We start from the raw sequence: 224,288 nt of genomic DNA, 5'->3' as shown, positions 1-224,288 counted from the left end.
CCGCATCCGCAGCGAGAAAGGCATCCGCTGGGGCGGACGCCCCCTCACCACCGCAGCCTGACCAACCCGGCGAACCAACACGGTCACAGCACTAGGTCGGCCAGCTTCTGCGCCGGCCCCGGCGCCGCCGCGGTCGTCGCTGACGGCTTTGCTGCGGGACTGCTGTGGCTCACTCCGGGCGTCGCGGCTGCTGCCGAAGTGTCGTGCGCGGCGGCGTCCTTGACTCCAAAGACCACGCCTGCGACGAGCGCCGGAGCCGCGATCAGCACCCCGACACCGACAGCGATCTTCTTCCCCTTGCTCATGATCCCCCTCTGTACAGGCATGGTGCCCTTCATCTCGGGCTCTGTGGGTTCTGCTGGCTCTCCGTGCTCTGCGCTCGCACGAACCCGTGGCTCCGCTCCACTTTCGCCACATGCAGCGTGTAGCTCTCGTACCACTGGTCTCGCCCGCGCTTCTGCGCCGCGCGGTGCTCGGCGTCGGTCCGCCACTCCGTGAGGGCGTCGGCGTCGCGGAAGTACCCGACGGTGATGCCCAGCCCGCCCGGAGTCTGGGCGTGGTCCATCCCGAGGTACCCCGGGATGTCCTTCACCAGGTCCTCCATGCGTGCGTTGGTCTCGCTGTAGTCGCTCTGCTCCTGGGTTCGCACCGTGGTGAACACAGCGACGTAGTAAGGGGGTTCATGGGCCTCGACGGGTGCGACAGGCCCCTCGGAGTGATCGCTCATGACGCCACGGTAGGGCACTGCTGCGCTCCAACCGTGCACGGAAGTGTGCGGATGATCGCGTGATCTCGGAGTCGAGCGAAGTCCCGGATGCGGGGGCTGCCGCTTCTCGTGACCTTCAGCAGATCGTCGATGAACTCTTCGCTCAGCGTCTTTCTGCGCCCCGGCTCCGGGGACGCGTATCTCTGCTACGCCTTGTCGGCCCACGGGTCGATGTGGTCGTACTCCTCGGCCAGCCAAGAGAAGAAGGGGCGAAGGCTGCGCTGTTCGGTGTTCGTCCCACCCGTGTATCCGCGTTGGCCGTCAGGGTTCCTCGGCAAGTCGTGCTGCGTGTAGTACCAGCGGAAGAAGCGGTTGAGGGTCGCCACGTCGCAAGACGTGAAGTCGCCCGGGATCTTCTCTTCAGTCATCCAGCGGCCGAGGGCCACGACCGCGAACGTGTACGCGTTGATAGTGCGTACCTGCTACGGCGGCCCCCGGCGGTTCGTCGTCGTCCGAAGGTGAAGCTCGTAGTCGGCCTGCATGGCCTGTCGCTGGTCTTCGTCGCTGGTGACTCGGGTTTGTCAGCGGCTGTATGAGCAGGGACGCGGTAGCGGCCCGGAGCGGGCTCTTGCGCGGCTTCTGCTGCGTCTTCGTGGTCGTGCTGGAAGTCATGGCAACCCCGGTGCAGGGGTGCCAGGTCCGGCTGATCTACGTCCGTTCCAAGCAAGCAAGCGGCTGACCGGCGCCATTCCCACAGCGCGCCGCCAACCGCTCCGTCCTGCTCATCTCCGCTGGTCGGACCAGCTACAGAGGCCGTGGCGGGAATCGAACCCGCGTAACTCGCTTTGCAGGCGAGTCCCTGAACCACTCGGGCACACGGCCGTGTTTGTTGAGTTGACCGTACGGGGGAGGGCGGGGCCGGACAAGGGGATCGGCGCCTGCGCAACGGGACTGCCATACGCCGTTCATGAATGGGGAGTGGCCGTTGGTGTCGCTGGTCGTACGACCAAGGTCTCAGCCCCCGACCATCCTCCGACAGGGGTCAACCCGCCCTGTGGACCTTACGCTGGCGGGCATGACCGTCCTCGAACCCCGTGACGCCGGTGTCACGGACACCGCCTCTGACCTGGCCGCCGAGTGCCGCGACTCCGTGTTGGGGCGGTCGCATCGGGCGCTCAGTGTCGGGATCGTGTCCGTTGTTCTGCTGATCGCCTTTGAGGCGACGGCAGTTGGGACCGCGATGCCGGTTGCCGCTCGGGAATTGGGCGGGGTGTCGTTGTACGCGTTCGCGTTCTCCGGGTACTTCACCACCAGCCTGTTCGGGATGGTGTTCGCCGGGCAGTGGTCGGACCGGCGGGGGCCGCTCGGGGCGTTGACCACCGGGATCGGGGCCTTCGCCGCCGGGCTGCTGGTGTCGGGGACCGCTCAGGTCATGTGGGTGTTCATTCTGGGGCGGGCCGTGCAGGGGCTCGGGGGTGGGCTGGTCATCGTCGCTCTGTATGTCGTCGTCGGGCGGGCCTATTCGGAGCGGTTGCGGCCCGCCATCATGGCTGCGTTCGCCGCGAGTTGGGTTGTGCCGTCCGTTGTCGGGCCGCTTGCCTCCGGTGTGGTGACCGAACATCTGGGCTGGCGTTGGGTGTTCGTCGGGATTCCGGTGCTTGTCGTCTTTCCGCTCGCGCTCGCCCTTCCTCAGATACGGCGGCGGGCGGCCGGGCCGGTGACCGATGCGGGTGAGCCGTCCGCCTCCTTCGACCGGCGTCGTATTCGGCTCGCCCTCGGGATCTCCCTCGGCGCCGGGCTCTTTCAGTACGCCGCTCAGGATCTGCGGTGGTTCTCCCTTCTCCCCGCCGTCGCCGGCGTCGCGCTGCTCGTGCCCGCCGTGCTCGGGTTGTTGCCGCGGGGGACGTACCGGGCGGCGCGGGGGCTGCCCTCGGTCGTGTTGTTGCGCGGGGTGGCCGCCGGGTCGTTCATCTCGGCGGAGTCCTTCGTGCCGTTGATGCTCGTCACACAGCGGGGGCTGTCGCCGACCTTGGCCGGGTTCTCGCTCGCGGCCGGAGGCGGGACGTGGGCGCTCGGGTCGTGGGTGCAGTCCCGGGCGCGGGCCGAACCGTACCGCGAGCGGCTGATGACGTTCGGGATGGTGCTGGTGGCTGCCGTCGTCGCCGCCGCGCCGAGCGTCCTCATCCATGCCGTGCCCGTGTGGATCGTCGCCGTCGCGTGGGGGTTCGGGTGTTTCGGGATGGGGCTGGTGATCTCCTCCACCAGCGTGCTGCTGCTCCAGCTGTCCGCTCCGGCGGAGGCCGGTTCCAACTCCGCCGCGTTGCAGATCTCGGACGGGCTGTCCAACGTCGTGCTGCTCTCCGTCGGCGGGGCCGCGTTCGGGGCGTTGGGTGGTGGCACGGTGGGGCATGTCGTCGGCTCGGCGAGCGGCGATTCCCACCCGGGGGCGTTCGCCGCCGTGTTCCTGCCGATGGCGGGCGTGGCGTTGGTGGGGGCGTGGGTGAGCACGCGGGTGCGGACGGAATCGCGGTGACGTCGCGTGGTGCCGCTCGGTGCCGTTGAAGGATGGCTGGACTGAATCTGCGGTTCACGGACGAGGAACTCGACGCCCCTGCGTGTTGGCTGGGAGGGCGGGAGCCCATCCGGGGCGTGGGCCACTACGCGGGTGCGGGGGAACAGCGAGGAGCGGTGAGCCGTAGAGCCGGATTCCGGTGATATTCCGTCGCCTGCCGGTGATCGCCGCCCCTACCCTCGCCCTATGCACCAGCCGACCTCCCCCCACCTCCACCTTGGTCTCGACCCCGACCTCCGGCAGGCCCTCGACGACCTTGCCGACGCCACCGGCCGGCCACCGGAGGACCTAGTGCGGGACGCCGTAGGCAGATATCTGGATGAGGAGGGTGCGCTGGTGCGGGCGGCGGCCGAGCGGCTTGCCGTCGAGCATGCCGATCTGTTGAGGAGGCTCGGCGAATGACGTACCCCTCCAGCCGTCGTCACCTCACGGTCGGCGAAGTGACCGACGTCGCGCGGATCGCCTTCGGCGGTCGGGCGCCCGAGGTGCGTGAGCCGGGGCTGTTCGCCTCGGCGGTGCATCGGCCGCGCGCTCGTATGCTCGGTACGGCGGCCTATACGGATCTGTCCGCGCAGGCCGCCGCTCTTCTCCACGCCCTCGCCACGAACCACCCCCTCGTCGACGGCAACAAGCGCACCGCATGGCTCGCCGCCGCGGCTTTCCTCGCCGTGAACGGGGTCGATCTCGCCGACGTGGACCAGGACAGGGCCTACGACCTGGTCATCGACGTGGCCTCGGGGGCGGAGGGGGACGTGGAGGTGATCGCGGAGGTGTTGCGAGCCCTCGCCGGACAACCCGTGTGACCTCAATCCCATCCCCCGCCACCCCGGCGCAGTCCGCACGTTGACACCACCACCCCGCCGGTAAGGTGGCCCGGTTGTCATACGTAGCCGACGTGACCGAGCCGCCCTACTCCCGAACCGGAGACCGTGACTACCACCGCCGCCTCCTCCACCAGTTCCCACCACCTCTCTCCCGCCTTTCCCGGCCGCGCCCCCTGGGGCACCGCCGGCAAGCTGCGTGCCTGGCAGCAGGGGGCGATGGAGAGGTATGTCCAGGAGCAGCCGCGGGATTTTCTCGCGGTCGCGACGCCCGGTGCCGGCAAGACGACCTTCGCGCTCACCCTCGCCTCCTGGCTGCTGCACCACCATGTCGTGCAGCAGGTGACCGTGGTCGCGCCGACCGAGCACCTGAAGAAGCAGTGGGCGGAAGCCGCCGCGCGGATAGGGATCAAGCTGGATCCCGAGTACAGCGCCGGGCCGCTCGGCAAGGACTACGACGGTGTCGCCGTCACGTACGCCGGTGTCGGCGTGCGGCCGATGCTGCATCGCAACCGTGTCGAGCAGCGCAAGACGCTCGTCATCCTCGACGAGATCCACCACGCGGGTGACAGCAAGTCGTGGGGCGAGGCCTGCCTCGAAGCCTTCGAGCCGGCCACCCGCCGCCTCGCGCTGACCGGTACGCCGTTCCGGTCCGACACCAATCCCATTCCCTTCGTGACGTACGAAGAAGGGAACGACGGGATTCGGCGGTCCTCCGCCGACTACACCTATGGGTATGGCTCCGCGCTCAGCGACGGAGTCGTGCGGCCCGTCATCTTCCTCTCCTACAGCGGCAACATGCGGTGGCGGACCAAGGCCGGCGACGAGATCGCCGCGCGGCTCGGCGAGCCCATGACGAAGGACGCGATCAGTCAGGCCTGGCGTACGGCGCTGGACGCGCGCGGTGAGTGGATGCCGAGCGTGCTGCGCGCCGCCGACCAGCGGCTCACCGAGGTCAGGAAGGGCATCCCGGACGCCGGTGCCCTCGTCATCGCCACCGACCAGGACTCCGCGCGCGCCTACGCCAAGCTGATCCGTGAGATCACCGGTTCCAAGGCGACCGTCGTGCTGTCGGACGACACCGGTGCCTCCAAGCGCATCGACGACTTCGCGGCGAGCAACGACCGGTGGATGGTCGCCGTACGCATGGTGTCCGAGGGCGTCGACGTGCCTCGGCTCGCCGTCGGGGTGTACGCCACCACCATCTCCACCCCCCTCTTCTTCGCCCAGGCCGTCGGACGTTTCGTGCGGTCCCGGCGGCGCGGCGAGACCGCCTCCGTGTTCCTGCCGACCGTCCCCGACCTCCTCACCTTCGCCAACGAGATGGAGGTCGAGCGCGACCACGCCCTCGACAAGCCGAAGAAGGAGGGCGAGGAGGACCCGTACGCCGAGTCCGAGAAGGAGATGGAGGAGGCGAACAAGGAGCAGGACGAGGACACCGGCGAGCAGGAGCAGTTCGCCTTCGAGGCCCTGGAGTCCGAGGCCGTCTTCGACCGGGTGCTCTACGACGGCGCCGAGTTCGGCATGCAGGCGCACCCGGGGAGCGAGGAGGAGCAGGACTACCTCGGTATCCCCGGGCTCCTCGAACCCGACCAGGTGCAGATGCTGCTCCAGAAGCGGCAGGCCCGGCAGATCGCGCACAGCCGCAAGAAGCCGGACGACCAGGCCGACCTGCTGGAACTGCCCGCCGAGCGGCGGCCCGTCGTCTCCCACAAGGAGATGATGGAGCTGCGGAAGTCGCTCAACACCATGGTCTCCGCGTACGTCCACCAGACCGGCAAACCGCACGGTGTCATCCACACCGAGCTGCGCCGCGCGTGCGGCGGCCCGCCGAGCGCCGAGGCCACGGCCGGGCAGCTGCGCCAGCGCATCGCGAAGGTCCAGGAGTGGGCCACGCGCATGCACTGACCGACCCCGCTCGCGCACCCGCCGGACCCGCACATCTGTGCGGAATCTGCGCAGGGGTGGTCCCCAGGTCAGGACATATCAACATGAAGGGAACCGGTCCGTACCAGTCGGTGACCGGATTCTGGACGGAGACTTCCGCTCAGCGAACCGCCTTCGCTAGTGTCCCGCTACGCACACGCCCCGTGGCAGCGCCGCCGCGGAGCGCAGCCGTGAAGCGACCGGGCCCGGACACGCCGGGCCGCCTCGCCGATCGGCGGCCTCTGTAGCGCGTCACTGACGGGACTCGGTGACGCATCCGCCGCGAGGGGGCCGCCGCCTCACCACCTAAGGAGTGGGCGTCGTGACCGCGGAGACCTCCCAGACGCTCGACCGAGGACTGCGCGTCCTCAAACTGCTGGCCGATACGGACCACGGGCTGACCGTCACCGAACTGTCCAACAAACTGGGCGTCAACCGGACCGTCGTGTACCGGTTGCTGGCCACTCTGGAACAGCACGCTCTCGTACGACGTGATCTGGGCGGCCGTGCCCGGGTCGGGCTCGGGGTGCTGCGGCTGGGCCGCCAGGTGCACCCCCTCGTACGGGAGGCGGCGCTGCCCGCGCTGCGGTCGCTGGCCGAGGACATAGGGGCGACCGCTCATCTCACCCTGGTCGACGGTGCGGACGCCCTCGCCGTCGCCGTGGTCGAGCCGACCTGGACCGACTACCACGTGGCCTACCGCGCCGGTTTCCGCCATCCCCTGGACAAGGGAGCCGCGGGCCGCGCGATTCTCGCCGCCCGGCATCAGGCCGCCAACGAGCCCGGATACACGTTGACGCACGGCGAGTTGGAGGCCGGCGCGAGCGGAGCCGCGGCTCCGCTGCTGGGCGTCACGGGGGTCGAGGGCAGCGTCGGCGTCGTGATGCTGGCCGACGCGGTGCCCGATCGGGTCGGACCACGGGTCGTCGACGCGGCGCGCGAGGTCGCGGAAGCGCTGCGCTGAGGCCTGAGGTCGTTTACAGGCATGGGGTGACCGGCGCCCGGCCGAAAGTGGCCGTCGCGTTAGATTGATCCCGTGCTCCTCTCTCGCCTCACGCGCCCCCAGGCCGTAGCCGTCTGCGCCCTGCCCGTCGTCGCGCTGCTCGCCACGGCGGGCTTCGCGCCGCTGCCGTTCTCGCTGGCGCAGCCCGGTCTGACCGCGAACGTGCTCGGCGAGAACAAGGGCACCCCGGTGATCACGATCTCCGGGGCGCCGGTGCGCACGACGAGCGGTCAGTTGCGCATGACGACGATCGAGGCGACCGGACCCGATCAGCATGTCTCGTTGAGCGATGTGATCGACAGCTGGTTCCGTACCGATCGAGCGGTCATGCCGCGTGACTCGGTCTACCCGAGCGGCAACAGCGTCAAGGAGATCGAGCAGCACAACACGCAGCAGATGCAGGAGTCGCAGGACGACGCGACCACGGCCGCGCTCGACTACCTGAACCTGAGCGACAAGAAGGTCAAGGTCACCCTCAAGCTGGCGGACGTCGGCGGCCCCAGCGCGGGCCTGCTGTTCACCCTGGGGATCATCGACAAGCTGCACGGCGACGGCAACGGGGGCGATCTGACGGGCGGTCGCACCATCGCCGGTACGGGGACGATCGGCACCGACGGCACAGTGGGCGCGGTCGGCGGGGTGGCCCTCAAGACCCAGGCCGCGCGACGTGACGGTGCGACGGTGTTCCTGGTGCCGAAGGCCGAGTGCACGGACGCCAAGTCGGAACTGCCCAAGGGGCTACGACTGGTTCCGGTGACCTCGCTGAAGGGCGCGGTGAGTGCGCTGGAGGCGTTGGAGACGGGTAAGGGTTCCGTACCGAGCTGTTAGGCGACGGCGGGCTTCGGGGCGGTCGCGGCGAGCCGCAGGCCGAGCTCTACGAGGGTCCAGCCGAGGCGCGTGCGCAGTTCCCGCGGAGGCTTGGCCGTGAGGGCGAGTCGGTGGGCGTCGGCCTGGGCGTGGAGTTCGGCGGCTCGGGTGTGGTGCAGCGCGAGGTGGGTTTCCGGGTGCATCGGGGTTGCCTCTTCTCAGTCTGATTCGGTCGGGAAGGCATGCAGGTGGAAGCGCACCTGCTCGGCGTCGGGCGTGTCCTCGCCCTCGTAGCTTTCGAGCAACTCATGGATCTTTCCGACGAGTTCACGGGTGCGTTCGGGTGTCAGCCGTACGGTCCAGTCGCTCATGTCGGTGGAGTGGGACCACTTGGGCAGCCAGTCCTCGCGGGTGCCGACCCAGGTCGACAGTTCACGGGCGTGGGTGGTCGCCACTTCGTGCAGGAACGTGTCGGCCGCGCCACGCACCGCCGGATCGGCGTCGACGAGCAGGTTCTCGTCGAAGCCGATGCCCTGCTCGACCGCCTGCCACCAGCGCTCCCGCCCCTTGCCGCGCTCCGGGGCGTCTTCGACGAACCCGTGCGTGGCCAGCTGGCGGAGGTGGTAGCTGGTGGCTCCGCTGGACTCGCCCAGTCGCTCGGCGAGCATCGACGCGGTGGCCGGTCCGTGCCGTCGCAGCGCGTTCAGCAACTGCATCCGCAGCGGATGGGCGATTCCGCGCAGCGAACGGGCGTCGAGATTGCGGTACTTGGACGGTTCGGGCTCGTACATGAGTACAAAGATAGCGTTGCAAAGGACCAGTTGCAACGGGTTCTTTGCAACTGGTCCTTTGGAACTGGCCCCCCACAGGCCCTACTTGACCAACCCCTCCGCCTTCATCCAGTCCAACGCCACCTGATGCGGATCCTCCCCATCGACATCCACCTTGGCGTTCAGCGTCTGCGCCACCGTGTTGTTGAGCTTCTTCGTGACCGGGTCCAGGACCTTCGCGATCGCCGGCCACTTCTTCAACGCCTTCGTGTTGATCTCGGGCGCCGCGTTGTAGTTGGGGAAGAACTTCTTGTCGTCGGCCATCACCGCGAGGTTCATCGACTTGATGCGGCCGTCGGTGGTGAAGACCTCGCCGTACGTGCAACTCCCCTTCTTCACCTGGGTGTAGATGATCCCGGTGTCCATCTGCGTGATGTTCTTCGCCGGGAGACTCATCCCGTACGCCTTCTCCATGCCCGGCAGCCCGTCCGCGCGGTTGGCGAACTCGCTCTCCACGCACACCGTCACCGCGCCCGGGTCCTTCTTCGCCAGCGCGGCCACCTCGGACAGCGTCTTCGTGCCGTACTTCTTGAAGTTGGCCTGGTTCATCGCGAGCGCGTAGGTGTTGTTGAGGGCCGAGGGAGGCAGCCAGGTCAGGCCGTTCTTGAGGTCCGCGTCCCGTACCGCCTGCCACTGCTTCAGCGGGTCGGTGATCGGCTTGCTGTTGCCGAGGTAGGTGATCCACGCGGTGCCGGTGTACTCGTACATCCCGTCCGCGTCACCGGACTTGACGGCCTCCCGCGCGCCGATCGAGCCCTGGATGCCGGTCCGGTCGAGGACGTCCGCGCCGGCCGCCTCGAAAGCGATGCCCATCATCGCGCCGAGGATCAGCTGCTCGGTGAACTCCTTTGACGTGACGGTGAGATGGGCGCCCTTGAGGGGCTCGCCCCGCCCGATCGTGCCGGGGCTGACGTCGTCGACCATCGGGGAGCCGCTGGTCAGTCCGCAGCCGGAGACGACGATCAGTGCGCCGACCGTCACCAGACAGGTCCGCTTCACGTGCCCACCTCCAACCCCCGTGGCCGCAACAGCAGTTCGGCCAGGGAGGCCAGCCAGTCCACGAGCAGGGCGAGGCTCACCGTGAGGATCGAGCCGAGCACCAGGACCGGCATGCGCTGGGTGGTGATGCCGGTGGTGATCAGGACGCCCAGGCCGCCGCCCCCGCCGAAGGTGGCCAGGGTCGCCGTACCGACGTTGAGGACGAGAGAAGTTCGGACACCGGCCAGGATCAGCGGGACCGCGAGGGGCAGCTCCACCTTTGCCAGGACGCCGAGTTGGGACATGCCGATGCCTCGGGCGGCTTCGAGGAGGGTGGGGTCGTTTGCCTTCAGGCCCGCGATGGTGTTGGACAGCACCGGCAGGACGGCGTAGATGATGATGCCGATCAGGGCCGCCTTCTCGCCGGTGCCGAGCCAGATCACCAGCAGGGCCAACAGGCCGATCGCCGGGGTGGCCTGGCCCATGTTGGCGAACGTCATCGCCACCGGGGCGGCCTTCCGGAACGCCCCGCGGGTCAGCAGGATGCCCAGCGGGATCGCGATGATCAGCACGAAGAACGTGGAGATCACGGTCAGTCGGACGTGCTGCCAAAGGGCCTTGCTCACCTGGCCGTTGGAGAGTGCGTTCTCCGAAATGGCGTCCAGGTGCGCCTGGTTGAACCACAGCCAGGTCGCCAGCAGGATCGCCACCAGGGCGGCGGGCAGAAAGGTCAGCTTCTGCCAGGTGATCCGGCGTTTCGGGGGAGTCGCGGGCGGCGGGGTGGCCTCGGTCCCCGTCCCGGTCTCTTCGTCTTCCAGCTCGGGAGTGGTCACGCCTTCTCCTCCCCGCCGGCGCCTTCCTGCTCGGCGTGCGTCTGGAGGGCCCGGGCCTCCTCCAGCTCGTGCTGGGCCTCCATCGCCTCCAGCCGGTCTGCCTCAAGGAGTTCGTGCACCGAGTTCATCAGCGTCTCCATGTCGACGACGCCCGTGTACTCGCCGCGCCGCCCGGTGACCGCGACCCGCCCCGCGTTGTCCGTGAGCACCGCCTCCAACGCGTCCCGGAGCGTCGCGTCCCGCGTCACGGTGTCGCTGACCAGCGTGCCCGCCCGCGCCAGCGAACCCTTGGCACGCATCATGTCGCCGCGCCGCAGCCACTTGTACGGTCGGCCGCGCTTGTCGAGCAGCAGGATCTCGTTGGTGCCGCTGTCCCGGAGCTTGTCGAAGATGTTCTGGAGCGGGTCGTCCACGGTCACCGTCGGATAGTCGGTGATCTCCACGTCCCGTACGCGGGTGAGGTTGAGCCGCTTGAGGGCGGCCCCGGCGCCGACGAACCCGGACACGAAGTCGTCCGCCGGGTTGGTGAGGATCGCCTCCGGGGTGTCGAACTGAGCGATGTGCGAGCGCTCGCGCAACACCGCGATCCGGTCGCCCAGTTTGATCGCCTCGTCGAAGTCGTGCGTGACGAAGACGATCGTCTTGTGCAGTTCGTGCTGGAGCCTGATCAACTCGTCCTGGAGGTGATCGCGGGTGATCGGGTCGACCGCGCCGAACGGCTCGTCCATCAGCAGCACCGGCGGATCCGCCGCCAACGCCCGTGCTACGCCCACGCGTTGCTGCTGCCCGCCGGAGAGCTGGCGCGGATAGCGGCCCTGGAACTCACCGGCGTCAAGACCGACCAGGTCGAGCATCTCCTCCACCCGCTTCCTGATCCGGGACTTCGACCAGCCGATCATCTTCGGTACCAGCGCGATGTTCTGAGCGGCCGTCATGTGCGGGAAGAGACCGCTCGACTGGATCGCGTAGCCGACCTTGCGGCGCAGCTTCACCGGGTCGATGTCGGTGACGTCCTCGCCGCCGATGCGGATCCGGCCGCCGGTCGGTTCGATCAGCCGGTTGATCATCTTGAGCGTGGTGGACTTGCCGCAGCCGGAGGGCCCGACGAAGACGACCAACTCGCCCGTCTTGATCTCCATGTTGACGCTGTCGACGGCCGGCTGTGGACTCCCCGGATACCGCTTGGTCAGGTTCTCCAGTTCGATGGAGGCACCGGAGGCCGCGGTCGCTGCTGGCTCAGACACGGATCCCCCTGGGAATGGTCAGCCGTCCCAGAAGGACGTACGCGGCGTCGAACAGCAGCGCCAGGACGATGATCCCGAGCGTGCCCGCGAGCACCTGGTTGAGGGCGTTCTTGCTGCCCAGCGACCCGATGCCGCGGAAGATCTCGTTGCCGAGACCGGGCCCGGAGGCGTACGCCGCGATGGCCGCGATGCCCATCAGCATCTGGGTGGAGACCCGGATGCCGGTCAGGATCGGCGGCCAGGCCAGCGGCAGTTCGACCCGCACGAGCCGCATCAGCCGGGACATCCCGATGCCCTTCGCCGCGTCCACCAGCGACGGGTCGACCCCGCGCAGGCCCACGATCGAGTTACGGACGATCGGCAGCAGGCCGTACAGGGTCAGAGCGGTCACGGTGGGCGGAACGCCCAGACCGACGATCGGGATGAGCAGACCGATCATGGCGAGCGACGGAATGGTCAGAATGGTCGAGGTGGCCGTGGTGGCCAGGCTGCCCGCCCACTCGCTCCGATAGGTCACGACCCCGATCAGCACGCCGATCAGCGTGGCCACGACCATGCACTGGAAGACCGCGCTGGCGTGTTGGTAGGCGTCGGTGAGCAGCTGCTGGTGCCGGTTGCCCACGTACTCCCAGAAGCTCACATGCCCACACCCCTACGTCGGCCAGGTCGTCCTTTCCTGATCCAGGGCCGCCTGTTCCACCAGCGGGATGACCCGCAGCGGAACCGGGTTCTCCATCACGATCGCGGTGGCGGCCCGGACAATGCCATCAAAACCGACAACCCGGTCGATGACCCGCTGGAGATCGGCGTTCGACCGGGCCACCAGCCGGCACAGCATGTCGCCGCTGCCGGTGGTGGTGTGCAGTTCGAGCACCTCGGGGACGGTCGCCAAGTGCGCCCGTACGTCCGGGCCTTGCCCCTGCCGGATCTCCAGCGTCGCGAACGCCGTGACCGGATAGCCGAGCGCCGCCGGATCGACCTGCGGCCCGAATCCCCGGATGACTCCATTCGACTGAAGCCGGTCCAGCCGCGCCTGCACCGTCCCCCGGGCCACTCCGAGCCGCCGCGACATCTCCAGCACCCCGATCCGCGGCTCCTCGGCCAACAGCACGATGATCCGGCCGTCCAGACGATCGATCCCCATGCTGCCGCCTCCCATGCCTGGTCATCCTGTACAGAAAGCCCGCCGACACCGCCGTATCACTGAACACAATGCCCAGTGAATACGCGAACTATTGCGCACCTTGTGAAGGAGCGGGAGCCTTCGGTCATGACCCAGACCACTCACCACACTCCCGACACCGCCCGGCAGGCCGACCCCTTCCCGGTCAAGGGAATGGACGCGGTCGTCTTCGCCGTGGGCAACGCCAAGCAGGCGGCGCACTACTACTCCACGGCCTTCGGTATGACGCTGGTCGCCTACTCCGGGCCGGAGAACGGCAGCCGCGAGACCGCCTCGTACGTCCTCACCAACGGCTCCGCCCGCTTCGTGTTCACCTCCGTCATCAGGCCCGCCACCCCCTGGGGCGAGTTCCTCACCCGGCACGTGGCCGAGCACGGCGACGGCGTCGTCGACCTCGCCATCGAGGTGCCGGACGCGCGTGCCGCGTACGCGTACGCCGTCGAGCACGGCGCCCGCTCGCTCGCCGAGCCGCACGAGCTGAAGGACGAGCACGGCACGGTCGTCCTCGCCGCCATCGCCACCTACGGCGAGACCCGCCACACCCTCGTCGAGCGTGTCGACTACGACGGCCCGTACCTCCCCGGCTTCGCCCCCGCCGCACCCCTCCTCGCGGCCCCCGCCCACCGCACCTTCCAGGCCATCGACCACTGCGTCGGCAACGTCGAGCTCGGCCACATGAACGAGTGGGTCGGCTTCTACAACAAGGTCATGGGCTTCACGAACATGAAGGAGTTCGTGGGCGACGACATCGCGACCGAGTACAGCGCGCTGATGTCGAAGGTGGTCGCCGACGGCACGCTCAAGGTCAAGTTCCCGATCAACGAGCCCGCCGTGGCGAAGAAGAAGTCGCAGATCGACGAGTACCTGGAGTTCTACGGCGGTGCGGGCGTCCAGCACATCGCGCTCAACACCAACGACATCGTGCAGACCGTACGGACCATGCGCGCGGCCGGAGTGAAGTTCCTCGACACCCCCGACTCCTACTACGACACCCTCGGCGAGTGGGTCGGCGACACCCGCGTCCCCGTCGACACCCTGCGCGAGCTGAAGATCCTCGCCGACCGCGACGAGGACGGATACCTTCTCCAGATCTTCACCAAGCCGGTCCAGGACCGTCCTACGGTGTTCTTCGAACTCATCGAGCGGCACGGCTCGATGGGCTTCGGCAAGGGCAACTTCAAGGCGCTGTTCGAGGCGATCGAGCGGGAGCAGGAGAAGCGGGGCAACCTGTAACACACGGGTCCCGCAAGGGACTTGGGAGGACCGTGGCAGACGCGCCGATCGACCTGACCGCATCGCCGGCACGCTGGCTGTGGCAGAAGGGCACCCTGCACGAGCCCACGGTGCTCCAGTCGTTCGCGCTCGACGAGGTCCACCAGCGCCTGTACGTCCTCCAGTTGAGGCAGGGCGGCGCCGACGTCGGCAACCTGTGCCTCAACCAGCTCGACCACACAGGCGAGTTGCTCGGCCACATGCACCTCCAGGGCTTCGGGCACGGCGTCAGCATGGGCGTGCAGAACACCTCCGACGGCGACGTGTGGATCTGGACCGAGGCCGCCGCGAAGGCCGGTTCCGGGGGCGCCTACGGCCAGGGCGTCACCCGCTTCCACTTCGTGAACGGCGCCACCCGCACCTCCGCGGACGTGGCGATCCGCAAGCCGATCGCGAACTCCACCAACAACCAGCCCACGGTCTGCATGACGTCGAAGCGCATAGCGATCCGCTACCGCCTCGCCAACCAACCCCGTTACAGGGTCTGGGACTTGGACGCCTTCGTAGCCCGCGACTACGCCACTCCGCTGGCCGACATAGCCCAGACCGGCGCCCACCCCGACCCGTCGATCCCGTTCCAGGGCTACGCCCTCGACGGCGACCACCTCTACCAACTCGCGGGCACCGCCTACGACTCCACGACCAACCCGCCCGCGAAGCACGGCAACACCTACCTCTCCTGCCTCGACATCCGCACCGGCGAACTGGTCCAGCAGACCCGCACGGAGGCCGCGTACACCCTCACGTACCGCGAGCCGGAGGGCCTCGCCGTCCGCACCGAGCCCAGCACGCGGCTGTGCGTCGGGTTCGCGTCCGGGGAGGCGGGGGCACGAAAGTTCTCCCTCTGCTACAAGCCGTAGCCGTAGCCGCAGTTGTCCGCGAGAGCCCTCAACTCGGCTTCTCCTGCGGCTCCTTGTCCGTCGGCAGCCCCTCCTCGGGCGGCTCGCCCAGCGCCGCCAACGCCGCCTGCGCCAGCGGCACCCGCAGCGGCGAGAAGTACGGGTTGATCTGCAACGCCTCCTGAAGATGCCGGCGCGCGGACGCGAACTTCTCCAACTCCCGCTCGATCATGCCCCGGTGGAACGCGTACAGCGCGTCCCGTACCCCGCCCCCGTGCACCTTGTCCGTCGCCACCGAGGCGAACTTCAACGCCTCCTCGTCCTGCCCGGCCCGGTGCAACGCCCACCCCAGCGCGTCGGCCACCGGAATGCCCGGCTGCCGGGTCCACTCGGCCCGCAGCCGCCGTACGGCATCCTGCGCGTCCCCGTGGTCCGCCTCGAAGACGCCGAGGACCAACTCGTCGTCGACCCCGGCCGCCGCGTCCTTGGCGGCGAGCGCCCGCAGGGTGTCGTACTGCACGCGGGCCGCCTGCGCGAGTCCCAGCGACTCGTACAACTCGCCCAGTTCCAGAGCGTATTGAGGAGTCGGCTGCTTGGCGAGGGCGACCTGGTACGCGTTCAGCGCCTCCGAGGTGCGGCCCATCGCCGCCAGCGTGCGCCCCTCTCCGGCCAGGGCCTCCCGCTGGTCGGGGTCGATCCGTACGGCCGCCTCGAAATGCCGTAGCGCGACCTCGCGGTCCCCGCGTTCCCAGGCCAGCTCCCCGGCGCGCTGCAGCCAGGCGGCCTGTTCGGCGGGTGCGGTGGCCTTCGTCGCGGCGTCGGCGAGCTGGGCGGCGGCGTCCTCGCGCCAGCCCCGGTCGCGGTAGACGGCGGCGGCCCGCGCCATCACGGCGGGCCCGGAGTGCAGCTCCAGCAGCTTGTCGAGGGTCCGCTTGGTCGCCTTGTAGTCGCCGAGGCCGGTGTAGGCGTCGATGAGCAGCGGATACGTCGTCCACCGCTTCGGCGCCAGCTTCACCGCGGCCTCGCCCCAGCTCCGCGCCGTGCGGAAGTCCCGCCGCTCGTTCGCCAGGGCCGCCAGACCGTCCATCGCCACGGCGCTCGCGTCGTTGCCCTTCGCGCGCACCTTCAGCGAGGTACGGAGGGCCTCCTCGGCCCTGGGGTAGTACAGGGTGTCCCCGGTCCGCCGCCCCTGCTCCACATAGGCCACGCCGAGCACCGCCCACGACCGCGCGTCCCGCGGACGGACCCGCACCCGGGCCTCACGGTCGCCGATCAGCGCGGCCAGGTCGGGCAGCGCGGCCGGCACCCCGGCGGTGACCGCGGTCAGCGCCTGCGCCTTGGGTCCCGGCGCGGGCGGCGGCGCGGGGCGCGGCTCCTCGGGCAGCAGCACCAGCAGCCCGCCGACCACGGCACCCGCGGCGACCGTGGCGATCAGCACCCGCCGCAGAACGGGGGAGCGGCGCTTGAGAGGCTCCGCCACCAGGGACGTACCAGGGCTCCGCTGTTCGTTCTCCATGGCGCTCACTGTGCGTCAGTACGACGACCACATCCCGGCACCCAAAGCCATGCGCGGACGGGGTTCACACCGATGGCCGCGAGTGCGACGCTGTGATCATGAGCCGTATCGAAGCGCCTCGCGACCAGGACACCGGGACCCTCGTCGACCGGCTGCTGGCCGGGCTGCCCGCCGAAGCCGTCCTGACCGACCCGGACATCACGGTCTCGTACGCCAACGACATGGCGAGCTTCTGCCCGTCCGGCACCCCCGCCGTGGTCGTGCTGCCGCGCACGGTCGAACAGGTCCAGCACGTCATGCGCGTCGCCACCGAACTGCGCCTCCCGGTCGTCCCGCAGGGCGCCCGCACCGGCCTGTCGGGCGCGGCGAACGCTTCCGAGGGCTGCATCGTCCTGTCCCTCGTCAAGATGGACCGCATCCTGGAGATCAGCCCGGTCGACCGCATCGCGGTCGTCGAGCCGGGCGTCATCAACGCGACCCTCTCCCGCACGGTCAACGAACACGGCCTGTACTACCCGCCCGACCCCTCCAGCTGGGAGATGTGCACGATCGGCGGCAACATCGGCACCGCCTCGGGCGGGCTGTGCTGCGTGAAGTACGGGGTGACGGCCGAGTACGTCCTCGGCCTCGACGTCGTCCTCGCCGACGGGCGGCTGATGAGCACGGGCCGGCGTACGGCCAAGGGGGTCGCCGGATACGACCTGACCCGGCTGTTCGTCGGCTCGGAGGGCTCGCTCGGGATCGTGGTGAAGGCGATCCTGGCGCTGAAGCCGCAGCCGCCCCAACAGCTCGTGCTGGCGGCCGAGTTCGGGTCCGCGGCGGCGGCGTGCGACGCCGTGTGCCGGATCATCGCCGACGGGCACGTGCCGTCCCTCCTCGAACTGATGGACCGTACGACCGTCAAGGCCGTGAACGACCTCGCGCACATGGGACTGCCGGAGACGACGGAGGCGCTGCTGCTGGCGGCCTTCGACACCTTGGACCCGGCCGCCGACCTGGCCGCCGTAGGAGCCCTCTGCGAGGCGGCCGGAGCCACGCAGGTCGTCCCCGCCGAGGACGCCGCCGAGTCCGAACTGCTGCTCCAGGCGCGGCGGTTGTCGCTCACGGCGCTGGAGGCGGTCAAGGGCACGACGATGATCGACGACGTGTGCGTGCCCCGGTCGCGGCTCGGCGAGATGCTCGAAGGGGTGGAACGGATCGCGGAGAAGTACCAGTTGACGATCGGCGTCTGCGCGCACGCCGGTGACGGCAACACGCACCCCACCGTCTGCTTCGACGCGCAGGACGCCGACGAGTCCCGGCGCGCCCGCGAGTCCTTCGACGAGATCATGGCCCTCGGCCTGGAACTCGGCGGCACCATCACCGGCGAACACGGCGTCGGCGTCCTGAAGAAGGAGTGGCTGGCCCGCGAGATCGGCCCGGTGGGCGTGGAGATGCAGCGGGCGGTGAAGGCGAGCTTCGACCCGCTGGGGATCCTCAATCCCGGCAAGCTCTTCTGACGCGGGCGCGGGACACCCTTCCCCGAAAAGTGTGACACTTTCGCCGAAAGTGACACACTTTCCGAACTCACTCCCCGTCCCGCGACTCGTCCGACGGCCACGGGTCGCGCAGCCACAGGTCGTCGGCCGGGGTCGGTGCGAGCAGCTCGGCCAGGCCGTCGTCGATGCCGAGCTGCTCGGCCTCAGAGCCCGGAGGGACCACCCGCAGGGTGCGCTCCAGCCACGCCGACACCTGGGCGGCCGGGGCCTCCAGGAGGGCGTCTCCGTCCGGTGAACTCAGCGCCATCAGGACGACGCTGCGCCGCTCCACCTTCGTCGGCCACACCCGTACGTCCCCGTGCCCGCACGGCCGGAACACCCCCTCGACGAGCAGTTCTCGGGCGAACGTCCAGTGCACCGGGTGCTCGGAGTTGATGTGGAAGGAGATGTGGACGGCGTACGGGTCGTCGGTGCGATAGCTCAGCCTGGCCGGGACCGGAATACTCCGCTCCGGCGACAGGATGAGTTTGAGCTCCAACTCCCGCTCTACCACTGTGTGCATGACGTGTGTCTCCTCTCGCTGACCGGGCCCCGCGGTGGGCCCGTACGAGTGGAGAGGGCGTGCGGGCGTAAGCATTACGCGAGTTCGGGAATCTTTTTTTCCGCGCCGCGTCACGAAGGCTTCGCGGGGCTTCGGAGCGTGTGGACTCCGTGCACGAGGTTGCCCGGAAAGGGGTGGGTCCGGCGGGACGGGCAGTGGCGGTTGCGCGGGTCTGATAGATGTGGACACCCCCATTCGACCCTCCGAGCAGATACGGGACGACGGACATGAGCGCCCCAACCCCGGCACCCGGTGACGACAGGCCCCGCGAGGGGTACTACCCGGACCCGTCCATTCCTGGATATGTCCGGTACTGGAACGGCGCGGCCTGGGTGCCCGGCACCAGCCGTCCGGCGCCGTCGGACGGGCTGCCGCTCGGCGCGCCCGGCGCGGGCCCGTCCGTCGAGGAGACCGGGCCGCACTTCTTCGACGAGGACCCCGCACCGGAGAACCAGGTGAGTCCGGCTCAGGTCCAGCACGGCAGCCGCCCCGAACCGGCGGCCGCGTGGGGCGCGGACCGCTCCCGCCAGAGCGGCTTCGGCGGCGACCAGGACCGCCGCGTCTCCTGGGGCGCACCGGACCCGAGGGTGCCCGCCGACACCCCCGCCCCGCCGGACGGCCGCGTCCCCGGCGCGGACATCCCGGCCCCCTCCAGTCCCATCCCCGACGAGGGAACGACGACTTTCCGCCGCCCGACCCCGCGCACGCCTCAACAGGGCGGGGCGCCGGGGGCGCAGGGCGGAGGCACGGGGGGCTTCGGTCCGCAGGGCTCGGCCGGGGTCGACGCCGGTGGTTCCGGTGTGCAGGGTCCCGTGGGAACCGGCTCCGCCGCCGGCGGCTTCGGCCCCGACAGCCCCGCCGGGAACACCCCCTTCGGCGACCCCTCCGGCCCCGGCTTCGGCGCCGGAAAGGCAGCCGCCGCCCGTGCCGCACAGGCCCAGGCGGGCCAAGCGGGCACCGGCACCGGGGCGCCCGCCCCCGCCGCGCCCGCCGTCGCCTCCACGGCCCTCTCCGGGCCCCAGCAGTCCGCCCCCGGCGTCCCTCAGCAGCCCGGCCAGGCGCAGCCGCAGGGTGCCGCCGTATCCACGCCCATGGCCTCCGGTGTCGGCGGCGGGCAGCCGTCCTGGGCGCAGCAGGTGCACCGGCTGGCCGGGGACGAGGACGGGCCCGTGGCGCCCTGGAAGCCGCCCGTGGAGGACGTGTTCCAGGCGGCTGCCCGGCGGCAGGCGGCGGCCCGGCCCGCGGGGCTCGGCAGGCGGCTGGTCGCCCGGCTCCTCGACACCGTCGTGCTCGGCGCGGTCACCGCCGCGGCGGCCGTACCGCTCGGCACCAAGGCGGTCGACCACATCAACGAGAAGATCGACGCGGCCAAGCTCTCCGGCCGTGCCGAAACGGTGTGGCTGCTCGACGGCACCACGGCCGCCTACCTGGGCATCGTCCTGGCCGTACTCCTCCTCTTCGGTGTCCTCTACGAGGCGCTGCCCACCGCCAAGTGGGGCCGCACGCTGGGCAAGAAGCTCTGCGGTCTTGAGGTCCGGGGCATCGAGAGCCACGAGCCGCCCACCTTCGGCGCGGCCCTGCGCCGCTGGCTGGTCTACAGCGTCCCCGGCCTGCTCGGCATCGGAGTCGTCGGCGTCGCCTGGTGCCTGTTCGACCGGCCCTGGCACCAGTGCTGGCACGACAAGGCAGCACATACGTTCGTAGCGGCATAGGGGTGTAGGGCATTCGGGGTACCTGATTCCGTACCCCGGACGGCCGCTCGCCGGATGCGGAGCCGGAGGGTTCGCGGTCGACTCGGGCCATGAGTACCGAACCGCCTTCGGGCTCCGGCCAGCAGCCGCCGGAAGACGACCCGTTCAGGAAGCAGCCCCCTCCTGGCCAGGGATCGGGCTCACCGTACGACCCGCCGTACGGCAACCAGCCTCCGCAGCCCCCGCCGTACGGTGGCGGCGGTGGTGGTGACCCCTACGGCGGCGGCTCCTACCCGAGCGACCCCCTCGCCGGCATGCCCCCGCTCGCCGACAGCGGCCGGCGCACGCTCGCCCGGATCATCGACCTGATCCTCGTCGGCATCGTCGTCTGGCTGGTCACCTGGGCCTTCGGCGTGCACGAGTACGACGTCAACTCCGACAGCGTCTCCTACGCCAAGTCGCTCGGGCAGTCGCTGACCGCGGCCGTGCTCTACATGGGCTACGACACCGTGATGCTCACCAAGTCGGGTCAGACGCTGGGCAAGAAGTGGCTGGGCCTGCGGGTGGCCAACCTCGACAACGGGTCGACGCCCTCGGTGCAGACCAACCTGATCCGCGCGGCGGTGCTGTGGATCCCGTTCGCGTTCTGCTGCGCCTGCATCTGGACCGCGATCAGCGGCGGTTGGAGCTTCTTCGACAAGCCGTACAAGCAGGGACTGCACGACAAGGCCGCCAAGACCGTGGTGGTCAGCACGCGTTGACGTGACCAGGGGGGTACACAGCGATCGGCGGGTCCGTGGGAAACGGACCCGCCGATGCGTATGTCTGGGCAGAGCTGAGCTTGGTCTAGGGCGTGATCCGCTCCCGTACCGGCTTCGCCGACACCGAGGCGGACACGGTCTCGCGCTGCACCACTACGCGCTCCGGCAGAGCGGCTGGTGGTGCGGCCTGGGCGGCGGCCTGGGTGGCGGCTCGGCTCTTCGGCTGCGGCACCGTCAGCGAGACGAGCAGGCCGAGGGCGAGCGCGGCGAATGCGATGACCGCGATCCCCAGACCCGAAGTCGTCTGTGACAGCAGCAGCATGGCGAGCGTCGAGAAGATCACGGTGAACGAACCGTAGGCGAGCTGTGCGGCGGTCGGACGAGGCATGGCAATCGAGTCCTCGTTAGGAATCGGAGGGGAGGCTGTGAAAGGGGGGTGCGACTACGATGTCGGCCTGGCTTTCCGCCGGCTCCGGGCGTTCCGCCAATCGACTCTATTCGCCTGCATGCCCGAGTGGAACCGGCAGTAAGCGTGACCTAACACACGGCTCCGGAGCATGGGGGGCGCACGGAGTCATACCGTCCACGAAGTGGACGGATGCACGCGCCTGTTGAGCGATGGACGAGTCGGCCGCGGGTGTCCGTAAAGCGGACCCCTGCTTCGCATAGTGCACTTGTCCTGCTCAAGTCAAGGTCTGTCTTTTCTCGTAAACCTCTAGTCAAATAACGTCACTTGACTATCACGCGTACACCGCGCGCGGCCCTTCCCTGACTCCAGGACCCCCCTTCCGCGCGGTCGGGTGCGCGCAGGGGAGGACCTCAAGTGACCAGCAGACCCTGGACGTTCAGAGCGGCCGCGGTGGGCGTCGCCCTCGCGGCGGCCACCGCCACGTTCTCGACGTTCGCCGTGGCGGAGGCCGGAACCACGGCCGGCTCCGCCGGCGTGGACCGGCACGACCCCGCGCCGGTCGCGCAGAAGGAGCACGACCTCGACGGCCCGCTGAGCAAGACGCAGGACGCGCAGCGCCAAGAGGCCCTGAACCAGGTCATATCCGGCAAGGCGTCGGTCAAGGACCGCAACGGCTCGCAGGTCGTCCAGCTCAAGAGCAAGGGCGGCAAGAGCAAGTACGTAGAGCTGAGCCGGGAGAAGACCGACAAGATCTTCACGATCCTGGTCGAGTTCGGCGACAAGGTGGACACCCGCTACGGCGGCACCGTCGGCCCGCTGCACAACCAGATAGCCGCGCCCGACAGGGCGAAGGACAACTCCACGGCCTGGCAGGCGGACTACAACCAGGCGCACTTCCAGGACCTGTACTTCGGCACCGGCAAGAACACCGAGTCGCTCAAGAAGTACTACGAGAAGCAGTCCTCGGGCCGCTACTCGGTCGACGGCGAGGTCACCGACTGGGTCAAGGTCCCCTACAACGAGGCCCGTTACGGCTCCAACAAGGCCTCCACCGGCGCCTGGTACGCGGTCCAGGACGGCGTCAACGCCTGGGTCGCCCAGCGCGAGGCCGCCGGTGACACCGCCGCCGAGATCAAGACGGAGCTGGCCCAGTTCGACCAGTGGGACCGCTACGACTACGACGGCGACGGCAACTTCAACGAGCCCGACGGCTACATCGACCACTTCCAGATCGTGCACGCCGGTGAGGACGAGTCCGCCGGCGGCGGCGCGCAGGGCGAGGACGCGATCTGGGCCCACCGCTGGTACGCCTTCGGCACCGACGCCGGCTCCACCGGACCGGACACCAACAAGCTCGGCGGCACCCAGGTCGGCGACACCGGCGTCTGGGTCGGCGACTACACGATCCAGCCGGAGAACGGCGGACTCGGCGTCTACGCCCACGAGTACGGCCACGACCTCGGCCTGCCCGACGAGTACGACACCGCGGGCGGCGAGAACTCCACCGGCTTCTGGACGCTGATGTCGTCCGGTTCCTGGCTCGGCACCGGCAAGGAAGCCATCGGCGACCTGCCCGGCGACATGAACGCCTGGGACAAGCTCCAACTGGGCTGGCTGGACTACGACGTGGCCAAGGCCGGCACCAAGTCCAAGCACACGCTGGGCGTCGCGGAGTACAACACCAAGAACCCGCAGGCGCTGGTGGTCCAGTTGCCCCAGAAGGCGGTCACCACCGAGGTGGTCACCCCGGCGCAGGGTGCCACGCAGTGGTGGAGCGGCAGCGGCAACAACCTGAGCAACACCCTGTCCCGCTCGGTCGACTTGACCGGCAAGTCGTCCGCCGCCCTCACGCTGGACGGCTACTACGACACCGAGAAGGACTACGACTACCTCTACACCGAGGTGTCGAAGGACGGCGGCGCGACCTGGACCCCGATCGACGGCAAGCTGGCCGACGGCTCCGCCATCCCGCGTGACGGCAGCGGCAACCCGGCCCTCACCGGCACGGCGGCGGCGTACCAGAAGCTGACGTACCCGCTGGACGCCTACGCGGGCCAGAAGATCGACGTCCGCTTCCGCTACCAGACGGACAGCGGTGTGGCGCAGAAGGGCTTCGCGGCCGACGAGATCACGGTGACCGCCGACGGCGCCACCCTCTTCTCCGACAACGCCGAGTCCGCGGACGCGGCCTGGACGGCGAAGGGCTTCTCGCGCATCGGCTCGTCCTTCGTGGACGACTACGCGCAGTACTACATCGCCGAGAACCGTCAGTACGTGTCGTACGACAAGGTGTTGAAGGTCGGCCCGTACAACTTCGGCTTCTCGACGACCCGTCCGGACTGGGTGGAGCACTACGCCTACCAGAACGGCCTGTTGATCTGGAAGTGGGACACCTCGCAGGCGGACGACAACACCAGCGCGCACCCCGGCGAGGGTCTGATCCTGCCGATCGACTCGCACCCGACGCAGCTGAAGTGGACCGACGGCACGCTGATGCGCAACCGCGTCCAGGCCTACGACTCCCCGTTCAGCTGGTACCCGACGGACTCGGTCACGCTGCACAAGGCCGACGTGGCCACCAAGATCAAGTCGCAGCCCGGCGTCCCGGTCTTCGACGACGGCAAGTCGACCTACTACGACACGTCGAACCCGACGGCCGGTGTCAAGATCACTGACACCAACACCCGGATCAAGATCGTCAAGGAGCCGCTGAGTGGCTCGACGGTCAGCGTCCAGGTCGGACCTTCGGCAAAGTAGTCGGTAAAAGCGCAGGTCAAACACGTATCGGCGGTGACCCCCTGGCGGGTCGCCGCCGATCCGTGTTTAGGTGCGTCCTGTGCTCGGCTTATTGACACCGACCTCGAACTCGACCCGCCAGGGGGTGTGACCGCATTGTCCGCAGGAGGTTTCTGCAAGCTGCCCACAGGCAGCGTGGTGGTGGCGTTGAACCTGCCCAGACCCACCGCCCAGGGCGACGAATGCGTCCGCGTGCTCGTCCACGCCCGCAACCGCGCCCGGGCCCTGACCAGGCTCCGCAACCTCGGTATGCGGGCCGTCTACCTGCGCGGCAACGCGGCCCCACCGACCCCGGACGAGATCACCGCCGTCCTGCACCACCCCGACGGCCTGATATGGCGCACGGCACCGGCGCCTGACAACGCTGTCGTGATCCCCGGCCAGGAGCTGCCGCAGGAGCTGTGGCACCCGATTCGGGCGTTGATGCGGAGGCCTCCGGCGGCGGCGTGAGGGGGGTAGTGCGTTGACTGCCGGCCGGTGGGGGCTGGTCGCGCAGTTCCCCGCGCCCCTGAAGGGGCGCTGTAGGCGCCGCGGGCCTTCGCAACAGTGCCCTGAGCATTGTCAGGGCCTCGTGCCCCGTTAGGGGCGCGGGGAACTGCGCGACCAGCCCCCACCGGCCCGCAGCCAACCGACGACGTGCCCTCGCGTGCCCCCGACAGGCGGTCCGCCCCGATGCACCCCATCCTGAGATGGCTCGGGGCACCCTAAAGACCGCCGGAGGCCCTCGTGGCTACCGTCCTCTACCGCCTGGGGCGCCTGGCCTTCCGCCGGCGCTGGTACGTGACCATCCTCTGGGTGGTGATCCTCGCGGCCCTCGGCTTCGCCTCCGCCAAGGCGGCCGAAGCCCCCGCCACCACCTTCTCCACCCCGGGCGTCGAGTCCCAGCGGGCCTTCGACCTGATCCAGCAGCGCTTCCCCGGAGCGCAGGCGGACGGCGCCGTGGCCCGTGTGGTCTTCGTCGCCCCCGACGGACAGAAGATCACCACTGGCAAGGACCGGGCGGCCGTGGTCCGACTCGTCGACGAGGTCTCCGGCGGCCCGCAGGTGGCCTCCGCCGTGAACCCCTTCCAGGCGGACGCGGTCAGCAAGGACGCGACGACGGCGTACTCGACGATCACGTACACCGTGCAGGCCAACGACCTCTCCGACACCGCCAAGAACAACCTCAGGAACGCCGCCCGGCAGGCCCGCGACTCCGGCCTCACCGTCGAGATCGGCGGCACCGCCCTGGCCGCACAGCCCGCGGCGGGCGGAGTCGGCGAGGTCCTCGGCGTCGCCATCGCCGCCGTAGTGCTGCTGATCACCTTCGGGTCGCTCGCCGCCGCCGGGCTCCCGCTGCTGACCGCGATCCTCGGCGTCGGCATCTCCATGACCGCGATCACGACCCTGGCCAGCACGTTCGGCCTGTCCAGCACGACCGGCACCCTCGCCACGATGCTCGGCCTGGCCTGCGGCATCGACTACGCGGTGTTCGTCGTCTTCCGCTACCGCGAGGAACGCGCCAACGGCCACACCACCGAGGAAGCGGCGGGCCTGGCCGTCGGCACGGCGGGCTCGGCGGTGGTGTTCGCGGGCCTCACGGTCGTCATCGCACTCGCCGGCCTCTCGGTCGTAGGCATCCCACTCCTCACCAAGATGGGCCTGTGTGCGGCCGGCGCGGTCGTCCTCGCCGTCCTCATCGCGCTGACCCTCGTCCCCGCCCTGCTCGGCTTCTGGCCCCGTGCCGTCCTCTCCCGCCGCTACAAGACGACCGGACGGCGCATCCAGGGCGTGGCCGGCAACATGGGCAGCCGCTGGGCCGGGTTCGTGCTGCGCCACCCCTGGCCGGTCCTGCTCGGCACGGTCGTCGGCCTGGTGGTCCTCGCGCTCCCCGTGCTGGGCCTGCAACTGGGCCAGTCCGGCGACGAGGCCAAGTCCACCGCGACCACCGAACGCCGCGCCTACGACGACCTCGCGAAGGCGTTCGGCCCCGGCTTCAACGGCCCGCTGACGGTCGTAGTGGACCTGACAAAGGCCTCCGCCCCCAAGGCCGCGGCGGCCACGGTCGAGCGCCGGATCGCGGCGGTACCGGGCGTGGTGTCGGTGACCCCGGTCCGCTTCAACTCCACTGGAAACACAGCCCTGTTCACCGCCGTACCCGCCGAGGCGCCCACCAGCCAGAAGACCGTCGACCTCGTCCACACCATCCGCGACGACCGCCCCGCGATCGTAGCGGCGGCCCCCGGCGCGACCTTCGAGGTCACCGGCACCACCGCCCTGAACATCGACGTGGCCCAGAAGGTCAGCGGCGCCCTGATCCCGTACCTGATAGTGGTCGTAGGCCTGGCAGTCCTCCTGCTCCTCCTGGTGTTCCGCTCGATAGTCATCCCGATCAAGGCGGCCGTCGGCTTCCTGCTCTCGGTGCTGGCCGCGCTCGGCTGCGTGGTCGCGGTCTTCCAATGGGGCTGGGGCGCAAGCCTGTTGGGCGTGGAGAGCACCGGCCCGATCATGAGCCTGATGCCGATCTTCCTGGTGGGCATCGTCTTCGGCCTGGCCATGGACTACGAGGTCTTCCTCGTCTCCCGCATCCGCGAGGCCTACGTCCACGGCAGCGCGGCCCACGCGTCGATCGCGACCGGGTTCCGCTACAGCGCCCGGGTCGTCACGGCCGCCGCCCTCATCATGATCTCGGTCTTCGCGGGCTTCATCACGGCCGGCGACTCCATGATCAAGATGATCGGCTTCGGCCTGGCGATAGCCGTCCTCTTCGATGCCTTCATCGTCCGCATGGCCTTCGTACCGGCCGTCCTCGCCATCCTGGACGACCGCATCTCCTGGCTACCGGGCTGGCTGGACCGGCTGCTACCCAACGTCGACATCGAGGGCGAGGCATTGAGCCGTCAACACCCGGCAACGGAACCAGTGGAAACCCCGCGAGCCGAAGCGCCCCTTTAGGGGCGCGGGGAACTGCGCGACCAGCCCCCACCGGCCCGCAGCCAAACAACGGCTAGACGACCGGCTTCCCCGTCAACTCAACCCCGGCCGCCCGCAGTTCCTCCAACGCCCGATCCGTGGACTCCTCAGCCACCCCGGCCGTGAGGTCCAACAGCACCTGCGTACGGAACCCCTCCCGCACCGAGTCCAACGCCGTCGCCTTCACGCAGTGGTCCGTCGCGATCCCGACCACATCCACCTCGTCGATCTCCCGCGCCCGCAACCACTCCCCGAGCGACACCCCGTTCTCGTCCCGCCCCTCGAACCCGCTGTACGCCGCCGCGTACGCCCCCTTGTCGAAGACGGCGTCGATCGCGCCGGAGGCGACCGCGGGCGCGAAGTTCGGGTGGAACCCGACCCCCTCCGTGCCCGCGACGCAGTGCGCGGGCCAGGAGTGGGCGTAGTCGGGGTTGTCGGCGAAGTGGCCGCCGGGCGCGATGTGGTGGTCGCGGGTGGCCACGACGTGCCGGTAGCCGGCGGGCGCCTGCCCGATCAGCTCGGTCACGGCGGCGGCCACGTCGGCACCACCGGCCACCGCGAGACTGCCCCCTTCGCAGAAGTCGTTCTGCACGTCAACGACGATCAAGGCGCGGCGCATGGTGGTGTCCTTCGACGGTGAGTGAGATTCGAGCCTAGAGACTCCGGCGGCACTACGGGAGGGCGTACCCCTGATTTTCGTACAGGTCTTAACCAGGGGTCTTCATCAGCGGTTCTTAACTACCCGACCGCAGATGCACGTACTCCGTCGGAAGAACAGCCTCCCCACGCGACAACTGGGTCGCCGACAACGGCAGGTTGGCCCGCGCCCCCGCATGCCGGTCCCGTACGACGTCCAGCGGCTCGCGTGCGACGACCTCACCGCCCTTGACCAGCTCCACCAGCAACTGCCGGTCGGCCAGCTCGGCCGGTACCGGCCCGGTGCCGATCACCTCGGCCTCCGCGATCCCCTCGCCGTCCAGTCGCCGTGCCGCCCACTTGCGCCCGCCGATCGACGTCTTGCCCCCGCTGGACTTCTTCGCGACCGGTACCAGCGGCGCCTTCGGATCGGCGGACTCGGCACGCGCGACCAGCTTGTAGACCATCGAGCAGGTCGGGTGCCCGGAGCCGGTCACCAGCTGGGTGCCGACGCCGTACGCGTCCACGGGCGCCGCCGCCAGCGAGGCGATGGCGTACTCGTCCAGGTCGGAGGTCACGATGATCTTCGTGTTGACGGCGCCCAGCTCGTCCAGCTGCTGCCGCACCCGGTGCGCGACGAGCAGCAGGTCGCCCGAGTCGATGCGGACGGCGCCCAGTTCGGGCCCGGCGACCTCAACTGCCGTACGGACGGCCTCGGTCACGTCGTACGTGTCGACGAGCAGCGTCGTGTTCCGGCCCAGCGAGTCCACCTGTGCCTGGAACGCGTCGCGTTCGTTGTCGTGGAGCAGGGTGAAGGCGTGCGCGGAGGTGCCGACGGTGGGGATGCCGTAGCGGAAGCCGGCCGCGAGGTCGGAGGTGGTGGCGAAACCGCCGACGTAGGCCGCGCGGGAGGCGGCGACGGCGGCCAGCTCGTGGGTGCGGCGGGCGCCCATCTCGATCAGCGGGCGGTCCCCGGCGGCGGAGGCCATGCGGGAGGCGGCGGCGGCGATCGCGGAGTCGTGGTTGAGGATGGAGAGGATCACGGTCTCCAGGAGCACGCACTCGGCGAAGGAGCCCTCGACCCGCATGATCGGCGAGCCGGGGAAGTACACCTCGCCCTCCGGGTAGCCCCAGACGTCACCGCTGAAGCGGTAGGCGGCGAGCCACGCGAGGGTCTCCTCGTTGACGACGTTCCGCTCGCGCAGGAAGCCGAGGACGTCCGCGTCGAACCGGAAGTTCTCCACCGCGTCCAGGACGCGCCCGGTGCCCGCGACGACGCCGTAGCGGCGGCCCTCCGGCAGCCTCCGGGTGAAGACCTCGAAGACCGAACGCCGGTCGGCCGTACCCGCTTTGAGGGCGGCCTGCAGCATCGTCAGCTCGTAGTGGTCGGTGAAGAGCGCCGTCGAGGGAACGTCCACCGGCAGCCCAAGGTCCGCTGTGTTCATGGCAACGGATGGTACTCCCATCTCGTCACTCTGACGATTTGTGGGGTCCATTTGTGCGGAGGCCCCCTTGTGGTGGCAGCATGGCCCGTGTGACGTCACCCGCACCCCTGGAGATCGAACGCACCGAGTCGGCGGAGGAGGTCTTCGCCGTACCCGAGCCGGACGTCCCCTGGGTCACGATCGTGCACAACGACCCGGTCAACCTCATGAGCTATGTGACGTACGTCTTCCAGACGTACTTCGGCTACTCCAAGGACAAGGCCACCAAGCTCATGATGGACGTCCACCACAAGGGCCGCGCGGTCGTCTCCAGCGGAAGCCGCGAGGAGATGGAACGCGACGTGCAGGCCATGCACGGCTACGGTCTGTGGGCCACCCTCCAGCAGGACCGGAAGTAGCGACCCATCCCGATGCCAGGACACTTCGAACCCCTTCGCGGCGGCGGTGCCGCCGTAGCCCTCGACGACGTCGAGATCTCCATCATCCGGTCGCTGGCCGTCCAGCTCCTGGAGCTGATCGGGCCGGGCCCGGGGGAGGACGCCTCCGACGACCCCCTCGCGGAGCTCTTCGCCGAGGGCCCGAGCGAGCCGCCCGCCGACCCGGTGCTGAGGCGGCTCTTCCCGGACGCCTACAGCGACCCCGAGAAGGCCCCCGACTCGCCCCAGGACGCCGAGGAGAAGCTGGCGCACTCCGCCGAGTTCCGCCGCTTCACCGAGAACGACCTGAGGGCCGGCAAGCGCGAGAACGCCCTCGCGGTGGTCCGCACCCTCGACTCGCTGACCCCCGGCGGCGACGGCGGCGCGATCCTCAAGCTGACCGCCGAGGAGTCCCGGCAGTGGCTCGGCTCGCTCAACGACCTGCGCCTGGCGATCGGTTCACGCCTCGACATCACCGACGAGGACGACACCGACGACCTCTACCGGCTCCCGGACGAGGACCCGCGCAAGCCGATGGTGATGGCGTACCTCTGGCTGGGCGGCCTCCAGGAGACGCTGGTCACGACCCTGATGCGCTGACCGGAGCAGCCGTTCCGTTCGCTCAGCGGACCCTCAAATCCGCATAACGATCACGTCACCGCGACGGCCAGGAATGCTGGCCGTCGCTGCTTTTTGTCCACTTCTTCCTGTGGTGTACGCCACAAACATCCCCGTCGATCCCGATTGCGACCGTGATAGATCTTCACGACTGCCCGGCGGACGCCACCCATGTCCCGCCGGGTTCGCCATGCGGCCGACGGACCTCGGCCGGGCAGCTCCAAGTCCATGGGGGGATTCGGAGAAAGGCGCACCACACATGACCTCCGCTCAGGCCGAGACGGACAAGACCCCCGAGGAGGGGTACGAGCGCGGGCTCGGCAGCCGTCAGGTCCAGATGATCGCGATCGGCGGCGCCATCGGCGTCGGACTGTTCCTCAACGCCGGGGCGAACATCGCCAAGGCGGGCCCCAGCCTCATCCTGATGTACGCCCTCGCCGGCGTGATCATCTTCTTCATCATGCGGGCCCTCGGCGAACTGCTGCTCTACCGCCCGGTCTCGGGCTCCTTCGCCGAGTACTCACGCGAGTTCCTCGGCCCGTTCTTCGGCTACTTCACCGCCTGGACGTACTGGCTGATGTGGGTGGTCACCGGCATGGCGGAACTCACCGCCGCCGCGATCTACGTCCACTACTGGTTCCCGGCGATCCCGCAGTGGACGTCGGCGCTGGTCTTCCTGGTCGTGCTGTTCGTCGCCAACCTGATCTCGGTGAAGGTGTTCGGCGAGATCGAGTTCTGGGCCTCGATGATCAAGGTCACCGCCCTCATCGGCATGATCGTGATCGGCCTGGGCGTGCTCACCTTCGGCTTCAGCTCGGCCGGTGACACCGCCTCCGTCGCCAACCTCTGGCAGTTCGACGGCTTCTTCCCCAAGGGCATCGGCTCGTCCCTGATGACCCTCCAGGGCGTCATGTTCGCCTACCTCGCCGTCGAGCTCGTCGGCGTCACCGCGGGCGAGTCCGAGAACCCGGAGAAGACCCTCCCCAAGGCGATCAACACCCTCCCGTGGCGCATCGCCCTCTTCTACGTCGGCGCCCTCACCGTGATCCTCTGCGTCGTCAAGTGGACCGAATTCGCCCCGGGCGTCAGCCCGTTCGTCGAGGCCTTCGCCAGGATCGGCATCCCGGCCGGCGCCGGCATCGTCAACTTCGTCGTCCTGACCGCCGCCCTCTCCTCCTGCAACTCCGGCATGTACTCCACCGGCCGCATGCTCCGCACCCTCGCGGACAACGGCGAGGCCCCGCGCGCCTTCAGCAGGCTGTCCGCCTCCAAGACCCCGGCGCTCGGCATCACCATCTCCGTCGCCTTCATGGGCATCGGCGTGGTCCTCAACTACGTCGTCCCGGAGAAGGCGTTCGGCTACGTCACGTCCGTGGCCACCGCCGCCGGCATCTGGACCTGGCTGATGATCCTGATCAGCCACGTCCTCTACCGCCGCGCCGTCGACGCGGGCCGCCTGCCCGCCTCGTCCTTCCCGGCTCCCGGCGGCGCGAAGTGCAGCTGGATCGCCATCGCCTTCCTCCTCTTCGTCACCGGCCTCATCGCCTACGACCCCGACTCCCGGGTCTGCCTCTTCGTCATGGCCGGCTGGGCCATCGCCCTGCTCGTCGGCTGGTTCGCCCTCAAGCTCCGCAACCCGCAGGTCACCGAGCGCCGCGAGCCGGAGTTCGAGAAGGTCCACTGACCGACCGTTTCGGCATATGGGCCCTCTCGTACCACCACTCGGTACGAGAGGGCCCTTCTGCTTATCCTGACGACCATGCCGACGCTGACCATCACCCAGGCCCTCTTCGACCAGATCGTCGCCCACGCGCGCGCCGACCACCCCGACGAGGCGTGCGGAGTCGTCGCGGGCCCGGTGGGCGAGGGCCGCCCCGAGCGGTTCATCCCGATGCTGAACGCCGCCCGCTCGCCCACGTTCTACGAGTTCGACTCCCAGGACCTGCTGAAGCTCTACCGCGAGATGGACGACCGCGACGAGGAGCCGGTGATCATCTACCACTCCCACACCGCGACCGAGGCCTACCCCTCCCGCACCGACCTCTCCTACGCCAACGAGCCCGGCGCCCACTACGTCCTCGTCTCCACCGCCGACACCGACGAGGCCGGCCCCTTCCAGTTCCGCTCGTACCAGATCCTGGACGGGGAGATCACGGAGGAGGACGTCAAGGTCGTAGAGGCATACTGACCGCGTACGCACCGGGCTGGTGCGCACCGCCCAACTCGCCGTATCGGAGATGGTGTTGACGCAGCGGTCGAACGCACGGCGCCCCACGCTGGAGGATGTCGCCCGCCGGTCGGGTGTCTCGAAGTCCACGGTGTCGCGGGTGGTCAACGGCGAGCCCAAGGTGAGCGCGGAGGTCGTGGGCCGCGTCCGGGAGGTGATCGCCGAACTGGGCTACGTGCCGAACCAGGCGGCCCGGCAACTGGTCACCCGCCGCACGGGCGCCGTCGCGGTCGTCGCCTCCCAGCCCGAGAACCGGCTGTTCCTCGACCCCTACTTCGACTGCCTGCTGCGCGGCATCCGCGCCGAACTCGCACGGCACGGCTCCCAGGCCGTCCTGCTGTTCCTGGACGAGCCCGACGACCACGCGCGGGTGGCCGACTACCTCGGCGGCGGCCACGTCGACGGCGCGATCCTGTTCTCGCTGCGCCCCGGCGACCGGCTCCCCGAGATGGTCGACCGGCTCGGCCTGCCCGCCGTCTTCGGCGGTCGCCCCTTCCTGCGCGACGGCGACCCCGTGCGTGGCCAGGCCTACGTCGACGGCGACAACCGCGGCGGCGCCCGCCAGGCCGTCCGGCATCTGGTCACCCTCGGCCGCGAACACATCGCCACCGTCGCCGGCCCCTACGACCAGGAGAACTCCGCCGCGGACCGGCTCGCCGGCTACCGGGACGTCCTCCTGGACACCGCGCCCCACCTGGTCGAACGCGCCGACTACACCCGGCAGGGCGGCGCCGACGCCATGGCCGCGCTGCTGGACCGCCACCCCGACCTGGACGCCGTCTTCGTCGCCTCCGACCTCATGGCCTCCGGCGCCCTCCAGGTGCTGCGCGAGCGCGGACGCCGGGTCCCGGACGACGTGGCCGTCATCGGCTTCGACGACCTCGTCGCCATCTCCGAGGCGACCGACCCGCCGCTGACCACCGTCCACCAGGACGTCGCGGAGATGGGACGCCTGATGGCCCGGCTGCTGTTCGGCCGTACCGAACAGGACCTCCGGCAGGGCGAGTTCCCGGCCGTGCCGTCCGTCGTCGTCCCGACCCGGCTGGTCCTCCGGCAGTCCGCCTGAGCTGCTCTGTCTCACCCCCCGACCGAATTTCGTCCGAAATGTGAGATCACATACCGAGGCCCCGGCCGGGAATCGATACGATGAGCCCATGGTTCTTCTCGACGTGAGCGACAAGGCGCCGGGCATGCTGCTCGTGGCGCGGCTGCACGTCGACCTGTGCAGGCTGAACAGCGCCATCTGTTGACAGCGCGCTGTCGCCGCACGGCCGTGCGCCGCGGCACGCAGGCATGTGCCCACCGAGACCAGACCCGTTCCGCTTCCGACAGGAGCCCCTTGCCATGGCCATCGAGGTCCGCATCCCCACCATCCTCCGCACCTACACCGGCGGCGAGAAGGCCGTCGAGGGTGCCGGTGAGAACCTCGCCGCGCTCTTCGCCGACCTTGAGACCCGGCACACGGGCATCCAGGCCCGCATCGTGGACGGCGGCGAGCTGCGCCGCTTCGTCAACGTGTACCTGAACGACGAGGACGTCCGCTTCCTCGACGGCATCAACACCAAGCTGACCGACGGCGACAGCGTCACGATCCTGCCGGCCGTCGCCGGCGGCATGGCCTGATCCTCGATGCGCTACGACTCCCCGCTGGCCGCGGTGGGCAACACCCCTCTGGTGCGCCTGCCGCGGCTCTCGCCGTCCGCCGACGTCCGCATCTGGGCCAAGCTGGAGGACCGCAACCCGACCGGCTCGGTCAAGGACCGCCCGGCCCTGCACATGATCGAACAGGCGGAGAAGGACGGCCGCCTCACCCCAGGCTGCACGATCCTGGAGCCGACCTCAGGCAACACGGGTATCTCGTTGGCCATGGCGGCCAAGCTCAAGGGCTACCGCATGGTCTGCGTGATGCCCGAGAACACCTCGCAGGAACGCCGTGACCTGCTCAACATGTGGGGCGCGGAAATCATCCCCAGCCCCGCGGCAGGCGGCTCCAACACAGCAGTCCGCGTGGCCAAGGAACTCTCCGCCGAACACCCGGACTGGGTCATGCTCTACCAGTACGGCAACCCGGACAACGCGGGCGCCCACTACGCGACAACGGGCCCGGAGATCCTCACCGACCTCCCGTCGATCACCCACTTCGTAGCGGGCCTCGGCACCACCGGCACCCTCATGGGCGTAGGCCGCTACCTCCGGGAACACAAGCTGGACGTGAAGATCGTCGCCGCCGAACCCCGCTACGACGACCTGGTCTACGGCCTCCGCAACCTCGACGAGGGCTTCGTCCCCGAGCTCTACGACGCCTCCGTCCTCACCACCCGCTTCTCGGTCGGATCGGCCGACGCGGTCACCCGCACCCGTGAACTCCTCCAACAGGAGGGCATCTTCGCCGGCGTCTCCACGGGCGCGGCCCTCCACGCGGCAATCGGGGTCGGCAAGAAGGCCGTAGCGGCGGGGGAGACCGCGGACATCGCGTTCGTGGTGGCGGACGGCGGCTGGAAGTACCTGTCGACGGGCGTGTACACGGCGCCGACGACAGAGGAAGCGATCAAGACCCTGCAAGGTCAACTTTGGGCGTGAGGTGAGGTTTTCAGGGGCGCGGGGCTGTGTCGATTTGCGGCTCCGCCGCGGGGCGCGACCAGCCACAACGGACCCGCACCCGAAAACGAACCCCTCAACCGGTGAGGTGACGGACCTGATCCCAAAGGACCGGGTCCACCACCCCCACCCGCCGCCTGAAGTCAGACACCGGCACCGCACGCAACTCGTCGGTCTCCAAATAGCTCGCCCGCCCCCGCGCATCGCCGACGGCACCCGGCGGCAAGGGAATAACCCCGCCCCGCCCATCGTGATACTTGCTGGTGATCTTCGCGACGGTGACCTTCCGCCCCCGCACCGCAAGCACCAGACAAGGCCGATCCTTCGCAGCCCCGGGTTGATCCTCGTAGGGCACATTCGCCCACCAGATCTCAGCGGGCCGAGGCCGATCCCCCCGAACCCGTCGGGACGACCCCCGCCCCCACCCGTCGACAAGCGTGGCGACGAGCGCCAGCAACATCACCGCCGCGAGCGCGAGCCACCAGAACCTGTCCATGGGACGACGTTACCGGCGCGCAATCCCCGCCGCGCGCCCCATCGCACACCCCACACGCCCCGGTTCCAGCCGAACCGGTGACACCACAGGTGAGTTCCCCCACAACAGCCCTTGGCGGAGGAGCGACCGGCCCTTTTGCGCCTTACGCTCGACGGACCGCACGACCCCCGTCACCCAACTCCAGAAGTTACCCGCCAGCGGAGGTTTCTGCTTTATGAAGCTCACCGTCGTCGGCTGCTCGGGGTCGTTCCCGTCCGCGGAATCGGCCTGTTCGAGCTACCTCGTAGAGGCCGACGGCTTCCGGCTGCTCCTCGACATGGGCAATGGCGCCCTTGGCGAGCTGCAGCGCCACTGCGGTCTCTACGACCTCGACGCGATCTTCCTCAGCCATCTGCACGCCGACCACTGCATCGACATGTGCGCGTACTTCGTCGCGCGCTACTACCGCCACGACGGCGGCCGCTGCGACCCCATCCCGGTCTACGGCCCCGAAGGCACCGAACACCGTCTGACCACGGCCTACGCCGACACCCCCACCGCCTCCTCCATGAGCGAGGTCTTCGACTTCCACACGGTGAAGCCGTCCACGTTCGACGTCGGCCCCTTCACCGTGCACACCGAGCGGGTCCGCCACCCCGTCGAGGCGTACGGCATCCGCGTCGAACACGGCGGCCGGTCCCTGACGTACTCCGGCGACACGGGCGTCACCGAGTCCCTCGACGAACTCGCCCGGGACACCGACCTGTTCCTGTGCGAGGCCGCGTTCACCCACGGCAAGGAGAACATCCCGGACCTCCACCTCAACGGCCGCGAGGCCGGCGAGACGGCCACCCGCGCCGGCGTCCGCCGCCTGGTCCTCACCCACATCCCCCCGTGGACGGACCCCCAGGCCAACCTGGCCGACGCGCGCGAGTTCTACGACGGCCCGGTGGAACTGGCGGCGCCGAGAGCGTCGTACGAGATCTGACAAGGCCCCCCGCAGCCCGCCCGTTTCTCTCGGCTGCGAGGGGCTTTGCCGTGCTCGGGTGCCTGGGCGTTCAGCTTCTGAGCGACCGTCCCTTTCCCTCGTACTGCTTGCGGGGGCAAGTTGATAGCCGTAAGCTTGCTTCCGCAAGCAAATCAGAGCAGGTCTTGCGAGGACCCGGATCTCGCAGAGAAGAGGCTGTGATGAAGGCGATTCAGCAGTACGACTTCGGCGGGCCCGAGGTGCTCACCGTGACCGAGATCCCCGAACCCGCGCCGCGCGCCGGACGGGTCCGGGTCCGGGTGACGGCGACCTCGGTGAACCCGGCGGACCTCGCGGCCCGCGCGGGATGGCTGCGCCAGGTGCTGCCCGACCTGGCACCGCCGTTCATCCTCGGCGCGGACCTCGCGGGCACGGTCATCGACGGCGACGGACCGTTCGCCCCCGGCACCCGGGTCGCCGGGCTCGCGCCCTGGTTCGTCAACCAGGAGGGCACGTACGCGGAGGTCGTCTCGATCGACCCCGCCCTTCTGGCGGAGATCCCGGCCGGGGTCGACGACGTCACCGCCGGGTCCGTCCCGATCACCGCCGAGACCGCCTGGCAGTCCCTCGACCTGGGTGGGCTCGAAGCCGGGCAGACCGTCCTGGTCACCGGGGCGAGCGGCGCCATCGGCGGGTGGGCGGTCCAGCACGCGGCCGGCCGCGGCGCCAAGGTCGTCGCCGTGGCGTCGGACGGTGACGAGAAGTACGTCGAGGGCCTCGGCGCCGACATCGTCCTCGGCCGGGCGCGCGACGCCGGGGAACTCGCCGCCGCGGTACGGAAGTCGGTGCCCGGCGGGGTCGACCTCGTCGTGGACCCCGCCGGTATCGGCGGTGACCTGATCCACGCGGTGCGCGACGGAGGTGTCTTCGTCGTCATCGCGGTCGTACCCGCCCCCGAACCGGAGCGCGGGGTCGACGTACGTCGCGTCAGTGCGCAGTCCGACGGCGCGCTGCTGGCGCGGATCCTCGCCGATGTCGCCGACGGGAAGAAGAGGACCCGCATCGGCCTGACCCTCCCGCTCACCGAGGCGGCCGAGGCACACCGCAGGAGTGAAAACAGGTCGGTGCGCGGAAAGATCGTGCTCACGGTGTGAGCGGGCCGGCACACGACGATGCCCGGTCCGGGGTGAACTCCGGGCCGGGCATCGGGTGTTGTGAAGGGCTCACGCCTTGGTGAGGTCCTCGATCTCCTCCTCGGGCTCGCGGCCCGGGGTGGGGAGGTTCCACTTGGTGATCGCGAAGCGGAAGACGAAGTAGTAGATCGCGCCGAAGACCAGACCGATCGGGATGATCAGCCAGGGCTTGGTGGCGAGGTTCCAGTTGAGCGCGTAGTCGATGAAGCCGGCCGAGAAGGTGAAGCCCGCGTGGACACCGAGCGCCCAGGTGATCGCCATGGACAGGGCGGTCAGCACCGCGTGGATCGCGTACAGCACCGGGGCGATGAACATGAACGAGAACTCGATGGGCTCGGTCACGCCGGTCACGAAGGACGTCAGTGCGAGCGAGATCATCATGCCGGTGACGGCCTTGCGGCGGTCGGGGCGGGCGGTGTGCGCGATGGCGAGCGCGGCGGCCGGCAGGCCGAACATCATGATCGGGAAGAAGCCCGCCATGAACTGTCCGGCGGTGGGGTCGTGGGCGAAGAAGCGGGTGAGGTCGCCGTGCACGACCGTCCCGTCCGGCTTGGTGAAGTCGCCGATCTGGAACCAGGCCACCGAGTTGACGAACTGGTGCATGCCGACCGGGATCAGCCCGCGGTTGATCAGACCGAACAGACCGGCACCGAACGCGCCGAGACCGGTGATCCACTCACCGAAGTTCGAGATGCCCTCACCGATCGGCTTCCAGATCAGGCCGAAGAAGACACCCATGAGCGTGCCGACGAACGCCATGATGATCGGGACGAGACGGCGGCCGTTGAAGAAGCCGAGCCAGTCGACCAGCTTGGTCCGGTGGAACTTCTGCCACAGCACCGCGGAGAGCAGACCCATGATGATGCCGCCGAGGACACCGGGGTTGTTGTAGGTCGCGGGTACGTCCGCGCCCTTGAGGATCTGCGCGTCCGTGACCGGGAAGGCCTTGAGCACATTGCTGTAGACGAGGAAGCCGACGAGCGCCGCGAGGGCGGTGGAGCCGTCGGACTTCTTGGCGAAGCCGATCGCGACACCTATACAGAACAGCAGCGGCAGGTTGTCGAAGATCGCGCCACCGGCGGTGGCGAAGACCGCCGTCACCTTGTCCGGCAGGTGCAGCTTGTCGTGGATGTCGGCCTGGCCGAACCGGAGCAGGATGCCCGCCGCCGGAAGCACAGCGATCGGGAGCTGTAGGCTGCGACCGATCTTCTGCAGGCCCTGGAACAGGCCGGATCCCCACTTCTTTGGGGGTGCCGCCGTTGGCGCGGTGGCAGTGCTCATGGACTTCCTCCATCGGGTGGTGGTCTACACCACTCAGTGGTGTAGACCTGTTGTAGCAGATGAAGTCCGCATAAAGGAACCCGCTGAATCTGCGACCGAATCGCTACGCCACGTACACGGCCGTCCGCACGCCAAAAGGCCCCCGGACCGATGGTCCGAGGGCTCAACTCCCTTACGCCGTCAGGCTTTGGTGACGTCCTCCCGCTCACCCTCCGGCTCCCGCCCCGGAGTCTTCAGATCGAACTTCGTGATCGCGAACCGGAAGATGGCGTAGTACACCGCCGCGAAGCACAGCCCGATCGGAATGATCGCCCACGGTTTCGTCGCCAGGTTCCAGTTGATCGCGTAGTCGATCAGACCGGCCGAGAAGCTGAACCCGTCGTGCACCCCGAGCCCCCAGGTCACCGCCATCGACACACCGGTCAGCACCGCGTGGACGGCGTAGAGGACGGGCGCGATGAACAGGAACGAGTACTCGATCGGCTCGGTGATGCCGGTGACGAAGGAGGTCAACGCGACCGAGAGCATCAGGCCGCTCACCTCCTTGCGGCGGCTCGGCTTCGCGCAGTGTGCGATCGCGAGCGCCGCCGCCGGCAACGCGAACATCATGATGGGGAAGAAGCCCGAGGTGAACTGCCCCGCGTTCGGGTCACCCGCCAGGAACATGTTGATGTCACCGTGCACCACCGTCCCGTCCGGCTTGGTGTAACTGCCGAACTGGAACCAGATGGGCACGTTCAGGAACTGATGCAGCCCTACGACGAGCAGCGCCCGGTTGGCGAGACCGAACACCCCCGCACCCACGGCACCCCGGGCGCTCAGCCAGTCGCTGAAGTGCTCAAGGCCGCTGCCGATCGGCGGCCAGATCCACAGACACACCGCCGCGACCGCGATGGCGACGAACGCCATGATGATCGGCACCAGCCGCCGCCCGTTGAAGAAGCCGAGCCAGTCCACCAGCTTCGTACGGTGGAACCGCACCCAGAAGAACGCGGCCAGCAGCCCCAGCACGATCCCGCCGAACACCCCCGGGTTCTGGTACGTGAACGCCGAGACCGTGTGATCGGCGGCCTGGCACCCGATCCCGGGCACCGACTTCGCGCCGCCCGTGCAGTCCTTCGGGAACTGGTGCAGCACGTTGTAGTAGACGAGGAAACCGACCAGCCCGGCCAGCGCCGTCGACCCGTCCGACTTCTTCGCCATGCCGATCGCGACACCCACACAGAACAGCAGCGGCAACCCGAGCGACCCGTCGAGCAGCGCACCGCCCGCACCCGCCATCACCTTCGAGACATTGGTCCACCCCAGCCCGTCGTCCCCGAACACGTCCGGCTGCCCGAGCCGGTTGAGGATGCCGGCGGCCGGCAGTACGGCGATGGGGAGTTGGAGACTGCGACCCATCTTCTGCAACCCCTGGAACAGGTTGTTCCAATGGGTGCGCCCAGGACTTGCGGCGGCACTGTCGGCACTCATGGACGCCCCTCGGTAATGTGGTGTAGACCAGTTGGCGACGTGATCATTGACCATCATTCGGCACGCACGACATGACCGCTCGCGAAGCTGGGCCAACTGTGGGTTACTGCGACAAAGCGGTTCGGATCAGGGAGAGAACACCATGGCCACCAAGGCTGAGAAGATCGTTGCCGGGCTGGGCGGCATCGACAACATCGAAGAGGTCGAGGGCTGCATCACCCGCCTCCGTACCGAGGTGAAGGACCCGAGCCTGGTCGACGAAGCCGCCCTGAAGGCGGCCGGCGCCCACGGCGTCGTCAAGATGGGCACGGCGATCCAGGTCGTCATCGGCACGGACGCGGACCCGATCGCGGCGGACATCGAAGACCTGATGTAAGTCCCGCAAACGCACTTCCGAGGGGCTCTTCCCGATGCGGGAGGAGCCCCTTCGCCGTCTACCACTAGGCTCTTCGCCATGTCTCGAATCGACGGCCGCACCCCCGAACAGCTCCGCCCCGTCACCATCGAACGTGGCTGGAGCAAGCACGCCGAGGGCTCCGTCCTCGTCTCCTTCGGCGACACGAAGGTCTTCTGCACGGCCTCCGTCACCGAAGGCGTCCCGCGCTGGCGCAAGGGCAGCGGCGAGGGCTGGGTCACCGCGGAGTACTCCATGCTGCCCCGCGCCACCAACACCCGCGGCGACCGCGAGTCCGTCCGCGGCAAGATCGGCGGCCGCACCCACGAGATCAGCCGCCTCATCGGCCGCTCGCTCCGCGCGGTCATCGACTACAAGGCCCTCGGCGAGAACACCATCGTCCTCGACTGCGACGTCCTCCAGGCCGACGGCGGCACCCGTACGGCGGCCATCACCGGCGCGTATGTGGCGTTGGCGGACGCTGTGGCCTGGGCCCAGGGCAAGAAGCTGATCAAGGCCGGCCGCCAGCCCCTGACCGGCACGGTCTCCGCGGTCTCGGTCGGCATCGTGGGCGGAGTCCCGCTCCTGGACCTCTGCTACGAGGAGGACGTCCGCGCCGAGACCGACATGAACGTCGTCTGCACCGGCGACGGCCGCTTCGTCGAGGTCCAGGGCACGGCCGAGGCGGAGCCCTTCGCCCGCGACGAACTCAACGCGCTCCTCGACCTGGCGGTCGCCGGCTGCGACGAGCTGACCGCCGTACAGCGAAAGGCACTTGAGGCCGCGCTGGAGAAGTAAGAGGCTTGGCCGGACAGGTAAAGGACGTACAAAGAGAGGCGGGCTGCGGGGGCAACCCGGCGGCCCGCCCCTGCGTCCCTACGCATACGGAACGGAAACGGGGCCGGCCACCGAGGCCGAACCCAGGGGGAGGACACCAAACCATGGCCGCCGCAAGCCGACGCAGTCGCAGTCGTCGCCGTATCGCCATAGCAGCCACCGTGGCGGTGATCGGTCTGACCGCCGGGCTCACCACCGGCTGCGACGCCGTCAACAAGGCCATCGACTGCGTCCAGACCGCCGACACCATCGCCGACAGCGTCACCGGCCTCCAACAGGCGGTGGAGAACGCGGCCAACGACCCCACCCAGACCGACAAGTCCCTCAACTCCATCGAGAAGGACCTCGACAAGATCGGCGACAAGACCGACAACGCCGACGTCAACAAAGCGGTGGACAACCTCGACAAGGCCGTCGACAACGTCCGTACGGCCGTCAAGAACGGCGACAACACCCCCGACATCAGCCCGGTCACGGACGCGGCGGGCGAGTTGACGAAGGTCTGCACGTCATAGGCGTACAGCGGACGTTGGAATACTGAACGGCATGACACGCCTGATCCTCGCCACCCGCAACGCCGGGAAAATCACCGAACTGAGGTCGATCCTCGCCACCGCGGGCCTGCCCCACGACCTCGTCGGCGCCGAGTCCTACCCCGACATCCCCGACGTCAAGGAAACGGGAGTGACCTTCGCGGAGAACGCACTCCTGAAGGCCCACGCCCTGGCCCGGGCAACGGGCCTCCCGGCGATCGCCGACGACTCGGGCCTGTGCGTGGACGTGTTGAACGGCGCCCCCGGCATCTTCTCGGCCCGCTGGTCCGGCACACACGGCGACGACAAGGCCAACCTGAACCTGCTCCTGGCCCAACTGTCGGACATCACGGACGAACACAGGGCCGCCCACTTCGCCTGCGCGGCGGCCCTCGCCCTACCGGACGGCACGGAACGGGTCGTCGAGGGCCAGCTGCGCGGGTTGCTGAGGCATGTGCCGGTCGGCACGAACGGCTTCGGCTACGACCCGATCCTCCAGCCGGAGGGGGAGACGCGCACCTGCGCGGAACTCACGGCGGAGGAGAAGAACGCGATCAGCCATCGGGGGAAGGCGTTTCGGGCGTTGGTGCCGGTGGTGCGGGAGTTGTTGGGCTGAGGGTAGAAGGGCGCGCCCCGAAGTCGGTGGCGCGCCACTTCACAAAGTGGGCCCGGTGGGACTCGAACCCACGACACACCGGACCTAAACCGGCGCCCTCTAGCCAGCTGGGGTACGGGCCCACAGCGTTGCTTACTCTACTGTGCGCCTCTGTCAGGGCGTACGCGGAGATCGATTCGAGAAGGTCTTCGTCTGGCTGTGACAGGACGGGCACAGGTACCGCAGGTTCTCCCGCCGGTTGTCCAACCGGTCTCCGTTGATGTGGTCGATCTCCAGAACGAGCCGCTTTCCCTGCCACACGTCACCGATACCGCAGCTTTCACAGATGTGCGGGACGCCCAGGTCGTCGAGTGCCCACCGCAGTTGCACCGTCTTGGTACGGGACGCACCCGATTCCAGCCGCACCAGGATCTGGGCGGCGGACTTGCGGTCCTTGCCGGGAACGCCGCGGCGGTGTCCCTGGCCGACGAAATGTCCGACCGACACGTCGTGGGCCGCCACGCTCCTCTTGAGGCGCTCGCGCGCTGCCCCGTTGTCGACGATGCCGAGCAGCTTCAGGACACCCGCAATGCTCCGGGACGAGGCCACGGCAGGAGCGAGCCGGTCGTACGGCAGGATTCCCGGACCGTATCTGCGCCCGCTGACGAAGTGCGAGGTGTCGATCCCGAACTGGTCGAGCCTCTTGCGGATGTGGCTGTACGGACTGTCACGCGGATCGAAGCCCATGGACTCCAACATCTCCCGGATGCTGGAAGAACAGGCCGCGGCTTCCTGCAGAAGTGCCTTCGAGTAGCTTCGCCGCTCTCGTTCGGGCATTGGCTCGTCGATGAAATGCGAGGTGTCGATCCCATAGTGCTCAAGCCTTCCGCGCAGGTAGTTGCGTGGCGTGCTGCCCATCGGAGCGTTCAGTCTGCGCATCAGATCGACGAGGCTCGCGGAGGCGGCTGCGGTACGGGCGAGCAGGTCGCGCGTGTATTTCGTGGAACTCATCCCCGGGCCCTCCGCTTGCGGCCTCGGTAAGTGTCCGTCACCGCATGGCAGTTGGGGCACAGTAACTGGAGGTTCTCCCGGCGGTTGTCCCACCAGTCGCCGTTGATGTGGTCCACCTCAAGCCGAAGCGGCAGACCGTTCCGCTCCGGCTCCGTGCCGCACATGACACAGCGTTCTTCGACGCCAGTGTGGAGCAGCGCGCGGCGCAGGCGGTCGCCCGGCACTCTTCCGTCCTCTGCGGAGCGGAGACAAAGAGCGCCCCCGAGCGAGCCTTTGGGACGCCCTCGTCGTACGGCCACGAAGTGGCTCGTGTCGATTCCGAGAGCGGCGATACGGCGACTGATGTGGGTCTGATTACCGCCGACCTGGCTGATCCCGAGGTGCCGTACGACGTCCTTGATGCTGGTCGACGTCGCCACGGCCGCCCGAAGCAGCTCCTCGGTATGGCGAACCTGGTTCGTCGCGAAATGGGAGATGTCGATGTCCGCTTCGGCCATCTTCTGGCGCAGATAGCGCCTGCTGCCAGGTGTGGGACTGCCCCCGCACCATCGGACCGCGTCATCGATGTGCCCCGTGCGGCGAGCCGCCTCTTCCAGTAGTTGGCGGGTGTACCTGGCTGCCACGTTCCCCTCCGATCTCGACCACACGTTCGTGGCCTCGAATGGAGTAACGAGAGGCTTATCGGACAGTCACGCCCGAAATGTAAAGCAGTTGGTAGACTGTGGGCCGCTGAAGCCTCCAGGAGCGGACCCTTGTCCGCCCGGGAGGTTTTTTTCATGACCTCTTTCATGGCAACGGCACACGTGCACGTACGACCAGCCACCCCCGCCGACCGCTCCACCATCGAGCGGCTCTGGCTGATGTTCCGGCATGACCTGTCCGAGTTCGCGCCCGGAGGGCTGTCTCAACTGCCCAACCCGGACGGTGCGTTCCGCAGTGAGCGGGTGGACGCGGCGTTCGATGGCGGGGATGGGGACTGGGCGCCGTATCTGTTCGTGAGTGGCGGGCATCCCGTCGGGTTCGCGTTCGTGCGGGCGGTCAGCTCACCCACCCGCGTCCTCAACAGCTTCTTCGTCGTGCGCGGTGCCCGGCGGGCCGGGGTCGGGTTGCGGGCCGTTCGGGATGTTGTCGCGCGGCATCCGGGGAACTGGGAGGTCGCTTTTCAGGACGCCAATCCCGGGGCCGTGCGGTTTTGGCGGCGGGTCGGCGAAGAACTCGCCCCGGGGGAGTGGGGCGAGGAGCGCAGGCCGGTGCCGGGGCGGGCCGACCTGCCTCCCGATGTGTGGATCTCGTTCGGGTACGGAAAGCAGCAGATGGCCTAGACGCCCAGGTCCTTGATGATCTTTGCCACGTGGCCCGTCGCCCGTACGTTGTACAGCGCGTGTTCGACCTTGCCGGACTCGTCCACGATGATCGTGGAGCGGATCACGCCCATGTAGGTCTTGCCGTAGTTCTTCTTCTCGCCGAAGGCCGCGTAGGCGTCCAGGACCTTCTTGTCGGGGTCCGCGAGGAGGGTGACCTTGAGGTTTTCCTTCTCGCGGAACTTGGCGAGCTTCTCCGGCTTGTCGGGGGAGATGCCGATGACGTCGTAGCCGGCGCCCGTCAGCAGGTCCAGGTTGTCCGTGAAGTCGCAGGCCTGCTTGGTGCAGCCGGGGGTCAGGGCCGCCGGGTAGAAGTAGACGATGACCTTGCGGCCCTTGTGGTCGGCGAGGGACACCTCGTTGCCGTCGGCGTCGGGGAGCGTGAAGGCGGGGGCAACGTCCCCGGGCTGGAGTCGTTCACTCATCGCGCTAGCGTAACCGGGGGTGCTGACAGTGCACTCCGCCCGAGAGCTGACAGACTGTCCGGCACAAGTACCAGCAGACTTCGGAGGCCGTACGGTGGCGGACACGTCGAACACGCCGGACACCAGAACCCCGGCGCAGATCGAGGCGGACATCAAGCGTCGCCGCGATGTCCTCGCCGACACGCTCGACGAGATCGGGGTGCGGGTGCACCCGAAGACCATCGTGGGCGACGCGAAGGCCAAGGTCGCGTCCACCATCGATCACACCCTCGGCAGGGCGTACGTCGGCGTCAACCGGGTCGTGAGTGACGTCAAGGGTCAGTTCGTGGACGAAGAGGGTGCGCCGCGCATCGAGCGGATCGTTCCTGTCGCCCTTGTCGCCGTCGGCGTCGTGGGGCTGCTCGTTCTCGGGTCCCGGCGTCGTAACGGTCGTAAGGGCTGAAACCGTGGGCGACCCGCCCGCGTACGGGCGCGTCCAGGACAGGTAGGTTCGTGGGCGTGAGCGCCAAGAGAGACGAGCAGAGCACCCAGCACGACAAGCTGCCCATCCGGATGCTGCACGACCGTGTGCTCGTGCGGCAGGACAAGAGCGAGGGCGAGCGGCGTTCGGGCGGCGGGATCCTGATTCCCGCGACGGCGGCCGTGGGGCGCCGGCTGGCCTGGGCCGACGTGGTCGCGGTGGGGCAGAACGTGCGGACCGTGGAGCCCGGCGACCGGGTCCTGTACGACCCCGAGGACCGTGCCGAGGTCGAGGTGCGGGGGATCGCCTACGTCCTCATGCGTGAGCGTGATCTGCATGCCGTAGCCGCCGACCGTTTCGAGGGGTCCGAGGACTCGACCGGTCTGTATCTGTAGGACGCGTACCTGTAGCAGCAAGCCTCGAAGGGGCTGGTGACCACGGTCACCAGCCCCTTCTGCCGTGCGCCCCCGGTCAGCATGTACGTCCGGGGGAGCTGGTCACTCCTTCTTTCGCGCCGTGCTCTGCGGGCCCGCCGTCGTCCCCGCGGTCGTCGTGCCGTCGGTGGTGCCGTCCGTCGTGGTGCCTGTCGTGCCGCCGGTCGTCGTCGTGCCGTCCGTGGTCGTGCCCGTCGTGCCGCCGGTGGTGGTCGTGCCGCCGTCCGTCGTCGTGCCGTCCGTGGTCGTGCCGCCGGTCGTCGTGCCGCCACCCGTGGTGGTCGTACCGCCGCCCGTCTGGCCGCCCTGTGTCTGGCCCTGGGTGTTCGGGCCGCCGGTGGTCGTCGTGCCGCCGTTGTCCTGGTTGCCCGTCGTCGCCGGCTGGGAGGGCTGCAGGCTCGGGGGTGCGACGGTCTCGGCGCCGTCCTGGAGCTGGAGGTCGAAGTCGCTCGCCTCGGTGCCCTTGAGGGCGGACTTGGTGAACTGGGCCCAGATCTCGGCGGGCGCCCCGCCGCCGTTGACGCGTTCGAGGCCCATCGCGCCGTAGAGCGACTTGTGGGCTGCGGTGGTCGGGTCCTGGCCCATGACCGAGACGACGGTGGCGAGGTCGGGGGTGTAGCCCGCGAACCAGGCCGCCGTGTCCTCCTCCGCCGTGCCGGTCTTGCCGGCCGCCGGGCGGTCGGCGCCCTGGGCCGCGGTGGCCGTGCCGTTGTCGACGACGCTCTGCAGGACCGAGGTCGTGGTGTCGGCGGCCTCGCGGCTGATGGCCTTGGTGGTCTTCTGGGCGGGCAGCTTGACCTGGTCCGTGCCGTCCTTGGTGATCTTCGAGATCATCGTGTACGGGGCACGCTCACCGTGGTTGGCGATCGTGGCGTACGCCTCCGCCATGTCGAGGACGCTCGCGGTGGAGGGGCCGAGCGCGATGGACGGGGTGGCGGTCAGGTCGGGGGTGTCGGACGGGATGCCGAGGTCGATGGCCGTCTGCTTCACCTTGTCGGGGCCCACGTCGACCGCCATCTGCGCGTACACCGAGTTGACGGACTTGTCGGTCGCCGTACGGACGGTGATGTCGCCGTAGGAGGCCTGGTCCTCGTTCTCGGGGGCGTACGAGCCGCCGCTCCAGCCTTCCACGGGGCGCTTGTTGGTGCCGTCGTAGTAGGTGTTCGGTGTGATGGTCTGGCCGTCCTGGGTCTGCGAGCCGTTCTGGATGGCCGAGGCGAGGACGAACGGCTTGAAGGTGGAGCCGACTTGGAAGTCGCCGCGGGTCGCGCCGTTCGTGTACTGCTTGACGTAGTCGATGCCGCCGTACATCGCGACGATTCGGCCGGTCTTGGGATCGACTGAAGCTCCGCCCGCGCGCACGTAGTTGTCGACCTTGCGGCTCTTCTTGTCGAGCTTGGACATGACTTGGTCGTTGACGGCCTTCACGAAGGCGTCCTGCTTGCTCTTCTGGAGGGTGGTGGTGATGCGGTAGCCGCCGGCTTCGAGGGTGTCCGCGTCGATGATCTTGTTGGTGGTGAGGTAGTCCTTGATCGCGGTGACGATGTAACCGCGCTGCCCGGACATGCTCGTCGAGGCCGTCGCCTCCTTCGGCATGGGGAACTTCATGCCGGTGCGCGCGGACTGGGTGAGCCAGCCCTTCTTGACCATGCCGTCGAGGACGTAGTTCCAACGGGCCACCGCTGCGGCCTTGTTCTCCGGATGCGCTACGACGTCGTACTCGCTCGGCGCGTTCAGGAGCGCGGCGAGGTAGGCGCCGCGGCCCGCGTCGAGCGTGGCGGCGTCCTTGCCGTAGTAGGCCTGGGCGGCGGCCTGGATGCCGTAGGCGTTGCGGCCGAAGTAGCTGGTGTTGAGGTAGCCCTCCAGGATCTCGTCCTTGGACTCCGTGCGGTCCAGCTTGATCGAGATGAAGAACTCCTTCACCTTTCGGGTGACGGTCTGTTCCTGGCCCAGGTAGTAGTTCTTGACGTACTGCTGGGTGATCGTGGAGCCGGACTGGGTGCCCTTGCCGGTCGCGGTGTTCCACGCGGCGCGGACCATCGCCTTCGGGTCGACGGCGGACTCGGAGTAGAAGTCGCGGTCCTCGGCGGCCAGTACGGCGTGCTGGGCGTTCGCGGAGACCTGGGCGAGGCCGACGTTCTCCCGGTTGACCTCGCCGTCGCGGGCCAGTTGGGAGCCGTCCGCGTAGAGGTACACGTTGGACTGCTTGGTGGCGAGCGCGTTGGCCGGCGGGATCTTGACCAGCGAGTAGCCGAGGTAGAACGCGCCGATCAGCAGCGCCAGGAGCGCGATGAACCCGGCGAGCGTCATGCGCCAGGTGGGGATGATCCGCCGCCATCCGGTGCGCTTGGGCCGCTTGGGCTTCTTACCTCCGGGCTTTCCGGGCGCCTCGGGTGCGGCGGCCGCTTCCGGCTCTCTCGGTGCCCAGCCCTGGTTCGGCTGCTGCGGCTGCGGCTGGTCGCTCATGTCGTGCACGGACTCCTGTTTCGCGTCGTACGTGGCGCGTACGCCCTCGCGTACGTTCCTGTACGGCCTTGTGCGCTTCTGCGCCCCCAGACGAAGACTCTCGCACCATGCGTTCCGTTCCCGCCGATCGGCACGCACTTGCCCGGAAAATGCGTGGCGTGCGTCACCACCTGCGGACTAGGCTTCTGCGCTTCGGTGTCAAGACGGGGTGGAGGTTGGTTTCTGTGGGCGCTGGGCGGTTGTACGCGGCCGTCGCGGCGGGGGGTTTCAGGCGGTACGCGACGTACCGGGCGGCGACGCTCGCGGGGGTGTTCACCAACACGGTCTTCGGTGTGGTCCTCGTCTACACGTATCTGGCGCTGTGGGACGAGCGGCCGCATCTCGGGGGGTACGACCAGGCGCAGGCGGTGACCTATGTGTGGCTGGGGCAGTGCCTGTACGCGACGCTGGCGATCCAGGGCGGCGGGTTCGAGAAGGACCTGATGGAGCGCATCCGCACGGGCGACATCGCCGTCGACCTGTACCGGCCGGCCGACCTCCAACTGTGGTCGCTGGCAAGCGACTTCGGACGGTCGCTGTTCCAGCTGCTGGGGCGGGGAGTGATCCCGTTCGTGTTCGGCTCGCTGTTCTTCCCGATGGCACTGCCCACGGACGTCACCGCCTGGGCGGCCCTCCTGATGGCGCTGCTGCTCGCGATCCTCGTCAGCTTCGGCATCCGCTACCTCGCCGCCCTGAGCGTGTTCTGGCTGATGGACGGCACCGGCATCAACCAGACCATGATGATCCTGGGGATCTTCTGCTCGGGCATGGTGCTCCCGCTGAACGCCTTCCCGGGCGCGCTCGGCGATGTCGTACGGGCGCTGCCGTGGGCGGCGCAGATCCAGATGCCCGCGGATGTGCTGATGGGGAAGACCGATCCGCTCCACGCGTACGCCTTCCAGGCGACCTGGGCGGTGGTGCTGCTCACGGCGGGGCGGCTGATGCAGTCGGCGGCGACGCGGAGGGTGGTGGTGCAGGGTGGTTGAGACGACCCACCGGAGCGAGTACCGGAGCGAGTACCGGATGGGCGAACTCCCGCGCTGGCGCGAGGGGTTGCGTGCCTATGGGCTGATCGCCGGGATGTGGATCCGGTCGAGCATGGCCTACCGCATGTCCTTCGTCATCACCGTGATCGGCAACCTCCTGGTGACCGGCCTCGACTTCGCCACGATCCTGCTGATGTTCTCGCAGGTCCACTCCCTGGGCGGCTGGTCACTGCCCGAAGTCGCCTTCCTCTACGGCCTGTCGGCGACCGCGTTCGGCATCTCCGACCTGGTCCTCGGCTCGATGGACGTGCTCGGCGCCCGCATCCGCGACGGCTCCTTCGACACGCTGCTGGTGCGCCCGGCACCGGTGCTGGCGCAGATCGGCGCGGACCGGTTCGCGCTGCGCCGTCTGGGCCGGATCACCCAGGGCGGGCTGGTGCTGGGGTACGCGCTGCTCCACATCGACGTCAACTGGACTGCCGGGAAGGTGCTGTTGGTGCCGATGATGCTGGTCTGCGGTGCGGCGATCTTCGGGGCGCTGTTCGTGGCGGGCGCGGCCTTCCAGATCCTGGCGCAGGACGCGGCCGAGGTGCAGAACGCGTTCACGTACGGCGGCACCACGCTGCTGCAGTATCCGCCGGTTGTGTTCGGCAAGGACTTCGTGCGGGGCGTGACCTTCATGCTGCCGCTCGCCTTCGTCAACTGGGTGCCCGCCTCCTATGTGTTGGGGCGGCCGTACCCGCTGGATCTGCCGCCGGGCGCGGAGTTCGCGTCGCCGCTGGTGGCACTCGCCTTCTGCGCGCTGGCCGGGCTGGCGTGGCGCGCCGGGCTCAAGTCTTACCGAAGTACTGGGAGTTGACGGTGACAGAGCAGGCGTTCATCGAACTGGACCGCGTCGAGAAGGTCTTCGACGTGCGCAAGAAGACCGGGTTCATGAAGCGGGAGCGGCGGCAGGTGCGGGCCGTCGACTCGATCTCCTTCGGGGTGGCGCGCGGTGAGATGGTCGGCTACATCGGTCCGAACGGCGCCGGGAAGTCGACCACCATCAAGATGCTGACCGGCATCCTCACCCCGTCCGGGGGCCGGCTGCGGGTGGCCGGCATCGACCCGTCCCGCGAGCGCACCCGGCTCGCGCACCGCATCGGCGTGGTCTTCGGCCAGCGGACCACCCTCTGGTGGGACCTCCCGCTGATCGACTCGTACAAGCTGATGCACCGCATGTACCGCATCCCCGACGCCCGTTACGCCGAGAACCTCGCCCGCTGTGTCGAACTCCTCGAACTGGGCGCCCTGTTGGACGTCCCCGTGCGCCAACTATCCCTCGGCCAGCGGATGCGCGGGGACATCGCGGCGGCCCTGCTGCACGACCCCGAGGTGCTCTACCTCGACGAGCCGACCATCGGCCTCGACGTCATCTCCAAGGCCAAAGTCCGGGAGTTCCTGCGGGACTTGAACGCCGAGCAGGGCACCACGGTCCTCCTCACCACCCATGACCTCCAGGACATCGAGCAGCTGTGCTCCCGCGTGATGGTCATCGACCACGGGCGCCTGATGTACGACGGTCCCCTTGCGGGTCTGCACGAGGCGGGGGAGAGCGAGCGGACGCTGGTCGTGGACCTGGAACGGGAGTTGCCGCCGATCGAGGTGCCGGACGCGCGGGTCGTGAAGGTGGAGGGCCCCCGGCAGTGGCTGGCGTTCCCGGCGTCGGAGTCGGCGGCTCCGCTGGTCGCGCGGATCGCGGCGGAGTATCCGATGGTGGACCTCTCGGTGCGCGAGCCGGACATCGAGGCGGTCATCGCGAAGATGTACGCGGAGCAGGCGGAGAAAGCGGTCTCGTAGCCCGGGGTGAAGTCACCTCATAGCCCTGCGCGGAGTGACCTCGTAGGCTGCTGTACATGACCGACGACGCAGTCCCGGAGCTCCGCGCATCCGACGCCGACCGTGAGCGAGTCGCCGAGGTGCTGCGCGACGCCGTCGCGGAGGGCCGCCTCGACATGGAGGAGTTCGAGGAGCGGCTGGAGGCGACGTACAAGGCGCGGACGTACGGCGAACTGACGCCCATCACCCGGGACCTGCCGGTCGCCGGTGTTACCCCGCCGCCGGTGAACATGGTCAAGGAGCCGGTGGACAGCGGGAGTTGGGCCGGGCGGATCGTCGGCGGCGAGGGGTCCTCGACCGCCGCGGTGGCCATCATGTCCGGGTTCCAGCGCAAGGGACGCTGGACGGTCCCGAAGCGGTTCACCGCCGTCGCCTTCTGGGGCGGCGGCGAGATCGACCTGCGCGAGGCGAACTTCGCGGACCGCGAGGTCGAGATCAACTGCATCGCGATCATGGGCGGCGCGCAGATCATCGTGCCGCCGGGCGTCGAGGTCGTCGTACGCGGCATCGGCATCATGGGCGGCTTCGACCACAGCCAGGAAGGCGTGCCGGGCGACCCGGGCGCCCCACGCGTGATCATCACGGGCTTCGCCTTCTGGGGCGGGGTCGGCGTGGAACGCAAGCTGCCGAGGGCGGAACGGCAGCGCCTCAAGGAGGAGCGGCGGCAGGAGAAGCTGGAGCGCGGCTCGTCCGCCAAGCAGCTCTACGGCTCCCACCACGACGCGCTGTCCGGCCTGCACGACGCCCACCGTGAGGCCATGGACGAGCACCGCGACGCGATGCGGCGCCGGCACGAGGAGCGGCGGGAACGGCACGAGGAGCGCCGGGAGCGTCATCGGGAGCGGCGGGAGCGCAGGCACCGGGACTGGGACTGAGGCTCTTTCAGGGGGATTTCGGACGGCGGCCCGCTCACAGCTCCGCCGGAACCGCCCCTTCGAGGTCCGACAGGTCGATGGTGTGGGCCATCTTCCGGTAGCCCCGGTCGCTGGGGTGGAGGTGGTCGCCCGAGTCGTACTCGGAGGCGAACCTGCGTGGGGCGTACGGGTCGCGCAGCGCCTTGTCGAAGTCGACGACGGCGTCGTACACCGTGCCGCTCCTGATCCCCGCGTTGACCTTCTGGCGTACGGCGTCCCGGGCCGCCGAGTAGCGGGGGTAGCCGCCGAAGGGCATCAGGGTCGCGCCGATGACCTTGATGCCGTGGGCGTGGGCCTGGCGGACCAGGGTGCGCAGGCCGGTGAGGACCCGGTCGGCGGCGGCGCCGTGCAGGACGTCGTTGACGCCGAGGTCGACGACGACGACCTTGACGTTCGGGCGGCCGACCACGTCACGGGTGAAGCGGGCGAGGCCGTTCTGGTTCTCGGCGGGCCGGCCCGCCTGGCTCGTGAGTATCTGGTTGCCGCTGATGCCCTCGTTGACGACGCTGTAGCGGGGCACGTCCTGCCCGGCGGCCACGGCCGAGCGCAACCGCTCCGAAAAGGCGTCCGGCCAGCGGCGGTTGGCGCTCTCCGTCGAGGTGGACCCGTCGGTGATCGAGTCGCCGAACGCGACGACCGTGCCGTGCGCGTCGTGACTCAACACGTCCAGCGCGGTCAAGTAGCGCCAGACCGCGGTCCGTTGGGTGTACGGAGTGCCGGTCGCGTCCTCGGTGCGGTCGCCGGGGGCGAGGTAGGAGAGCTGCCGTGCGTACGGGTGGTAGGTGACCGGGCCCGACTCGGTGGGGGCGTAGACGGTGACCAACATGTCGGCGCCCTGCGGGACTTGGAGGCGCACGGCGTCGCTGAGTGCCTGCTGCCCGGCGGGGACGGTGACGGAGGTCGCGCCGCCGAAGGTCAGCCTGCGCATCGTGCCGGTGGCCGCGGCGGAGCTGTTGTCACCGGCGGCGACGGCGATCGAGGCGTGGGTGACGGTGAGCGGGGATTGCCCGTAGAGGTTGGACAGGGTGATCCGGGCGCTCGTCCCGGCGGCGCTCGTGTGGACGACGTTGCGCACCGTACGGCCCGCCATGCCGGTCGTCTCCGTGCCGGGCTCACCGCCCACCGGGGCGGCGGACCAGGCGCCGACCCAGGTGCCGGTCGAGGCGGGGGCGGCGGAGCTGTGCGAGGAGCGGCCTCCGGCGGAGTTCTTCCCGTCGTCGCCGGTTGTGCCGTCACCGGCGGAGGCCCCGACGTATATGCAGACGGAAAGGACCACGATCAAGGTGACGATCGCGGACAGCAGGGCATAACCATGGCGCTTGGTCACGCGGTGCGGATCTCCTCGGGTGAGTGGCAGGGTCCTGCCATTTTGCCCGTTCGAGTGACGGTGGGAACTCCTGTCCCGTCCCAGGAGTCGGTCAGGAAGGGACAATGTGCACGGTACCGGCGAACGGGTGGAGCGGATGGAACGGACAGAAGCGGGGCCCCAGGGCGAGGCGTCGCGCCGCACGATGACCACGTTCAGCGCCGCCGACGAGGAGAAGCAGCGCGGCGTACGCCGGATGAAACTGACGGCGCTCGCCCTGTTGCTCTTCGTGGCCGTCGTGTACGTGCTCGCCAAGTGGGCGTCGAACTCGGGCGCCGGCCCCTGGGCGGGCTACGTCGCCGCGGCGGCCGAGGCCGGCATGGTCGGCGCGATGGCCGACTGGTTCGCCGTCACCGCCCTCTTCCGCCGGCCGCTGGGCCTGCCCATCCCGCACACCGCGATCATCCCCACCAAGAAGGACCAACTGGGCGTCTCCCTGGGCGAGTTCGTCGGTGAGAACTTCCTCTCCGAGGAGGTCGTACGACAACGCCTGCGCGCGGTCGGCATCGGTAGCCGCCTCGGCGCCTGGCTGGCCGTACCGGACCACGCGGACCGCGTGACGGCGGAACTGTCGGCTGCGCTCCGGGGCGCCCTCACGGTGCTGCGGGACTCCGACGTCCAGGCGGTCGTCGGCGAGGCGATCACCCGCCGCGCCGACGCGCAGGAGATCGCGCCCGGCATAGGGAAGATGCTGGAGAAGATCGTCGCCGACGGCGGTCACAAACGGGTCGTCGACCTGATCGTCGCCCGCGCGCACGACTGGCTGGTCCTGCACGACGAGCAGGTCATGGACGCCGTCGAGGGCGGCGCGCCCGGCTGGACCCCGAGGTTCGTCGACAAGCGCATCGGCGAGCGCGTCTACAAGGAACTGCTCCGCTTCGTCACCGAGATGCGCGACATGCCCTCCCACCCGGCCCGCGGCGCCCTGGACCGCTTCCTCGGCGACTTCGCCGCCGACCTCCAGTCCGACACGGAGACCCGCGCGCGCGTGGAGCGCCTCAAGGGCGAGGTCCTCGGCCGCGGCGAGGTCCAGGACCTGATCGCCAGCGCCTGGACGTCCGTACGCTCGATGATCGTGTCGGCCGCCGAGGACGAGCGCAGTGAGCTACGGCTGCGGGTGCGGGCGTCGCTGCTGTCGCTGGGCGCGCGGATGGCCGTGGAGCCGAAGCTCCAGGCGAAGGTGGACGGCTGGGTGGAGGGCGCGGCGGTGTACGTCGTCACGACGTACCGCAAGGAGATCACCTCCCTGATCACGGACACGGTGGCCGGCTGGGACGCGGAGCACACGACCCGCAAGATCGAGGCGAACATCGGCCGTGACCTGCAGTTCATCCGGATCAACGGCACGGTGGTGGGGTCGTTGGCGGGGTTGTTGATCTACACGGTGTCGCGGGTGGTGGGGGTATAGCAGCCGCGACGGGCGCGATCGGCATCTGAGTACCCGTACTCTGTCGCGGCCCTCGCGCACACGGAACCCTCGTACACATGACCGAGAAGTTGCTGAGCCCCTTGCGGACGCGCCCCTGGCCGGAACGCTGGCTGACCCGCGCACTCGGCGCCGCGCTCGCTTCGGCGGCGTATCTCGTCTGCGTCGCCTGGACGGGGGCGTCCGGCCCGGGTGCGTTGGTCCTCGCGGTGCTCCTACTGCTCCTGGCGGCGTACTTCGGCCGCCGCGACGACCTGGCCTGGCCCCTGCTGCTGGTGGCGGTGCCCCCGGCCACGCTGATGTACATCTCGCACCCGCAGGGCTACGACAACTGGCCCGACGAGACCGAATGGCCCCTGCAATGGGCGTTCGCGACGCTGGTGATCGGGGCGGGGGTGCTGGTGGCCTCGTCGGTGGGGCGGCGATTCCGGCCGTGCGAGGAGGACTCGACGGAGGGGCTGCTGTCGGCCCACCGATGCTGAAAGGCCGTAACGGACGCTCCGCGCCATGAGGTCACGCGCGCCGGTCCGCGACCGCCCAGGACGCGAGGGCGACGGCGCTGGCGACGTAGGCGACGGTGAGCGCCCCGGCCGCGGCCAGTACGACCCCGCCGAGCTGCCGCTTCCTGGTCCAGCGGGCCACGCCGTACCCACCGACGAGCCCAGCGTGCGCGGCGATCATCTCTCACCCGCAATAGCAGGAAACCCTATTCAGGCGATAAGGGCAGCCTGTCAAATACTTAAGCGAATTCTCTGAATTCATATCGCGTAGCTGTGCGACCTGAAACTTATTTTACCCACCTGGCGATCCATTGAGATTCACGTAAGAACGTCGATAATCTTGTCAACAATCGCGCGAGCGGCCGACCGGCGCCGCCCCCTGCGTGTCTCACCCCGGCCTGCCACCGCTGACGAGCGGCGATGGGTGCTGCCCATGCGGCCGGGACATCTTTCTGGAATTGAAGGAGTGGTCCGTGAGTAAAGAAAGAACCCGTCTGGTGCGTACGAGACGGACCTGGCGTGGAATAGCCGGAGCCGTCACGGCGGTGGTGCTGGTCGGCGGCGGTTTTGCCGTGGCGAATGCGTCGACGGACACCCAGACCGGTAAATCGGCCGCAGGCGTCAAGCGCCCGGTCGACAAGAAGGCCACCGGTACCGGTGCCGTGGTCAGCGCCGCCAACGAGTTCCTGAACACGCTGGACGCCGACCAGCAGGCGGAGGTGCTGCTGGACTTCTCGCAGGCGAACGCGACCGCGTGGTCGAACCTCCCGTGCGGCTCGTCCTGCCGTACCGGCATCCAGCTCGGTTCCCTGACGGACACCCAACTCGCCGCCGCCTTGAAGGTGGTGAAGCTCGCCACGGGCACCGGCAAGGGCACCGGGTACGACCAGATCACGCAGATCCTCAAGGCCGACGACGTGCTCAACGCCGCACAGGCCACCAGCTCCGCGGGTCCGGCGCCGTCGGACACCGCGTCGAGCACGGCCTCCGCGGACCCGTCCGCCACCGCCACGGCCGACCCGTCCGCCAGTTCGACGGCCACCGACGCCCCGACCGACGTCCCGACGGGCACCCCGCCGTCCGGCGGCGCCGGCGGCGGAATGGGCGGCTACGGCAGCGGCATCTACTTCCTCGCGTTCCTCGGCACCCCCTCGGTGACAGGTACCTGGCAGCTGCACTTCGGCGGTCACCACCTCGCCGTGAACGAGACCTACAAGAAGGGGAAGGTGGCAGGCGCCAGCCCGTTCTTCGTCGGGGTCGAGCCCAGCAGCTGGACCGCCGACGACGGCACCACGTACGCGCCCCTGGAGAAGCAGCGCAACGGCATGCTCGCCCTGACCGCCAGCCTGAGCACGGAACAGCTGGCCACCGCCAAGCTGTCCGAGTCGTTCAGCGACGTACTCCTCGGCCCGGGCGAGGACGGCCAGTTCCCCGCGACCAAGGAGGGCATCAAGGTCAGCTCGCTGTCGCCGAAGCAGAAGCAGCTGGTCCTGAAGGCCATCCACCCCTGGATCGCCAACGTGGACGACGCCACCGCGAAGAAGCTCATGAAGACGTACGCGCACGAGCTGAACGAGACCTACGTCGGCTACTCCGGCGGCACCGCCCTCGACACCCAGGGCGACTACGTGCGCATCGACGGCCCCGGCGTGTGGATCGAGTTCGTCTGCCAGAACGGCCTCGTCTTCCAGGGCAAGGTCCACTACCACACCGTGTACCGCGACCACACCCGCGACTACGGCAGCGAGTTCACCTTCTCATGACCCGACCGCGAACTTGGCTGACCACAGCGCTACTTCGCCTGGTGGCCGGGATCGCGTTCGCGGTACCGGCGGCGCTCCTGCTCGGAGCGTCGCCGGCCGCCGCGCATCCGATGCCGCACTCAGTGGTCCAGCTCGACGTGTACAAGGACTCGGTCACGGCCCGACTGGCCCTGCCGGTGGGCGACTTCACCACGGCCAGCGGCATCGACCTCAACACCATCAAGCCGACCGCCCTCCCCACCAAGGCCGCGGCGATCCGCACCTACCTCGCCGCCCACATCCACCCGACCACCCTCAAGGGCGAGGCGTGGCAGGTCACCATCGGCACGCTGAGCCTCAGCCGCACCGAACAGACCTCCACCGGCCCGTACCGCGAGCTGATCGCGAAGGCCGTACTCACCCCGCCGGCGGGCGCCGACATACGCCACTTCACTCTCGACTACGACGTGATCGTGCACCAAGTAGTCACCCACATAACACTTGTGTCGGTCCGTCAGGACTGGGCGGCAGGCCGGGTCACCGGCGACGGCGCCACACAGGTCGGCACCATCCGCCTCGACGTCCGGCACATGAAGGTCCCGCCACTGACCGTCGACCTCGGCAAGGGCAGCGCGTGGCGCGGCTTCGTCGCCATGCTCGAACTCGGCGGCAACCACATCCTCACCGGCACCGACCACCTGCTGTTCCTGCTCATCCTGCTGCTGCCCGCACCCCTGTTGGCGGCCGGCGGACGCTGGAACGGCGGCCTGGCGGGCCCCCGCGCGGCGCTCGGCCGCATCGGCCGCATCACCCTCGCCTTCACCATCGGCCACTCCGTCGCGCTGGCCGCCACCGCCCTCACCCGCTTCGAGATCCCCGGCCGACCGGTCGAGGCGTTCATCGCGGCCAGCATCCTGGTAGGCGCGGTACACGCGATCAGACCTCTCTTCCCCGGCAAGGAAGCGATCGTGGCGGGTGTCTTCGGCCTGGGCCACGGCATGGCGTTCTCCTTCGTACTCGCCGAAATGCACCTGTCCACAGCCCAGTTGGCGACCAGCCTCCTGGCCTTCAACCTGGGCATCGAGCTGGTCCAACTCCTGCTGGTCTGCCTGGCGTTGCCGTCGCTGCTGGTCCTTGCGAGGTTGCGTGTGCAGCCCGCGCTGCGGCTGGGCGGCGCGGTCATCACCGCCACGGCGGCGATCGGCTGGCTGGCGGACCGCCTGGGCCTGCCCAACCCGGTGGCACGGGCGGCCGACAGCGCCGGATCCCATACGACGGGGATGCTGACGGCGCTTGTGGTGGCGGCGGTGGCGGCGGGCGTGTGGACGCTGGTTGTCCGCCAACGGGGCCGAGGGCGGCCGGAATCGGAGAGCGCGACGGGGGCGGAGTCCGCCCCTGGACCGGCGGCGCTCTCCACACTGCCTTAGAAACGGGTGCGGGGCCGGGGAGTTGATTCCCCGGCCCCGCACCCGCACCGCTACTTGCTGGTGCGGCTCACGAGGAGAGCCACTCCGTGGCGTTGAGGGCGAGGGCGGCGTTGGTGGCGCCTGTGTCGTTCCAGCCGTCGTAGAGCGTGTTGCCGGACTGGCCGGTGCCGTCGTCGATCGGCGAACTGTCGCCCCAGAACGCGACCTTGCCGCTGCCGAAGGTGCTGGTCGCGAAGAAGGCGCCGGTGTTCCCGGAGTAACCGGAGCGGTAGAGCAGGCCCTTGACGGCGGAGTTGTCGGCGGGCTTCAGCGTGGCCGTCGTACCGCTGGCGATGAGGCTCTTGGTGACCGTGCCGAACGAACCATGCAGCACCGGGTTGGTGCTGTCGCTGATCGCGGCCGGGTAACCGGAGCTGATGCTCAACGAGTCGATGGAGAAGCCGAACGGGTCGGTCGAGTCGACGCTGTTGTTGGTCATCAGGTCGTTGAGGATCTCGACCGCGTCGTAGCCGTCGTTGTTGCGGTCGGCGCCGGTGTGGTCGGAGATCATGAACAGCCCGCCGCCGTTCTGGACGAACTTCATGATCGCGGCCTTCTCGGCGGTCGTGAACAGCGTGTTCGGCTCGGGGAGGACCAGCGTGTCGAAGTTCGACAGGTCGGTCGTCGACGAACCGCCGTACGTGAGCGCACTGGTGGCGGTCTTCAGGCTGTAGTCACCGGTCTGCTGCAGGGCGATGCCCCACGACGACAACGCCCCGGTCCAGTCCTTGTCGGAGGACGGCGAGGAGTCCTGGGACAGCGGGTCGGGCTTGCTGGTCGAGATGATCCAGTCCGCGTTCCCCGCCTCCTCGGCGTGCCCGTCGTCGAACAGGACGCGGTGCGTGGTGGCCGCGTGCGCGGGCGTGACGGTGGCCGCCTGAACGGCAGCGCCCGTGGCGAGCATGCCGAACACTGCGAGAGCGGTCGTGAGCTTACGGCGTGACGTGGACGTGACAAGGCCGAGCATCCGGTGAACCTCCGTGAGTGGGGGGATTCCATGAGTGGGGGGTGGAGTGAACAGGGGGTGCGGGTGCGGGTATGCGTGTGCGTGCGTGGGGAGTGCGTGCTGCTTGCGGTGAATCTTCGCGCGTAGAACGGCAGTTGAAAGATCACCGATCAACACAAGGGAGGAGGCTACACACGAGTTCGGGAGCGGCGGGAGGGGCTCTCGGCGGTTCACGTAGATCTCTTACTTGGCGGTGCGGGCACGCGCGAGCTGTTCAAGGAGGACGCGTTGGCGAGGCAACGGCGGTTCCTACTATGGGGATTCCGCCACCCAGGCTCAGGGTCGCGGTTTCGACCGCAAACTGGACGACGCCAAGGAGGCCCTGCAGTGACCAGCCCTGTCCGCCCCCCGACCCCCTACGCCGACGTGCAGGCGGACCGGACCTCGCGCGGCCGTATCGTGCCCGCGATCTGCGCCCTGCTTCTAACCTCGGGACACCTGGTGGCGGCGTACTTCACGCTCCTCGCGTACATGGCCGACCCCGCAGGCCCCTGGGACAGCGAAACGGTCGCCCACTCGGACTTCGCGGCCGGCTTCGCCCTGGCGCTCACGGCTGTGACAGCGGGCCTGAGTTGGGTGTTCGTCAAGGCGGGATGGGTTCGCAGGTGGTGGTACGCGATTCCGGCGGGGCTGGCGGTCGCGGCGGTGCTTCGGCTTACGTTGCTGGCTCCGGAGCTCTGACCGGTCAGTGGGCGGATGCACGCCGTCCAGGTCGTACGCGGTAGGAATGTGATCAGGCGCCAGGGCGCTTCACTCCCTCTCGCCGACGCCGCTGACGATCAGGCGTTGCTCCAGAAGGCGAGGGCCTTGTTGATCAGACTCCTTGCCGAGTCTCCGTAGCATGCCGCGCCGCTGAGCGCATCGAACGCCTTGTGGTGAAGGGCCAGTTCACCGGCGTCGGTGATGTCCACGCCGCAGGACACGAGTTCGTAGTGGACGCGGTCCTCGTGCAAGTTGAATCCGGGCATGGGCACGATGCCGAACTCGGCGGTGGCAGGGAGGATTCCAAGGCCGAGCGAGGGGAGGTCCATCTCGCGGAGGAGCCGCTCCAACTGCTCGCGCATGACCTGACCGCCCCCTACGTTCGTGTACAGGGCCTGTTCGCCGATGACCACGTCGTAGCGGTGCTCACCGTCGTACAGAACCTGCTGCCGCTCCATGCGCTTGGCCACTCCCGCCGGTACGTCGTCCGGAACTCCGAGAAAGTCGACGACGCGGCGCAGGATCACACTCGCGTACGCCTCGGTCTGGAGCGTGCCCCAGATCATGTTGGGGACGTACGCCTTGCCGTGCCGGGTCTGTTGATACCAGGTGATCACCTCGTCCTGGATGTCTTCCGTGCCGGTGGACAGTCGCTGTTGCCATGGGGTCGAACTGGTCACGGTGTCTCTCCTGTCGGGTGTGTGGAAAAACCTAACCACCAAATCCACCAATGACGGTGTGAAGCAGTTGGTACGGCCGCCGAGGCCGGTGTCGCCCAGGCCGTGCTCGTCGTTGGGCTAGGTCATCTCCGTTACTCAAGCGATGGGACAGGGCACACGAGTTCAGGCTGAGAACGATTCGGAGAACACGTCACCACCGCCAGCGACAGGTAAGAGGGCCGTTCGAGATAGAAGCCGAGCGAAACATCGGCACTCCAATCCAGCCTCTCGGCAGCGGAGTTGACCAGGCGTGCCAGATTGCCGGCGTCGCGGTCTCTCGCGAAGGCGAACCGAGGTGTGTACTCAGCCAGCCGATCCCCGAGCCAGGCCGCCGCTTCCTTGGCCTCAACCCATGTGCCGTGGATCAGAGACCGCGGTTTGACGAGCCAATATGCCGTCTCCAGAGGTGGCAGGTCCGTGACGGGGAACTCCGCCGCCACCTCGCGATACCGCTGGATCACCTCCTGCCTGCTTCCGGCAGGAGGTGGCTCAGGATGCGGTGGCCTTCGTAGGGCTTCATTGTCGAAGCGCGCCTTCGGGCCGACCCACAGATAGCCGTGATGATGCACCGCTCATCCTCGTCGGGGGTCGAATCAGGTGGGACCAGTCGGCCCGGACCCCATGGATGAACGGGCCGGGCCGACTGGGGGAGGGGAGGGTCAGACAGGCAACCCGAATCGCGTCGGGTCGATGCCGGCTGCGGTCAGTTCCTCCGTCGTGAACCGCAGGGGCTCTGCCCCGGGCCGCTTGCTGTCCCCGAGGGCCCAGGCGTCGTCCCCGATTCGGGCAAGGGTCACGCACCCCTCAGTGCAGGGACCCCCGCACGCCTTCGCGAAAGACGCCTCGCCGATAGCCAGCTTGTACAGATCGCTTCCGTCCAGCATCACTGCACCTTCCTGCTCAACTGCCGCGGCCACGCCTGACCGCCGCCGCCCCTGTCGGGCGGGAGTTCATGGGTTGGAGGCACGTGCCTCAGAAGGTGGAGATGCCATTGCGTCTCATGCACCCCTGGCATCTGCACGGAGGCCATTCCGTGGTGATCAAGGGAGCGAGGTCGTCTGTCGCCAAGATGGCTCGCTCGGGTTCCCAACTCTGTCCGGAATCACGTGAGACGCGCATGGTCATCAAAGGAGGGTCGGCGGGGGGGACCCGCTTCCTCTGCCTTTCTCATGAAGGGTGCGCCTGTGCCTGGTGTCGCCGCAGATTCACATTTGCATCTGACACGGCACTGTAATCACCTCTGGAACGAGCATTCCATCGACGCACGCAAATGCCCAGACAATCGCTGCATGCTGGTACTGCTTTCGGTTCCATCGGGATATCCGAAAGCCCGCAGTTGTGAGGCTCATCTGTGCTCGCCATTCATCCTCCCCGGCTTCATTACTCATTCATCTTCCACCGGTTAGCGGGTGTGGGCGAGCTTTATTCTCGTTGTCTACTAAAGATCAACGGTAGAGATCTGCCCATTCCTGAAGAAGGGTCCTGGCTGACTCTCCGAACTGGGCTCTCTGCTCGTACTGCTTGAACACAGCCAGGTGTTCGGTAATGTCCCGAGAGTCACGAAAGACGGTTCGCCCGGTGAACGTCTCGACCGTGGCCAGCCTCTCGTCATAGACCGTAAAAGTATTCATAGGGCCACGGCTTATGATCGTGCCCATGGGTATGAGGCCCATTCGTATGTTGGGCAGGTGAGACAGGGAAGCCAAGTGATCGATCTGTACAGCCATAGGTGAGGGAGGGATCGCGGCCCACCTGACGGCCTGCTCTGTGAGCAGGAACGTGAAGTGCTTCTTGGTGTCGTAGAGCACCGCCTGCCGCTCCAACTTCCGTGCCACGGCCTTCGATACATCTCCGGGCGAGTATTCGAGACTGGCCCGGATGTACTCGGGCGTCGCCAACAAGCCTGTGATCATTGAGGGCAGGAAGTAGCGGAGTTTCTTGGCCTCGGCCTCCAGGCCGGCCAACTCCGCCTGACGCTTCTCCAGGCCGCGCCGCCACGATGAGCGGATGGGTTGCCATTCGGTATTCGCCAGCCGAGCAAGTGCCGTGACTTCGGCAACCAACTCGTCAGGGGCATTGACAGCCCGCAGGATGAGTTCGACATCGATCAGGCTGGGTGTGATCTCGCCCGTTTCGATCTTGCTGATTTTTGATTGGGACATATTGCAACGCGAGGCGAGCCGGACTTGGGACAGTCCAGCTCGCTTGCGCAGCGTTCTCAGCGTCTCAGCCAGGTCTGCTTTTGATTGCCCTAGCTGTTGAGGATCAAGCGTCAAGGCCCTTCACGTACTCCTCGAAGGGCACCGACTTCGCGAGGGCAATGCGCTGATACTCCCGGAACGGCTCAGGGTCACCCTCGTATATCTCCCGGCTGATCTGAGTTCCATCCTGCTCATAGTGCATGAGCACGATCTGAGAACGGTCGAACATCCAGAAGTCCTGCACACCAGTGAGGGGGTTGGCGCCGTTGGTCACGTCAAGGATGCGGACGGCCTCCCCGGCTTCGACGTTGTGCCGGTAGTGCTCGAACTCGAAGCGGAGATAGTCCGAGAGGGGCTGAGCGACGATGTGTACCCGCCCCACGCTGCGACCGTCGGCCACGTACGCCTTGACCCGGTCGAACCAAGGCTGAGTGGCATCGCGCGTGACTGGCTCCCCGGTCAGGAACCGACCTATCGCCGCTTCCTCCTGAGGCACGCGGTAGACGGGCAGAGTCTCCAGGCGCCAAGCCTCCTCTTCCATGCCGTCGAACATCCGCCGCCAGTCGTCACCAGCCAAGAGCACGGACAGCCTCCTTCAGAACCGCCTCCGGGATCTCCACGAGCGCTTCCCCTGTCGGCGGGTCGAACGCGCTCGACACACCCCCCTGGATCACGAATGACCCCGAGGCGGTTCGGTAGACGTTGGGGCAGTCATCGCCCCCACACTCGCCGTTCCCGTTCCCGTTCCCGTTGCCGGTCAGCCGGGTCAGTTCTTCACGCGTCATCTTTACCCCTTCACGTTGGGCAAGGCCGCTCACTACCTCGGGCTTGACGCTAGGGCGGTCGGCCGACCTGCGTCTATGACGCCATGGAGATATTCCGGTAGTGGGGTACTTGATCTTGCGGCTCCGATGTTCTGCGGGTACAGGAGTGTTGGCGCCGATCCATCGGGCGATCCGGCCGGCCCAACGGTTCGGTCTGCGTCAGCGGAGCGCCTTGATCCTCGACGAGGGGCTGGACGAGCGAGGTGAAACCAGCAGATCAACAGCCCCCGGAGAACGGTGAGTTCGTGGCAGGATCTGCCGACATGGAATTCTCCGAGGTGGTCCGCCGGCGACGCATGATCCGTCACTACTCCGACAAGCCGCTGACCCCGGAGGTGATCGAACGCGTCCTCGCCTCCGCGCTGCGAGCCCCCTCGGCCGGCTTCTCCCAGGGCTGGGCGTTCCTCGTCCTGACCGATCCGGCCGACCGCGCCCGCTTCTGGCCGTTCGTCCCCACCCGGGTCGAGAACACTCCGACCATGCAGGACGCTCCGCTGGTCGTCGTACCCCTGGCGCACAAGGCTGCCTACCTGGCGCGCTACGCCGAACCCGACAAGGGCTGGGAGGACCGCGCCGAGGCCCGCTGGCCCGCGCCGTACTGGTACATCGACACGGGAATGGCCTCCCTGCTGATGCTTCTGACCGCGGTCGACGAAGGGCTTGGTGCCTGTTTCTTCGGGATCATGCCGGAGCATCTGCAGCCGTTCCGGGCGGAGTTCGGGGTGCCGGACGAGTACGACCCGATCGGTGGGATCACGGTGGGGTACCGGGCTGAGGATGTTCCCGAGCAGGGTGCCCGGGTCGCGGAACGGCGGCGTGGTGTGGGGGATGTTGTTCACCGGGGGCAGTGGGGGCGGCATGCCTGAGAGTGAGCCTATGACTTGGCCGCTTGGGTGTGGCGTGAGATGCCGCGGCATTCGGCCCTCGGGCATCGGCAGACGTCATCGCCGATGATGGTCGGGCCGACGTCGAGGACCTTGGCCTGGAAGATACGGCGAGGAATCACTCAGCCGGAACGCCGTCGTCAGGGGTCACCGCGACGATGGCCACTGTGGGAGGCGGGGGCGCCGGTGTATACACGTACGCCACTGCCAGCCCCGGGACTCCGCCTCGGGGTTCGATTCTCGTCTTGCGGATTTCGGCGCCGTCCTGACGGGGTGGCCCGAGCAGGACTCCGAGTCTGGGCACTTGTTCCAGTTCCTGCCGGAGTGTCTCCAGTGACTGCTCGGCTCCGAGAGCCTTCGCCCGCTCTGCTGCCCGCACCGTCACGGCCGCGATTACGCCGCTCACAGGCCCCGTGCCTCCCGTTTCAACCCCGCCGCGAGGTCGATGCCCTCCTGCACGGCGATGTCGAAGTCGGGGTCTTGGTAGAGGCGGATCCTGCCCCGGTAGTCGACGATTACCGCGGCGACAGCGTTGAGGTCCGTCTCCGACGATGCCTCAAGGGCGCGCTGAAGATCTGCTTCGAAGGACTCCCGGTCGCCCGGAAAGCCATGTCCGGCCCGAAGGGCGGCCCGAATGTCGCCGATGGTCTTCAACGGCAGCGCCGCAGGTCCAGGCGTTTCCGCGTACTGTGCGCTCACGATCGTCTGCTCCTTGCTATTCACTGTCTTATGAGGAGTGTCCTACAGCGGAACGACTGCCGCTGTGGAGATTCCCTCGTCAGTGCGCCAAACGTCCGTGTTTCAGGACAACCAGGAAGGCGCACCATGCGCCGCGACCAACGGCGATGACGGGGCCTGTCTCACTTTTGGAGTCGCGTACGAGGGCACGCTCTTCGGCCATTACGCACTCGACGCACTCACCTCCGGCGCCGTTGCTGTAGGACGACGTGAACCACGCCAGACGGCCGTGGTCCCTGGATTCTGCAATGCTCACCTTGCGTATTCCTTCAGAACGGACTTGATCAACTGGGTGGAGCGCTGAGGACTCAGGGCCGCGGCTCGCAAGCCGTCGAATGCCCTTGTGTACTCACGAACATGATGCTCGCCCTCCAGGTACACGGCATCGGTGATGCCGTCCCGGTACACCAGGTCCGCGTCTTCCGGAGCGGGGAAGCCCAGCATGGTGAACGTACCCGTGGCGGGATATGTGCCCGAGTCGAAGGGGAGGATCTGCAGGGTCACGCTCGGCAACTCGGCTGATTCCATGGCGCGTTCAAGTTGCTCCCGCATCAGTGCCCGGTCCCCGATGACGTTGCGCAGTGCGCCCTCGTTCACGACGAACCAGGCGTCGGGGGCGTCGGGCCGCGTCAACATGGCCTGGCGTTCCATGCGCACTTGTACGGCCCGGTCGATGTCCTCGACGGACATGTGGGCTCCCGTCCTGTGGAGTTCACCGATGTACGCCTCGGTCTGCATGAGTCCCGGGATCAACTCGCACTGGTACTGACGGAACGTGGAGGCATCCTGCTCCAGCCCGATGTAGATGTTGAACCACTCAGGGACGCCGGCGCCGTGCACCTGCCACCAGCCGCGCGTCTTGGCCTCCCGGGCCAACGACTTGAGGAACTCACGCAGCTCGTCGGTCGTGTCGTAGAACCGGCACAGGGCATCGATGTCCGATGGTTGGACCCGGCCGCTGCCCGTCTCCATACGGTTGACCTTGGAGCCGCTCCAGTCCAGGGCCTGGCCGACCTGTGCGCAGGTGAGTGCGCTCTTCTCTCGGAGCTTCTTCAGCTCGATCGAGAGACGGCGACGGCGTGCCGTCGGTGAACCGGCCATCTCAACCCTCTCAACCATCTGTCGAATAGCGGGTGTTCAGTCTCGCGCCAAGACCTCTGCGTGCCAATCACTCGGAAGTGGGAATCTCTTCCTGCACATTGCACGACGGGATATGCCGGCGCCACTCTAGTCGACGACGCCACTCACTGTGAAGGCGTACAACGCTCCGCTGATCATGCGGAGATGGCATGCGACGAGAGGAGTCTTGGTGATCCAGGAAGCGTGTATGTCACGAAAGCCGTGGGACCTGGCCTTCACGGCGGATCCCGAGGAAGTGGCAGCCCTGCGCCGCATCATGCGGCACCATCTTGGGCTCTGGGGACTGCACGACGTCACTGACGGGGCCCAACTCTGCGTGAGTGAGTTGGTGTCCAACGTCATCACGCATGTGGGCGCGGGCACCCCGGCCACGCTCGTGGTCTCCATGAACGGCACCTGTCTGCGCATCGAGGTGCACGACCCCGACACGCGAGCCCTGCCCACCCTCGTCGAGGCGACCTCCGACGCCGAGGGAGGACGGGGCATGGCCCTCGTCGACGCGGTCGCCGACCGATGGGGTGTCCTCCTCTGCCCTGACCGAAAGGTGACCTGGTGTGAGTTGGAGACGAGGCTCACCTCGCCGAGCGGACATGTCGACGATGCGGGCGTCACACGGGCCGAGGCGCTGTTGACCCTCTACGTGGCGGCAAAGCTGTCTTGCGAGGTGAGTTCGAGCAGGCTGATCAGGGCGACAGCCGAAGAAGCGATGGTCGCTGCCATGACGGACTTTCTTCGCTGGCTCAGGGCGCATGGGGGTGATGTGGACGAGGTCCTGGACCGTGCGCAGACCCAATTCGACATGGAGGACGAGTGGGGAGGACTGTGAGTGGGGTCGGAGACCGGAACCGGAGCGTGAGCCGCTGCTCCGGTTCCCCACCCCACTGAGGCGTTGGTGGTTCAAGGTGCCGATCCGTGTCGATGCCTCCGCGGCCGTCCGGATGTCACTGCTGCAGTAGGTCCGCGAAGAAGCCCAGGTGAGAATCTTCCGGGGTACCGACGAGCAGCGCGCGGTCCAGCAGGATGTTGTTGTGTTCGCAGCTGGTCTCCGGGAGCATCACGCAGGCGTGGCAGGCGGCCAGGTTCGTGCCGCTGGTGCCGGACGCCTCGGTCTCGACGCAGAGTGGGTCGGCGGAGCACCACTCGGCGCGGTGGACGGCCGAGCGGATCGTCTGGTCGAGACGGTCGGGTTCGCCCTGGGCGACGAGGCCGCCCAGGCTTCCGGCGGAGTCGCTGGTCGCCGTGTAGACGAGCACGCCGGCCATGTCGTCGGCGGCGTACAGGCGTTCGCGGAGCGCCGAGGCTGGATATCCCGCCTCCAGGCTCCACTCGTCGATGAGGACATGGGCCAGAGTGTGCAACAGCACCATGCGGGGAGTGGCTGGGGAAGGGACCGCTTGGCCCTGGTCGCTGGCCCGCTGGTCCAACACCCGTTGGTGGGCGGAACGCATCCGTTCGATCCGGGCGGTCACGCCCGGGACCTTCTCCCAGATACCGAGGCGGTCCTCGGACAGGCGGAGGAACACACCCTCGCCGCGCACCTCCATGGCCGGAAGCCAGCGCAGGGGGGACGCGGACAGCGGTACTTCCTTCGCGTCGGTCGTCGAGTCGGGGTCGGCGAGCCGGGTGAAGGCCTTCAGCGCGCGAACCACGCGGAGTTTCTTGACGAGCATCGGGCCCGTGACACCGAGCGGGGCGAGTAGGCCGCTGTCGCCCAGCGGGGTCTCGCAGATGAACTGCTCCTTGCGTGAGTCCTCGCTGGACTCGTTGCCTGAGCTGAGGCTCTCGTACTCCTTGACGCGCAGGGCACGGTAGCGATGGTCGAACGAGGGAGGCGTCTCGCTGTCGGGGTCCTCCTCGCGCTCGGCGGCGAGCAGCGCCATCACCTCGTCCAGCGGGATGGGGCACCCTTCCCGGAACGCTCCATCGAGATAGTCCTGGACTCGCTCGCGGCTGTCGTGCCTGCTTCGCAACGCGTTCCAGTGTTCCGCCAGCGGATCCGTACGGCTGTCGCTCCATGGCGGGATCGAGAGCGCCGACTTCTGAACCGACTGCCACACCGCCGAGGAACCGCGCTGGAGCGTGCGCAGGGCCAACCCGCACTCCTGCGCGGGGGCGGTGGAACCGAGCCATGGGCGGGTGCCCCAGCACTTGAGGCCCAGGTCCTTGAGCGCGTTCCGGCGGAAGGAACCCTCCATCGAGACCTCGGGGGCGTTGCCGCAGGTACACGAGACGAGGATCGACCGGAGTGATGAAGTGCGGCCGGACGTGCGGAGTTTGAGTCGGCCGCCGCACTGTCCCGGTGCGGAGGCGCCTCGTTCGGTGGAGCGGTGCACCCACTGCCAGTAGGGGAACTCCCCGAGGTGCCCGTTCTCGCACGCCACCACGAAACGGGAGGGCACGAGATCGACCTCGCACGTGCCGCAGACGCTTCGGCCCGGCGGCGGGTTGAAGTCGCGGTGTCGTTGGAGTTCGTTGCACTCAGGGCAGGAGTGCATCAGGGGGAAGCGGCGGACCCGTACTCCGTCCTTGCTGTGGTCGTCGGAGGCCGGGGGCAGCCGGAAGTGGTCGACTTCGAGCAGCCGCTCCAGCCGGCGTTCATGGACCCGGGGGGATTCGTCGGCGCCCCAACTCGTTTCGGCGCTGTCCAGGCCCGAGACGACGAAGGATTCGTGGTCCACCGCGATGAGCGATCCGACGCCGTACGTGGTGATTGCCTGTGCGCGACGGACGGCGCCGCGCCGCGGAAGGTTGTGGGTGGGCGCGGTGCCGTTGTCGCCGGTGCGGCGACGGCGGGCGGGCGGCGGGGTCATCTGGTTCCCTCCAGGAACAGGGCGGACTCGGCGTCGACGTCGCGCAGGCTCCACAGCGTGGGCCACGCCTCGGCGGCCTCCGCCTTGTCGTCGAAGGCCTTCAGGAGCGAAGGGGTGTGACGGCCCCTGAGAGGCTCGAAGAGCAGACCGTTGTGGATGTCGGCCTCTTCGCACCACCAGGCGACAAAATCGTCGAAGGCCCGGGACACGGCGTTCTCCTCTTCCGGGGCGATTCCATGGGCGCGCTCCAGGAGCACCGTTTTGATACGCCCTCGCAGGACGTCCTCGTAGGAATCGACCGCGCCCGCGCCCTCGTTGGGGCGGGCGGCCGGGATCAGGATGCGGGCCAGTGCCACGATCACCGCGTGCAGCCCCCGATCACGGGCACGCGCGGAGAATGGTGTGACGGACGTGGACTCAACCTCGCGATAGAGCGCCGAGTGGTAGTGCTGGAAGCTCTCGTAGTGCGAACGGTCCCGGGAGCGGGCCGAGTTGAGCATCACCGCGACCAGACCGGGGTGGGCGCGGCCGACGCGGCTGGTGGCCTGGATGTACTCGGCGGTGGTCTGTGGCTGACCCATCACCGCCATCAGGCCGAGACGGTCCACATCCACGCCCACCGCGATCATGTTGGTGGCGAGCAGCACGTCCACGGTGTCCTCGTCGGGGAGCCTCTTCTCGATGCCCTTCAGGCGGGTGGGGATCTCGCTGGCGTCGATCCGGCTGGTCAACTCCGAGTAGTTGGCGATCTGACGGACCGTCACGCCCTCGCGCTCCGCGAGCACTTCGAGGTAGGCCATCACGTCGTCGTGGACCTGGAGTTCGGCGGCGGAGAGCAGCCGGAGACTGTTGAAGTAGCCGACCAGACTCCAGTACGCGTCACGCACCTCGTCCGTGGTCCGCGCCTGCATGGCCCGGTGCAATAGCGTCGCGTACGTGCGGATCAACAGGGTGGACTGGCTGGTGCCGGGTGCCAGCAGGCCGACGTAGCGCCTGCTCGCCTTCTCCTCGCGGGGGGTCTCCACGGCGAACCACGAGTCGCGGGCGTCCAGACCGGCGGGCGGGAACTGGTGCACCTGCCGGTCGAAGAGATGCAGACCCTGGTCGGCGGCCCGACGGATGGTGGCTGTGGAAGCGATCACCTTGGGATGGCCGGCGAGCGCGTCGACAGCCGTCTCGTACAGGCCCGTGAGCGTCCCCAACGGGCCCGAGATCAGGTGGAGTTCGTCCTGGACGATCAACTCCGGGGGAGGAGTGGTGTCGTCCGGGTCGTCGAGGTTGAAGAGAGCGGAGGTCTCCGGGCGCCACGGCATCGACGCGAACTTGTCGACGGTGGCGATCACCAGCGTCGGCCGTGCGGCGTACACTGCCTCGTCGATCAGGTGGACGGGCAGCCCGTCGGCGAAGTCGCAGCCCTCCCCGGGGCAACGGACACGCATCCGCCGTGCCGCCTCGTCGACCTCGTAGTTCCGGGCGTCGAGGCGGGTCCCGCACCAGGGGCAGACGTGCAGTTGGACCGGGTTCTCGGTGGCGAGCCGCTTGTCCAGGTTCGCGCGCAGCTCCGCGAGCCTGACGTCGGCCTCGGCGAGCTTGTTGGGCGTGGCTGAACGCCCCACCCACATGCCGACGGAGAACTCCTCACTCCCCAACTCGGGTGTGCGTCGCCGTAGTTGCTCCATGGCGCAGAGCAGGATCGCCGCGCGTTCGAACTGCTGGAGGGTGAGCAGCCGCAGCGTGTAGCGCATGAGGACGGTGACACCACCGCCCTTCGGGCCGCGCCGGATGCGGCGCAGGAAGGAGGTGAGAGCGATCAGCCCCAGATACGCCTCGGTCTTGCCACCACCGGTGGGGAACCACAGAAGGTCGGAGACTCCCCGGTCGCGGTGTTCCGGGTTCTCGATCCCGGCCAGACACAGCAGCATGAACGCGATCTGGAAGGGGCGCCAACGGCCCGCGGCCGGGTCGGGGGCACCCTGGCGCCCGTTCTTCACCCAGACGCTGCGGGCCCGTTGGTCAGCCATGGCCCGGTTGGCGAGCCGGAACGCCCGCATCAGATCGGGCTCGGTCCGCAACAGTCCGATGCCCTCACGAATCCGGTCGAGCGCCTCGCGGCAGGCCGCCACCTGCTCCCGCGCGGGCTTCTCGTGCGGGCTGCCGACCAGGGCGTCCGCTTCGACCGTCTTCCGGTCGATCCAGAGTTCGTAGCCCGAGGCGAGGTTCTCCAGGGCGGCCAGAACCTCGATGTTGGGCCGCTCCGCCAGAGCGAGCATGGACAGCGCCGAGCTGTCGATCTCCGGGTTGGAGTCGGTGAGCAGCACCTCCACGGTGGGGACGAACACGCTTCGGATCTCGGGGACGGCGGCCCGCACGGTCTCGTTCACGCCGATCTGCGCGGGCGTCCAGTCCCAGGCCGCTGCGCAGCCGTGACCGACCGCGAAGGTCGGGGCGTGACGGTTCAGCAGCCTGCTCGTGGCCATCTCCGGATCATGCGCCGCGCCCCGGGCGGGACGTTCGACGAAGGCGCTGGAACCGTTGGCGGCCCGGACCGTCAGGGCGCACTGGAACAGGGCGAAGGCGTCCTGGAGGTCCCGCTCGCCCACCTTCTGGGTGTTGACCAGCGTGACAGTGATCGTGACCGTACCGCTGTCATGGTCGAGGCGGCGGACGTTCACCCGGAGCTGGACCCTCTCGTCCAGGTCCACCCGCCTGTCGCCGTCGGGCGTCGTGACATCGATCGTGAGGTCCGGGAGATCGAGCTCCTTGCGGCGCCACTGCTCCCGTTGGTCCGCGGTGGTGCGGGCCTCGGCACGACCGGCCGAGATCGGCCTGCCGTCGGCGTCGGTCGGCACGTAGACGGCCGCGCGCGACGACACCACGATCGAGCCGCTCTCGGACGGGTCGACCGCGAAGGTCAGACCCATGGAGGATGGACGCCGATCCCCGGCAGCCGCGACCTCCCGCGCCGTTCCCGACTCCTCGGAGTCCTCGCGCCGGAGTTCCGGAGCGACGTCCAGACCGTCCACCTCGGCAGCGTTCTCGTCCCTGACCGCCTTCGTGGCACGCGGATAGAGCACACCGGTCAGATAGCGGTCCATGGGCGCGTCCTGGGCGAGGATCTCCTCGCGTTCCTCCGGTGCCGCGTCCGGAGAAGGGCCGAGCAGTTCACGGCGGAGTCCCGCCAGAAGCTCCTCGTCACGCACCCGGTAGTGCTCGGAGTGCCGGCCTGCCCCGTGTGTCATGCGTTCTGCTCCTCGTCCATGGCGGCCCGGCGGTACCGGCCGATACCGGTGATCCGCGGGGCGATCCACACGCCCCGGTCACCGAGTCCCGCGTTGGCCCCGGCGGCGATGCTGCCCGTCACCGTCTCCAGTGTGTCGATCCGCAGGCCGTGGATCTCGTCGGGCCACCGAGGCTCCCAGGTGCGGCTGACCTTCTGCACCTGGAACAGCCCCGCACGGAACCGACGCGACGTCTCCCCGATCTCCCGGCCGTCGTGCAGAAGGACGTACGGCGGGCTCTGCGAATCGCCCATGGGCAGGTCGTGCCGTCTGCGCAACACCACTTCCTGACCGGGGCGGACCCGGTCCAGAAGATAAGCCTGGGTGGCCGCGGCGTCCGTCCCGTGACCGGGAGGGTCGTCCCGGCTCACGTCGCCCGCTGCGGCGACGATCCCGAACCTGTCGTACGACCGCCACGAACTCAGGAAGAGGCGGCCGTCGTGCCGCCTGCCCGCCCTCTTGAAGTGCGGCAGCTCGGGCGGCGTCACGTGGTACAGGTCCTGGCGAGGACGAGTCATCGCCACGTACAGGGCGCGGGCCTCGGCAGGGAGGTCCAGTCCGTCCTTGTACCGCTTGTGGAGATCTGCGACGGTCGGCGGGGACAGGACCACCACCCGGTCGAACTCAAGGCCCTTGGCCCGGTGGACAGTTGAGACGACGATCCGCGCCGTCTCCGGGTCGGCCCCCTCGTCGGGGAACCGGCCCTCCGCGACCGCACGGCGCAACCGGTCCACGTCCAGTACACCGCGTCCGGCGCCACGCGCCACCCGACGCAGCATTGTCCACAGTGTGCCGGCGTCCGGTGAGTACGGCAGAGGGATCTCCGCGAGCAGGGAGGAGAACCGGTCCTCGGTGAGGCCGGTCGCCTCCGTACGGCGCAGCAGCTCGGCCACCCAGTAGGGCACCGGGCGCTCTTCGAGCGGGCGCCGCAACCGGTGCTCGACACCGTGTGTGTACAACAACTCCGAGACCACGAGGGCCTGTTGGTTGTCACGGGTGAGGACGGCGCAGGTGTCGGTCAGGTCCCTGAGGCCTGCCAGGGTGAACGCGTCGTCGAGGTCGCTCATGCCGTTCGCCGGGTCCAGGAGCAGGTCGCGCAGTCCGTCGTAGAGGTTCTCCGCCTCGCTCGGGTCGTCGAGCCGCTGGAGGCGGGGACCGTACGCCAACGCGACCCGGGCCTCGGGGGTGGTGGCGCGGAAGTTCTGGGTGAGTCGCAGCTCCACTAGGTCGTCGGGGTAGGAGCAGCGCAGCCAGTCGAAGAACCGGCCCGTCTCGTCGGCCCGTTCAGCGAGATCCTCGATCTGGAACCCGTACACGGACTGGGCCGCGTCCCCGACCACGGTGAAGCCGCAACTCTCCTGATACCGATCGAGGAGCGCCTCCACCAACTCACGGCGCCCGCCCAGCAGATCCTGCACCTCGTCGATCACGACGTGCGCGGGCGGGACGGCGTCGCCGATCTCCAACGCGCCCTTCTCGACCGCCTGTGCGGCGGAGGCGATCCGCTCGTCGAAGGCGACCGTTCCCCACTCGACGTCCGGACGCGACTGCAGGAGCACCTCGTAGGCCCAGGCGTCGAACGTCCGGGCGCGCACCCGATGGGCGCGTTCGCCGTGCCGGGTGATCCGTTCACGCAGCTCCCTGGCCGCCGCCCGGGAGAACGTGAGCACCAGGATCTCGGCGGCCTCCAGAGCTGCCTCCGGATCCTCGTTCCCGCACAGCGCGTCGAGCCGACGTACCAGGGTGTGGGTCTTGCCCGCACCGGCCCCGGCGGTGACCAGGACCCGTGCGTCCCAAGGCTGTTCGACGACCGTCCGCTGCTCGTCGGTGAGTGGGGGACTGTCGAGGTAGGCGTCGGTCACTTACGGCTCCAGAGGTGCTCGAACTGTGTGAAAGCGAGCTTGGTGTCGAAGTTGGCGATGTTGTCGCTGACGTTGAGGATCAGGCAGGTGTCCTTGCCGCCGTTCTTCGGGCCGCGCAGACCACGACCGATCATCTGTTGGTAGCGGTTGGTGCTGTAGACCGGGCGGGCGACCACCACGACCCGAGTGGCCGGAGCGTCGAAACCCTGGGTCAGGACACCGTAGTTGGTGAGGACCCGAATGCGTCCATTGCGGAACTCCTCCACCCTCCGCCGCCGCTCCTGGGTACTGGTGGTGGCGTCCACGGCCGCGGATTGGATCCCCTGGTCGTTGAGCATGGCCGCCAGGTACTTGGCGTGGTCCACGGAGGTGGCGAAGAGCAGGGTCGGCCAGTCCTTCGGGAGGCCGGCGATCGCGTCGACGATACGGCGACTGCGCGCGTGGTCGTCGGCCAGCCGCTGCTCGGCGGCCGGGGAAAGCATCGCCATCCGGTCGGCCTGATCCTTCTCCTCACGGGTCAGCTCGATGTGGCCGCCCTCCAGGGTGCGGTGTTCGACCTGCGCGAGCATTCCCCACTTCTGCAGGTCCCGATAGGGATCACCGGACGGGAAGACGCCCTCGTCGAGTCGCCGGTTTCCGAAGCGGATCACCAGCCTGCGGGTCTCGTCCTCGTTCGTGTTGCGGAACGGGGTGGCGGTCAGACCGAGCAGGTGTCGCTTGGTCTCGTACTGGGTGAGCCCCAACTGGCCGAGGACGCCGGTGTACCGCTTGGAGATGGCTGTGTGGGCCTCGTCCACGATCACGAGCGAGGCCTCACGCAGCCACGCGTACCCGTCGGCCTCCAGGCACCGCTCCAGTTTGGCGTCCGTGGCGACCACCAGATGCGGATGTTCGACGACGTCGCCGATCTCGTTGCCGCCCCAGAGCCTGCTGATGGTCAGTGGGCACTCCGCACCGACCTTGCTCCAGACGAACTTCCAGCTCTGTACGGCCTGTTCGCACAGTTCGTCGGACTGGGCGATCCACAGGATCGGTCCCTTCAGATCCCCGACGCGCTTGACCCAGCGAATTACGGCCTCGGAGGTGACCCGGGTCTTTCCGGCACCGGTGGGCAGGGAGAGCATGCCGCGTTGGGGCGCCAGCCGGTCGAGCATGGTGGTGATGTTGCGGGCCAGATCCTCCTGGTACTCGTGGAGGCTCGGGAAGTCCCGGGGGCCGTCGACGGTCTCGGTGGACGGTGGGGCCGGGGTCTTCGAGCCCGCGAAGGCGGCCGGGAGCCGCAGGTTCGACACGAAGGCGACAGCGGACGGCGAGCCGCTGTAGGAGAGCGGCGCATCCGGGAACCGGGCCTGGATGTCCCTGGCGTGGTGATTGAGCACACCGTCCCCATGGGAGTTGAACGACATCTGGGCGATCCGGTGGCCCGACGGCTCCGCCCCTCCGGTCTCGTGCTTCTCGGCTTCCACGAGCCCGTCGGGCAGACCGGCCCGGAGCGCTTCCGCGCCGATCAGCAGCTCGATCTTCGTCACCACGTCGTCGGTGGCGCGCACGGCCTTGCGGGCAGCCTGCAGCGCGCTGTCCCGCGCCATCTGCTCCTGGTGCTCTAGCACGGCCCGGCAACCGGACGCGCCGAGCCCCAGCCCGAGTTCACGGTCGATCAGACGCAACATAGGCTCGGAATCCAGCGGTACCCGGACCTTGACCATGGTGTCCTGTCGCACCGCGTCCAGTGGTGAGGCATGCGTGCCGTTGGGAGTGCGGGTGATCTCCTCCAGTTCGGTGCAGCGCTGCACGAGGCTGTTGCGGTTCGAGCTGTTGAGGCGCAGCCGCAGACCGGGGTACACCTCGACCAGTGGCACGGGGTCGCCGTCGAGGACCTCCCGGGTCTCCTTGCTGATCACGTCGGCGTGGCGCAGCATGCCCCACTTCTCGACCATCAGCTCGGCGTCCCCGACACTCGGCATCAGCAGTGCCGGAAGCCGCTCGGCGCGCAGGGCCCGGTACTCGACCGCCCCGACGGCGACGGTGATCTCACCGTCCGGACGCGTGTCCCAGGTGTCACCGATCCGGCAGCGGGTGAGGGAGTCCTCGGGGAAGTCCGCGCCGACCCTGGTCAGCATCACGTAGGTGGCCCCGACGAACGCGTCGTCCTCGCTGTGGGACACCTGGTCTAGGAGTGTCTCCCAACGATCGCCCGGAACCTCGTCGATCGTGGCGGGGAGGCGCAGCTTGCGGGCCTTCTCGGCGGAGAGGTCGGCCACCGGCAGGACATCGCGGTAGGCGCCCAGTTGGGACCCGACGGCCTCGCCCAGCGGCTTGAGCCCCTGGGAGGTGGCGACGGTCCCGTACTTTCGCAGCATCCAGCGGATCGGGGAGACGACGGCCTGTCGTGTCGCGCTCTGCGCGCCGATCTGACGGGTCCAATTGTCGACCACGGCATCGTCGGGAAGCGCCTTGAGGAAGGCCGCGCGTGACTCCTCGGAGAGCACGCGGAAGAGGTGCAGGGGACCACCGATCGGGGCGCCCTCCACCTTCATCCGGTTCAGCGTGGGACGAGGAGCACGGCTGTCGAGACCGCGCAGATAGGCGGCGTGGACGGCTTCCCGATACTCGTCGAACCAGGCCTCTCCTTCCTTGGGCTGAACCCCCGAGACGGGATGGTCCACCAGGCCGATCTGCGTGAAGAAGGGCACGTCGTCGGAGTGGAAGGACATGTCCACGGCCACAGTCCTGTCGCGTCCGGCGTCGACCACCGGGCCCGGCACCATGCAGTCCTCGACCGGGCGGAAGCGCCCGTCGACGGTCCGCACATGCAGGGTCGCACGAGGTGTGGTCACCCGCTCCAGCACCTTGTGCCCCAACCGACGGACCCCGCCCAGGCGGAACAGCTGCCAGAACCGCTCCCACTCCGCTCCCCGGTAGCCGTCGAAGCCCTGGTCCAGGACGCTGACGAAGCGTCCCTCGATATCGGCCTCGCGGATCCCGAGGACGTTGAGCGCGTAGGCGAGCGACGGGTCCTGCGCGAGTGCGTCGACCACGTACACCGTGGACTCGGGCAGCCCGTCCTGGTCGGCACGACGAAACACTCGACCGGGCGTGGGCGGTACGAGTCCGTGTTCGTCGGTGAGCACGATGTGCGCCTTGCGTGCTTCCTCGGCGTACGGAGAACGGGACTCGACCATGTCGGCGAGGATCCGGATCGCCACCGCGGAGGCATCGACACCGCCCGCCTCCACCAGGGCCTCCAGCCAGGCACGGACCTCCGACCGCGTGTGGCCGGCCGCGTCCAGGATGTGCTGGACCTTTCCGGAGCGCAGGGTGTCGACCTCGGCGGACGGATGCAACCAGTCCGAGGGGCGCCCCGGGCAGCTGTGCCACACCCGGAGCCAACCGGTCGTCTTCTTCGGGTCCTTGTCGAGCCGAGGGTGCACTCGCAACTCGGTGGGGACGCGCAACACGCCGTCCTGGTCGGGCAGCGACGGACGGACCGCGGCGCAGGCCCAGATCTCCCGGGTCAGAAAATCGTCGGCCCAGCTGATCGTCTCCTTGGCACGGCCGGGAAGCAGGGGGAGGTAGGCGCCGGGGTCCTTCACGGGGGCGAGAGCGGGGAGAGAGTCGACGACCAGAGCCGCGGCGACCCTGATCATCTCCTGGTTGAAGGGGGAGGAATCCAGGAGGTTTTGTCTGTCCTCGTTCGTCTTCCACGCGCCGTTGACGATGCCGCTCAACGACATCTCGTACTTCGTGGGGAAGAAGGACCAGAACGTGCCGCGTCCACGGATCTGCGAGTTGACGTACAGACCGCTCTCCGGGTCCTCGCGGAGGGCCGGGACGGCCCAGGAGAGATCGAGGGAGAGCCGGTCGTGGAGTTCTCCCGCGTCCTCGCGGGCGGACGGCCCCGGCTCGTGGGAGGTGGTGAACACCCTCCACTCCTCGGATGCGGTGGATTTCCCGGTCCTCTCCTCGATCACGGTGTGCAGATCGCCGGACTGTCGTGTCGTCAGGACCCGACGAGCCACGGGCCGGGGACGGCGGTCCTCCAGGACGACTGTCGCGACGTGCGGGGAGAAGAGCTGGAAACCGGTGGGGAACTCGGCGCGGGGCAGGCCGTGGTCCTTGGCCCGGCCTCCGTGCATGTCCTTGCCCAGCCGGTCGTCGGCCCGGGGGAGCAACGGCAGACGGACGACAGTGGTCGCCCAGGACAGCAGCTCGTGCAGAACGGGATCACCGGCACGCTCGGCCGCCATGTCGAGCGGGCGGGCCATACGCAGCACGGGCGCGTCGAATTCCTGACCGTATCGGGCGGTCACATCGGGCACGGAACGGATCTGGTCGTACGACCAGACACGGTCGAAACCGAAACTCCCGGAACTGCTGAAGAATTCAGGTGCGTCGGTCACCACGAGCACCGACTTCACGCCCACGCCGAAGCGGCCGATCTGGCCTCCGCGCTTTTTCGACATGCTCATCCGGAGAATTGTTTCCGCACCTTCGGCGGTGACCGGACTTCCCTCGTTCGCGCAGTACAGATGGGTCCCTGTGAGGACCACATGGACTCTTCCACCGGGCTCGGCGGCGATCTCGTCGGCCGCGTTCTGAACAAGCTCGAAAAGCTGACGGTCGCCGTATCCGCCTTGGGTGATACGGCGTTCGCCATTGGCGTGCTCGGCCACGAGGCCCGGGTCGACGGAATAGGTCTGGAGGACTCGGGTGGATTGTTCGAGAACGGTTTGGATCACGGAGGAGGACGACGGTGACATTGCTCCAGCACTCCTGTTGGCGTAATGGTCCGGAAGGAAATGGGGAGCGCCGGGCCGGCGGTACGTCTCGCCGGCCCATCCGCTTCCGTCGTGCTGCGGCCGTCTCCGGGCGTCCGAGCCCCACGCTCTCGCAGAGATGGGGACTTCGATGCTCCGTGACCAGCAACGTTGGTGATGGTGGGGGACTTCACTCAGGGGTGGGAGGGGTCTCGTCAGGCAGGTCCGCGACCTTCTTGGCCAGGTCGGGGAAGTTGTCGGAGAAGTACTCCTCGGTCGTCTCGAACCGCTGGATGATGCTTGCTACCTCCGCCTTGCTCTTCGCCATCGTGATGGTCAAAGTGAAAGCACTCAGGTCGCGACCCGAAAACATGTAATCGTCGTCGCTCTGTCCGTCCATGAAAATGTGAGCCCCCTGCGATGTCATAACGGTTGAATTTTGTGCACGGGGCTGAATTTGGACATGGAGAACCCCCCGTGGGCGAGTTGCTTTTCGCTTACGCCGAACCACGGTAATGGGTCCGCTTGGTGTTCCGCCAGTGTCTTGGGTGGACGCAGAGTGGCGGCGATTACGGGAATACTTGGAGTGCGAGAAATCTGATGGTGGACACACTTCTGGCGCGGCCGAACAGTCTCTCTTGTGGAGAGGATGAACGGGGCGGAAAATCCGCCGAGTTGAACCCTACCGGTCGGGCGGGGCTGAAGTCAACGCCCTTCTGTCTAGCCCGGACGGCTCCCTCTGGAATGAATGCGAACGGGAGTAAAGTAGGGCAATTGTAGGCATTTGGATGACCTGAGTGACCTGTAAGGGTGGCTGCGGAGCGATCAACTGTCAGTTGACAGTCTTCCTCGCGTCAAATTAGCCTCCTGTTCGCCGCAGGCGAGCCGTCTGTGGCTCCCAGCTATGAGCAGGTGGCGCGTGGAGACAGGTGAGGAGTTCGGGCCCTGGCTGGCCCGGCAGCTCAAACTCGCAGGCAAGTCGCAGGCCGAACTGGCCGAGGAACTACAACTGACACGGGCCGCCGTCTCCGCGTGGATCACCGGCAGGTCGACCCCACGCCCCACGGTCATGGCCGACATCGCCAAGGCGCTCGGTACCGACCTCGGCACGGTGCACACCCGTACCACCGACACTCAGATCGGCCTGCCGATCACCTGGTACCACCGTCACGGCTATCCCGACGGTGGGCGTGACCTGGGCAATGCCGCCGCGTTCGCCTTCGACGCCGACGTACAGGTGCTCGCCCGGGAGACCTGCCAGAACAGCCTCGACGAACGCCTCACCGAGAACGGACGGCCCGTCAGAGTCCGTTACACACTGCACGAGTTGACCGGTGAGGCGCTCGACGCCTTCCGCGAGGCGATCCTCTGGAACGAGCTGTTCCCCCACTACTCCGCCGTCTCGGAGAGTGCCGGCAGCCAGAAGGTCGGCCGGGTCGTGGACGCCGGTGTACGAGACATGTACGAGAAGGGGCGTCTGCTCCTGTTGCGGATCGACGACTACAACGCCTCCGGACTCATCGGCGACGACTACGAGGACGGCAAGTTCGCCGCAGTGGTCCGACGCCAGCTGGAGAGCCTCAAGTCGGGCCACGGCGCGGGCGGTTCATATGGACTGGGCAAGGCGACGCTCTGGGCCACGAGTGCCCTGGGGCTCGTACTCATCAACTCCACGCTGTCGGTTCCGCACGAGGGGCGGACCGAACGGCGGGTCGTCGGACGGCTCGAACTGCCCTGGCGCCAGGTCGAGGGCCGCCAGTTCGCGGGCCCCGCCTGGTTCGGTCGCCCGGATCCCGAGTCGGAGGGAGCCGAAATCGTCCGCTCGTGGTGGGCGGACGAGGAGACCGTGGAACGCCTGCACCTCACGCGAGAGAACGACGAGCCCGGCACCTCCTTCCTCGTCGTGGGAGCGCACGATGTCGCCAGCCTCGACGAGAAGGTGTCCGACATCGAACTCGACGCGGAATCAGGCGACCTGGACCAGGACGCCCACGGCGACACCCGGGATCTCGGGAAGATGCACCGACGCCTGGTCACCGCGTTGGGGCGGGACTTCTGGGCGGCGATGACCGGCGGCGGCAACAGGCTCCCTCTGTTGGAGGTGTCCGTCCGCTCCCTGCGCAACGGCGAAGTCGTCATTCCCGACGAGCAGGTGGATCCCACTCGTGAACAGCCCTCCCGGACCCGTGCCTTGAGGGCGCACTACGAAGGTGCCACCGTCGACCGGCTCACCGAAGCCGGACAGGTCGCGGCGCGCAGTGTGCCCCTGAAGCTGCCGCGCTCCGGGGGCGCCACCGGCACCCTGGGCACGCATCAGGCGATTCTGCTGGTCACCGAGGACGCGCAGGACAGGGACGGGGACAAGAATCAGGTGCATTCGCTGCGCGGGAACCGGATGACCGTCAAAACGGCCGGTGTACCGAGGCTGTCGGTCGGGACCAACCCGTTCCAGGCTGTTCTCCTGGTGGGAGAAGCCGCCGGGGAATCGGTTCCGTTCGCGAAGGAGGCCGAAGAGTTCTTGCGTGCCTCCGAGCCACCCGAGCACGACAGGTGGGGACAGACCGAGGAACTGACCCTCCGCTGGTCGCCCTCCGCCTACCGTCGCATCAACCAACTGACCACCGAGGTCAACAACGCGGTCAAGGAGATCGTGGCCCGCCCCCGGCGTACCAGGGCCGAGGGAGGGGAGGCCCTGCGCAAGGCGTTGACAGTGCGCGCCACACCTCAGGTCAAGGTGCCCACCGGGCCCGTGATTCCGGTGCTGGACGGGCTGGAGGCGACGGTCGGTGAGGCCGGGGAGTGGCAGATCGTCGGCGAGATCAGCATCCCCAGAGGCGACGAGATTACCCCGATGGTGCCGGTCGCTCAACTGGACGTGCGCTCCGGGGGGCTTCCGAGACTGGACTGGGCGGAACTCGCCGCGATCGAGGGTTGTGAGGTGCAGGACGGTGTCCTGTACTTCCCGCCCGGGACACGTCGTGCGAAGTTCCGAGGGGCCACGGACGTCACCAGCCATCCGGTCAGAACCGCGTTCACCCGCCTCGTCGTCGAACTCCGGACCGGCAAGGGGGAATGACACCGTGAAGATCTACCCCTACAAGCGACTCAACCGGCCCGTCTCGGTCAGGGTGACCTCGGTGTCGATCAGGCTCTCCGACGGGACCCGCGACCAGTTGGAGACCACCGCGTACTCCACCCAGCAGCAGACCGTCGCACTCGGTGTGGCCGGTCGCGACGACTGGGTGAGCGCCACGATCGGCCTCTCGGCGACTTTGCCCCCAGGGGCGAACGCGCCGGACGCCGCATGGTCCGACCTGGAGGTCCTCGCCGTGCTGACCGACGGCGAGACCAACGTCCGTACCTCCGTGAGACTCGACCGGGACACGGAGGACGGCCGGGACTGGTCCGGTTCGCTGGAGGTCGTCCGTGACGACCACCTGGGGCGGGCCTCCCTGGCCGTGCTCGCCGTGGGCACGGTGGACGACGTACGCGGACGGGTGATCGCAGAGACCGACCGGAACTGGATCATCGACACGGTCTCCGACGAACTCGTCCGCGGGCTTCAACTGAACGTCCAGAAGGCCTCGTTCCCGAAGAGCGCCCGCGAATGGCTTCGCGCCTACGCCGACGTTCCCTGGATCGTGGACCCCGCGGCCCGCGTCCCCACCGTGTGGGTCAATATCGAACTCGAAGGCGTCATGGACCTGTTGGACAGCGTCGGTTCGGGAGTGGAGAGCAAGGTGCGCGACCTGCTGGTCGCCCAGATGGCCACCGACGTTTGGACCGCGGTGTTCCACGCCGCCATCGGGGACCTGGAGGTGGAGCCCGGAGGCGGTCCCGTCTTCCCGACCGACTGGCAGGGCGAGGTGCTGAGGGAGATGCTCCCGGACGTGATTCCAGGGGCGCACGTAGAGGAAGCCCTGCGCCAGGTCCACCGACGGCGCACCGGGGAGTCCGGCTGGCCGGAACTCCAGACCCGCATCCACTACGCGGCGATCCGCCGTGCCGAAGCCCGAAAGGCCCTCGGATTCGTCATCCGGGGTCTGGAGCAGGCGAACCGAGCAGGTGAGGCATGATCACTCGACCCAACCACGTACCGGAGCGGCTCGGACTGCTCGCAGCCTCGGCCATGGAGCCGTTCCTCAACGAGCAGTTGCTCTCGGGCGAACAGGTGCACGGAGGCATCGACCTGGCGAAGGTCGTCGAGCCGCTGTCCGAGGACGACGCCAGATGGGCCGTCGAGCCGCTCCGCAGCCTGGTCGAGGACGCCATGTTCGAGTTCCGGGAGGACCGCACGCGGGCCGACGCGTGGCTGGCCCCGCGGCTCCACGCCTCACTACGTCTGACACGGCGGGAAGCCGCGGACCGACGCCTCTGGAACCACCTCACCCTCGCTGTGGCCCCCGACTATGTCGCCTGGCGGCACATCTCGGCCGGGACGGCGAACAGGCCGGAGCGGCGCATCGCCACCGAACGGTTCCGGGGTCCCGCGGACCGGCAGTGCTTCTCCCGCCTCTGGTGGGCGGCCGAACTCTTCCGGAACGGCCCGGACTACGAGCCGGTCGTGGCCGCGTGCGGAAACCAGGACCTCATCCACACCGTGCTCCGGCAGGACCTGCTCGACCACCGCCCCTCGGCCCAGGCCATCGTTCGACTGCTGAGGACCGGAAGGGTCACCACCGGACGCGAGTTCACTGGTCTCTGTACGGCGATCAACGCGGCCGGAGCGACGCTGACCTACGACGTCATCGGGCCGGACATCACCAAGGACCCCGCCCGGGTGCGGGACTGGGTTCTGGAGGCCCAGTCGGCGCCGCCGGTGGGAAGGCACAGCCTTCCCCAGGGGCCTGACGAGGATCCAGCGCCGGAGGAATCCGTCGCCGCGCTCACCACCTGCTTCGAGGACCTGTTCGCGACCGCCCCGGTCAGAGGGAGGACGAGCGCCGACTGACGAGTGCGGCCGGACGCGGTGAACCTCCGACGACGGCCGGACTCGTCGTCGGAGGGACGGAACGGGGCGGGGGCTGGGTCGCGGGACTCGGGCACTTCCCGGTGCAGGAGTCGGAGGCGCCGCAGCCGTCTCTGCGCAGCTTGGCCCGCTGGCTCTCGGTGGCTCGCTGCCAGGGCTTGCGCAGTATGTCGGCGTCCGGTGCGGGCAGGCCGAGCGCGGCACTCAACAGGTGCGCGCCGAACAGGGGCGGCACCGCGTTGCCCACCTGCTGGGCCTGCGCTGTGCCGGACCACGGATAGTCCGGCGGGAAGCTCTGCAGCATCCCCGCCTCGTTCATGTGGAACCGATCGCCCTCGCGGACGATGTTCTCGTCGAGGTGCTCGAAGACCACGAAACGGGAGATGCGCCCGGTGACGGTGGTGGCGGGCTGCCGGTCGGTCCGCACCCCACGCCGGCCGGGAATCCCCGAACTGCCGTAGTTGGAGCGGACCAGGAAGGGAACAGCGCGTCCCGGGTGCTCGCCCACGGGGTCCGCGAGGACGTCGCCCATCGACCGCCAGGGCAGCAGGTCCGAGTAAACAGAAGGACTGGGGTTCTCGTCGAGCGTCGGCTGTCGGACCTGGTCCGCCTGTTGCCCGTTCTGCCGGTTCCACGCCTTCGCGTCGTAGGCCCGGTGGGTGGCTCGCGGGAGGTGGGAGACACCGAGCCCCTCACGTCGGGCGACCAGTACCGCGCGGGTCCGCGTCTGCGGCACCCCGTAGGTCTCGGTGGAGAGGACTCCGACGGTCACGTCGTACTTGGTGCCGTCGGGCAGGCCCGTCTCCTTCAGCACCGTGGCGTAGTGCTCCCAGAGCGCGATGACCGCCGGGACCTGCTCCAGGACGATGACGTCGTAGGGTCTGTGGCCACGGTTCGGGCTCCGGGTCGCCTGGATCGCGTACCGGAGAGGTTCCAGCACCATCGCGGTCCGCGGGTCGGTCAGGGTGCTGAGGTCCTTGTCGATGGCCTCGTCGGAGTCACCCTCCGTCAGCCGCTCGATGTATTCCTTGACCTCCTCCAGGGCCTGCCGCCCGGCGCCCTTCCCGGCCACCGAGTACGTCTGGCACGGTGGGCCACCGGCGAGCATGTTGATCTCCGGCGGCAGGGACTCGAAGGCGTCCCGGCGCACCGCGCTCACATCGGCGTGCAAGGTCTCCAGCCCGGCGGCGTACCGCGTGAGACATGCGCTCCGGTCCCACTCGATGCCGAGACTCCGGATGTCCAGAGCATGTCCGGCGACGTCCAGGCCCCCCGGGCCGGCGAAAAGGTCCAAGATGTATGGATTGCCCAGGATGGACCGCTGGGACGCCGTGGTGCTCATGAGGCGGAGTCTAGCCGGCGGCGAAGATCATCTTTCCCGTAGAGGGCTGCCAGCACGGAAAGCCCCAGAGCTCGCCCCACGGGAGGCGGTGTGGCCTGGCCGACCTGGCGGTATCTGGCGGTCTTGAGCCCGGCGATCTCCCAGGTCTCGGGGAAACTCTGCAGCAGTGCCGTCTGCTCCACTGTGAGCTTCACCATGCCGTCCCGGCCGAGTTCCGGGTTCCAGTCGAAATCGGAGTCGGGCAGCGCGTCGCCGACGGTGTGGGCGTTCACGCCCATCGTCGCCCAGATGTTCTTGGCTCCGGACGGGCCGAGGTCGGCGCCTCCCCGGTTCCGTGAGCCGCCGACGAGGGTCGGGGCGGGACGGTCCGCCTGGGCGGACCAACGGGCCGCGTCTTTCCAGCCGTTGGAGGCCATGGAGGCTTCCAACGCCGCGCCGGCCGTCATGGGTTCGTGGACGGTGGGCGCCGGCGGTCGGAACGCCTGGGCCCGCTGTCGTTCCACGGCCACCAGCACGCCCTCCCGGCGGCTCTGCGGCACCCCGAAGTCGACGGCGTTCAGGACGAACCAGCTGAACTCGTATCCCAGATGGGCCAGTTCGGCACGGGCGAAATCACGGAACGGCTGGTACTCGTCCGATTCGGCGAGACCGGGAACGTTCTCGATGAGCACTGCCCGAGGTCTGATCGCGTGGACGAGGTAGACCGCGGCCCTCAACAGGCGCTCCTCCGCCTCGGAATCCGCTCGACCGACGGTCGCGCTCGACTTCACTCGCGGCAGGCCCGCCGACAGGAGGTCCACGTCGTGGCTCACGGGGTGCTCGGCCGGATCGAAGTCCAGAAGGCCCGTGTGGAGCACGTTCCACTGCGGCCGGTTGGCCCGCAGAGTGGCGACGGCCGCTTCGTCGTCGTCGAGGAGCAGGCGCGGCTCGAATCCCGCCTGCTCCAGTCCGAGAGCGAGCCCGCCTGCCCCGGAACACACATCCACCAACGTCGGACCACTCATTCCTTGCTCCCCCTCGTCTGCTCCATAAGCCGTTGTTCTACAGTGGCCACCACCCGTGCGGCCACTGTGTCGGGGGTCTCGTGCTCCCAGAAACGCAGCACTGTCCACCCCTGCGCGATCAGGTGCTCGGTCGTCTCCCGGTCGCGGGCCATGTTCCGGTCCAGCTTCTTGCGCCACCACTCCGCGTTGGCCTTCGGCCGAGTCGCGTGCTCAGGGCACCCGTGCCAGAAGCATCCATCGATCAGGATCGCCACTTTGGCCCGGGTGAAGGCCACGTCGATGCGGCGCCGCGCCATGCCGGGCACCGGGTATTCCACCCGGTAGCGCAGCCCCGCGGCGTGCAGCAGGCGACGCACGGCCAGTTCGGCCCCCGTGTCCTTGCTGGGCTGTCGGGACATGCGTGCGGAGACGCCCGGCGAGGAAGGTCTCACGTCGTCCAATGTCGTCTTGCCTCAGGAACGTGGGTCGGCGCAGTCGATGACCACCGCATCCTGCCGGCTGGAGTCGGTCGCGCGGAACCGAACCGGCGGACGCTCTGGCCCCACCGAGGACTTGGGGGCGACGAAGGTGAACGCCATCACGAGGTCACGCGGGTCGACCGATCCGTCGGACAGGTTCCGGGGCTCGGACTCCACCACGGGATAGAGCACCAGCGCACCCCGACGGGGACGGATGTACTGCTCGACGGCCGCGTGGGAACGCCGCGAGGGGTTCCGCGGACGGGCCGGTCCCGTCGACGTCAGGCGCCCTGCGCCCCGTGACAGCCCGCGTAGCTTGCCCCCGACCCGCACCAACAACTGGCCCCCCGCTGAGGCGGCCAAACCACAGCCCGCCCCCGAGCCGCAAGCGTCGTCGCATACTGCGGCAACAAATCAACGTCCCCCGGCGAAGCCCCCTCAGACGCAGCGAACGCCTCATAAGAAGGCACAGTCCCGGTCACGATCCCCAGGTTCGGCGTACCGCTGGCCGCCAGCTCCCGCAGCGACCCCTCTATCGTCGCGAGGTGCTCCTCATGTGACGGGTACTCCACAGCCAGCGAGGCATACGCCCCCACCAGCTCGGCCAACTCCCCCTCCGGCCAGTGCAGCACAGCCACCGGGAACGGGCGGGACAACGCCTCCCGGTACGCCCCCAACTCCGCCCGCAGCCGCGAGATCTCGGCCTCAAGCTCCGCGGGGTTGTCCGATCCCAGGGACCACACCCTCTTCGGGTCGTGCAGCTCGTCCAAGGACACCGACGACGAGTGCAGCGTGTCCGCCAGCGTGTCCCACTCGTCGTGGGACACGCCCAGCATGCGCCGCACCCGGTGTCGGCCGTACAGCAACGGGTGAGTGGAGTAAGGAGGTTCGGGGACATCGGTCAGTAGCAGCGTCACGCCCTCCGTGAACGTCTCCTGCGCCGCCTCCAACTCGTCGTGGGACTCCAGGGACTCCGCGACGATCACCCAGGGGGCCGGGTCCCTCGGGGACTCCGCGCGGATGCCGTCGATGATGGCCCTGGCCTCGGCCTCGTGGTCGTACTCCCAGAGGTTCGAGGCCTTGAGGGCCCGTACCAGGTGCGGGGTTTCCAGGGTGTCCGGCGACGACAGCAGGCGGTCGTAGAGCGCGGTGGCGGCGGGGCGGTCGCCGGCCAGTTCCAGGTGGGCCGCGGCCTGGAGGAGCAGGGCTTCGGCGTCCTCGGGGTAGCGGGCGGCGGTCCGCTCCAGGCGGGCCGCTTCGGCGGGGTGGTCGACGTTCTCGGCGGGCGTGTCGGGGCGCATGAACGACACGGTACTGCCGATGCCGACGCAGATGGAGGCAAGGGGAGAGATAAGCGCAGGTCGGCCGGTGAGAGAGCGGTGGGGGAGGCGTTGGGGGCGCTGCGGGAGGCCGTCCCTCGGGGAACACCGTGTGGCTTTCCGGTTTCCGCCACCTATACGCACCCGCCCCACCGCCGTACCTCTACGCCTACGACGCCTACGACCCCTCCCCCCGCGGCTCCCCCCGCGCCGCGACCCCCATCACTCCCACTCCCACCCCCACAATCCCCGCCCCCACATACAACGGAGCCGCATACCCGAACCCCGCACTGATCACCAAGCCCCCCAACCACGCCCCCACCGCGTTCCCGACATTCGACGCGGAGACGTTCGCACTCGCAGCCAGCGGCACACCCCCCGCCGCGTCCGTCACGCGCGTGATCATCCCGGGGACCGTCGCGAAGCCGAACACGCCCAGCAGGAAGACCAGGATCACCGACGCCGGTCGGCTGCTCGCCAGCAGTCCGAAGGTGACCAGCGTGATCGCCAATCCGGCCAGGGACACGAGCAGCGTCGCGTCCCGGTTGTGGTCCGCGCCCCGGCCGCCCGCGATGTTGCCTACGACCAGGCCCGTGCCGTAGACGACCAACAGCCAGGCCACGTCGGTCGTGGAGAAGCCCGTTACCTCGGTGAAGGTGTACGCGATGTAGCTGAACGCGCCGAACATGCCGCCGTAGCCGAGGGCCGTGGCCGTCAGCGTCAGCCAGACCTGGGTGGAGCGGAAGGCGTGCAGTTGCGATCGGAGGTCGGGCCTTCCTCCCTTCCCTCTCTCCCCTCCCGCCCACGCCGGGACCAGTACGGCGATGGCGGCCAGCGCCACCGCCCCGATCGCCGTGATCGCCCAGAACGTCGCCCGCCAGCCCCACCGTTCGCCGACGAGCGCGCCGAACGGTACGCCCAGCACGTTCGCCACCGTCAGGCCGGCGAACATCGTCGCGACCGCGCGCGAGGCCCGTTCCGGGGGGACCAGGCGGCGGGCGACGAGTGAGCCAATGCCGAAGAACGTGCCGTGACACAGAGCCGCTACGACTCTGCCCAGCAGCATCACCCCGTAGTTCGGGGCCAGTGCCGACAGCAGGTTTCCTACGACGAACAGGGCCACCAGGCCTACCAGGACCGGCTTTTGGGGCAACCTCGCCGTTGCCGCCGTCACCGCTATCGCGCCTACCGCGACCGTCAGCGCGTAGCCGGAGATCAGCCAGCCCGCGGCGGCCGTGGACACGTGCAGGCTTCTGCTCACCTGCGGCAGCAGCCCGGCGATCACGAACTCGGTCAGACCGATTCCGAAACCGCCGAGCGCCAGTGCCAGCAGCCCGAGCCCGGGCCTGTGTCGGCCATCGGGCTTCGTGCTGCGGGGCTCAACTCCCTCCAGAACCCCGCCCAGTCAGATCACCACCCCGTCGATCTGCAACGTCTGCACCGCGCCCGCCGCGAACGTCGCGCTCACCGTCTTCCCGCTCACATACGTGTCCGAGTGGGAGGCGTACAAGTCGCCTCCACCACCCGTCACCGTGTTCCAGCGCGGGACCAGGCCGCTCGAACCGCCCGCCACCGTCGTGAACTTGGAGAGGTCGAAGGTCAACTTCGTTGACGACGAGCCCGTGTTGGCGGCGACGATCACCAACCGCTTCGCCGACGCGTCGTAGCCCGCCGCCGCGTAGCTCACGCCCGTGTCCAGGATCGTCATGCCGGGGCGGATGTGGCGGCTGAACTGGGCCATCACGTAGTACTTCGTCTGCACCGCGCCGGCCGTCAGCGTGCTCTGGTCGTACGCGATCATCGCCCAGCCCGAACTCGGGTCCATGACCTGCCAGTACGTCCACGCCGTGGGGTGCAGCCAGCGGAAGTCGTAGAGCAGGTTGCTCGCCATCGTGAGGCCTGTGGAGTCGCTGTCGCCGGTCTCCGAGTTCCAGAGGGCCTTGCCCGCCGTGGTGACCACGTCCGTGTAGAGCAGGTCTCTACGGCCGCCCGAGCCCTGGTAGCCGTGGACGTTGACCCGGTTCACGTACCCCTTCGTCGTGGACGAGAACGCGCTCCACGTCGTCCGCGCCAGGTCGTAGCTCGTCTCGTCCGAGGCCGAGATCTTCGTGCTCGTCAGGCCGCGGCTGTCCAACTCGCTGCGGACGTACGGCAGTACGGCTGCCTGGACCGTCGAGTCCATGTGGCAGCCCTCCTGGGTGCCGGTCGCCGTCCACCAGCTCGACGAGGGCTCGTTGAAGGCCTCGACCGTCGCGAAGTTCACTCCCCAGTTGTTCTTCGCGTACAGGGCAACGGACGCCAGGTGGGAGGCGTGTTGGCGGTAGTTCCAGGTCTGGAGGTTGTTGCCGCCGCCCGAGGCGCCCGACGGGTTGTGGTTCGAACACATCCACCACATGGGGGAGTTGGCGAACAGCTCGGTCGTCGCGCCGCGCGAGGTCGCCTTCACCAGCATCGCCCGCTGGGTCGCGTCCGCCGTCCACTTCCACGCCGAGGACGTGGGGTCCTCGTTGTTCCAGTCCTGCCAGTAGCCCTCGATCTGCTTGAACGCGGGGATGTTGGCGGAGGCGACCATCGACTCGCCGCTCACCGTGTTCGAACTGCACGCGCCCAGGTTGTAGCGGGCGATGTTCAGGCCCAGGCCGGGGAGTGAAGTGTCGTTGTACGTCGTCGACTTGGTGGTGAAGAAGATGTCGGCGAAGTCGTCGCGGGCGCCGAAGACGTTCGCCCACCAGGCGAGGGAGGTGCCCCAGCCCTCCCAGGTGCCGTAGGTCGTCGCCGGGTTGACCGCGATCGTCGCGTCGGCGCGTGCGGTACCGGTCGCCAGGGCGGTGCCGAGGAGGCCACCGCCCGCCGCGGCCAGCAGGGTTCTGCGTCGGATCATCTCTACTCCCGATTCGCTCAACCGCCGGTCGTCCCACCGGCGTCGGCCATCCCCCCGGCTCGTGCCACCAGGAAGCATCGGGTGTGTCGTGTGGGGTTGTCGAGGGTTGTGACACCCCTTTCTAAAACCCGTGTACGAAGGATCGAACAGGCGCCTTCACCGCTGACGGGAGTCACGGGTCTGGTGAGTTGAGGAGCTGCCCTTTATGGTGCGGCCCATGCGGGTCCCCGTCGTGCAGCACCGCAGCCGTCGACGCCGTGCGCTGCGCCGACGCGCCCTGTGGACCGGCGGCGAGTTCCTCGTCACCGCCGGGGTCGTCCTGCTGCTCCTCGTCGTCCACCAGTTGTGGTGGACCAACCGCGAGGCCCGCCGCGGCGCCGAACACCAGGTGCAGGCCCTGGAACGGCAATGGGCGACCCCCACATCCACACCCACGCCGGGGGCCACCAGCGGGGGTACTCCATCGGCCAACACGGTGACCAGCGACCGCAGTTCACCGCGCCGGAGCACGACCGCCGACACCGTCACCCCCCACCGCTCCCAGGCCTACGCCATCCTCACGATCCCCCGCCTCCACCTCCGCGTCCCGATCGCGGAAGGCGTCAGCAAGCAGAACGTGCTCAACAAGGGGTACGTCGGCCACTACCCCGGCACCCAACAGCCGGGCCAGGCAGGGAACTTCGCGCTCGCCGGGCACCGCAACACCCACGGCGAGCCGTTCAGGTACCTCCCGCGACTGCGCCTCAAGGACACCGTCCGGGTCGAGACGAGCGCGGCCACCTTCACGTACACGGTCGACAAGATCCTGCCGCAGACCTCCGCCGCCGACTCCGGCGTCATCCGGCCGATCCCGCGCTCGACCGTGAAGCCCGCCTACGGCTACAGCGACCCCGGCTACTACATCACCCTCACCACCTGCACCCCGGAGTTCACGTCCAGGTACCGCATGGCGGTGTGGGGCACGCTCACGTCCATGCGGCCCCGCACGTGACACTGGGGGTCCGTGAACCCGATTCCGGTCAGTCGGCAAGTACTGGGTGAACGCTGTCCCTTTCCTCTGACCACACGGACCGTCCATGACCGATTCCGATTCACTGTGCCGCTCCTCCCAGGGGAGCGGCACCGCACAGGCGGACACCGCGCGAGCGGACGCCGTGCTGGTCGCGGCCTCGCTCGACGAACCCGAGTGGTTCGCCGTGCTGTTCGACCGCCACGCGCCCACCATCCACCAGTACGTCGCCCGGCGCCTCGGCCGTGACGCGGCCGACGACGTCACCGCCGAGACCTTCCTCACGGCCTTCCGGATAAGAGCCCGCTACGACAGCGGGCGGGCCGGTGTCCGCCCCTGGCTGCACGGCATCGCGGCCAAGCTGATCAGCCGGCACCGCCGCGAGGAGGTCAAGGCGTTGAAGCTGCTCGCCCGCACCGGACGCGACCCGGTGGCGGAGACGTGGACCGACTCCGCCGACGACCGCGTCACCGCGCAGGCCGCCTCCCGGCCCCTGGCCAAGGCGCTGGCCGCTCTCTCCGAGGGGGACCGGCACGCCCTGCTGCTGTTCGCCTGGGCCGACTTCACCTATCAGGAGATCGCCGAGGCCCTCGACATCCCGGTCGGCACCGTCCGGTCCCGGCTCAACCGGGCCCGCAGGAAACTGCGCGTCACGGCAGGGCCGTACAGCCCGTTCGGCGGGCCCGACGACACCGCCGGTGATGCCGTCCAACCGCTCGAACCGCACGTATCCGAAGGTGACCCCGCATGAACGAGCCGGCTGATGCACGTGCCCTGCGCGCCGACGTCCCCCTGCCCGACAGCGACCGCCTCGCGCCGCAACGGGCCCTGCTCACCGAGGAGTTCCGGCTGGAGGCGGTCGCCGGACACCGGCCCGCCCCGGTTGTGCCGCCCCGCCGCAGTCGCAGGTTCGTCCTGATGACCGCCGTGGCGGCCACGGGCCTCGTCGTCACCGGCGGGGTCGTGGTCTCCCTCACGGACGACACCCCGGGGACGGTCCGCGCCACCCCCGCCGGCCGTCACCTGCTCTCCGCGCAGGCCTCCGCCGACACCCTCGAACTGGCCGCCGCCACCGTCGAGAAGCTCGGCACCACCGAGCCCGGCCCCAAGCAGTGGGTCTACGAGAAGAGCACGACGCTCGGCCAGGGCAAGCCCCAGACCTCGGAGGAGTGGACCCGCTGGGACGGCACGGGCTCCGCACGCCTGCCCGGCATCCCGGGCGCGGGCGACATCTCGCACTTCGACCCGAACAAACTCCAGGTCTGGTACGGGCCCAACCAGGAGGAGAAGTGGAAGAAGGAGGGCTACGACGACCGGTCCCAGCGCCAGTTCTACCGCTTCCTGAAGACGCTCCCGAGCGACCCCGACCGCATGATGGCCGCCATCCGCAAGGAGCACGCCATCGGTGACATCAAGGGCGAGACCGTGGCAGAGCGCGACTGGCGGGAGATCGACGTCCTCTACCGTTCCGTCCTGATCCCGCCGAACGTGCAGGCGGGCCTGTTCCGGGCGCTCGCGAAGATCCCGGGTGCCCGGGTGGAGAAGGGCATCAAGGACCCCGTCGGGCGGGCGGCCATCGGGGTCACCGTGACCTACGCCGAGCCCAGTGCCTCGGGCTGGCAGGGCAAGCAGGAACTGTTCTTCGACCCGAAGACGTACGTGTACCTGGGGGAGACCCTGCACGCCACGCCGATCGAAGTCTCCAAGGACGCCAAGGACGCCGAGGGCCCGTACGCCAACGCCTCGCCGGCGCCGGGTACGACCCCCGACGCGGTGATCACGGTCCGCGACGCCTGGGGCGTCGTGAACAAGCCGGGGGCGCGTCCCTGAGGCAAGCGGACCCGGGCGGGTGCGGGCGGACGGTTCACGCCCGCTCCCGCAGCACCACCACGCTCACCGACGCGAGCACCGCGAGTGCCGCCGACACCACCATCGCGATGTCCGCACCGTGGGCGAGGCCGCTCCCCGCCGAGGTGGCTATCGCGATCGTCAGCGCGACGCCCGCGCAGGAACCGATGTACCGGAACGTCTGCTGCGCCCCCGACCCCATCGCCGCCCGCTGTGCCGGTACCGACTCCACCGAGAGCAGGGGCAGCGCGGCGTTCAGCAGGCCGCTGCCCACGCCGGCGATCACCAGTCCCGGCAGCAGCCGTACCCAGGAACCGGAGTCCAGCGCGCCGAGCATGGTCAGGACGCCGGCCGCGTGCAGCAGGAAACCCAGGGCCAGTTGGTGCCGGGAGGAGACGCGGCCGGAGAGGCGGCGGGCCTGGAGGGCGACCGTGAAGGACAGCCCGGACCAGAGGAGGAACAGCCACGCCGTGTCCAGCGCGGACAGGTGCAGCGTCTGCTGCAGCAGCGCGGGCAGGAAGCTGAACAGGCCGATCACCGCGAAGCCCGTGAACAGGCCGCCCGCCGAGGAGGCCAGGAAGGGGCGGTGGCGCAGCAGGCTCAGGTCGATCATCGGTGTCGCGATCCGGCGCTCCACCAGCGCGAAGACGGCCACCAGCGCCACGGCCGCGAGCAGCAGCAGGCCCACCGGTGCGCGCAGCCAGCCGTCGCGGCCGAGCGTGAGGGCGGCCACGAGGGCGACCAGGGCCAGTCCGAAGGTGACCGCTCCGGCCAGGTCGGGGCGTCCGCCCCGCGGTGCGCGGGACTCGGACAGCGTACGGACGCCGAGGGCGGCCACGACGAGCGCGGCGGCGCCGAGCACGCCGTAGGCCACCCGCCAGTCGGGCATCGCACCGGCCACCAGTGGGCCGATCGCTATGCCGCCGCTGACGAACGCGCCCCACACACCGGTCGCGTGCAGTCGGCCGTGCGGGGTCGGGAAGGCGTGCACGATCAGGCCGAGGCTGCTGGCGAGCAGTGCCGCGCTGGACGCGCCCTGTGCGATGCGGGTGAGGGTGAACAGCCAGGTCGAGGAGGTCAGCGCGGAGAGTGCCGTGGTGATGCCGAGGGCGAAGGTGCCAGCCAAGAAGATCCGGCGGCGGCCGTAGTCGTCGGCGAGGCTGCCGGCGACCAGGAGGAGCGCGGCCAGGCCCAGCGGGGTGCCGTTCAGGAGCCAGGCCTGGGCGGAGAGCGGGGTGTGCAGAGCGGCGGCGATGTCGGGGAGCGTGACCATCGGCGCGGTGTACGTCATCAGGGCCACGGCGGTGGCCGCGCTGGTCAGGGCGAGGGTGGCGCGGGAGTTAGGCACGCTCGGCTCGCTCGGCTCGGAGACTGTGGGAGCCGCGGACGCCGGGGAGAGAGTTCGTTCACTGAACCTTGTCATGCGGAGTACCGTAGCACCGTAGGTTCGTTCATTGAACCTGGATGTCGGAAAGTGGCTAAGGTGGAGGGCATGGCACTCGGCAAGGACTACGCGGGACAGGAGTGCTCGATGGCCCGGGCACTGGAGGTGGTCGGGGAGCGCTGGACGCTGCTCGTCGTCCGGGACGCCCTCTACGGCGTACGGCGCTACAACGACTTCCTCTCCCACCTCGGCATCCCGCGCGCGGTCCTCGCCGCCCGCCTCCAGGCCCTCACCGCCGAGGGCATCCTCGAAAAGCGCCGGTACCAGGAGTCACCGCCGCGCGACGAGTACGTCATCACGGACCGCGGGATCGCCCTGTGGCCGGTGCTGCGCTCGCTCGGCCTGTGGAAGCGCGAGCAGTACGCCGAGACGCAGCAGCGCTACTTCCGGCACGCGGACTGCGGCACCGAACTCGGCCCGTACGGCGAGTGCCCCGCCTGCGCGGTCGTCGTCCCCGTCGAGGACGTCCTCGTGGAGCCGGGCCCCGGGCTCAATCCCGATCCGGCGGATCCGGTCAGCCGGGCACTCCTCAAGCCGAGGCGGCTGCTCCAGCCGATCGAGACCGATCGGGTATAACAGACGGTACGAGAACGCGGGTTGAGGGAGGGGGGCGGACCATGAACCACAGTCGGGTGACCGCCCTGCTGTTCCTGTTCCTGCTCCCGTTCGTGCTGGTGGAGGCAGGCGGCCTGCCGGCCACCGTCGCGCTCGCCGCGACCGGCACCGCCCTCGCCGTCTGCGCCCTCCTCACCGCGCGCTCCGCACCCGCCGTACCGCCCACCCGGGTCCGTACGGCCATCCGCGACCGGGCCCGCCGTACGGCGTTCCTGCCCCAGCGCGACCCCGACGCCTCGGGCCGCCCCCGCCCCCGAGCCCCCGGACACACCCTCCGGACGACCGCCGCGTAGGGCATCTCTCTCTGTTGCCTCCGCGCGGAGGCTCGTCACGCCGCCATGCCCACTCCCGGCACGACGAGACCCACGGAGGGCCCACCCATGCCTGCCTTCATGTCCCTTTTCACCACCCTGGTCGGCCAACTCGCCGACCTGCTCCACCCGTTGTTCGGCGCGACCGCGGTCGCCGCCGCGATCGTCCTGTTCACCGCTCTCGTACGACTCCTCGTCCATCCCCTGTCGCGGGCCGCGGCGCGCGGGCAGCAGGCGCGGGCGCAACTCCAGCCGCGGGTGGCCGAGTTGCGGAAGCGGTACGCGAAGCAGCCCGAGAAGCTGCAGAAGGCCGTACTGGAACTGCACGCCGAGGAAAAGGTGTCACCGCTGTCCGGTCTCCTGCCGAGCCTGCTGCAACTCCCGGCCTTCTTCCTCCTCTACCGGCTGTTCTCCGGCGGGGGCGACGACCTGCTCTCCCACCGGCTGTTCGCCGCGCCGCTCGACGGGCACTGGTCCGACGCGCTGGCCGGCGGCGGGGCGTTCGGGCCGGCGGGACTGGTCTACGTCGGGCTGTTCCTCGCCGTCGCCGCGGTCGCCACCTTCAACTACGTCCGTGCCAGGCGGACGGCCGTCGACTCCGGGACCGGCGCCGTCGGCAGGGTGCTGCCGTTCCTGTCCTTCTTCACGCTCTTCACCGTGGCCGTGGTGCCGCTCGCCGCCGCGCTGTACGTGGTGACCAGCGCGGCCTGGAGTGCCGTGGAGCGGGTCGTGCTCCAGACCTGACGGCGCGCGGTGACGGTCCAGTCCGTGAACCGGGTATTGCGGACTGGACCGGGAGCTTGGAGGATCGACCAGTCCTCCGATGGCTGCACCCATCGGTCGACCGTCCGCGATCGATGGAGATGGTGAACATGAAGCTGCTGCGAGTCGGTACGGCAGGGGCGGAGCGGCCCGCGCTGCTCGACGCCGAGGGGACCCTGCGGGACCTGTCCGGCATCGTCCCGGACATCGACGGGCCGCTGCTCGCCGACACCGCCGCACTGGGCCGGATCCGGGCCGCGGCCGACGCCGGGGAGCTGCCCGCGCTGGACGCCGACGGGCTGCGGGTCGGGCCGCCGCTGGCACGGATCGGCAAGGTCGTGTGCATCGGGCTGAACTACCACGACCACGCCCGCGAGACCGGCGCCGAGCCGCCCGCCGAGCCGGTCATCTTCTTCAAGGCGGCGGACACGGTCGTCGGGCCCTACGACACGGTGCTCGTCCCCCGTGGTTCGGTGAAGACCGACTGGGAGGTCGAACTCGCCGTCGTCATCGGCCGCACGGCCCGCTATCTGGACTCCCACGAGGAGGCGCTCGCGCATGTCGCCGGGTACGCGGTCGCGCACGACGTGTCCGAGCGGGAGTTCCAGATCGAGCGGGGCGGGACCTGGGACAAGGGCAAGAACTGCGAGACGTTCAACCCGCTGGGACCGTGGCTGGTGACGGCGGACGAGGTGCCGGACCCGCAGGCTTTGTCGCTACGGCTGTGGGTGAACGGGGAGTTGAAGCAGGACGGCACGACCGCCGAGCAGATCTTCCCGGTGGCTGAAGTGGTGCGGTATGTCAGCCAGTTCATGACCTTGTATCCCGGGGACGTCATCAACACCGGTACGCCTGCGGGGGTTGCTCTTGGGCAGCCTGAGCCGAAGCCGTTCTTGCGGGCCGGGGATGTTGTTGAGCTGGAGATCGCGGGGTTGGGCAAGCAGCGGCAGGAGTTCAAGGACGCCTAAGGGGTGGGGGCTGCTTGTTGTTTTGCGGGTGCGCGGCCGTTGTGGCTGGTCGCGCCCACGCGGCGGAGCCGCAAATCGATACAGCCCCGCGCCCCTTAGGGCATGACCTCTACGCCAATAGAGAGGCGAGCTTGCGCCAAGCCTCGCGGGGGAGGGACTCGCGTGCGGCCCCGTCGACCACCTGGAGCGCCACGTGGTCCGCACCCGCCGCCAGGAAGGTGTCGATCCTCGCGCGGATTGAGGACTCGTCGCCCCATGCGAACACCGCGTCCACCAAGTGGTCGCTGCCGCCATCCGCCAGGTCGGACTCCGTGAAGCCGTTGCGGAGGAAGTTGTTGGTGTAGTTGGGGAGGGTCAGGTACATGGCCAGGTAGTCGCGGGCCAGGGCGCGCGCTCGGGTCGGGTCCGTTTCCAGGACCACCTTCAACTCCGGCGCCAGCAGCGGGGTTTCGCCGAGAATGGCGCGGGCCTTGGCCGTGTGGTCGGGGGTGACCAGGTACGGGATCGAGCCGGCCGAGCGGTCGCGGGCCAGCTCCAGGGTCTTCGGGCCGAGGGCGGCCAGGAGGCGGCGGTCGGCGGGGACTCCGGCGGCGTCCAGGGCGTCCAGGTAGGTCACGAGTGCCGAGTACGGGCGGCGGTACTGGTCCGCCAGCTTGGCGTGGCTCACCCCCAGGCCGAGCAGGAAGCGGCCGGGGTGGGCCGCTTCCAACTCCGCGAAGCCCGCGGCGCTTTCGGCCGCGTCGTACTGCCAGATGCTCTGGATACTGGTGCCGACGGCGAGCGTCGAGGTCGCCTCGATGAGCGGTACGGCGTGCTGGGCGGCGCTGCTGCCGCCCAACCAGACGGCGCCGTAACCGAGTTGCTCCAACTCGGCTGCCGCCTCGGCGAGTTCACCGCGCCGGGCCGGATCCTCGGTGCGCAGGCCCACGCTCCAGATACCGTACCGCCCGACCGTTTCCCTCAGCCTCTTCGGCGTATCGCTGCTCATCGCTGCTGTTCCTTCCGCTGTCCGGCCGTCTGTACCTGTGGACAGTGCCAACCGGAGCCGGGCCCCGCTTAATCCCGTCGTTCGTCGTCCAGGAACTGCTCCAGCGCCGCCACCACGAACCGGTGGTCCTGCAACTGCGGCAGCCCGCTCACCGTCACCGTGCCGATCACGCCCACGCCCTCGACCCTGATCGGGAACGAGCCGCCGTGGGCCGCGTACTCGTCCGGGTCGAGGCGGGAGGACTCCTCGAAGGTGCTGCCCTTGGCGCGGAAGCGGGTGCCGACCAGGTAGGAGGCCGCGCCGAAGCGCTCGACCACCTTGCGCTTGCGGTCGATCCACGCGTCGTTGTCGGGAGCCGAACCCGGCAGCGCCGCGTGGAACAGCTGCTGACCGGCGCGGCGGATGTCGATGGCGACCGGGGCCTGGCGCTCCCGGGCCAGTTCCACGAGGAGCGAACCCAGTGCCCAGGCGTCGTCGTAGGTGAAGTGCTGGAACACCAAGTGCCGTTCCTGCGCTTCGAGTTCCTCGACCGTTGGGGTGATCTCGGGGGCGATCCGCTGGGTGATCGCGGGCTTGTGCTGGGTCACAGGGTCACCGTCACTCCGTCGCGGGCGCTGCGGCGCGCGGCTTCCAGTACGTCGAGGGCGGCGGCCGCCTCCAGGGCGGTCACCGGGTTGGGGGCGCCGTCACGGAGGGCGGCGGCGACGGCCGCGTAGTACGCGGGGTAGTCGCCGGGGAGGGTCGGTTCGGGGCGGCCACCGCCGGTGAGGGGGGACTCTCCGGCGCCGACACGGCCGTAGAGCGACTCGGGTTCCTGGCCCCAACTGTCCGCCGTGTCCGGGCGCTTGCCGTCGCGCAGGTCCGCCTCCTGGGGGTCGAGGCCGTACTTCACGTAGCCCGCCTTGGAGCCCAACACCCGGAAACGCGGGCCGAGTTGGGCCGTCGTCGCGGAGACGTACAGGTGCGAGCGGACGTCGTTCGTGTGGGTCAGCGCGATGAACGTGTCGTCGTCCGCCTCCGCGCCCGGGCGGCGGATGTCCGACTCGGCGTACACCGAGGCCGCGGGGCCGAAGAGGGCCAGCGCCTGGTCCACCACGTGACTGCCGAGGTCGTAGAGGAGACCTCCGATCTCTGCCGGGTCGCCGGACTCGCGCCAGCCGCCCTTGGGCTGTGGGCGCCAGCGCTCGAAACGGGACTCGAAGCGCCAGACGTCGCCCAGCTCGCCTTCGGTCAGGAGCTTGCGGAGGGTCAGGAAGTCGTTGTCCCAGCGGCGGTTCTGGAAGACGGAGAGGAGGAGGCTGTGTTCCTCGGCGAGGGCCGCCAGCTCGCGGGCCTCGGCTGCCGTGCCGGCGATCGGCTTGTCCACGACGACCGGGAGGCCTGCCTTCAGGGCGGTGGTCGCGAGCGGGACGTGCGTCTTGTTCGGGGACGCGATGACGATCAGGTCCAGGTCGTCGGCGGCGCGGTCGAAAAGTTCGTCCGGTGACGCGGCGACACGGACGTCCGGGAACTCCGCGCGGGCCTGGTCCTGCCGCTCCGGGTTCGAGGTGACGACCGTGTCGAGGGCGAGGCCCTCGGTGGCGGCGATCAGCGGGGCGTGGAAGACGGAGCCCGCGAGGCCGTAACCGACGAGGCCGACGCGGAGGGGTGTGCGAGTGGTGCGTCCAGTCATGCCCTCCACTTTGGCAACGCTGTTGCCAAAGTGCAAGTGGTGGGGACAATGGGGGTGTGAACAACAGCGCGCGGGGCGGGACCGGGAGTGGAACCGGGACGACTACAGGGACGGCGAAGGTGGCGGGTACGGGGGCGGCTACGGGGGCGGTGGGCGCGAATCTGCTCGCCCTGCGCAGCCACAACACCGCGCTGGTCCTCGACCTGCTGCGGACGGCCGGCCCGGACGGGATCAGCCGCCTCGAACTCGCCGAGCGCACCGGGCTCACCCCCCAGGCCGTCAGCAAGATCACGGCCCGGCTGCGGGACTCGGGCCTCGCCACGGAGGCCGGCCGCCGCGCCTCCACCGGCGGCAAGCCGCGTACGGTCCTGCGCCTGGTACCGGAGGCCGGACACGCGGTCGGGGTGCACCTGGACCGGGACGAGCTGCGGGTGGTGCTCGTGGATCTCACCGGGACGGTGGTCGGGGAGCGGGGCGCCGCGCTGGATCTGGGGGCCGGGTCCGGGGTCGTCGTGGAGGCGGTGGGGCGGGAGGTCGAGGAGCTGGTCGCCGGGACGGTGGGTCGGGAGGGCGAGGAACTGGTCGCCGGGACCGGGGTGCCGGAGGCCGCCGGTTCGGCGGACGGGCGCTCCGCGTCCGCCCCGCTCGCCGTCACCGGTCACCTGCTCGGCGTGGGCGTGGCGCTGCCCGGCCCGCTCGACCACATCCACGGTGTCCTGCACCGGGTCACCGGATTCCCGGAATGGGACGGGTTCCCCCTGCGGGACGCGCTCGCCCGGCGGCTCAGGGTGCCCGTCGTCGTCGACAAGGACACGAACGCCGCCGCGCTCGGGCTGGCCGTCGGCGGGGAGGGCGGGGCCTTCGCCTATCTGCATCTCGGGACCGGGCTCGGCGCCGGGCTGGTGATCGGCGGCGGTGTGCACCGGGGAGCGCGGACCGAGGCCGGGGAGTTCGGGCATCAGGTCATTCAGCTGGACGGGCCGCCCTGCGACTGCGGCAACCGGGGCTGTATCGAGGCCCTGTGCCTGGCCGCCGTAGCGCGCGGGGACCTTGATGAGGCAGCGCGGGTGCTCGGTGCGGGCGCCGCGAACCTCGTGGGCCTGCTCGACATCGACCTCGTGCTGCTGGGCGGCCGTACCGTCGCCGCCGACCCGGAGCCCTTCGTCCACGGCGTCGCCGCCGTCCTCGGCGAACGCGCCCGGCGCGAGGGCGCACGCGAGGCCGCCGTACCGGTACGGGTGGCCCCCGGCGGGGTGCGGGGCGTCGCGGAGGGGGCGGCGCAGTTGCTGCTGGGGCCGCTGTTCGGGCGGGCGGACGGGTAGGTGGTCCGGAAAGTGTGACACTTTCGCCAGATCTGTGACACTTCCGCCGGACAGGGGTCCCGCCGCGCCCGTTCGAGGCATTCTCGACCCGCGCTCGGCACGTCATCCCTGATCGACAGCCCCCGTCCGGCACGCTCATGTGCTTATGCGACTGCCCCTGAGACCGCGCACCCCACCGCGCATCCCACTGCGCACGCCCCTGTCCCTCTGCCTCGCCGCAGCCGCCCTCCTCCTCCCCGCAGCGACGACCCCGGCCCACGCGGCGGACACCACCCCCGCCTGCGCCACCCCGGACGCCCGCGGCTTCCCCCTCGCCACCCGCATCCACGACGGCCCCGACTCCTACGAGGCCGGCGGCGGCTACGGCACCTGGTATCTCGACCTCACCAACACCACCGCCCGCCGCTGTACCGGGATCCACCCGGTCGTCGTCCTCGTCGACGCACAGCGCGCCCTGAAACCGTCCCAGCCCAGGCTGGAGTTCTACGACGGCACCCACCCGCGCCCGCACCCCGTCCACTTCGACCGGACCGACGAGGCCGAACTCGTCGGCGCCTTCGACGACGGTTTCCCGGGATTCACCGTCGACCCCGGCAAGACCCTCACGGTGAAGGTGCGCCTCGCCCTCCCCCCGGACGCCGGACCGAACGAGATCACCGCCAACGCGGCCGTCGTACAACGCCATGCCGACGACGGGGACTGGGTCGGCCAGTCGAACGACTACCGCTTCGACGTCGATCCCGCCGACCCCGAAGCCGCCCCCGCCACCCCCGCTCCTTCCGCCGCAACCTCACCCCCCGCCGAGGATCTCTCGCTCACCGACGAGCTCGCCCGCACCGGACTCGGCACCGAACACCTCGTCCTCGCCGCCCTGTCCGTCCTCCTCGTCACCACCGGCGCCCTGCTGCTGACCCGGAGGCGCCGATAGGGCGACCGGTCACTTCTGCGACGATCTCCGCGTGGACTACCCGAACGACCAGGCCCCCGGCGCCCCCGTCCGCTCCGGCATCCCGGAGCACGGCCGTATCCCCAAGTACTACGCGGTCAAGGCCCAAATCGCCGCGCTCGTCGACGAGTTGGGGGAGGGCGGCCCGATCCCCACCGAGCGTGACCTCTCCGAGCGGTACGAGGTCGCCCGCGAGACCGTCCGGCAGGCGCTGCGCGAACTGGTGCTGGAAGGCAGGCTGCGCCGGCAGGGCCGCGGCACGGTCGTCGCCGGCCCCAAGCTGGAGCAGCCGCTGTCCCTGGCCAGCTACACCGAGGGCGTACGACGACAAGGGCGCACCCCGGGCCGCAGCCTGGTCGCCCTCGACCGCTTCCCCTGCCCCGACGCACTCGCCGCCGAGACCGGACTGACCCGCGGCGAACCCGTCTGGCACCTGGAGCGCGTCCTGCTCGCCGACGACGAACGGGTCGGCCTCGAAAGCACCTATGTCTCCGTCGCCCGAGTCCCGCAACTGGACACGGACTTCGAGCCCGACTCCTCCTTCTACGGCTACCTCAGCGCCCGCGGCATCGTCTTCGGCGACGCCGACGAACGCATCGAGACCGTGCTCGCCACCCCGCGCGAGGCCCTGCTCATCGGCACCCCGCCCGCCCTGCCGATGCTGCTGATCCACCGTGTGTCGAGGGATACGGAGGGGCAGCCGCTGGAACGGGTGCGGGGCTTGTACAGGGGTGACCGCTTCTCCTTCACCACGCACCACCGCGGCTGAACGGCATGGATGCCACCCCGCCATGATTGTCACGGGTTGATAACGGGTCTAGCCCAAAAGTGATCGGTCGTTCACGCTCTCGTAGGGAGCCGGACCTTTCCGGTTCCCGGATCCCGAGGAGCGTGGCCGTCGTGAGAGTGACAGTCGTCGGAGGCGGCGTGGTGGGCACCATGCACGCCTGGCAAGCGGTGGAACGCGGCCACGAGGTCGTACAGATCGAGCGCGAGGCGGAGGCTCGCGGCGCTTCGCTGCGCAACTTCGGGCAGATATGGGTGAGTGGCCGCGCGGGCGGCGAGGAACTCGAATCCGCCCTGCGGGCAAGGGAGTTGTGGGAGGAGCTCGGCGCTCGTGTCCCCGGGCTCGGCTTCCGGGCCAACGGGTCGCTGACCCCGGTCCGGGGCGCCCGTGAACTCGCCGTCGCCGAGGCCGCCGTGGCCCGCGAGGACTCCGCCGCCCGCGGCTACAAGCTCCTCACCCCCACCGAGGCGCGGGCCGTGAACCCCGCCCTGCGCGGCGACTTCACCGCCGCCCTGTACTGCGAGCGCGACGCGGCCGTGGAGCCCCGCACGGCCCAACTCGCCCTGCGCGCCGAGCTGTCGAAGTCCCCGGACTACACCTTCCTGCCGGGCCGCGAGGTCCGCGAGGTCGTCGGCGAGCACGCGGTACGCGACGACCACGGGGAGGTGCACGCGTCCGACGCGGTGATCCTGTGCACGGGCGCCTGGCTCGGCGGACTCGTCCGCGAACTCGCCGGACCCGAACTGCCCGTCCGCCGCGTCCGGTTGCAGATGATGCAGACCGACCCGCTCGGCGAACCCCTCACCACCTCGGTCGCCGACGCGGACAGCTTCCGCTACTACCCCGCCTACCGAGGCCAGGCCCTGGACCAACTCAACGCCGAACAACCCCAGTTGCCGACGGCCTTCGCGCACGCCATGCAACTCCTCATGGTGCAGCGCGCCGACGGCGGCCTGACCATCGGCGACACCCACGAGTACGAGCACCCCTTCGCCTTCGACACCACCGAGGACCCCTACGACCACCTCACCGAGGCCGTCGAGTCGCTCCTCGGCCGCCCCCTCCCGAAGATCCGCCGCCGCTGGGCCGGCGTGTACGCGCAGTGCACCGACCCCGCCCGGGTCGTCCACCGCCAACAGGTGCGCGACGGCGTGTGGTTGGTCACCGGGCCCGGCGGACGCGGCATGACCTGCTCCCCGGCCATCGCCGAAACCACCGCGAACGAACTGGACTGGTGAGACCTCTCATGACCCCCGTGACCCCCGACATCCGTCTTGTCGTCCTCGACATGGCCGGCACCACCGTCGCCGACGGCGGCCTCGTCGAGGAGGCGTTCACGGCCGCCGCCCGCCACATGGGCGAAGAGCCTGCGTCCATGCTCGACCATGTCCGCGCCACCATGGGCGAGTCCAAGATCTCCGTCTTCCGGCACCTGTTCGGCGAGGAGACCAGGGCCCAGGAGGCCAACAAGGCCTTCGAAGCGGCTTACGCGGAACTCGTCGACGGCGGCCGGATCGCGGCCCTGCCCGGCGCCCGCGAGACCATCGAGCTGCTCAAGTCCCAAGGCCGAACCGTCGTGTTGACGACCGGCTTCGCGCGCCCCACCCAGGACGCGATCCTGGCCGCGCTCGGCTGGCAGGACCTCGCGCACCTCACGCTGTGCCCCGCCGACGCGGGCGGCAGAGGGCGCCCGTACCCGGACATGGTGCTGACCGCCTTCCTGCGTACGGCAGTTGCGGACGACGTACGACAACTCGCCGTCGTCGGCGACACCTCGTACGACATGCTCAGCGGGGTCCGCGCCGGAGCGGGAGTGGTCGCCGGTGTCCTGACCGGCGCACACGACGCGGACGCGCTGCGGGCGGCCGGGGCGACCCAAGTGCTGGACGGCGTGGGGCAGTTGCCCGGAGTGCTCGCATGACGACCTTCAGACGAGATCGACCAGGTCCGCGATGGAGTCCACGACCTTCGTGGGCCGGTAGGGGTAGCGGTCGAGGTCGGCCTTGGTCGTCAGGCCGGTCAGCACGAGGAAGGTCGTCATGCCGGCCTCAAGTCCGGCCAGGACGTCGGTGTCCATGCGGTCGCCGATCATGGCGCTCGTCTCCGAGTGCGCCCCGATGGTGTTCAGCGCCGACCGCATCATCAGCGGATTCGGCTTGCCGACGAAGTATGGCTCCTTGCCGGTCGCCTTGGTGATCAGCGCGGCCACGGATCCGGTCGCCGGGAGGGCGCCCTCGGGGGAGGGCCCGGTGTTGTCGGGGTTGGTGGCGATGAACCGGGCCCCGTCGTTGATCAGCCGGATCGCCTTGGTCAGGGCCTCGAAGGAGTAGGTCCTGGTCTCGCCGAGGATCACGAAATCGGGGTCGGAGTCGGTCAGTACGTACCCCGCGTCGTGCAGTGCCGTCGTCAGTCCGGCCTCGCCGATTACATAGGCGGTGCCGCCGGGGTGCTGGTTGTCCAGGAAGGCGGCGGTGGCCAGGGCCGAGGTCCAGATGTTCTCCACCGGCACGTCGAGGCCGATCCGGTTCAGCCGGGCGTGCAGGTCGCGCGCGGTGTAGATCGAGTTGTTGGTGAGGACCAGGAACGGACGTCCCGTCTCCCGCAGTTTCTTGATGAACGCGTCCGCACCGGGCACGGGGACGCCCTCGTGCATCAGCACCCCGTCCATGTCGGTGAGCCACGATTCGATGGGCTTGCGCTCTGTCATGGGTGGGCACTCCTGCGGTACGCGGGCATGTGAGGTGACCATGCTATGCACCTTCCGGCGCCGTCCCCCATACGGAGCAGCCGGGCGCGGCTGAGGATGCGGGCGTCCGCTGTGAGGAGGAGTCTCCAGATATCTGGAGGTTCACGATGGGTTCACTGAAAGTCACACTCTGTGCGGGAACCGCGGTGGTCCTCGCGGTGCTCACCGGCACCCCGACGGCGTACGCGGCGGACGGAGGCGATGTCTCGGTGACCCCCGCCTCCCCGGCCCCCGGCGCCGACGTCGCGCTCAAGATCAGCGGCTGCGCCGGTACGACGGGCTCGGCGGCGTCGGCCGCGTTCGTCGCCGACGCCAAGCTGGTCGGCGCGGCCGGCACCCTCGCCGGCGAGACCCGGGTCCGCAGCTCGCTGGAGCCGGGCAGCTACGACGTGAAGATCACCTGCGGGAGCGTGACGGTGAAGGGCGCGATCACGGTCGTAGCGGACGCGTCCCAGTCGCCGTCGGCACCCCCCTCGGCCCCTGCCTCGCCGGTCGCGCCCGTCCATGCGGGCGGCGGCGGTACGGCGCACCTGGCCGCCGTGGACGCGCATGCGGCCGGGCCCGGTACCGCGCACGCGGTGGTCGGTCTGCTGCTGGCCGGTGTCGCCGCGGCGGCCGTGGCGCTGCGCAGCGCCCGCCGGAGCCGCAGGGCGGCGGACTGACCGGCCATGTTCGATCACGACCGGTCCACCGAGCACGCGCGTTCCTCCGGCACCGGACGGCTGCTGACCGGGGTGGCCTGGGCCGTGCTGCTGCTCGGGCTGTGGCTGTGGGGGCAGGACCTCACCGACATACGGCAGGGCATATCGGCGCCGGCGACCGGTGACATGGCGGCCGTCGGACGGCCCCCGGAGGCCGAACTGCCGCCCGCGGCAAAGCCGTTGGGCAATGCGCTGCCGCAGCGCATCGACATTCCCCAACTGGCCGTGCAGGCACCGGTCGTGGCCCGCCCCCTCGACGCACAGGGCGCGATCGACCCGCCGCCGTTCGACCAGCCGGGCGTGGTGGGCTGGTACGGGAGCGGAGTGCGGCCCGGGGCCGCCGGCACCGCGCTGATGGTCGGGCACGTCGACACCGAGACCCGGCCCGCCGTCTTCTACAAGCTCAGCACCCTCCGCCCGGGCCGGACCATCCGCGTGATCCGCGACGACGGCAAGGTCGCCGAGTTCACCGTCGACGACGTACGCGTCCTGACCCGCGACCACTTCGACGCCCAACAGGCCTACGGCACCCGGCAGTCGGGCCGCGCCGAACTCCGACTCATCACCTGCGGCGGCACCTTCGACCGCGCCAGCCGCAGCTACACGGCGAACGTGGTCGTGTCCGCCTACCTCACCGGCACCGGTCTCTGACGCCATGACGCCACCTGGCCCGGCCGACGACCCGCTCCCCCCGAAGCCGCCGACCGGGCTGGTCCTCGACCGCGCGCGCACGGGCTGCGGGAGTAACCCGGCGGACGGCGCGGGAGGTCTGGAAACACAGTGGTGGAGGGTGTGAACCGGCCGGGGGCTCGGGCCGTTGGAAAAGACTTTAGAACGAATGAGCGGCCCGGCCTAGAGGGCGAATGACGCCATGTCCCGAAGTGGTAGCTCCCTGTCATATGCACAGGTGGTTCACGGTTCTACGGAGTCCTCTCTACGGAGTCCTCAGCTCGGCATCGTCCATGCCCCGCTCGATCACCGCCCGCGCGACCAGGTTCAGCGGCAGCCGGCGCCGCCGCGCGTACTGGCGCAACGCGATGAACGCCTCGTCGGTGCCGACCTGCCAACGCTCCGCGAGCATCCCCTTGGCCTGCTCGATCCGCACCCGGCTCGACAGCGCCTCCTGTAACTGCCCGGCCAGGGAACGGAATTGGGAGTACGTGCGATGGTTCTGCAGGCCCAGGGCGGCGGCGTCGGCGAGCGCCTGCGCCACCAGCAGCTCCGAACGCCCGCCGTCCGGAGCGTGATCGGGCAGCGTCGGCACGAACACGTTGAGCGCGCCGAGCAGGTCGTCCCGTCGGCGCACCGGCACCGCGAAGGTCGTCACGATGCCGTGCCGCAGGGCCCGTTCGGTGAACTCCGGCCAGCGCGAGGCCGCATGGGCCACGCGGATCGACACCGGCGGAACAGGGCGCCCGGAGCCGTAGCTCTCCAGACAGGGCCCGCCGGCATGCTGGGCCGCCAGCAGTTCGAGCGCGATCTCCTCCCGGTGACTGCTCGCGGCCAGCGACACCGCCGCACCGTCGTCGATCAGCATGATCCCGGCCGCCCACGCGGACAGCAGCTCCACGCAGTGGTCGGACAGCCGCCGTAGATAGTCCCCGGTGTCGAAGGCCTCCGTCAGTGTGTCGGCGGCCTCCACCAGCGCCGCGGCGAGCCGGCCCTCCCGGGTGGTGTCCTGCATGACGGCCGCCTTCCCCTACCCCTGAGCCGAGCGTCTACCCAGCGGGGGCGGGGTGTAACAGCTGGCCGACAACACTCCGGGCGTTCTCGTGGGCGGCACGCCACCTATGTCACGATTGAGCCTTGGATCGGTACAGCCAAGGGGGAGTTGGATGTACGGCAGCCAGGGGACCTCGGTCCCCTTCGGCACACGGGCGTCGGCGCTGGTCCTGGGAGCCGCGTTGTTGATCGCGGGCTGCTCCTCCTCGGGGGGCGGGGACAAGAAACCCGACGCGGGAGCGAAGATCACCCAACAGCCCGAGGGAGCCGACCCGATCTGGGTCAACCCGGACACCAACGCGGCCCGGCAGGTGGCCACTTACGTCAAGGCGGGCAAGACGGCCGACGCCGAGCAGATCAGAAAGATCGCCGAACAGCCGACCGGCGAATGGATCGGCGCGGAGAACCCGAAGGCGGAGGCCCAGGGCTTCACCGAGGCAGCCGACAAGGCCGGCCGCACCGCGCTCCTCGTCCTCTACAACATCCCGCACCGCGACTGCGGCCAGTACTCCCAGGGCGGCGCGGGCGACGGCGACACCTACCGCGCCTGGATCGACGCGGTGGCCCAGGGCATCGCGGACCGCTCGGCGACGGTGATCCTGGAACCGGACGCCGTCCTCCACCTGGTGGACGGCTGCACTCCCGCCCAATTCCAGGCGGAGCGCTACGACCTGCTCGACTACGCGATCACCAAACTCAAGTCCCTCAAGAGCACAAAGGTCTACCTGGACGCCGGAAACGCGGGCTGGGGCCACCCGGACGAGATCTACCAGCCCCTCCAACGAGCAGGCATCGCCAAGGCCGACGGCTTCGCGGTGAACGTCTCCAACTTCTACTCCACCCAGGACTCCATCGCCTACGGCAAACAACTCGCGTCGAAGGTCGGCAACAAACACTTCGTCATCGACACCAGCCGCAACGGCAACGGACCGTATACGGCCGGAGCCGCAGACGAGAACTGGTGCAACCCCCCGGGCCGATCCTTGGGCGAAACCCCGACCACAAAGACGTCAGACCCCTTGGTGGACGCCTACTTGTGGATCAAACGCCCGGGAGAATCAGACGGCACCTGCAAGGGCGGCCCCAAGGCGGGCGATTGGTGGCCCACCTACGCCTTGAAACTGGCGCAAGATTCAACCCCCTAGGGGCGCGGGGCTGTATCGATTTGCGGCTGCGCCGCGCGGGCGCGACCAGCAGCAACGCCCCTGTTTTTTAGGGGCGCGGGGAACTGCGCGACCAGCCCCCACGCGCCCGCAGCCAACTGACAACCTCTTACGGCACCTTGACCCACAGCGCCTTACTCGGCGTCCCCTGATCGTCATCCACAAACAGCATGTACCACCCCGACTGCACCAAGTTCCGATCCTTCGGCACAGTCACCGTGATCTTGTTCCCGGACGTCTTGAAGTCCAACGCGATAGACCGCTGATCAACATCCGTGACGTGCGTGGACGCACTCGGCCGAATCAACCGCACCTTCTTGATCGAAGAAGCATGCTGCGAGGTGAACGTCCCGGACGCCCCCCGCGCAATGCTCCCCGGCCCTCCGGAAAGATCCGGCCGAGAATCCCGGTACAGATACGGCGGCGTATAGATCTCGATCCGCTGCTCAAAAACCCCCGGCTTCGTGTTCGCCTTGTCCGCGTACAACGGATTGGATCCGAAGAACATCACCCGCCCGTCCGGCAACAGAATCGACCCGGAGTGATAGTTCCGCCCCACCAACGGATCGGCGACCTCCTCGAAACTGTTGGTGTCAGGGTGATAGAGCCGAGCCTGAAGGATGTCGGAGTTGCCACGCCCTCGATAGTCTTCCGACCCACCCGACACCAGCACCGTGTCATCAGGCAGGATCGACGTCTGCGGATACCGGGTCCCCTTCTCCAGCGAAGGCCCGTCCACGAACTTGGGGTTGGCGTCCTTCAGATCAACGAGCCGAGTCTTGTCGGTGGACAACTTGGACTCACCAACCCCCCCACCCCCAATGACCATGTACTTCTCGTCCTGAGCCGGAGGCAACAACACGGTCGCCGAAGTCTCCAGCATGTTCGGATCGCTGAGCCCCGGCACCTTCGTGAACGAGTTGGTGTCGACGTCCCAAATCCCGGGATCACGCCCCACGTTGTCCGGCCCGTACCCCGCGTTCGACCCCGAGTAGAACAACTTCCCGTTCTCCATCAGGAACAACGCCGGATACGTAGGGAACTGCCGCTTCGTCTTCGTGTACGTCCACTTCTTCGTCGCCGGGTCGAAGATCTCGTTCTTCCCCGGCACCAACTGCCCGATGTCATCGAGCCCGGAGACACTGAGCACCTTGCCGTCCGACAGAGTCGTCAACGTCGGATACCAGCGCGCCTCGTTCATCGGATCGACCTTGATGTACTTCTCGGCGACCGGATCGAACTCGTACGCGTTCTTGATCCCCTCGAAGTCCCGCTTGTCGAGCCCGAACTTGTTCCCGATGCCATACGTGTTGCGCTCGTCGGCGCCGGTCAGCCCCTGGATCCGGTAGTTGTCCTGCGTACCGGTCTCGTACTGGGTGCCTTCCTTCGGCGCCTCTACGACGACCCGGGCGTAACCGGGGTTGTTCCGCAGGAACTTGCCGGTCTTCTTGTCGAACACCTTCGTCGCGCGCGGGATCAGCGCCGAGTCCGTGGACACGAACGACTTGCCGTTCGCCTTGCCGGTGAACTTCGTGCCCTGGGGCAGGGTCATCGGTTTGTCGGGATTCTCGTTGTAGAGAATCATGACGCCGCCGGCCTTCTTGACGTCGCCCTTCAGCTTCTCGTACTTCTTGGTGCCGCCCGCGATGAGGATGTTGCCGTTGGCGAGTTGGGTGTGTCCCGTGCAGAACAGGTCGGCCGGAGTCGGGATCTTCTTGATGGTGCCCTTCACGGGATCCCAGATCCGCGACTCGAACTTCTTGGCGTTGAAGTTGTCCTGGTTGTTGCCCGAGCCTGCCACGAGCAGCACTTTCCCGGTGTGTAGGAGCACCGCGTGGATGGTGTCCTGCCGGTATTCCTTCGGGAAGTCGATGATGTCCCAGTGACCGTTGTCGGCTTTGTACTCGGGCTTGTTGATGACGTACTGGTGGTATCTCTCGGTCCCGAATCTGTACAGCCAGGGCCCGTTCATCCCGGCCAGGGCCAAAACAACCACCGTGCTGATCGCGAGTCGACGGGCACGGCGCCGGCCGGCTTCCTTCATTCCTTACGTCCCCCCAGTCCACCGAGCGCGATCTGCATGGTCTGCTCACCGCTGTTCGAGGCCGCCCAACTGGGTTTCTGCTGAGGGCCATGCGCGACCGGCAACGCCTGCGGCGGGGGAACGGCATCCTGAGGCTCGGCCGGAAGGACAGGCTTCTTCTTCTCCTGCCGCAGCATGTACCGCCAGGCCAGGATCGGCGACGCGGTGATCAGCAGGGCGAACGTCGCCCAGGTGATCATCGCCGGATGGGAGTGCCCGTTCTCGAACCCGGCCATCAGCGAGCCGCCGAAGATCAGGATGAAGAACCAGTGCACCCGGAACGTCCCGAACAGCGTGTCGGGGCTTGCCGAGTCGCCCTTGGGCGTGACCACGAACTTGCTCTTGCGGCGCAGTACGGCGTCCATCAGCGAGCGGGCGTAGATCGGCGCCGACAGCGCCGACATCACCATGCCAGCGACCCCGCCCGACCCCTCCGGTTCGTGCGGGGAGACGTTGTGCCGCCGGTTCCAGATGTAGAGGCCGATCTGCAGCGCGGACGCGTTGCCGTAGAGCATCAGCCACACCGTCGGGTCGATGTTCACGCCCGAGGCGCCCAGGCCCAGGAACAGCGCACAACTCAGCGCGGCCAGGATCCAGTTGAGGGCGGACATCGGGTAGAAGATGATCATCATGGTGTAGTTGAAGAGCTTGCCCGGAGGCATCGAGAAGAAGCCCTTCCAGTACTGCTTGAGGATCGTCTCGTACGTCCCCCGCGACCACCGGAGCTGCTGGGTGAAGAAGTCCGTCCAGGCACTGGGCCCTTCGCCGACCGCGAGCACGTCAGGCGTGTAGACCGACTTCCACTTCTTCCCGGTCGCCGGGTTCTTGGCCCGGTGCATCTCGAAGCCGGTGGCCATGTCCTCGGTGATCGAGTCGTACAGGCCGCCGATCTGCTGAAGTGCCTTGATCCGTACGGCATTTGACGTGCCGACGAACATCGGCGAGCCGTAGCGGTTGCCGGCCCGCTGGATCAGGGCGTGGAAGAGGAACTGCTGCGACTCGGCGGCCTTGGTGACCGGGCCCTCGTAATTGCCGTACACCTGGGGGCCGATGACGAAACCGACGTCCGGGTCGCGGAAGAAACCGAGCATCCGCTCCAGGTAGTTGGGCAGCGGCACGTGGTCGGTGTCGACGGAGGCGAAGTAGTCGTACTCGTCGCCGTGCGCCTCCAGCCAGGCGTTGTAGTTGCCGTGCTTGGTCTTCGCGCGGTGCGCGCCCTTGGGCTGGTTCCAGCGCTCGACTCCCTTGCGGGTGAAGTGATGCACGCCGAGCCGCCCGCACACCGCCTTGACCTCGGGGTCGTCGCCCTCGTCCAGCAGCCACACGTGCAACAGGCCCCGGTGGCGCAGCCGTACGGCCGCCTCCAGGGTCTTGGTGACCATCTCCAGGGGTTCCTTGCCGGGCACGAACGTCGTGATGAACGCGACGCGCGTGCCGGTCTCGGGCACCACCGGGATCGGGTCGCGGGCGACCAGCGTGGCGTGCGCGTTGGACAGCACGTTCATGCAGCGGAAGAACTCGATGAGACCGATCGCGACCAGCATCACGATGTCCAGTGCGGGCAGGAAGTCGTAGGCGGGATAGTCGCGTTGGGTCCAGTGCTCCGGCTGCATCAGCCAGCCCAGCAGGACCAGGGACAGCAGCGGCGCCGCACTCAGCATGAGGGCGGCGCGGACGCGGTGTGTCTCCTGTGACAGCAGTGACCGGTACTGGACCTTGTACGGCTTGTCCGGGTCGGGCTGTGTGAGGGGCCCGGCCAGGCGGCTGTAGTGCTCGTAGTCGTATCTCGGAAGCGTCTTTTTGATGCGGCGGAAGCTGCCGGTCCGGTGTCCCGGCACTCTGAGTTCGGTGGTTTGTGACGGGTCGAAGTTCTGCCGGGCGCCCGTCGGCGTCGACGTCATGAGTCATCCCCCCACACGCAGAAGAGCGCGTGTTTGTTTGTCTCGGCCGCCCGCCGGCGTCCCCCTCGACTCTCGACGGGCGTGTCAGTGGTGGCCACAGTCACCACACAGTCCGCTCACAAAGACATGCGACTGCGACCGTCCGGTTGCAAGATGCCCCCTCCGACATCTGTTCCTGGGCGGGGCCCCTCCTCCCCGCGAAACCGCGCAACCGGTTCCTTACCCCCTCAACTGCCGTGTAACGACAGCATCTTCAAAACCAGGGTTCTACGGTGTTCAGCTTGATCGCAAGACATGAAACGCGGTGTTAACCGGTCATACGCGTTCATTGGGGCGCGTGTGGGGATCATGTGGAGCCGTTGTGGACAGCCTTGTGCGCACGTTGTCGAAGTGTTCTCTTATGGCGCTCTCGGCACGATTCGCGTCCCCGGACCGGACCGCGTCGAGGATCTCCCGGTGCTGGCGGCAGGTGACGTGCGGATCCTGCGGAGCGGCCACGAGATCGGTGTGCACCCGGTGGAAGGCGTCCCAGAACGCCTCCAGGACCTCGCTCAGCAGCGCGTTGTCCAGCCCCCGGTAGAGGGTCGCGTGAAAGGCGCGGTCGGTCGCCGCGAGCCCCGCCCCCTCGGCGGCCTCCTGCTCCATCCGGCCCACCAGGGCGTCCAGTTCGACGAGATCCCGCTCCGGCAGCCGCCCCGCGAGCCGGGAGACGAGCCCCGACTCCACCGCCTCCCGCAGTTCGAGCAGCTGCAGCAGACTGTCCTCGCCGCGGTAGTGCCCGACGACGGTACGGAACGCGAGCCCCTCGATCATCGGCGCGAGCGACATCGGGCCGACGTACGTCCCGAACCCGTGCCGGATCTCGACGATCCCCATCGCCTGCAGCGCCTTGAGCGCCTCCCGCACCGAGTTCCGGCTCGCCCCGAGGAACACCATCAGCTCGGGCTCGGTCGGCAGCGGGGCCCCGGAGGGCAGCCGACGGTCGACGATGAGCTTCTTGATCCGCTCCTGCAGGTCACGGGCTGCCATGGCCAGAGAGTATCCGGCCAAACGGAGGGTGAGCTGTGTTCCGCCCCCGCGGATCCTCCGCCCATGCAAAAGGCCCCCCGCGGTGCGGAGGGCCTTGCTGTCTGTGCGCCGCCAGGGACTCGAACCCCGGACCCGCTGATTAAGAGTCAGCTGCTCTAACCAACTGAGCTAGCGGCGCCTGCTGACCTGCACAACTCTACCGGACGTGGACGGGTGCTCGTGACCACCCCCGGACGGGCCCCGGCGGGCCTCTGTACATCATTCGGACCGTCAACATGCGAGTCCGGAAGACAGTTGAGAAACTGGCGGACGTGCACGAGCGCGGATATTTCCACCTGGAGTGTGAGGGGCGTCGCATGGAGACTCCGGTATTCGAGGAATTCGATCCCGCGAGCGATTGCGACTGCCCCGGATGTGCCTACTGGCGGCGAGTTCTGCCCCATTCCCCGACCGTCCGCACCGGCGGCCACCACGCCGCCCAGCGGGTCCTCGTCGTGGCGGCCGCCGCGTCCGCCGCCCTCGCCGCCGGGCAGGCGGTACCGGCCGCCGCCGCCCCGCACGCCCCGGCCCGACCCGGCGTTCCCGCAGGTGACACGGGTGACGAGCCCGCGACCCCGCAGGGCAGCAAGGCCCCGCTGCACGGCCCGAGCGGGAAACCGGCGAAGCCGGCCGGTGCGGTCAAGGCGCCCGCGACCACCCGCGCCCAGATCATCAACCGGGCCAAGACCTGGATCGCGGCGCAGGTGCCGTACAGCATGAACGCGTACTGGTCGGACGGTTACCGGCAGGACTGTTCGGGGTTCGTCTCGATGGCCTGGGGGCTGCCGGGGAACGAATGGACCGGGAGTCTCGACCAGTACGGGGTGCGTATTTCCAGGGACGAACTGGAGCCCGGCGACATTCTCCTCTTCCACAATTTGGAGAACCCGGAGAAAGGTTCCCACGTCGTCATTTTCGGCGGCTGGACCGACTACACGCACACCTACTACATCGCCCTGGAGGAGACGCCCTCGCACGCCCGCCGCCAGTCCACGCCGTACGCGTACTGGAGCCACTCGGACAGCTATGTCCCCTACCGGTACAGGGGCCTGACGGAGAGCGCGGCGGAGCTGCCCCCGACGGCCGACCCGGTGCCTCCGGTGACCCCGGCCGGCGCGGTCACGGCGAAGACGGCGTATCCGGGAGCGGCGTCTTTCGGCCCCGGTGCCACCAACAAGTACGTCACCCAGCTCGGCACGATGCTCGTCGCCCGGGGCGCGGGCTCGTACTACACCTCGGGTCCGGGTCCGAGCTGGTCGGACGCGGACCGGCGGGCCACCCAGGCCTTCCAGCGGGCCCAGGGCTGGACCGGCGCGGACGCGGACGGCCTGCCGGGTCCGCAGACCTGGGATCTGCTCGTCACCGGCAAGGGCAGGAGCATCGGCGGCGCGGCCGTGGGAGCGGCGGGCCCGCCCGCCCCCGCCTCGCACGGCGTCCCCGGCTACCCGGGCCGGGGCATGTTCCGCCCCGGCGCGACCAACAAGTACGTCACCCAGCTGGGAAAGCAGCTGGTCAAGAAGGGATTCGGCAAGTACTACACGACCGGCCCGGGACCGCGCTGGGGCGAGCCGGACCGGCGCAACGTCGAGGCCTTCCAGCGCGCCCAGGGCTGGCGGGGCGGCGCGGCGGACGGCTACCCGGGCCCGGAGACCTGGCGCCGCCTCTTCTCGTAAGCCAACACATCCAAGCACTGTCATGGCGTATCTGGCGCGGAGGCTGGAGGCACCTATGAGTACGACGACCACATCACAGACGCCCGAGAACGAGGGGCCGCCCGAGGGACAGACCCGTCCCGCGCGGCTCATCCAGAACGAGGCGACCACCGAGATCCCCGTCCACCTGCTGTTCCGCGACGACCCCGACCCGGTGTCGGTGCCGCTCCGGCCCGCCGTCGTCGCACGCAGGCAGGGCACCGGTGAGCAGCCGCGCTTCCGCCGCCCGGTCCCGGCCAAGCCGCGCCCGGCCCCGGAGGTCGACCCCGACCTGGTGGAGCGCCCCGCCCGGGTGCTGCCCGGCACGGCGGGCGTGCTCGCCGGTTCCTGCGGACTCGCCGGCTGCCTGGCCACCTCGTGGTGGGCGGGCGTCCTGCCCCCGCTCGCGACCGAGGCGCTACGGCTGCCGTTCTACGCCGGTGCCGGACTCGGTCCCGCGCAGTGGGCCGCGTACGCCGGGGCCGGCGCGCTCGGTCTGTTCGGCTTCGGCGGACTGGCCCGGGGCCGTACCGGACGGGCCTGGGTGCTCGGCCTGTTCGGGCGGTACCGGGGGACCGTCCGGCGCACCGGCCTGATGTGGGTCAACCCGCTGCTGCTGCGCCGCCGCGTCGACGTACGGCTCCGGCACTGGCGCAGCGAGCCGATGCCGGCGGCCGACGCGAACGGGGTCGCGCTCCGGGTCGTGGTCCTCGTGGTGTGGCGGGTACGGGACACCGCGCGGGCCACGCTCGGGGTCGAGGACCACGAGACGTATCTGCGCGAGTGCGTGGAGGCGGCGCTGGCGCGGGTGCCGGTGGAGCCGCCGGGCGGCGGCGCGAAGGGCGCGGCCGACCTGGCCGTCGACGCGTTGTCCCGGCTGGTCGCGGCGGACTCGGCGCCGGTCGGCATCGAGGTGTTCTCGGTGCGGCCGCTCCGTGTCGAGTACGCCCCGGAGGTCGCCGCGGCGATGACCCGCCGCCGTATCGCCACGCTGGACGCGCAGCAGCGGGCGACGATGCTCACGTCGGTGGTCGACTCCGTGGAGGACACGGTGACGCGGCTGACCATGCGGGGTCTTGTGGAGCTGGACGACTACGAACGCAAGGCGCTGGTGAAGGACTTGACGGTCGCGTTCTGTTCGGGACGGGGAGAAGCCGCGCCGTGAGCGGTCTGGACACGGTCAAGTAAGGGCAATAATCTGAGACTTGGTCTAGACCTGCACGGCTCACGGAACTCCCCACACGTTCTCCAGGAGCGGCAGCATGCGCAAAAAGACCAAGTGGTACGCGGGCGTGCTCGGGCTCACCACGGCCGGGGCCATCGTGCTCTCGTCCGGGGCCGCGAGCAGCCACGGCTACACCGACCTCCCCATCAGCAGGCAGAAGCTCTGTGCCAACGGCACGGTGACGAACTGCGGTGACATCCAGTACGAGCCGCAGAGCGTCGAGGGCCCCAAGGGCTTCCCGGCGGCCGGCCCCGCCGACGGCCAGATCTGCAACGGCGGGATCAGCCGCTTCAGCCAGCTCAGTTCACCGGTGACCCCGTCCGGCGGCGCCTGGCCGACGACGAAGGTGACGGGTGGTCAGTCGTACACGTTCCGCTGGCAGTTCACGGCGATCCACGCGACGACGGACTTCAAGTACTACGTCACCAAGGCGGGTTGGAACCAGAACCACAACCTGGCCCGCTCGGACCTCAACACCACCCCGTTCCTCACCGTCCCCTACAACGGCCAGCGCCCCTCGTCGTCCACCATCTCCCACAGCGGCACCCTGCCCTCAGGCCTCTCCGGCCACCACGTGATCGTCGCGGTGTGGACGATCGCGGACACGACCAACGCGTTCTACTCCTGCGACGACGTCACGTTCTGAGCATGAGGTTCTGAGCATTGCTTGAGGCAGTTCGGCATCCCCCGGGGGTAGGTTCCCTCCACCAAGCGGTACTTGACCTCGGGGGACACCATGGAAGAGCTGTTCTACATCGCGCCACTTCTCATCATCGCCGTCGTGGTGCTCGGCGCGGTGAGCGTGATCCGCCGCTCGCGCCAGGTCAACAGCGCCTGGAGCAGCGGGCTCACGGCCGAGGCCCGCTGTCTGCGGACGTACACGACGACCAGCGGCGGCGCCGGGGACACCATGGTGTCGACGACGCTGCACCACGTCTACGAGTTCACGACGCGCGAGGGCCGAACGGTCAGGTTCGAGGAGCGGAACGGGCCGGGGACGACCCTGGAGGGCGACATCGTCACCGTGTACTACGCGGCCGATCACCCCGAGCGGGCCACCGCCCACGCCCCGTCCCGCGGGAAGCTCGCGGCGGGCGCGGGCTGCGCCCTGGTGTTCTTCGGCGTGATCGTCACCTTCTGTGTCGTCTTCATCCTCGTGGCCCACAAGATGTTCGACTTCATGGGCTCGTAGTCTCCCTATCTGACGGTACGTCAACTACCGTGCGCCCCCATGGAGTCCAGCAGGCGTACCGTCGCGGAACTCGTGCAGGCGCGGTGGGGCGACCACCGCCCCGGGCTGTGGTGCGGGCAACAGGTGCTCACCCACCACGAGACGGCGGCCGGCGCCGCCGCCAGGGCGGCACTCCTCACGGACCTGTTGCCGCGCGGCGCCGCACCCCACATCGGTGTCCTGCTCGACAACACCCCTGAATACCCCCTGTGGTTGAGCGCGGCGGCCCTCGCGGGCGCGGCCGTCGCCGGTATCAACCCCACCCGCCGCGGCCCCGAACTGGCCCGCGACATCCTGCACACCGAGTGCCGGGTCCTCGTCACCGAACGCACCCACCTGCCACTCCTCGACAACCTCCAACTCCCCGGCGTCCGCCTCCTGGTGACGGACACTCAGGCTTACGACGACCTGCTCGCCCCGTACGCCGACGCGCGCCCTTCCGCCTTCTCCCGCGCCACCCCCGACGACCGCATCCTGCTCTACTTCACCTCCGGTTCCACCGGCGCCCCGAAGGCCGCGATCTGCACCCAGGGCCGCCTGGCAGCGGCCGGCCGCTCACTGGTCGACAGCTTCGGGATCCTCCCGGACGACGTGCACTACATCTGCATGCCGATGTTCCACGGCAACGCGGTGATCGCCGACTGGGCACCGGCGCTGGCGGCCGGGGCGGGGGTGGCGTTGCGCCGCCGCTTCTCGGCGTCACGGTTCCTGGACGACGTACGCGCGTACCGGGCCACGTACTTCACCTATGTCGGCCGTGCCGTGCAGTACATCCTGGCCACCGGCGAACGCACCGACGACCGGGACAACCCGCTGCGCATGGGCTTCGGCACCGAGGCGGGGGCGGTGGACGCGGCGGCGTTCGAGCGGCGGTTCGGGGTGCGGCTGGTGGAGGGGTACGGGTCCTCGGAGGGCGGCGCCGCGGTGCAGTGGTCGCCGGGGACACCGACGGGGGCGGTCGGGCGGGCGGCGCCCGGGCTCGCCGTACTCGATCCCGAGACGCGGGCCGAATGCCCGCCCGCCGCCTTCGACTCGGCCGGCCGGCTGCTCAACGGGGAAGAGGCGATAGGGGAGTTGGTGAACCGTGGCACCAACCCCTTCGAGGGCTACTGGCGCAACCCGGAGGCGGACGCCGAGCGGCGCCGCGAGGGCTGGTACTGGACCGGTGACCTCTTCTACCGCGACACCGACGGCTACCTCTACTTCGCCGGCCGCACCGACGACCGTCTCCGCGTCGACAGCGAGAACCTGGCCGCCGCGATGATCGAGAACATCGTCGCCCGGTACGAGGGCGCCGACGCGGTGGCGGTGTACGCGGTACCGGACCCGGTGACCGGCGACCAGGTCATGGCGACGATCGCCGGCGACTTCGACCCGCTCGGCTTCGCGGAGTTCCTGCTGGCCCAGCCGGACCTGGGAACGAAAATGGCGCCACGGTTCGTGCGGGTGGTCCAGCGGATGCCGGTGACGGCGACCAACAAGATCCATCGGGCGGGGCTCAGGAGGGAGGGGGTCCGGTGCGCCGATCCGGTGTGGTGGCGGCCCCCGGGGGAGGCGGCCTACCGACGGCTCACCCCGGAGGACGCCGAAGGGCCCCTCGTCGGAACGAGGGGCCCTTCACCGGTGCGCCGCCAGGGACTCGAACCCCGGACCCGCTGATTAAGAGTCAGCTGCTCTAACCAACTGAGCTAGCGGCGCATGACTCACGCCTTCCGCTGGATCTGAGTCTCGCGGAGGGCGACGAGAAAAATACTACCTGGTCCGGAGGGGTGCTCCGAACCAGCCCGCGGCGCGCTAGATGGCCAGGGAGAGCAGTACCGGTCCCGCCTCGCGGTTCAGCGTGTCCGCCGCCTGGCGGAGGCGGTGGGCGTGCTCGACCGGGAGCGAGAGGGCCAGGCAGCCCACCGAGGAACCGGCCGTGATCGGGACCGCCGCGCACACCGTGCCCACCGCGTACTCCTGGAGGTCGAGGTGGGGGACGGTCGCCGGCTGGGTCTCCAGGCGGGAGAGCAGCAGCCGGTCGCTGGTGATCGTGCGCGAGGTGAGGCGGGCCATCTTGTGCCGGGAGAGGTGGTCGCGGCGGCCGTTGTGGTCGAGCTGGCCCAGCAGGCTCTTGCCGAGCGCGGTGGCGTGCGCGGAGAAGCGGAAGTCGACCCACTCGTTGACCGCCGGGGTGGTGGGGCCGGCCGCGTACTGGGTGATCGTGACCTCGCCGTCGACGTACCGGCTGACGTAGACCGCCGCGCCCAGGGAGTCGCGGAGCCGGTCGAGGGTCCGCTGGATCTGCTCGCGCACCGCCTGCTCGCGGCCGGCCGCGGAGCCGAGCCGGTTCAGGGCCTCGCCGGTGACGTAGGCGCCGTCGGTGACCTGCTCGACGTACCCTTCGCGGCGCAGTGTCCGCAGCAGTATGGTCAGGCGCTCGACGCCGAGGCCGGTGAGACGGGCGAGTTCGGTGTCCGTGACGCCGGTGGACTGCCTCGCGACGGTCTCCAGGATGCGCAGTGCGTCCTGTACCGAGTGGTAGGGAGCGGTCGGCTCGTGCATCAGCGCCACGGTGTTTCTCCCTGCGCTCGCTTTTTGGGCCGTGATACCGGACAGCGAATCCCCTCCACGATAGCTGTGAAACGGCCGATGTGGAGCGGCTGTTGGCGAGATTGTGGCCCTCTTGATGCCCTCCCAACTGCGACGCGAACCCTTTGGCATATGTCAAAGGAATGCCACGGGACGTGGACCTTGGGTGTTCGACTGTTCACTTGCTGTAGTTGAATAAATGTCAAAGAATCGCGCCGAGAAATTCCCGGGTCCGCTGATGTTCCGGATCGCCGAAGATTCGCTCCGGCGGGCCCGATTCGATGACCTTTCCCGAGTCGAACATCAGGACCTGGTCCGAGATATCCCGGGCGAAATTCATCTCGTGGGTCACACAGAGCATGGTGATGTCGGTGGTGCGGGCGATGTCCCGCAGCACGTCGAGCACGCCCGCGACCAGCTCCGGGTCCAGTGCGGACGTCACCTCGTCGAGGAGCAGCACCTGCGGTCGCATCGCCAGCGCCCGCGCGATGGCGACGCGCTGCTGCTGGCCGCCGGACAGCTGGGTCGGGCGGGCGCCGGCCTTGTCGGCGAGGCCCACCAGGTCGAGCAGCTCCAGGGCGCGCGCCTCCGCTTCGTCCTTGGGCATGCCGAGGACAGTGACCGGCGCCTCGGTGATGTTGCGCAGCACGGTCATGTTCGGGAACAGGTTGAACTGCTGGAACACCATCCCGATCTTCTTGCGGATCTCCCGGACCTGCTTCTCGGGCGCGGGGAAGAGCTGCTCCCCGTCGACGGTGATCGTGCCCTCGTCCGGCTCGGTCAGGGTCATCAGCAGCCGCAGGATCGTGGTCTTGCCCGACCCGGACGGGCCGATCAGGGTGACGTGCTTGCCGGACTCCACGGAGAAGTCGAGGTCGTCGAGCACGGTGTTGGACCCGAAGCGCTTGGTGACGTGGTCCAGGCGGATCAACTCACTGCCGTCCACCGGGGGGTTGGCGTTGGCGTCGGATTCCTTCGTCAGGGGCGTGTCAGCGGACAAGGCGTCGCTCCAGGGCTCGGATCAGCAGGGAGGCGGGATAGGAGATGAGGACGAAGGCCACACCGATCACCGTGATGGGCTCGGTGAACTGGTAGTGCTCCTGGGAGAACAGCCGGGCCTGGCCCATCAGTTCGAGCACGGTGATCACCATCAGGATCGGGGTGTCCTTGAGCATCGCGATCACGTAGTTGCCGAGCGCCGGGATCACCCGGCGGATCGCCTGCGGCAGGATCACGGCCGTCCAGGTCCGGCGCACCGGGAGGTTCAGCGCGGTCGCCGCCTCCCACTGGCCGACGGGCACCGCCTCGATGCCCGCGCGGTAGACCTGCATCGTGTACGTCGAGTAGTGCAGCCCGATCGCGAAGACACCGGTGGTCAGCGCGGAGAAGGTCAGGCCCCACTCGGGCAGCACGTAGAACAGGAAGAACAGTTGGACCAGCAGCGGGGTGTCCCGCACGAACTCGGTGACGACCCCAACTGGCCAGCGCACCCAGCGGGTTGGCGTCCGCATCAGCAGCGCCCACACCAGTCCCAGCGCGAAGGACATCAGCGACCCGAGGAGCAGTATCCGCAGGGTGACTTTCAGGCCGTCCCAGAAGTACGGCATGAAGTCGCTCACGGCGTTCCAGTCCCACTTCACGAGACCCCACCTCCGACGCCCACGGTCCGGACCCGCTTGGACTCGGTGCTCGCGGGCGCCTTGCCGATCCCGGCCTTGAGCCTCTTCTCCAGCCCGCGCATCAGCCGGGTGAGCGTGAAGGCGATCACGAAGTAGATCAGCAGGATGTACGTGTAGATCTCCGCGCTCTGTTGCAGCGCGAGCCGCACCAGGTTGGCGCTGAAGGTGAGATCGCCCATGCCCATGACCGAGACCAGGGCGGTGCCCTTGAGCAGTTCGATCAGCAGGTTGCAGAAGGACGGGATCATCTCCGGCACGGCCTGCGGCAGCAGGATCAGCCGCATCCGCTGCCAGGGCGTGAAGCTCAGCGCGACCCCGCCCTCCTGCTGGGCCGGGTCGACCGCGTTGAGCGCGCCGCGCACGATCTCCGTGCCGTACGCGCCGTAGGTCAGGCCGAGGGCGAGGGTGCCCGCCCACAGTGGGACGAGTTGCCAGCCGAAGGCGACCGGCAGGACGAAGAACACCCAGAAGATCATGACGAGGGCGGAGGTGCCGCGGAACACCTCGGTGTAGAAACCGGCGAGGAAGCGGACGATCCACAGCCGGTGGGTACGGGCGATGCCGACGGCGAAGGCCACGGCGGTCGCCAACAGTGCGCTGAGGACGAGGAGTTGGACGGTGGTCCAGACTCCTTTGAGGACGAGTTCCCAAAGGCCCGAGGTCATCCGCTGCAGAGCTCCTTCGCGGTGAGGTCCGTCATCTCGGCCTTGGTGAACCCGAAGGGCCGCAGGATGCGGAACAACTCCCCGCTCTTCTTGAGCTTGTGCAGCTCGACGTTGAAGGCGTCGCGCAGCTTCGTCTCGGTCGGCCGGAACGCGAAGGCGCCCCCGTCGATCCGCGGTTTGCCGTCGAGGAGCGGCGCGAAGGGCGTGGTCGACTCGGCCTTGGCGGACTTCTTCACGACCGCGCGGGTGGTGAGCGCCGTACCGGCGAAGACGTCAACACGCCCTGCCTCTACGGCATTCAGTCCCGCGACCTGGTCCGGGACGATCAGGATGTCGCTCTGTCTGTACCCGGCGTCGACGGCGTGCTGGATCTGCGCGTACCCGGTGCCGGTGGCGAACCTCGCCTTCTTCGCGACGACGTCCTTGTAGGTGTGCAGCCCCTTCGGGTTGCCCTTGCGGACGACGAACGCGTCGAGCACCTGGTAGTCCGGGTCGGCGAAGATGACCTGCGCACAGCGTTCCGGGGTCACGTACATCCCGGCGGCCACGACGTCGAACTGCTGCGAGTTCAGGCCGGGTATGAGCGAGCCGAACTCGGTGGGCACGGGCTGCACCTTGTCGACGCCGAGCCGCTTGAAGATCGCTTCCGCCAACTTCGGTGCCTCACCGGTCAGTTGACCGTCCTTGTCGATGTACCCGAACGGGATCTCACCCGCTATCCCCAGCCGTACGACGCCCTGCGCCTTCAGCCGGTCGAGGAGTTCACCGCCGCTCGTGGTCGAAGCGGTGGCCACCCGACTGCAGCCGGCCGCGCCCAGCGCACCCGCCGCCGCCACCCCGGCGAGCAGTGCCCGGCGGGTGTGACCCGGCGTGTGACCGGATGTGTGTCTGTCGTTCCCATGTGGTGGAGCCATGGGCGCGCAGCTACCCGACCGCATCAGGGTTATGCACCCTGGAAGACATGACGGATCAATTCATCGCGGTCTCACTCGCAAAGCGGAACGTCCACTGCCGGGCAAAACTGCTGGTAGAACGTGCGCCACTGACCTGCGCGGCGATCTGGAACGCACTCCCGCTGGCCGGCGACGTCTACCACGCCAAGTACGCCCGCAACGAGATCTACGCCCTTTTCCCGCCCTTCGCGGAAACGGAACCGCCGTTGGAGAACCCCACAGTCACCCCCATACCTGGTGACCTCTGCTATTTCGCCTTCGCCGGCACGGAACTGGGCACGAAGGCCTACGGCTACGACCGCGAGGTCCGCGCCGGCACGACGGTCGTCGACCTCGCCCTGTTCTACGAACGCAACAACCTCCTCCTCAACGGCGATGTGGGCTGGGTGCCCGGCATCGTCTGGGGCCAGGTGGTCGAGGGCCTGGAGGAGATGGCGGAGGCGTGCAACGACCTGTGGCGGTCGGGCGCGGCGGGGGAGACGCTCAGCTTCCGGCGGGCCTGACCCCGGCCGTGAAGCAGGCGTGCGCCGCCCGTAGCACCAGATCGTCCCGGTGTCGTGCCCCCACGATCTGCATCCCGACCGGCAGCCCGTCGCCGTCGTTCCCCACCGGGACGGTGGCCGCGGGCTGCTGCGTCAGGTTGAAGGGGTACGTGAACGGGGTCCAGCCGGTCCAGCGGCGGTGCCCGGAACCCTTCGGGACCTCAACTCCCGCCTCGAACGCGGTGATCGGGAGGGTCGGCGTGACGAGGAGGTCGTAGCGCTCGTGGAACAGGCCCATGCGGCGGCCGAGTTCCATGCGGACGTCCACCGCCGCCAGGTAGTCCAGCGCGGAGAGGCGGGCCCCGGCGGCGCAGATCTCCCGCAGCCCCGGATCGAGCAACTCCCGTTGCTGCGGCGCGAGTTTCTGGGTCACCCGGGCCGCGCCGCTGAACCACAGGGTGTGGAAGGCGTCCACCGGGTCGCTGAAGTCGGGGTCGGTCTCCTCGACGTACGCGCCGAGTGCGGCCAGCCGTTCCACGCCCCGCCGTACCGCCGCCGCGACCGCCGGACGCACCGCGACCTGACCGCCGAGGGAGGGCGAGTACGCGACACGCAGACCACGCACGCCTTTTGCCAGCCCCTCCGTGAAGGAGGCGGGCGGCCGGTCGAGCCCCGACCAGTCGCGGGCGTCCGGGACGCCGATCACGTCCAGCAGCAGCGCCGCGTCCGCCGCGTCCCGCGTCATCGGGCCGACATGCGACAACGTGCCGAACGCGCTCGCCGGGTACAGCGGCACCCTGCCGTACGTCGGCTTCAGTCCGAAGATCCCGCAGAAGGACGCGGGGATACGGACACTGCCGCCACCGTCCGTGCCCAGCGACAACGGGCCCGCGCCCAGGGCAACGGCCGCCGCGCTCCCACCACTTGAACCCCCTGCCGTGCGCGAGGGGTCGTGCGGGTTGCGGGTGATGCCCGACAACGGGGAGTCCGTCACGCCCTTCCAGCCGAACTCCGGGGTCGTCGTCTTGCCGAGGAACACCGCGCCGTGCTCACGCAGCCGGGCCACCGAGGGCGCGTCCTCGTTCCAACTGCCCTGCTCCGCAATGGTCTTGGAGCCACGCAAGGTCGGTGCGCCGCGCTGCACCAGGATGTCCTTCACGGTGACCGGCACCCCGTCCACCAGCCCGGCCGGCTCCCCGCGCCGCCACCGCTCCGTCGACTCGGCCGCCCGCGCCAACGCGCCCTCCGCGTCGAGCCGTACGAACGCGTTCACGGCGGGCTGGATCTCCTCGGCCCGTTCCAGGGTCGCTCGGGTCGCCTCCACGGGACTGAACTCCCGCCTGCGGTAACCGTCCAGGAGTTCCACGGCGGTCAGCTCGGTGAGTTCGGTCGTCATCCGGCCCTCCAGAGTGGGGAGTTCAGTGCCCCGGTACGTACCCACGCTTCTTGTCGACCACGTTCGGCAGCGGCTTGCCCGCCTCCCATCTCTCGTACGCCGCCACGAACTGCGTGCCGAGTTCGTCCCGCCAGCCGACCGTGTCGCCGCTCATGTGGGGGGAGATGATCAGCCCCGGGACGTGCCACAACGGGCTGTCGGGGGTGAGGGGTTCGGCCTCGAAGACGTCCAGGGCGGCGCCCGCGATCCAGTGCTTGGTGAGGGCCTCCGCGAGCGCGTCCTCCACGACGAGTTGACCCCGCCCCACATTGATGAAGCGCGCCGAGGGCTGCATACAGCCGAAGCGGCGGGCGTCGAACATGCCGCGCGTCTCGTCGGTGAGCGGTGCCGCCGAGATCACCCAGTCGGCGCGCGCCATCAGCCGGTCGAGTTCGCCGGGGCCGTGGATACCGGTGCGCGGGGTGCGGCCGACGAGCGCGGTCGTCACGCCAAGTGCCTTGAGTGTGCGGACGATTGCCCGCCCGATCGGCCCGGAGCCGACCACACAGGCCCGGGTACCGGCCACCCGCTGCGCCTCGCGGTGCCGCCAGGTCCGCTGTCGCTGAAGGTCCAGCGTCCGCGGCAGGTCCTTGGCCATCGCGAGGACCAGCGCGGCGACGTACTCGGCGATCGGCTGGTCGAAGACGCCCCGCGCGTTCGTCACCACCGTGTCGGAGGCGGCGAGTTCGGGACACATCAAGTGGTCCACACCCGCGCTGGCCGTGTGCACCCAGCGCGGGCGCGGACCCTCGCCGGGCCAGGCGGCGCGTACCGCGTGCGAGGCGAAGTCCCACACCAACAGAACGTCCGCGGAGGACAGTTGATCCGCGAGTGTCGACGCGTCGGCGTGCTCGACGCGCACCCGGCCGGTGAGTTTGCCGAGCCGGGGCAGCGGGTCGGCGTCCAGGACGAGAAGGGTGGGCAGGGCGGCGGGAGTTGCGGTCATGCGAAGCCGTTTCTCGCGGGAAGTACAGCGTGAAGCACCGGGCGCGGCCGTCTGACATGCGCGGATTGACCACGCTCGCACTCGAACCTACCTTCGTCAACACGGACGCCCGCACGGACCGTTGTCACCCCGTTTCTCTTGGTGAGGCCGGTGTAGCCATGCACGTTTCCTTCCTGGGCGGACCCCGCCCGCAGCGCGGTGTCGGTGTCGTCGCCCCCTTCGACTTCGCGCTGGACCGCGAGTTGTGGCGCTGGGTCCCCGACGACATCTCGCTGCACCTCACGCGGACGCCGTTCGTGCCCGTCGAGGTGAGCCTCGACCTGGCGCGACTCGTCAGCGAACACGAGACGCTCCACGACGCGGTCCGCACCCTGAACGCGGTGGCCCCCGAAGTCGTCGCGTACGCCTGCACCTCGGGGAGCTTCGTCGGCGGAGTCGCCGGGGAACGCGCGATGTGCGAGGCGATGACCCGGGCGGGCGAGGTCCCGTCCCTCACCACCTCGGGCGCCCTCCTGGCCGCCCTCACCGAACTGGGCGCCGGCCGGATAGCCCTGGTCACCCCCTACACCGTGTCCGTCACCCAGTCCCTGGAGGAGTACCTCGCCGAGGCCGGCGTCGAGGTCACCGGCCGCGCCTTCATGGGCCTGACCCGGCACATCTGGAAGGTCCCGTACCGGGACGTCGTCGACATGGCCCACCAGGCAGTCAAGGGCGAGGCCGACGCGCTCTTCATCAGCTGCACCAACCTTCCGACGTACGACGTGATCCCCCAGCTGGAGGCAGAACTCCGCATACCCGTCATATCGGCCAACCAGGTCACGATGTGGGCAGCCCTGCGTCGACTGGGTACCCGTGCCGTGGGCCCCTACCAGGCGCTGCTGGACGAATCGGCGCGCCGCCGGGGGCCGGTACTGCCCGAAGAACACCAGGAAGGCTGGTCATGACCGCACTCGGATTCCTCTACCCGGGCCACTCCGCCGAGGACGACTACCCGCGCATCGAACAGCTCCTCGGCAGCGACGTCCGCCTCGACCTGGTCCACACCGACATCGGCGAGGACGCACACCGCGTGGACGCCCTCCTGGAGATGGGCTCCCCCGAGCGCCTCACGGCGGGCGTCGAACAACTCCGCATGTCGGGCGCCGATGCCGTCGTCTGGGCCTGCACGAGCGGCAGTTTCGTCTACGGCTGGGAGGGCGCCCACGACCAGATCCGCGCCCTGGCCCGGGCGGCGGGCCTGCCGGCGTCGTCGACGTCCTTCGCCTTCGTGTACGCGGCGAAGGAGCTGGGGGTGCGACGGGTGGCCGTAGGGGCGACGTATCCGGACGACGTTGCGGCCCTCTTCGCGGACTTCCTGCGGGCCGGGGGAGTGGAACCGGCCGTGGTGCGCGCCTCCGGCATCATCACCGCGGCCGAGGTCGGCACGTGGGGCTACGGCGAGGTGCTCGCGCTGGCCCGGTCGGTGGACGGCCCGGACATCGAGGCGGTCCTCCTCCCGGACACGGCCCTGCACACGGCCGCCCACATCACCGACCTGGAGAAGGAACTGGGCAAGCCGGTCCTCACGGCCAACCAGGTCACGGTGTGGGAGGCCCTGCGGCTGGCGGACCGCAAGGTCAACGCGCCGGACCTGGGCACGCTGTTCACGAAGGAGCCGCTGGTGCAGGTCGGCTGAGCCGCCCGGCCGGGTTCCGGGAATAAAGCGGAGACAGCCTCCTGTTAGGTCCGGAAGAACACCGCACAGCTCACAACAGGAGGCACCACCGTGGCGGCAGACGACGAGATCCGGGGCACGGCACAGGGCACCGCCCCCGTCCCCCTCTCCGTACTGGACCTGGTGACCGTGGGCGCCGGCCGCACCGCCACGGACGCGCTGCGCACCAGCGTGAAGATCGCCCGGCTCGCCGAGTCGCGCGGCTTCCACCGCTACTGGGTCGCCGAGCACCACTCGATGCCGGGCGTCGCCTCCTCCTCGCCCGCCGTGATCCTGGCCCACCTCGCCGCCCACACGGACCGCATCCGCCTCGGCTCGGGCGGCGTCATGCTCCCGAACCACGCGCCGCTCGTCATCGCGGAACAGTTCGGCACCCTGGAGGCACTCGCCCCGGGCCGCGTCGACCTCGGCCTCGGCCGCGCCCCCGGCACCGACGGCGCCACCGCCGCCGCCCTGCGCCGCACGGACCGGCTGAACGAGGGCGCCGACGACTTCCCCGAGCAACTCGCCGAACTCACCCGCTTCTTGGACGACGACTTCCCGGACGGCCACCCCTACGCCCGTATCCACGCGGTCCCCGGCCCGATCCAGGCGACCTCGCCCGGCGGCGTCCAGTCCCCGCACCGCCCGCCGATCTGGCTCCTCGGCTCCTCCGGCTTCAGCGCCCGCCTGGCCGGCATGCTCGGCCTGCCGTTCGCCTTCGCCCACCACTTCTCCGCGCAGAACACCGTCCCGGCCCTGGACCTCTACCGCGAGTCCTTCCGCCCGAGCGCGGTGCTCGACGCGCCGTACGCCCTGATCGGTGTCTCCGCCCTCGCCACCGACGACGAGAAGGAGGCCCGCCGCCAGGTGCTGGCCGCCGCCCTCAACATGGTCCGGCTGCGCACCGGCCGCCCCGGACTCGTGCCCACCCCGGAAGAGGCCGAGGCGTACGAATTCAGCTCCATGGAGCGGGAGTTCATCACCTCCTGGAACGCCAACGTCATCCACGGCACCGCCGACGAGGTCCGCACCGGCCTCGACGACCTCCAGAAGCGCACGGGCGCCGACGAGTTGATGCTCACGTCCCACGCCCACAACGGCGACCTGCGCCTGCGCTCGTACGAACTGATCGCGGACGCCTACGGGTTGACGGGCTCCCAGGACTGACGGTTTATCAGGTCTGCTGGCAGGCCTTTGTTCCCAATAGTTCGGAGATACGATCCGGCGCCACCGGACGGGAGTACAGCCACCCCTGTCCGGTGTCGCAGCCGATCCGGCGCAGTCGGGCGGCCTGCGCCGAGGTCTCCACGCACTCCGCGGTCACCGACAGGCCCAGCCGGTGGGCGAGTTGGATCATCGCCTCGACGATGACCTCGTCGGCGGGGTTCGGCGGGACGCCCTCTCCCTCGTACTGGAAGCCCCGCACGAAGGAGCCGTCCAACTTCAGGACGGAGACCGGGAGTCGGCTCAGGTACGCCAGGTTCGAGTAGCCGGTGCCGAAGTCGTCGATGGCGATGTGCACACCCATGTCACTGAGGGCCTGGAGTGCCTGGAGCGGCCTGCCCGCCGAACCCATCACCGCGGACTCGGTCAGCTCCAACTGCAGCAGATGCGGGGCGAGTCCGGTCTCGGCCAGCGTCTGGGCCACATCCGCGACCAGGTCCGAGTCCCACACCTGGCGTACGGCCACGTTGACGCTCACGAAGATCGGCGGCTCGTCCGGGTGGTCCAGCTGCCAACGGCGGGCCTGGCGGCAGGCGGTGACCAGGACCCAGCGGCCGAGCTGCACGATCGAGCCGTCCTCCTCGGCCAGTCCGATGAACCGATTCGGCGTCAGCATGCCGAACTGCGGGTGATTCCAGCGCACCAACGCCTCGACCCCGCGCAGCCGTCCGTTCTCCATCCCCACCAACGGCTGGTACTCCAGGGTGAATTCACCGCGCTCGATGGCAGGGCGGAGCGTGGAGGCCAGTGCCTGGCGGGTCATTCGGTGCGCGTTGCGCTCCGGATCGAACAGCGTCCAGCGGGACTTGCCGTCCGCCTTCGCCCAGTACAGCGTGGTGTCGGCCGCCTGCATCAGACCGGTGGCCGTGGTGCCGGCCGCCTGCCGCTCGACCACACCGATCGACGCCGACAGCGACAACCGCTGCCCGGACAGGTCGAAGGGGGCCTGCAACGCCTTCAGCACCGACTCGGCGAGATCGGCCAGTTGGTCCGTGCCGGTCGAGTCCTCGACGAGCAGCGCGAACTCGTCACCGCCCAGCCGCGCCACCAGCGGGGAACTCGCCCGGGCGTACCCCGCCTCGTCCGCACACCGCGTCAACCGCTCGGCCACGGCCGCCAACAGCCGGTCGCCGACGCGGTGTCCGAGGGTGTCGTTGACCGCCTTGAAGCCGTCCAGGTCCAGATAGCACAGGCCGATCCGCCCGGTGCCGCCCTGCTCGTACGACTCCGCCTCCAGCGCGGCCGAGAGCCGTTCGAAGAAGAGGGTGCGGTTGGGCAGCCGGGTCACCGGGTCGTGCATCTCCAAGTGCCGTAGCCGCGCCTGGAGTTCACGGCGGTCGCTGATGTCGGTGAGTGACAGCAGCACACCGTGTTCCGCGGCCGGCAAGGGGGCCACGGTCACCTGCACCCACAGGGAGTGCCCGTCGGGGTGCTTGACCCGGCGGGCGCAGCTCAGCTTGGCCTGCCTGCCGCGCAGCACCTCGCGATAGGCGTGCCAGGTCCGCGCGTCCGACCTCAGATCCACCAGGTCGGCCGCGATGAGCCCGGTGAGCGCGGCGCCCCCCTTGCCGAGCAGCGAGCCGAACGTGTCGTTGGCGCCGGCGACCAGGCCGTCGCGGTCCACGACGGCCATGGCGAGGGGCGACGCGGAGAAGGCGGACCCGAGCCGGCCGTCTTCCGAGAAGCCGGTGGACTCGGGGGCATCGGGGACATCGGTACGAGGTGACGCCTCGTAATTACTCTCTGTTACGGCCGGCCGGATGAGGTCTGCCGCGGGCGCCGGCCCTTCGGACGTTCCGCTCACCGCTCGCTCCCGCAGTGCACTCGATCTTCGGATGGGTCTCGTCGGGATGGCCGACCGGGTGGGGGGCCGCCGTGCCGTGTCCGTGCAGGAAAGTGTGCCGATCATAGAGGTTGGCCCCCGGCCCTTCCAGCCACTGTCCAGTGTCCCGGAACAACGGCCGGTTCCGGCAGATCGATTCCGCCCGCACCTGGGCAGGTTCTTCAAATGGCCGACCACATGTGACGTTCCGTGAGTGTTTCCGGATGTCGGTCCGGGCGTGTCTCAGCCGTCCCGGGCGTCCCTCTCACCCTTCTGGTGCAGATAAACAGGGCGTATCCCAACAAACCATCACAGGCTGGGTGTCGGTGTCCCGCGAACCCGCTCCCGGAGGTCCAACGTGCCGTGTCAGCTCCCCCTCAAGGGGCTCTCCCGTACGGCGCTCAAGGGGCTCACCCAGTGGGGCACGCGACCCCGACTGCGCAGCACCGCGGCCGTGTTCACCACGATGTCCGCGCTCGCCGCGACCTCGATCATGTCCAGCCAGTCGGTCGCCGAGCCCTTCTCGGCCACCTCCTGCGCCCTCAAGCGCTCCGACGCCCACCACTCGGAGGGCCTGGACACCTGGAACACCGCCTACTCGCGCCCCACCCGCTCCCTCAGCGCGGTGATGATCTTCCTCTCGTTCCCCGACGCGACCCCGCGGACCACCCCCGCCGAACTGGCCGCCGACCACTTCCCGGCCACCACCCGCTTCTACGAACGCGCCTCCTACGGCAGGTTCACGCTCCGCCCGCACCCGCTGCGGAACTGGATCCGCATGCCGCACCCGTCGACGTCGTACGCCATACAGCGCGACTGGAACCCCGTGAACCGGGCCGCCTATCTCCGCGACGCGCTCGCCGTCTCCGACCCGCAGGTCGACTTCTCGCGCTACGACATCGTCTACTTCGTGGCCGACCCGGACGCCCCCGGTGTGGACTCGGACGCGACGAAGGTCGTCAACCTGGACACTCCGCTGCGGGCCGACGGCACGGACATCCGACGGGTCGTCACGGTCTTCGAGAAGCATCCGCCGGACCGACTGGTCCTCGCCCACGAGACGGGCCACGTCTTCGACCTGCCCGACCTCTACCACCGGCCGGTGGACGGCAAGGGCGACTGGGACACCTATGTCGGCGACTGGGACCTGATGGGCAGCCAGTTCGGACTGGCCCCCGACCTGTTCGCCTGGCACAAGTGGAAGCTGGGCTGGCTGGATCCGCGCCAGGTGGTGTGCGTACGGGGGACCGCGCCGACCCGGCTGACCCTGGAACCCGTGGCCGCCGGGCCCGGCACTTCCGCGGCCAGCAGTACGGCGGGATCGCCGGCGTTCGGACTTGGCCTCGGGACGAAGCTGGCCGTGGTGCGCACTGGGACCGACAGCGCGCTGGCCTTCGAGGCGCGCAGCCCGGTCGGCAACGACAGCACGGCCTGCAAGCAGGGCGTCCTCGTGTACCGGGTGCGCAGCGGCGCGGCGTCCGGGGGCGGCCCGATCGAGGTCGTCGACGCCCACCCGCGCACCGAGGCCTGCTGGGAGACCTCGGTCTACCCCCCGCTCGCCGACGCCCCGGTCTCCCTCGGCGAGAGCTTCACCGTGCCCGGCGACAACGTACGGGTGGAGGTGGAGGGGCGGACGGCTTCGGGGGCCTGGACGGTGACCATCACGCCGGGCGAACCGGGCTGAAAACCCCGGGCCACTGGAGGTGGGGGGTGTGGGTGGCGAAGCCCCCACAACGCGCGGCGAAGCCGCGCAAAAACAACGATGGCGAGGCTGGTTCGCGCTTTCCGCGAACATGCCTCGCCATCGCTAGCGTGCGCCGCCAGGGACTCGAACCCCGGACCCGCTGATTAAGAGTCAGCTGCTCTAACCAACTGAGCTAGCGGCGCCTGCTGACGTCGTAGACCTTAGCATCCTGATCGGCGGGAGGAAAAATCGATATCCGCACGGTCGCGCGGGCCGCCCGCACGGCCGCCCAGAGCAGGATCTCGGCGCCCGGAAGCCAGGGCCGGCGGGTGTCCGGGGCGACCAGCCAGCGGGAGTCGAACGGCGCCGGTTCTGCCGCGCCGACCAGGGCCGGGACGGTCACCGCGTCACCCTTGCCGTGGCACAGCAGCGGCGGGACGGCCCCCGTACGGCTGTGCTCTCCCGGGTGCGCGCCCCACTCCTCCCAGCCCAGCAACGAGGGCAGCCGCTGAGCCGTGCCGGGGGTGGCGAACAGGAGCATCCGCCCTCGATACGACGCCACCGGCCCCGAGCCGGGACCCTCCTCCCACAAGCGGTCGACCATACGGCGGCCGAAGATCGCCGGGGCGTTCACGACGTCGAAGGCGGAGCCGCAGGGCAGGACGACCGGGGCGTCCGGCCGCTCCTTCCAGAGGGCGAGGGTGCTACGCGGATACGTTCCTGCCGAGGCGAGCCAGGCGGCACCGTCCGAGGTGACGCCCGAGATGTCGAAGCGGTCGGCGAAGGGCTCATCCTGTGTGCTGCTCATGGCACACAGATCTACCGGCTGTGAGCATTCGCTCTCTGAGGGTTGCCGGAAATCGGGACAGGAGGGGGCGGGAGGGAGTATCTTGCCCGATCGGCATATGCCAGAAGTTCTTTCGTCCCCCGGGTCACACGGGGTCGACGGCGCCGCTGTCCCGGCCTTCGGTGCCGCGCAGCAGATCGCGCCCGAACTCGACCATCTTCTTCGCGTAGTCCTCGGTCCACTCGGCCCGCTCGGCGATGTCCGCCGGTGTCAGCCGGTCGAACCGGCGCGGGTCGGCGAGCTGCGCCGCCGCAATCGCCTGGAACTCCACCGCACGGTCCGTCGCGGCGCGGAACGCGTGCGTCAGCTCCGTCGCGCGGGCCAGCAGCGCGCGGGGGTCGTCCAACGACTCCAGGTCGAAGAAGTGCTCCGGGTCCTCGGCCGCCTGCGCGGGCTCGAAGAGCAGGGGCGCGGGGCGTAGCCGCGATTCGTTGCGACGCGGCGTGTGCTCCGCCATGTCTTCTCCTCCTCGTACGTCACGGACGACCCGCCTCGCGAGCGGACCACCGTCCATTGTCCCCCGACCGCGCAAGGGGCCCCCGGCATACCCCCGAGGCACGGACCCCGAGACACATCAACACCGCGTGATTGGCTGCCCAGTCGCCCGGCGCTGTATTCATCCCCCGCGGATCGGACCTCGGGAAGCCGCCGGTCACGGTCTCCACGTCACCCGGTGTTCCGCCAGGTGTGCCAGCACCGCGTGGTTCGCCTCCCAGCCGTCCGGGCTGTTTCCATCGGCCGCCTCCGGCGGCGTGCCGGACTCCGTCCGGCGGGCTGGGCGGTGCCGCGCTGATCGCCTGCCGGACAGGTGTCGCGACTGCAGGGGCACCCGGTTGCGCGGACCGGTGTGCCGGTCACGGTCTCCATGTCACCCGGTGTTCCGCGAGATGCGCCAGCACCGCGTGGTTGGCCTCCCAGCCGTCCGGGAACTTCACCGTCACCCCCAGCTGTACCGGTTCCGTCGACGGGTGGTCGTCCAGGAGTTCGGTCACGCCCGCTCGGCAGACCACGATGCAGGCGTGCCGGTGGCGGGAGGCGAGGACGCAGAGGCGGCCCGTCTCCAGGTGGAAGGCGGTGGCGTCGGGGCGGCCGGAGAGGGGGTGGAGGACCACCGTGACGTCGAACTCCCGGCCCTGGAGCCGGTTCGCCGTGTCCACGGTGACGTCCCGGACGCCCAACTCACCCAGCGCCGCGCGGATCGCCGCCGCCTGGTCCCGGTGTGCGGTGCCGACCGCGATGCGGTCGGCGGTCAGCGGGGTCGGGTCGGGCGAGCGCTCCGACGTGGCCGCGCCGCCCCGGTCCAGCAGGCGTCGTACGACCGTCGCCACCGCCCGCACCGCCTCCGGGTCCGTACGGGGCGTGTGGCGGGCCGGTAGTTCCAGCAGGCCCCAGCCCGACTCGGCGGCCTCGTCGAGCACCCGGTCCGGGGCCGAACCGTCCGACGGGACACCGAAGCCCAGCCGCCGGTCGCCGTGGCCCGTGCCGCTGCGGAAGCGGGTGTACGGGTAGAACGCGTTCGAGACCAGGGGGGCCGCCGACGCCGGGAGCCGCCACGACACCGGCAGGCGGTGCTGCGGCAGTTCGGGGTTGTGGGCCAGCAGGGTCGTCACCGCCGAGGCCGAGGGGTCGTAGGAAAGCCCCGCCCACTGTTCCGCGCCGACGATCGCGAACGGGTCCAACTGCCCCGGGTCGCCCACGAACAGCGCCCGCTCGAACAGCCCGGCCACGGCCAGCAGCGAGTCCGAGCGCATCTGGTACGCCTCGTCGACGATCGCGTGCCGCCACGGCTCGTCCACCTTGACGTGCGCCCACTTGGCCGCCGTCGAGATGACGACCGGGAGGCCCGCGAGCTCGCCCGCCTTCGCTGACTTCCGTACGTTCGGCAGGTCGTCCAGCGCCTTGTCGTACGGGTCCGCGTCACTGCTGTGGAGGCGGCCGACCGGCAGCTCGCCGTTCTTCTCGGCGAGCCGTACGACGAGGTCGTCGACCTGCGCGTTGGTCTGCGCGACCACCATCAACGGGCGCCCCGCGTCGGCCAGTTCGAGTGCCGCGCGGACGACGAGGGTGGACTTGCCGGCACCCGGCGGGGAGTCGACGACGACTCCGCGTGCCGTGCCGTGCAGGGTGTCGCGGAGGATCGCGTCGGTGGCGCGGCCGGCCTCGGCGCCGGGGTCGAAGACGGTGTCGGTGCTCACAGGACGTCCTCCTCGGTCACCGCGTCGGCCGACTCCTGTACGGCGCTCTCCTCGCCCGGCGGGCCGCCGTGCGTCCACGGTGTCTCGTCCTGGTCGGGCAGTTTCGCGCCGCCCCGCTGCTCGTGCTCGAACAGCGTGAAGCAGATCCGGTCGCCCTTCTCCGGCAGCGAACCGGTCTCCGGCTCCTTGCCGCGGCCCATCTTGTCGACCACCCGGAGGACGATGACGGCACCGTCCTCCTCGTGGCCCACGAACTCCGCCGACTGCGGCTTCCCGGCAAGCGACCGGAACACCTTCACCCGCTCCCCGAGATGCGGCCGGTCGTCCGTGCGCACAGTCACCAGCGGGCGCGGGCGAGGGCTCTTGCCCTCGCTGTACGCCATGACGACATCCGTCACCTCGCCCGCGAACGCCTCCCCGGCGAGCCGCCGCCCGGCCATCACCAGCGGGTCGTCCAGGGCCTCCTGGGCATCCAGCCGGGCCTGTTCACGCTCACGCGTGGCGAGCTTGTTGGCCGCGGTGACCGCGTCGTCACGGCGCGGCTGCGGGGGCTCACCGGCGACGATCCGGTCCCGGTGGCCGGTGAACGACCAGCGGTCCCGGGTCCACCGGTCGGTGGCATGCGTGCCCTCCGGCAGTGCGCGCAACAGGTCGAGACCGTGCCAGACCGCGTCCCAGGTGGGGCGGGTCCGGCTCTCGACGAGGACCCTGATCTCCCGCTCCGCGGCGGTGAGTTCACCGAGCCGGTCGTCGGCCTCCAGGCCGTCCTCCGCGGCGGCGAGGGCGGTACGGGCCCGGTCGTAGCGCTCGATGGCCGGGGCGAGCAGCTTGTTGTCGAAGGCCGGGTCGGTGGCCGGGCCGGCCGGCGGGCACACCAACTGGCCCTGCGCGTCCCGCCGTAGCTCCGCGTCGAGCGCGGCCTCGGTGCCCGAGACGCCGTCCGGCGGGTCGATCCAGGCGAGCAGCGCGGCCAAGTGCTGGTCCTCCAGGCTGGATTGACCAGTCGCCCAGTGCCGGCCGAGCACCTCGGTGAGCGCGAGGAGCAGTGAGGAACCGGGCACGCGGGCCCGCTCCCCGAAGTGGGTCAGCCAACGGCCGAGCAACGGCACGCGCGGGGGCGCCGGGTGCGGGGTCTCCGGGTCCTGCTCGGCCGTACGCCGAAAGCGCATCGAACGGCCCAGCAGCCGTACCAACTCGATGCCCGCGCGGCTCGGCACGATCAACTGCGGGGCGTCCGCACACAGTTCGACCTCGACCTTGACGCGCTTGCCGGTCTCCGGATCTGTCTCGTTGCGCTCGGCGGCCTCGACGTCGTCCGCGAACGTGTCGATGTACGGCAGGACCACGTCCGCCAACTCGGCAAGGAACGCGAACCTGAGGTCCCGGTCGCGCGGCTGCGGTACGACGAGCAGCCGCGGCGCGTCCCGGTCCGTGCCGACGAGCGCGCCGAGGGGTGCCCCGGCCTCACCGGCGGTGGTGAGCGGCACGAGGACGAGGGGGTGCTCGGACAGGTGCCGGTGCCGGACGGTGGCGGTGGGCTGGGCGCGTCCGGTGTGAACGGCTTCCAGACGGGCGAGAGTTGAGATCAGCGACACGGGGTCCCCTTGGGGTGGGTGACCGGGGGCGGGGTGACGGCGGCGCGCAGGATCGTGGTCATCGTGTCCCACCGCCCGTCGCGCTCTCCAGCGTCTCCAACCGCAGCTCAGCCGCGCTCTCCAGTGCCTGCCCCCGTAGCTCGGCCGCGTCCCTCAGTGCCTCGGTGCGCAGGGCCGCCGCCCTCCGCAGCGCCGCCACCGCCGGGTCGTCCGGGTCTCCGGCCTCGCCGTGGGCCGCCGCCAGGACCTCGTCGACCGTGGTGAGGTCGCCCAGTTCGGCGCGCAGGGAGCGGCCGAGGGTGGTGACCGCGCCGGACGTGCGGGAGCGGTCGCGGCAGTGGAAGGCCAACTCGCAGGCGGCCAGGCACTCGGGGGCGTAGGCCGCGGGGACCGACTCGACCGCGGCGGTCAGTTCGGCGGCCGGGCGGTCGGGGGCGAAGCAGGTGCCCTCGGGGAGGGTGTCGGCGATGTCCTCGATGCGGGTGAGGCGGGCCAACTGGCGGCCGGTGACCGCGCGTTGCTTGCGGACGTCGACGGCGGACGCGGTGGGGAGGTTGGAGAAGTCCTTCGGGCAGACCAGGAGGATGCGGTGGCGGACCCGGGGAGCGGGATCCAGCTTGGCCGCGACCTCTTCCAGGGCCAGTACGTACACCGCCGACTGGCGGGCCGCCGCGCCGACCTTCGCCGGGTCCGCCGAACCGTCCAGCATCGGGAAGGACTTGATCTCGACGACCGTCCAACTGCCGTCCGGGTGCACGACGACCGCGTCCGGCTCCAGGAAGGCCGGGGAGCCCGCCACGTCCAGGGCGAGCATCGGGTGGTCGAGCAGGGTCCAGGCTGCGGCCTCGCCGGCCTCGCGCAGTGCCAGCGCCGTACGTGCCGCGCGCCCCTCGGGGCCGATCGCGGCCAGCTCGGGCACTCGCGCGCGGGTCGGTGGCTCGGCGCCCGGGTCCAGCTTCTCGTGCACCAGGCGCAGCAGCTCCGCGCCGCCGTCCGCCTTGACCCGGGCCTCGAACGCGTTGCCCCGCATGAAGGCGAACTGGGACTGCCCGAAGGCCGACGGTGAGCCGAGCGCGTCGGCCAGCACCGCCTTGTTCACCCCCGCGCCGTCCAGGATCGCCCGTCGCTTGCAGCCCGGGTTCGCGGCCAGGGCCGCGAGGGCGCGGGCGTCCAGCGCCTTGGCCGGGACGTCAGGGCCGCGCAGCTCAGCGAGCCGGTGCCGGAGCGCCGTCCCCTGCGTCCGTGGGGGAGGCACCCGGCTCGGCTCCGGTACCGAGCTGTGACTCGCGCTGCCGTGGAATTCGCTCACCCGGCGAAGTCTGGCATCCGCCACTGACAATTGAGGTTCCTGAGCCACGAGAGGCATCACGGGAGGCGTCGCGAGCGGCATCGAGAGAGCGGGCCGCGACGAGCGATCCGCGCCCCTCGAACCGTGCCCTGATCCGGTCCGCGGCCTTCATCACCTGGGGCGCCAGCAGGAACCCGAGCCCCATCACGACCACACCCGCGACCGCGTCGAGGAGATAGTGGTTCGCGGTGCCCATCACGACGATCGCCGTCAGCAGCGGGTAGGCGACCCCGACGACCTTCGTCAGCCGCGTCCCGCCGTAGCGCCACAGCATCACCCCGCACCACAGCGCCCAGCCGCAGTGCAGACTCGGCATCGCCGCGTACTGGTTCGTCATGCCGCCCAGGCCGCGCGGTGCGCTCGCGTCGCCGCCCCACCATCCGTACGAGCTGTATTCGGCCATCGTGTCCACGAAGCCGTAGCCGGGGGAGAGCAGGCGGGGCGGGCAGGTCGGGAGGAGGGTGAAGCCGATCAGGCCGATGAACGTGGACGTCATCAGCCAGGTGCGGGCCGCGCGGTAGACCTGGGAACGTGACCTGAAGAGCCAGATCAGGATCGCGGGCGTGATCAGGTAGTGCAGCGACGCGTACCAGAAGTCGGCCGGTACGCCGAGCCAGGACTCGCGCGTGAACAGGCGGTTCAGCGGGTGCTCGGCGTTGATGTGCAGGAACTTCTCGATGCGCAGGATCGCCAGACCGTGGTCCACGGCACTCGACGTGTCGCCCCTGGCCAGCAGCCGGCCCGCCGAGTACGAGGCGTACACCAGGAGGATCAGCGGCAGCTCGGTCCACCAGCGCAGCCGGCTTCGCCGGTCCGCCTCGATGCCTGGTGTCTCGGTCTGCGGCATCCGATCGCCCTCCCCCTTCTGTTCTGGTGCGGTGCCCGGTGGTCCGGCTTCCCGGTAGCCCGGTCGGGACACTTTACGGCGTATGTGCGCGCCCTGTTTCGGGCGCCCCCGGACCTCAAAGACGCAGAGATCGCCCCCCGGGTTGCCCTTCTCAAGGGTGCGCGATGATGGAGTGACCCGCCTCTGGTTATCTCCCGGAAAGGTCCCTCATGGCACCGCGCATCCTGTTGGCCCGGCACGGACAGACGGAATGGTCGCTGTCCGGGAAGCACACCGGCAGGACCGACGTCCCGCTCCTCGAAGAGGGCCGGCGCGGCGCCAAGGTGCTCGGCGAGCGGCTGCACCGGGCCCCCTTCGACGGCCTCCCCGGGGTGGAGGTGCGCACCAGCCCGCTGGCACGCGCGCGTGAGACCTGCGAACTCGCCGGCTTCGGCGACCGCGCGACCGACTGGGACACCCTCATGGAGTGGGACTACGGCTCCTACGAGGGCATGACCCCGGAGGAGATCCAGGACGTACGCCCTGGCTGGCTGATCTGGCGCGACGGCGTCCCCGAAGGGGAGACCCTCACCGAGGTGACCGCCCGCGCGGACGAGGTCGTCGCCTGGGCGCGGGCCGAGGACCGAGACGTCCTGGTCTTCGCCCACGGCCACATCCTGCGCTCGATCGGCGCGCGTTGGCTCGGCCTACCGATCGACTTCGCGGCGCGGATACGGCTCAACCCGACATCCCTGTCGATCTTGGGCTGGGCCTACGGAGACCCGGCAATCGAGAGCTGGAACGACCTGGGCCATCTAGCGACCTAGGCATTAAGCGCCCTGTTTTTAGGGGCGCGGGGAACTGCGCGACCAGCCCCCACCGGCCGGCAGCAAAAGAACTACGCCGCAGTACGGGGCAGACTGGAGTGCCTCTCCAGAAACGTAGAGACCCCCGAAGCCCGCCGGTGAGGCAACAGCACCCGAGCAGTCCCGGCCAGCATCGTCTGAATCCGCGACGACTGCACCAGGTCCAGGAGATCAAGCACCCGCATACCCGCTGTCGCAGCCTCATCCGGACGGCCGCCGCGGGCCAGGTCGTCCGCGAGTTCGGCCATGTACAGCGCGATGTTCCGCGTGAAGTGCGGATTCTGAAGATGCGCCGCCCGCCGCGCGTGACGTGCGGCCCGCTGCCAGTCGCCCAGGGTCGACCAGCACTGTGCCTCCAGCCCCTCCAACTCGGCCTCTCCGTAGAAGCTCATCCACTCGGGGTCGGCGTCCGAGTGGCCCCGCTCGAAGAGGGCCTGCGCACGCGCCAGTGCCTGTTCGCAGCCGGTGCGGTCGGCGAGGCCCGCCCAGCCGCCCGCCTCGCGCAGCGCGAGCAGCGACATCAGGCGGGCGGAGCCCAGGGGGCGTCCGACGCGTTGCGCGGCCTGTGCGGCGCGTACCGCCTCGCGTGGCCGTCCCGCGTCCCGCGCGAGGAACGCCGTATTGCAGAAGGCGTGTGCCTCAAGGCCCGGGTCGCCGGTCATCCGGGCCGTCGCGAGGGCCTCCGCGTAGTGCGAGCGGGCGTCGTCGAAGCGGCCGGAGTCGTGGGCCAGCCAGCCCACCGAGATGGCGAGTTCACCGGCCCCGGAGTGCAGTCTCTCGGCGACGGACTGCCGGGTGGTGCCCGCGTCGAGCAGGGCGTAGGCGGCGCGCAGCGGGGCCGCCGCGCGCCGGTAGAGGCCGTCGGCGCCGTGCCGGTCGTCGAGCAGCCGGATTCTGCGGACGGCCTCTTCGAGGGCGCCCGCCTCGCTCGTACCGGGGCGGCGGACGGAACGCTCCGCTGCCACGGCGTCCAAAGTGAGCCCCAAGGGGCCCAGCGTGCCGGCGGCCACCGTGACGGTGCCGCCCCTCATGAATGCGCGACGCAGCACGTCGCTCTCCTCGTGGTTCTCGTGGTTCTCGTGCGTGTCGTACGGGTCCTGCGTGTCATACGGCTCGTACACCCCTTGCGTCTCACCCGTCCCGGCCGCCTCATCCGTGGTGTGGGCCGGGCTTGTGAGGTGTGCGGGGGGCGTGTCCTCGGCGGTGCGCGCCCCGCGTCCGCGTACGGACGAGCGGGGCGCGAAGCCGAGGTCGGCGAGCGTGCGGCCGGGGAACATGTGCAGGAACACCCGTTCGTACGCGTAGTTGGGGCAACGGATCTCACCGGCCTCGACCCGGCCGACGTAGCGCGCGTCGCAGCTCACCCGCTCGCCGATCTCCCGCGCGGACCGGCGTACGGCCGCGGCGAACTCCGCCGGTGAGCGCTGTCCGCGCAGCCGCCGGAAGGCGAGATTCGGTCTCGGTGGTTGGGGGAACTCGGGCGGGGTCACCATTGACGACGCCATGGTCGGGTCCTCTCGTGCGAACCGTCGAACCATGCCGGATTCAGGGTGACTTGTTGAGTGACGCCCTGTTTCCAGCGGGCAAGAACGTACCTGCTGTGCATGACCCGCCACGCAGGGTTTGGCTACAAACCGGATATCTCATCCGGGATCTGCCATGAACTGCCATCCTTTGCGGCTGACTTGTGCCGTAGCCGTTGACGCTTCAACGCGTTGAACTCCATGGACCGGGAGCCACCCGACTCCCGACCCGCTCGTCCAAGGAGGGGTTCCGTGGTGGAGACCGGGATGGAGACCAGGCAGAGCGTCGATCCTCGAATGCCGAGCGCGGAGTGCAGTGCGCCACCGTTCGTGGACTCGGCCTGTGACCTGGTGACGGTGCCGACGCGGCAGGGTCTGGAGGCGGTCGACATCCTGCGGCGCGGCGCGTGCGACGGGGTCGGTCCCGTCCTGCACGACGACGGCGGCGACACCCTCGGCTTCCTGGTCCCGCCGGGCACGGCGGCGGCCTGGGACATGCCGGGCAGCACGTGTACGGAGACGAACGGCCGGGGTCTGCGCCTCGCCCCCGACCCCGAGCCGCCCGTCGAGGGCTCGGACTGGCTGTTGCCCCCCGGCGACGCCGACCTGGCGACTGACCCGGAGGTGCTACGCGCGGCGCTGGGTGAGGCGGCCAGGTTGATCGAGGCGGCGGACGGCTGCCGGTAGCTCCGCTGGGAGAGCCGTGATGAAACCTGCGGGCCGGTGGGGGCTGGTCGCGCAGTTCCTCGCGCCCCTAGGGGCGCGATGCCGCGCCGGACTGCCCCCGTCCGTCGATAATGGGCCAATGGGAAAGTCCAGGAACATCCGGCGAGGTGGTGCCGGCGCCGCCGAGGCCGTCGTCGAGGCTGTCGACGGTGGGCTCGCCGAGTTGATACCCGACCGGGACCGCGCGCGTGCCTGGACGCTGCTGATCGACGGGGCGCCGCAGTCGTACGTCGATCTCGACGACCCGGCGTATCTCTCCTTCGAGTACCAGCGCCGCCTCGGGCACGTCATCGACCTCGCCGCACCGGCCGGGAAGCCGGTCCAGGTCGTTCATCTCGGCGGTGGTGCGCTCACGCTCGCCCGGTATGTCGCCGCCACCCGCCCCCGTTCCACCCAGCAGGTCGTCGAGTTCGACGCGGCGCTCGTCCAACTGGTCCGGCGTGAGCTGCCGTTGGACCCGAACGCGCGGATCCGGGTGCGGTCGACCGACGCCCGCGCGGGGCTCGCGAAGGTACCCGAGGGGTGGGCCGATCTCGTCGTAGCGGATGTGTTCAGTGGGGCCCGTACGCCCGCCCATCTGACCTCCACCGAATTTCTCGACGAGGTGCGCCGGGCGCTCAGACCCGGTGGGCTCTACGCCGCCAACCTCGCCGACGGGCCGCCGCTCGCGCACCTGCGCGGTCAAATCGCCACCGTGGCCGCCCGGTTCGCGGAGTGCGCGCTGATCGCCGATCCGACGGTGCTGCGCGGCAAGCGGTTCGGCAACGCGGTGCTCGTCGCCTCCGACCACCCGCTGCCGCTCGCAGAGTTGACCCGGCGCGCCGCCTCCGACCCGCACCCCGGCCGGCTCGAACACGGCAAGGAACTCACCGACTTCACCGGCGGTGCCGTACCGGTGACGGACGCCGCGGCGGTCGCCTCACCGGCACCGCCGCCGTCCGTGTTCCGCTAAGTAGTCACCCGGGTCTAGTAGTTGCCCACGTCCACCCGCGGCGCTCCGTCGTGCCACGTGCAGATCACCGACACCTTGTCCGTGCCCTTGGTGAACTCCACCCGGAGCCACGAGTCCGTCTTCCACACCTGCATCGACCAGCCCGTACCCGGCGTCGCCGACACGAGCGACACATAGGCCGGCGAGACGTCGAGTTCGAGCACCACCCGCCCGCCGTCGGTGGCGTAGCTCTTGACCTGGCCGGAGGTGGAGGCAGCGGGGGACGGGCTCGTGGTCGCCGTCTTCGTGGGGCTCGGGCTGGGGCTGCGGGTCGGTGTCGGGGTGCTCGACGGGCTCGGCGACGACTCGGCGTGAACCGGTGCCGAGGACGGTGGCTGAGCCGCCTGCGCGCTCGCGCCGGCCGCCGTGATGGGCAGGGCGCGCGGCGGGTCGTAGGCCGTGCCCGTCATCACCGAGTGGACGCCCCACCAGGACAGCGTGACGGCCGCACCGGTGGCGAGCGACCAGGCCAGCACGTGTACGAATCCGTTGACGAGTCCTCTGGGCAGCGTGGGCATCGCCGCCATACTGCCTCACGCGCCCCACAGGTGTCCCGTCGATCTCCCACCGGTTGTCCACAGGCGGGAGTTGTCCACAGGCCCGGATGCGGGTCGCCCGCATGGGCTACGGTGCGGCGCATGGCAAGTGTGCTCGTGGTCGAGGACGACCAGTTCGTACGCTCGGCCCTCATCCGGCATCTGACCGATGCCGCGCACACGGTGCGCAGTGTCGGTACGGCACTTGAGGCCCTGCGCGAGGTCGCCCATTTCCGTTTCGACGTGGTCATCCTGGACCTCGGACTGCCCGACCTGGACGGGTCCGAGGCCCTGAAGATGCTGCGCGGGATCACGGATGTCCCTGTGATCATCGCCACCGCTCGGGACGACGAGACGGAGATCGTCCGCCTGTTGAACGCGGGCGCGGACGACTACCTCACCAAGCCCTTCTCGGTCGACCATCTGTCCGCCCGCATGTCCGCTGTCCTACGACGCTCCCGTGCCACCACCGGCGAGGCACCCCCGTCCACGGTCATCCGGGTCGGTGGCCTGACCGTCGACCCGCTGCGCCGCCAGGCAGAGCTGGACGGCGTCCGACTCGACCTCACCCGCCGCGAGTTCGACCTCCTCGCCTTCCTGGCGGGGCGGCCCGGTGTCGTCGTACCGCGCAAGGAACTCCTCGCCGAGGTGTGGCAGCAGTCGTACGGCGACGACCAGACCATCGACGTCCATCTGTCGTGGCTGCGCCGGAAGTTGGGGGAGACGGCGGCACAGCCGCGCTATCTGCACACCCTGCGGGGTGTCGGCGTGAAGCTGGAGCCACCGGGAGCGGAGTCGCCGCGATGAGGTGGGCACTGGTCAGGGTCTGTCTGGCGATCGCGGCGATGGTCGTCGTCGCCTTCGCCGTGCCGCTGGGCCTGGTCATCAAGGAGATGGCCCGCGACCGCGCTTTCTCGAACGCCGAGCGGGAGGCCGCCGCCGTCGCCCCCGCGCTGTCCATCACCACCGACCGGGACCAGCTGGAGAAGGTCGTCGCCTCCGCAGGCGCGGACTCCGGGATGGCCGTCCACATACCGGCCGGGGAGGGGAAGGCCGCCGTCGACATCGGGCGGCAGCGCGCCGCCGGCAAGGACATCGCGACCGTACGGAAGCTGGGCCGCGCCTCCACCACCGAGGTACCCGGCGGCTCCGTCCTGCTCCAGCCGGTCGCGCTCAGCTCCGGCGAGATATCCGTCGTCGAGGTGTACGTCCCGGAGTCGGAGGTCAGCAACGGCGTCGGTACGGCCTGGGCGGTGCTCGCCGGGGTCGGCATCGCGCTGATCGTCGGTTCCGTCGCGGTCGCCGACCGGCTGGGCGTACGGATGGTGCAGCCCGCGCAGCGCCTCGTCGAGGGCGCGCACGAACTGGGGGAGGGGAAGCTGGGGGCGCGGGTGCCCGAGGAAGGGCCGACCGAACTGCGGCTCGCGGCGGTCGCGTTCAACTCCATGGCCGACCAGGTCGTACAACTGCTGGCGAACGAGCGGGAGTTGGCGGCCGACTTGTCGCACCGTCTCCGCACACCCCTCACCGTGCTGCGGCTCAACGCGGCCTCGCTCGGGGACGGGCCCGCCGCCGAGCAGACGCGGACCGCCGTCGCGCAGTTGGAGCGGGAGGTCGACACGATCATCCGGACCGCGCGCGAGGCCAAGCCGCAGACCGTGGCGGCCGGGCCCGGCGCCGGGTGTGACGCGGCCGAGGTGGTGCGTGAGCGGATGCGGTTCTGGTCCGCGCTGGCCGAGGACGAGGGCCGCAAGGTGCGGGTGGCCGGGGTGGAGCGACCGGTGCGGATACCCGTCGCTCGGCCCGACCTGGTCGCCGCCCTGGACGCCCTGCTCGGCAATGTGTTCCGGCACACGCCCGAGGGCACGGCCTTCGCGGTCGACGTGCACAACAGCGAGGACGCGGTGATCGTGCTCGTCTCGGACGCGGGCTCCGGCATCCGGGACCCCGAGGCGGCCATGGCCCGCGGGCGCGGCTCCGGCAGCGCCGGGTCGACCGGGCTCGGCCTGGACATCGTGCGCAGGCTCGCGGAGTCCACGGGCGGGGACGTCCGGATCGGGTCCTCGATGCTCGGCGGCACCGAGGTGCGGATCTGGATCCAGCTGGACGGGCGGGAGCCGGAGCGCAACGGCCATCGAGGAGCCGTACGACGACGCCGGCGAGGGAAATTGGTCTCTACCTTTAACCGTTCCCGATCCCTTCCTTAAGCGCACCCTAAGATCGCCGACCCCCGCCCGGATCAGGCGCTTTGCCCGATTCCGGATCGCTAGCGTGCTGCCGCACCCCACCCCCGTGAACGGCGAAGGCAGGCACGCGATGAGTACGCACCGGCGCAGGATCAGCAAGAGAAACAAGGTGATCGGTGGAGCGGTCGCCGCCGCGGTGGTCGGTGGCGGCGCGATCATGCTGACCGGCATCGCCCAGGCGGCGAGCGTCGGCGCGGCGTACACCAGGACCAGCGAGTGGTCGACGGGGTACACCGCGCAGTACGTCGTCACCAACACGACCGGTGCCAGGGAGAAGGACTGGACGCTGGAGTTCGACCTGCCGTCCGGCTCGAAGCTGAGCTCGCTGTGGAACGCCGAGTCGAGTGTGAGCGGGCAGCGCGTCACCGTGAAGCCGCCGAAGTGGGACACGGACGGGCTCGCGGCCGGTGAGTCGGTCACGGTCGGCTTCGTGGTCAACGGCACGGGCCAGCCGACCAGTTGTCTCATCGACAACGCCAAGTGTTCGGCGGACGGCACCGCGACCCCCGAGCCGACCGGCCGCCCGACGACCTCGTCACCGACGCCCACGCCGACCGCCACCGCCAAGCCCACGCCCACACCTACCCCCACCCCCACCGCCTCCCCGTCCCAGAGCAGCGGTACCGGTACGGCGGCCGGCGCGGGCTTCGCCCCCTACGTCGACACGTCCCTCTACCCGGCCTTCGACCTGCTCGCGAACGTCTCCGCGACCGGCGTGAAGAACTACAACCTCGCCTTCGTCACCGACGGCGGCGGCTGCACCCCGAAGTGGGGCGGCGTGTCCGATCTCGGGAGCGACGGCGTGGCCGCGCAGATCGGCGCGCTGCGCGCCAAGGGCGGCGACGTGCGGGTCTCCTTCGGCGGCGCGTCCGGCTCGGAGCTGGCGACGACCTGTGGTTCGGCGAGCGCGCTGGCGACGGCCTACGGCAAGGTCGTGGACGCGTACGGCCTCACCAAGGTCGACTTCGACATCGAGGGCGGCGCACTGCCCAACACGGCGGCGAACACGATCCGCGCCCAGGCGATAGCCAAGCTCCAGCAGCAGCACCCGACCCTGGACGTCTCCTACACGCTCCCCGTGATGCCCGAGGGGCTGACCCAGGACGGCGTGAACCTGTTGTCCAATGCCAAGTCCAACGGCGTGAAGATCAGCACGGTCAACATCATGGCGATGGATTACGGACCGGCGTACAGCGGAGATATGGGAACGTACTCAGAGCAAGCGGCTACGGCTACCCAGGCCCAAGTCAAGAGTGTTTTGGGGCTCTCTGAAAGCGCTTCTTGGAAAGCGGTTGCTGTCACCCCGATGATCGGTGTCAACGACGTTTCATCGGAGGTCTTCACGGTCGAGGACGCGAACCAGTTGGTCTCCTTCGCCAAGGCAAAGGGGCTGGGCGGCCTCTCGATGTGGTCCGCGACCCGCGACAAGCAGTGCTCGGGCGGGGCCAAGCCCTCCGCGGACGCGACCTGCAGTTCGATCGTCCAGGGCGCGTCCGCCTTCACCAAGGCCTTCTCCGCCTTCCAGTAGGCGCTCCACGGGCCCCACGAGCCACTCGTGAGCCCCGTGACCCCAGTCGCCCCATGGCGGACGCACGGCCACTCGGCTGTGCGTCCGCTTCTTTTGCTCGTCGGTGTCGATTACGTTTCGACAAATGAAGGCATCGGGTGTTGACGCATGACCAGACATAGGACTGTTATTACGCCACCGTGTTTGGTCGCGTTGGTTTCTGGTCGGTTACGACGACCTTGGGCCGTGGCGCATTCCGGCCGAACCCTGTCCGTCAGGAGCCGTTCATGCCCGACTTGTCCCTCCCCGCCGCCAGTCGCCGCTCCGTCCTGCGCGGCATAGGCGGCGCTGCCGTGCTCGGCGCCGGCATACCCCTGCTGAGCGCCTGTGGCGGCAGCGGCAGCTCGTCCGACCCGAAGACCGTGACACTCGGCTCCAACGCGTCCGACGCGGTGCCGAAGAAGGCGTTCGCGAGCGTCTACGCGGACTTCAAGAAGACCTCCGGCATCACCGTCAAGGTCAACACGAAGGACCACAACACCTTCCAGGAGCAGATCAACTCCTACCTCCAGGGCACTCCGGACGACGTGTTCAACTGGTTCGCCGGGTACCGCATGCAGTTCTTCGCGGCCAAGAAGCTCGCCACGTCCATCGACGACGTCTGGGCGAAGATCGGTGACAACTTCCCCGACGCGATGAAGCAGCTCAGCAAGGGCGCGGACGGCAAGTACTACTTCGTGCCGCTGACCACGTACCCGTGGGCGATCTTCTACCGCAAGAGCGTCTTCACGGCGAAGGGCTACACCGTCCCGACCACGTGGGACGAACTGGTCGCCCTGTGCAAGAAGATGAAGAGCGACGGTCTGGTCCCGATCGCCTTCGGCGACAAGGACGCCTGGCCGGCGATGGGCACCTTCGACCAGATCAACTTCCGCCTCAACGGCTACGACTTCCACAAGTCCCTGATGGCGGGCAAGGAGGCGTGGACCGACCCCAAGGTCAAGGCGGTCTTCGACCACTGGGCCGAGCTCCTCCCGTACCACCAGGACGGCTTCATGGGCCGCACCTGGGAGGACGCCGCTCAGGGCCTGGTGTCGAAGAAGTCCGGCATGTACCTCCTCGGCTCCTTCGTGGCGCAGCAGTTCACCAACAAGGCCGACCTCGACGACCTCGACTTCTTCGCCTTCCCGGAGATCAACTCCGCGTACGGCCAGGAGACCGTGGAGGCGCCCACCGACGGCTTCATGGTCAGCAAGGCCCCGAAGAACCACGACGGTGTCGTCAAGCTCATGGAGTACCTGGGCAGCCCGGCGGCCGAGCAGCTGTACCTCAAGACCGACCCGAGCGTGGTGGCCGCCTCCAGCAAGGCCGACACCTCCGCGTACTCGCCGCTGCAGAAGAAGGCGTTCGACATGATCGGCGCCGCCAAGAGCCTGACCCAGTTCATGGACCGCGACTCCCGGCCGGACTTCACCTCGACGGTGATGCAGCCCGGTCTGCAGAAGTTCCTCCAGAACCCCAAGGGCGTCGACAGTCTGCTGACCTCGATCGAGCGCCAGAAGAAGACGATCTTCGCCTCCTCATGATCTCCGAGACGACTACGACGAGCCCGGAGGCGGACGCCGTTCCGCCTCCGGGCCCCGCGCCTGCCCAGAAGCGGGTCCCGCAGGGCGCCAAGCGCCTGCTGACCCGCCGTGACCGCATCACGCTCGCCTTCATGGCGGGCGTGCCGACGGTCCTGCACGTGGCCCTTGTCTGGGTCACCGCCCTCGCCTCGATCGCCCTGGCCTTCACCAGCTGGGACGGCATCGGCTTCAGCTCGATCAAGTGGGTCGGCCTGGCCAACTTCAAGGAGCTGTTCAACGACAACCCGCAGTTCTGGCCCGCACTTGAGCACAACGTCATCTGGTTCGTCGTGCTCATTCTGCTGCCGACCCCCTTCGGCCTGTTCCTGGCCGTCCAGCTGGACAAGAAGATCCGCTTCAGCCGCGTCTACCAGACCGCGTTCTTCCTGCCGGTCGTCATGTCGCTGGCGGTCACCGGCTTCGTCTGGCAGCTGATCTACAACCCCGACACCGGCCTGATCAACAGCCTCATCGGGGCCAACAAGCCCGGCCACTACATCGACTGGATCGGCGACCCCAAGCTCAACCTCTGGGCCGTCCTGATCGCCGCGTCCTGGCGGCACGCCGGCTACATGATGATCCTGTACCTGGCCGGTCTGAAGGGCGTCGACCCGTCCCTGCGCGAGGCCTCCGCCCTGGACGGCGCGAACGAGTGGCAGACGTTCAAGAACGTCATCTTCCCGACGCTGCGGCCCACCAACACGGTCGTCCTGGTCGTCACCATCATCGAGTCGCTGCGCGCCTTCGACCTGGTCTTCGTCTTCAACAAGGGCGCCCAGGGCACCGAGTTGCTGTCGATCCTGATCACCAACAACATCATCGGCGAGTCCAGCCGGATCGGTTACGGGTCGGCGATCGCCGTCGTCCTGCTGGTCATCTCCCTCGTGGTCATCATCCCGTACCTGATCTCGACCTTCCGGAAGGAGCGGAGCGCATGACCACCCCCACCGCCGCACTCGGCGTGAAGCAGCGCACCCCGCTCCGCCCGGCCCGGGTCCTGCTCCACACGTTCCTCGTCGTCACCTCGCTGGCCTGGCTCGCCCCGCTGCTGTGGGCGGTCTACGCGGCCCTGCGCCCGTACTCGGAGACCAGCGACAAGGGCTACGTCTCCTGGCCGAGCACGCTGAACCTCGACAACTTCAAGAACGCGTTCGAGCAGTCCGACATGACGCACTACTTCGTCAACACACTGATCATCGCGGTTCCGGCCGTGCTGCTCACGCTGCTGCTGGCGTCGATGGTCGCGTTCTACGTCAGCCGCTTCGACTTCCGGCTCAACATCTTCCTGCTGCTGGTGTTCACGGCCGGCAACCTGCTGCCGCAGCAGGTCATCATCACCCCGCTGTACCGCATGTACCTGCTGATCAACCTGCCCGGCATCACGACGAGCGGCAAGCTCTACGACTCCGCGCTCGGCCTGGTCCTCATCCACGTGGCGTTCCAATCAGGCTTCTGTGCCTTCGTGTTGAGCAACTACATGCGGATGCTGCCGAACGAACTGACCGAGGCGGCGCTGGTCGACGGCGCGTCGGTGTGGCGGATGTACTGGCAGATCGTGCTGCCGCTGTGCAAGCCCGCGATGGCGGCCCTGGCCACCCTGCTCTCCATCTGGATCTACAACGACTTCTTCTGGGCGATCGTGCTGATCTCGACCGGCGAGAACATGCCGATCACCTCCGCCCTGAACAACCTCTCCGGCCAGTACTTCACCGACCCCAACCTGGTCGCCGCAGGCGCCCTGCTCACCGCGATCCCCACCCTGATCGTGTACTTCGCGCTCCAGCGCCAGTTCGTCAGCGGCCTCACACTGGGCGCCAACAAGGGCTGACGCCCTGCCTGTTGCGTCTTTCCTGTTGCGCGCTGCCCGTTGAAAGAGAACCACCGTGTACGACCACCCCTTCACCCCGCTCACCTCCGTCCCCGTGAATCCGCGCACCGCCCGGGTCCACGAGGAGGGCTGGCAGTCCTGGAGCCCGAGCGGCGCCTACACCCTGGGGGCGAGGCCGTACCGGCCGACCAACGCCCACTGGGCGACGGTGTGTTATCGCCCCGGCGTCACCGTCCCCGCCGGTGTCTTCCAGGGCGAGGGCCTCCTCGCCCTCGACCCCGGCGACGGCTCACCGACCCGCCTGTGGGCGGCCGTCGACCCCACCGGTTCGGTCCCGTCGATCCGGCTGTCGGTGCGGGACGGGGTGGCGGAGATCGGCGCCGACGGCCTGGTGAAGGAGTGGACGGGCACCGCCGTCCAGGCGGTGCTGGGGGACTGGGCCGACAGCCTGGCCGTACCGTCGCCCCGCCCGGCGCCCACGGTCTGGTGCTCCTGGTACGAGTACTTCACCGCCGTCACCGAGGACGACATCCACGAGAACCTCCGCGCGATGGACACCCTCGACCTCCCGATCGACGTCGTCCAGATCGACGACGGCTACCAGAAGGCGCTCGGCGACTGGTTGACGCTGTCCGGCCGCTTCCGCTCGCGGGCCGGCATCGCCGACACGATCCGCGCCCGCGGCCGTAGAGCGGGCATCTGGACGGCCCCCTTCCTGGTGGACCCGGCCGGCGACCTGGCCGCCGAGCACCCGGAGTGGCTGGTGCGGGACGCGGCCGGCGGCTTCGCGCACGCCGGCCGCAACTGGGGCCACGACCTCTGCGTCCTGGACACCACCCACCCCGGGGCGGCGGCCTACCTGACCGAGGTCTACGCCACCCTCCGCGCCGAGGGCTACGACTACTTCAAGGCCGACTTCCTGTACGCGGGCGCCCTGGACGGCGTACGGCACAAGGGAGTTGACGCGATCGAGGCCTACCGGGCCGGGATCGCGCTGATCCGCGAGGCGATCGGCCCGGACTCCTATCTGCTGGGCTGCGGTGCGCCGATGCTCCCCTCCGTCGGCCTGTTCGACGCGATGCGGGTGAGCCCCGACACGGCACCGCACCGCCGCCCCGAGGCCGACGACTACTCCCAACCCGGCCAGGACCCCGCCGAGTTCACCGGTGTCGGCCGCCAGTGGCAGCACGGCCGCCTCTGGGTCAACGACCCGGACTGCCTGATGGCCCGCCCCGCGGTGGAGACCCGGGAGCGATGGGCGGCCCATGTGGAGGCCACCGGCGGCCTGATGGCGTCGAGCGACCGCCTGCTGTCCCTCGACCAGTGGGGTGTGGCGACAACTCGCCGCCTGCTCGAAGGAGTTGACGTATGACGCGCTCTCTTGGTCTTCCCGGTATCGCCTACGGCGGCGACTACAACCCCGAGCAGTGGCCCGAGGAGGTCTGGGCCGAGGACATGCGCCTGATGCGCGAGGCCGGGGTGACCATGGTCAGCGTCGGCATCTTCTCCTGGGCGCTGCTGGAACCGGCCGAGGGCGGGTACGACTTCTCCCTCCTGGACAAGGTCCTGGCCCTGCTCCAACAGAACGGCATCGCGGCCGACTTGGCGACCCCGACGGCGGCACCTCCGGCCTGGTTCTTCCGCGCCCACCCGGAGGCCCTGCCAGTGGACCGGGACGGCCGGAGACTGTCGTACGGCAGCCGTCAGACGTTCTGCCCGTCGAGCCCCGCCTACCGCGAGGCCGCGCTGCGTATCGCGGGGGAGTTGGCGCGCCGCTACGCCGGCCATCCGGCGGTCGCGATGTGGCACATCCACAATGAGTACGGCTGCCACAATCCGGCCTGCTACTGCGACGAGAGCGCGGAGGCGTTCCGGCGCTGGCTGCGCGCGAAGTACGGGGACAGCCTGCCGGCGCTCAACAACGCCTGGGGCACGACCTTCTGGAGCCAGTGGTACTACGACTGGGCGGAGGTCCTGCCGCCGCGCGCGACGGGCGCGGTCCCCAACCCGACCCACCAGCTGGACTGGCACCGCTTCTGCAGCGACGAGTTGCTGTCGCTGTACAAGGCGGAACGGGACGTGCTGCGGGAGGCGGCGCCGGGGATCCCCGCCACCACGAATTTCATGGTGATGTTCAACTTCGACGCGCTGGACTACTGGCGCTGGGCACCGGAGTTGGACGTCGTGTCGAACGACCACTACCTGCGTTCCACGGACCCCGAGTCGGAGATCGACATCGCGATGAGCGGCGACCTGGTCCGCTCGCTGGCGGGCGGCCGTCCGTGGCTGCTGATGGAGCACTCGACGGGCGCGGTGAACTGGCAGCCGGTCAACAGGGCGAAGTCCGCGGGGGAGTTGAGGCGCAACGCGCTCGCCCATGTCGCGCACGGCGCGGACGGCATCGCCTACTTCCAGTGGCGGGCGGCGAAGGCGGGCGCCGAACAGTGGCACTCGGCGATGTTGCCGCACGCCGGGACGGACAGCGTCATCTGGCAGGACGTCGTCCAACTGGGCGCGGATCTACGGGCGTTGGCAGAGGTGCAGGGCAGCACGGGCACGGCGTCGGTGGCCGTGGTGTGGGACTGGAACGCCCGCTGGGCCCTGGAACTTCCCTCCCAGCCGAGCGAGGAGGTCCGCTACCTGGACCAGGTCCGCTCCTGGTACGAGCCGTTGTGGCGGGCCGGGGTGGCGGTGGACTTCGTCCGCCCGGACGCGGACCTGTCGCCGTACCGCCTGGTGCTGGCGCCCAGCCTGTACCTGGTGGACGAGGCGGGAGCGGCGAACCTGACCGGCTTCGCGGCAGGCGGCGGCACGCTGGCGGTGGGCTTCCACAGCGGGGCCGTGGACGAGAACTGCCATGTACGGCTGGGGGGTTACCCCGGCGCGTTCCGCGAGGCGCTGGGCGTGCGGTCGGACGAACTGTTCCCGTTGCTGCCGGGCGAGTCGCTCGCGCTGAGCGGTGGCGGTACGGCGTCCCTGTGGTCGGAGCGGGTGGCGCTGGCGGGCGCCGAGGCCATCACGTCGTACACGGAAGGCCCGTTGACCGGTGTGCCGGCGGTGACCCGGAACGCGTACGGCACGGGCACGGCCTGGTACCTGGCCACGCGCCCCGATCCGACGACCCTCGCCGGGCTCCTTGACCTCATCCGCAGGGATGCGGGCGTGGAGCCGGTCAGGGCGGCGCCGGCGGGCGTGGAGGCGGTGCTGCGGCGCGGACCGGACGGGGACTACCTCTTCCTCATCGACCACACCGGGGAGGGCGCGGAAGTCCCGGTCGCGGCCGACGCGGTCGAACTCCTCACGGGCAAGCCGGTGTTGGGCGGATCGGTGACGGTCCCGCCGGGTGAGGTTGTGGTGGTCCGGGAGCCGCGCAGGATCTAGGAGCGGGATCTAGGAGCGGGGTCGTTTTCCCGTTGTGACGGCCGGTCCGATCAAGTAACGTCACCCGACGTGAACACCGGACCGGCGCTACGCCACACACGGATCGGCCACCCGGTGGACGGCTGATCGCACGGTGGGTGCGGAGCACGCACCCCCTCGGTTCGGCACGCGGACCCCCGGCACTCGCGCATCGCGAGTCCCTTTCCCGTTCCCGTGTCGAACCCCAACGAGGTCATCCGTATGACAGCCACGTTCAACCACACCATCATCGCCGCCAAGGACCGCAACGAGTCGGCTCTCTTCTTCCGAGAGCTGCTGGAACTCCCCGAAGCGCCGTCCTGGGGCCTCTTCACCAACATCCAGCTCGCCGACGGAGTGCTCCTGCAGTTCGCCGAGCCGCCGGTGGAGATCCAGATGCAGCACTACGCGTTCCTGCTCGACGACGAGTTGTTCGATCGCGCCTATCGGCGGCTGTGCGATCGCGACATCGAGCACTGGGCCGATCCGCAGATGCGCCGCCCGGGCGAGATCAACGACGAACACGGCGGCCGAGGCGTGTACTTCAAGGATCCCGCCGGTCACGCGATCGAGCTGATCACCCGCCCGTATCTGTAACCGGACACGGACCTGGTCGGGTGCCCGGAACACGGCGCCCGACCAGGCGGCCCACCGATTCAGAACGGCCCGGGCCCGCCGAAGCCGCCGGGTCCGCCCCCGAACATCCCACCGTGCGGCCCGTGATGGTGGAACCCGTCGAACAGTGCGTCCGCGAGCAACACGCCACCGACACCGGCGGCACCCGCGACGAGGGCGGTCTTCCACCAGGGCGTGCTGTACCAACCCCCGCCCATGGAACGGCCGTTGACGACCCCGCCGGGGTAGTAGTAGGGCGTGTTCGCGCCGGCCTGCGCGGACGCGGTGTACGTCTGCCCGCCCACCGTGACCTGGCCACCGGCACCCTGCGCGGGCAACTCGGGCCCAGGATCGAGCCCCAGCGCGCCACGGGCGGTCCGGATGTGATGCAGCCCCTCTACGGCGGTCTGCGTCACCAGCCCGTACTGCATGGGGGAGTAGGCGGTGGCGAGTTGCCCCTCGGCGGCACGGAGCCGCTCGGCGGCATCGGCGAGCGCCTGCCGGGCGGCGCTGTTCCCACCGGCGTCCAGCGTCGACAGACTCCCGCCCAGCCGCTCCACCCAGCGGGTCGCCTCCGCGCCGGCATCGGCGTCGTAGGTCTGCTGCGCCGCCCCGGGCCCGGCACCGTATCCGAAGCCCGAACTCCCGCCCCCCGCCTGCCTCTTGCTGAAGGCGACCGCCCCGCCGACGATCAGGGCCAGCAGCACCAACACGATGAAAAACATGACGTCCTCCCGTCTGCGCCGGGATCGAATCACCCCGTACAGGGAGATCAGACGCCTTGGGCCTGAGAGGCCGCTGCGGGGGATCTGAGGGGTGGCTGTGAACGGCGGCGGGTTCTGGGCCCGACCTCAGCGGCGCAGTGCCCCCACGACGCCCTCCACGACCCTCAACACATCCCCGTTCCGCACGAGTTCGGCGACGTGCTCGATGTCGGCGTGGAAGACCCGGTCCTCGTCGACCGTCGGTACGGCCTCCCGGATCCTCGCCCGCAGGGCCTCCGCCGCCGGTGAGGGCGAGAGCGGCGCGAGCAGGTCGAGGGCCTGGACGGCGCACATCAGCTCGATCGCGACGACGTAGGCAAGCTTGTGGGCCGCGCGGTATGCCTTCAGGGCTGCCAAGTAGCCGTTGCTGACCGCGTCTTCCTGATTGGCCGAGGTGGTGACGTTGTCGGCGGACGCCGGGACTGCCATGCTCCGCAGCTCCATCGTCAGTGCCGCGGCGGTGTACTGCGCGATCATGTAGCCGCTGTTGAGTCCGGGCCGCCGGACCAGGAAGGCGGGCAGCTCGCTGAAGTTGCTGTTGACCATGCGGTCGGTGCGCCGCTCGGACACCTTGGCCAGCACCGTCATCGCGTTCACCATGGTGTCGGCCTGGATGCCGACGTACGTGCTGTCGCAGTTCGCCCCGCTCAGTGCCACCCCGTCCTCGCCCTCGGGGTGGATGACCGGGTTGTCACCCACCGAGTGCAACTCCTCGACGATGACCTCCCGGGCCTGCGCGAGCGCCCGCTTCGCACCGCCGTGGATCTGCGGAACGGCGCGCAGGGACAGGCTGTCCTGGAGCCGGTGGTCGAGGAACTCGGCGCTGATCGCGCTGGACGCGGTGAGCCGCCGCAGGTTCTCGGCGACCGCGGCCTGCTCGGGGTGCCGCTTGTGCCCCTGCAGCCGGGCGTCGTACGCGCGGACGGTGCCCTTGAGCGCCTGTATCGACAGGCTCGCGGCGATGTCGGCGGTGGTCGCCGCGAGGCCGGCGTCATGGGCGGCGAGGACGGCTATCGCGGTGACCGAGTGAGTGCCGTTGGTGAGCGACAGCCCTTCCTTGCAGGCGAGCCGGGTCGGCTGTTCGCCGATTCGGGCCAACGCCTCGGCGCCGGGCAGGAGTTCGCCGCCGTACGACGCCTGGCCCTCACCCAGGAGTACGAGCGCCATGTGGGCCTCGGGGGCCAGATAGCCGACGGAGCCCTCGCCGGGGACGTGCGGGGTGACCCCGGCGTTGAGCATGCGCCGGATCAGCTCCAGGGTCTCGAAGCGGATGCCGGAGTAGCCCTCGCCGAGGCCGATCAGTTCCATGAGTGCGATGGCTCGGACTATCTCGGTGGGCAAGGGTTCGCCTACGGACACGGCGTGCGAGCGGACTATGTTGCGCTGGAGCTGCTCGGCGTCCGCCGGGTCGATGACCTCGGTGACGTTGTCGCCGAAGCCGGTGGTGACGCCGTAGACCAGGCGGTTCTCGGCGAGGAAGCGTTCGACCAGCGCGCGTGACTTGCGTACCCGGTCGACGTACGTGGCGTCGAACTCGACCCGGGCGCCGTGGCGGGCGATCGCGACGAACTGTTCGACGGTGATCGGCTCCTCGCCCAAGGTGACAGCGGTGATCTCGGGGGCACCCACGGACATCTCCTCGCGCTTGGCATGCATCCATTCACTTGCAAGGTGAATGAATCACTCCATTTAAAACTTGGCAAGGGCGTGGCTGATGAAGGAGGGCGGGCGGTACGTGACCCGCCGCACAGCGCCGGGGCGCGGCACGCCCCCTCGGCATGCCGCGCCCCGTTCCCCGTCCCCCGGCTCCCCCGTCGGTCAGACCCCCTCCACCGAGGGCAGGACCCCCGTCCGCGCCGCCTCCCCGTACCACCGCGCACTCGACTTCGGCGTCCGTGCCAGCGTCGCGTAGTCCACGTACACCGCCCCGAACCGCTTCCCGTACCCGTACGCCCACTCGAAGTTGTCCATCAGGGACCACAGGTAGTAGCCGCGCATGTCCGCGCCGTCCGCGATGGCCCGCCGCACCGCCGACAGGTGGCCGTGCAGGTAGGCGATCCGCTCGGGGTCGTGGACGTTGCCCTCCGGGTCGGGCTTGTCGTCGTAGGCCGCGCCGTTCTCCGTGACGTACAGCGGCAGGCCCGGTGCCTCCCTCGTGTACCGCATGATCAGGTCGTACAGGCCCGTCGGGTCGATCGTCCAGCCCATCTCCGTGCGCTCGCCCGGGGTCTGGAGGAACGCCACGTCGTCCGCGCCCGGCCAGGGGGAGTACGCGCTCAGGCCGTGGCCGTCGGCCCGCGGGGCCGGCCCACTCGGTTCCGCGGCCGCGACCAGCGCCGGTGTGTAGTAGTTCAACCCCAGTGCGTCCAGCGGCTGGTGAATGAGCGTCAGGTCGCCGTCCAGGACGTACGACCAGTCCGTGATCGACCTCGTCGCCTCGAAGAGGGATTGCGGATACGCGCCGTGCAGCATCGGTCCGTGGAACACCCCGTTGGCCAGGTCGTCGATCTTCTGGGCCGCCGCCAGGTCCGCCGGGGACTGTGAAGCGGGCCTGACGACCGACGAGTTGAGGCTCACCGCGACCGAGTTGCGGGCCGGCATCGACGCACGCAGCGCCGAAGTGGCCAGCCCGTGCGCCAGGTTGAGGTGATGCGCGGCCTTGAGCGAGGCCGCCGCGTCCGTCCGGCCCGGTGCGTGCACCCCCGAGCCGTAGCCCAGGAACGCGCTGCACCACGGCTCGTTGAGCGTGATCCACTGCTCCACGCGGTCGCCCAGCGCCTCGCCCACGATGTGCGCGTACTCGGCGAAGCGGTACGCCGTGTCGCGCTCCGGCCAGCCGCCCGCGTCCTCCAACTCCTGCGGCAGGTCCCAGTGGTAGAGGGTGAGGGCCGGCTTGATGCCGACCGCCAGCAGCTCGTCGACCAGACGGCGGTAGAAGTCCAGGCCCACCTGGACCGCCGGGCCCCGGCCGGTCGGCTGCACCCGCGGCCAGGAGACCGAGAAGCGGTACGCCGTCAGGCCCAGGTCCGCCATCATCGCCACGTCGTCGCGGTAGCGGTGGTAGTGGTCGACAGCGATGTCACCGTGCTCACCACCGGCCGTACGGCCCGGCGTATGGCTGAAGGTGTCCCAGATCGAGGGCGTACGGCCGTCCTCCCGCACCGCCCCCTCGATCTGGTAGGCGGAGGTCGCGGCGCCCCACAGGAAGGCGGGAGGAAAGGTCACGGGGGTCACGGGCTCAGGCATGGAAGCGCTCCCATAAGGGGTCGTGGAGACCAACGAGTAGGGGGAGTGGCGGAGTTGGGGGAGGAGGGGGAAGGGGGGGAGGGGCCGAGTCGGCGTGCCCGGCCCCGGAGCGGAGCGTCAGCCCTTGACCGCGCCCTGCATGATCCCGCCCACGATCTGCTTGCCGAACAGGAGGAAGGCGATCAGCAGCGGCAGCGTGCCCAGCAGCGCGCCCGCCATGATCACCGACTGGTCGGGGATGTAACCGGTGCCCAGGGAGTTCAGGGCGACCTGGACGGTGGGGTTCTGCTGGGTGAGGGCGATGATCGGCCACAGGAAGTCGTTCCAGGCCATCACGAAGGTCAGGAGGCCCAGCACCGCCATCGCGGGGCGCGCGGCCGGGAAGACCACGTGCCACACCACCCGCAGGCTGCTCGCGCCGTCCACTCTCGCCGCCTCGATGAGTTCGGTGGGGAGGGCCTGCACGAGGTACTGGCGCATGAAGAACGTACCGAACGCGCTGACCAGAGTCGGCAGGATCACCGTCTGGAGGTGGTTCGACCAGTGCAGGTCCGCCATCCACAAGTACAGGGGTACGACGGCCAGTTGGGGCGGGATCATCATCGTGCCGATGGTGAGGAGGAGCAGTGTGCTGGAGAACCTGAACTTCAGCTTGGCGAAGGCGAAGCCCGCGAGGGTGGAGAACAGGACCGTGCCGATGGTGATGGTGCCCGCGACGACCGTGGAGTTGAACATCGCGGTGCCCATGCCGGCCTGCTCCCAGGCCGCCTGCATGTTCTTGAACAGATTCGCCCCGAACCACAGGGGCGGCGGGGTCTCCGCGAGCCGCTGGTTGGTGCGCGAGGCAGCTATCGCCGTCCACACCAGCGGGGCCAGCGAGACCAGCGCGAGGAGGACGAGGACGGCGTAGGTGAGCGGGCCGCCGTGCATCTGCTTGCCCGCGCCCATCACCCGGCGGCGGCGCCGCGGGCCCGTATCGACCGTCTTCTTCGCCTGAGGGAGTGTCAGTTCGCTTGTCGTCATTGGGACTTCCTCAGCCGTCGGGTGAACAGCAGGTTGATCGCGGCGACGATCAGCAGGATCAGGAACATCGACCAGGCGATCGCGGACGCCTTGCCGAGGTTGCCGATGATCCAGCCCTGGTCGTACATGTACAGACCGAGCGTCTGGTACTGGTGCTCGGAGCCGCCCTTCGAGCCGCTGACCCCGCCGAACAGCAGGGGCTCGCCGAAGAGTTGGGTCGCGCCGATGGTGGAGACGACCACCGTGAAGAGGATGGTCGGGCGCAGCTGCGGGACCGTCACATGGCGGAACTGCTGCCAGCGGTTGGCGCCGTCGATCGCCGCCGACTCGTACAGGTCGGCGGGTATTGCCTGCATCGCCGCCAGATAGATCAGCGCGTTGTAACCCGTCCACCGCCAGATCACGATCGACGACACAGCGAACTGCGAACCCCACGTGGATTCACGCCAGTTGATGGGATTCACGCCGACGAAGTGCAGCAGCCAGTTGACCATCCCGCCGTCCCACGAGTACAGCAGCGTGAAGACGAGGGTCGCCGCGGCGACCGAGGTGGCGTACGGGGTGAGCATCACGACCCGCCACACGGTCGAGCCGCGCAGCCGGTAGTTGAGCAGATGCGCGATCCCGATCGCCATCAACAGCTGCGGCACGGTGGAGATCAGCCCGATGGTGAACGTGTTCTTCAGGGCGTTCCAGAAGAAGTCCGAGGACAACAGGTTCCGGTAGTTGTCCAGCCCCGCCCACGTCTTGTGGTCCAGCGACGACAACTGCACGTTGTGCAGCGAGTACCAGGCCGTGTACAGCAGCGGGATGAGGCCGAAGGCCCCGAAGATGATGAAGAACGGGGAGATGAACGCGTACGGCGACGCCTTCATGTCCCAGCGGTACAGCCGGCTCCGCCACGAACTCGGGCCGGGAGCCGGCGTACCGCGACCGCGGGCGCCGCGGGCCGCGCCCGGCTGGTCGCCGGGCGCGGCGCCGGAGCCCGGCGCGGGGTGTGCGAGGGCCTGCTTGGAGCTGCTCACTGCCCGAGCACGTCCTTGATCTCCTTGGTGGCGGCGCTCCATCCCTGGGCCGGGGTCTTGCCCTTCTGCTCCACCTGGAGGATGCCGACATCAGTGATCGCGGTACCGATCGGCTGATCCTTGATGCCGAAGGTCTGCACCGGGATGGTCTTCGCCGAGTCGGAGAAGATCTGGGTGATCGGCGCGTTCGAGAAGTAGGTCGTCGTGTCGGCGGCCGGCTTCAGGTTCGCGTACGCCGCCGGGGTGGACGGGAAGCTGGCCTGCTTGGCGAAGACCTTCTCCTGCTGCGCGGGCGCGGTCAGCCACTTCGCCAGCGCTACGGCGTCGGCCTGGTGCTTGGTCGCCGTGGGAACTCCCAGGAAGGAACCGCCCCAGTTGGACGCGGTCGGCGCGGCGGCCACGTCCCAGTTGCCCTTGCCGGAGGCGCCCGACTTCTGCTCGATGTAGCCGATCATCCAGGCGGGGCAGGCCACCGTCGCGAAGCTCGCGTTGGCGAAGCCCTGGTCCCAGGTCGGGTCGAACTGCTTCAGCTTCGCCGACATGTTGCTGGTCGCCACGTCCATCGCCGCGTTCCAAGCCGCCTTCACACCGGTCGACTTGTCCCAGATGACGTTGCCGTCCTTGTCGTAGTACCGCTGGCTCTCGCCGCCGATGGCCGCGTTGTAGACGGAGGACGCGGAGTCCACGAACTTGGTGCCCTTGGGCGCCTTCTTCATGTAGTCCTTGCCGACGTTGACGTACTTCGCCCAGTCGCCCTTCCACAGGTTGGCGAGCTGCGTGCGGTCCGTGGGCAGACCGGCCTTCTGGAAGAGGTCCTTGCGGTAGCAGATCGCCATCGGGCCGGTGTCGGTGCCGAGGCCTATCTGCTTGCCGTCCTTCGTGGTGGCCTGGGCGTTCTTCCAGGACAGCCACTGGGTCTTGTCGACGTCCTTGCCGAGGTCGACGAACTTGTCGGCCTGCGTCTGGACGGCCTCGGTGATGTTGCCGACCTCGATGGCCTGGATGTCGTCGGTGCCCGCACCGGCCTGGAGCCGGGTGAGGACCTTCGGCCAGTACACGTCGGTACGGGTGGTGACGTCCTCCTTGATGGTGATGTTCGGGTGGAGCTTCATGTACTCGTCGTACAGGCCGGCCTGCTTGTAGCCGAAGACGCCGAAGGTGCCGACGGTCAGCGTGGTCTTGCCCTTGGAAGTGCCGCCGCTCGAATTCGACGAGGTGTCGTTCGAGTCGCTGGAGCAGCCGGCCAGCACTCCCGTGGTCAGCGCGGCGACGGCCGCGAGGGCCATCAGCCGATGGGACCGTCGGGTACTCGTGCGCATTGCGTCCTCCTGTTGCCTGACGTGCCGACCCCCCGGCCAACTGCATTGTTGGGCCCGTTAGTTCACGCTGCGGCTCGGGCGGGGAACGTGCGGGATGTGTATGTGTCAGGTACCGTGGGAGCGCTCCCACCGGTGATGTGTTGAAGAGTCGTCGGTTCGCGCGGGGGTGTCAAGGGAGCGGACGCGGAGAGATGCGTTCAGTTATTCGTCTGTTAGCTAACTGTGGGGGAGGCGGGGATTCGGCCGGAGGCGGGGCTCCTCACGCCCCTCTTCCCTGATCAGGACTGTTACATTCCAGGCCAACGGGTGGGTCGACAGGAGGCGGAGCCAATGGCAGGCCACGGAGCGCGGAGCCGGAGTGGCGGCCGGCCGACCCTGGAGGAGGTCGCGGCGCGCGCCGGGGTGGGCCGCGGCACGGTCTCCCGGGTGATCAACGGTTCCCCGAGGGTCAGCGACACGACCCGCGCGGCGGTGGAGGCGGCGGTAGCGGAGTTGGGCTACGTCCCCAACACGGCCGCCCGCGCCCTCGCCGCGAACCGCACCGACGCCATCGCCCTCGTCGTCCCCGAGCCGGAGACCCGCTTCTTCGCGGAGCCGTACTTCTCGGACATGCTCAAGGGCGTGGGCGCCGAACTCTCCGAAACCGAGATGCAGTTGCTGCTGATCTTCGCGGGCAGCGACCGTGAACGGCAGCGCCTGGCACAGTACTTGGCGGCACACCGGGTGGACGGTGTGTTGCTCGTGTCCGTCCATGCGGATGACCCGCTTCCCGATCTTCTGGCGCAGTTGGAGATTCCCGCGGTGATCAGCGGCCCGAGGTCGGCCGCGGAGACGCTCACCTCCGTCGACTCGGACAACTACGGCGGCGCGCGCTCCGCCGTAGAACACTTGCTGTCCCGAGGCCGGACGCGCATCGCGCACATCACCGGCCGCCTCGACGTGTACGGCGCCCAACGCCGCGTCGACGGCTACCGCGAGGCGCTGCTCGACGCCGGCCACGAGCTGGACGAACACCTCATCCAGCCGGGCGACTTCACGGAGGAGGGCGGCCGACGCGCGATGAAGGAACTGCTGGCCCGCCGCCCCGACGTCGACGCGGTCTTCGCCGGCTCGGACGTCATGGCGGCAGGCGCCCGCCAGGTGCTCCGCGAGGAGGGCCGCGTCATCCCCGACGACGTCGCCCTCGTCGGCTACGACGACTCGGCCATCGCCCGCCACATGGACCCGCCCCTCACCAGCGTCCGCCAGCCGATCGAGGAAATGGGCCGCGCGATGATCGACCTGCTGCTGGCCGAGATCGCGGACCGGCGGCCGGCCACGTCCCGGGGGTTGGAGCGGCGACAGGCGGTACTGGCAACGGAGTTGGTGACGCGGGCGTCTTCATGAGGGAGCGGTTGCTCGGACAAGCTGACGCCCATGACATCCCGTCCCCACCCCCTCCTGGCCGTCGAAGAGCTCCCCGCGACCGAGCCCTACCTCCGCACGGTGGGCGAGGTGTTCCGGTCCTTCCGCGAACAGGACTCCGGATGTGTCTCGTACGGCGTCCAACTCCCGGACGGTGAGCGCTGGTTCGTCAAGGAGGCGACAACAGCCCCTGCACAGGCCTCACTTGACCGCGCCTGGGCCTTCCACCGGGCGGTACGGCACCCGGCGATCGTCCCGCAACTGCACCGGATCGCCGTGACGGACGGCGGCCGTACGGCGGTCGTCATGCCCTGGAGCCCCGGCGAGTCTCTCTACGGCCCCGCCCGCGCCCGCTTCCGCGCCTTACCCCTCGCCTCCGTCCTCCGCGCGATCGACCGCGTCCTGGACGCGCACCTCGTGGTGGAGGCCGCGGGGATGGTCGCTGTCGATCTCTACGACGGCGCGTTCCTGTACGACTTCTACGGCGACGCGCTCCATCTCATCGACCTCGACGAGTACCGTCCCGGCCCCTTCATCCTCCAAGACGACCGCCTCCCGGGTTCGGCCCGCTTCATGGCCCCCGAGGAGTGGCGCCACGGCGCCCTCATCGACATCCGGACGACGGTCTACGCCCTCGGCCGGACCGCCCGCCTCCTTCTCGACGCCGGTGACGGCGAGCGCGCCTGGCGGGGTACGGCGGGTCAACTCGCCGTGCTGGAAAGGGCGACCCGCGCCGATCCCGCCGAACGGTTCGCGGGCGTACGGGAGTTCACGGACGCGTGGCGCGCTGCCATCTGATCTCGCCGTCCTGCCACTCGTCCGTCGGCGCCAGGCCCGCCGCCGTAGCGACAACTGCCGATGCCTGATGGGCCGGGTGGATGTGCGCCACGACCGTACGGATGGAGGGCCGGGCGGCGAGCCACGACACCAGACCCCGCACCGCCTCGCTCGCCAGGCCGCGCCCCTGCCAGGGCGTCCCCACTACCCAGGCGGTCTCCGCGACCGACCCCGCTTCCGTGACCGTCGCCTGGACCGTGCCCACGAGGCAGGACTCCGAGCGCAGGCGTATGACCCAGTTGCACCAGGTGACGGACGGGTCGGGGGAGCCGGCGACGAGGCGCTCGTACCGGGTTCGCAGGGCGCCGGGGCTCAGCGGTTCGCCGCCGATGAAGGTGTGGAGGGAGGGGGAGGACAGGACCGTGGCCATTTCCTCTGCGTGTGCCGCGCTCAGCGGGACGAGATCCAGCCGGGCGGTGCTGATGAGTTCGATGTCCATCGTGGGCACGCTCCCGGGAAACGAATCAGCCGGTGACTCCGTTTCCGAAGTCACCGGCTGATTACTCAGGGTGAGTGACGGGACTTGAACCCGCGACTTCCTGGACCACAACCAGGTGCTCTACCAGCTGAGCTACACCCACCATGCCCGGTCGTTCACTCTGTAAGTTTCCGACCGGCCGAGAAAAAGTGTACAGGGTCCGAAGGGGTGCTCGCGCACGCCTTTTACGAGGTGGGCTGGACGTGCTTCGCGGCGATCGTGCGGGCCGTTTCGGAGTCGGGGCCGGGCTGCGGGACGAAGATCGCCTCGCGGTAGTAGCGCAGTTCGGCGATGGATTCGCGGATGTCGGCGAGGGCGCGGTGGTTGCCCTTCTTCTCGGGGCTGTTGAAGTACGCCCGCGGGTACCAGCGGCGCGCCAGCTCCTTCACCGAGGACACGTCCACGATGCGGTAGTGGAGGTACTCCTCCAGGGTCGGCATGTCGCGGAGGAGGAAACCGCGGTCGGTGCCTACCGAGTTGCCGCACAGCGGGGCCTTGCCCGGCTCCTTGACATGCTCCCGGATGTACGCCAGGACCAGCTCCTCGGCGTCGGCCAGCGTCGTGCCGCCGGCCAACTCGTCGAGCAGGCCGGATGCGGTGTGCATCTGGCGTACTACGTCCGGCATCGTCTCCAGCGCCTGGTCCGGCGGGCGGATGACGATGTCCACCCCTTCGCCGAGCACGTTCAGCTCGGAGTCGGTGACGAGGGCGGCCACCTCGATGAGAGCGTCGTCGGACAGCGAGAGGCCGGTCATCTCGCAGTCGATCCACACCATGCGATCGTTCATGTGTCTAACCTTAAGGTGCGCGCCGCCCGGCTGAGCCGACCGTGCGGTGACCTTGTGGTGCGGGGGCGCGCGAAAACCCCCGGAGATCCCCTGACGGAGACCTCCGGGAGCATGCGGTTGCTACGTCGCGCTCCGCTGGCCGGGCAGACTCGCCGCCCGACTTGTGGCGTACGCCTCACGGCCGTTCTCCGCCGACGAGGCGGAGGAAGCCGACGCGGACGCCGCCGCCGACAGCGCACTTGCCGCCGCCCGACGCGACTGCATCGGAACCGGGCCCTCCGGGTGCAGCACGGGTGACAGCCCCGCCGGGCCCAGGGACGACGGACCGCCGGGCTGGCCCGGGGCGCCGTCGCTGTCCACCTGCTTGTCGGCCTGGGGCCTGCGGGCGCGGTACGCGGCCCGGTAGGCGGCGGGCGACGAGCCCAACTGGCGGCGGAAATGGCCGCGCAGGGCCACCGGTGAGCGGAAGCCGCAACGGCCCGCGACCTCGTCCACCGAGTAGTCCGACGTCTCCAGCAGGCGCTGCGCCTGGAGCACCCGCTGCGTGATCAGCCACTGCAGGGGAGCGCTCCCGGTGAGCGAGCGGAAGCGGCGGTCGAACGTACGCCTGCTCATGTACGCGCGTGCCGCCAGCGTCTCCACGTCGAACTGTTCGTGGAGGTGCTCCAGCGCCCAGGCGACGACCTCCGCGAGCGGGTCGGCGCCGATCTCCTCTGGTAAAGACCGATCGAGGTAGCGCTCCTGACCGCCGCTTCGGCGCGGGGGGACCACCAGGCGTCGGGCGAGCGCACCGGCCGCCTCGTTGCCGTGGTCCGTCCGCACGATGTGGAGACAGAGATCGATTCCGGCCGCCGTACCGGCGGACGTCAGTACGTCTCCGTCGTCAACGAAGAGTTCCCTCGGATCCACGTGCACCGACGGATAGCGCTTGGCCAGCGTCGGCGCGTACATCCAGTGGGTGGTCGCGGGGCGGCCGTCCAGCAGGCCCGCCGCCGCCAGCACGAAGGCGCCGGTGCACAGGCCGACTATGCGGGCCCCTTCTTCGTGCGCACGGCGAATCGCGTCGAGCGCCTCCTCCGGCGGTGGCGAGGTGATCGACCGCCAGGCAGGCACGACGACGGTGCCCGCCCGCGAGATCGCTTCCAAGCCATGCGGTGTGGTGAGTTCCAGCCCTCCCGTGGTGCGCAGCGGACCTTCTTCGCCGCCGCACACCAGGAGGCGGTAGCGCGGAACTCCGGCGTCCTGCCGGTCGATTCCGAACACCGACAGCGGTATGGAACTCTCGAAGATGGGGCCGCCGCTGAACAGCAGCACCGCGACGATCTCCTTGCGGCGTCGCCCGGAAAGCTTCCGGGCCGCGGCTTCCGGCGCGGCAGTGGAGTCGTGGCTCATACTGCTAAGCCCCCCTCGGTGGTCGCGGCTCCTCGGTTGTGTCGCTCCTGCACGTTTCCCCTCGGTCCTGCACGAGTCCCCCGCCGTAAGACGTCAAGATCGAATCTACTGTGTCCAGTGGTGCCGGGGTGACCAGTTCGGCAACCGGCACATTGTCGACATGGCAACTTGGCGTGAAGCATTCGATCACGAAGCGTTGCACTCGTGGGCCGTGCAGGGAAGTGCGCCTCGTCGTAGTGGCCAATCCCCGTAGGGTGCGCAAGGCCCCCCGGACCCTTTCGGTGCAGGTGGAACGGGGGTTGGGGGGTGGTTCGGACAAGAGATGCACGGTGGCCGGAAGTTGGCTGAAAAGCGTCGGGCGCGTGCGCGGAAACCGGTCAGTCGACCGGTGTACTTCCCCCGGCGTGACGCCCGCCCCTGTGCGCCCCCGCCCCGGCCCGATGACGGTGGCTGCGGTGCGCGGTCTGCTCCTCGGCCAGCAGTTGGGCCGCGCCCCGCTCGGACCGGCGCAGCAGCACGCGGCAGGCGGCGGTGACGGCCGCGAGACCCAGGGCCGTACCGGTGGCGCCGGCGAGCGAGGTGCCGTACCAGAGGAGGACCAGGGGGACCAGGACGCAGCTGAAGACCGCCCAGCGGACCACGTCGGTCGCGGTGTCGGGGCTGGGGTGTGCCTCGGAGGTCGTGCGGTGTCCGGACATGGCGTGCTCCCTGGGGCGGTGGCTCGCCGGGTTCAACGCTTGTTCGATGCGTCGGTCACTGTAGGGCAGCCCATGGATGTGGACACGGACGGCCGTGGATAAGTGAATCCTGTGCAAACCGCCTGTACGGGGCAGCAACCATTGCGTTACGGGCGCCCCCTCGTGCATGCTCCGGGGAACTCCGCCGGAGCATGTGCGGGATATGGGCTAAGGAGGAGTGCCGCCGTACCCTTGGGGGTATGGGGTTGGGAAGATGATTCCCGGACACAGCTCCGCCGCACACTGTTGTCCCCTCCCAAGAGGATCAAAAAGCCGAGACATCCATGGCCGGTCACGAATCTTTCGAACCCGCGGACCGCAAGCGGCCCGTCGCCGATCCCACGGCGGCCGAGCCCCAGGCGGCGGAACAGCCACGTCATTCCTGCGATCCAGCCTTCAAGCACGGCGTGGTCGTCGGCTTCGACGGTTCCACGTCCAGTGAGCGTGCCCTCGCGTACGCCATCGGCATGGCCCACCGCTCCGGCTCGGGCCTGGTCATCGTGCATGTCGCGAACCGGCTGCCCACCACGGTGTGGGCGGGCTGCGAGCCACCGGTCTTCGTCGACGTGCCGGATCACCGCACCGAGGTGCTGGGCCTTGAGCTGGCGTGCGCCGAGTATCTGGCGGAGGTGCCCTGGATCCTTGTCGAGCGTGGCGGCGACATCTGCCACGAACTCGAAGAGGTGGGGCGGGAGTACGAGGCGGACGCGATCGTCGTGGGCTCGACCCACGGCATCGTCGGACGCATCTTCGGCTCCGTCGCGGGGCGGCTCGCGAAGCGGGCCCAGCGGCCCGTCGTCGTCATCCCGTAGTCCTCAGGTCAACTCGCAGGTCTCGCAGGTCGGCTCCCGAATTCGCTGCTGTGCAGAGGTGTTTGTGTCCTTGTGAAGGGCATATATCGGTCACACCGCACAACCGCACATGCATGAAGGGAGCCCGCCGTGGACAATGACGTCTCTGCGGGAAGCACCACCTCGATCGTCGGCCGACTCGCCCTGGGAATCACCCTGTTGGCCTTCGGGCTCGGGTACACGAATGTCATCAACGGGGTCTCCACGGCTGACGCCGTGTCACTGGCCCACTATGTGGGCGGAGTTGCCCTCTTCGTCGTCGGACTGCTCGCGTTCCGCGAGGGCGACACGGCTTCCGGTACGGCCTTCTCGGCCTTCGGCGCGCTCTGGTTCACCTGGGCCGCCTCGGCGGGGGGCTCCGCCTCGGCCAACGCGGCGGGGTTGTTCCTGGTCCTGTTCGCCCTCGTCGCTCTCTCCGTGACCCTCGCGGGTGGGGATCAACTCACCCAGGGGACATACGGGTTGTTCTTCGTGTCCCTCGTGCTTCTCGCCATCGGGCAGTTCGCCGGTAACGACGGGCTGAGCAAGGTCGGCGGTTGGTTCGGTGTCGCTGCGGGGGCTGTCGCCTGGTATTCGGCGACTGCCGCGTTGGCTCACTGGCCGACGGTGCTTCCGCGGCGCGCGGCTGGTCGGGGCGTGACGGCCACCGGTTAGCGGCGCTGGCTGGGGGTTTCAACTCCCGGCGACATGAACGAACCCCCCGTGCATTGAGGCTGCACGTGGGGGTTCGTTCTGTTTCGTTGGCCTCTGCGGGCCCGGTGGGGGCTGGTCGCGCAGTTCCTCGCGCCCCTAAAGGCAAAGACCTATTCGACCGTTACTGACTTGGCGAGGTTCCTCGGCTTGTCGATGTCGCGTCCGAGCGCCAATGCCGTGTGGTACGCCAGGAGTTGAAGAGGGATGCCCATCAGGATGGGATCCAACTCGTCCTCGTTCTTCGGGACCACGATCGTCTGGTCGGCCTTTTCCTGGTGCTGGTGGGCTACCGCGAGGATGCGGCCGCTGCGGGCCTTGATCTCCTCCAGGGCCGCGCGGTTCTTCTCCAACAAGTCGTCGTTGGGGACGATCGCGACCGTGGGGAGGGCCGGCTCGATCAGGGCCAGGGGGCCGTGCTTCAACTCCGAGGCGGGGTAGGCCTCGGCGTGGATGTACGAGACCTCCTTGAGCTTCAACGAAGCCTCGCGAGCCACCGGGTAGCCGCGGACTCGGCCGATGAACAGCATCGAGTGGGCCTCGGCGTACTCGGCCGCCAGCTTCTTGATCTCCTCCTCCTGGTCGAGGATCTCGGAGATCTGGGCCGGCAGCCTGCGCAGGCCCTCGATGATGCGCTTGCCGTCGCGGACCGAGAGGTCGCGGGTGCGGCCGAGGTGCAGGGCCAACAGGGCGAACGCGACTGTGGTGTTGGTGAAGCACTTGGTCGAGACGACACAGACCTCGGGGCCCGCGTGCACGTACATGCCGCCGTCCGCCTCGCGGGCGATCGCCGAGCCTACGACGTTCACCACGCCGAGGACGCGGGCGCCCTTGCGCTTCAACTCCTGGACTGCGGCCAGGACGTCGTACGTCTCGCCCGACTGCGAGACCGCGATGTAGAGGGTGTCGGGGTCAACTACCGCGTTGCGGTAGCGGAATTCGGAGGCCGGCTCGGCGTCCGCGGGGATGCGGGCCAGCTCTTCGATCATCTGGGCGCCGATCATGCCCGCGTGGTACGAGGTGCCGCAGCCGAGGATCTTCACGCGGCGGATCTGCCGGGCCTCGCGGGCGTCCAGGTTCAGGCCGCCGAGGTGCACGGTGGAGAAGCGGTCGTCGATGCGGCCGCGCAGCACGCGGTCCACGGCGTCGGCCTGCTCGAAGATCTCCTTGTGCATGTAGGTGTCGTGGCCGCCCATGTCGTAGGAGGCGGCCTCCCACTCGACGGTGGTCGGCTCGGACGTGGTGCGGGTGCCCTCGGTGGTGTATGTCCGGAAGTCGTCGGCCTTGAGGGTGGCCATCTCGCCGTCGTCCAGCGTCACTATCTGGCGCGTGTGCGTCACCAGTGCGGCGATGTCCGAGGCTACGAACATCTCCTTCTCGCCGATCCCGAGGACCACCGGGGAACCGTTTCGAGCCACCACGATGCGGTCGGGGAAGTCGGCGTGCAGGACGGCGATGCCGTACGTCCCCTCGATCACCCGGAGGGCGTCGCGGACCTTGTCCTCCAGCTTCTCCTGCTGGGAGCGGGCGATGAGGTGGGTGAGGACCTCGGTGTCGGTCTCGGAGAGGAACTCGACGCCGTCCGCTTCCAGCTTCTTCCGGAGGTCGGACGCGTTGTCGATGATGCCGTTGTGGACTACGGCGACCTTGTTGTCGGCCGACAGGTGCGGGTGGGCGTTCACATCGGAGGGGGCGCCGTGGGTGGCCCAGCGGGTGTGGGCGATGCCGGTGGTGCCCTTGAAGCGTGCCGGGACCTTGGCCTCCAGGTCACGGACCCGGCCTTTGGCCTTGACCATCTTCAGGCCGGCCGTCTTGGGGGTCGTCACGACGATGCCCGCCGAGTCGTAGCCGCGGTACTCCAGCCGCTGCAGGCCCTCCAGCAGAAGCGGAGCAACGTCACGCTTGCCGATGTATCCGACAATTCCGCACATGTATAGGTATTCCTAGCCGTAGACGATCCGGCGCAGCTGCCTGAGCGTGAGCTCCGGCGGGGCCACGGCCCGGTATTTCAGGTCCGCCTCGATCCGGTCGAAGATCGTCGCGTTCACCAGGCCCTGGGCCTGGAGCTCGCGGTGGCGGCGACGGACGTAGTCCTCGGTCGTCTCGTCGAAGTAGGCGAGCACGTCCTGGATCACCCGCAGTGCCTCGCCCCGGTTGAGGGTGGTGGAGCGCGTCAGATGATCAACGAGTTCGTCGTGCACCCGGCTGATCCTGAAGTACCGAAGGGCGGTTTGCAAGAATCCTGCCCGATATCGGGCAATGGGCTGTTGAATGTCTTATGGGACTCTGTTCGCAAGCTGTCCATCCTGTGTCTTGTGCTACGTCGCTCATATGGACGAGTTTCAGACGCCATGGACATTCCTCGTATGGGAGTACCCGCAGAGCTCGCCGAGCGCATGAGCATGGCGGAGCAGCACGAATACCTGCGTTCGAGATTCTCGCGGCGCACGATGATCAGAGGCGGTGCCGTGACGCTCGGCGCCGTCGCGGGCGGCGTGTTCGTACCGGGCGCCGTCGCCCAGGCGGCCGTCCCCACCCAGGCCTCCGCCACCTACGCCGCCACCTCAAGCGAGTCCGTCGACGGGGCCCTCGTCTCCCCGTTCGGCCGGCACCTCGCCTTCGGCAACGACCCGAGCACCGAGGTCACGGTCTCCTGGCAGGTCCCGACCAACGTCAAGAAGCCGTTCGTCCGGATCGGCGCGCAGCCCTGGGACCTCTCCCGCAAGATCGAGGCCGAGGTGCGCACCCTCTACACCCCGGCGGGCGTCGGCGCGAGCGGCGACCACACCCAGTACTACCTGCACGCCAAGCTGACCCACCTGCGCCCGGGCCGCACGTACTACTACGGCGTCGGCCACGCCGGCTTCGACCCGGCCGAGCCCCACCTGCTCGGCACGCTGGGCACCTTCACCACCGCCCCCGGCCACAAGAAGCCGTTCACCTTCACGGCCTTCGGTGACGAGGGCGTCGGCTACCACGGCCTCGCCAACGACAGCCTGCTGCTCGCCCAGAACCCGGCCTTCCACCTGCACGCCGGCGACATCGCGTACGCCGACCCGGCCGGCGCGGGCAAGACCGCCGACACCGGCTTCGACTCGCGCGTCTGGGACCAGTTCCTGGCGCAGACCGAGGCGGTCGCCAAGTCCGTGCCGTGGATGCCCGCCTACGGCAACCACGACATGGAGGCCTGGTACTCGCCCAACGGCTACGGCGGCGAGGACGCCCGCTGGAACCTGCCGGACAACGGCCCCGACAAGGCGAACCTGCCGGGCGTCTACTCCTTCGTCTACGGCAACACGGCGGTCATCTCGCTGGACGCCAACGACATCTCGTTCGAGATCCCGGCCAACCTCGGCATCTCCGGCGGCACCCAGACCACGTGGCTGGAGGCGCAGCTCAAGAAGTTCCGTGCCGCGCACGACGTCGACTTCATCGTGGTCTTCTTCCACCACTGCGCGTACTGCACCTCCACCGCGCACTCCTCGGAGGGGGGAGTGCGCAACGAGTGGGTGCCGCTGTTCGAGAAGTACACGGTGGACCTGGTCATCAACGGCCACAACCACCAGTACGAGCGCACCGACGTCATCAAGAAGAACGCGGTCGTCAAGAAGCTGCCGATCGGCGGCACGGCGTACCCGGAGACCGAGGGTGTCGTCTACGTGACGGCGGGCGCGGCCGGCCGCAGCCTGTACGCGTTCACCGCCCCCGACTCCTACGAGGGCCACGAGAACGAGGTCGACTCCGTCGCCGCCTTCATCAACACGAAGGACGGCAAGGTCAACGAGACGGTCGCCTGGTCGCGCGTCCGCTACCTCAACTACTCGTTCCTGCGCGTCGACGTCCAGCCCGCCTCGAAGGGCCGTACGGCGACCCTGACGGTCCGCGGCATAGCCGAGACCGGCGCCGAGGTCGACCGCTTCACGGTGGCCCGCAAGGCCAAGTAGCGCTGGATCATTCCGAGTTACGCCCGGAAGGCAGGGCGGGACTCAGCGGCAGGCGGTCCTCATATGCGTTTGAGGACCGCCTGTTTGGCCATCGTGAACTCCTCGTCCGTGAGCACCCCGTCCCGGTGCAGCTCACCCAGTTCGCGCAGCCGCCGCAGCAGCGCGTCGTGGCCGTCCTCCGCCGCGGCCGTCAACTGCCGGGCGGGCTCGGGCTGTTCGGGTCGTACGTCCGTCTCGGCGGCCGGGTGCGGGAGGCGGGCCTGTACGGCCGCGGCGACCAGGGCCATCAGCGGGTCCTTCTTGAAGCCCCACAGCTCAACGGAGTTGGGGTCGTACTTGGGCGGTGCCTTGGTCGGCGCGTCGCGCACCGAGAAGCGGATGTAGCCGTTCTCCAGACCGGCCGACGGACGCCACTCCACGCCGACGAGGTCCGTGACGGCGAGGGTGCGGGCGCCGGCGGCGGACTTCGCGTCCTCGGTCTTCCAGTTCCACTCCAGCCGTACGCGCTCGCCGTCGAAGCTCGCCGTGCCGTCCCCGGCGGAGACGGACAGCGGCACGGCCGGGCCCGGCAGCAGGTACGCGTCCACCGGGTCCACCGGGACCTCGTCGAGCAGCAGGGCGTTGCGGACCTCGTCCACGAAGTACTCGGCGACGCCGTACCGATCCGACTCGACGGCGAGTTGATAGGGGTCGTCGGTCTCGGTGAGCCGGCCGCCGGTGGCGTGCAGCAGCGGGTCGGCGCCGTCGCGCAGCCGCAGTCTCAGCCGGCCCGACTTCCGGCCCTGCTCGAAGGAGACGCCCGCCAACGCGCCCAGGGGGACGACGAGTTCACCGAGTGTCTTGCGGAACAGGCCGACGTTCTTGTCCCGTCCGGGAGTCAGCCGCAGGGCGTCGCCGTCGAAGACCCAGGTGCCGTCCTTCTGGATGATTTCCGCCATAGGAGGGATTGTTCCATCGCTCTGGCGACAGAATGGTCTGTACCTGTCCGGGTCCATCTACCTGTCCGGGTTCGTGTGCCTGCCGGGTTCAAGGGAAGTCCAAAGGAAGGGACCGTTTGTGAGACAGCGCCACAGAACGACCCGCCTCCTCGGTTCGCTGCTGCTCGTCGCTGCGGCGAGCGTGTCAGTCGCCGGTGCGGCGCCTCCCGCCAAGACCGCTGCCGTCACCCCGCTGGGCCGGGTGGTCCCGGCGCCCGCCAAGGTCACCCCCGCGGGACATCCGTACCGGATCACGAGCAGCACCCGCATCCGCGTGGGCGACTCACGTGAGTCGCGGCGGATCGGCGAGTACCTCGCGGGCATCCTGCGCCCCTCCACCGGTTACCGGCTGCCGGTCACCTCGCGGGGCAAGGGCGGCATCCAACTCCGCCTGGCCAAGGGCACGTTCGGTGCCGAGGGCTACCGGCTCGTCAGTGGGGCCTCCGGTGTCACCATCACCGCGAGCAGGCCCGCCGGACTCTTCCATGGCGTGCAGACCCTGCGCCAACTCCTGCCCGCGGCCGTCGAGAAGAACTCGGTGCAGCGCGGCCCCTGGCAGATCGCGGGCGGCACCGTCGAGGACTCACCGCGCTACGCCTACCGCGGTGCGATGCTCGACGTCTCCCGGCACTTCTTCACGGTCGCCCAAGTCAAGCGTTACATCGACGAGTTGGCGCTCTACAAGATCAACACCCTGCATCTGCACCTCAGTGACGACCAGGGCTGGCGCATCGCGATCAACTCCTGGCCACGCCTGGCGACCTACGGCGGCTCGACCGAGGTCGGCGGAGGCGCCGGCGGCTCCTACACGAAGGACGACTACAAGGAGATCGTCCGCTACGCCTCCTCGCGCTACCTGGAAGTAGTCCCCGAGATCGACATGCCGGGCCACACCAACGCGGCCCTCGCCTCCTACGCCGACCTGAACTGCAACGGCGTGGCACCTCCGCTGTACACGGGCACGGACGTCGGCTTCAGCTCGCTGTGCGTCGGCAAGGACCTCACGTACAGCTTCGTGGACGATGTCGTCCGTGAGCTGGCCGCGATCACCCCGGGCCGCTACATCCACATCGGCGGCGACGAGGCGCAGTCCACCAGCCACGAGGACTACGTCAAGTTCATGGACCGGGTGCAGCCGATCGTCACCAAGTACGGCAAGACGGTGATCGCCTGGCACCAGATCACCGGCGCCCACCCCGTGAAGGGCGCCCTCGCCCAGTACTGGGGTCTCGACGACACCAGCGCAGAGGAGAAGGCGCAGGTCGCCGAGGCCGCGAAGAACGGCACCGGGCTGATCCTCTCGCCCGCCGACCGGGTCTACCTCGACATGAAGTACACCGAGGACACCCCGCTCGGCCAGGACTGGGCGGGCCTGGTCGAGGTCAAGCGGTCCTACGACTGGGACCCGGGCAACTACCTTGCCGGGGTGCCGAGTTCGGCGATCCGGGGCGTCGAGGCGCCGCTGTGGTCGGAGACGATCGTGACCGGCGCGAACATCGACTACATGGCCTTCCCGAGGCTGCCGGGCGTGGCCGAGCTGGGCTGGTCGCCGGCCTCGACGCACGACTGGGACACGTACAAGGTGCGGCTCGCGGCACAGGCGCCGCGCTGGGACGCGCTGGGGATCGACTACTACCGGTCGCCCCAAGTCCCTTGGCCCGCACAGTAGTTGATCGGTTTCGGTTTCGGTAAGAGGGCGGGCACCCCGGGGGACCGTACCCCGGGGTGCCCGCCTGCTTGTGTTGTCAGAACCCGGCGATGGGGTTCTTCAGGGTGCCGACGAGCTGGAGTGCGCCGGCCGGGTCCGCCAGGTCCACCATCTGCTTGTTGTTGCGCAGTTGGAGACGGTTGAGGCAGGACAGCGAGAACTCGGGCGCGAACATGTCGTACTGCCGGAACTTGTCGGCGAGTTCGGGTGCCGCGTCCTGGTACTCACGGGTGACGTCCGCGACCGTACGCCAGAAGTCGTCCTCCTCCAGGACGCCTTCGGCGGCCAGGTGGGAGGCGAGGAAGCGGAAGAAGCAGTCGAAGACGTCGGTGAAGATCGACAGGAGCTTTTTGTCCTCGGGGACCTCGACCCGGAGTCGTTCCACCGTCGGCGGCAGCACCGCGTCCGGGTTCATGACGGCGATCTCCTCGGCGATGTCCTTGTAGATCGCGCGCTCGACGACACCGTCCTTCAGGACGAGGATGACGTTCTCGCCGTGCGGCATGAACACCAGGTCGTAGGCGTAGAAGCTGTGCAGCAACGGGGTGAAGTACGCCCGCAGATACCGCCGCAGCCACTCCACCGGCGCGAGCCCCGACCGCTCGATCAGCGCGCCGGCGAAGGACGCGCCCTCGTGGTCCAGGTGCACCAGCGAGGCCATCGTCGCCAGGGACTCGCCCTCCTGGAGTGACGGCACCGGGCTTTCGCGCCACAGGGCGGCAAGCATTTTGCGGTACGGCGAGTAGCGGTCGGTCGCCGCCTCGTACTCCAGGTGCCGGTAGCCGACGGCGGCCTGCTCACGGATGATCGACAGGCCGGTGGACTTCAACACCGGGTCGTTCTCGATGAGTTGGGCCAGCCAGTCGTTGATCGCCGGGGTCGCCTCCATGTAGGCGGCCGACAGTCCGCGCATGAAGCCCATGTTGATGACGGACAGGGCCGTCTTCACGTAGTGCTTCTCGGGGTTCGACTTGTTGAAGAAGGTCCGGATGGACTGCTGGGCGAGGTACTCGTCGTCGCCCTCGCCGAGGCAGACGAGGTGGCCGCGGGCGATCTCGGCGGCGAAGGTGACGCTGAGCTTGTTCCACCACTGCCAGGGGTGGACGGGGATGAGGAGGTAGTCGTCGGGGTCGAGACCCTTCTCGGAAAGTGTGACGCGGAAACGGTTCAGCGTCACACTTCCCAGCTCGCCCCTCATGAAGGACTCGTACTCGATGCCCACGCCCGCCGTGAACGCCGCCCGGGAGCGGTGCGCGGCCAGCCACACCAGGCGGACCGGGCTCGCGGTCTCGGGGGCGTACGAGAGGTATTCGTGGATGCCGAAGCCGAGCCGCCCGTTGTTGGCGACGAAGCAGGGGTGGCCCTCGGTCATCCCCGTCTCGATCGCCTGGAAGTCGCTCTTCACCAGCTCGGCGACCGGGATCTGCGGCTTGGTGAGCTTGTAGCAGGTGCCGGAGAGGGTGGAGGAGATCTCCTCCAGGTAGACCGGCAGGACCTCCTCGCTCAGCCCGAGCGCCTGCTTCAGCTCGATGAAGAAGTCCAGGGCGGCGAGGGGTAGTTCGACGCCGTCGCGGTGACGGGTGATCGAGTCGGCGTCGACCTGCCAGTGGTCGAGGGCGTGCCGGGTGGCGGTGAACCGGTAGCGGGTCAGCCCGTCGTCACTGCGGACGACGTACAAGTCGCCGTCCTGCGCGGCCGGTTCGGGGGTGATCAGCCGCTCGTGCGCGAACTCGGCGAGGGCCTTGCGGATGAGGAGGCGGTTGGCCTTCTCCCAGCGCTCGGGGGAGAGATGGGCCACGGCGTCGGCGAGGCTCATGCGGACACCGCCGTAGCGAGCAAGCTGTGCCTGTTGAAGAAGCGTTCCCGTGTGCAGAAGCTCAACAAGGCTTTCTTCTCCGGCTTCTGGATCTCACGCTCGGGCACGAACCCGACCGCTTCGTTGAGGGCGTGCACGGCGGTGTTGGACACGTCCGGTTCCACGACGACACGTGCGACGGCCGGGTCCTCGAAGAGGCGGGCCATCACGGCGGTGATCACCGCACGGGTGAAGCCGTGGACGGGCGCCTCGGTGGCCGGCGTCAGGAAGTGCATGCCGACGTCACCGGGCAACGGCTCGTACAGCCCGACCAGTTCGCGATGACGGGGGTCGTAGTACTCCATCAGGAAGACGGGGACACCGTCCTGGAGCCCGAGCAGCGCGTGCTGGTGCTCGTCGGCCGCGATCTCCATGTACGCGCGCTCGACGTCCTCCAGTTTCGCGTCCTGCATCATCCAGAACGCGGCCTTGGGGTGCGTGAGCCACCGGTGCAGCAACTCGGCGTCGTGGAGCGGGTCGAGGGGGCGGAAGCTGAAGGTCATACGGCGAACTCCTGGAACGCGATGGTCTGTTCGACCGGGTAGTACTCGGTGCCGAGCAGCTCACGGATGATGTACGAGTTGCGGTACGCGCCCATGCCCAGGTCCGGGGACGTGATGCTGTGCGCGTGGACGCCGGCGTTCTGCAGGAAGACGCCTCGGCCCGTGGTGTCGATCGAGTAGTTGCGCGCGATGTCGAAGTTGCCCCGGGAGTCGTAGCGCAGCCGCTCGTGGACGGGCTTGAGGAACTCGGGCTCGGCGTACTTGTAGCCGGTGGCGAGGATCAGGCCCTGGGAGCGCAGGGTGTAGTCCTTCTCCTGCTCCTCCTGCCGCAGGCCGAGTTCGTAGACGCCGTCGCGGTAAGTGGCGCTGTCCAGCGAGGAGTTGGTGAGCAGCCGGGTGGGCACGGGACCGCCGACCTTCTTCTGGTACAGCAGGTCGAAGATCTCGTTGACGAGGTCCCCGTCGATGCCCTTGAACAGGCCCTTCTGCTCGGCCGTGAGGCGGTAGCGGGTCTGCTCCGGCAGGGCGTGGAAGTAGTCGATGTACTCCGGGGAGGTCATCTCCAGCGTGAGTTTCGTGTACTCCAGCGGGAAGAAGCGCGGCGAGCGCGTCACCCAGTTCAACTCGTAGCCGTGGACGTCGATTTCGGCGAGCAGGTCGTAGTAGATCTCGGCGGCGGACTGCCCGCTGCCGACCAGCGTGATCGACTCCTTGGCCTGCAACTCCGCTTTGTGCTGCACGTAACGGGAGTTGTGGATGAAGTCCCCGCCCAGGCCTGCGACCGCTTCCGGGAGATACGGCGGGGTGCCGGTGCCCAGGACCAGGTGACGGGCGCGGAACACATCGCCGGCCTCGGTGTGGACGACGTAGACCTCGCCCTGCTCCTCGTACGTCACCTCGCTCACCGTCGTGCTGAAGCGCACGTTGGAGAGCTTCCCGGCCGCCCAGCGGCAGTAGTCGTCGTACTCGACGCGCAGCGGGTAGAAGTTCTCGCGGATGTAGAAGGGGTACAGACGCCCCTTCTCCTTCAGGTAGTTGAGGAAGGAGTAGGGGGACGTCGGATCGGCCAGCGTGACCAGGTCCGACATGAACGGGGTCTGGAGGTGGGCGCCGTCGAGGAACATGCCGGCGTGCCACTCGAAGTCGGGCTTCGAGTCCAGGAAGACGCCGTCGAGTTCGGCGATGGGCTCGGTGAGGCAGGCGAGGCCGAGGTTGAAGGGTCCGAGCCCGATGCCCACGAAGTCGTGGGTCCTGGTGGCGGGTTCAGGAAGCGCGGTCAAGGGACTCTCCCAGGTACTGCTCGGCATGGCCGGCGATCAGTTCGAGGACGGCGGCGATGTCGTCGGTCGTCGTCTCGGGGTTGAGCAGGGTGAACTTCAGGTAGTGGCGGCCCGCGACCTTGGTGCCCGCGACCACCGCGGCACCGGAGGCGAACAGGGCCTTGCGGGCGTACAGGTTGGCGCGGTCGATCTCGGCCGGGTCGGTGACGGCGGCCGGGATGTAGCGGTAGACGAGGGTGGAGAGCGAGGGCGCGACCACGACGTCGAAACGCGGGTCGGCGGCGAGCAGCTTCCAGCCCTCGACGGCCAAGTCGCAGACCTCGTCGAAGAGTTCGCCGATGCCGTCGGCGCCCATCACGCGCAGCGTCATCCACAGCTTGAGCGCGTCGAAACGGCGGGTGGTCTGGAGGGACTTGTCGACCTGGTTGGGGATGCGCTCCTGCACCATGCGGCGCGGGTTGAGGTACTCCGCGTGGTAGGTCGCGTGGCGCAGGGTGTCGGCGTCGCGGACCAGCAGTGCGGACGAACTCACCGGCTGGAAGAAGGACTTGTGGTAGTCCACGGTGACCGAGTCGGCGCGCTCGATGCCGTCGAGCCGGCCCCGGTACTTCAGCGAGGCGAGCAGACCGCAGCCGTAGGCCGCGTCCACGTGCATCCACACCCCGAACTGCTCGCACAGGGCGGCGACTTCGGGCAGCGGGTCGATGGAGCCGAAGTCGGTGGTGCCGGCGGTGGCGACGACGGCCATCGGGACGAGCCCGGCGTTCTTGCAGCGCTCCAACTCGCGGGCCAGCGCGACCGTTTGCATGCGCTTGTCGGCGCCGACGGGTATCGACACGACGGAGTCCTGCCCGAGGCCGAGCAGTTTCGCCGACTTCTTCACGCTGAAGTGGCTCACTTCGGAGGCGAAGATACGCAGTTTGGCCAGGCTGGCTGGTCCTTCCCACCCGCCCGGCCCTGGCTTGGCCTCCTCGCGGGCCAGCAGCAGCGCCTGGAGGTTGGACTGGCTGCCGCCGGAGGTGAACACCCCGTCGGCGTGCGGCCCGAGGCCGATCCGCTCGTTCGTCCAGTCGATCAGTTTCCGCTCGATGAGCGTGCCGCCGGCCGACTGGTCCCAGGTGTCCAGGGAGGAGTTGACGGCGGAGAGCACCGCCTCGCCGAGCACGGCCGGGATGACGACCGGGCAGTTGAGGTGGGCGAGGTAGCGGGGGTGGTGGAAGTAGATCGCGTCACGCAGGTAGACCTCGTCCAGCTCGTCGAGCACCGCGGCGGTGTCGTGGAGCGGGCGGTCGAGGTCGATCCGGTCGATGAGGGGGGAGAGGGCGTCGACCGTGACGCCGGTGAACGGCCGTTCGGTGGTGGCGAGTTTGGCCGCCACCCGCTCCACGCCTTCCGTCACGGAGCGGCGGTAGTGCTCCGCAGTCGTGTCATTGAGCAGGTGCGAGCGCATGTGGGGGTCCTCCGGTGGGGAAGTCCGTGCGGGACAGGTGAGCGGCAGGGTTCCGCAACATCAACTTAGGTAAGCCTAACCTAACTTAACTTCCATGAAACCCACCTCACCCGTGACGGCTGTCACTCACGCACCAGCGGCCCGTCACCCGGCTTCGCGCAACTGCTCCTCGCTGAGCCCCTGCCGCCAGTACCCGACAAAGGTCACCCGGCGCCGGTCGAACCCGCGCTCACCCACGAAGTGCCGCCGCAACGCCTTCACTTGACCGGACTCGCCCGCGATCCACACGTACGGCCTTTCGGCGGGCGGGAGTTGGGTGTCACGAAGGGCGCCGAGGGCCATGGGGGACCCCTTGGCGCCCCCGTCCCCTCGCACCAGCCAGGTGACTTCGGCATCGGCTTCGGTGGCCAAGTCCTGGATGTCACCGAGGTGTTGAACCTCCAGCCACACCCGCGCACGGGTACCGGCAGGCAGCGTTTCGAGAATGGCGGAGACGGCCGGCACGGCGGTCTCATCGCCCCACACGACCACGAGATCGGCGTCCTCCGGCGGCCGGAACCGGATCGCCCGGTTGTCGGCGATCGCCGGCCCGAGCAACACGACCCGATCACCGGGGGCGGCGAGAGAGGCCCAACGGGAGGCGGGCCCGGCGGGTTCGTGCAACACGAAGTCGATGTCGATCTCGTCAGGATCACGCCGTAGGCCACGCAGGGTGTACGACCGCATCACGGCCCGTACGTCGTCCGGGAGTTCACGCCACCCCTGCCACCACCCGTCACCGAGTTCATACGGCACGGCGGGCTCCAACTGGCCCGGCTGGGGGAGAAAGAGCGACAGGGACTGATCACACCCGTCGGAAAGGAAGTACGCCAGATCGTCCCCTGCAAAGGAGACCCGGACCAGAGACGGCCCAAGCCGATCCGTCCGCACGACCTGGAGAGAAAAGAAACGGAAGGGCGCGGCAACGGCCGTTGTCATGGGGTTCCTTCAGAGATACGGGAGATGGTCGCGCCCCAAAGGGGCGCGGGGAACTGCGCGACCAGCCCCCACCGGCCCGCAGCTCCCCACGAAAGCGAAACCACCCCTAAATCAACTGACCTTCTTCGCGTTCTCGATGGCCTTGGCCAGATCCTCAAGCAGCGGCGCACACTTGGCATACGACAGAATCGGCTCAGGGTTCCGCGCGATGACCTGCCCCGCCTTCACAGCCGGAAGCTTCTTCCACGTGCCCTCAGTGATGTCCGCCGGCTGAATCGCCGAAGTCCGGTTGTCCATCATGATGATGTCCGCTCCGTACTTGTCGACGTTCTCCCAGCTGAGGTTCTCGAACCAGCCACCGCTCGCCTTGAGGGCAGCCGCGGACGGCTCGACGAAGTTCACGCCGAGGGCCTTGTAGTACTCCAGGTCGATGGAGAGGTTGGACCCGGAGACGTAGAAGATGTCCTGGCTCGCGGACCCCGCGAGGACCTTGATGTCCGGCTTGGCCTTGGCGGCGGCGCGCAGCCGGGCGGCGGCGTCCTCGAAGCGCTTCTTCGCCGCGGTGATGGTCGCCGAAGTGGTGTCCGCACCAAGGGACTTGGCGAGCTCCAGCATGCGTGCGAGCGGCGTCGGCAGCTGGACGTCGTATGCCGAGATGCCGACGGTCGGCGCGCCCACGGCGAGGATCTTCTTCTTCGACTCCTCCGGGACGTACCAGAGGGTGCCGGCCGCGTCGAACATCGTGGTGAGGAGGACGTCGGGGGAGAGGGCCGCGTACTTCTCGATGTTGAACTGGCCCCACTCGTTGCCGATGATCGTGACCTTGCTGATGTCCAGGTCGCCGGCCTGCACATCGGCCTTGCCGTCCTTCAGCTTCGTCGGTCCGAAGACGCCCTTGGACTCGATGCCGTAGTCGTGCAGCGCGGCGGCGACGCCGATGAAGGAGACGATGTTCGCCGGGGTCCTGTCGGTCTTCGCGGTCTGGCCGCGGTCGTCCTTGAAGGACCAGGGGCCGGACGTGGCGGCAGCCGTCTCGCCGCTGCCCGAGCCCTCGCTTTTCGCGTTGTCGTCCCCGCAGGCCGCGAGCACGGCGCCGAGGCCGAGGGCGCCGCCTGCGGCGAGGACGCCGCGTCGGGTGAGGTGAGTCGCTCTGGTGTTGGGCATGGTGTGGCTGCTTTCGAACGGGGCGGAGTGCCCGCCGGACAAGTTCGAATGCAGGTTAGCCTAACCTAAGTAGTCGTTCGGGGGGTGGGGGTCCGGACTCCCGAAGCGGTACGGCGGTCATGAGGCGGCCGGGCCGCCGCCCAGTACCGTCCGGATCACGTGCCGGGCGTTGCGTGCCATCGCCGGGTTCGTCCTCCGGTAGTACGGCAGCGAGATCAGCGCCTCCGAGAGGGTCCGGCCCCGGCCACGGGTCCAGGTCGCGTCATCCACGGCCAGCGCCTCGCGGAAGACCTCTCGTGCGTCGGCCGGCAGCAGATTCCACGCCGGAAACAGGTCGCAGGCCGGGTCACCCACCCCCGTACACCCGAAGTCGATCACCGAGGCGAGCCTGCCGCCCTGGAGCAGCAGGTTGCCCGGCATCAGGTCGGCGTGCAGCCACACCGGCGGCCCGTCCGGGACCGGAGCCCGCAGCGCCTCCTCCCACACCGCGGTCGCGGCGTCGCAGTCGACGTCCTCCTGCGGGATCGCACGCAACTCCCCGATCGCCGCCCGGGTTTCCGCGTCGAGCGAGGCGAGGGGCCCGCCCCGATGTGCCGTCGGCGCGGCCGGCAACGTGACGCTGCGCATCGCCGCCACGAACGCGGCCAGATCCTCGGCCAGCCGCACGGGCTCACTCAACGCCCCCGCTTCGGGAAGCTCGCCCGCCAGCCACCGGTACACCGACCACGACCACGGATACCCCTGGGCCGGCTCCCCGGCGCCGAGCAACTCGGGGATGGGCGTGGGCAGTTGGGGAGCGAGGCGGGGCAGCCACTCCTGCTCCATCCGCACGCCCTCGGCTCCGCCCCGCACCAGCGGCAGCCTGACGACCATGTCGTCGCCCAGCCGGTACATGGCGTTGACCGTGCCACCGGACGGCCACCGCCGCACCGCCAGCCCCGCCCACCGAGGGAACCGACCGGCGATCAACCGCCGTACGAGACCGTCGTCGATGGGGTGCATATCGGGATGCATCTGCCCTGCGCTCATGGTCGTCATCCGAACACCGGGCGCCGAAGGGCGTCAAACACCTTTCCGGCCTGCGCCCGCCCGGCACGCCCTGGTGGGCGCGGCCCGGCGACGCCGTCCACTTTGGCTTTCAACGTGCTTGTCCCGTCCGGCCGTTGTGATCACGCTCGTGGTAGCGGGCACTGCGCACTGATGTTCGGTGACATTCGGAGGTGGAGTGGCTACCACGGTGGACATGACGGGTGTGGAAGCGGTGGTGCGGAGTGACGCGGCACTGCTGGAGGACGATCTGGCCGAGTTCCTCGGCTCGTTGACCGCCCCGGCTCGGGCGGCGGCCTCCGTGTACGACGCGGCACTGCGCCGTTCCCTGTACGAACCGGTCGCCGACGCCGTCGGATCCAAGGTGGGCCAGCAGGCGCTGCCGGCCACCGCCGGAGCACCCGGCGGCCGGGCGCCCCTGCGGCCCTCGATGGTGTACTGGGCCTACCGCAACTACCGGGGTTTCCCCGAGGAGACGGGCGAGACGCCCGAGCGGGGCGAGGCATCTCCCGAGCTGGCCGTCGTCCGCCGTACGGCAGTTGCCGTAAGGATTCTGCTGAAGGCCGCGGTCGCCCTCGACGACATCCAGGACGGCAGCGACGTCCGCTACGGCGAACCCGCCCTCCACACCACACACGGCGCACCGCTCGCCCTCAACGCCGGCGCCTGGCTGATCATGTCCGCGCTGCGGCACGCCGCCGACCCCGCCGTCGTGGACAGCCTGGTGCGCTCGGTCGGCAACGGCTTCACCGGGCAGGCCGTCGACATGTCCTCGCGTACGGCGCTCACCCGCGCCGAGCTGCTGGCCGCGCCGCGCGCCACCAGGGTCGGCTTCTGGGAGGCGACGGCCGCCCTCAAGACCGGAACCCTGTTCTGGATGCCGCTCGACGCGGCCGTCGCGGGGCTGCGGGTGGTCGAGGACGACCGGCTGGCCCTGGACGGCGCGATGCGTCAACTCGGGCTCGCCAGCCAGCTGTTCAACGACCTGAGCGACTTCGTGCCCGAACTCGGCGGCGCCAACACCCACGAGGACTTCGACGGCCTCGGCAACCGGGTCTTCCTGGAACTGCTCGACGAGGAAGGTGACGTACCGCCCGGCGCGGACTTCAAACCGTACGTTCTCGGTCACCCCGCGCTGCGGCGCACGCTCCTCGCGCTCGCCGAGGAGGCCGTGGCACTGAAGCGCGCCGCGAAGGACGCCGTGCACGGAGTGTGCCGCTCCGAGCGCAGCGCCGCCTACTTCGACGTGACGATCGAACGCAAGGGCCACCTCATCGACCGTCTGCTCGCGACGGTCCGGCAGCGGAGCGGCGTATGACGGACGCGGACACGGGTACGGGTACGTGCACGGTGACCCAGCGGCTGAGGAGGGACACCCGCACCTGGCACGAGGCCCTGGAGAGCACCGGGTTCGCCACCGCGATGCTCGCCGGGACCCTCCCGCTCGACCGCTACGTAGGCCAACTCTCCGCCTACCGCCCGGTGTTGGAGGCACTGGAAGCCGAACTCGCGCGCACCACCTGCCCGTCGGTGGGCTCGGTGTGGTCCTCCGACCTGGTCAAGCTGCCCCTCGTCGAACGCGACCTGCGCCACTTCGCCGCCCGGGGCGCGGTCCCCGAACCCGGCCCGGCCGCCGAGGAGTTCGTCGGAGAGATACGACGCACCGCCGCGACCGACCCCCGTGAACTCCTCGGCTTCCTCTACGTGTTGGAGGGCTCCACCCTCGGCGCCCTGTTCCTCCTCCGGTACGTCACCGAGGCGTACCGGCTCACGGACGGGAACGGTGTGTCGTACTACGGCAGCGGCGACCGCGCCCGCTGGACGGCCTTCGCCGAGCGCCTCGACCGAGCGCTCGGCGAACCCGACGTACAGGACCGCGTCCTGGCCGCCGCCGAACGGGCCTACTGCCATGTCGCCCTGATCTCGGGGGAGTTGTCGGTGGGCCTGGGCAGCCCGGCTCCCGAACCGGTGTAGACGGCCAGCTGTCAGCCCGCGAGGCTCAGCCCGCGAGGCCCAACTCGCGGGCGATCAGCATCCGTTGGACCTCGCTGGTGCCCTCGCCGATCTCCAGGATCTTGGAGTCGCGCCACATGCGGGCCACCGGGTACTCGTTCATGAAGCCGTAGCCGCCGTGCACCTGGGTGGCGTCGCGGGCGTTGTCGACGGCGATGGTGGAGGAGTACAGCTTGGCGAGCGCCGCCTCCTTCTTGAAGGGCTCGCCGGCCAGCAGGCGGGAGGCCGCGTCGCGCCAGGCGAGGCGGGCGGTGTGGGCCTTCATCTCCATGTCGGCGATCTTGAACTGGATGGCCTGGTTGGCGCCGATCGGCCGCCCGAACGCGTGCCGTTCCTTGGCGTACTTCACCGACTCGTCGACACAGCCCTGCGCCAGACCGGTGGCGAGGGCCGCGATGGCGATGCGGCCCTCGTCGAGGATGCGCAGGAACTGGGCGTAGCCGCGGCCCAGTTCGCCCAGCAGGTTCGCCGCCGGGACCCGCACGTCCGCGAAGGACAGCTCACGGGTGTCGGAGGCGTTCCAGCCGACCTTCGAGTACGGCGCCGCGACCGTGAAGCCGGGGGTCCCGGACGGCACGATGATGGACGAGATCAGGGGCTTGCCGTCGGGCTTGCGGCCGGTGACCGCGGTGACCGTCACCAGGCCGGTGATGTCCGTACCGGAGTTGGTGATGAAGCACTTGGAACCGTTGATCACCCACTCGTCGGTGTCCGGGTCCAGGCGTGCCGTCGTACGAGTCGCCCCCGCATCCGAGCCGCCGTCCGGCTCGGTCAGCCCGAAGGCGCCGAGGATCTCACCGGAGCACAGCCGGGGCAGCCACTCGGCCTTCTGGGCGTCGGTGCCGAAGAGATGGATCGGCATCGCGCCCAGCGAGACCCCGGCTTCCAACGTGATCGCAACCGACGAGTCGACGCGGGCCAGTTCCTCCAGGACAAGGCCGAGCGCCAGATAGTCGCCGCCCATCCCGCCGTACTCCTCGGGGAACGGCAGCCCGAACAGGCCCATGCGGCCCATCTCGCGGACGATCTCGTACGGGAACTCGTGCCGCTCGTAGAAGTCGCCGATCTTCGGCGCGACGACGTCGTGCGCGAACTCCTCGACCGTACGGCGGAGTTCTTCCAGTTCGGGGGAGAGACGGTGGTCCATGGCGGTCACTGCTCCTTGTGGGGCTGTGCTGTTTTACCGAGTGCGCGGACGGTACGGGACGGGCTGGGTCGGCCCAGTTGTTCGGCCATCCACACGCTGGTGGCGGTGAGACGGGCGAGGTCGACGCCGGAGTCGATGCCGAGACCCTGGAGCATCCACACGAGGTCCTCGGTGGCGAGGTTGCCGGTGGCGGACTTGGCGAACGGGCAGCCGCCGAGGCCGCCCGCGGAGGCGTCCACGGTGGTGACGCCGTGCTGGAGGGCGGCCAGGGTGTTGGAGAGGGCCTGGCCGTAGGTGTCGTGGAAGTGCACGCCCAACACGTCGGTGGGGACGTGCTGTTCGTTGAGCGCGGCGAGAAGTTCCAGGACGTGCCCGGGAGTTGCCACCCCGATCGTGTCGCCGAGGCTCAGCTCGTCGCAGCCCATGTCGACCAACGCCCGGCAGACACGCACCACTTGAGCGAGGGAGACCGCGCCCTCCCAGGGGTCGCCGAAGCACATGGAGACATAGCCGCGCACATGGGCGCCCTCGTCCTTGGCGCGGGCCACGACCGGTGCGAACACGGCCAGCGACTCGTCCACCGTGCGGTTGAGGTTGGCCTTGGCGAAGGACTCGGTGGCGCTGGCGAACACGGCGACGCGGGTCGCCTTCAGGGACAGGGCCCGGTCGAGTCCGCGGGCGTTCGGCACGAGGACGGGGAGGTGCACCCCCGGCAGGTCGCGCACGAGCGGGAACAGCTGCTCCGCGTCGGCCAGTTGGGGCACCCACTTGGGGTGGACGAAGCTGGTCGCCTCGATCGTGGTCAGGCCCGCGTCCGCCAGCCGCCGCACGAACTCGGCCTTCACCTCCGTCGGCACGGTCGACTTCTCGTTCTGCAGCCCGTCCCGCGCCCCCACCTCGTGGATGCGCACCCGGGCGGGCAGATCGGGGGCCGGTACGACCATCGGGAGTGTCGCTGGTCCGAGTGTCACTGGTCCTCCTCCGCAGGTGTGACGACCGCCAGCACCTGGTCCATGGCGACCGTCGCGCCGGGCGTCACATCGAGTTCGGCGACGGTGCCGGCGTGCGGCGCGGAGACGACGTGCTCCATCTTCATCGCCTCGACCACCAACAGGCTCTGTCCCGCGGTCACTTGATCCCCCACGGCGACCTTCACCACGGTCACCGTCCCCGGCATCGGCGCGGTCAGCGAACCGGCACCGGAGCGGTCGGCCCCGCTGAGCGAGGCGGCCACCGGGTCGTGGTCCCGCACCTGCCAGGCGTCCCCGTCCCGGCCCAGCCAGTCACCGGCCCGGTGGAAGGTGTGCCGGACACCGTCGAGAGTGACCGCGACCTGGTCCTCGGTAACGGTGTGGGTGCCGCGCGGGACGTACTCCACGGGCTCGGTCACCTTGAGAGGGAAGCCGACCGGCTTCGGAGTACCGCCCAGCCGCCACCCGTCCGGCACGGAGAAGGGGTCGGTCCAGCCGTCGTTCTTCGGGCGGAGAGCATCCAGTCGTACGGCGGCTGCCGCCTCGTACACCTCCGGGGGGACCTCGTCCGGCACCAGGGAGTCCGCCTCCCGCTCGACGAGCCCGGTGTCCAACTCGCCCGCCACGACCGCCGGATGGGCGAGAAGCCGGCGCAGAAACCCCGCGTTCGTCGGCACGCCCAACGTCACCGTGTCCGCGAGGGCCGCCCGGAGCTTCCTGAGCGCGGTCGCGCGGTCGGGGCCGTACGCGATGACCTTGGAGAGCATCGGGTCGTAGAGACTGCCGACCTCGGTCCCTTCGGAGAGGCCGGAGTCGGTGCGGATGCCATCGCCGGAGGGTTCGTTCAGCTTCAGGACGGTGCCGCCGGACGGCAGGAACCCGCGCGCGCCCTCTTTAATAGACACAGTTTCGGCGCAGATGCGCGCCTCCACCGCGTGCCCGGTGAGCGTGATGTCGTCCTGCGCGAAGGGCAGTTGCTCGCCCGCCGCCACTCGCAGCTGCCACTCCACCAGGTCGAGCCCGGTCACCAACTCCGTTACCGGGTGCTCGACTTGGAGGCGGGTGTTCATCTCCATGAAGTAGTACGACGACGGGTCGCTGCCCGGCACGATGAACTCCACCGTGCCCGCGCCCGCGTACCCGCACGAGCGGGCCGCCTGCACCGCGGCCTCGCCCATCGCCGCGCGGGTGGCCTCGTCCAGGAGCACGCTCGGCGCCTCCTCGACGACCTTCTGGTGCCGGCGCTGCAAGGAGCACTCGCGCTCGCCGAGGTGGACGACGTTGCCGTGGCCGTCGGCCAGGACCTGGATCTCGATGTGCCGGGGGCGGTCGACCCACCGTTCGACCAGGAGCGTGTCGTCGCCGAAGGAGGCGCGGGCCTCGCGGCGGGCGGCGGCGATCTCGTCGTCCAGGAGGGTGAGGTCACGAACCAGGCGCATGCCCTTGCCGCCGCCTCCGGCCGACGGCTTGAGGAGTACGGGTGCGCCCAACTTGTGTGCCGCCTCGGCCAGTTCGGGGTCACGGCCGCCGGGGACGACCGGGACACCGGCCGCCTCCACGGTCTCCTTGGCGCGGATCTTGTCGCCCATGAGGGCGATCGCGTCGGCAGGAGGACCGATGAAGACGAGCCCGGCGTCGGCGCACGCGCGCGCGAAGGCCGCGTTCTCGGCGAGGAAGCCGTAGCCCGGGTGCACGGCCTGAGCGCCTGTGCGGGCCGCCGCCTCCAGGAGCCGCTCCACCGACAGATAGCTCTCGGCCGCCGGTGCCGGTCCGATCCGTACCGCCGTGTCGGCCTCCCGGACGTGCCGGGCGTCCGCGTCGGCATCGGAGAAGACGGCCACCGAACGCACGCCGAGGGAGCGCAGGGTGCGGATGACACGGACCGCGATCTCGCCCCGGTTGGCGACGAGGACCGTCTCGAACATCTCGATCCTGTCCGGCGTATCGCGCATATAAGTCATCTCGGGCACCCTCATCACATCCGGAAGACGCCGAACTGGGGGTCTCCCAGGGGCGCGTTGGCACAGGCGGTCAGGGCCAGACCCAGCACCTGGCGGGTCTCCATCGGGTCGATGACCCCGTCGTCCCAGAGGCGGGCTGTGGCGTAGTAGGCGTTGCCCTGGCGCTCGTACTGCTGCCGGATCGGGTCCTTGAAGGTCTCTTCGTCCGCCGCGGGCCAGGACTCCCCGCGTGCCTCCAACTGGTCCCGCTTCACGGTCGCGAGGACCGACGCGGCCTGCTCGCCGCCCATGACGGAGATCTTGGCGCCGGGCCACATCCACAGGAAGCGGGGGGAGTAGGCCCGGCCGCACATCGAGTAGTTGCCCGCGCCGTACGAGCCGCCGACCACGACCGTCAGCTTCGGCACGCGTGCGCAGGCGACGGCGGTGACCATTTTGGCGCCGTGCTTGGCGATGCCGCCCGCCTCGTAGTCCCGACCGACCATGAAGCCGGAGATGTTCTGGAGGAACACGAGCGGGATGCCGCGCTGGTCGCACAGTTCAATGAAGTGGGCGCCCTTCTGGGCGGATTCGGAGAACAGGATGCCGTTGTTGGCGATGATGCCGACCGGGTGGCCGTGGACGCGGGCGAAGCCGGTGACGAGGGTCTGTCCGAACTCGGCCTTGAACTCGGCGAAACGGGAGCCGTCGACCACGCGCGCGATGATCTCCCGTACGTCGTAGGGGGTACGGGAGTCGACGGGGACGGCGCCGTAGATCCCGTACGGGTCGACCTTGGGCTCGACCGCTTCGGTAACTTCCCAGGGGAGCGGCCCGCGCGCGGGGAGTGTGGCAGCAATGTTCCGGACGATGCGCAGCGCATGCGCGTCGTCCTCCGCGAGGTGGTCGGTGACACCAGACACGCGCGCGTGGACGTCGCCGCCGCCCAGCTCCTCGGCGGTCACGACCTCACCGGTGGCGGCCTTCACGAGGGGCGGCCCGCCCAGGAAGATCGTCCCCTGATTCCGGACGATCACGGCCTCGTCGCTCATGGCAGGGACGTAGGCGCCCCCGGCGGTACAGGACCCGAGCACGGCGGCGATCTGCGGAATCCCCGCCCCCGACATCCGGGCCTGGTTGTAGAAGATCCGCCCGAAGTGCTCCCGGTCCGGGAACACCTCATCCTGCATGGGCAAAAACGCGCCCCCGGAGTCGACGAGATAAATACAGGGGAGCCGGTTCTCGAGGGCGATCTCCTGGGCGCGCAGATGCTTCTTCACGGTCATCGGGTAGTAGGTCCCACCCTTGACCGTGGCGTCGTTGGCGACGATCACGCACTCGCGCCCGCTGACCCGGCCGATCCCGGCGATGACACCGGCGGCGGGGGCGGCCCCGTCGTACATCCCGTCGGCGGCGAGGGGAGCCAGCTCCAGGAAGGGCGAGCCGGGGTCGAGCAGCGTGTCGACGCGGTCGCGGGGGAGCAGCTTGCCGCGCGCGGTGTGCCGGTCCCGGGCCCGCTCACCGCCACCGAGCCGGGCCGCGGCGAGCTTCTGCCGCAGCTCCTCGCCCAGTGCGCGGTGCGCCGCCTCGTTGGCCCGCCACGCCTCCGACGCGGGATCGGCCGCGCTCGTCAGCTCCGGTGCCTCTTGCATTCCGCGGTCCCCTCGCACAGCGATCGACTGTCATCGACGGTTAATGAGCGTTAACTATGTCCTCCAGGTTAACGACCGCTAACCTCCCTGTCTAGAATTGCTTCCATGACCACGAGAACCGACGCCCCCACCCGCCGCGAGCAGATCCTCAAGGAGGCCGCGCGGCTCTTCGCCGAGCGGGGCTTCCATGGCGTCGGGGTCGACGAGATAGGTGCAGCGGTAGGCATCAGCGGCCCCGGCCTGTACCGCCACTTCCCGGGCAAGGACGCGATGCTCGCGGAGCTGCTGGTCGGTATCAGCGGCCAACTGCTCACGGGCGCGAAGCGCCGCCTGGCGGAGGCGGAGGGGGTGACCTCCTCGGAGCTGCTGCTCGACTCGCTCATCGAGGGCCACATCGACTTCGCGCTCGACGACCGGCCGCTCATCACCCTCCACGACCGCGAACTGGACCGACTACGGGACAGCGACCGCAAGCTGGTCCGCCAGCTCCAGCGGCAGTACGTCGAGCTGTGGGTGGAGGTCGTACGTGAGGTGTATCCGGACCTGGCCGAACCCAGCGCACGGTCGGCGGTGCACTCGGTGTTCGGGCTCCTGAACTCGACTCCACATTTGGGGCGGCCGGGGTCGTTGCCGGGGCGGGGGGCGACGGCGGAGCTGCTGCATCGGATGGCGAGGGGGGCGTTCGGGGCTGCGGCGCTGGGTGGGTGAGGGGGCGGTTCCTGGCGGATCCGGGCTGAGGCTGGAAGAGGTGGCTGGGAGGCCGCTAGTCCAGGGGCCGAAGGCCAGGAGCTGAGGGCCGAAGGTCGGAAGGCGGAAACCGGAGGCCGGAGGCGATCGGAATTCGACAGCCGACAGCCGACAGCCGGAAGCCGGAAGCCGGAAGCCGGAAGCCGGAAGCCGGAAGCCGAAAGCCGACAGCCGGGAGCCGGAAGCTGGAGGCCGAAGGCCGGAAGCTGGAGGCGGGGACGCGGAAGTCGGGAGCCGGAGACCAGGCACCGCGTCGGGTACGAGCACAGGCGTGGACGCGGCTGGGGCTGGGGGGCGCGCCCGGCGCCATCCCCGGGGTCCGGGGCAGAGCCCCGTGTCGGGACCTCTCGGCCTACCGAGTCGGGCGGGTGGGTGGGCAAAAGGCGGGTGGGTGAGTGAGGCACGGAGTGACGAGCGTTACGTGCCCGTTCCGCTGGACGCTCCCCCTACTCGCCGGTACCGTGATGTTCTGAGCAAGCGCTTAGAAATGGACCCTTGAGCTAGCTGGAGGTGGCGGCGGTGCGCCGTACGGTGTTTGACGAGGACCACGAGGCGTTCCGGGAGACCCTCCGGGCCTTCATCGAGGCCGAGGTCGTCCCCGTCTACGACGAGTGGTTCGCGGCCGGCCAGGCGCCGCGCGAGTTCTACTACAAGCTCGCCGAGCTCGGCGTCTTCGGCATCCGCGTGGACGAGGAGTACGGCGGCGCGGGCATCGACTCGTACAAGTTCGAGGCCGTCCTGTACGAGGAGACCGCGCGCGCGGGTGTCTCCTTCGGCGGCTCCGGTGTGCACGTGCTGCTCGGCCTGCCCTACATCAAGCTGCTCGCCAACGACGAGCAGAAGAAGAAGTACCTGCCGAAGTTCGTCTCCGGCGAGGAGATGTGGGCCATCGCGATGACCGAGCCGGGCACCGGCTCCGACCTCGCGGGCATGAAGACCACCGCCAAGCTCTCCGAGGACGGCACGCACTACGTCCTCAACGGCGCCAAGACCTTCATCACGGGCGGTGTGCACGCGGACCGCATGATCGTCTGCGCCCGCACCGCCGCGTCCACCAAGGAGGACCGCCGCCACGGCATCTCCCTCTTCGTGGTGGACACCAAGGCCGAGGGCTACTCGGTCGGCCGCAAGCTCGACAAGCTCGGCCTGAAGACCTCCGACACCGCCGAGCTGGCGTTCGTCGACGTCAAGGTGCCCGTCGAGGACCTCCTCGGCGAGGAGAACAAGGGCTTCTACTACCTCGGCCACAACCTCGCCTCCGAGCGCTGGGGCATCGCCTTCGGCGCGTACGCGCAGGCCAAGGCCGCCGTCCGGTTCGCCAAGCAGTACGTGCAGGAGCGCGTGGTCTTCGGCCAGCCCGTCGCCGCGTTCCAGAACACCAAGTTCGAACTGGCCGCCTGCCAGGCCGAGGTGGACGCCGCCGAGGCCGTCGTCGACCGCGCCACCGAGGCCCTGGACGCCGGTGAGCTGACCCCCGCCGAGGCGGCCAGCGCCAAGCTGTTCACCACCGAGGTCGCCCACCGCGTGATCGACCGCTGCCTCCAGCTGCACGGCGGCTACGGTTTCATGAACGAGTACCCGATCGCCCGCCTGTACGCGGACAACCGTGTCAACCGCATCTACGGCGGCACCAGCGAGATCATGAAGACGATCATCGCGAAGGACATGGGCCTGTAAGCAGGCCCAGGACACGGACCCGTAAGATCCCGGAAATTACTGGCCAGTAGAAAAGACTCCATGAGTCAGGCACTTCAGTCTCTCCTCGATCTGCTCGACCTTGAGCAGATCGAGGAGAACATCTTCCGCGGCCAGTCCCAGGCCGCCGTCGTCCCCCGCGTCTTCGGCGGACAGGTGGCGGCCCAGGCACTCGTCGCCGCCGGGCGCACGGTCCCCGAGGACCGCCTCGCCCACTCCCTGCACGCGTACTTCCTGCGCCCCGGCGACCCCGGCGCGCCCATCGTCTACACCGTCGAGCGCATGAACGACGGCCGCTCCTTCAGCGCCCGCCGCACCGTCGCCGTACAGCACGGACAGCCGATCTTCGCCCTCTCCGCGTCGTTCCAGAAACACGAAGAGGGTTTCGAGCACCAGGCCCCGATGCCGGCCGCGCCCGACCCGGCCACGCTGCCCACCTCCGCGGAGCGGCTCAGCGGCTACGACCACCTCGCCCCCGAGGTCGTCGAGAAGTTCCTGGAGGCCCGCGAGGCGATCGACCTGCGCTACGTCGACGAGCCGCCGTACGGCCAGTTCGGCACGCCCCGCGAACCGCACTCCCAGGTCTGGTTCCGCACCAACGGCAAACTCGCCGACGACCCGCTCCTCCACGTAGTACTCGCGACCTACGTCTCCGACATGACGCTCCTCGACTCGATCCTCCTCGCGCACGGCCGCGGCGGCTGGGCCGTAGGAGATGTCGTGGGCGCCTCCCTCGACCACGCGATGTGGTTCCACCGGCCGTTCCGCGCGGACGAATGGCTGCTCTACGACCAGGAGTCGCCGTCGGCGTCCGGCGGGCGCGGGCTCGGGCAGGCGCGGATCTACACGCAGGACGGCCAACTGGCCATCTCCGTCATTCAGGAGGGCGTGGTCCGGGTTCCTCGGGAACACTGAGGGCATGGCAGACACAGAGGAAGGTGAGGGCGGCGGCGAGTCCACCGTCACGGTGATCGTCGCCGCCGTCGCCAACCTGGGCATCGCGCTCGCGAAGGCGGTCGCCGGCGTCATCAGCGGCTCCAGCGCGATGCTCTCGGAGGCCGCGCACTCGGTCGCCGACACGGTCACCGAACTCCTCCTCCTCACCGCCCTCAAACGCAGCGCGAAACCCGCCGACGAGGAACACCCCCTCGGCTACGGCCCCGAGCGCTACATCTGGGCGATGCTCGCCGCCGTCGCCACCTTCGTCGGCGGCGCGGTCTTCTCGATCTACGACGGCATCCACACCCTCGTCGCCGGCGAGGACCTCGGCGACCCGCTGATCTCCTACATCGTGCTCGGCGTCGCCTTCCTCCTGGAGGGCTACTCCCTGCGGACGGGCGTACGCCAGGCGCGCGGCGAGGCGGCCCGCTTCGACGCCTCCTTCAAGCGCTACCTCCGCTACACCCCCGACACCGCCGTCAAGGCCGTAGTCCTGGAGGACTCCGCCGCCCTGGTCGGCCTGGTCCTCGCGGCCGGCGGCCTGCTCGGCGGCCAGCTCACGGGATCGGGGGTGTGGGACGGCATCGCCTCGCTCTGCATCGGCTTCCTGCTGCTCTACGTCGCCTGGGTCCTGGGCCGTTCCAACGCCGAACTCCTCATCGGACGCCCGCTGCCCAAGCCCATGCGGGACCGCATCCGCGAGGAACTCCTCTCCGTCGAACACATCGAGGCCGTACTGGAGTTGACGACCCTCGTGCAGGGCCCGCGCGAGGCGCTGGTCGCCGCGAAGATCGACTTCCGGGACAGGTCGACGGCCGCGCAGATCGAGTGGGCCTGCGAACAGGCCGAACAGCGGCTGCGGGAGGCGTTCCCGGCGGTGAACCGGGTGTACCTGGACCCGACACCGGGGTACGCGCAGCGACGGGCGGAGGGGCTGAACCCGTGGCCGTGAAAAGGGAGTTGAGCCGCCGCGGCCGGCACGGTGGGATGGCGGCATGACGGACACCGAGGAGTTGTGGAACTGGCGGGGCGAGCGGATCCGGGAGGCCTTCGCGCAGGCCGCCGACATCGCCGGCGAACTGCTCGCCGACCCCGCCGTCGCCGCCGCCTGGGACCGGCCGAGCGCGCTGCGGCACTACAGCGTCCGAGGCCTGTCCGGCCACCTGTTCTGGCCCGAACTCGCCCTGCCCGGACTGCTCGCCGCACCCGTACCGGCCGAACCGGTCATCCCTCTGCGGGAGTACTACCTGGAGCGGGTGACCTGGCTGGACGCCGACGCCGACGCACCGGTCAGCGGACGGATCAGGCAGGGCGGCGAGACGACGGCCGCCGACGGACACGCGGCACTGCACGCGCGCGTGCACGAGGCACTCGTACTGCTGCGGACCGAGCTGCCGAAGGCGCCCGCCTCGCGCCCCGTCCGCGTCCCCTCCTGGGGCGACTGGTCCCTCGAACTCGACGACTTCCTGCTCACCCGGCTGATGGAACTCGTCGTCCACGCCGACGACTTGGCGTGCAGCGTGGGTCTGCCGACCCCGGAGTTCCCGGAACAGGTGACGGCCCCGGTCGTCGCCCTGCTGGCCCGCCTCGCGGTCCGGCGCCACGGTCCGCTGGACGTCATCCGGGGACTCGCCCGCGCCGAGCGCGCCCCCGCGTCGATCGCCGGGATCTAGGCACTCAGGACGACAGCCCGGCTTCCGCCAGCAGATACGCCGTCATCGGGTCGTAGTACCTGGGGCTGACCACATGGTCGTCGAGCGGGACCGCCACCTGGACGGTGCCCTCCGACTCGGCGAGGAAGAGCGCGGGGTCGTTCGAGTCGGCGTATCCGACGGAGTCGACGCCGTGCCGCCCCGCGTAACCCGCCCAGCCGTGGTCGGCGACGACCAGGTCGGGCAGCGGGCGGCCCTCGCGCTCCAGGGCGGTGAGGATCGCCTTCATCGGCTCACCGGAGTGGGTGTGCCAGAGCGTGGCGCCGTGCTCCAGGACGGACACGTCCGCGAACTGCATGACGTACCCCTCCTCCGTCTGCAGCCCGTCCGGGATCACGACGATCTCGCAGCCGGCCGTGCGCAGCGCGGCGGCCGTGGCACGGTGCACATCGAGCAGGCCCCCCGGGTGACCGGTCGCGAAGAGCACCCGCTGCTGTCCGTCGGCCGCCTTGCGCAGCCGCGCCGCCAGGCGGTCGAGCCCCGCGATCGTCAGCTCCGGGTCGATGGTGTCCTGGCCGTAGCGGTACTCGGGATCGTCGTTGACACCCACCCGCTCCGCCATCACCGCGAGCACGTCCTGCTCGTCGGTCCAACGGCTGCCGAGCTCCAGGCCGAACCAGTAGTGGCGGTCACCGTTCGCGAGCTTGCGGTAGTGGGAGAGGTTGTTCTCGCGGGGCGTGGCCACATCGCCCGCGATACGGGTCTTCACAAGGTGGTCGACGAGCTCGGCGCGGCTGGGTGTCCCGGGTATCGGCATGGTCCCCATTGTGGAGCAGAGGGATGTGCGCCCGCCCGACGTCCCGAACGCTGGGATGTGGATCACTCACCCCCGCCCGCTCACAGGTGACGCAGGCCGAACCACAGCTCCATCCGTACGTCGGGATCGTCCAGGTCCGCGTCCAGCAGTGCCGCGCATCGGGCGATCCGCTGCCGCACGGTGTTGCGGTGCACCGCCAGGGCGACCGCCGTGCGGTCCCAACTCCCGTGCAGGGAGAGCCAGGTGCGCAGGGTCTCGGTGAGCGCGGGCTGGGCGGTGAGCGGGGCGAGGAGGGTGCGGGCGTGTGCCTCGGCCTCCTCGTGGGGGACCAGTTCGGCGAGGCCGGGGCGGCCGGAGGAACCGTGCCGGACCAGCGGGGCGCGGGTCGCGCGGGCGCGGGCCAGGGCGCGGGCCGCCTGGATGTCGGCGGCGGACCAGTCCCGCGGGGCGACGGCCGCGCTGACACCGAGGGTCCAGCCGGACTGCGGGGCGGGCTCGCGGTCGGCGGGGACGAGGAGTCGTACGACGTCCGCCGCCAGGTCGATCAGCGCGGAACCGAGCGCGGCCCCCAGCGCGGACGCGGCGACGGGGTCGGGCGCGGGCGCGTCCGGGCGGGCGTGCACGACGACCCACCGGTCCGCGCCGAGCAGCGACGCGACGTCCTCCGGCGAGGCACCGAGCAGCAGTCGTACGAGCGCCGAGGACCGGTCCGCTCCCGTGCGGCTCTGGTGTTCGCCGGTGAGGAGGGAGAGCAGTACGGCGGCCACGGAGGCGATGGTGTGGTCGCCGGGGTCGCGGCGCGGGGCGGCGACACCGAGGACGAAGCCCTGACCGGTACCGAGGGCGTAGGCCGCGAGGTGGACTCCGGGGACGGTGTCGGTGGCCGACGTGGGGGAGGCGGACGGGGTGACGGTGGGGCGCACCACCTGTGCCAGGCCCGCCAGCGCCTCCCGCGTCTCCGTCCCCGTCGCCGCCCGTCCCGCCGCCGCGATCTCCGTGCCGTCCGGGCCGTACAGCACGGCTCGGCCGCTCACCCGTTGGGCGAGTTGCCGTAGCACCGAAGGGACCGGATCGGGGCGGGAGGCCGCTGCCGCCAGGCTCTGCTGGGCCTCGGTGACGCGGCGGAGTTCGGCGAGGCGGGCCTGTGCCATCAGCTGCCAGACCGCGCGGGCCACCCGGGAGAAGGGGGTGGGCGGCGGGACCTCCAGGAGCGGGAGGTCGTAGTGGTCGCAGGCCGCGACCAGGGCCCTCGGCACGGTGTCGTGGACCGGTGCGACGCCGAAGCCGAGGGCCACGCCGCCCGCCTCGACGATCCGGGAGACGTAGTCGTCGAAGTACGTGCCCGAGCCGGCCGCCTCCGGGATGTGGACCCCCGCTGTCAGCAGCAGCTCGCCGCCCAGCAGGTACGGATACGGGTCCGGCATCTCCGACGTGTGCGCCCAGTGGATCGCGATGTCGGGGTCGGACGGCCCGGCGATCTGGCGCAGCCCGAGGTCCTTGCGGGCCAGGAGCGCGGCGAGGGGCACGGGTGGGGTGGGCGGAAGCGTGAGGTCCGGCATGGTGGACGTTTCCTCCATCACCTCGGGCTCGGATGGATGAAACGTACACTTCGCAGCCGCTTTCCGGCCACCTAGGGTCAGTCGCGACGCAAGCCCCCCGAGAGTGCGCGAAGGAGGCCCCCGTATGGCCGTCGACTACACCGTCATCGTCGTCTACCTGGCCGGCATGCTGGCCATGGGCTGGTGGGGCATGCGCCGCGCCAGGTCCAAGAGCGACTTCCTGGTCGCGGGCCGCCGGCTGGGCCCCGTCATGTACTCCGGCACCATGGCCGCGATCGTCCTCGGCGGCGCGTCCACCATCGGCGGCGTAGGCCTCGGGTACCAGTACGGCCTGTCCGGCGCCTGGATGGTCTTCACCATCGGCCTCGGCCTGCTCGCCCTCTCCGTCTTCTTCTCCGCCCGCATCGCCCGCCTCAAGGTGTACACGGTGTCGGAGATGCTCGATCTCAGGTACGGCGGCCGGGCGGGGGTCATCTCCGGCGTCGTCATGTGGGCGTACACCCTCATGCTCGCCGTCACCTCGACGATCGCCTACGCCACGATCTTCGACGTCCTCTTCGACATGAACCGCACGGTCGCGATCGTCCTCGGCGGCTCGATCGTCGTCGCGTACTCGACGCTCGGCGGCATGTGGTCCATCACGCTGACCGACATGGTGCAGTTCGTGGTGAAGACGATCGGCGTGCTCCTGCTCCTGCTGCCCATCGCGGTCGTCAAGGCCGGCGGCTTCAGCGAGATGAAGGCGAAGCTGCCCACCGGGTACTTCGACCCGCTGGGCATCGGCGGCGAGACGATCTTCACGTACGTCCTGATCTACACGTTCGGCATGCTCATCGGCCAGGACATCTGGCAGCGCGTGTTCACCGCGCGCGGCGACACCACGGCCCGCTGGGGCGGCACGGTCGCCGGTACCTACTGTCTCGTCTACGCCCTCGCCGGCGCCGTCATCGGTACGGCGGCCAAGGTGCTGTACCCGAACCTGGGCAGCCCGGACGACGCTTTCGCGACCATCGTCAAGGACGAACTCCCCATCGGCGTACGGGGGTTGGTGCTCGCCGCCGCCCTGGCCGCCGTGATGTCGACGTCCTCCGGCGCGCTGATCGCCTGCGCCACGGTCGCCAACAACGACATCTGGTCGAAGCTGCGCGGCGGCTCGTCCCGTACGGAGGACGCGCACGACGAGGTCCGGGGCAACCGCGCCTTCATCCTCGTCATGGGCGTCGCGGTGATCGTCACGGCGATCGCGCTGAACAACGTCGTGGAGGCGCTCACGGTGGCGTACAACCTCCTGGTCGGCGGCCTCCTCGTCCCGATCCTCGGCGGCCTGCTGTGGAAGCGCGGCACCGCACAGGGCGCGCTCGCCTCCGTGATCGTCGGCGGCCTCGCGGTCGTCGGCCTGATGGCGACCTACGGCATCCTCGCCAACGAGCCCGTCTACTACGGCCTGTTGTCGTCCCTCGTCGCCTACGTGGCCGTGTCGCTCGCGACGCCGGCGACCGACGCGGCGGTGCTGGCCGCCTGGCGGGAGCGGCTCGCCGGGCGCGGCGCCCCCGAACTCGCGTCCGAACCGGTCGCCGCCCACCAGTAAAGTCGTAGCCAGAAGTACAAAGCCCACAAAGGCTACAAAGCCTACAAAGATCTCAATACGCGACGAAGCGTAGGAAAGAAGGCAGTGCCCATGACCAGCAACGAGACGCCGCGAGGCCCCGTCGACGCCTCCCGCACCCCGCGGTACGCCGGACCCGCGACCTACGCCAGGCTGCCGCGCCTGGACGAGGTCGGCACTGCCGATGTCGCCGTGGTCGGGGTGCCGTTCGACTCCGGTGTCTCGTACCGGCCGGGCGCCCGCTTCGGCGGCAACGCGATCCGCGAGGCGTCCCGGCTGCTGCGTCCCTACAACCCGGCGCAGGACGCGTCCCCGTTCGCCCTCGCGCAGGTCGCGGACGCCGGTGACATCGCGGCGAACCCGTTCGACATCAACGAGGCCGTCGAGACGATCGAGGAGGCCGCGGACCAACTCCTGGGCACCGGCGCGAGGTTGATGACCCTGGGCGGCGACCACACCATCGCGCTGCCCCTGCTCCGGTCCGTCGCGAAGAAGCACGGCCCGGTGGCCCTGCTGCACTTCGACGCCCATCTCGACACCTGGGACACGTACTTCGGCGCCGAGTACACGCACGGGACGCCGTTCCGCAGGGCAGTTGAGGAGGGCATCCTCGACACCGAGGCGCTCTCGCACGTCGGTATCCGCGGACCCCTGTACGGCAAGCAGGACCTCAAGGACGACGAGAAGATGGGCTTCGGCATCGTCACGTCGGCGGACGTCTACCGCCGGGGCGCCGACGAGGTCGCCGACCAGCTGCGCCAGCGCATCGGCGACCGTCCCCTCTACATCTCCATCGACATCGATTGCCTCGACCCGGCCCACGCCCCCGGCACCGGCACGCCCGAGGCCGGCGGCCTGACCTCGCGCGAACTTCTGGAGATCCTGCGCGGCCTGGCATCCTGCAACCTGGTGTCGGCGGACGTCGTCGAGGTGGCACCGGCGTACGACCACGCCGAGATCACGTCGGTGGCCGCGTCCCACACCGCGTACGACCTGATCACGATCATGTCCCGTCAGATTGCCGAGGCTCGTTCGAAGTGACCCACGACCACGACCTGGAACTCCGCCCGACGGCCGCGCAGATCACCGCCGCCCTGAACCCGCCCCCCGGGCGCAACGGCGGTGACCTGGTCGTGGAGACCCTGGCGGGCCTCGGCGCGACGACGGTGTTCGGCCTGCCGGGCCAGCACGCGCTCGGCATGTTCGACGCCCTGCGCCGCTCCGACCTCCGCTACATCGGCCTGCGGGTGGAGAACAACGCGGGGTTCGCGGCGGACGCGTACGGCCGCATCACGGGTGAGGCGGCGCCGCTGCTGCTGTCGACCGGCCCGGGCGCGCTGACCTCACTGGCCGCGCTCCAGGAGGCGCGCGCCGCCTCGGCCCCCGTCCTGGCGATCAGCAGCCAGGTCCCGACGGCGGGCCTGGGTGGCGGCAGGCATGGGTATTTGCATGAACTGCCCGACCAGTCCGCCTCGTTCAGGGGCGTGGTGAAGTCCGTCCACACCGTCCGCGCCCAGTCACAGATCCCGTCCGCCATCGCGGAGGCCTGGAAGTCGGCGCTGACGGCTCCGCACGGCCCGGTGTGGGTGGAGATCCCGCAGGACGTGCTGCTGGCCGAGACCCTGCTCCCGGTGGTGACGGCGGTGGACGCGACACCGGAGGACCTCGTCCCGCGCCCCGAACTGACCGCCGTAGCAGCCGACTTGCTGTCGCGCGCGGCCCGTCCGGCGATCATCGCGGGCGGGGGAGTGGTACGGGCGGACGCGTCGAAGAAGCTGCGGCAGTTGGCGGAGAAGCTCCAGGCTCCGGCGGTGACGACGCCGGGTGGGAAGGGCGCGTTCCCGTGGACCCATCCGCTGTCGTTGCAGTCGTGGCTGGAGGACCGGCACACGACGGACTTCCTGGAGGACGCGGACGTATTGCTGGTGGTGGGCTCGGGTCTGGGTGAACTGTCGTCGAACTACCACACGTTCAAGCCGAGGGGGCGCCTCATCCAGATCGAGGCGGACCTCGGCAAACTGGAGGCGAACCACCCGGCGTTGGGGATCCACGCGGATGCCTGGCACGGGCTTCAGGCTCTGCTGGAGACGGTGACGGAGCGCACGGACGAGACGGCGGCCGAGCGGGTGAGGGAGCTGCTGGCGAAGGTGCGGGAACGCATCGCGTCCCAGGAACTCACCCTGGAACAGGACGTGTTGGCGTCCGTACGCAAGGCCCTGCCCGCCGACTCCCCGTCCTTCTGGGACATGACGATCCTCGCCTACTGGGCCTGGTCGGCCTTCGACGCGAAGGGCCCCAACCATCTCCACTCCGCCCAGGGCGCGGGCGGCCTCGGCTACGGCTTCCCGGCGGCGCTGGGCGCTGCCGCCGCGGACCCGACGCGTCCGGTGCTGGCGGTGTCGGGCGACGGCGGAGCCCTGTACTCCATCGCGGAGTTGGCGACGGCCAGGCAGTACGACCTGAACGTCACCTGGCTCATCGTCGACGACGGCGGCTACGGGATCCTGCGCGAGTACATGACGGGTGCGTTCGGCGAGGCCACGGCCACGGAGCTGACCCGGCCGGACTATGTGGCGCTCGCCGAGTCGTTCGGGGTCCCGGGTGTCCGTACGACCCCGGAGACCCTGGAAGCGGATCTCGCGAAGGCCCTGGCCGTACCCGGCCCCTCGGTGGTCGTACTCCCGGCTCTGCTGCGGATGTTCGCGGCGACACATCTCGACTCGGGCGAGCAGTAGGGCTGTTCGCCGTCCGCCGCGGTGTCAGGTCAGGGGACGGCGGAGACCGGCTTGTCCGTCCCGCGCAGCAGCGCCGCCCCGAGCGGGGTGAGCGTGTGCAGGACACTGGTGCCGAACCGGAGGCTGCTGATGAGCCCCGCGTCCCGCAGGGCCGTGATGTGCCGGCTCACCGTGGGCGCCGACACCCCTGCCAGCCGGGCCAGTTCGCCGGTGGTCCCGCCCGGGGCGATGCCCCGCAGCACCTGTGCCCGGGTCCGGCCGAGCAGTACGCCGAGGGGCCGGTCGACGGCGGCCGGCCGTACCTCGCGCAGCACGGGACAGACCAGCACGGGCGGCAGCGCCGAGTCGGCCAGCGCGATCGGGGGACCCCAGCAGAAGTACGACGGCACGAGGGTCAGCCCGCGCCCGTCGAGCCTGAGGTCGCGCTCCTCCGCCGGATAGCGCACATGGAGGACCGGTGCCTCCCAGCGCATCTGCGGTCCCAGCCCGCCGAGCAGTCCGTCGGCTCCGCCGGCCAGCAGCGCCCGCCCGCGGACCGACCGGTCCGCCTCCACCCGGGGCAAGCTCATCAAGGTGTCCGTGTCGGCCACGGGCTGCCAGGCCGAGGCCGGGAAGCGGCTGCTGGGCTCCCAGCGCCGGCGAGGGCTCCAGGTGACCATCCAACTCGGCGAGGGCGAGCAGCAGGCCCGCAAGAATCTGAACAAGGACCCGGCCTTCCGCGCGGCCGACGCCCGTTGGGCGCGCTGCGTGCCGGCCGCCGGAGTCGAGACGGACGACCCGGTCCGCCTGCTCAGAGGAGAACGACCACGGGAAGCCACGCGTGATGCGGTCCAGCGCCACTTCCTCGACCTTCCGGACGACGTCGCCGAGGCCGTCAGAGCCCGAACGGACTGCTCCCGCATCATCCGTGAGGGCGACCATCGCTTCACGATCTTCGACGACGAGCGCGTCGACCACGAACCGCTCTCGGCCTCCGTGAGGATCACCGCCCCGGACGAGGTCGGCCGCGTTCGGCGTCACATCCGCGGATCCGGCTTCAGCAACGCGAACACCGCGCCGAACGGGTCCGCGAGCCAGGCCATCCGGCCGACCTCCGGTACGTCCGTCGCCGGCATGAGGACGGAACCGCCGTTGGACTGCGTCGCAGCGATCATGGCGTCGACGTCGGTCGAGTGGAAGTACGGTACCCAGCGCGGCTGTTCGCCCTCGCCGTCGCCCAGCGGCGCGACCCCGCCGAAGGAGGCGTCCTGCTGGTCCCCGGCGTCGGTGCTCAGCACCCGGTACGTCATTCCGGGCGCCGGCATCTCCTGGCTGCGCCAGCCGAACAGGCCCTGGTAGAAGGCGATGTCGGCCTCCGGGTCGGGGGCGTGCAGTTCGGCCCAGAGCAGGGTGTTCGGGGCGGAGGTGAGTTCCAGGCCCGCGGTCCTGCCGGGCTGCCAGAGCGCGAACTCGGCGCCCTGCGGATCGGTGGCCTGGGCCAGCCAACCCTCGCCCATGACGTCCATGGGCTCCAGGCGGACTGTTCCGCCGCCGGCCGTGACGGCCTGGACGGTGGCCGTGATGTCGTCGGCCTTGAAGTGGATCATCCAGGCGGAGTTCGCCCCTTCGTCGGTGAGCGGTCCGAGGGCGGCGACGGTCTTCCCGTCCACCTGGAAGAACCCGTATCCGCCCGCTTCGGGCCCGGCGGAGACGAACTGCCAGTCGAGGACGGCGCCGTAGAACGCGGCAGCCGCATCGGTGTCGGGGCTGCCGAGGTCGAGCCAGTTGGGCGATCCGGTGGTGAAGTCGGTGCCGAGCATGAAGTCCTCCTGCTGGACTACGGGACGTGTGAATCGGGACGGGAGCCACGATGCCGTCCTGCCCGCCGCCGTCCCCGCACGAGCACCGACGGAACTCCGGTTTCCACCGAACGGCGGAGCACCTGTGCCTGCGGAGGGGCCGGCCGGTTCCGCGGGGTCGATGAACCCAGACCGAGGGTGTTCCGCGGTCGGCCGTGGTCTCGACGTCGTTGCTCTGTGCAGCACCGGCGAGGATCATTCGCACCGTGGACGATGTGAGAGACGGCGTCATCGGTGTGTGGCGGGTCGGGTGGTCCGGCCGCCTCATGGGCTACGTGCTGGCTGGCGTCCCGGCCTGCGGAGCGTTGTCCGCCTGGCTGGGCGTGCTCTCCCAGCCGGACGCGCAGTCGGCGGACTCCGCGGGGATCGCTACTGCCTTCGCGGTGGCGCTCGGCTTCTTCGCCTGGTGGGGGCTGTTGCGCACCCGCCTGGAACTCACGACGGACATGATCGTCATGGTGAATCCCTGGGGCACACAGCGTCTGCCGTGGTCGCGGGTCAGCGCGGTGGGCCTCGGCAATTGGGGTGCGCAGTTCCACACGACGGACGGGTTCATGTACTCGGCGTACGCCCTGAGTGATCTGGCAGGCGGGACTCGTCACGATGAGCGGTTCGCTGAGGTGCGGCGGGCCGTTGATGCCCAACTCCACAGCGGGCAGCCGCTTTAGGGGAGAGGCTGGGCTGCCGCGCCGGTTCAGTCCAGTGCGGTTCGTACCGCGGCGAGGACGGCTGTCTCGTCGGCACCGGTCGCGCGGGCGGCAGCGACGTATTCGTGAGCGAGCTGGGTGAGCCGCGCGGTGTCGGGGTGAGTGGACCTGGGTACGGCGGCGACCCGGGTGCCTGCTCCGCGTTTGGTGTGGATGAGGGCCGCGGCCTCCAGCTCCTTGTAGGCGCGGGCCACGGTACCGGCGGCCAGACCGAGGTCGGCGGCGAGCTGGCGGACGGTGGGGAGCCGCTCGCCCTCCGGGAGGTGGCCGCCGCCGATGAGCGCGGCGAGTTGAGTCCGGATCTGCTCGTACGGAGGGACCGGGCTGGTCGTGTCCACCCGTACGGTCGGGCGGGTCATGGCTGCCTCCGGGGGACGGAGAGCGGGGCGGCAAGGACGAACAGGGACCATACGGCCGTGCAGCCGGCCGTCACCGCGACCGGCAGCAGGATCCAGCCGACGGCGTGGGGCGCGGGTCCGAGGCAGGAGAGCGAGCGCAGTGCACCTGATGCGAAGAACGCCGAGCCGGCGAGCGGAGCGGAAACCAGAAGTCCCCACGCGGCCGTCACCGCGCGCGCCCGGTCCCGGCGCTGTTCCTCGTCGTCGGCGAGCAGCGCCGAGTCACCGTCGGGGGCCGGGCGCCGCGTGATGCGGTACAGGGCGTAGCCGCAGGCGGCGCTGCCGATCCCGAGGGCGGCAAGGATCGGGATGCCGTAGAAGAGGCCGGGCCAGGGACCGTGCGACTCGGTCAGTCCACCGCAGGCGGCGCTGAGTGAGCGGCTCGCCCGGCCCATGTCGTCCGCGGACGCGGTGAACGCGGCGGCCGTGAGCAGGATGACGAGCGCGACGGCCTGGGTGGCCAGAAGTGTGGCGAAGCGGATCGGGAGGAAGTCGCGGATACGGCGCGGGGTGAGCCCCGCCCGACGTACCGGCCCCTGCTGCTTGGGGATCAGGGCGTCCGCGGCCAGGATGCCCGCCACGGCGCAGATGCCGAAGACCGGGACGGCGTGGAGGATTCCGAGCCCCAGGCGGTCGCTCCGGGCGATCCCCCAGGCGAGCGCGGCGCCGAGCGCGAGGCCGCCCCACCGGGCGAAGAATGCGGCGCGAGCGCGTCGGTGCGGGCCGGGCAGGGCGGTGTCGAGCATGGTGGTCCCCCGTCGTGGCACTTGTATCAAATGTCGAGTACAAGATGACGGGGCATCGCATCTTGTGTCAAGTCGGTGATACAAGATGCTGGATTGAGGGTGGGGGGTGGGGGTGGGGGTGCGGGGCCCAGTCGGCAGCCGTCCAGTTGACCGGCGCTCCGGACGACGATCGGGCCCCTCGCACATCACGAGGAGCCCGACTCGCCACGCGGACCTACCAGATCGCCTCGACCCACTCCGGGTGGTCGATGAACGGGTTGCGGTTGTGCTGGTAGGTGTCGTAGATGACCTGGTTGCGGTTCTCCTCGAAGGCGCTCGGCGGGTCCGCCTCGTTCCACGCCTTGAGGACGGAGAGCTTGCCCATGTAGGGGTTGCTGCCGTTGCCCACCTTCTCGTTGGGCTCCAGGTCGGCGAAGCCGTCGTCGCCCTCGTAGCGCACGGCCATGTAGAGGATCATGCGGGCCACGTCGCCCCGGTCCGCCGCGCGCGGCGCGAAGGAGTCGGAGTCGACGGTGCTGCCGCCGCCGTTGGTGACCGCGCTGCCGCCGTTGTCGAAGTCCAGGTTGCCGCGGATGCTGTTGACCTGCACGTCCGCCGGACGCAGGTGGTGCAGGTCGGTGCCGGGACCGGTCACCTCGCCGAAGTCGCCGTGGGACTTGGCCCAGGTGTGCTCGCGGTTCCAGTCGCCGACGTCGCCGCCGTTGAGGGACTTGGCGCGGGAGACACCGCTGTACAGCAGGATCACGTTGCTGCTGTTGTTCGGGTCCTGGTCGGTGACCTTCAGCGCGTCCCAGACCGCGGAGTACGAGATCTTCGTCTGGCTGCTGATGATCGTGTGCAGCGAGGACTTGAGGCTGGTACCCGTCTTGCCGACCGCGTTCTTGTAGTACGTCGCGTCGTACGCCGTGGTCGTGGCCGAAGCCGGGGTCGCGGTCAGCGTCGGCACGGTGAGGCCGACCAGGACGGCTGCGGTGGTCAACGCCACCGATTTCCAGCGGTGCATGCGAGTCGCGAACATAAAGAGTGTCCCATCTACGCGGGTTGAATGGGGCGGCAAACGGGAGCGTGACATGCACATGCGGTCCTGTAAATAAACGAGACGTGTCGATCAGGTGACCGGAAGCGACAATTTGCCCCGTGTCTACGCGAGTTGACAGTGGAATGACGTACCAGAACGGCCCCCGACCGTGTGGTCGGGGGCCGTTGGCCGTTCAGCTACGTCTGTGGCACCTACGTCGGCGTCACTTCACGTCCGACGGGTCCAGCCGGTAGATCGTCGACGTGCTGGTCGTGGAGGAAGAAGAAGAGGAGGAGGACGAAGAACTCGAACTCTTCTCCGTCGACGCGCTCTTGTCGTACGCGCTCTCCTTCACCGCCGTCGCGTTCTTCTGCACCCACGCGGTGATCTCGGTGTTCAGGCTGCTGTTGCCGCCCATACCGCCGCCACCGAGCTGGATGTAGTGCAACTCGCCCTTCTTCACCAGCTCCTTGAGCTTGGCGAGGGTCATCGCCTTGTCGGAGCCGGTGAAGCCCCACATGGAGATGACGGGCTTGTGGGTGCTGAGGATCAGCTGGCCCGCGCTCTGCGAATTGGACACCGCGAGCAGCCACTTGGCGCCGTCCTGGTGCTTCTCCAGGTACGAGATCAGCGCGCTGGACGTGGTGCCGCCCATGCCGCCACCGCCGCCGAAGCCGCCGCGCGTACCGCCGGTGGCGGCGCCCGGAGCCGTACCGGTGCCACTGCCGGTGCCGCCAGGAGCCGTACCGCCGCCGGGGAACTCCCCGGTGGTACCGCCCTGTTGGCCACCCGTCGTGCCGCCGGTCGGCGCACCGCTCGGTGCTCCGCCGCCCTGCGGCACCTCACCGGTGCCACCGCCACCCGGGGTCATCCCGCCGGGAGCCGTACCGCCGCCCGCCTGGGTGCCGCCGGGCATCTCGCCGCCCCGAGTGCCGCCGAAGCCGCCGCGGTTGCCGCCCCCGCCGGGACCGCCGCCCATGCCGCCGCCCGTGGACGGACCGGCCGTCGGGTTGGTGCCGCCCATGCCGCCGCCGGAGCCGCTGGACGCGGCCGGGGTCACGGCGTACGCCGTCGGGCCGGCGAGCGCGGCGATGATCGCCGCGACGATGGACGCGGTCAGCAGCCGGGCCCGGTTGCCGGAGCCCGAGCGGAACACGAACAGGCCCACGATCGCGAGGATCATGAGGACGCCGATCGTCGGCCACAGCCAGGTGTTCCAGCCGGAGGCCCGGCGTAGTACGACGATCGCCCAGATACCGGTGACCGCGAGGCCGGCCGGCAGGACCCAGGACCAGCGTGCGTCGCCGCCGCGGAAGGCGCGCCACAGCATGACGCCGCCGCCACCGCACAGGGCCGCGATGCCCGGGGCGAGCGCGGTCGTGTAGTACGGGTGCATCGTGCCCTGGGCCATGCTGAAGGTGACGTAGTGGAGCAGCGTCCAGCCGCCCCACATGACCAGCGCGGCGCGCGTCGGGTCGGTGCGCGGGGCGCGGCCGACCAGGGCCAGGCCGGCGATCAGGGCGATGGCCGAGAAGGGGAGCAGCCAGGAGATCTGGCCGCCGAGGATGTCGTTGAACATGCGGCCGAGGCCCGCGGTGCCGGCGAAGGTGCCTCCGCCGCCACCCCCGCCTCCGCCGCCGTTGCCCTCGCCGCCGAACACGCGGCCGAAGCCGTCGTAGCCCATGATCAGGTCCCAGGCGGTGCCGTCGGTCGAGCCGCCGATATAGGGGCGGTCCGCGGCGGGGACGAGGGAGACGGCCGTGGCCCACCAGAAGCTGGAGACGGCCAACGCAACCGTGGCCAGGGACAGTTGGACGAGCTTCTTCTTCCAGCCGAGCTTCGACGCGAACAGGTACACGGCGAAGACGGCGGGCAGGGCGATGTAGCCCTGGAGGAGCTTGGTGTTGAAGGCGAAGCCGAAGCAGACCGCGGAGCCGATCAGCGGCAGCAGTCGCTCGGTGCGCACGGCGCGCAGGCCGAGGGCCGCGCCCGCCACCATCAGGAGGACGAGGAGGGTGTCGGGGTTGTTGTCACGGTTGATGGCGACCGTGATCGGGGTGAGCGCGAGGACCAGGGCCGCGATGATCGCGGCCACGTGGCCGAAGTACCGCTTCACGGAGGAGTGCAGGATCCAGATCGTGCCGAGCGCGGCGGCGACCTCCGGCAGCATCATCTGCCAGGTGCCGAAGCCGAAGATCCGGCACGACAGGCCCATCACCATCAGGGAGAAGGGCGGCTTGTCGACCGTGAGGAAGTTGCCCGCGTCCAGCGAGCCGAAGAACCAGGCCTTCCAGTTCTGCGTACCGCTGTAGATGGCGCTGCTGTAGAAGCTGTTGAGGCTGGAGCCGGAGAGGTTCCAGGAGTACAGCACGGCCGCCAGGACCAGGATCGCGACGAGCGCGGGTAGCGACCAGCGGGGTGTGGTGGATGTGGGGGGCGGCCCCTGAGGCGGCTCGGCGGTCGGTGCGCCGGAGGTCACGTCGGAGTGACCGGGGGCCGGGGGCAGGGGGTCGGTGGCAGATGTCACCACTGCACCATGCATACGGCCGATGGGCGCAGGCTGTGCTCTGTCTGGGGGCAAGCTGTGGATGGATGAAATACAGGTAAGAGTGTGACGGGCCGGTGGTCCGAACCCCTGCCCCTGGCACCCTTTTCGATCGCATCGGCATCCGTGCCCGTCGCCGACGAACACGGTACGGCGATCACTCGTTCGGCTGCCTCAGGCCGCTGGTGAACGATATGTTCCCGTAGGCCACAGCCGTCCCCGGGCGGGCCACTGTCGGACCCGGCGACTACCCTGAGCACGGAGAGGAGGGCAGCTTGCTACTGAGATTCCGTGTCGCGAACGTACGGTCCCTGCGCGATGAGCAGGAGCTGTCCTTCCTCGGGCCTGAGCCCGGGCCCGAGGACGAATCGAGCTCAGCTGCCCGGCGGGTCGAGGTGGCCGGCGGCCGGTCACTGGGTGTCCTCCCGCTGATCGGCATCTTCGGTGCCAACGCGTCGGGCAAGTCGAATGTGCTCACCGCACTCGTCGACATGCGTAGCGCGGTCCTCAACTCCTATGCGCGCTGGGCTTCCTACGAGGGCATCCCGCGTGCTGTCTTCGCGCTCGATCCCAAGGGACAGAGCGAGCCGAGCTTCTTCGAAGTGGACCTCGTCATGGACGGGGTGCGCTGGACATACGGGTTCGAGCTCGGCAGGACCCGTATCGAAGCCGAATGGCTGCACAGCTACCCGCGTGGCCATCGCCAGGTGTGGCTTGACCGGGACGCCTCCAGGGCAGAGGTGTACGAGTGGCCGGGAAACCGGGTCAAGGATCGTGCTCAGCTCGCCCGGCGCACCCGCCCGAACGCACTGTTGCTCTCCACGGCGGGCACGGACAACCACCCGCAGCTGTCTCCGCTCTTCCACTGGTTCCGCCGCAACCTGTGGCTGATCAATCCGGAGGACGAACGGGCACAGCGCGAGGCGTTCACCCGACAGGAACTTTCCGGAGCCCGATCCCGTCGTATCGAAGAACTGTTGCGCGTGGCCGACCTCGGCATCACCGGAACCGAAGTCGTCGACGACGGCAAGGGCCGGGCGACGGTGAAGCTGGTCCACCGTTCGGCCACGGGTGATGTCGCCTTCGACTGGCAGACCGAGTCGTTGGGCACCCGGTCCTGGTTCGCCCTGCTCGGGCCGCTGCTACTGGCCCTCGACGAGGGCGCGGTGCTGCTCGTCGACGAGTTGGACGCCAGCCTCCATCCGCGCTTCGCCGCCGAGGTCGTCCGGCTCTTCCACGACCCGTACGCCAATCCGAACGGCGCGCAGCTGGTCTTCACCTCGCACGACCCGTCGGTGCTCACCACGCCGAGTGGCGGGCGGCTGCTGGAACCCGACCAGGTGTGGCTGGCGGAGAAGGACAAGGACGGGGCGACGGAGCTCTATCCGCTGACCGCGGCATCTCCCGGGGAGGACGAGGACCTGATGAAGTCTTATCTGGCCGGGGCCTTCGGCGCGGTCCCGTCTCTCATCGAGGGACAGATCGCCCGGCGTCTGCTGGCCGACAGTGAGTATGCCGAGCACGAGGTGGAGCAGGGCTGATGGCGAGGACGCGGGGGAAGGACTCGCTGGGGCCTGCGCAACGCCGGGGACGGCGTAAGAGAGTCGTCCACGTCTTCACCGAGGGGCTGGTCACCGAACCCTCGTACATCGAGATCATCAAGCAGCACGGCGTCCCGGCCGACCCGGCGTTGACCGTGGAGGTACGCATCGCGAACGCCTCCGCCCCCGGGTCCCAGCGCAAGCCGCTCAAACTGGTCGAAGCGGCGGTCAGGCTGATGCGGGACGAGCAGCGGCAGGCGAAGCGCAGCGGTCTGGAGAAGAAGTACCTGCCCCAGGTCTGGTGCCTGTTCGACCGGGACGAACACGAGGGCATCGAGACCGCGTTGAAGCAGGCGCGTGAAGGGGACGTCCGGGTCGCCTTCTCCCATCCCTGCTTCGAGGTCTGGCGGCTGCTGCACTACAAGTCGGTGACCGGCACGTTCGGCGGGGTCTGCGGCCAGGTGACGACGAGACTGCCGTTCGCGAGGACACCGAAGGACTCGGCGAACATCAAGCTCGTACTGCCCCACCAGGTCACCGGTGGCTATCTGGACGCGAGGAAGCGCGCCCTCCAGATGAACGCGCAGCACGGCGACCATGTGGCTCTCGTCAACCGGGACCCGTACACCGACGTTCACGAATTCGTGGAGCAAGGGCTCGGAATCGCTTCGTACTGACCGCGTTCGGGCGTTGCCGTTTTGGGCGATTCTGTTTCGCGCGGTCGCGAATCCCGACCGACAACGGCATGCGGATTTCGGTCCGGGCCGCGGCGGCCATAGGGTTCCTACGTCACTCTTCAGGTCGTAGGGAGTCGTACGTGGCCAAGCTCACGCTCGCGCAGTTGGAGCGGCATCTCTTCGCCGCCGCGGACATCCTCCGCGGGACGATGGACGCCTCCGAGTACAAGGACTACATCTTCGGTCTGCTCTTCCTGAAGCGGGCCAACGACGAGTTCGAGGCAGCGCGTGAGGAGATCAGGGACTACGCGGCCAGGGAACTGGGTCTGACCGACGAGATGCTGCCCGGGTTCCTTGAGCAGGAGTCCGAGTACAGCGAGCGGGACGTGCTGTTCGTCCCGAAGAACGCCCGCTGGAAGTGGATCTCGTCGGCCACGCACAACATCACCGAGGACCGGCTGCGTCCGGCGCTCCAGGCGCTGGAGGGCCAGAACACCAAACTCAAGGGCCTGTTCGACCACCTCGACTTCAACCGCATCGGCGGCTCCGGCGCGGCTGCGGGCGCGGCCAAACTCGCCGACCAGCGGCTGAAGTTGCTCATCGCGCACTTCGGCCGCATCCGGCTCCGTACGGACGATTTCGAGTTCCCCGACCTGATCGGTGCCGCGTACGAGTACCTGATCAAGGAGTTCGCGGACTCGGCCGGCCGGAAGGGCGGCGAGTTCTACACCCCGCGTGCGGTGGTCCGCATGATGGTCGAACTCCTCGGTCCCAGGCAGGGGATGCGGATCTACGACCCGTGCGTCGGCTCGGGCGGCATGCTCATCCACGCCAAGGAGTACGTCGAGGAGCACGGCGGCGACACGTCGGACATGTTCTTCGCGGGACAGGACGCCAACAGCGGCTCGTGGATCATGTCGACAATGAACATGGTCCTGCACGGGGTGCGCCGCTTCGACCTGCACACCGGCGACACGCTCGCCGAGCCGGCGCATGTGCCGAAGTCGGACGCGGACCGCTTCGACGGGGTGCTCAGCAACCCGCCGTTCTCCATGGACTACGTGCTGAGCGACCTGGCGTACGGGGCGCAGCGCACGACGTACGGGGCGACGAGTGAGCGCGGCAAGGCCGACCTGATGTTCCTCCAGCACATGCTGTGGGAGACCAAGCGGGAGGGCCGCGGCGGCATGGTCATCACCGTCATGCCGCACGGGGTGCTGTTCCGCGGGGGCGGAGAGCAGGCGATCCGTACGAAGCTGCTCGACGAGGACGCCGTCGAGGCGGTCATCGGCCTCGCTCCGAACATCTTCTACGGCACCGGCATCCCGGCCTGCATCCTTGTGCTGCGCCCGCCGGGGAAGAAGGACCCGGCGCGGGCGGGCAAGGTGCTGTTCGTCAACGCGGACCGGGAGTTCCATTCGGAGCGGGCGCAGAACGTGCTGCTGCCCGAGCATGCTGAGAAGATCACGTCTGCGTTCCACGAGTACGCGGAGGTACCCGGCTTCTCGCGTGTCGTCAGCCGCGAGGAGCTGCGGGACAACGACGACAACCTCAACATCCGCCGTTACGTGGACAACACGCCGCCGCCGGAACCGCAGGATGTGCGGGCGCACCTGGTGGGTGGGGTGCCGCGCGCGGAGATCGAGGCGAAGAAGGAACTGCTCGACTCGTACGGGATCGTCCTGACGGACCTGTTCGCGGAGCGGAATCCGGTCGACGCGAAGTACGTGGACTTCCTGCCGGAGGGGCGGCGGCCGGACGCGGCACGGCTGGCCGAGCTGGCCCGTCCGCGTGAGGCCGCTCTCCGGGCGGCCTTCGACACGTGGTGGGCCGCGGAGGCACGGCAGTTGGAGGCGATCGCGGCGACGCCGGAACGTCTCGCGGACCTGGAGCCCTCGGAGCGCAAGGCCGCGCTGATGGCGGTGCGTGGTTCGTTGATGGAGTCGTTCGTGGAGCAGTTGCGCGGGGTTGGGCTGCTGGATCGGTATGCACTGGCGGGTGCGGTGGCCGGCTGGTGGTACGAGGCCAAGTACGACCTGCTGGCGCTGTCGGAGAACGGGTTCGAGGGTGTCGTCGACGGGTGGGTCGAGAACGTCGAGACGATGCTGGCGCCTGAACAGGATCCGAAGACACGGAAGTTGAGGAAGCGGTCGGCTGCGGAGCGGCGGCAGGCGTACGACCACAAGGTCGTTGCCGCGATCGCGCCTGACTTCTTGGAGGAGCTGGCGGCGGCGGATGCGCGGAAGGCGGAGCTGGATGCGCGGTGGAAGGAGCTGAACGCGGAGCCGGAGTCTTCGGAGGATGGTGAGGGTGACGAAGGTGACGAGGACGTTGTCACACGTGAGGCCGTGGCGCTGAGCGTTGAGCAGTTGGCGGAACTTGCCCAAGTGAAGAGGGATCGGGCGAAGGTGGGGGCGCTGATCAAGCGGCTTGAGGGGGACTTCTGGTTCGAGCGGGCCGCTGTTACTGCGGGGCAGTCCCAACTGGGCGAGGAGGAGCCGCGGTTGTTCCGGGCGCGGGCTGCGCTGGATCCGGAGGGCGAGCGGCGGGTCGTGCTGGATCTGCTGCGGGGTGACCTTGTGGGGAAGCTGGATGGGCATGTGGTGCGTCGGCGGCGGGAGTTGGCCGACGCGCGTGGGGTGTGGGTGGACAAATACGCGGTGTCGATGGGGGAGATCCGGGCTGAGCGGGAGCGGGCGGCGGCGACGTTGGACGGGTTCCTGAAGGAGCTTGGCTATGAGGGCTGAACGCTGGGGGCAAGTTCCTCTGGGGGATGTGCTTGCTGAACCGGTTCGCAATGGAGTTTCTCCAGTGGAGAGCCAGGCCTGGACCGGTGTGAGGATGTTGGGCCTTGGCTGTCTCACGGTGGATGGTTTTCAGCCGCGTCAGCTTAAGAATGCCCCTTCTGCTTCTTTTGCTCGGCATGAAGCGGTATTGTGTGACGGGGATCTTCTTGTGAGTCGCGCTAACACCCGGGACCTTGTGGGATTGGCTGGAATCTTTCGCGACGTGGGCGTTCCCTGTATCTATCCCGATTTGATGATGCGGCTGCGGACCTCCGATCTGTACCTTCCGGAATTTCTGGAACTTGTACTACGTTCCCCCGAGACCAGGCGGCGCATCGTTGCCTTGGCGCAAGGGACCTCCGAGAGTATGGTCAAGATCTCTGGTTCGGTGATCAGACGTCTGAGGGTTCCTGCGGTGCCAATTTCCGAGCAGCGGCGGATCGTTGAGGTGATTGATGCTGTGTCGGTGCAGGAAAGTTCAATCCAGGCTGCGGTCGACAAAATGCGACAGCTGCGAAGCGGTCTCTTGGACCAAGCGTTTTGCGAGACGATGGACAGGTGGTCTCTCGTTGCAATCGGCGACTTGTGTCATGTTGGCTCTGGAGCAACCCCGAGCAGGGCTGCAGGCTCAAGGTATTTTGCTGATGCAGGCACTCCATGGGTGAAGTCCCTGGATCTCAATGAGGGATCCCTCTCGGTCACGGATGAAGCGCTGACCGATGTTGCCATGTCGGAGCTGCGAATGCGTTTGTTTCCGGCGAGGTCGGTGTTGGTGGCTATGTACGGTGGGTGGGAGCAAATCGGCCGTACGGCAATTCTTGAAGTTCCGGCTGCGGTGAATCAAGCGATTTCCGTGCTCGAAATGCACGCAGACATGGACCCGTATTATCTGCTGTTGGCGTTGCAACACGGACGATACAGGTGGCGTCAATTTGCGGCGAGCACTCGGAAAGATCCGAACATTACCAAGTCGGACGTCCTTGCATTCGGCATTCCATTTCCGCCGCGCGAAGAGCAGGAGCGAATCGTGGATCTCGCAACTGCTTCGTTGCGTGAGATCGCAGCTGATGAGGAAGAGCTGACGAAGATGCGAAATCTCAAGCGGGGGTTGCTTAGCGGACTGCTCGCTGACGCTATCTGACCGAGCCGAGGCCGACTGCTGGGTGTAACTGAGTTACTCAGCGCAGAACTCGTCATCCTTGACACCAATGACGAACGACGACCAACCGGCTGCCGCGAAGACCAGTGCAGGGCCCTGCGGAACCTTGGAGTCGCGGACCGGGACGCCCGACGGATACCCATCAAGGACTTCGACGCAGCTGCCACCCTCGTTGCCGCTGTAAGAGGACTTGCGCCAGCCAGTCAGCGCGGCGGTGTTGGGGATGGTGTGTTCAGTCACGGTGTCCGTAGTCCTTTGCTGTCGCCCTCATGAGGGCAAGTGACTCCTTCAGCGGCATCGCGTCGCCTAGCGCGAAATCGTAGATGCCTTCGAGTCGATCGACCATCGCGGGTGTGTCGTGGATCTTGCCCATGTGTAGCCCCTCGCCGTACGCCACCGGCGGCTGGTCGTCGAACTTCATCAACGTCAGCATGCTCTGCATGAGCGGGTGGACGCCGAGTTCGAAGGGCAGTACATAGACCCGTACCCGACCCCGCTCGGCAAGACGAACCAGGTGCATGATCTGTTCCGCCATGATCTCCCGGTTGCCCACGGCCCGCCGCAGTACCGCCTCGTCGAGCAGCGCCCAGACTACGGGTGTCATCGGATCGTCCAGGATCTTCGCGCGGCCGAGGCGTGTGACGAGGAGCTTGTCACGCTCCGCTTCACTCACGGGAGGGAACGGCGTGCTCAGGACCGCACGTGCGTACCTTTCCGTCTGGAGGATGCCGGGGACGAACGACAGGGCGAACTCCCGGATCATCACGGCCTGTTGTTCGAGTAGGAGAGCCGCCTCGAAGTAGTCGGCGACCGCTGCGTCGTCCTGCGGCAGGAAACTGCTCAGCACATTCCCCGTGTTCAGGGCCTTGTCCAGTCGCCGGGCGTCCTCCTTCGACGGCATGCGGCGGCCCGCCTCGATGTGGGCGATGTGGGAGCGGGTCATGAACGCCAGGTCGGCCAGCTGCTGTTGTGTCAGGCCTGCCGCCTCGCGTTGCTGCCTGAGCCAGTCACCGTATGTGTTGGTCATGGCCAACTCCCTTGCGACAAAAGCCTGGTCACGCTCGACCCTCTGGCGAGCCTAGCCCGACCGGTCTCACTCTGTGAGTTGATCGCTACAGAACGCGATACCCCCGCGACCGAGCGACCGGTCCGGGGGCGTGGCCATCAACGGACACAACGGAGTTGACGACGTGAGTCACCGTATCGCCCGCCTTTTTGAGCCGCTGCTGCGGTTCCTGCTTCCCGGTCCGGGGAGCCGCCGCTGCGTCGGCACTGCGTCGGCGCGCCAACGTCCCACCCCTGCGTACGTAGATGGGCACACCGCCCGCCGCGCCGGCTCCCGTCCCCTGCGCGGTGAGGACAACGCGATGGTCCGCCCCTATCTCGTCGCTCACGAGCAGCGTGAGGAGGCGCGGCGGCAGCGGGCCCGGCGACGCGCCCTCTGGCTGGCCGTGCACGGTGTCGACATCGGGCCGCGGGTCATCCGTGGTGTGGAGGTGACCGCGTGATCGGCGGCCAGGCGCAGGTGGCGCGCTTGCTTCCGTGGGCCGGTGCGGAAGGCAAGCCCTGTTATCTCATCGGTGACGGGACCGGGTACCTGTCCCGCGTCGCCGACAACATCGAGACCGTGCAGCTCGGCATGGCGGGCGAACTCCTCGACCATGCCGCCGACATGCTGGCCGACCGTAAGGCGACGTCCGCCCAACTCCACTTCCTGGCCGCCCGGATGGCAGAGGCGCTGCGCGACGTCCACCGCATCGCGGTGAGCCGGGGTGTCCGTCTTGGCGTACCCGCGTGTGACGACCCTGACGAGATCGACGTTCCCGACGGTGACGACAGCCCCGTACCGGGAGACTGACCCGTCCCGCCCCCGACCCGGCACCCACCCCGCGAAAGTGGGACACTCTGCGCGAAAGTGTCACACTTTTTGCAGACAGATACCCGCCGGACGGGTCCTGCCGGAGAGCCGCACACGGTTCGACGTCGAAGACCGTGCGTGCTCCGCCCCGTCCTGCCCGCGCCGACCGGGGGCGTACCTCGCGTGTCCCCATACGCCCCCGGCCAGTCGCGTTCCGTGAGGAGAGACGGACGGCTGACACCTCCGGGAACCCGGGCGGCGCCCGCTGTTCGCCTCGACTGTCAGCGGGTGAGGTCGAGAACGGGCACCCCGCGCCCCTCGTAGGCCTTGGGCGTGACCGTGGCGACCAGTGCGTCCGCGCCCCACTCAGGGAGATGCCGTACGGCGTGGACTGTGGCCGCGATCCCGGGCGGAACTCCGTCTCTGCGCAACTGGGCGACGGTGAGCATCGCCGGATAGTCGAGGTCGACGGTGTGGATGACGTCGAGCTGACCGATGTGCTCGGCGATCCCCAGATGTTCCGCATCGGCCTCAAGGATCGACAGGGCCGGTGCCCACAGCCGGGTCTCGGGCTCGAAATGCGCCCGGTGGATCAGCGCGGAGACCTGACGGTTTCCCGACAGCGCGAGCAGTGTGGGAGCGTCCAGGACGAGATGGTGCTGGATCACGCGGCAGCGTCCTGCTGACTTGAGAAGGCGGCACGGAGCCGGTGGCCCATCGCCACGCTCTCCTCGTCCGTGACCTCGACTCCGAAATGCTCGGTCAGGTATGCGCGTGTCCTCTCCGCCCGCTCACGCCGCTCCTCGTCGGTGAGTGTGCTGTCGGCGAACTCCTGGACCAGGGAGCGAATCGACGTACCACGGGACTCGGCGATGACCGCAAGGCGGTCCCGCACCTCGGCAGGCACACGGATCATGGCATCAGACATGGAACGGAGTATACGTCTGCGTATACGCGAGGGTGGCGCACTCGCCTGAATCCTTCGGACGCCCCCGTCCCGCCTCATCCGGCCGGATCCCTCCCACCGGCCCCGCCCAAGGCGCAGAATGGATCACCTGAGCGGTAGGCAGGCGACGGTGGGCGGAAGGCGCGGGCGCATGGCAGTACAGGTCGAGCACGACGAGGTGGAGCGGCCGTTCGTCGAGCAGCTCACCGCCATGGGCTGGACGCACGTCCCCGGTACGGAGGCCGGGACGCTCGACGTCGGCGCGCCGCTGCTCGTCGATGAGGTGAAAGCCGCCCTGCGGCGTATCAACCTCCGCGCGACGGACCGTGAACCCTGGATGGACGACACCGATGTCGCCCGCTCCGTCGCGGAGTTGGCCTCCGTCCCGCTCGGCAAGGGCATCGCCCAGGCCAACTTCGACGCCACCGACCTGCTGCTCAGCGGATACGTCCTCACCGGACCCTCCGCCATCCACGGTGGCGCCTCCGCCACCGTCCAGTACGTCGAGTGGCACCCGGACCGCGTCGCGCTCAACACCTTCACCGTCGTCGACCAGCTCCGCGTCAAGAACCGGTCCGGGGACGTGTCGATACTCGACATCGTCCTCTTCGTGAACGGCATCCCCCTCGTCGCCGTCGAGTGCAAGAGCCCTGACCTCGCCGAGCCCGTCCGCAGCGCCGTACTCGACCTGCGGCACTACGCCGGCGACCCGATCGACGACGACGAACGCGCCGGAACCGACCTGCCACTTCCCGGTGGCGTACCGGAACTGTTCCGGACCGTGCAACTACTGGTCGCGGCGACCGGCGAGACCGCTCACCTCGGCACC

212 protein-coding genes, 6 tRNA genes and 2 pseudogenes (1 of these 220 running past the window's edge) are annotated in these 224,288 nt (G+C 69.2%); 107 read left to right on the top strand and 113 right to left on the bottom strand.

Going from position 1 to position 224,288, the window contains the following annotated elements:
- Positions 1 to 83: 83 nt before the first annotated feature.
- The 4 genes from AB0I69_RS30485 to AB0I69_RS30470 form a co-directional block, all read right to left on the bottom strand.
- A complete protein-coding gene (locus AB0I69_RS30485) occupies positions 84 to 305 on the bottom strand; it encodes a hypothetical protein (protein ID WP_363098920.1) in 222 nt (73 codons plus the stop codon).
- 29 nt (positions 306 to 334) lie between these two features.
- The gene (locus AB0I69_RS30480; protein WP_363098919.1) at positions 335 to 727 is read right to left on the bottom strand and encodes an antibiotic biosynthesis monooxygenase; all 393 of its coding nucleotides are present in this window, start codon (positions 725 to 727) and stop codon (positions 335 to 337) included.
- 185 nt (positions 728 to 912) lie between these two features.
- Entirely contained in the window at positions 913 to 1,134 is a 222-nt protein-coding gene (locus AB0I69_RS30475) for a hypothetical protein (RefSeq protein WP_363098918.1), read from the bottom strand.
- Positions 1,135 to 1,516: 382 nt separating this feature from the next.
- A tRNA-Cys gene (locus AB0I69_RS30470) sits at positions 1,517 to 1,588 on the bottom strand.
- A 193-nt stretch (positions 1,589 to 1,781) separates the two neighbouring features.
- On the opposite strand from AB0I69_RS30470, the gene AB0I69_RS30465 reads away from it, so the two are divergent.
- From AB0I69_RS30465 to AB0I69_RS30440, 6 genes are all read left to right on the top strand, one after another.
- Entirely contained in the window at positions 1,782 to 3,239 is a 1,458-nt protein-coding gene (locus AB0I69_RS30465; RefSeq protein ID WP_363098917.1) for an MFS transporter, read from the top strand.
- Between the two features lie 225 nt (positions 3,240 to 3,464).
- Positions 3,465 to 3,680 carry a hypothetical protein gene (locus AB0I69_RS30460; protein ID WP_363098916.1) on the top strand — a complete coding sequence of 72 codons (216 nt, stop codon included), beginning with the start codon at positions 3,465 to 3,467 and terminating at the stop codon, positions 3,678 to 3,680.
- Positions 3,677 to 4,081, top strand: a complete 405-nt coding sequence (locus AB0I69_RS30455) for a type II toxin-antitoxin system death-on-curing family toxin (protein WP_363098915.1) — start codon at positions 3,677 to 3,679, stop codon at positions 4,079 to 4,081. The genes AB0I69_RS30460 and AB0I69_RS30455 overlap by 4 nt, the downstream gene beginning before the upstream one ends.
- 126 nt (positions 4,082 to 4,207) lie before the next feature.
- Positions 4,208 to 6,007, top strand: coding sequence for a DEAD/DEAH box helicase (locus AB0I69_RS30450; protein ID WP_363098914.1), 1,800 nt, complete (start codon positions 4,208 to 4,210; stop codon positions 6,005 to 6,007).
- Positions 6,008 to 6,347: 340 nt separating this feature from the next.
- Positions 6,348 to 6,989 carry a helix-turn-helix domain-containing protein gene (locus AB0I69_RS30445; protein ID WP_363098913.1) on the top strand — a complete coding sequence of 214 codons (642 nt, stop codon included), beginning with the start codon at positions 6,348 to 6,350 and terminating at the stop codon, positions 6,987 to 6,989.
- Positions 6,990 to 7,061: 72 nt separating this feature from the next.
- Complete coding sequence (locus tag AB0I69_RS30440) at positions 7,062 to 7,856, top strand: S16 family serine protease (protein ID WP_363098912.1); 795 nt, start codon at positions 7,062 to 7,064, stop codon at positions 7,854 to 7,856.
- Here AB0I69_RS30440 and AB0I69_RS30435 read toward each other — a convergent pair.
- The 7 genes from AB0I69_RS30435 to AB0I69_RS30405 form a co-directional block, all read right to left on the bottom strand.
- Positions 7,853 to 8,038 carry a hypothetical protein gene (locus AB0I69_RS30435; RefSeq protein ID WP_363098911.1) on the bottom strand — a complete coding sequence of 62 codons (186 nt, stop codon included), beginning with the start codon at positions 8,036 to 8,038 and terminating at the stop codon, positions 7,853 to 7,855. The two genes, AB0I69_RS30440 and AB0I69_RS30435, sit on opposite strands and share 4 nt — an antisense overlap.
- Before the next feature lie 15 nt (positions 8,039 to 8,053).
- Positions 8,054 to 8,626 carry a winged helix-turn-helix domain-containing protein gene (locus AB0I69_RS30430; protein ID WP_363098910.1) on the bottom strand — a complete coding sequence of 191 codons (573 nt, stop codon included), beginning with the start codon at positions 8,624 to 8,626 and terminating at the stop codon, positions 8,054 to 8,056.
- Positions 8,627 to 8,707: 81 nt separating this feature from the next.
- Positions 8,708 to 9,664: a glycine betaine ABC transporter substrate-binding protein gene (locus AB0I69_RS30425; protein ID WP_363098909.1), complete on the bottom strand. Its 957-nt coding sequence runs from the start codon at positions 9,662 to 9,664 to the stop codon at positions 8,708 to 8,710.
- Positions 9,661 to 10,476 carry an ABC transporter permease gene (locus AB0I69_RS30420; protein ID WP_363098908.1) on the bottom strand — a complete coding sequence of 272 codons (816 nt, stop codon included), beginning with the start codon at positions 10,474 to 10,476 and terminating at the stop codon, positions 9,661 to 9,663. Before AB0I69_RS30420 ends, AB0I69_RS30425 begins: the two co-directional genes overlap by 4 nt.
- Positions 10,473 to 11,720 carry a betaine/proline/choline family ABC transporter ATP-binding protein gene (locus tag AB0I69_RS30415; protein WP_363098907.1) on the bottom strand — a complete coding sequence of 416 codons (1,248 nt, stop codon included), beginning with the start codon at positions 11,718 to 11,720 and terminating at the stop codon, positions 10,473 to 10,475. The genes AB0I69_RS30420 and AB0I69_RS30415 overlap by 4 nt, the downstream gene beginning before the upstream one ends.
- Positions 11,713 to 12,360: an ABC transporter permease gene (locus AB0I69_RS30410; protein WP_363098906.1), complete on the bottom strand. Its 648-nt coding sequence runs from the start codon at positions 12,358 to 12,360 to the stop codon at positions 11,713 to 11,715. Before AB0I69_RS30410 ends, AB0I69_RS30415 begins: the two co-directional genes overlap by 8 nt.
- A gap of 12 nt (positions 12,361 to 12,372) precedes the next feature.
- Positions 12,373 to 12,864: an Lrp/AsnC family transcriptional regulator gene (locus tag AB0I69_RS30405; RefSeq protein WP_363098905.1), complete on the bottom strand. Its 492-nt coding sequence runs from the start codon at positions 12,862 to 12,864 to the stop codon at positions 12,373 to 12,375.
- A gap of 126 nt (positions 12,865 to 12,990) precedes the next feature.
- Here AB0I69_RS30405 and hppD point away from each other — a divergent pair, with 126 nt between their 5' ends.
- Both hppD and AB0I69_RS30395 read left to right on the top strand, forming a co-directional pair.
- Positions 12,991 to 14,136, top strand: a complete 1,146-nt coding sequence (gene hppD / locus AB0I69_RS30400; protein ID WP_363098904.1) for a 4-hydroxyphenylpyruvate dioxygenase — start codon at positions 12,991 to 12,993, stop codon at positions 14,134 to 14,136.
- Between the two features lie 32 nt (positions 14,137 to 14,168).
- Complete coding sequence (locus tag AB0I69_RS30395) at positions 14,169 to 15,035, top strand: Teichoic acid biosynthesis protein C (Precursor) (RefSeq protein ID WP_363098903.1); 867 nt, start codon at positions 14,169 to 14,171, stop codon at positions 15,033 to 15,035.
- A 28-nt stretch (positions 15,036 to 15,063) separates the two neighbouring features.
- Here AB0I69_RS30395 and AB0I69_RS30390 read toward each other — a convergent pair whose 3' ends face one another.
- Positions 15,064 to 16,530, bottom strand: a complete 1,467-nt coding sequence (locus AB0I69_RS30390; protein WP_363098901.1) for a tetratricopeptide repeat protein — start codon at positions 16,528 to 16,530, stop codon at positions 15,064 to 15,066.
- Between the two features lie 92 nt (positions 16,531 to 16,622).
- On the opposite strand from AB0I69_RS30390, the gene AB0I69_RS30385 reads away from it, so the two are divergent.
- A complete protein-coding gene (locus AB0I69_RS30385; RefSeq protein ID WP_363098900.1) occupies positions 16,623 to 18,029 on the top strand; it encodes an FAD-linked oxidase C-terminal domain-containing protein in 1,407 nt (468 codons plus the stop codon).
- A gap of 67 nt (positions 18,030 to 18,096) precedes the next feature.
- Here the strand turns inward: AB0I69_RS30385 and AB0I69_RS30380 are convergent, their stop codons facing one another.
- Positions 18,097 to 18,570, bottom strand: coding sequence for an SsgA family sporulation/cell division regulator (locus AB0I69_RS30380; RefSeq protein WP_363098899.1), 474 nt, complete (start codon positions 18,568 to 18,570; stop codon positions 18,097 to 18,099).
- Between the two features lie 266 nt (positions 18,571 to 18,836).
- Between AB0I69_RS30380 and AB0I69_RS30375 the strand changes: the two genes are divergently transcribed.
- Positions 18,837 to 20,321, top strand: coding sequence for an RDD family protein (locus AB0I69_RS30375; protein ID WP_363098898.1), 1,485 nt, complete (start codon positions 18,837 to 18,839; stop codon positions 20,319 to 20,321).
- A gap of 89 nt (positions 20,322 to 20,410) precedes the next feature.
- Positions 20,411 to 21,061 (top strand): RDD family protein, encoded by a 651-nt coding sequence (locus AB0I69_RS30370; protein WP_363098897.1) that lies wholly within the window; start codon positions 20,411 to 20,413, stop codon positions 21,059 to 21,061.
- A gap of 85 nt (positions 21,062 to 21,146) precedes the next feature.
- Here the strand turns inward: AB0I69_RS30370 and AB0I69_RS30365 are convergent, their stop codons facing one another.
- Positions 21,147 to 21,449: a hypothetical protein gene (locus AB0I69_RS30365; RefSeq protein ID WP_363098896.1), complete on the bottom strand. Its 303-nt coding sequence runs from the start codon at positions 21,447 to 21,449 to the stop codon at positions 21,147 to 21,149.
- 435 nt (positions 21,450 to 21,884) lie between these two features.
- Between AB0I69_RS30365 and AB0I69_RS30360 the strand changes: the two genes are divergently transcribed.
- The 3 genes from AB0I69_RS30360 (at position 21,885) to AB0I69_RS30350 (ending at position 27,200) form a co-directional block, all read left to right on the top strand.
- Positions 21,885 to 24,227, top strand: a complete 2,343-nt coding sequence (locus AB0I69_RS30360) for an immune inhibitor A domain-containing protein (RefSeq protein ID WP_363098895.1) — start codon at positions 21,885 to 21,887, stop codon at positions 24,225 to 24,227.
- Between the two features lie 135 nt (positions 24,228 to 24,362).
- Positions 24,363 to 24,716, top strand: a complete 354-nt coding sequence (locus AB0I69_RS30355) for a hypothetical protein (protein ID WP_363098936.1) — start codon at positions 24,363 to 24,365, stop codon at positions 24,714 to 24,716.
- A gap of 276 nt (positions 24,717 to 24,992) precedes the next feature.
- On the top strand, positions 24,993 to 27,200 hold the full coding sequence (locus tag AB0I69_RS30350; protein WP_363098894.1) for an MMPL family transporter: 2,208 nt from the start codon (positions 24,993 to 24,995) through the stop codon (positions 27,198 to 27,200).
- Between the two features lie 52 nt (positions 27,201 to 27,252).
- Here AB0I69_RS30350 and AB0I69_RS30345 read toward each other — a convergent pair whose 3' ends face one another.
- Together AB0I69_RS30345 and AB0I69_RS30340 are read right to left on the bottom strand one after the other, a co-directional pair.
- On the bottom strand, positions 27,253 to 27,837 hold the full coding sequence (locus AB0I69_RS30345; protein WP_363098893.1) for an isochorismatase family protein: 585 nt from the start codon (positions 27,835 to 27,837) through the stop codon (positions 27,253 to 27,255).
- Positions 27,838 to 27,952: 115 nt separating this feature from the next.
- Positions 27,953 to 29,299, bottom strand: a complete 1,347-nt coding sequence (locus AB0I69_RS30340; protein ID WP_363098892.1) for a nicotinate phosphoribosyltransferase — start codon at positions 29,297 to 29,299, stop codon at positions 27,953 to 27,955.
- An 80-nt stretch (positions 29,300 to 29,379) separates the two neighbouring features.
- Between AB0I69_RS30340 and clpS the strand changes: the two genes are divergently transcribed.
- The 8 genes from clpS (at position 29,380) to AB0I69_RS30300 (ending at position 35,140) form a co-directional block, all read left to right on the top strand.
- Positions 29,380 to 29,697, top strand: coding sequence for an ATP-dependent Clp protease adapter ClpS (clpS, locus tag AB0I69_RS30335; protein ID WP_317885767.1), 318 nt, complete (start codon positions 29,380 to 29,382; stop codon positions 29,695 to 29,697).
- Between the two features lie 12 nt (positions 29,698 to 29,709).
- Positions 29,710 to 30,315, top strand: coding sequence for a DUF2017 domain-containing protein (locus AB0I69_RS30330; RefSeq protein WP_363098891.1), 606 nt, complete (start codon positions 29,710 to 29,712; stop codon positions 30,313 to 30,315).
- A gap of 277 nt (positions 30,316 to 30,592) precedes the next feature.
- Positions 30,593 to 32,017: an amino acid permease gene (locus AB0I69_RS30325; RefSeq protein ID WP_363098890.1), complete on the top strand. Its 1,425-nt coding sequence runs from the start codon at positions 30,593 to 30,595 to the stop codon at positions 32,015 to 32,017.
- A 75-nt stretch (positions 32,018 to 32,092) separates the two neighbouring features.
- Complete coding sequence (locus tag AB0I69_RS30320) at positions 32,093 to 32,521, top strand: M67 family metallopeptidase (protein WP_363098889.1); 429 nt, start codon at positions 32,093 to 32,095, stop codon at positions 32,519 to 32,521.
- 49 nt (positions 32,522 to 32,570) lie between these two features.
- On the top strand, positions 32,571 to 33,626 hold the full coding sequence (locus tag AB0I69_RS30315; RefSeq protein ID WP_363098935.1) for a LacI family DNA-binding transcriptional regulator: 1,056 nt from the start codon (positions 32,571 to 32,573) through the stop codon (positions 33,624 to 33,626).
- Positions 33,627 to 33,714: 88 nt separating this feature from the next.
- Complete coding sequence (locus AB0I69_RS30310; protein WP_317774922.1) at positions 33,715 to 33,810, top strand: putative leader peptide; 96 nt, start codon at positions 33,715 to 33,717, stop codon at positions 33,808 to 33,810.
- Between the two features lie 94 nt (positions 33,811 to 33,904).
- Complete coding sequence (locus AB0I69_RS30305) at positions 33,905 to 34,183, top strand: MoaD/ThiS family protein (protein ID WP_317886863.1); 279 nt, start codon at positions 33,905 to 33,907, stop codon at positions 34,181 to 34,183.
- 6 nt (positions 34,184 to 34,189) lie between these two features.
- Positions 34,190 to 35,140, top strand: a complete 951-nt coding sequence (locus AB0I69_RS30300; RefSeq protein WP_363098888.1) for a cysteine synthase — start codon at positions 34,190 to 34,192, stop codon at positions 35,138 to 35,140.
- Between the two features lie 94 nt (positions 35,141 to 35,234).
- Here the strand turns inward: AB0I69_RS30300 and AB0I69_RS30295 are convergent, their stop codons facing one another.
- A complete protein-coding gene (locus AB0I69_RS30295; RefSeq protein ID WP_363098887.1) occupies positions 35,235 to 35,654 on the bottom strand; it encodes a type II toxin-antitoxin system PemK/MazF family toxin in 420 nt (139 codons plus the stop codon).
- A 214-nt stretch (positions 35,655 to 35,868) separates the two neighbouring features.
- On the opposite strand from AB0I69_RS30295, the gene AB0I69_RS30290 reads away from it, so the two are divergent.
- Together AB0I69_RS30290 and AB0I69_RS30285 are read left to right on the top strand one after the other, a co-directional pair.
- Positions 35,869 to 36,621, top strand: coding sequence for an MBL fold metallo-hydrolase (locus AB0I69_RS30290; protein WP_363098886.1), 753 nt, complete (start codon positions 35,869 to 35,871; stop codon positions 36,619 to 36,621).
- 200 nt (positions 36,622 to 36,821) lie between these two features.
- Positions 36,822 to 37,754 (top strand): NADP-dependent oxidoreductase, encoded by a 933-nt coding sequence (locus AB0I69_RS30285; RefSeq protein ID WP_363098885.1) that lies wholly within the window; start codon positions 36,822 to 36,824, stop codon positions 37,752 to 37,754.
- 69 nt (positions 37,755 to 37,823) lie between these two features.
- Here AB0I69_RS30285 and AB0I69_RS30280 read toward each other — a convergent pair whose 3' ends face one another.
- Both AB0I69_RS30280 and AB0I69_RS30275 read right to left on the bottom strand, forming a co-directional pair.
- Positions 37,824 to 39,074 carry a PTS transporter subunit EIIC gene (locus AB0I69_RS30280; protein ID WP_363098884.1) on the bottom strand — a complete coding sequence of 417 codons (1,251 nt, stop codon included), beginning with the start codon at positions 39,072 to 39,074 and terminating at the stop codon, positions 37,824 to 37,826.
- A gap of 180 nt (positions 39,075 to 39,254) precedes the next feature.
- Entirely contained in the window at positions 39,255 to 40,547 is a 1,293-nt protein-coding gene (locus tag AB0I69_RS30275; protein ID WP_363098883.1) for a PTS transporter subunit EIIC, read from the bottom strand.
- A gap of 106 nt (positions 40,548 to 40,653) precedes the next feature.
- Between AB0I69_RS30275 and AB0I69_RS30270 the strand changes: the two genes are divergently transcribed.
- From AB0I69_RS30270 to rdgB, 4 genes are all read left to right on the top strand, one after another.
- The gene (locus AB0I69_RS30270; RefSeq protein WP_078532317.1) at positions 40,654 to 40,923 is read left to right on the top strand and encodes a PTS glucose/sucrose transporter subunit IIB; all 270 of its coding nucleotides are present in this window, start codon (positions 40,654 to 40,656) and stop codon (positions 40,921 to 40,923) included.
- 78 nt (positions 40,924 to 41,001) lie between these two features.
- Positions 41,002 to 41,739: a ribonuclease PH gene (rph, locus tag AB0I69_RS30265; RefSeq protein WP_363098882.1), complete on the top strand. Its 738-nt coding sequence runs from the start codon at positions 41,002 to 41,004 to the stop codon at positions 41,737 to 41,739.
- Positions 41,740 to 41,882: 143 nt separating this feature from the next.
- Positions 41,883 to 42,293 (top strand): hypothetical protein, encoded by a 411-nt coding sequence (locus tag AB0I69_RS30260; protein ID WP_363098881.1) that lies wholly within the window; start codon positions 41,883 to 41,885, stop codon positions 42,291 to 42,293.
- A 31-nt stretch (positions 42,294 to 42,324) separates the two neighbouring features.
- Positions 42,325 to 42,927 carry an RdgB/HAM1 family non-canonical purine NTP pyrophosphatase gene (gene rdgB, locus AB0I69_RS30255; protein ID WP_363098880.1) on the top strand — a complete coding sequence of 201 codons (603 nt, stop codon included), beginning with the start codon at positions 42,325 to 42,327 and terminating at the stop codon, positions 42,925 to 42,927.
- A gap of 47 nt (positions 42,928 to 42,974) precedes the next feature.
- Here the strand turns inward: rdgB and AB0I69_RS30250 are convergent.
- From AB0I69_RS30250 to AB0I69_RS30240, 3 genes are all read right to left on the bottom strand, one after another.
- Positions 42,975 to 43,049 (bottom strand) — tRNA-Leu (locus AB0I69_RS30250).
- Between the two features lie 31 nt (positions 43,050 to 43,080).
- Complete coding sequence (locus AB0I69_RS30245) at positions 43,081 to 43,917, bottom strand: HNH endonuclease (protein WP_363098879.1); 837 nt, start codon at positions 43,915 to 43,917, stop codon at positions 43,081 to 43,083.
- Complete coding sequence (locus AB0I69_RS30240; protein ID WP_363098878.1) at positions 43,914 to 44,540, bottom strand: HNH endonuclease signature motif containing protein; 627 nt, start codon at positions 44,538 to 44,540, stop codon at positions 43,914 to 43,916. The genes AB0I69_RS30245 and AB0I69_RS30240 overlap by 4 nt, the downstream gene beginning before the upstream one ends.
- Before the next feature lie 153 nt (positions 44,541 to 44,693).
- Here AB0I69_RS30240 and AB0I69_RS30235 point away from each other — a divergent pair, with 153 nt between their 5' ends.
- Positions 44,694 to 45,239 carry a GNAT family N-acetyltransferase gene (locus tag AB0I69_RS30235; protein ID WP_363098877.1) on the top strand — a complete coding sequence of 182 codons (546 nt, stop codon included), beginning with the start codon at positions 44,694 to 44,696 and terminating at the stop codon, positions 45,237 to 45,239.
- Here the strand turns inward: AB0I69_RS30235 and bcp are convergent.
- Positions 45,236 to 45,703 carry a thioredoxin-dependent thiol peroxidase gene (bcp, locus tag AB0I69_RS30230; RefSeq protein ID WP_363098876.1) on the bottom strand — a complete coding sequence of 156 codons (468 nt, stop codon included), beginning with the start codon at positions 45,701 to 45,703 and terminating at the stop codon, positions 45,236 to 45,238. The genes AB0I69_RS30235 and bcp overlap by 4 nt on opposite strands.
- Positions 45,704 to 45,797: 94 nt before the next feature.
- On the opposite strand from bcp, the gene AB0I69_RS30225 reads away from it, so the two are divergent.
- Positions 45,798 to 46,145 (top strand): DUF3618 domain-containing protein, encoded by a 348-nt coding sequence (locus AB0I69_RS30225; protein ID WP_363098875.1) that lies wholly within the window; start codon positions 45,798 to 45,800, stop codon positions 46,143 to 46,145.
- 56 nt (positions 46,146 to 46,201) lie between these two features.
- The gene (locus tag AB0I69_RS30220; protein WP_026178110.1) at positions 46,202 to 46,558 is read left to right on the top strand and encodes a co-chaperone GroES; all 357 of its coding nucleotides are present in this window, start codon (positions 46,202 to 46,204) and stop codon (positions 46,556 to 46,558) included.
- A 102-nt stretch (positions 46,559 to 46,660) separates the two neighbouring features.
- On the opposite strand, the gene AB0I69_RS30215 is transcribed toward AB0I69_RS30220, so the two are convergent.
- Positions 46,661 to 49,063 (bottom strand): transglycosylase domain-containing protein, encoded by a 2,403-nt coding sequence (locus AB0I69_RS30215; protein ID WP_363098874.1) that lies wholly within the window; start codon positions 49,061 to 49,063, stop codon positions 46,661 to 46,663.
- A 224-nt stretch (positions 49,064 to 49,287) separates the two neighbouring features.
- On the opposite strand from AB0I69_RS30215, the gene AB0I69_RS30210 reads away from it, so the two are divergent.
- Genes AB0I69_RS30210 through AB0I69_RS30195 form a run of 4 tightly spaced genes read left to right on the top strand, consistent with a single transcriptional unit; the run spans position 49,288 to position 52,841 of the window.
- Positions 49,288 to 50,088: an ABC-2 family transporter protein gene (locus tag AB0I69_RS30210; protein ID WP_363098873.1), complete on the top strand. Its 801-nt coding sequence runs from the start codon at positions 49,288 to 49,290 to the stop codon at positions 50,086 to 50,088.
- A gap of 37 nt (positions 50,089 to 50,125) precedes the next feature.
- The gene (locus AB0I69_RS30205; protein WP_363098934.1) at positions 50,126 to 50,947 is read left to right on the top strand and encodes an ABC transporter permease; all 822 of its coding nucleotides are present in this window, start codon (positions 50,126 to 50,128) and stop codon (positions 50,945 to 50,947) included.
- A gap of 2 nt (positions 50,948 to 50,949) precedes the next feature.
- The gene (locus AB0I69_RS30200; protein WP_363098872.1) at positions 50,950 to 51,927 is read left to right on the top strand and encodes an ABC transporter ATP-binding protein; all 978 of its coding nucleotides are present in this window, start codon (positions 50,950 to 50,952) and stop codon (positions 51,925 to 51,927) included.
- A gap of 56 nt (positions 51,928 to 51,983) precedes the next feature.
- Positions 51,984 to 52,841 (top strand): DUF1707 domain-containing protein, encoded by an 858-nt coding sequence (locus tag AB0I69_RS30195; RefSeq protein ID WP_363098871.1) that lies wholly within the window; start codon positions 51,984 to 51,986, stop codon positions 52,839 to 52,841.
- A gap of 34 nt (positions 52,842 to 52,875) precedes the next feature.
- Here the strand turns inward: AB0I69_RS30195 and AB0I69_RS30190 are convergent, their stop codons facing one another.
- Entirely contained in the window at positions 52,876 to 54,207 is a 1,332-nt protein-coding gene (locus AB0I69_RS30190; protein ID WP_363098870.1) for an SGNH/GDSL hydrolase family protein, read from the bottom strand.
- Between the two features lie 136 nt (positions 54,208 to 54,343).
- On the opposite strand from AB0I69_RS30190, the gene AB0I69_RS30185 reads away from it, so the two are divergent.
- Together AB0I69_RS30185 and AB0I69_RS30180 are read left to right on the top strand one after the other, a co-directional pair.
- On the top strand, positions 54,344 to 55,654 hold the full coding sequence (locus tag AB0I69_RS30185; RefSeq protein WP_363098869.1) for a DUF445 domain-containing protein: 1,311 nt from the start codon (positions 54,344 to 54,346) through the stop codon (positions 55,652 to 55,654).
- Positions 55,655 to 55,731: 77 nt separating this feature from the next.
- Entirely contained in the window at positions 55,732 to 56,154 is a 423-nt protein-coding gene (locus AB0I69_RS30180) for a hypothetical protein (RefSeq protein WP_363098868.1), read from the top strand.
- Positions 56,155 to 56,185: 31 nt separating this feature from the next.
- Here the strand turns inward: AB0I69_RS30180 and AB0I69_RS30175 are convergent, their stop codons facing one another.
- Positions 56,186 to 56,353, bottom strand: coding sequence for a hypothetical protein (locus tag AB0I69_RS30175; protein WP_363098867.1), 168 nt, complete (start codon positions 56,351 to 56,353; stop codon positions 56,186 to 56,188).
- 292 nt (positions 56,354 to 56,645) lie between these two features.
- Here AB0I69_RS30175 and AB0I69_RS30170 point away from each other — a divergent pair, with 292 nt between their 5' ends.
- Both AB0I69_RS30170 and AB0I69_RS30165 read left to right on the top strand, forming a co-directional pair.
- Entirely contained in the window at positions 56,646 to 57,935 is a 1,290-nt protein-coding gene (locus AB0I69_RS30170; protein ID WP_363098866.1) for a DUF3500 domain-containing protein, read from the top strand.
- Positions 57,932 to 59,341 (top strand): HupE/UreJ family protein, encoded by a 1,410-nt coding sequence (locus AB0I69_RS30165; protein ID WP_363098865.1) that lies wholly within the window; start codon positions 57,932 to 57,934, stop codon positions 59,339 to 59,341. Before AB0I69_RS30170 ends, AB0I69_RS30165 begins: the two co-directional genes overlap by 4 nt.
- Positions 59,342 to 59,414: 73 nt before the next feature.
- On the opposite strand, the pseudogene AB0I69_RS30160 reads toward AB0I69_RS30165, so the two are convergent.
- Positions 59,415 to 60,347: pseudogene (locus tag AB0I69_RS30160) on the bottom strand (hydrolase); the annotation flags it as partial.
- Between the two features lie 366 nt (positions 60,348 to 60,713).
- Between AB0I69_RS30160 and AB0I69_RS30155 the strand changes: the two are divergent.
- Positions 60,714 to 61,067, top strand: a complete 354-nt coding sequence (locus AB0I69_RS30155) for a hypothetical protein (RefSeq protein ID WP_363098864.1) — start codon at positions 60,714 to 60,716, stop codon at positions 61,065 to 61,067.
- A gap of 98 nt (positions 61,068 to 61,165) precedes the next feature.
- Here AB0I69_RS30155 and AB0I69_RS30150 read toward each other — a convergent pair whose 3' ends face one another.
- The 6 genes from AB0I69_RS30150 to AB0I69_RS30125 all read right to left on the bottom strand — a co-directional run bounded on the left by AB0I69_RS30150 (position 61,166) and on the right by AB0I69_RS30125 (position 64,793).
- A complete protein-coding gene (locus AB0I69_RS30150) occupies positions 61,166 to 61,768 on the bottom strand; it encodes a DUF5753 domain-containing protein (protein WP_363098863.1) in 603 nt (200 codons plus the stop codon).
- A gap of 131 nt (positions 61,769 to 61,899) precedes the next feature.
- Complete coding sequence (locus tag AB0I69_RS30145; RefSeq protein WP_363098862.1) at positions 61,900 to 62,376, bottom strand: hypothetical protein; 477 nt, start codon at positions 62,374 to 62,376, stop codon at positions 61,900 to 61,902.
- 90 nt (positions 62,377 to 62,466) lie between these two features.
- The gene (locus tag AB0I69_RS30140; RefSeq protein WP_363098861.1) at positions 62,467 to 62,691 is read right to left on the bottom strand and encodes a DUF397 domain-containing protein; all 225 of its coding nucleotides are present in this window, start codon (positions 62,689 to 62,691) and stop codon (positions 62,467 to 62,469) included.
- Positions 62,692 to 63,252: 561 nt separating this feature from the next.
- Complete coding sequence (locus tag AB0I69_RS30135) at positions 63,253 to 64,083, bottom strand: helix-turn-helix transcriptional regulator (protein WP_363098860.1); 831 nt, start codon at positions 64,081 to 64,083, stop codon at positions 63,253 to 63,255.
- Positions 64,073 to 64,591: a DUF6879 family protein gene (locus AB0I69_RS30130; RefSeq protein ID WP_363098859.1), complete on the bottom strand. Its 519-nt coding sequence runs from the start codon at positions 64,589 to 64,591 to the stop codon at positions 64,073 to 64,075. The genes AB0I69_RS30135 and AB0I69_RS30130 overlap by 11 nt, the downstream gene beginning before the upstream one ends.
- Positions 64,575 to 64,793, bottom strand: coding sequence for a hypothetical protein (locus tag AB0I69_RS30125; protein ID WP_363098858.1), 219 nt, complete (start codon positions 64,791 to 64,793; stop codon positions 64,575 to 64,577). The genes AB0I69_RS30130 and AB0I69_RS30125 overlap by 17 nt, the downstream gene beginning before the upstream one ends.
- Positions 64,794 to 65,095: 302 nt before the next feature.
- Between AB0I69_RS30125 and AB0I69_RS30120 the strand changes: the two genes are divergently transcribed.
- Positions 65,096 to 65,698: a nitroreductase family protein gene (locus AB0I69_RS30120; RefSeq protein WP_363098857.1), complete on the top strand. Its 603-nt coding sequence runs from the start codon at positions 65,096 to 65,098 to the stop codon at positions 65,696 to 65,698.
- Positions 65,699 to 66,118: 420 nt separating this feature from the next.
- Here AB0I69_RS30120 and AB0I69_RS30115 read toward each other — a convergent pair whose 3' ends face one another.
- From AB0I69_RS30115 to AB0I69_RS30105, 3 genes are all read right to left on the bottom strand, one after another.
- Positions 66,119 to 66,415, bottom strand: coding sequence for a DUF6247 family protein (locus AB0I69_RS30115; RefSeq protein WP_363098856.1), 297 nt, complete (start codon positions 66,413 to 66,415; stop codon positions 66,119 to 66,121).
- 79 nt (positions 66,416 to 66,494) lie between these two features.
- Positions 66,495 to 66,710 carry a DUF397 domain-containing protein gene (locus AB0I69_RS30110; RefSeq protein WP_363098855.1) on the bottom strand — a complete coding sequence of 72 codons (216 nt, stop codon included), beginning with the start codon at positions 66,708 to 66,710 and terminating at the stop codon, positions 66,495 to 66,497.
- Positions 66,707 to 67,555, bottom strand: a complete 849-nt coding sequence (locus tag AB0I69_RS30105) for a helix-turn-helix transcriptional regulator (RefSeq protein WP_363098933.1) — start codon at positions 67,553 to 67,555, stop codon at positions 66,707 to 66,709. Before AB0I69_RS30105 ends, AB0I69_RS30110 begins: the two co-directional genes overlap by 4 nt.
- 226 nt (positions 67,556 to 67,781) lie before the next feature.
- On the opposite strand from AB0I69_RS30105, the gene AB0I69_RS30100 reads away from it, so the two are divergent.
- Positions 67,782 to 68,420, top strand: a complete 639-nt coding sequence (locus tag AB0I69_RS30100) for an ATP-binding protein (RefSeq protein WP_363098854.1) — start codon at positions 67,782 to 67,784, stop codon at positions 68,418 to 68,420.
- Positions 68,421 to 68,535: 115 nt separating this feature from the next.
- On the opposite strand, the gene AB0I69_RS30095 is transcribed toward AB0I69_RS30100, so the two are convergent.
- The 4 genes from AB0I69_RS30095 to AB0I69_RS30080 are packed head-to-tail and all read right to left on the bottom strand — an operon-like array spanning position 68,536 to position 80,007.
- Complete coding sequence (locus AB0I69_RS30095) at positions 68,536 to 70,404, bottom strand: DUF1998 domain-containing protein (protein WP_363098853.1); 1,869 nt, start codon at positions 70,402 to 70,404, stop codon at positions 68,536 to 68,538.
- Complete coding sequence (locus AB0I69_RS30090; protein WP_363098852.1) at positions 70,401 to 73,643, bottom strand: helicase-related protein; 3,243 nt, start codon at positions 73,641 to 73,643, stop codon at positions 70,401 to 70,403. Before AB0I69_RS30090 ends, AB0I69_RS30095 begins: the two co-directional genes overlap by 4 nt.
- The gene (locus AB0I69_RS30085; RefSeq protein ID WP_363098851.1) at positions 73,640 to 75,544 is read right to left on the bottom strand and encodes a UvrD-helicase domain-containing protein; all 1,905 of its coding nucleotides are present in this window, start codon (positions 75,542 to 75,544) and stop codon (positions 73,640 to 73,642) included. Before AB0I69_RS30085 ends, AB0I69_RS30090 begins: the two co-directional genes overlap by 4 nt.
- Positions 75,541 to 80,007 (bottom strand): DEAD/DEAH box helicase family protein, encoded by a 4,467-nt coding sequence (locus AB0I69_RS30080; RefSeq protein WP_363098932.1) that lies wholly within the window; start codon positions 80,005 to 80,007, stop codon positions 75,541 to 75,543. Before AB0I69_RS30080 ends, AB0I69_RS30085 begins: the two co-directional genes overlap by 4 nt.
- 87 nt (positions 80,008 to 80,094) lie before the next feature.
- Here AB0I69_RS30080 and AB0I69_RS30075 point away from each other — a divergent pair, with 87 nt between their 5' ends.
- Complete coding sequence (locus tag AB0I69_RS30075; RefSeq protein ID WP_363098850.1) at positions 80,095 to 80,301, top strand: hypothetical protein; 207 nt, start codon at positions 80,095 to 80,097, stop codon at positions 80,299 to 80,301.
- Between the two features lie 190 nt (positions 80,302 to 80,491).
- On the opposite strand, the gene AB0I69_RS30070 is transcribed toward AB0I69_RS30075, so the two are convergent.
- Positions 80,492 to 80,629 (bottom strand): hypothetical protein, encoded by a 138-nt coding sequence (locus tag AB0I69_RS30070; RefSeq protein ID WP_363098849.1) that lies wholly within the window; start codon positions 80,627 to 80,629, stop codon positions 80,492 to 80,494.
- 591 nt (positions 80,630 to 81,220) lie between these two features.
- Here AB0I69_RS30070 and AB0I69_RS30065 point away from each other — a divergent pair.
- From AB0I69_RS30065 to AB0I69_RS30055, 3 genes are read left to right on the top strand one after another with little or no spacing between them, the layout of a single operon-like run.
- Positions 81,221 to 83,377, top strand: a complete 2,157-nt coding sequence (locus AB0I69_RS30065; protein WP_363098848.1) for a helix-turn-helix transcriptional regulator — start codon at positions 81,221 to 81,223, stop codon at positions 83,375 to 83,377.
- A 4-nt stretch (positions 83,378 to 83,381) separates the two neighbouring features.
- Positions 83,382 to 84,377 (top strand): hypothetical protein, encoded by a 996-nt coding sequence (locus AB0I69_RS30060; RefSeq protein WP_363098847.1) that lies wholly within the window; start codon positions 83,382 to 83,384, stop codon positions 84,375 to 84,377.
- Positions 84,374 to 85,252 (top strand): DUF6339 family protein, encoded by an 879-nt coding sequence (locus AB0I69_RS30055; protein ID WP_363098846.1) that lies wholly within the window; start codon positions 84,374 to 84,376, stop codon positions 85,250 to 85,252. Before AB0I69_RS30060 ends, AB0I69_RS30055 begins: the two co-directional genes overlap by 4 nt.
- Here AB0I69_RS30055 and AB0I69_RS30050 read toward each other — a convergent pair.
- The 7 genes from AB0I69_RS30050 to AB0I69_RS30020 form a co-directional block, all read right to left on the bottom strand.
- Positions 85,227 to 86,612 (bottom strand): DNA cytosine methyltransferase, encoded by a 1,386-nt coding sequence (locus AB0I69_RS30050; RefSeq protein ID WP_363098845.1) that lies wholly within the window; start codon positions 86,610 to 86,612, stop codon positions 85,227 to 85,229. The two genes, AB0I69_RS30055 and AB0I69_RS30050, sit on opposite strands and share 26 nt — an antisense overlap.
- Positions 86,609 to 87,616: a DNA cytosine methyltransferase gene (locus AB0I69_RS30045; RefSeq protein ID WP_363098844.1), complete on the bottom strand. Its 1,008-nt coding sequence runs from the start codon at positions 87,614 to 87,616 to the stop codon at positions 86,609 to 86,611. Before AB0I69_RS30045 ends, AB0I69_RS30050 begins: the two co-directional genes overlap by 4 nt.
- Positions 87,613 to 88,014 carry a very short patch repair endonuclease gene (locus AB0I69_RS30040; protein WP_363098931.1) on the bottom strand — a complete coding sequence of 134 codons (402 nt, stop codon included), beginning with the start codon at positions 88,012 to 88,014 and terminating at the stop codon, positions 87,613 to 87,615. The genes AB0I69_RS30045 and AB0I69_RS30040 overlap by 4 nt, the downstream gene beginning before the upstream one ends.
- A gap of 54 nt (positions 88,015 to 88,068) precedes the next feature.
- Positions 88,069 to 88,266, bottom strand: a complete 198-nt coding sequence (locus AB0I69_RS30035) for a hypothetical protein (protein ID WP_363098843.1) — start codon at positions 88,264 to 88,266, stop codon at positions 88,069 to 88,071.
- A gap of 89 nt (positions 88,267 to 88,355) precedes the next feature.
- Entirely contained in the window at positions 88,356 to 89,375 is a 1,020-nt protein-coding gene (locus AB0I69_RS30030; RefSeq protein WP_363098842.1) for an SEC-C domain-containing protein, read from the bottom strand.
- 196 nt (positions 89,376 to 89,571) lie between these two features.
- Entirely contained in the window at positions 89,572 to 90,726 is a 1,155-nt protein-coding gene (locus AB0I69_RS30025) for an MFS transporter (RefSeq protein ID WP_363098930.1), read from the bottom strand.
- Positions 90,727 to 90,798: 72 nt separating this feature from the next.
- Entirely contained in the window at positions 90,799 to 92,274 is a 1,476-nt protein-coding gene (locus AB0I69_RS30020; RefSeq protein WP_363098841.1) for a beta-1,6-galactanase, read from the bottom strand.
- Positions 92,275 to 92,491: 217 nt separating this feature from the next.
- On the opposite strand from AB0I69_RS30020, the gene AB0I69_RS30015 reads away from it, so the two are divergent.
- The 3 genes from AB0I69_RS30015 (at position 92,492) to AB0I69_RS30005 (ending at position 95,113) form a co-directional block, all read left to right on the top strand.
- Positions 92,492 to 93,265 (top strand): class E sortase, encoded by a 774-nt coding sequence (locus AB0I69_RS30015; protein WP_363098840.1) that lies wholly within the window; start codon positions 92,492 to 92,494, stop codon positions 93,263 to 93,265.
- 85 nt (positions 93,266 to 93,350) lie between these two features.
- Positions 93,351 to 94,034, top strand: a complete 684-nt coding sequence (locus tag AB0I69_RS30010) for a sigma-70 family RNA polymerase sigma factor (protein WP_363098839.1) — start codon at positions 93,351 to 93,353, stop codon at positions 94,032 to 94,034.
- Positions 94,031 to 95,113, top strand: coding sequence for a CU044_5270 family protein (locus tag AB0I69_RS30005; RefSeq protein WP_363098838.1), 1,083 nt, complete (start codon positions 94,031 to 94,033; stop codon positions 95,111 to 95,113). Before AB0I69_RS30010 ends, AB0I69_RS30005 begins: the two co-directional genes overlap by 4 nt.
- A 34-nt stretch (positions 95,114 to 95,147) precedes the next feature.
- On the opposite strand, the gene AB0I69_RS30000 is transcribed toward AB0I69_RS30005, so the two are convergent.
- On the bottom strand, positions 95,148 to 96,554 hold the full coding sequence (locus tag AB0I69_RS30000; protein WP_363098837.1) for an MFS transporter: 1,407 nt from the start codon (positions 96,552 to 96,554) through the stop codon (positions 95,148 to 95,150).
- A 69-nt stretch (positions 96,555 to 96,623) separates the two neighbouring features.
- Here AB0I69_RS30000 and AB0I69_RS29995 point away from each other — a divergent pair, with 69 nt between their 5' ends.
- The 4 genes from AB0I69_RS29995 to AB0I69_RS29980 all read left to right on the top strand — a co-directional run bounded on the left by AB0I69_RS29995 (position 96,624) and on the right by AB0I69_RS29980 (position 99,231).
- Positions 96,624 to 97,151, top strand: a complete 528-nt coding sequence (locus tag AB0I69_RS29995) for a helix-turn-helix domain-containing protein (RefSeq protein ID WP_363098836.1) — start codon at positions 96,624 to 96,626, stop codon at positions 97,149 to 97,151.
- 41 nt (positions 97,152 to 97,192) lie between these two features.
- Complete coding sequence (locus AB0I69_RS29990; RefSeq protein ID WP_363098835.1) at positions 97,193 to 97,483, top strand: DUF6412 domain-containing protein; 291 nt, start codon at positions 97,193 to 97,195, stop codon at positions 97,481 to 97,483.
- A 99-nt stretch (positions 97,484 to 97,582) separates the two neighbouring features.
- The gene (yidC, locus tag AB0I69_RS29985; RefSeq protein WP_363098929.1) at positions 97,583 to 98,245 is read left to right on the top strand and encodes a membrane protein insertase YidC; all 663 of its coding nucleotides are present in this window, start codon (positions 97,583 to 97,585) and stop codon (positions 98,243 to 98,245) included.
- A gap of 128 nt (positions 98,246 to 98,373) precedes the next feature.
- Entirely contained in the window at positions 98,374 to 99,231 is an 858-nt protein-coding gene (locus AB0I69_RS29980; protein ID WP_363098834.1) for a fumarylacetoacetate hydrolase family protein, read from the top strand.
- Positions 99,232 to 99,340: 109 nt separating this feature from the next.
- On the opposite strand, the gene AB0I69_RS29975 is transcribed toward AB0I69_RS29980, so the two are convergent.
- The 3 genes from AB0I69_RS29975 to AB0I69_RS29965 form a co-directional block, all read right to left on the bottom strand.
- Complete coding sequence (locus AB0I69_RS29975) at positions 99,341 to 100,219, bottom strand: LLM class F420-dependent oxidoreductase (RefSeq protein WP_363098833.1); 879 nt, start codon at positions 100,217 to 100,219, stop codon at positions 99,341 to 99,343.
- A 68-nt stretch (positions 100,220 to 100,287) separates the two neighbouring features.
- Positions 100,288 to 100,806 (bottom strand): heme-degrading domain-containing protein, encoded by a 519-nt coding sequence (locus AB0I69_RS29970; protein ID WP_363098832.1) that lies wholly within the window; start codon positions 100,804 to 100,806, stop codon positions 100,288 to 100,290.
- On the bottom strand, positions 100,803 to 101,891 hold the full coding sequence (locus AB0I69_RS29965; protein WP_363098831.1) for a Gfo/Idh/MocA family oxidoreductase: 1,089 nt from the start codon (positions 101,889 to 101,891) through the stop codon (positions 100,803 to 100,805). Before AB0I69_RS29965 ends, AB0I69_RS29970 begins: the two co-directional genes overlap by 4 nt.
- A gap of 149 nt (positions 101,892 to 102,040) precedes the next feature.
- On the opposite strand from AB0I69_RS29965, the gene AB0I69_RS29960 reads away from it, so the two are divergent.
- The 5 genes from AB0I69_RS29960 to AB0I69_RS29940 all read left to right on the top strand — a co-directional run bounded on the left by AB0I69_RS29960 (position 102,041) and on the right by AB0I69_RS29940 (position 106,867).
- Entirely contained in the window at positions 102,041 to 103,213 is a 1,173-nt protein-coding gene (locus AB0I69_RS29960; RefSeq protein ID WP_363098928.1) for an ROK family transcriptional regulator, read from the top strand.
- 145 nt (positions 103,214 to 103,358) lie between these two features.
- Positions 103,359 to 104,141 (top strand): LPXTG cell wall anchor domain-containing protein, encoded by a 783-nt coding sequence (locus tag AB0I69_RS29955; RefSeq protein WP_363098830.1) that lies wholly within the window; start codon positions 103,359 to 103,361, stop codon positions 104,139 to 104,141.
- A gap of 31 nt (positions 104,142 to 104,172) precedes the next feature.
- Complete coding sequence (locus AB0I69_RS29950) at positions 104,173 to 104,928, top strand: GntR family transcriptional regulator (protein ID WP_363098829.1); 756 nt, start codon at positions 104,173 to 104,175, stop codon at positions 104,926 to 104,928.
- A 131-nt stretch (positions 104,929 to 105,059) separates the two neighbouring features.
- Entirely contained in the window at positions 105,060 to 106,184 is a 1,125-nt protein-coding gene (locus AB0I69_RS29945; protein ID WP_363098828.1) for a TIGR03364 family FAD-dependent oxidoreductase, read from the top strand.
- Positions 106,185 to 106,192: 8 nt separating this feature from the next.
- On the top strand, positions 106,193 to 106,867 hold the full coding sequence (locus tag AB0I69_RS29940; protein WP_363098827.1) for a phosphonatase-like hydrolase: 675 nt from the start codon (positions 106,193 to 106,195) through the stop codon (positions 106,865 to 106,867).
- Positions 106,868 to 106,873: 6 nt separating this feature from the next.
- On the opposite strand, the gene AB0I69_RS29935 is transcribed toward AB0I69_RS29940, so the two are convergent.
- Positions 106,874 to 107,653 carry an HAD-IIA family hydrolase gene (locus AB0I69_RS29935; protein WP_363098826.1) on the bottom strand — a complete coding sequence of 260 codons (780 nt, stop codon included), beginning with the start codon at positions 107,651 to 107,653 and terminating at the stop codon, positions 106,874 to 106,876.
- A 146-nt stretch (positions 107,654 to 107,799) separates the two neighbouring features.
- On the opposite strand from AB0I69_RS29935, the gene AB0I69_RS29930 reads away from it, so the two are divergent.
- Together AB0I69_RS29930 and AB0I69_RS29925 are read left to right on the top strand one after the other, a co-directional pair.
- Positions 107,800 to 108,354, top strand: a complete 555-nt coding sequence (locus AB0I69_RS29930) for a hypothetical protein (RefSeq protein ID WP_363098825.1) — start codon at positions 107,800 to 107,802, stop codon at positions 108,352 to 108,354.
- 6 nt (positions 108,355 to 108,360) lie between these two features.
- Positions 108,361 to 109,044, top strand: a complete 684-nt coding sequence (locus tag AB0I69_RS29925; RefSeq protein ID WP_363098824.1) for a class F sortase — start codon at positions 108,361 to 108,363, stop codon at positions 109,042 to 109,044.
- Between the two features lie 283 nt (positions 109,045 to 109,327).
- Here AB0I69_RS29925 and AB0I69_RS29920 read toward each other — a convergent pair whose 3' ends face one another.
- Complete coding sequence (locus tag AB0I69_RS29920; RefSeq protein ID WP_363098823.1) at positions 109,328 to 110,077, bottom strand: GAF and ANTAR domain-containing protein; 750 nt, start codon at positions 110,075 to 110,077, stop codon at positions 109,328 to 109,330.
- 151 nt (positions 110,078 to 110,228) lie between these two features.
- On the opposite strand from AB0I69_RS29920, the gene AB0I69_RS29915 reads away from it, so the two are divergent.
- Positions 110,229 to 111,260: a glycoside hydrolase family 6 protein gene (locus AB0I69_RS29915; protein ID WP_363098822.1), complete on the top strand. Its 1,032-nt coding sequence runs from the start codon at positions 110,229 to 110,231 to the stop codon at positions 111,258 to 111,260.
- A gap of 127 nt (positions 111,261 to 111,387) precedes the next feature.
- On the opposite strand, the gene AB0I69_RS29910 is transcribed toward AB0I69_RS29915, so the two are convergent.
- The 4 genes from AB0I69_RS29910 to AB0I69_RS29895 form a co-directional block, all read right to left on the bottom strand.
- Positions 111,388 to 113,322 carry a kelch motif-containing protein gene (locus AB0I69_RS29910; RefSeq protein WP_363098821.1) on the bottom strand — a complete coding sequence of 645 codons (1,935 nt, stop codon included), beginning with the start codon at positions 113,320 to 113,322 and terminating at the stop codon, positions 111,388 to 111,390.
- On the bottom strand, positions 113,319 to 115,262 hold the full coding sequence (locus AB0I69_RS29905) for a glycosyltransferase family 2 protein (RefSeq protein ID WP_363098820.1): 1,944 nt from the start codon (positions 115,260 to 115,262) through the stop codon (positions 113,319 to 113,321). Before AB0I69_RS29905 ends, AB0I69_RS29910 begins: the two co-directional genes overlap by 4 nt.
- A gap of 315 nt (positions 115,263 to 115,577) precedes the next feature.
- Positions 115,578 to 116,291 carry a FadR/GntR family transcriptional regulator gene (locus AB0I69_RS29900; protein WP_363098818.1) on the bottom strand — a complete coding sequence of 238 codons (714 nt, stop codon included), beginning with the start codon at positions 116,289 to 116,291 and terminating at the stop codon, positions 115,578 to 115,580.
- Positions 116,292 to 116,395: 104 nt separating this feature from the next.
- Positions 116,396 to 116,469, bottom strand: a tRNA-Lys gene (locus tag AB0I69_RS29895).
- Between the two features lie 178 nt (positions 116,470 to 116,647).
- Here AB0I69_RS29895 and AB0I69_RS29890 point away from each other — a divergent pair.
- From AB0I69_RS29890 to AB0I69_RS29870, 5 genes are all read left to right on the top strand, one after another.
- A complete protein-coding gene (locus AB0I69_RS29890) occupies positions 116,648 to 118,003 on the top strand; it encodes a peptidoglycan-binding protein (RefSeq protein WP_363098817.1) in 1,356 nt (451 codons plus the stop codon).
- Positions 118,004 to 118,058: 55 nt separating this feature from the next.
- On the top strand, positions 118,059 to 119,186 hold the full coding sequence (locus tag AB0I69_RS29885) for an SPFH domain-containing protein (RefSeq protein ID WP_363098816.1): 1,128 nt from the start codon (positions 118,059 to 118,061) through the stop codon (positions 119,184 to 119,186).
- A 97-nt stretch (positions 119,187 to 119,283) separates the two neighbouring features.
- Positions 119,284 to 119,892: a lytic polysaccharide monooxygenase auxiliary activity family 9 protein gene (locus AB0I69_RS29880; RefSeq protein ID WP_363098815.1), complete on the top strand. Its 609-nt coding sequence runs from the start codon at positions 119,284 to 119,286 to the stop codon at positions 119,890 to 119,892.
- Between the two features lie 90 nt (positions 119,893 to 119,982).
- Positions 119,983 to 120,438 (top strand): DUF3592 domain-containing protein, encoded by a 456-nt coding sequence (locus AB0I69_RS29875; protein ID WP_363098814.1) that lies wholly within the window; start codon positions 119,983 to 119,985, stop codon positions 120,436 to 120,438.
- A gap of 39 nt (positions 120,439 to 120,477) precedes the next feature.
- Entirely contained in the window at positions 120,478 to 122,136 is a 1,659-nt protein-coding gene (locus tag AB0I69_RS29870; RefSeq protein ID WP_363098813.1) for a long-chain-fatty-acid--CoA ligase, read from the top strand.
- On the opposite strand, the gene AB0I69_RS29865 is transcribed toward AB0I69_RS29870, so the two are convergent.
- The 6 genes from AB0I69_RS29865 to ehuB all read right to left on the bottom strand — a co-directional run bounded on the left by AB0I69_RS29865 (position 122,102) and on the right by ehuB (position 126,306).
- Positions 122,102 to 122,175: transfer RNA gene (locus tag AB0I69_RS29865), tRNA-Lys, on the bottom strand. The two genes, AB0I69_RS29870 and AB0I69_RS29865, sit on opposite strands and share 35 nt — an antisense overlap.
- Before the next feature lie 96 nt (positions 122,176 to 122,271).
- Positions 122,272 to 123,030 (bottom strand): IclR family transcriptional regulator C-terminal domain-containing protein, encoded by a 759-nt coding sequence (locus AB0I69_RS29860; RefSeq protein ID WP_363098812.1) that lies wholly within the window; start codon positions 123,028 to 123,030, stop codon positions 122,272 to 122,274.
- Between the two features lie 220 nt (positions 123,031 to 123,250).
- Positions 123,251 to 124,030: an ectoine/hydroxyectoine ABC transporter ATP-binding protein EhuA gene (gene ehuA / locus AB0I69_RS29855; RefSeq protein WP_363098927.1), complete on the bottom strand. Its 780-nt coding sequence runs from the start codon at positions 124,028 to 124,030 to the stop codon at positions 123,251 to 123,253.
- A 7-nt stretch (positions 124,031 to 124,037) separates the two neighbouring features.
- A complete protein-coding gene (gene ehuD / locus AB0I69_RS29850; protein WP_363098811.1) occupies positions 124,038 to 124,688 on the bottom strand; it encodes an ectoine/hydroxyectoine ABC transporter permease subunit EhuD in 651 nt (216 codons plus the stop codon).
- Complete coding sequence (gene ehuC, locus AB0I69_RS29845; protein WP_363098810.1) at positions 124,685 to 125,392, bottom strand: ectoine/hydroxyectoine ABC transporter permease subunit EhuC; 708 nt, start codon at positions 125,390 to 125,392, stop codon at positions 124,685 to 124,687. Before ehuC ends, ehuD begins: the two co-directional genes overlap by 4 nt.
- The gene (ehuB, locus tag AB0I69_RS29840) at positions 125,389 to 126,306 is read right to left on the bottom strand and encodes an ectoine/hydroxyectoine ABC transporter substrate-binding protein EhuB (RefSeq protein ID WP_363098809.1); all 918 of its coding nucleotides are present in this window, start codon (positions 126,304 to 126,306) and stop codon (positions 125,389 to 125,391) included. Before ehuB ends, ehuC begins: the two co-directional genes overlap by 4 nt.
- 47 nt (positions 126,307 to 126,353) lie before the next feature.
- Between ehuB and AB0I69_RS29835 the strand changes: the two genes are divergently transcribed.
- Entirely contained in the window at positions 126,354 to 126,848 is a 495-nt protein-coding gene (locus tag AB0I69_RS29835; RefSeq protein WP_363098808.1) for a DUF3830 family protein, read from the top strand.
- Here AB0I69_RS29835 and AB0I69_RS29830 read toward each other — a convergent pair.
- Together AB0I69_RS29830 and AB0I69_RS29825 are read right to left on the bottom strand one after the other, a co-directional pair.
- Entirely contained in the window at positions 126,829 to 128,223 is a 1,395-nt protein-coding gene (locus AB0I69_RS29830) for an amidase (protein WP_363098807.1), read from the bottom strand. The two genes, AB0I69_RS29835 and AB0I69_RS29830, sit on opposite strands and share 20 nt — an antisense overlap.
- 22 nt (positions 128,224 to 128,245) lie before the next feature.
- Entirely contained in the window at positions 128,246 to 129,208 is a 963-nt protein-coding gene (locus tag AB0I69_RS29825) for a D-2-hydroxyacid dehydrogenase (protein ID WP_363098806.1), read from the bottom strand.
- A gap of 158 nt (positions 129,209 to 129,366) precedes the next feature.
- Between AB0I69_RS29825 and AB0I69_RS29820 the strand changes: the two genes are divergently transcribed.
- The 3 genes from AB0I69_RS29820 to AB0I69_RS29810 all read left to right on the top strand — a co-directional run bounded on the left by AB0I69_RS29820 (position 129,367) and on the right by AB0I69_RS29810 (position 132,071).
- Positions 129,367 to 130,152, top strand: coding sequence for an aspartate/glutamate racemase family protein (locus tag AB0I69_RS29820; protein ID WP_363098805.1), 786 nt, complete (start codon positions 129,367 to 129,369; stop codon positions 130,150 to 130,152).
- Positions 130,149 to 130,883 carry a decarboxylase gene (locus AB0I69_RS29815; protein WP_363098804.1) on the top strand — a complete coding sequence of 245 codons (735 nt, stop codon included), beginning with the start codon at positions 130,149 to 130,151 and terminating at the stop codon, positions 130,881 to 130,883. The genes AB0I69_RS29820 and AB0I69_RS29815 overlap by 4 nt, the downstream gene beginning before the upstream one ends.
- 90 nt (positions 130,884 to 130,973) lie before the next feature.
- Positions 130,974 to 132,071 carry an LLM class flavin-dependent oxidoreductase gene (locus tag AB0I69_RS29810; RefSeq protein WP_363098803.1) on the top strand — a complete coding sequence of 366 codons (1,098 nt, stop codon included), beginning with the start codon at positions 130,974 to 130,976 and terminating at the stop codon, positions 132,069 to 132,071.
- Positions 132,072 to 132,078: 7 nt separating this feature from the next.
- Here AB0I69_RS29810 and AB0I69_RS29805 read toward each other — a convergent pair whose 3' ends face one another.
- Complete coding sequence (locus tag AB0I69_RS29805) at positions 132,079 to 133,932, bottom strand: EAL domain-containing protein (protein ID WP_363098802.1); 1,854 nt, start codon at positions 133,930 to 133,932, stop codon at positions 132,079 to 132,081.
- A 376-nt stretch (positions 133,933 to 134,308) separates the two neighbouring features.
- On the opposite strand from AB0I69_RS29805, the gene AB0I69_RS29800 reads away from it, so the two are divergent.
- A complete protein-coding gene (locus AB0I69_RS29800; protein ID WP_363098801.1) occupies positions 134,309 to 135,634 on the top strand; it encodes a M6 family metalloprotease domain-containing protein in 1,326 nt (441 codons plus the stop codon).
- A gap of 129 nt (positions 135,635 to 135,763) precedes the next feature.
- Here AB0I69_RS29800 and AB0I69_RS29795 read toward each other — a convergent pair.
- From AB0I69_RS29795 to AB0I69_RS29765, 7 genes are all read right to left on the bottom strand, one after another.
- Positions 135,764 to 135,837, bottom strand: a tRNA-Lys gene (locus tag AB0I69_RS29795).
- Positions 135,828 to 136,442: a bifunctional DNA primase/polymerase gene (locus AB0I69_RS29790; protein WP_363098800.1), complete on the bottom strand. Its 615-nt coding sequence runs from the start codon at positions 136,440 to 136,442 to the stop codon at positions 135,828 to 135,830. Before AB0I69_RS29790 ends, AB0I69_RS29795 begins: the two co-directional genes overlap by 10 nt.
- Positions 136,443 to 136,566: 124 nt before the next feature.
- Complete coding sequence (locus tag AB0I69_RS29785) at positions 136,567 to 136,938, bottom strand: hypothetical protein (RefSeq protein WP_363098799.1); 372 nt, start codon at positions 136,936 to 136,938, stop codon at positions 136,567 to 136,569.
- A gap of 397 nt (positions 136,939 to 137,335) precedes the next feature.
- Complete coding sequence (locus tag AB0I69_RS29780) at positions 137,336 to 138,676, bottom strand: AAA domain-containing protein (RefSeq protein ID WP_363098798.1); 1,341 nt, start codon at positions 138,674 to 138,676, stop codon at positions 137,336 to 137,338.
- On the bottom strand, positions 138,673 to 140,271 hold the full coding sequence (locus AB0I69_RS29775; protein ID WP_363098797.1) for a hypothetical protein: 1,599 nt from the start codon (positions 140,269 to 140,271) through the stop codon (positions 138,673 to 138,675). Before AB0I69_RS29775 ends, AB0I69_RS29780 begins: the two co-directional genes overlap by 4 nt.
- 58 nt (positions 140,272 to 140,329) lie before the next feature.
- Positions 140,330 to 141,526: a hypothetical protein gene (locus AB0I69_RS29770; protein ID WP_363098926.1), complete on the bottom strand. Its 1,197-nt coding sequence runs from the start codon at positions 141,524 to 141,526 to the stop codon at positions 140,330 to 140,332.
- Positions 141,477 to 142,466, bottom strand: a complete 990-nt coding sequence (locus AB0I69_RS29765; protein WP_363098796.1) for a phosphatase PAP2 family protein — start codon at positions 142,464 to 142,466, stop codon at positions 141,477 to 141,479. Before AB0I69_RS29765 ends, AB0I69_RS29770 begins: the two co-directional genes overlap by 50 nt.
- Positions 142,467 to 142,675: 209 nt before the next feature.
- Here AB0I69_RS29765 and AB0I69_RS29760 point away from each other — a divergent pair, with 209 nt between their 5' ends.
- A complete protein-coding gene (locus AB0I69_RS29760) occupies positions 142,676 to 143,272 on the top strand; it encodes a histidine phosphatase family protein (RefSeq protein WP_363098795.1) in 597 nt (198 codons plus the stop codon).
- Between the two features lie 71 nt (positions 143,273 to 143,343).
- On the opposite strand, the gene AB0I69_RS29755 is transcribed toward AB0I69_RS29760, so the two are convergent.
- A complete protein-coding gene (locus tag AB0I69_RS29755) occupies positions 143,344 to 144,816 on the bottom strand; it encodes a hypothetical protein (RefSeq protein ID WP_363098794.1) in 1,473 nt (490 codons plus the stop codon).
- Positions 144,817 to 145,086: 270 nt separating this feature from the next.
- On the opposite strand from AB0I69_RS29755, the gene AB0I69_RS29750 reads away from it, so the two are divergent.
- Positions 145,087 to 145,521, top strand: coding sequence for a hypothetical protein (locus AB0I69_RS29750; protein ID WP_363098793.1), 435 nt, complete (start codon positions 145,087 to 145,089; stop codon positions 145,519 to 145,521).
- A gap of 118 nt (positions 145,522 to 145,639) precedes the next feature.
- The gene (locus AB0I69_RS29745; protein WP_363098792.1) at positions 145,640 to 146,512 is read left to right on the top strand and encodes a fused MFS/spermidine synthase; all 873 of its coding nucleotides are present in this window, start codon (positions 145,640 to 145,642) and stop codon (positions 146,510 to 146,512) included.
- A 14-nt stretch (positions 146,513 to 146,526) separates the two neighbouring features.
- On the opposite strand, the gene AB0I69_RS29740 is transcribed toward AB0I69_RS29745, so the two are convergent.
- A complete protein-coding gene (locus tag AB0I69_RS29740) occupies positions 146,527 to 147,069 on the bottom strand; it encodes a hypothetical protein (RefSeq protein WP_363098791.1) in 543 nt (180 codons plus the stop codon).
- A 120-nt stretch (positions 147,070 to 147,189) separates the two neighbouring features.
- On the opposite strand from AB0I69_RS29740, the gene AB0I69_RS29735 reads away from it, so the two are divergent.
- The 9 genes from AB0I69_RS29735 (at position 147,190) to AB0I69_RS29695 (ending at position 158,289) form a co-directional block, all read left to right on the top strand.
- Positions 147,190 to 147,894, top strand: a complete 705-nt coding sequence (locus tag AB0I69_RS29735) for a response regulator transcription factor (protein ID WP_363098790.1) — start codon at positions 147,190 to 147,192, stop codon at positions 147,892 to 147,894.
- Complete coding sequence (locus tag AB0I69_RS29730) at positions 147,891 to 149,294, top strand: HAMP domain-containing sensor histidine kinase (RefSeq protein WP_363098789.1); 1,404 nt, start codon at positions 147,891 to 147,893, stop codon at positions 149,292 to 149,294. The genes AB0I69_RS29735 and AB0I69_RS29730 overlap by 4 nt, the downstream gene beginning before the upstream one ends.
- Before the next feature lie 109 nt (positions 149,295 to 149,403).
- Entirely contained in the window at positions 149,404 to 150,861 is a 1,458-nt protein-coding gene (locus AB0I69_RS29725; RefSeq protein WP_363098788.1) for a cellulose binding domain-containing protein, read from the top strand.
- Between the two features lie 266 nt (positions 150,862 to 151,127).
- The gene (locus AB0I69_RS29720) at positions 151,128 to 152,426 is read left to right on the top strand and encodes an extracellular solute-binding protein (RefSeq protein WP_363098787.1); all 1,299 of its coding nucleotides are present in this window, start codon (positions 151,128 to 151,130) and stop codon (positions 152,424 to 152,426) included.
- Positions 152,423 to 153,403, top strand: coding sequence for a sugar ABC transporter permease (locus tag AB0I69_RS29715; RefSeq protein ID WP_363098786.1), 981 nt, complete (start codon positions 152,423 to 152,425; stop codon positions 153,401 to 153,403). The genes AB0I69_RS29720 and AB0I69_RS29715 overlap by 4 nt, the downstream gene beginning before the upstream one ends.
- Entirely contained in the window at positions 153,400 to 154,293 is an 894-nt protein-coding gene (locus tag AB0I69_RS29710) for a carbohydrate ABC transporter permease (protein WP_363098785.1), read from the top strand. The genes AB0I69_RS29715 and AB0I69_RS29710 overlap by 4 nt, the downstream gene beginning before the upstream one ends.
- Positions 154,294 to 154,348: 55 nt before the next feature.
- Positions 154,349 to 155,665: a glycoside hydrolase family 36 protein gene (locus AB0I69_RS29705; protein ID WP_363098784.1), complete on the top strand. Its 1,317-nt coding sequence runs from the start codon at positions 154,349 to 154,351 to the stop codon at positions 155,663 to 155,665.
- On the top strand, positions 155,662 to 157,674 hold the full coding sequence (locus tag AB0I69_RS29700) for a beta-galactosidase (RefSeq protein ID WP_363098783.1): 2,013 nt from the start codon (positions 155,662 to 155,664) through the stop codon (positions 157,672 to 157,674). Before AB0I69_RS29705 ends, AB0I69_RS29700 begins: the two co-directional genes overlap by 4 nt.
- A gap of 240 nt (positions 157,675 to 157,914) precedes the next feature.
- Positions 157,915 to 158,289, top strand: coding sequence for a VOC family protein (locus AB0I69_RS29695; RefSeq protein ID WP_363098782.1), 375 nt, complete (start codon positions 157,915 to 157,917; stop codon positions 158,287 to 158,289).
- A 59-nt stretch (positions 158,290 to 158,348) separates the two neighbouring features.
- Here AB0I69_RS29695 and AB0I69_RS29690 read toward each other — a convergent pair whose 3' ends face one another.
- The 6 genes from AB0I69_RS29690 to AB0I69_RS29665 all read right to left on the bottom strand — a co-directional run bounded on the left by AB0I69_RS29690 (position 158,349) and on the right by AB0I69_RS29665 (position 165,684).
- A complete protein-coding gene (locus tag AB0I69_RS29690) occupies positions 158,349 to 159,032 on the bottom strand; it encodes a hypothetical protein (RefSeq protein ID WP_363098781.1) in 684 nt (227 codons plus the stop codon).
- 126 nt (positions 159,033 to 159,158) lie between these two features.
- Positions 159,159 to 160,727, bottom strand: coding sequence for a histidine ammonia-lyase (locus AB0I69_RS29685; protein ID WP_363098780.1), 1,569 nt, complete (start codon positions 160,725 to 160,727; stop codon positions 159,159 to 159,161).
- A gap of 162 nt (positions 160,728 to 160,889) precedes the next feature.
- Positions 160,890 to 162,317, bottom strand: coding sequence for a GH1 family beta-glucosidase (locus tag AB0I69_RS29680; protein ID WP_363098779.1), 1,428 nt, complete (start codon positions 162,315 to 162,317; stop codon positions 160,890 to 160,892).
- Between the two features lie 117 nt (positions 162,318 to 162,434).
- Positions 162,435 to 163,340 (bottom strand): carbohydrate ABC transporter permease, encoded by a 906-nt coding sequence (locus AB0I69_RS29675; protein WP_363098778.1) that lies wholly within the window; start codon positions 163,338 to 163,340, stop codon positions 162,435 to 162,437.
- Positions 163,337 to 164,365, bottom strand: a complete 1,029-nt coding sequence (locus tag AB0I69_RS29670) for a sugar ABC transporter permease (protein WP_363098777.1) — start codon at positions 164,363 to 164,365, stop codon at positions 163,337 to 163,339. Before AB0I69_RS29670 ends, AB0I69_RS29675 begins: the two co-directional genes overlap by 4 nt.
- Entirely contained in the window at positions 164,362 to 165,684 is a 1,323-nt protein-coding gene (locus AB0I69_RS29665) for an ABC transporter substrate-binding protein (protein WP_363098776.1), read from the bottom strand. Before AB0I69_RS29665 ends, AB0I69_RS29670 begins: the two co-directional genes overlap by 4 nt.
- Before the next feature lie 330 nt (positions 165,685 to 166,014).
- Between AB0I69_RS29665 and AB0I69_RS29660 the strand changes: the two genes are divergently transcribed.
- Both AB0I69_RS29660 and AB0I69_RS29655 read left to right on the top strand, forming a co-directional pair.
- Positions 166,015 to 167,070, top strand: a complete 1,056-nt coding sequence (locus AB0I69_RS29660; RefSeq protein WP_363098775.1) for a LacI family DNA-binding transcriptional regulator — start codon at positions 166,015 to 166,017, stop codon at positions 167,068 to 167,070.
- A gap of 30 nt (positions 167,071 to 167,100) precedes the next feature.
- Positions 167,101 to 167,886 carry a serine/threonine protein kinase gene (locus AB0I69_RS29655; protein WP_363098774.1) on the top strand — a complete coding sequence of 262 codons (786 nt, stop codon included), beginning with the start codon at positions 167,101 to 167,103 and terminating at the stop codon, positions 167,884 to 167,886.
- Here the strand turns inward: AB0I69_RS29655 and AB0I69_RS29650 are convergent.
- The 5 genes from AB0I69_RS29650 to AB0I69_RS29630 form a co-directional block, all read right to left on the bottom strand.
- Positions 167,858 to 168,364: a GNAT family N-acetyltransferase gene (locus AB0I69_RS29650; protein WP_363098773.1), complete on the bottom strand. Its 507-nt coding sequence runs from the start codon at positions 168,362 to 168,364 to the stop codon at positions 167,858 to 167,860. The genes AB0I69_RS29655 and AB0I69_RS29650 overlap by 29 nt on opposite strands.
- Positions 168,365 to 168,433: 69 nt before the next feature.
- Positions 168,434 to 168,506 (bottom strand) — tRNA-His (locus AB0I69_RS29645).
- Positions 168,507 to 168,588: 82 nt separating this feature from the next.
- Positions 168,589 to 169,191 carry an oligoribonuclease gene (gene orn / locus AB0I69_RS29640; RefSeq protein ID WP_363098772.1) on the bottom strand — a complete coding sequence of 201 codons (603 nt, stop codon included), beginning with the start codon at positions 169,189 to 169,191 and terminating at the stop codon, positions 168,589 to 168,591.
- A gap of 120 nt (positions 169,192 to 169,311) precedes the next feature.
- On the bottom strand, positions 169,312 to 170,583 hold the full coding sequence (locus AB0I69_RS29635; protein WP_363098771.1) for a helix-turn-helix domain-containing protein: 1,272 nt from the start codon (positions 170,581 to 170,583) through the stop codon (positions 169,312 to 169,314).
- A 377-nt stretch (positions 170,584 to 170,960) separates the two neighbouring features.
- Positions 170,961 to 171,281 carry a hypothetical protein gene (locus AB0I69_RS29630; RefSeq protein WP_363098770.1) on the bottom strand — a complete coding sequence of 107 codons (321 nt, stop codon included), beginning with the start codon at positions 171,279 to 171,281 and terminating at the stop codon, positions 170,961 to 170,963.
- A gap of 323 nt (positions 171,282 to 171,604) precedes the next feature.
- On the opposite strand from AB0I69_RS29630, the gene AB0I69_RS29625 reads away from it, so the two are divergent.
- On the top strand, positions 171,605 to 172,132 hold the full coding sequence (locus AB0I69_RS29625; protein WP_363098769.1) for a universal stress protein: 528 nt from the start codon (positions 171,605 to 171,607) through the stop codon (positions 172,130 to 172,132).
- Positions 172,133 to 172,261: 129 nt separating this feature from the next.
- Positions 172,262 to 172,825, top strand: coding sequence for a GPR1/FUN34/YaaH family transporter (locus AB0I69_RS29620; RefSeq protein WP_363098768.1), 564 nt, complete (start codon positions 172,262 to 172,264; stop codon positions 172,823 to 172,825).
- A gap of 149 nt (positions 172,826 to 172,974) precedes the next feature.
- On the opposite strand, the gene glmS is transcribed toward AB0I69_RS29620, so the two are convergent.
- Together glmS and AB0I69_RS29610 are read right to left on the bottom strand one after the other, a co-directional pair.
- Positions 172,975 to 174,792 (bottom strand): glutamine--fructose-6-phosphate transaminase (isomerizing), encoded by a 1,818-nt coding sequence (gene glmS / locus AB0I69_RS29615; RefSeq protein ID WP_363098767.1) that lies wholly within the window; start codon positions 174,790 to 174,792, stop codon positions 172,975 to 172,977.
- 12 nt (positions 174,793 to 174,804) lie between these two features.
- Positions 174,805 to 175,062, bottom strand: a complete 258-nt coding sequence (locus AB0I69_RS29610; protein ID WP_019065776.1) for a hypothetical protein — start codon at positions 175,060 to 175,062, stop codon at positions 174,805 to 174,807.
- 165 nt (positions 175,063 to 175,227) lie between these two features.
- On the opposite strand from AB0I69_RS29610, the gene AB0I69_RS29605 reads away from it, so the two are divergent.
- Complete coding sequence (locus AB0I69_RS29605) at positions 175,228 to 176,805, top strand: metallophosphoesterase family protein (protein WP_363098766.1); 1,578 nt, start codon at positions 175,228 to 175,230, stop codon at positions 176,803 to 176,805.
- Positions 176,806 to 176,864: 59 nt separating this feature from the next.
- On the opposite strand, the gene AB0I69_RS29600 is transcribed toward AB0I69_RS29605, so the two are convergent.
- Entirely contained in the window at positions 176,865 to 177,743 is an 879-nt protein-coding gene (locus tag AB0I69_RS29600) for a DUF4429 domain-containing protein (protein ID WP_363098765.1), read from the bottom strand.
- 118 nt (positions 177,744 to 177,861) lie between these two features.
- On the opposite strand from AB0I69_RS29600, the gene AB0I69_RS29595 reads away from it, so the two are divergent.
- Complete coding sequence (locus AB0I69_RS29595; protein WP_363098764.1) at positions 177,862 to 179,451, top strand: beta-N-acetylhexosaminidase; 1,590 nt, start codon at positions 177,862 to 177,864, stop codon at positions 179,449 to 179,451.
- Between the two features lie 76 nt (positions 179,452 to 179,527).
- Here AB0I69_RS29595 and AB0I69_RS29590 read toward each other — a convergent pair whose 3' ends face one another.
- The 7 genes from AB0I69_RS29590 to AB0I69_RS29560 form a co-directional block, all read right to left on the bottom strand.
- Positions 179,528 to 181,306: an IucA/IucC family siderophore biosynthesis protein gene (locus tag AB0I69_RS29590; protein ID WP_363098763.1), complete on the bottom strand. Its 1,779-nt coding sequence runs from the start codon at positions 181,304 to 181,306 to the stop codon at positions 179,528 to 179,530.
- Positions 181,303 to 181,848: a GNAT family N-acetyltransferase gene (locus AB0I69_RS29585; protein ID WP_363098762.1), complete on the bottom strand. Its 546-nt coding sequence runs from the start codon at positions 181,846 to 181,848 to the stop codon at positions 181,303 to 181,305. Before AB0I69_RS29585 ends, AB0I69_RS29590 begins: the two co-directional genes overlap by 4 nt.
- Positions 181,845 to 183,128, bottom strand: coding sequence for a SidA/IucD/PvdA family monooxygenase (locus tag AB0I69_RS29580; RefSeq protein WP_363098761.1), 1,284 nt, complete (start codon positions 183,126 to 183,128; stop codon positions 181,845 to 181,847). Before AB0I69_RS29580 ends, AB0I69_RS29585 begins: the two co-directional genes overlap by 4 nt.
- Complete coding sequence (gene desA, locus AB0I69_RS29575; protein ID WP_363098760.1) at positions 183,112 to 184,578, bottom strand: lysine decarboxylase DesA; 1,467 nt, start codon at positions 184,576 to 184,578, stop codon at positions 183,112 to 183,114. Before desA ends, AB0I69_RS29580 begins: the two co-directional genes overlap by 17 nt.
- A 144-nt stretch (positions 184,579 to 184,722) precedes the next feature.
- Positions 184,723 to 185,556 carry a siderophore-interacting protein gene (locus tag AB0I69_RS29570; RefSeq protein ID WP_363098759.1) on the bottom strand — a complete coding sequence of 278 codons (834 nt, stop codon included), beginning with the start codon at positions 185,554 to 185,556 and terminating at the stop codon, positions 184,723 to 184,725.
- Positions 185,557 to 185,667: 111 nt separating this feature from the next.
- A complete protein-coding gene (locus tag AB0I69_RS29565; RefSeq protein WP_363098758.1) occupies positions 185,668 to 186,720 on the bottom strand; it encodes an ABC transporter substrate-binding protein in 1,053 nt (350 codons plus the stop codon).
- Between the two features lie 117 nt (positions 186,721 to 186,837).
- On the bottom strand, positions 186,838 to 187,749 hold the full coding sequence (locus tag AB0I69_RS29560) for an aminoglycoside phosphotransferase family protein (protein ID WP_363098757.1): 912 nt from the start codon (positions 187,747 to 187,749) through the stop codon (positions 186,838 to 186,840).
- 214 nt (positions 187,750 to 187,963) lie between these two features.
- Between AB0I69_RS29560 and AB0I69_RS29555 the strand changes: the two genes are divergently transcribed.
- Both AB0I69_RS29555 and AB0I69_RS29550 read left to right on the top strand, forming a co-directional pair.
- A complete protein-coding gene (locus AB0I69_RS29555; protein ID WP_363098756.1) occupies positions 187,964 to 189,085 on the top strand; it encodes a polyprenyl synthetase family protein in 1,122 nt (373 codons plus the stop codon).
- On the top strand, positions 189,082 to 189,741 hold the full coding sequence (locus tag AB0I69_RS29550) for a biliverdin-producing heme oxygenase (RefSeq protein ID WP_363098755.1): 660 nt from the start codon (positions 189,082 to 189,084) through the stop codon (positions 189,739 to 189,741). The genes AB0I69_RS29555 and AB0I69_RS29550 overlap by 4 nt, the downstream gene beginning before the upstream one ends.
- 25 nt (positions 189,742 to 189,766) lie before the next feature.
- Here the strand turns inward: AB0I69_RS29550 and AB0I69_RS29545 are convergent, their stop codons facing one another.
- The 4 genes from AB0I69_RS29545 to AB0I69_RS29530 are packed head-to-tail and all read right to left on the bottom strand — an operon-like array spanning position 189,767 to position 195,490.
- The gene (locus AB0I69_RS29545) at positions 189,767 to 190,927 is read right to left on the bottom strand and encodes an acyl-CoA dehydrogenase family protein (RefSeq protein WP_363098754.1); all 1,161 of its coding nucleotides are present in this window, start codon (positions 190,925 to 190,927) and stop codon (positions 189,767 to 189,769) included.
- A 5-nt stretch (positions 190,928 to 190,932) separates the two neighbouring features.
- Positions 190,933 to 191,871, bottom strand: coding sequence for a hydroxymethylglutaryl-CoA lyase (locus AB0I69_RS29540; protein WP_363098925.1), 939 nt, complete (start codon positions 191,869 to 191,871; stop codon positions 190,933 to 190,935).
- Between the two features lie 23 nt (positions 191,872 to 191,894).
- Positions 191,895 to 193,823, bottom strand: a complete 1,929-nt coding sequence (locus AB0I69_RS29535) for a biotin carboxylase N-terminal domain-containing protein (protein ID WP_363098924.1) — start codon at positions 193,821 to 193,823, stop codon at positions 191,895 to 191,897.
- Between the two features lie 50 nt (positions 193,824 to 193,873).
- Entirely contained in the window at positions 193,874 to 195,490 is a 1,617-nt protein-coding gene (locus AB0I69_RS29530) for a carboxyl transferase domain-containing protein (RefSeq protein ID WP_363098753.1), read from the bottom strand.
- Between the two features lie 105 nt (positions 195,491 to 195,595).
- Here AB0I69_RS29530 and AB0I69_RS29525 point away from each other — a divergent pair, with 105 nt between their 5' ends.
- The 5 genes from AB0I69_RS29525 to AB0I69_RS29505 all read left to right on the top strand — a co-directional run bounded on the left by AB0I69_RS29525 (position 195,596) and on the right by AB0I69_RS29505 (position 200,544).
- Positions 195,596 to 196,198, top strand: coding sequence for a TetR/AcrR family transcriptional regulator (locus AB0I69_RS29525; RefSeq protein ID WP_363098752.1), 603 nt, complete (start codon positions 195,596 to 195,598; stop codon positions 196,196 to 196,198).
- Positions 196,199 to 196,756: 558 nt separating this feature from the next.
- The gene (locus AB0I69_RS29520) at positions 196,757 to 197,914 is read left to right on the top strand and encodes an acyl-CoA dehydrogenase family protein (protein ID WP_363098751.1); all 1,158 of its coding nucleotides are present in this window, start codon (positions 196,757 to 196,759) and stop codon (positions 197,912 to 197,914) included.
- 60 nt (positions 197,915 to 197,974) lie between these two features.
- The gene (locus AB0I69_RS29515) at positions 197,975 to 198,847 is read left to right on the top strand and encodes an acyl-CoA thioesterase II (protein WP_363098750.1); all 873 of its coding nucleotides are present in this window, start codon (positions 197,975 to 197,977) and stop codon (positions 198,845 to 198,847) included.
- A gap of 4 nt (positions 198,848 to 198,851) precedes the next feature.
- Positions 198,852 to 199,823 carry a cation diffusion facilitator family transporter gene (locus AB0I69_RS29510; RefSeq protein WP_363098749.1) on the top strand — a complete coding sequence of 324 codons (972 nt, stop codon included), beginning with the start codon at positions 198,852 to 198,854 and terminating at the stop codon, positions 199,821 to 199,823.
- 43 nt (positions 199,824 to 199,866) lie between these two features.
- Positions 199,867 to 200,544 (top strand): maleylpyruvate isomerase N-terminal domain-containing protein, encoded by a 678-nt coding sequence (locus AB0I69_RS29505; protein ID WP_363098748.1) that lies wholly within the window; start codon positions 199,867 to 199,869, stop codon positions 200,542 to 200,544.
- Between the two features lie 4 nt (positions 200,545 to 200,548).
- Here the strand turns inward: AB0I69_RS29505 and AB0I69_RS29500 are convergent, their stop codons facing one another.
- A complete protein-coding gene (locus AB0I69_RS29500; protein WP_363098747.1) occupies positions 200,549 to 201,340 on the bottom strand; it encodes a phosphatase in 792 nt (263 codons plus the stop codon).
- Positions 201,341 to 201,420: 80 nt separating this feature from the next.
- On the bottom strand, positions 201,421 to 202,899 hold the full coding sequence (locus AB0I69_RS29495) for a PucR family transcriptional regulator (RefSeq protein WP_363098746.1): 1,479 nt from the start codon (positions 202,897 to 202,899) through the stop codon (positions 201,421 to 201,423).
- Between the two features lie 124 nt (positions 202,900 to 203,023).
- Here AB0I69_RS29495 and AB0I69_RS29490 point away from each other — a divergent pair, with 124 nt between their 5' ends.
- The 3 genes from AB0I69_RS29490 (at position 203,024) to AB0I69_RS29480 (ending at position 207,240) form a co-directional block, all read left to right on the top strand.
- On the top strand, positions 203,024 to 204,487 hold the full coding sequence (locus AB0I69_RS29490; protein WP_363098745.1) for a sodium:solute symporter: 1,464 nt from the start codon (positions 203,024 to 203,026) through the stop codon (positions 204,485 to 204,487).
- Positions 204,488 to 204,577: 90 nt separating this feature from the next.
- Positions 204,578 to 205,546, top strand: coding sequence for an agmatinase (gene speB, locus AB0I69_RS29485; protein ID WP_363098744.1), 969 nt, complete (start codon positions 204,578 to 204,580; stop codon positions 205,544 to 205,546).
- Positions 205,543 to 207,240, top strand: coding sequence for a thiamine pyrophosphate-binding protein (locus AB0I69_RS29480; protein ID WP_363098743.1), 1,698 nt, complete (start codon positions 205,543 to 205,545; stop codon positions 207,238 to 207,240). The genes speB and AB0I69_RS29480 overlap by 4 nt, the downstream gene beginning before the upstream one ends.
- Positions 207,241 to 207,269: 29 nt before the next feature.
- On the opposite strand, the pseudogene AB0I69_RS29475 reads toward AB0I69_RS29480, so the two are convergent.
- Positions 207,270 to 207,797: pseudogene (locus tag AB0I69_RS29475) on the bottom strand (winged helix-turn-helix domain-containing protein); the annotation flags it as partial.
- A 459-nt stretch (positions 207,798 to 208,256) separates the two neighbouring features.
- The gene (locus tag AB0I69_RS29470; RefSeq protein WP_363098742.1) at positions 208,257 to 209,039 is read right to left on the bottom strand and encodes a VOC family protein; all 783 of its coding nucleotides are present in this window, start codon (positions 209,037 to 209,039) and stop codon (positions 208,257 to 208,259) included.
- A gap of 245 nt (positions 209,040 to 209,284) precedes the next feature.
- Here AB0I69_RS29470 and AB0I69_RS29465 point away from each other — a divergent pair, with 245 nt between their 5' ends.
- Complete coding sequence (locus tag AB0I69_RS29465) at positions 209,285 to 209,746, top strand: hypothetical protein (protein WP_363098741.1); 462 nt, start codon at positions 209,285 to 209,287, stop codon at positions 209,744 to 209,746.
- Between the two features lie 26 nt (positions 209,747 to 209,772).
- Here the strand turns inward: AB0I69_RS29465 and AB0I69_RS29460 are convergent, their stop codons facing one another.
- The 4 genes from AB0I69_RS29460 to AB0I69_RS29445 form a co-directional block, all read right to left on the bottom strand.
- Entirely contained in the window at positions 209,773 to 210,144 is a 372-nt protein-coding gene (locus tag AB0I69_RS29460; RefSeq protein WP_363098740.1) for a GntR family transcriptional regulator, read from the bottom strand.
- Positions 210,141 to 210,929 carry a hypothetical protein gene (locus AB0I69_RS29455; protein WP_363098739.1) on the bottom strand — a complete coding sequence of 263 codons (789 nt, stop codon included), beginning with the start codon at positions 210,927 to 210,929 and terminating at the stop codon, positions 210,141 to 210,143. The genes AB0I69_RS29460 and AB0I69_RS29455 overlap by 4 nt, the downstream gene beginning before the upstream one ends.
- A gap of 214 nt (positions 210,930 to 211,143) precedes the next feature.
- The gene (locus tag AB0I69_RS29450; protein WP_363098738.1) at positions 211,144 to 211,947 is read right to left on the bottom strand and encodes an endonuclease; all 804 of its coding nucleotides are present in this window, start codon (positions 211,945 to 211,947) and stop codon (positions 211,144 to 211,146) included.
- Positions 211,948 to 212,170: 223 nt separating this feature from the next.
- Entirely contained in the window at positions 212,171 to 214,426 is a 2,256-nt protein-coding gene (locus AB0I69_RS29445; RefSeq protein ID WP_363098923.1) for a glycosyltransferase family 39 protein, read from the bottom strand.
- Between the two features lie 341 nt (positions 214,427 to 214,767).
- Here AB0I69_RS29445 and AB0I69_RS29440 point away from each other — a divergent pair, with 341 nt between their 5' ends.
- The 4 genes from AB0I69_RS29440 (at position 214,768) to AB0I69_RS29425 (ending at position 220,637) form a co-directional block, all read left to right on the top strand.
- Positions 214,768 to 216,033, top strand: coding sequence for an ATP-binding protein (locus tag AB0I69_RS29440; RefSeq protein ID WP_363098737.1), 1,266 nt, complete (start codon positions 214,768 to 214,770; stop codon positions 216,031 to 216,033).
- Positions 216,033 to 216,710, top strand: a complete 678-nt coding sequence (locus tag AB0I69_RS29435) for an RloB family protein (protein ID WP_363098736.1) — start codon at positions 216,033 to 216,035, stop codon at positions 216,708 to 216,710. The genes AB0I69_RS29440 and AB0I69_RS29435 overlap by 1 nt, the downstream gene beginning before the upstream one ends.
- A 140-nt stretch (positions 216,711 to 216,850) precedes the next feature.
- Positions 216,851 to 219,457, top strand: coding sequence for a class I SAM-dependent DNA methyltransferase (locus AB0I69_RS29430; RefSeq protein ID WP_363098735.1), 2,607 nt, complete (start codon positions 216,851 to 216,853; stop codon positions 219,455 to 219,457).
- A gap of 64 nt (positions 219,458 to 219,521) precedes the next feature.
- On the top strand, positions 219,522 to 220,637 hold the full coding sequence (locus AB0I69_RS29425) for a restriction endonuclease subunit S (RefSeq protein WP_363098734.1): 1,116 nt from the start codon (positions 219,522 to 219,524) through the stop codon (positions 220,635 to 220,637).
- Positions 220,638 to 220,670: 33 nt separating this feature from the next.
- Here the strand turns inward: AB0I69_RS29425 and AB0I69_RS29420 are convergent, their stop codons facing one another.
- Together AB0I69_RS29420 and AB0I69_RS29415 are read right to left on the bottom strand one after the other, a co-directional pair.
- On the bottom strand, positions 220,671 to 220,895 hold the full coding sequence (locus AB0I69_RS29420) for a DUF397 domain-containing protein (protein WP_363098733.1): 225 nt from the start codon (positions 220,893 to 220,895) through the stop codon (positions 220,671 to 220,673).
- Positions 220,888 to 221,682: a helix-turn-helix transcriptional regulator gene (locus tag AB0I69_RS29415; protein ID WP_363098732.1), complete on the bottom strand. Its 795-nt coding sequence runs from the start codon at positions 221,680 to 221,682 to the stop codon at positions 220,888 to 220,890. The genes AB0I69_RS29420 and AB0I69_RS29415 overlap by 8 nt, the downstream gene beginning before the upstream one ends.
- Before the next feature lie 163 nt (positions 221,683 to 221,845).
- Here AB0I69_RS29415 and AB0I69_RS29410 point away from each other — a divergent pair, with 163 nt between their 5' ends.
- Together AB0I69_RS29410 and AB0I69_RS29405 are read left to right on the top strand one after the other, a co-directional pair.
- Entirely contained in the window at positions 221,846 to 222,163 is a 318-nt protein-coding gene (locus tag AB0I69_RS29410) for a hypothetical protein (protein WP_363098731.1), read from the top strand.
- Positions 222,163 to 222,513 (top strand): hypothetical protein, encoded by a 351-nt coding sequence (locus AB0I69_RS29405; RefSeq protein WP_363098922.1) that lies wholly within the window; start codon positions 222,163 to 222,165, stop codon positions 222,511 to 222,513. The genes AB0I69_RS29410 and AB0I69_RS29405 overlap by 1 nt, the downstream gene beginning before the upstream one ends.
- Before the next feature lie 281 nt (positions 222,514 to 222,794).
- Here the strand turns inward: AB0I69_RS29405 and AB0I69_RS29400 are convergent, their stop codons facing one another.
- The gene (locus AB0I69_RS29400; RefSeq protein WP_363098730.1) at positions 222,795 to 223,181 is read right to left on the bottom strand and encodes a hypothetical protein; all 387 of its coding nucleotides are present in this window, start codon (positions 223,179 to 223,181) and stop codon (positions 222,795 to 222,797) included.
- Complete coding sequence (locus tag AB0I69_RS29395) at positions 223,178 to 223,441, bottom strand: hypothetical protein (RefSeq protein ID WP_363098729.1); 264 nt, start codon at positions 223,439 to 223,441, stop codon at positions 223,178 to 223,180. Before AB0I69_RS29395 ends, AB0I69_RS29400 begins: the two co-directional genes overlap by 4 nt.
- A gap of 169 nt (positions 223,442 to 223,610) precedes the next feature.
- On the opposite strand from AB0I69_RS29395, the gene AB0I69_RS29390 reads away from it, so the two are divergent.
- Positions 223,611 to 224,288, top strand: the start of a protein-coding gene (locus tag AB0I69_RS29390; protein ID WP_363098728.1) for a type I restriction endonuclease. It continues 2,892 nt past the right edge of the window; the window shows 678 of its 3,570 coding nt (coding positions 1-678); it begins with the start codon at positions 223,611 to 223,613; its stop codon lies off the right edge, out of view.

The sequence above is a fragment of the Streptomyces sp. NPDC050508 genome, assembly GCF_040655155.1.
GTDB lineage: Bacteria > Actinomycetota > Actinomycetes > Streptomycetales > Streptomycetaceae > Streptomyces.
The sequence above is the reverse complement of the archived record's forward strand: the minus strand, read 5'-3'. Positions and strand labels throughout refer to the sequence as shown.

Excerpts from the sequence above, each read along its gene's own strand:
- AB0I69_RS30485 (WP_363098920.1), bottom strand. The coding sequence starts at position 305 with ATGAGCAAGGGGAAGAAGATCGCTGTCGGTGTCGGGGTGCTGATCGCG.
- AB0I69_RS30480 (WP_363098919.1), bottom strand. The coding sequence starts at position 727 with ATGAGCGATCACTCCGAGGGGCCTGTCGCACCCGTCGAGGCCCATGAA.
- AB0I69_RS30475 (WP_363098918.1), bottom strand. The coding sequence starts at position 1,134 with ATGACTGAAGAGAAGATCCCGGGCGACTTCACGTCTTGCGACGTGGCG.
- AB0I69_RS30465 (WP_363098917.1), top strand. The coding sequence starts at position 1,782 with ATGACCGTCCTCGAACCCCGTGACGCCGGTGTCACGGACACCGCCTCT.
- AB0I69_RS30460 (WP_363098916.1), top strand. The coding sequence starts at position 3,465 with ATGCACCAGCCGACCTCCCCCCACCTCCACCTTGGTCTCGACCCCGAC.
- AB0I69_RS30455 (WP_363098915.1), top strand. The coding sequence starts at position 3,677 with ATGACGTACCCCTCCAGCCGTCGTCACCTCACGGTCGGCGAAGTGACC.
- AB0I69_RS30435 (WP_363098911.1), bottom strand. The coding sequence starts at position 8,038 with ATGCACCCGGAAACCCACCTCGCGCTGCACCACACCCGAGCCGCCGAA.
- AB0I69_RS30430 (WP_363098910.1), bottom strand. The coding sequence starts at position 8,626 with ATGTACGAGCCCGAACCGTCCAAGTACCGCAATCTCGACGCCCGTTCG.
- AB0I69_RS30405 (WP_363098905.1), bottom strand. The coding sequence starts at position 12,864 with ATGGGGATCGATCGTCTGGACGGCCGGATCATCGTGCTGTTGGCCGAG.
- hppD (WP_363098904.1), top strand. The coding sequence starts at position 12,991 with ATGACCCAGACCACTCACCACACTCCCGACACCGCCCGGCAGGCCGAC.
- AB0I69_RS30390 (WP_363098901.1), bottom strand. The coding sequence starts at position 16,530 with ATGGAGAACGAACAGCGGAGCCCTGGTACGTCCCTGGTGGCGGAGCCT.
- AB0I69_RS30380 (WP_363098899.1), bottom strand. The coding sequence starts at position 18,570 with ATGCACACAGTGGTAGAGCGGGAGTTGGAGCTCAAACTCATCCTGTCG.
- AB0I69_RS30375 (WP_363098898.1), top strand. The coding sequence starts at position 18,837 with ATGAGCGCCCCAACCCCGGCACCCGGTGACGACAGGCCCCGCGAGGGG.
- AB0I69_RS30370 (WP_363098897.1), top strand. The coding sequence starts at position 20,411 with ATGAGTACCGAACCGCCTTCGGGCTCCGGCCAGCAGCCGCCGGAAGAC.
- AB0I69_RS30365 (WP_363098896.1), bottom strand. The coding sequence starts at position 21,449 with ATGCCTCGTCCGACCGCCGCACAGCTCGCCTACGGTTCGTTCACCGTG.
- AB0I69_RS30345 (WP_363098893.1), bottom strand. The coding sequence starts at position 27,837 with ATGCGCCGCGCCTTGATCGTCGTTGACGTGCAGAACGACTTCTGCGAA.
- AB0I69_RS30340 (WP_363098892.1), bottom strand. The coding sequence starts at position 29,299 with ATGAACACAGCGGACCTTGGGCTGCCGGTGGACGTTCCCTCGACGGCG.
- clpS (WP_317885767.1), top strand. The coding sequence starts at position 29,380 with ATGGCCCGTGTGACGTCACCCGCACCCCTGGAGATCGAACGCACCGAG.
- AB0I69_RS30330 (WP_363098891.1), top strand. The coding sequence starts at position 29,710 with ATGCCAGGACACTTCGAACCCCTTCGCGGCGGCGGTGCCGCCGTAGCC.
- AB0I69_RS30325 (WP_363098890.1), top strand. The coding sequence starts at position 30,593 with ATGACCTCCGCTCAGGCCGAGACGGACAAGACCCCCGAGGAGGGGTAC.
- AB0I69_RS30320 (WP_363098889.1), top strand. The coding sequence starts at position 32,093 with ATGCCGACGCTGACCATCACCCAGGCCCTCTTCGACCAGATCGTCGCC.
- AB0I69_RS30315 (WP_363098935.1), top strand. The coding sequence starts at position 32,571 with ATGGTGTTGACGCAGCGGTCGAACGCACGGCGCCCCACGCTGGAGGAT.
- AB0I69_RS30310 (WP_317774922.1), top strand. The coding sequence starts at position 33,715 with ATGGTTCTTCTCGACGTGAGCGACAAGGCGCCGGGCATGCTGCTCGTG.
- AB0I69_RS30305 (WP_317886863.1), top strand. The coding sequence starts at position 33,905 with ATGGCCATCGAGGTCCGCATCCCCACCATCCTCCGCACCTACACCGGC.
- AB0I69_RS30300 (WP_363098888.1), top strand. The coding sequence starts at position 34,190 with ATGCGCTACGACTCCCCGCTGGCCGCGGTGGGCAACACCCCTCTGGTG.
- AB0I69_RS30295 (WP_363098887.1), bottom strand. The coding sequence starts at position 35,654 with ATGGACAGGTTCTGGTGGCTCGCGCTCGCGGCGGTGATGTTGCTGGCG.
- AB0I69_RS30290 (WP_363098886.1), top strand. The coding sequence starts at position 35,869 with ATGAAGCTCACCGTCGTCGGCTGCTCGGGGTCGTTCCCGTCCGCGGAA.
- AB0I69_RS30285 (WP_363098885.1), top strand. The coding sequence starts at position 36,822 with ATGAAGGCGATTCAGCAGTACGACTTCGGCGGGCCCGAGGTGCTCACC.
- AB0I69_RS30280 (WP_363098884.1), bottom strand. The coding sequence starts at position 39,074 with ATGAGCACTGCCACCGCGCCAACGGCGGCACCCCCAAAGAAGTGGGGA.
- AB0I69_RS30275 (WP_363098883.1), bottom strand. The coding sequence starts at position 40,547 with ATGAGTGCCGACAGTGCCGCCGCAAGTCCTGGGCGCACCCATTGGAAC.
- rph (WP_363098882.1), top strand. The coding sequence starts at position 41,002 with ATGTCTCGAATCGACGGCCGCACCCCCGAACAGCTCCGCCCCGTCACC.
- AB0I69_RS30260 (WP_363098881.1), top strand. The coding sequence starts at position 41,883 with ATGGCCGCCGCAAGCCGACGCAGTCGCAGTCGTCGCCGTATCGCCATA.
- rdgB (WP_363098880.1), top strand. The coding sequence starts at position 42,325 with ATGACACGCCTGATCCTCGCCACCCGCAACGCCGGGAAAATCACCGAA.
- AB0I69_RS30245 (WP_363098879.1), bottom strand. The coding sequence starts at position 43,917 with ATGAGTTCCACGAAATACACGCGCGACCTGCTCGCCCGTACCGCAGCC.
- AB0I69_RS30235 (WP_363098877.1), top strand. The coding sequence starts at position 44,694 with ATGACCTCTTTCATGGCAACGGCACACGTGCACGTACGACCAGCCACC.
- bcp (WP_363098876.1), bottom strand. The coding sequence starts at position 45,703 with ATGAGTGAACGACTCCAGCCCGGGGACGTTGCCCCCGCCTTCACGCTC.
- AB0I69_RS30215 (WP_363098874.1), bottom strand. The coding sequence starts at position 49,063 with ATGAGCGACCAGCCGCAGCCGCAGCAGCCGAACCAGGGCTGGGCACCG.
- AB0I69_RS30205 (WP_363098934.1), top strand. The coding sequence starts at position 50,126 with ATGGGCGAACTCCCGCGCTGGCGCGAGGGGTTGCGTGCCTATGGGCTG.
- AB0I69_RS30195 (WP_363098871.1), top strand. The coding sequence starts at position 51,984 with ATGACCGACGACGCAGTCCCGGAGCTCCGCGCATCCGACGCCGACCGT.
- AB0I69_RS30185 (WP_363098869.1), top strand. The coding sequence starts at position 54,344 with ATGGAACGGACAGAAGCGGGGCCCCAGGGCGAGGCGTCGCGCCGCACG.
- AB0I69_RS30180 (WP_363098868.1), top strand. The coding sequence starts at position 55,732 with ATGACCGAGAAGTTGCTGAGCCCCTTGCGGACGCGCCCCTGGCCGGAA.
- AB0I69_RS30175 (WP_363098867.1), bottom strand. The coding sequence starts at position 56,353 with ATGATCGCCGCGCACGCTGGGCTCGTCGGTGGGTACGGCGTGGCCCGC.
- AB0I69_RS30165 (WP_363098865.1), top strand. The coding sequence starts at position 57,932 with ATGACCCGACCGCGAACTTGGCTGACCACAGCGCTACTTCGCCTGGTG.
- AB0I69_RS30140 (WP_363098861.1), bottom strand. The coding sequence starts at position 62,691 with ATGCTGGACGGAAGCGATCTGTACAAGCTGGCTATCGGCGAGGCGTCT.
- AB0I69_RS30125 (WP_363098858.1), bottom strand. The coding sequence starts at position 64,793 with ATGACGCGTGAAGAACTGACCCGGCTGACCGGCAACGGGAACGGGAAC.
- AB0I69_RS30120 (WP_363098857.1), top strand. The coding sequence starts at position 65,096 with ATGGAATTCTCCGAGGTGGTCCGCCGGCGACGCATGATCCGTCACTAC.
- AB0I69_RS30105 (WP_363098933.1), bottom strand. The coding sequence starts at position 67,555 with ATGGCCGGTTCACCGACGGCACGCCGTCGCCGTCTCTCGATCGAGCTG.
- AB0I69_RS30100 (WP_363098854.1), top strand. The coding sequence starts at position 67,782 with ATGTCACGAAAGCCGTGGGACCTGGCCTTCACGGCGGATCCCGAGGAA.
- AB0I69_RS30095 (WP_363098853.1), bottom strand. The coding sequence starts at position 70,404 with ATGACCCCGCCGCCCGCCCGCCGTCGCCGCACCGGCGACAACGGCACC.
- AB0I69_RS30090 (WP_363098852.1), bottom strand. The coding sequence starts at position 73,643 with ATGACACACGGGGCAGGCCGGCACTCCGAGCACTACCGGGTGCGTGAC.
- AB0I69_RS30080 (WP_363098932.1), bottom strand. The coding sequence starts at position 80,007 with ATGTCGAAAAAGCGCGGAGGCCAGATCGGCCGCTTCGGCGTGGGCGTG.
- AB0I69_RS30075 (WP_363098850.1), top strand. The coding sequence starts at position 80,095 with ATGGACTCTTCCACCGGGCTCGGCGGCGATCTCGTCGGCCGCGTTCTG.
- AB0I69_RS30070 (WP_363098849.1), bottom strand. The coding sequence starts at position 80,629 with ATGGCGAAGAGCAAGGCGGAGGTAGCAAGCATCATCCAGCGGTTCGAG.
- AB0I69_RS30055 (WP_363098846.1), top strand. The coding sequence starts at position 84,374 with ATGATCACTCGACCCAACCACGTACCGGAGCGGCTCGGACTGCTCGCA.
- AB0I69_RS30050 (WP_363098845.1), bottom strand. The coding sequence starts at position 86,612 with ATGAGCACCACGGCGTCCCAGCGGTCCATCCTGGGCAATCCATACATC.
- AB0I69_RS30045 (WP_363098844.1), bottom strand. The coding sequence starts at position 87,616 with ATGAGTGGTCCGACGTTGGTGGATGTGTGTTCCGGGGCAGGCGGGCTC.
- AB0I69_RS30040 (WP_363098931.1), bottom strand. The coding sequence starts at position 88,014 with ATGTCCCGACAGCCCAGCAAGGACACGGGGGCCGAACTGGCCGTGCGT.
- AB0I69_RS30030 (WP_363098842.1), bottom strand. The coding sequence starts at position 89,375 with ATGCGCCCCGACACGCCCGCCGAGAACGTCGACCACCCCGCCGAAGCG.
- AB0I69_RS30020 (WP_363098841.1), bottom strand. The coding sequence starts at position 92,274 with ATGATCCGACGCAGAACCCTGCTGGCCGCGGCGGGCGGTGGCCTCCTC.
- AB0I69_RS30015 (WP_363098840.1), top strand. The coding sequence starts at position 92,492 with ATGCGGGTCCCCGTCGTGCAGCACCGCAGCCGTCGACGCCGTGCGCTG.
- AB0I69_RS30010 (WP_363098839.1), top strand. The coding sequence starts at position 93,351 with ATGACCGATTCCGATTCACTGTGCCGCTCCTCCCAGGGGAGCGGCACC.
- AB0I69_RS30005 (WP_363098838.1), top strand. The coding sequence starts at position 94,031 with ATGAACGAGCCGGCTGATGCACGTGCCCTGCGCGCCGACGTCCCCCTG.
- AB0I69_RS30000 (WP_363098837.1), bottom strand. The coding sequence starts at position 96,554 with ATGACAAGGTTCAGTGAACGAACTCTCTCCCCGGCGTCCGCGGCTCCC.
- AB0I69_RS29995 (WP_363098836.1), top strand. The coding sequence starts at position 96,624 with ATGGCACTCGGCAAGGACTACGCGGGACAGGAGTGCTCGATGGCCCGG.
- AB0I69_RS29990 (WP_363098835.1), top strand. The coding sequence starts at position 97,193 with ATGAACCACAGTCGGGTGACCGCCCTGCTGTTCCTGTTCCTGCTCCCG.
- yidC (WP_363098929.1), top strand. The coding sequence starts at position 97,583 with ATGTCCCTTTTCACCACCCTGGTCGGCCAACTCGCCGACCTGCTCCAC.
- AB0I69_RS29980 (WP_363098834.1), top strand. The coding sequence starts at position 98,374 with ATGAAGCTGCTGCGAGTCGGTACGGCAGGGGCGGAGCGGCCCGCGCTG.
- AB0I69_RS29975 (WP_363098833.1), bottom strand. The coding sequence starts at position 100,219 with ATGAGCAGCGATACGCCGAAGAGGCTGAGGGAAACGGTCGGGCGGTAC.
- AB0I69_RS29965 (WP_363098831.1), bottom strand. The coding sequence starts at position 101,891 with ATGACTGGACGCACCACTCGCACACCCCTCCGCGTCGGCCTCGTCGGT.
- AB0I69_RS29955 (WP_363098830.1), top strand. The coding sequence starts at position 103,359 with ATGCGACTGCCCCTGAGACCGCGCACCCCACCGCGCATCCCACTGCGC.
- AB0I69_RS29940 (WP_363098827.1), top strand. The coding sequence starts at position 106,193 with ATGACCCCCGTGACCCCCGACATCCGTCTTGTCGTCCTCGACATGGCC.
- AB0I69_RS29935 (WP_363098826.1), bottom strand. The coding sequence starts at position 107,653 with ATGACAGAGCGCAAGCCCATCGAATCGTGGCTCACCGACATGGACGGG.
- AB0I69_RS29930 (WP_363098825.1), top strand. The coding sequence starts at position 107,800 with ATGGGTTCACTGAAAGTCACACTCTGTGCGGGAACCGCGGTGGTCCTC.
- AB0I69_RS29925 (WP_363098824.1), top strand. The coding sequence starts at position 108,361 with ATGTTCGATCACGACCGGTCCACCGAGCACGCGCGTTCCTCCGGCACC.
- AB0I69_RS29920 (WP_363098823.1), bottom strand. The coding sequence starts at position 110,077 with ATGCAGGACACCACCCGGGAGGGCCGGCTCGCCGCGGCGCTGGTGGAG.
- AB0I69_RS29915 (WP_363098822.1), top strand. The coding sequence starts at position 110,229 with ATGTACGGCAGCCAGGGGACCTCGGTCCCCTTCGGCACACGGGCGTCG.
- AB0I69_RS29910 (WP_363098821.1), bottom strand. The coding sequence starts at position 113,322 with ATGAAGGAAGCCGGCCGGCGCCGTGCCCGTCGACTCGCGATCAGCACG.
- AB0I69_RS29905 (WP_363098820.1), bottom strand. The coding sequence starts at position 115,262 with ATGACGTCGACGCCGACGGGCGCCCGGCAGAACTTCGACCCGTCACAA.
- AB0I69_RS29900 (WP_363098818.1), bottom strand. The coding sequence starts at position 116,291 with ATGGCAGCCCGTGACCTGCAGGAGCGGATCAAGAAGCTCATCGTCGAC.
- AB0I69_RS29890 (WP_363098817.1), top strand. The coding sequence starts at position 116,648 with ATGGAGACTCCGGTATTCGAGGAATTCGATCCCGCGAGCGATTGCGAC.
- AB0I69_RS29885 (WP_363098816.1), top strand. The coding sequence starts at position 118,059 with ATGAGTACGACGACCACATCACAGACGCCCGAGAACGAGGGGCCGCCC.
- AB0I69_RS29880 (WP_363098815.1), top strand. The coding sequence starts at position 119,284 with ATGCGCAAAAAGACCAAGTGGTACGCGGGCGTGCTCGGGCTCACCACG.
- AB0I69_RS29875 (WP_363098814.1), top strand. The coding sequence starts at position 119,983 with ATGGAAGAGCTGTTCTACATCGCGCCACTTCTCATCATCGCCGTCGTG.
- AB0I69_RS29870 (WP_363098813.1), top strand. The coding sequence starts at position 120,478 with ATGGAGTCCAGCAGGCGTACCGTCGCGGAACTCGTGCAGGCGCGGTGG.
- ehuC (WP_363098810.1), bottom strand. The coding sequence starts at position 125,392 with ATGACCTCGGGCCTTTGGGAACTCGTCCTCAAAGGAGTCTGGACCACC.
- ehuB (WP_363098809.1), bottom strand. The coding sequence starts at position 126,306 with ATGGCTCCACCACATGGGAACGACAGACACACATCCGGTCACACGCCG.
- AB0I69_RS29835 (WP_363098808.1), top strand. The coding sequence starts at position 126,354 with ATGACGGATCAATTCATCGCGGTCTCACTCGCAAAGCGGAACGTCCAC.
- AB0I69_RS29830 (WP_363098807.1), bottom strand. The coding sequence starts at position 128,223 with ATGACGACCGAACTCACCGAGCTGACCGCCGTGGAACTCCTGGACGGT.
- AB0I69_RS29825 (WP_363098806.1), bottom strand. The coding sequence starts at position 129,208 with ATGACCGCAACTCCCGCCGCCCTGCCCACCCTTCTCGTCCTGGACGCC.
- AB0I69_RS29820 (WP_363098805.1), top strand. The coding sequence starts at position 129,367 with ATGCACGTTTCCTTCCTGGGCGGACCCCGCCCGCAGCGCGGTGTCGGT.
- AB0I69_RS29815 (WP_363098804.1), top strand. The coding sequence starts at position 130,149 with ATGACCGCACTCGGATTCCTCTACCCGGGCCACTCCGCCGAGGACGAC.
- AB0I69_RS29790 (WP_363098800.1), bottom strand. The coding sequence starts at position 136,442 with ATGAGCAGCACACAGGATGAGCCCTTCGCCGACCGCTTCGACATCTCG.
- AB0I69_RS29785 (WP_363098799.1), bottom strand. The coding sequence starts at position 136,938 with ATGGCGGAGCACACGCCGCGTCGCAACGAATCGCGGCTACGCCCCGCG.
- AB0I69_RS29765 (WP_363098796.1), bottom strand. The coding sequence starts at position 142,466 with ATGCCGCAGACCGAGACACCAGGCATCGAGGCGGACCGGCGAAGCCGG.
- AB0I69_RS29760 (WP_363098795.1), top strand. The coding sequence starts at position 142,676 with ATGGCACCGCGCATCCTGTTGGCCCGGCACGGACAGACGGAATGGTCG.
- AB0I69_RS29755 (WP_363098794.1), bottom strand. The coding sequence starts at position 144,816 with ATGGCGTCGTCAATGGTGACCCCGCCCGAGTTCCCCCAACCACCGAGA.
- AB0I69_RS29745 (WP_363098792.1), top strand. The coding sequence starts at position 145,640 with ATGGGAAAGTCCAGGAACATCCGGCGAGGTGGTGCCGGCGCCGCCGAG.
- AB0I69_RS29740 (WP_363098791.1), bottom strand. The coding sequence starts at position 147,069 with ATGCCCACGCTGCCCAGAGGACTCGTCAACGGATTCGTACACGTGCTG.
- AB0I69_RS29735 (WP_363098790.1), top strand. The coding sequence starts at position 147,190 with ATGGCAAGTGTGCTCGTGGTCGAGGACGACCAGTTCGTACGCTCGGCC.
- AB0I69_RS29730 (WP_363098789.1), top strand. The coding sequence starts at position 147,891 with ATGAGGTGGGCACTGGTCAGGGTCTGTCTGGCGATCGCGGCGATGGTC.
- AB0I69_RS29725 (WP_363098788.1), top strand. The coding sequence starts at position 149,404 with ATGAGTACGCACCGGCGCAGGATCAGCAAGAGAAACAAGGTGATCGGT.
- AB0I69_RS29720 (WP_363098787.1), top strand. The coding sequence starts at position 151,128 with ATGCCCGACTTGTCCCTCCCCGCCGCCAGTCGCCGCTCCGTCCTGCGC.
- AB0I69_RS29715 (WP_363098786.1), top strand. The coding sequence starts at position 152,423 with ATGATCTCCGAGACGACTACGACGAGCCCGGAGGCGGACGCCGTTCCG.
- AB0I69_RS29710 (WP_363098785.1), top strand. The coding sequence starts at position 153,400 with ATGACCACCCCCACCGCCGCACTCGGCGTGAAGCAGCGCACCCCGCTC.
- AB0I69_RS29700 (WP_363098783.1), top strand. The coding sequence starts at position 155,662 with ATGACGCGCTCTCTTGGTCTTCCCGGTATCGCCTACGGCGGCGACTAC.
- AB0I69_RS29695 (WP_363098782.1), top strand. The coding sequence starts at position 157,915 with ATGACAGCCACGTTCAACCACACCATCATCGCCGCCAAGGACCGCAAC.
- AB0I69_RS29690 (WP_363098781.1), bottom strand. The coding sequence starts at position 159,032 with ATGTTTTTCATCGTGTTGGTGCTGCTGGCCCTGATCGTCGGCGGGGCG.
- AB0I69_RS29685 (WP_363098780.1), bottom strand. The coding sequence starts at position 160,727 with ATGCATGCCAAGCGCGAGGAGATGTCCGTGGGTGCCCCCGAGATCACC.
- AB0I69_RS29680 (WP_363098779.1), bottom strand. The coding sequence starts at position 162,317 with ATGCCTGAGCCCGTGACCCCCGTGACCTTTCCTCCCGCCTTCCTGTGG.
- AB0I69_RS29675 (WP_363098778.1), bottom strand. The coding sequence starts at position 163,340 with ATGACGACAAGCGAACTGACACTCCCTCAGGCGAAGAAGACGGTCGAT.
- AB0I69_RS29665 (WP_363098776.1), bottom strand. The coding sequence starts at position 165,684 with ATGCGCACGAGTACCCGACGGTCCCATCGGCTGATGGCCCTCGCGGCC.
- AB0I69_RS29660 (WP_363098775.1), top strand. The coding sequence starts at position 166,015 with ATGGCAGGCCACGGAGCGCGGAGCCGGAGTGGCGGCCGGCCGACCCTG.
- AB0I69_RS29655 (WP_363098774.1), top strand. The coding sequence starts at position 167,101 with ATGACATCCCGTCCCCACCCCCTCCTGGCCGTCGAAGAGCTCCCCGCG.
- AB0I69_RS29650 (WP_363098773.1), bottom strand. The coding sequence starts at position 168,364 with ATGGACATCGAACTCATCAGCACCGCCCGGCTGGATCTCGTCCCGCTG.
- orn (WP_363098772.1), bottom strand. The coding sequence starts at position 169,191 with ATGAACGATCGCATGGTGTGGATCGACTGCGAGATGACCGGCCTCTCG.
- AB0I69_RS29635 (WP_363098771.1), bottom strand. The coding sequence starts at position 170,583 with ATGAGCCACGACTCCACTGCCGCGCCGGAAGCCGCGGCCCGGAAGCTT.
- AB0I69_RS29630 (WP_363098770.1), bottom strand. The coding sequence starts at position 171,281 with ATGTCCGGACACCGCACGACCTCCGAGGCACACCCCAGCCCCGACACC.
- AB0I69_RS29625 (WP_363098769.1), top strand. The coding sequence starts at position 171,605 with ATGGCCGGTCACGAATCTTTCGAACCCGCGGACCGCAAGCGGCCCGTC.
- glmS (WP_363098767.1), bottom strand. The coding sequence starts at position 174,792 with ATGTGCGGAATTGTCGGATACATCGGCAAGCGTGACGTTGCTCCGCTT.
- AB0I69_RS29605 (WP_363098766.1), top strand. The coding sequence starts at position 175,228 with ATGGGAGTACCCGCAGAGCTCGCCGAGCGCATGAGCATGGCGGAGCAG.
- AB0I69_RS29600 (WP_363098765.1), bottom strand. The coding sequence starts at position 177,743 with ATGGCGGAAATCATCCAGAAGGACGGCACCTGGGTCTTCGACGGCGAC.
- AB0I69_RS29590 (WP_363098763.1), bottom strand. The coding sequence starts at position 181,306 with ATGAGCCTCGCCGACGCCGTGGCCCATCTCTCCCCCGAGCGCTGGGAG.
- AB0I69_RS29585 (WP_363098762.1), bottom strand. The coding sequence starts at position 181,848 with ATGACCTTCAGCTTCCGCCCCCTCGACCCGCTCCACGACGCCGAGTTG.
- desA (WP_363098760.1), bottom strand. The coding sequence starts at position 184,578 with ATGCGCTCGCACCTGCTCAATGACACGACTGCGGAGCACTACCGCCGC.
- AB0I69_RS29570 (WP_363098759.1), bottom strand. The coding sequence starts at position 185,556 with ATGACAACGGCCGTTGCCGCGCCCTTCCGTTTCTTTTCTCTCCAGGTC.
- AB0I69_RS29565 (WP_363098758.1), bottom strand. The coding sequence starts at position 186,720 with ATGCCCAACACCAGAGCGACTCACCTCACCCGACGCGGCGTCCTCGCC.
- AB0I69_RS29560 (WP_363098757.1), bottom strand. The coding sequence starts at position 187,749 with ATGAGCGCAGGGCAGATGCATCCCGATATGCACCCCATCGACGACGGT.
- AB0I69_RS29555 (WP_363098756.1), top strand. The coding sequence starts at position 187,964 with ATGACGGGTGTGGAAGCGGTGGTGCGGAGTGACGCGGCACTGCTGGAG.
- AB0I69_RS29550 (WP_363098755.1), top strand. The coding sequence starts at position 189,082 with ATGACGGACGCGGACACGGGTACGGGTACGTGCACGGTGACCCAGCGG.
- AB0I69_RS29545 (WP_363098754.1), bottom strand. The coding sequence starts at position 190,927 with ATGGACCACCGTCTCTCCCCCGAACTGGAAGAACTCCGCCGTACGGTC.
- AB0I69_RS29540 (WP_363098925.1), bottom strand. The coding sequence starts at position 191,871 with ATGGTCGTACCGGCCCCCGATCTGCCCGCCCGGGTGCGCATCCACGAG.
- AB0I69_RS29535 (WP_363098924.1), bottom strand. The coding sequence starts at position 193,823 with ATGTTCGAGACGGTCCTCGTCGCCAACCGGGGCGAGATCGCGGTCCGT.
- AB0I69_RS29530 (WP_363098753.1), bottom strand. The coding sequence starts at position 195,490 with ATGCAAGAGGCACCGGAGCTGACGAGCGCGGCCGATCCCGCGTCGGAG.
- AB0I69_RS29525 (WP_363098752.1), top strand. The coding sequence starts at position 195,596 with ATGACCACGAGAACCGACGCCCCCACCCGCCGCGAGCAGATCCTCAAG.
- AB0I69_RS29515 (WP_363098750.1), top strand. The coding sequence starts at position 197,975 with ATGAGTCAGGCACTTCAGTCTCTCCTCGATCTGCTCGACCTTGAGCAG.
- AB0I69_RS29510 (WP_363098749.1), top strand. The coding sequence starts at position 198,852 with ATGGCAGACACAGAGGAAGGTGAGGGCGGCGGCGAGTCCACCGTCACG.
- AB0I69_RS29505 (WP_363098748.1), top strand. The coding sequence starts at position 199,867 with ATGACGGACACCGAGGAGTTGTGGAACTGGCGGGGCGAGCGGATCCGG.
- AB0I69_RS29500 (WP_363098747.1), bottom strand. The coding sequence starts at position 201,340 with ATGCCGATACCCGGGACACCCAGCCGCGCCGAGCTCGTCGACCACCTT.
- AB0I69_RS29495 (WP_363098746.1), bottom strand. The coding sequence starts at position 202,899 with ATGCCGGACCTCACGCTTCCGCCCACCCCACCCGTGCCCCTCGCCGCG.
- AB0I69_RS29490 (WP_363098745.1), top strand. The coding sequence starts at position 203,024 with ATGGCCGTCGACTACACCGTCATCGTCGTCTACCTGGCCGGCATGCTG.
- speB (WP_363098744.1), top strand. The coding sequence starts at position 204,578 with ATGACCAGCAACGAGACGCCGCGAGGCCCCGTCGACGCCTCCCGCACC.
- AB0I69_RS29470 (WP_363098742.1), bottom strand. The coding sequence starts at position 209,039 with ATGCTCGGCACCGACTTCACCACCGGATCGCCCAACTGGCTCGACCTC.
- AB0I69_RS29460 (WP_363098740.1), bottom strand. The coding sequence starts at position 210,144 with ATGACCCGCCCGACCGTACGGGTGGACACGACCAGCCCGGTCCCTCCG.
- AB0I69_RS29455 (WP_363098739.1), bottom strand. The coding sequence starts at position 210,929 with ATGCTCGACACCGCCCTGCCCGGCCCGCACCGACGCGCTCGCGCCGCA.
- AB0I69_RS29450 (WP_363098738.1), bottom strand. The coding sequence starts at position 211,947 with ATGTTCGCGACTCGCATGCACCGCTGGAAATCGGTGGCGTTGACCACC.
- AB0I69_RS29435 (WP_363098736.1), top strand. The coding sequence starts at position 216,033 with ATGGCGAGGACGCGGGGGAAGGACTCGCTGGGGCCTGCGCAACGCCGG.
- AB0I69_RS29415 (WP_363098732.1), bottom strand. The coding sequence starts at position 221,682 with ATGACCAACACATACGGTGACTGGCTCAGGCAGCAACGCGAGGCGGCA.
- AB0I69_RS29395 (WP_363098729.1), bottom strand. The coding sequence starts at position 223,441 with ATGTCTGATGCCATGATCCGTGTGCCTGCCGAGGTGCGGGACCGCCTT.